216 protein-coding genes and 2 tRNA genes (1 of these 218 cut by a window edge) are annotated in these 217309 nt (G+C 66.4%); 112 read left to right on the plus strand and 106 right to left on the minus strand.

Features of this window, described 5'->3' with window-relative positions:
* Positions 1-74, plus strand: partial view of an ABCB family ABC transporter ATP-binding protein/permease gene (locus AC59GX_RS10410; protein WP_426283079.1) — the 3' end only. 1756 nt of this gene lie to the left of the window's left edge; 74 of the gene's 1830 nt are visible here — the last part of the coding sequence; its start codon lies off the left edge, out of view; its stop codon occupies positions 72-74.
* Positions 75-576: 502 nt separating this feature from the next.
* Here AC59GX_RS10410 and AC59GX_RS10415 read toward each other — a convergent pair.
* The 3 genes from AC59GX_RS10415 to AC59GX_RS10425 all read right to left on the minus strand — a co-directional run bounded on the left by AC59GX_RS10415 (position 577) and on the right by AC59GX_RS10425 (position 2716).
* The gene (locus AC59GX_RS10415) at positions 577-801 is read right to left on the minus strand and encodes a hypothetical protein (RefSeq protein ID WP_426283078.1); all 225 of its coding nucleotides are present in this window, start codon (positions 799-801) and stop codon (positions 577-579) included.
* A 21-nt stretch (positions 802-822) separates the two neighbouring features.
* Positions 823-1650 carry a type I restriction endonuclease gene (locus AC59GX_RS10420; protein ID WP_426283077.1) on the minus strand — a complete coding sequence of 276 codons (828 nt, stop codon included), beginning with the start codon at positions 1648-1650 and terminating at the stop codon, positions 823-825.
* Positions 1651-1744: 94 nt separating this feature from the next.
* Positions 1745-2716, minus strand: a complete 972-nt coding sequence (locus tag AC59GX_RS10425; protein WP_426283076.1) for a hypothetical protein — start codon at positions 2714-2716, stop codon at positions 1745-1747.
* Between the two features lie 140 nt (positions 2717-2856).
* Between AC59GX_RS10425 and recQ the strand changes: the two genes are divergently transcribed.
* The 4 genes from recQ (at position 2857) to AC59GX_RS10445 (ending at position 7387) form a co-directional block, all read left to right on the plus strand.
* Positions 2857-4626 carry a DNA helicase RecQ gene (recQ, locus tag AC59GX_RS10430; protein ID WP_426283075.1) on the plus strand — a complete coding sequence of 590 codons (1770 nt, stop codon included), beginning with the start codon at positions 2857-2859 and terminating at the stop codon, positions 4624-4626.
* Entirely contained in the window at positions 4623-5051 is a 429-nt protein-coding gene (locus AC59GX_RS10435) for a protein tyrosine phosphatase family protein (RefSeq protein WP_426283074.1), read from the plus strand. The genes recQ and AC59GX_RS10435 overlap by 4 nt, the downstream gene beginning before the upstream one ends.
* The gene (locus AC59GX_RS10440; protein ID WP_426283073.1) at positions 5048-5446 is read left to right on the plus strand and encodes a hypothetical protein; all 399 of its coding nucleotides are present in this window, start codon (positions 5048-5050) and stop codon (positions 5444-5446) included. The genes AC59GX_RS10435 and AC59GX_RS10440 overlap by 4 nt, the downstream gene beginning before the upstream one ends.
* Positions 5447-5530: 84 nt before the next feature.
* Complete coding sequence (locus tag AC59GX_RS10445) at positions 5531-7387, plus strand: AsmA family protein (RefSeq protein WP_426283072.1); 1857 nt, start codon at positions 5531-5533, stop codon at positions 7385-7387.
* A gap of 93 nt (positions 7388-7480) precedes the next feature.
* Here the strand turns inward: AC59GX_RS10445 and AC59GX_RS10450 are convergent, their stop codons facing one another.
* The 10 genes from AC59GX_RS10450 to AC59GX_RS10495 all read right to left on the minus strand — a co-directional run bounded on the left by AC59GX_RS10450 (position 7481) and on the right by AC59GX_RS10495 (position 14084).
* On the minus strand, positions 7481-8140 hold the full coding sequence (locus AC59GX_RS10450) for a cell wall hydrolase (protein WP_426283071.1): 660 nt from the start codon (positions 8138-8140) through the stop codon (positions 7481-7483).
* A gap of 153 nt (positions 8141-8293) precedes the next feature.
* A complete protein-coding gene (locus AC59GX_RS10455) occupies positions 8294-8620 on the minus strand; it encodes a DUF1491 family protein (protein ID WP_426283070.1) in 327 nt (108 codons plus the stop codon).
* Positions 8617-9102 (minus strand): PaaI family thioesterase, encoded by a 486-nt coding sequence (locus AC59GX_RS10460; RefSeq protein WP_426283069.1) that lies wholly within the window; start codon positions 9100-9102, stop codon positions 8617-8619. The genes AC59GX_RS10455 and AC59GX_RS10460 overlap by 4 nt, the downstream gene beginning before the upstream one ends.
* Entirely contained in the window at positions 9092-9559 is a 468-nt protein-coding gene (locus tag AC59GX_RS10465) for a PTS sugar transporter subunit IIA (RefSeq protein WP_056064361.1), read from the minus strand. The genes AC59GX_RS10460 and AC59GX_RS10465 overlap by 11 nt, the downstream gene beginning before the upstream one ends.
* 101 nt (positions 9560-9660) lie before the next feature.
* Positions 9661-10260, minus strand: coding sequence for a ribosome hibernation-promoting factor, HPF/YfiA family (gene hpf / locus AC59GX_RS10470; RefSeq protein ID WP_056064359.1), 600 nt, complete (start codon positions 10258-10260; stop codon positions 9661-9663).
* A 61-nt stretch (positions 10261-10321) separates the two neighbouring features.
* Positions 10322-11014, minus strand: a complete 693-nt coding sequence (gene dnaQ, locus AC59GX_RS10475; RefSeq protein ID WP_497301651.1) for a DNA polymerase III subunit epsilon — start codon at positions 11012-11014, stop codon at positions 10322-10324.
* 15 nt (positions 11015-11029) lie between these two features.
* Positions 11030-11605 (minus strand): dephospho-CoA kinase, encoded by a 576-nt coding sequence (coaE, locus tag AC59GX_RS10480; protein ID WP_426283067.1) that lies wholly within the window; start codon positions 11603-11605, stop codon positions 11030-11032.
* A complete protein-coding gene (locus tag AC59GX_RS10485; RefSeq protein WP_426283066.1) occupies positions 11602-12414 on the minus strand; it encodes a shikimate dehydrogenase family protein in 813 nt (270 codons plus the stop codon). Before AC59GX_RS10485 ends, coaE begins: the two co-directional genes overlap by 4 nt.
* A gap of 249 nt (positions 12415-12663) precedes the next feature.
* Positions 12664-13254: a Maf family protein gene (locus tag AC59GX_RS10490; RefSeq protein ID WP_426283065.1), complete on the minus strand. Its 591-nt coding sequence runs from the start codon at positions 13252-13254 to the stop codon at positions 12664-12666.
* A complete protein-coding gene (locus AC59GX_RS10495; RefSeq protein ID WP_426283496.1) occupies positions 13251-14084 on the minus strand; it encodes a pyruvate, water dikinase regulatory protein in 834 nt (277 codons plus the stop codon). The genes AC59GX_RS10490 and AC59GX_RS10495 overlap by 4 nt, the downstream gene beginning before the upstream one ends.
* Before the next feature lie 349 nt (positions 14085-14433).
* Between AC59GX_RS10495 and hemE the strand changes: the two genes are divergently transcribed.
* The 4 genes from hemE to AC59GX_RS10515 all read left to right on the plus strand — a co-directional run bounded on the left by hemE (position 14434) and on the right by AC59GX_RS10515 (position 18406).
* Positions 14434-15462, plus strand: coding sequence for a uroporphyrinogen decarboxylase (gene hemE, locus AC59GX_RS10500; protein WP_426283064.1), 1029 nt, complete (start codon positions 14434-14436; stop codon positions 15460-15462).
* Positions 15459-15920, plus strand: a complete 462-nt coding sequence (locus tag AC59GX_RS10505) for a CopD family protein (RefSeq protein WP_426283063.1) — start codon at positions 15459-15461, stop codon at positions 15918-15920. Before hemE ends, AC59GX_RS10505 begins: the two co-directional genes overlap by 4 nt.
* Positions 15921-16202: 282 nt before the next feature.
* Complete coding sequence (gene rho, locus AC59GX_RS10510; RefSeq protein WP_031395107.1) at positions 16203-17459, plus strand: transcription termination factor Rho; 1257 nt, start codon at positions 16203-16205, stop codon at positions 17457-17459.
* A 227-nt stretch (positions 17460-17686) separates the two neighbouring features.
* Complete coding sequence (locus tag AC59GX_RS10515) at positions 17687-18406, plus strand: TerC family protein (RefSeq protein WP_107954187.1); 720 nt, start codon at positions 17687-17689, stop codon at positions 18404-18406.
* Positions 18407-18521: 115 nt separating this feature from the next.
* On the opposite strand, the gene AC59GX_RS10520 is transcribed toward AC59GX_RS10515, so the two are convergent.
* Together AC59GX_RS10520 and AC59GX_RS10525 are read right to left on the minus strand one after the other, a co-directional pair.
* Positions 18522-19235: a dienelactone hydrolase family protein gene (locus AC59GX_RS10520; protein ID WP_426283062.1), complete on the minus strand. Its 714-nt coding sequence runs from the start codon at positions 19233-19235 to the stop codon at positions 18522-18524.
* Positions 19232-19744, minus strand: a complete 513-nt coding sequence (locus tag AC59GX_RS10525) for a methylated-DNA--[protein]-cysteine S-methyltransferase (RefSeq protein ID WP_426283061.1) — start codon at positions 19742-19744, stop codon at positions 19232-19234. The genes AC59GX_RS10520 and AC59GX_RS10525 overlap by 4 nt, the downstream gene beginning before the upstream one ends.
* Positions 19745-19758: 14 nt before the next feature.
* Between AC59GX_RS10525 and AC59GX_RS10530 the strand changes: the two genes are divergently transcribed.
* From AC59GX_RS10530 to AC59GX_RS10555, 6 genes are read left to right on the plus strand one after another with little or no spacing between them, the layout of a single operon-like run.
* On the plus strand, positions 19759-19992 hold the full coding sequence (locus tag AC59GX_RS10530; protein WP_056053820.1) for a DUF6489 family protein: 234 nt from the start codon (positions 19759-19761) through the stop codon (positions 19990-19992).
* 7 nt (positions 19993-19999) lie between these two features.
* Positions 20000-21277, plus strand: a complete 1278-nt coding sequence (gene mnmE / locus AC59GX_RS10535) for a tRNA uridine-5-carboxymethylaminomethyl(34) synthesis GTPase MnmE (RefSeq protein ID WP_426283060.1) — start codon at positions 20000-20002, stop codon at positions 21275-21277.
* 54 nt (positions 21278-21331) lie between these two features.
* On the plus strand, positions 21332-23167 hold the full coding sequence (gene mnmG / locus AC59GX_RS10540) for a tRNA uridine-5-carboxymethylaminomethyl(34) synthesis enzyme MnmG (protein WP_426283058.1): 1836 nt from the start codon (positions 21332-21334) through the stop codon (positions 23165-23167).
* Positions 23164-23784: a 16S rRNA (guanine(527)-N(7))-methyltransferase RsmG gene (gene rsmG, locus AC59GX_RS10545; protein WP_426283057.1), complete on the plus strand. Its 621-nt coding sequence runs from the start codon at positions 23164-23166 to the stop codon at positions 23782-23784. The genes mnmG and rsmG overlap by 4 nt, the downstream gene beginning before the upstream one ends.
* Positions 23781-24563: a ParA family protein gene (locus AC59GX_RS10550; RefSeq protein ID WP_056064325.1), complete on the plus strand. Its 783-nt coding sequence runs from the start codon at positions 23781-23783 to the stop codon at positions 24561-24563. The genes rsmG and AC59GX_RS10550 overlap by 4 nt, the downstream gene beginning before the upstream one ends.
* Positions 24560-25462, plus strand: a complete 903-nt coding sequence (locus tag AC59GX_RS10555) for a ParB/RepB/Spo0J family partition protein (RefSeq protein WP_426283056.1) — start codon at positions 24560-24562, stop codon at positions 25460-25462. Before AC59GX_RS10550 ends, AC59GX_RS10555 begins: the two co-directional genes overlap by 4 nt.
* A gap of 185 nt (positions 25463-25647) precedes the next feature.
* On the opposite strand, the gene holA is transcribed toward AC59GX_RS10555, so the two are convergent.
* The 4 genes from holA to AC59GX_RS10575 are packed head-to-tail and all read right to left on the minus strand — an operon-like array spanning position 25648 to position 30221.
* A complete protein-coding gene (gene holA, locus AC59GX_RS10560) occupies positions 25648-26667 on the minus strand; it encodes a DNA polymerase III subunit delta (RefSeq protein ID WP_426283055.1) in 1020 nt (339 codons plus the stop codon).
* Positions 26664-27194, minus strand: coding sequence for an LPS assembly lipoprotein LptE (gene lptE, locus AC59GX_RS10565; RefSeq protein ID WP_426283054.1), 531 nt, complete (start codon positions 27192-27194; stop codon positions 26664-26666). Before lptE ends, holA begins: the two co-directional genes overlap by 4 nt.
* A complete protein-coding gene (gene leuS, locus AC59GX_RS10570; RefSeq protein WP_426283053.1) occupies positions 27191-29779 on the minus strand; it encodes a leucine--tRNA ligase in 2589 nt (862 codons plus the stop codon). Before leuS ends, lptE begins: the two co-directional genes overlap by 4 nt.
* Positions 29780-29789: 10 nt before the next feature.
* Positions 29790-30221, minus strand: coding sequence for a DUF3576 domain-containing protein (locus tag AC59GX_RS10575; RefSeq protein WP_056053843.1), 432 nt, complete (start codon positions 30219-30221; stop codon positions 29790-29792).
* Between the two features lie 291 nt (positions 30222-30512).
* Here AC59GX_RS10575 and AC59GX_RS10580 point away from each other — a divergent pair, with 291 nt between their 5' ends.
* Positions 30513-31220, plus strand: a complete 708-nt coding sequence (locus tag AC59GX_RS10580; protein WP_192976718.1) for a hypothetical protein — start codon at positions 30513-30515, stop codon at positions 31218-31220.
* Positions 31221-31381: 161 nt separating this feature from the next.
* Here AC59GX_RS10580 and AC59GX_RS10585 read toward each other — a convergent pair whose 3' ends face one another.
* Positions 31382-31900: a thiamine phosphate synthase gene (locus tag AC59GX_RS10585; protein ID WP_426283052.1), complete on the minus strand. Its 519-nt coding sequence runs from the start codon at positions 31898-31900 to the stop codon at positions 31382-31384.
* Positions 31901-31922: 22 nt separating this feature from the next.
* On the opposite strand from AC59GX_RS10585, the gene AC59GX_RS10590 reads away from it, so the two are divergent.
* Both AC59GX_RS10590 and AC59GX_RS10595 read left to right on the plus strand, forming a co-directional pair.
* A complete protein-coding gene (locus AC59GX_RS10590; RefSeq protein ID WP_426283051.1) occupies positions 31923-32597 on the plus strand; it encodes a YggS family pyridoxal phosphate-dependent enzyme in 675 nt (224 codons plus the stop codon).
* Positions 32594-33268 carry an HAD family hydrolase gene (locus tag AC59GX_RS10595; protein ID WP_426283050.1) on the plus strand — a complete coding sequence of 225 codons (675 nt, stop codon included), beginning with the start codon at positions 32594-32596 and terminating at the stop codon, positions 33266-33268. Before AC59GX_RS10590 ends, AC59GX_RS10595 begins: the two co-directional genes overlap by 4 nt.
* A gap of 170 nt (positions 33269-33438) precedes the next feature.
* On the opposite strand, the gene AC59GX_RS10600 is transcribed toward AC59GX_RS10595, so the two are convergent.
* The 6 genes from AC59GX_RS10600 to AC59GX_RS10625 form a co-directional block, all read right to left on the minus strand.
* Positions 33439-33915: a YdcF family protein gene (locus AC59GX_RS10600; RefSeq protein ID WP_497301658.1), complete on the minus strand. Its 477-nt coding sequence runs from the start codon at positions 33913-33915 to the stop codon at positions 33439-33441.
* 32 nt (positions 33916-33947) lie between these two features.
* Complete coding sequence (ribA, locus tag AC59GX_RS10605) at positions 33948-34994, minus strand: GTP cyclohydrolase II (RefSeq protein ID WP_426283048.1); 1047 nt, start codon at positions 34992-34994, stop codon at positions 33948-33950.
* Positions 34991-35773: an exodeoxyribonuclease III gene (locus AC59GX_RS10610; protein ID WP_426283047.1), complete on the minus strand. Its 783-nt coding sequence runs from the start codon at positions 35771-35773 to the stop codon at positions 34991-34993. The genes ribA and AC59GX_RS10610 overlap by 4 nt, the downstream gene beginning before the upstream one ends.
* A gap of 404 nt (positions 35774-36177) precedes the next feature.
* Positions 36178-36807 (minus strand): LolA family protein, encoded by a 630-nt coding sequence (locus AC59GX_RS10615; protein ID WP_426283046.1) that lies wholly within the window; start codon positions 36805-36807, stop codon positions 36178-36180.
* A gap of 82 nt (positions 36808-36889) precedes the next feature.
* Positions 36890-38278 (minus strand): carbohydrate porin, encoded by a 1389-nt coding sequence (locus tag AC59GX_RS10620; protein WP_426283045.1) that lies wholly within the window; start codon positions 38276-38278, stop codon positions 36890-36892.
* Positions 38279-38489: 211 nt separating this feature from the next.
* Positions 38490-40802, minus strand: a complete 2313-nt coding sequence (locus AC59GX_RS10625) for a DNA translocase FtsK (RefSeq protein WP_426283044.1) — start codon at positions 40800-40802, stop codon at positions 38490-38492.
* A gap of 143 nt (positions 40803-40945) precedes the next feature.
* Between AC59GX_RS10625 and AC59GX_RS10630 the strand changes: the two genes are divergently transcribed.
* From AC59GX_RS10630 to AC59GX_RS10640, 3 genes are all read left to right on the plus strand, one after another.
* Positions 40946-42160, plus strand: a complete 1215-nt coding sequence (locus tag AC59GX_RS10630) for a UbiH/UbiF/VisC/COQ6 family ubiquinone biosynthesis hydroxylase (protein WP_426283043.1) — start codon at positions 40946-40948, stop codon at positions 42158-42160.
* A gap of 62 nt (positions 42161-42222) precedes the next feature.
* Positions 42223-42582, plus strand: coding sequence for a hypothetical protein (locus AC59GX_RS10635; RefSeq protein ID WP_426283042.1), 360 nt, complete (start codon positions 42223-42225; stop codon positions 42580-42582).
* On the plus strand, positions 42579-43262 hold the full coding sequence (locus AC59GX_RS10640) for a hypothetical protein (protein WP_426283041.1): 684 nt from the start codon (positions 42579-42581) through the stop codon (positions 43260-43262). The genes AC59GX_RS10635 and AC59GX_RS10640 overlap by 4 nt, the downstream gene beginning before the upstream one ends.
* Positions 43263-43270: 8 nt before the next feature.
* Here AC59GX_RS10640 and AC59GX_RS10645 read toward each other — a convergent pair whose 3' ends face one another.
* Genes AC59GX_RS10645 through AC59GX_RS10660 form a run of 4 tightly spaced genes read right to left on the minus strand, consistent with a single transcriptional unit; the run spans position 43271 to position 47876 of the window.
* A complete protein-coding gene (locus AC59GX_RS10645; RefSeq protein WP_107954153.1) occupies positions 43271-43930 on the minus strand; it encodes an alpha/beta fold hydrolase in 660 nt (219 codons plus the stop codon).
* Positions 43931-43970: 40 nt separating this feature from the next.
* Positions 43971-45272, minus strand: coding sequence for a CitMHS family transporter (locus tag AC59GX_RS10650; protein ID WP_056064457.1), 1302 nt, complete (start codon positions 45270-45272; stop codon positions 43971-43973).
* Positions 45273-45306: 34 nt separating this feature from the next.
* Entirely contained in the window at positions 45307-46800 is a 1494-nt protein-coding gene (locus AC59GX_RS10655) for an OprO/OprP family phosphate-selective porin (protein ID WP_426283040.1), read from the minus strand.
* Positions 46797-47876 (minus strand): ABC transporter substrate-binding protein, encoded by a 1080-nt coding sequence (locus tag AC59GX_RS10660; protein ID WP_497301662.1) that lies wholly within the window; start codon positions 47874-47876, stop codon positions 46797-46799. Before AC59GX_RS10660 ends, AC59GX_RS10655 begins: the two co-directional genes overlap by 4 nt.
* A 91-nt stretch (positions 47877-47967) precedes the next feature.
* On the opposite strand from AC59GX_RS10660, the gene AC59GX_RS10665 reads away from it, so the two are divergent.
* The 6 genes from AC59GX_RS10665 (at position 47968) to AC59GX_RS10690 (ending at position 54944) form a co-directional block, all read left to right on the plus strand.
* Complete coding sequence (locus AC59GX_RS10665) at positions 47968-48633, plus strand: response regulator transcription factor (protein WP_426283038.1); 666 nt, start codon at positions 47968-47970, stop codon at positions 48631-48633.
* A complete protein-coding gene (locus AC59GX_RS10670) occupies positions 48623-50017 on the plus strand; it encodes a sensor histidine kinase (protein ID WP_426283037.1) in 1395 nt (464 codons plus the stop codon). Before AC59GX_RS10665 ends, AC59GX_RS10670 begins: the two co-directional genes overlap by 11 nt.
* A 90-nt stretch (positions 50018-50107) precedes the next feature.
* Entirely contained in the window at positions 50108-52525 is a 2418-nt protein-coding gene (locus tag AC59GX_RS10675; protein WP_426283036.1) for a bifunctional diguanylate cyclase/phosphodiesterase, read from the plus strand.
* 138 nt (positions 52526-52663) lie between these two features.
* A complete protein-coding gene (locus AC59GX_RS10680) occupies positions 52664-54145 on the plus strand; it encodes a PAS domain-containing protein (RefSeq protein WP_426283035.1) in 1482 nt (493 codons plus the stop codon).
* Positions 54146-54159: 14 nt separating this feature from the next.
* A complete protein-coding gene (locus AC59GX_RS10685; protein WP_426283034.1) occupies positions 54160-54510 on the plus strand; it encodes a hypothetical protein in 351 nt (116 codons plus the stop codon).
* 98 nt (positions 54511-54608) lie between these two features.
* Positions 54609-54944 (plus strand): response regulator, encoded by a 336-nt coding sequence (locus AC59GX_RS10690; protein ID WP_426283033.1) that lies wholly within the window; start codon positions 54609-54611, stop codon positions 54942-54944.
* Positions 54945-54989: 45 nt separating this feature from the next.
* On the opposite strand, the gene AC59GX_RS10695 is transcribed toward AC59GX_RS10690, so the two are convergent.
* From AC59GX_RS10695 to AC59GX_RS10725, 7 genes are all read right to left on the minus strand, one after another.
* Entirely contained in the window at positions 54990-55295 is a 306-nt protein-coding gene (locus AC59GX_RS10695) for a hypothetical protein (protein ID WP_056064484.1), read from the minus strand.
* A gap of 28 nt (positions 55296-55323) precedes the next feature.
* Entirely contained in the window at positions 55324-56208 is an 885-nt protein-coding gene (locus AC59GX_RS10700; protein ID WP_426283032.1) for a type 1 glutamine amidotransferase, read from the minus strand.
* Between the two features lie 83 nt (positions 56209-56291).
* The gene (locus AC59GX_RS10705; protein WP_426283030.1) at positions 56292-57368 is read right to left on the minus strand and encodes a lipocalin-like domain-containing protein; all 1077 of its coding nucleotides are present in this window, start codon (positions 57366-57368) and stop codon (positions 56292-56294) included.
* Positions 57368-59938, minus strand: a complete 2571-nt coding sequence (locus tag AC59GX_RS10710; protein WP_497301666.1) for an FtsX-like permease family protein — start codon at positions 59936-59938, stop codon at positions 57368-57370. Before AC59GX_RS10710 ends, AC59GX_RS10705 begins: the two co-directional genes overlap by 1 nt.
* Positions 59904-60590 (minus strand): ABC transporter ATP-binding protein, encoded by a 687-nt coding sequence (locus AC59GX_RS10715; protein WP_426283028.1) that lies wholly within the window; start codon positions 60588-60590, stop codon positions 59904-59906. Before AC59GX_RS10715 ends, AC59GX_RS10710 begins: the two co-directional genes overlap by 35 nt.
* A 63-nt stretch (positions 60591-60653) precedes the next feature.
* Positions 60654-62861: a penicillin acylase family protein gene (locus AC59GX_RS10720; RefSeq protein WP_426283027.1), complete on the minus strand. Its 2208-nt coding sequence runs from the start codon at positions 62859-62861 to the stop codon at positions 60654-60656.
* A gap of 119 nt (positions 62862-62980) precedes the next feature.
* Positions 62981-63055, minus strand: a tRNA-Gly gene (locus tag AC59GX_RS10725).
* A gap of 165 nt (positions 63056-63220) precedes the next feature.
* Here AC59GX_RS10725 and AC59GX_RS10730 point away from each other — a divergent pair.
* The 7 genes from AC59GX_RS10730 (at position 63221) to AC59GX_RS10760 (ending at position 71334) form a co-directional block, all read left to right on the plus strand.
* Positions 63221-64018, plus strand: a complete 798-nt coding sequence (locus AC59GX_RS10730; RefSeq protein WP_426283026.1) for an ImuA family protein — start codon at positions 63221-63223, stop codon at positions 64016-64018.
* Positions 63987-65456, plus strand: coding sequence for a Y-family DNA polymerase (locus AC59GX_RS10735; RefSeq protein ID WP_426283494.1), 1470 nt, complete (start codon positions 63987-63989; stop codon positions 65454-65456). The genes AC59GX_RS10730 and AC59GX_RS10735 overlap by 32 nt, the downstream gene beginning before the upstream one ends.
* Positions 65457-65469: 13 nt before the next feature.
* Entirely contained in the window at positions 65470-68982 is a 3513-nt protein-coding gene (locus AC59GX_RS10740; protein ID WP_426283025.1) for an error-prone DNA polymerase, read from the plus strand.
* A 444-nt stretch (positions 68983-69426) separates the two neighbouring features.
* Complete coding sequence (locus AC59GX_RS10745; RefSeq protein ID WP_426283493.1) at positions 69427-70323, plus strand: tetratricopeptide repeat protein; 897 nt, start codon at positions 69427-69429, stop codon at positions 70321-70323.
* Complete coding sequence (locus tag AC59GX_RS10750) at positions 70320-70961, plus strand: LON peptidase substrate-binding domain-containing protein (RefSeq protein WP_056064511.1); 642 nt, start codon at positions 70320-70322, stop codon at positions 70959-70961. Before AC59GX_RS10745 ends, AC59GX_RS10750 begins: the two co-directional genes overlap by 4 nt.
* A gap of 38 nt (positions 70962-70999) precedes the next feature.
* On the plus strand, positions 71000-71146 hold the full coding sequence (locus tag AC59GX_RS10755; protein WP_497301670.1) for a hypothetical protein: 147 nt from the start codon (positions 71000-71002) through the stop codon (positions 71144-71146).
* Positions 71147-71148: 2 nt separating this feature from the next.
* Complete coding sequence (locus AC59GX_RS10760; protein WP_426283023.1) at positions 71149-71334, plus strand: Trm112 family protein; 186 nt, start codon at positions 71149-71151, stop codon at positions 71332-71334.
* A 10-nt stretch (positions 71335-71344) separates the two neighbouring features.
* On the opposite strand, the gene AC59GX_RS10765 is transcribed toward AC59GX_RS10760, so the two are convergent.
* Positions 71345-72511, minus strand: a complete 1167-nt coding sequence (locus tag AC59GX_RS10765) for an alpha-hydroxy-acid oxidizing protein (RefSeq protein WP_426283022.1) — start codon at positions 72509-72511, stop codon at positions 71345-71347.
* Between the two features lie 26 nt (positions 72512-72537).
* A complete protein-coding gene (locus AC59GX_RS10770) occupies positions 72538-73335 on the minus strand; it encodes a class II aldolase/adducin family protein (RefSeq protein ID WP_426283491.1) in 798 nt (265 codons plus the stop codon).
* 95 nt (positions 73336-73430) lie between these two features.
* Between AC59GX_RS10770 and AC59GX_RS10775 the strand changes: the two genes are divergently transcribed.
* From AC59GX_RS10775 to AC59GX_RS10785, 3 genes are all read left to right on the plus strand, one after another.
* Entirely contained in the window at positions 73431-74096 is a 666-nt protein-coding gene (locus AC59GX_RS10775; protein ID WP_426283021.1) for a Crp/Fnr family transcriptional regulator, read from the plus strand.
* Between the two features lie 41 nt (positions 74097-74137).
* Complete coding sequence (locus AC59GX_RS10780; RefSeq protein WP_426283020.1) at positions 74138-74929, plus strand: DUF72 domain-containing protein; 792 nt, start codon at positions 74138-74140, stop codon at positions 74927-74929.
* Positions 74930-75033: 104 nt separating this feature from the next.
* Positions 75034-75459, plus strand: a complete 426-nt coding sequence (locus tag AC59GX_RS10785) for a hypothetical protein (RefSeq protein WP_426283019.1) — start codon at positions 75034-75036, stop codon at positions 75457-75459.
* A gap of 860 nt (positions 75460-76319) precedes the next feature.
* Here AC59GX_RS10785 and AC59GX_RS10790 read toward each other — a convergent pair.
* The gene (locus tag AC59GX_RS10790; RefSeq protein ID WP_426283018.1) at positions 76320-77735 is read right to left on the minus strand and encodes a sigma-54-dependent transcriptional regulator; all 1416 of its coding nucleotides are present in this window, start codon (positions 77733-77735) and stop codon (positions 76320-76322) included.
* Positions 77736-77875: 140 nt separating this feature from the next.
* Here AC59GX_RS10790 and AC59GX_RS10795 point away from each other — a divergent pair, with 140 nt between their 5' ends.
* From AC59GX_RS10795 to AC59GX_RS10825, 7 genes are all read left to right on the plus strand, one after another.
* Positions 77876-77998 carry an aa3-type cytochrome c oxidase subunit IV gene (locus AC59GX_RS10795; protein WP_082441508.1) on the plus strand — a complete coding sequence of 41 codons (123 nt, stop codon included), beginning with the start codon at positions 77876-77878 and terminating at the stop codon, positions 77996-77998.
* A 4-nt stretch (positions 77999-78002) separates the two neighbouring features.
* A complete protein-coding gene (locus AC59GX_RS10800) occupies positions 78003-79124 on the plus strand; it encodes an NAD(P) transhydrogenase subunit alpha (RefSeq protein WP_426283017.1) in 1122 nt (373 codons plus the stop codon).
* Positions 79125-79302: 178 nt separating this feature from the next.
* Complete coding sequence (locus tag AC59GX_RS10805; protein ID WP_426283016.1) at positions 79303-79644, plus strand: endonuclease domain-containing protein; 342 nt, start codon at positions 79303-79305, stop codon at positions 79642-79644.
* A gap of 1 nt (position 79645) precedes the next feature.
* Positions 79646-79963: an NAD(P) transhydrogenase subunit alpha part 2 gene (locus AC59GX_RS10810; protein WP_056064542.1), complete on the plus strand. Its 318-nt coding sequence runs from the start codon at positions 79646-79648 to the stop codon at positions 79961-79963.
* Between the two features lie 27 nt (positions 79964-79990).
* The gene (locus AC59GX_RS10815; RefSeq protein WP_426283014.1) at positions 79991-81490 is read left to right on the plus strand and encodes an NAD(P)(+) transhydrogenase (Re/Si-specific) subunit beta; all 1500 of its coding nucleotides are present in this window, start codon (positions 79991-79993) and stop codon (positions 81488-81490) included.
* 101 nt (positions 81491-81591) lie between these two features.
* Positions 81592-82533, plus strand: coding sequence for a hypothetical protein (locus tag AC59GX_RS10820; protein WP_426283013.1), 942 nt, complete (start codon positions 81592-81594; stop codon positions 82531-82533).
* A gap of 51 nt (positions 82534-82584) precedes the next feature.
* Positions 82585-82657, plus strand: a tRNA-Val gene (locus AC59GX_RS10825).
* 17 nt (positions 82658-82674) lie between these two features.
* Here the strand turns inward: AC59GX_RS10825 and AC59GX_RS10830 are convergent.
* The gene (locus AC59GX_RS10830; RefSeq protein WP_426283012.1) at positions 82675-83235 is read right to left on the minus strand and encodes a helix-turn-helix domain-containing protein; all 561 of its coding nucleotides are present in this window, start codon (positions 83233-83235) and stop codon (positions 82675-82677) included.
* An 85-nt stretch (positions 83236-83320) separates the two neighbouring features.
* Here AC59GX_RS10830 and AC59GX_RS10835 point away from each other — a divergent pair, with 85 nt between their 5' ends.
* The 3 genes from AC59GX_RS10835 (at position 83321) to AC59GX_RS10845 (ending at position 85401) form a co-directional block, all read left to right on the plus strand.
* Positions 83321-83785, plus strand: a complete 465-nt coding sequence (locus tag AC59GX_RS10835; protein ID WP_426283011.1) for a DUF6456 domain-containing protein — start codon at positions 83321-83323, stop codon at positions 83783-83785.
* A gap of 39 nt (positions 83786-83824) precedes the next feature.
* Positions 83825-84763, plus strand: coding sequence for a diaminopimelate epimerase (gene dapF / locus AC59GX_RS10840; RefSeq protein WP_426283010.1), 939 nt, complete (start codon positions 83825-83827; stop codon positions 84761-84763).
* A gap of 83 nt (positions 84764-84846) precedes the next feature.
* Positions 84847-85401: a fasciclin domain-containing protein gene (locus AC59GX_RS10845; RefSeq protein ID WP_426283489.1), complete on the plus strand. Its 555-nt coding sequence runs from the start codon at positions 84847-84849 to the stop codon at positions 85399-85401.
* A 223-nt stretch (positions 85402-85624) separates the two neighbouring features.
* Here the strand turns inward: AC59GX_RS10845 and AC59GX_RS10850 are convergent, their stop codons facing one another.
* A complete protein-coding gene (locus AC59GX_RS10850) occupies positions 85625-86890 on the minus strand; it encodes a NupC/NupG family nucleoside CNT transporter (protein WP_426283009.1) in 1266 nt (421 codons plus the stop codon).
* Between the two features lie 145 nt (positions 86891-87035).
* Here AC59GX_RS10850 and AC59GX_RS10855 point away from each other — a divergent pair, with 145 nt between their 5' ends.
* The 6 genes from AC59GX_RS10855 (at position 87036) to AC59GX_RS10880 (ending at position 91031) form a co-directional block, all read left to right on the plus strand.
* A complete protein-coding gene (locus AC59GX_RS10855; protein ID WP_426283008.1) occupies positions 87036-87683 on the plus strand; it encodes a queuosine precursor transporter in 648 nt (215 codons plus the stop codon).
* Positions 87684-87805: 122 nt separating this feature from the next.
* On the plus strand, positions 87806-88723 hold the full coding sequence (gene argB, locus AC59GX_RS10860) for an acetylglutamate kinase (protein WP_056053472.1): 918 nt from the start codon (positions 87806-87808) through the stop codon (positions 88721-88723).
* Positions 88724-88931: 208 nt separating this feature from the next.
* Positions 88932-89234, plus strand: coding sequence for a YggT family protein (locus AC59GX_RS10865; protein ID WP_056066456.1), 303 nt, complete (start codon positions 88932-88934; stop codon positions 89232-89234).
* On the plus strand, positions 89231-89542 hold the full coding sequence (locus AC59GX_RS10870) for a DUF167 domain-containing protein (RefSeq protein ID WP_426283007.1): 312 nt from the start codon (positions 89231-89233) through the stop codon (positions 89540-89542). Before AC59GX_RS10865 ends, AC59GX_RS10870 begins: the two co-directional genes overlap by 4 nt.
* Positions 89539-90414 carry a bifunctional methylenetetrahydrofolate dehydrogenase/methenyltetrahydrofolate cyclohydrolase FolD gene (gene folD / locus AC59GX_RS10875; RefSeq protein ID WP_426283006.1) on the plus strand — a complete coding sequence of 292 codons (876 nt, stop codon included), beginning with the start codon at positions 89539-89541 and terminating at the stop codon, positions 90412-90414. Before AC59GX_RS10870 ends, folD begins: the two co-directional genes overlap by 4 nt.
* Positions 90411-91031, plus strand: coding sequence for a MarC family protein (locus tag AC59GX_RS10880; protein WP_253071537.1), 621 nt, complete (start codon positions 90411-90413; stop codon positions 91029-91031). The genes folD and AC59GX_RS10880 overlap by 4 nt, the downstream gene beginning before the upstream one ends.
* A gap of 40 nt (positions 91032-91071) precedes the next feature.
* Here AC59GX_RS10880 and AC59GX_RS10885 read toward each other — a convergent pair whose 3' ends face one another.
* Positions 91072-92859: an AcrB/AcrD/AcrF family protein gene (locus AC59GX_RS10885; protein WP_497301677.1), complete on the minus strand. Its 1788-nt coding sequence runs from the start codon at positions 92857-92859 to the stop codon at positions 91072-91074.
* A 66-nt stretch (positions 92860-92925) separates the two neighbouring features.
* Here AC59GX_RS10885 and AC59GX_RS10890 point away from each other — a divergent pair, with 66 nt between their 5' ends.
* Both AC59GX_RS10890 and AC59GX_RS10895 read left to right on the plus strand, forming a co-directional pair.
* Positions 92926-93375 carry a GtrA family protein gene (locus AC59GX_RS10890; protein ID WP_497301679.1) on the plus strand — a complete coding sequence of 150 codons (450 nt, stop codon included), beginning with the start codon at positions 92926-92928 and terminating at the stop codon, positions 93373-93375.
* 30 nt (positions 93376-93405) lie between these two features.
* Positions 93406-94134 (plus strand): class I SAM-dependent methyltransferase, encoded by a 729-nt coding sequence (locus tag AC59GX_RS10895; RefSeq protein ID WP_056066439.1) that lies wholly within the window; start codon positions 93406-93408, stop codon positions 94132-94134.
* Positions 94135-94392: 258 nt separating this feature from the next.
* Here the strand turns inward: AC59GX_RS10895 and AC59GX_RS10900 are convergent, their stop codons facing one another.
* The 3 genes from AC59GX_RS10900 to AC59GX_RS10910 all read right to left on the minus strand — a co-directional run bounded on the left by AC59GX_RS10900 (position 94393) and on the right by AC59GX_RS10910 (position 97965).
* Positions 94393-95415: a glycosyltransferase family 2 protein gene (locus tag AC59GX_RS10900; RefSeq protein ID WP_497301681.1), complete on the minus strand. Its 1023-nt coding sequence runs from the start codon at positions 95413-95415 to the stop codon at positions 94393-94395.
* A gap of 67 nt (positions 95416-95482) precedes the next feature.
* On the minus strand, positions 95483-97588 hold the full coding sequence (locus AC59GX_RS10905) for a RelA/SpoT family protein (RefSeq protein ID WP_426283002.1): 2106 nt from the start codon (positions 97586-97588) through the stop codon (positions 95483-95485).
* Between the two features lie 47 nt (positions 97589-97635).
* Complete coding sequence (locus tag AC59GX_RS10910) at positions 97636-97965, minus strand: CC_3452 family protein (RefSeq protein WP_426283001.1); 330 nt, start codon at positions 97963-97965, stop codon at positions 97636-97638.
* A gap of 184 nt (positions 97966-98149) precedes the next feature.
* Between AC59GX_RS10910 and AC59GX_RS10915 the strand changes: the two genes are divergently transcribed.
* Entirely contained in the window at positions 98150-98572 is a 423-nt protein-coding gene (locus tag AC59GX_RS10915; RefSeq protein WP_426283487.1) for a winged helix-turn-helix transcriptional regulator, read from the plus strand.
* 85 nt (positions 98573-98657) lie between these two features.
* On the opposite strand, the gene AC59GX_RS10920 is transcribed toward AC59GX_RS10915, so the two are convergent.
* Genes AC59GX_RS10920 through AC59GX_RS10930 form a run of 3 tightly spaced genes read right to left on the minus strand, consistent with a single transcriptional unit; the run spans position 98658 to position 101079 of the window.
* A complete protein-coding gene (locus AC59GX_RS10920) occupies positions 98658-99083 on the minus strand; it encodes an acyl-CoA thioesterase (protein WP_426283000.1) in 426 nt (141 codons plus the stop codon).
* Between the two features lies 1 nt (position 99084).
* Entirely contained in the window at positions 99085-99861 is a 777-nt protein-coding gene (locus tag AC59GX_RS10925) for a TSUP family transporter (protein WP_192976799.1), read from the minus strand.
* 9 nt (positions 99862-99870) lie between these two features.
* Positions 99871-101079 (minus strand): LL-diaminopimelate aminotransferase, encoded by a 1209-nt coding sequence (locus AC59GX_RS10930; protein WP_060525995.1) that lies wholly within the window; start codon positions 101077-101079, stop codon positions 99871-99873.
* Positions 101080-101413: 334 nt separating this feature from the next.
* Here AC59GX_RS10930 and AC59GX_RS10935 point away from each other — a divergent pair, with 334 nt between their 5' ends.
* The 3 genes from AC59GX_RS10935 (at position 101414) to clpS (ending at position 104460) form a co-directional block, all read left to right on the plus strand.
* Positions 101414-103132 carry a PHA/PHB synthase family protein gene (locus tag AC59GX_RS10935; protein WP_426282999.1) on the plus strand — a complete coding sequence of 573 codons (1719 nt, stop codon included), beginning with the start codon at positions 101414-101416 and terminating at the stop codon, positions 103130-103132.
* Positions 103133-103238: 106 nt separating this feature from the next.
* On the plus strand, positions 103239-103916 hold the full coding sequence (locus AC59GX_RS10940; RefSeq protein ID WP_497301684.1) for a phasin family protein: 678 nt from the start codon (positions 103239-103241) through the stop codon (positions 103914-103916).
* A gap of 193 nt (positions 103917-104109) precedes the next feature.
* Positions 104110-104460, plus strand: coding sequence for an ATP-dependent Clp protease adapter ClpS (clpS, locus tag AC59GX_RS10945; RefSeq protein WP_056066412.1), 351 nt, complete (start codon positions 104110-104112; stop codon positions 104458-104460).
* Positions 104461-104624: 164 nt separating this feature from the next.
* Here the strand turns inward: clpS and AC59GX_RS10950 are convergent, their stop codons facing one another.
* Positions 104625-105308: a Crp/Fnr family transcriptional regulator gene (locus AC59GX_RS10950; RefSeq protein WP_056488277.1), complete on the minus strand. Its 684-nt coding sequence runs from the start codon at positions 105306-105308 to the stop codon at positions 104625-104627.
* A 251-nt stretch (positions 105309-105559) separates the two neighbouring features.
* On the opposite strand from AC59GX_RS10950, the gene murA reads away from it, so the two are divergent.
* The gene (gene murA / locus AC59GX_RS10955) at positions 105560-106843 is read left to right on the plus strand and encodes a UDP-N-acetylglucosamine 1-carboxyvinyltransferase (protein ID WP_426282997.1); all 1284 of its coding nucleotides are present in this window, start codon (positions 105560-105562) and stop codon (positions 106841-106843) included.
* A gap of 326 nt (positions 106844-107169) precedes the next feature.
* On the opposite strand, the gene phbB is transcribed toward murA, so the two are convergent.
* The 4 genes from phbB to AC59GX_RS10975 all read right to left on the minus strand — a co-directional run bounded on the left by phbB (position 107170) and on the right by AC59GX_RS10975 (position 112959).
* The gene (phbB, locus tag AC59GX_RS10960; protein WP_056053415.1) at positions 107170-107892 is read right to left on the minus strand and encodes an acetoacetyl-CoA reductase; all 723 of its coding nucleotides are present in this window, start codon (positions 107890-107892) and stop codon (positions 107170-107172) included.
* Between the two features lie 29 nt (positions 107893-107921).
* Entirely contained in the window at positions 107922-108929 is a 1008-nt protein-coding gene (gene hemH, locus AC59GX_RS10965) for a ferrochelatase (protein ID WP_426282996.1), read from the minus strand.
* Positions 108926-111112, minus strand: a complete 2187-nt coding sequence (locus AC59GX_RS10970) for a xanthine dehydrogenase family protein molybdopterin-binding subunit (RefSeq protein ID WP_426282995.1) — start codon at positions 111110-111112, stop codon at positions 108926-108928. Before AC59GX_RS10970 ends, hemH begins: the two co-directional genes overlap by 4 nt.
* Before the next feature lie 158 nt (positions 111113-111270).
* A complete protein-coding gene (locus AC59GX_RS10975) occupies positions 111271-112959 on the minus strand; it encodes a class I adenylate-forming enzyme family protein (RefSeq protein WP_426282994.1) in 1689 nt (562 codons plus the stop codon).
* A 37-nt stretch (positions 112960-112996) separates the two neighbouring features.
* Here AC59GX_RS10975 and lgt point away from each other — a divergent pair, with 37 nt between their 5' ends.
* From lgt to AC59GX_RS11005, 6 genes are all read left to right on the plus strand, one after another.
* Positions 112997-113929: a prolipoprotein diacylglyceryl transferase gene (lgt, locus tag AC59GX_RS10980; RefSeq protein ID WP_426282993.1), complete on the plus strand. Its 933-nt coding sequence runs from the start codon at positions 112997-112999 to the stop codon at positions 113927-113929.
* 51 nt (positions 113930-113980) lie between these two features.
* Positions 113981-115069, plus strand: coding sequence for a class I SAM-dependent methyltransferase (locus AC59GX_RS10985; protein WP_426283484.1), 1089 nt, complete (start codon positions 113981-113983; stop codon positions 115067-115069).
* A complete protein-coding gene (locus tag AC59GX_RS10990) occupies positions 115066-115578 on the plus strand; it encodes a GNAT family N-acetyltransferase (RefSeq protein ID WP_426282991.1) in 513 nt (170 codons plus the stop codon). Before AC59GX_RS10985 ends, AC59GX_RS10990 begins: the two co-directional genes overlap by 4 nt.
* Positions 115579-115747: 169 nt before the next feature.
* Positions 115748-116521, plus strand: coding sequence for a peptidoglycan editing factor PgeF (gene pgeF, locus AC59GX_RS10995; protein WP_426282989.1), 774 nt, complete (start codon positions 115748-115750; stop codon positions 116519-116521).
* A 77-nt stretch (positions 116522-116598) separates the two neighbouring features.
* A complete protein-coding gene (locus tag AC59GX_RS11000) occupies positions 116599-117945 on the plus strand; it encodes a cystathionine gamma-synthase family protein (RefSeq protein ID WP_107954100.1) in 1347 nt (448 codons plus the stop codon).
* A gap of 159 nt (positions 117946-118104) precedes the next feature.
* The gene (locus AC59GX_RS11005) at positions 118105-118623 is read left to right on the plus strand and encodes a phosphoribosyltransferase (protein WP_426282988.1); all 519 of its coding nucleotides are present in this window, start codon (positions 118105-118107) and stop codon (positions 118621-118623) included.
* A gap of 342 nt (positions 118624-118965) precedes the next feature.
* Here AC59GX_RS11005 and AC59GX_RS11010 read toward each other — a convergent pair whose 3' ends face one another.
* Entirely contained in the window at positions 118966-119361 is a 396-nt protein-coding gene (locus AC59GX_RS11010) for a glycine zipper 2TM domain-containing protein (RefSeq protein WP_056066597.1), read from the minus strand.
* A 155-nt stretch (positions 119362-119516) separates the two neighbouring features.
* On the opposite strand from AC59GX_RS11010, the gene AC59GX_RS11015 reads away from it, so the two are divergent.
* Positions 119517-120542 carry an esterase-like activity of phytase family protein gene (locus AC59GX_RS11015; protein ID WP_426282987.1) on the plus strand — a complete coding sequence of 342 codons (1026 nt, stop codon included), beginning with the start codon at positions 119517-119519 and terminating at the stop codon, positions 120540-120542.
* A gap of 70 nt (positions 120543-120612) precedes the next feature.
* On the opposite strand, the gene rpmB is transcribed toward AC59GX_RS11015, so the two are convergent.
* A complete protein-coding gene (rpmB, locus tag AC59GX_RS11020) occupies positions 120613-120912 on the minus strand; it encodes a 50S ribosomal protein L28 (RefSeq protein ID WP_056053386.1) in 300 nt (99 codons plus the stop codon).
* Between the two features lie 182 nt (positions 120913-121094).
* Between rpmB and AC59GX_RS11025 the strand changes: the two genes are divergently transcribed.
* Both AC59GX_RS11025 and AC59GX_RS11030 read left to right on the plus strand, forming a co-directional pair.
* Positions 121095-121313, plus strand: a complete 219-nt coding sequence (locus AC59GX_RS11025; protein ID WP_056487387.1) for a hypothetical protein — start codon at positions 121095-121097, stop codon at positions 121311-121313.
* Between the two features lie 60 nt (positions 121314-121373).
* Complete coding sequence (locus AC59GX_RS11030) at positions 121374-121802, plus strand: nucleoside deaminase (RefSeq protein ID WP_497301689.1); 429 nt, start codon at positions 121374-121376, stop codon at positions 121800-121802.
* A gap of 152 nt (positions 121803-121954) precedes the next feature.
* Here AC59GX_RS11030 and pepN read toward each other — a convergent pair whose 3' ends face one another.
* Positions 121955-124543, minus strand: a complete 2589-nt coding sequence (pepN, locus tag AC59GX_RS11035) for an aminopeptidase N (protein WP_497301691.1) — start codon at positions 124541-124543, stop codon at positions 121955-121957.
* Between the two features lie 106 nt (positions 124544-124649).
* On the opposite strand from pepN, the gene AC59GX_RS11040 reads away from it, so the two are divergent.
* Together AC59GX_RS11040 and AC59GX_RS11045 are read left to right on the plus strand one after the other, a co-directional pair.
* Positions 124650-126344, plus strand: a complete 1695-nt coding sequence (locus tag AC59GX_RS11040) for a M28 family metallopeptidase (RefSeq protein WP_426282984.1) — start codon at positions 124650-124652, stop codon at positions 126342-126344.
* Entirely contained in the window at positions 126341-127177 is an 837-nt protein-coding gene (locus tag AC59GX_RS11045) for a Rossmann-fold NAD(P)-binding domain-containing protein (RefSeq protein ID WP_426282983.1), read from the plus strand. Before AC59GX_RS11040 ends, AC59GX_RS11045 begins: the two co-directional genes overlap by 4 nt.
* Here AC59GX_RS11045 and AC59GX_RS11050 read toward each other — a convergent pair.
* The 3 genes from AC59GX_RS11050 to AC59GX_RS11060 form a co-directional block, all read right to left on the minus strand.
* The gene (locus AC59GX_RS11050; protein ID WP_426282982.1) at positions 127090-128013 is read right to left on the minus strand and encodes a DMT family transporter; all 924 of its coding nucleotides are present in this window, start codon (positions 128011-128013) and stop codon (positions 127090-127092) included. The genes AC59GX_RS11045 and AC59GX_RS11050 overlap by 88 nt on opposite strands.
* A complete protein-coding gene (locus AC59GX_RS11055) occupies positions 128010-129011 on the minus strand; it encodes a threonine aldolase family protein (protein ID WP_426282980.1) in 1002 nt (333 codons plus the stop codon). The genes AC59GX_RS11050 and AC59GX_RS11055 overlap by 4 nt, the downstream gene beginning before the upstream one ends.
* A 149-nt stretch (positions 129012-129160) precedes the next feature.
* A complete protein-coding gene (locus AC59GX_RS11060) occupies positions 129161-131314 on the minus strand; it encodes a transglycosylase domain-containing protein (protein ID WP_426282979.1) in 2154 nt (717 codons plus the stop codon).
* 204 nt (positions 131315-131518) lie between these two features.
* On the opposite strand from AC59GX_RS11060, the gene AC59GX_RS11065 reads away from it, so the two are divergent.
* Positions 131519-132142 carry an NADPH-dependent FMN reductase gene (locus tag AC59GX_RS11065; RefSeq protein WP_107964203.1) on the plus strand — a complete coding sequence of 208 codons (624 nt, stop codon included), beginning with the start codon at positions 131519-131521 and terminating at the stop codon, positions 132140-132142.
* A 143-nt stretch (positions 132143-132285) separates the two neighbouring features.
* Here the strand turns inward: AC59GX_RS11065 and AC59GX_RS11070 are convergent, their stop codons facing one another.
* The 3 genes from AC59GX_RS11070 to AC59GX_RS11080 are packed head-to-tail and all read right to left on the minus strand — an operon-like array spanning position 132286 to position 138254.
* Positions 132286-133812, minus strand: coding sequence for an efflux transporter outer membrane subunit (locus AC59GX_RS11070; protein WP_426282977.1), 1527 nt, complete (start codon positions 133810-133812; stop codon positions 132286-132288).
* Between the two features lie 5 nt (positions 133813-133817).
* Positions 133818-137027 (minus strand): efflux RND transporter permease subunit, encoded by a 3210-nt coding sequence (locus AC59GX_RS11075; protein ID WP_426282975.1) that lies wholly within the window; start codon positions 137025-137027, stop codon positions 133818-133820.
* A gap of 6 nt (positions 137028-137033) precedes the next feature.
* The gene (locus AC59GX_RS11080; RefSeq protein ID WP_426282974.1) at positions 137034-138254 is read right to left on the minus strand and encodes an efflux RND transporter periplasmic adaptor subunit; all 1221 of its coding nucleotides are present in this window, start codon (positions 138252-138254) and stop codon (positions 137034-137036) included.
* Between the two features lie 213 nt (positions 138255-138467).
* On the opposite strand from AC59GX_RS11080, the gene AC59GX_RS11085 reads away from it, so the two are divergent.
* A complete protein-coding gene (locus tag AC59GX_RS11085) occupies positions 138468-138959 on the plus strand; it encodes a TetR family transcriptional regulator (RefSeq protein ID WP_243650215.1) in 492 nt (163 codons plus the stop codon).
* 137 nt (positions 138960-139096) lie between these two features.
* Here the strand turns inward: AC59GX_RS11085 and AC59GX_RS11090 are convergent, their stop codons facing one another.
* From AC59GX_RS11090 to AC59GX_RS11125, 8 genes are all read right to left on the minus strand, one after another.
* Positions 139097-140128, minus strand: a complete 1032-nt coding sequence (locus AC59GX_RS11090; protein ID WP_426282973.1) for a sensor histidine kinase — start codon at positions 140126-140128, stop codon at positions 139097-139099.
* Entirely contained in the window at positions 140125-140565 is a 441-nt protein-coding gene (locus tag AC59GX_RS11095; protein ID WP_307087643.1) for a response regulator, read from the minus strand. The genes AC59GX_RS11090 and AC59GX_RS11095 overlap by 4 nt, the downstream gene beginning before the upstream one ends.
* The gene (locus tag AC59GX_RS11100; RefSeq protein ID WP_426282972.1) at positions 140562-142052 is read right to left on the minus strand and encodes a sensor histidine kinase; all 1491 of its coding nucleotides are present in this window, start codon (positions 142050-142052) and stop codon (positions 140562-140564) included. The genes AC59GX_RS11095 and AC59GX_RS11100 overlap by 4 nt, the downstream gene beginning before the upstream one ends.
* A 90-nt stretch (positions 142053-142142) precedes the next feature.
* The gene (locus AC59GX_RS11105) at positions 142143-142883 is read right to left on the minus strand and encodes an exonuclease domain-containing protein (protein WP_497301694.1); all 741 of its coding nucleotides are present in this window, start codon (positions 142881-142883) and stop codon (positions 142143-142145) included.
* Between the two features lie 66 nt (positions 142884-142949).
* Positions 142950-143399: a PH domain-containing protein gene (locus AC59GX_RS11110; RefSeq protein WP_426282970.1), complete on the minus strand. Its 450-nt coding sequence runs from the start codon at positions 143397-143399 to the stop codon at positions 142950-142952.
* A 386-nt stretch (positions 143400-143785) separates the two neighbouring features.
* Positions 143786-145153: a phosphoglucomutase/phosphomannomutase PgmG gene (gene pgmG / locus AC59GX_RS11115; protein WP_426282969.1), complete on the minus strand. Its 1368-nt coding sequence runs from the start codon at positions 145151-145153 to the stop codon at positions 143786-143788.
* A gap of 123 nt (positions 145154-145276) precedes the next feature.
* Complete coding sequence (locus AC59GX_RS11120; protein ID WP_426282968.1) at positions 145277-145531, minus strand: DnaJ domain-containing protein; 255 nt, start codon at positions 145529-145531, stop codon at positions 145277-145279.
* Positions 145528-146367: a division plane positioning ATPase MipZ gene (locus AC59GX_RS11125; RefSeq protein ID WP_426282967.1), complete on the minus strand. Its 840-nt coding sequence runs from the start codon at positions 146365-146367 to the stop codon at positions 145528-145530. The genes AC59GX_RS11120 and AC59GX_RS11125 overlap by 4 nt, the downstream gene beginning before the upstream one ends.
* A 75-nt stretch (positions 146368-146442) precedes the next feature.
* Between AC59GX_RS11125 and panC the strand changes: the two genes are divergently transcribed.
* Together panC and AC59GX_RS11135 are read left to right on the plus strand one after the other, a co-directional pair.
* Entirely contained in the window at positions 146443-147294 is an 852-nt protein-coding gene (gene panC / locus AC59GX_RS11130; protein ID WP_426282966.1) for a pantoate--beta-alanine ligase, read from the plus strand.
* A gap of 78 nt (positions 147295-147372) precedes the next feature.
* Entirely contained in the window at positions 147373-147669 is a 297-nt protein-coding gene (locus AC59GX_RS11135) for an SEL1-like repeat protein (RefSeq protein ID WP_426282965.1), read from the plus strand.
* 144 nt (positions 147670-147813) lie between these two features.
* Here AC59GX_RS11135 and topA read toward each other — a convergent pair whose 3' ends face one another.
* Positions 147814-150438 (minus strand): type I DNA topoisomerase, encoded by a 2625-nt coding sequence (gene topA, locus AC59GX_RS11140; protein WP_426282964.1) that lies wholly within the window; start codon positions 150436-150438, stop codon positions 147814-147816.
* A 437-nt stretch (positions 150439-150875) separates the two neighbouring features.
* Between topA and AC59GX_RS11145 the strand changes: the two genes are divergently transcribed.
* Complete coding sequence (locus AC59GX_RS11145; protein ID WP_426282963.1) at positions 150876-151112, plus strand: hypothetical protein; 237 nt, start codon at positions 150876-150878, stop codon at positions 151110-151112.
* 11 nt (positions 151113-151123) lie between these two features.
* Here the strand turns inward: AC59GX_RS11145 and dprA are convergent, their stop codons facing one another.
* On the minus strand, positions 151124-152215 hold the full coding sequence (gene dprA, locus AC59GX_RS11150; RefSeq protein WP_426282962.1) for a DNA-processing protein DprA: 1092 nt from the start codon (positions 152213-152215) through the stop codon (positions 151124-151126).
* Complete coding sequence (gene plsY, locus AC59GX_RS11155) at positions 152208-152825, minus strand: glycerol-3-phosphate 1-O-acyltransferase PlsY (RefSeq protein WP_056066307.1); 618 nt, start codon at positions 152823-152825, stop codon at positions 152208-152210. The genes dprA and plsY overlap by 8 nt, the downstream gene beginning before the upstream one ends.
* Positions 152826-153072: 247 nt before the next feature.
* Here plsY and murI point away from each other — a divergent pair, with 247 nt between their 5' ends.
* Together murI and hemA are read left to right on the plus strand one after the other, a co-directional pair.
* Complete coding sequence (gene murI / locus AC59GX_RS11160; protein ID WP_426282961.1) at positions 153073-153861, plus strand: glutamate racemase; 789 nt, start codon at positions 153073-153075, stop codon at positions 153859-153861.
* A 136-nt stretch (positions 153862-153997) separates the two neighbouring features.
* Positions 153998-155260 (plus strand): 5-aminolevulinate synthase, encoded by a 1263-nt coding sequence (gene hemA, locus AC59GX_RS11165; RefSeq protein WP_056066301.1) that lies wholly within the window; start codon positions 153998-154000, stop codon positions 155258-155260.
* 32 nt (positions 155261-155292) lie between these two features.
* On the opposite strand, the gene AC59GX_RS11170 is transcribed toward hemA, so the two are convergent.
* From AC59GX_RS11170 to AC59GX_RS11190, 5 genes are read right to left on the minus strand one after another with little or no spacing between them, the layout of a single operon-like run.
* A complete protein-coding gene (locus tag AC59GX_RS11170) occupies positions 155293-155850 on the minus strand; it encodes a Uma2 family endonuclease (RefSeq protein WP_497301698.1) in 558 nt (185 codons plus the stop codon).
* Between the two features lie 51 nt (positions 155851-155901).
* Entirely contained in the window at positions 155902-156360 is a 459-nt protein-coding gene (locus AC59GX_RS11175; RefSeq protein WP_497301699.1) for a DUF3429 domain-containing protein, read from the minus strand.
* A 5-nt stretch (positions 156361-156365) separates the two neighbouring features.
* Entirely contained in the window at positions 156366-157076 is a 711-nt protein-coding gene (locus AC59GX_RS11180) for an anti-sigma factor (protein WP_426282958.1), read from the minus strand.
* The gene (locus AC59GX_RS11185; protein ID WP_426282957.1) at positions 157069-157638 is read right to left on the minus strand and encodes a sigma-70 family RNA polymerase sigma factor; all 570 of its coding nucleotides are present in this window, start codon (positions 157636-157638) and stop codon (positions 157069-157071) included. The genes AC59GX_RS11180 and AC59GX_RS11185 overlap by 8 nt, the downstream gene beginning before the upstream one ends.
* 10 nt (positions 157639-157648) lie before the next feature.
* On the minus strand, positions 157649-158074 hold the full coding sequence (locus AC59GX_RS11190) for a hypothetical protein (protein WP_426282956.1): 426 nt from the start codon (positions 158072-158074) through the stop codon (positions 157649-157651).
* A 146-nt stretch (positions 158075-158220) separates the two neighbouring features.
* Between AC59GX_RS11190 and rpiB the strand changes: the two genes are divergently transcribed.
* From rpiB to AC59GX_RS11220, 6 genes are all read left to right on the plus strand, one after another.
* Positions 158221-158655 (plus strand): ribose 5-phosphate isomerase B, encoded by a 435-nt coding sequence (rpiB, locus tag AC59GX_RS11195; protein WP_192977141.1) that lies wholly within the window; start codon positions 158221-158223, stop codon positions 158653-158655.
* A complete protein-coding gene (locus tag AC59GX_RS11200) occupies positions 158652-159962 on the plus strand; it encodes a serine hydroxymethyltransferase (protein ID WP_426282955.1) in 1311 nt (436 codons plus the stop codon). The genes rpiB and AC59GX_RS11200 overlap by 4 nt, the downstream gene beginning before the upstream one ends.
* A 5-nt stretch (positions 159963-159967) precedes the next feature.
* Positions 159968-160147 (plus strand): hypothetical protein, encoded by a 180-nt coding sequence (locus tag AC59GX_RS11205; protein WP_056053298.1) that lies wholly within the window; start codon positions 159968-159970, stop codon positions 160145-160147.
* Positions 160148-160612, plus strand: a complete 465-nt coding sequence (nrdR, locus tag AC59GX_RS11210; protein WP_056487307.1) for a transcriptional regulator NrdR — start codon at positions 160148-160150, stop codon at positions 160610-160612.
* A 139-nt stretch (positions 160613-160751) separates the two neighbouring features.
* Positions 160752-161132 carry a GIY-YIG nuclease family protein gene (locus tag AC59GX_RS11215; RefSeq protein ID WP_426282954.1) on the plus strand — a complete coding sequence of 127 codons (381 nt, stop codon included), beginning with the start codon at positions 160752-160754 and terminating at the stop codon, positions 161130-161132.
* Positions 161133-161202: 70 nt separating this feature from the next.
* Entirely contained in the window at positions 161203-162000 is a 798-nt protein-coding gene (locus AC59GX_RS11220) for an RNA methyltransferase (RefSeq protein WP_426283482.1), read from the plus strand.
* Here the strand turns inward: AC59GX_RS11220 and AC59GX_RS11225 are convergent.
* Positions 161997-162296: a chorismate mutase gene (locus tag AC59GX_RS11225; protein ID WP_426282953.1), complete on the minus strand. Its 300-nt coding sequence runs from the start codon at positions 162294-162296 to the stop codon at positions 161997-161999. The genes AC59GX_RS11220 and AC59GX_RS11225 overlap by 4 nt on opposite strands.
* Positions 162297-162487: 191 nt before the next feature.
* Between AC59GX_RS11225 and rpsD the strand changes: the two genes are divergently transcribed.
* Positions 162488-163102 carry a 30S ribosomal protein S4 gene (gene rpsD / locus AC59GX_RS11230; protein WP_056487297.1) on the plus strand — a complete coding sequence of 205 codons (615 nt, stop codon included), beginning with the start codon at positions 162488-162490 and terminating at the stop codon, positions 163100-163102.
* 63 nt (positions 163103-163165) lie between these two features.
* Here the strand turns inward: rpsD and AC59GX_RS11235 are convergent, their stop codons facing one another.
* Positions 163166-165121, minus strand: a complete 1956-nt coding sequence (locus AC59GX_RS11235) for an alpha/beta hydrolase family protein (protein ID WP_426282952.1) — start codon at positions 165119-165121, stop codon at positions 163166-163168.
* Positions 165122-165288: 167 nt separating this feature from the next.
* On the opposite strand from AC59GX_RS11235, the gene AC59GX_RS11240 reads away from it, so the two are divergent.
* Positions 165289-166920: a M28 family peptidase gene (locus AC59GX_RS11240; RefSeq protein ID WP_426282951.1), complete on the plus strand. Its 1632-nt coding sequence runs from the start codon at positions 165289-165291 to the stop codon at positions 166918-166920.
* On the plus strand, positions 166921-167892 hold the full coding sequence (locus tag AC59GX_RS11245; protein WP_426282950.1) for an agmatine deiminase family protein: 972 nt from the start codon (positions 166921-166923) through the stop codon (positions 167890-167892). It abuts the gene before it with no gap.
* A gap of 320 nt (positions 167893-168212) precedes the next feature.
* On the opposite strand, the gene AC59GX_RS11250 is transcribed toward AC59GX_RS11245, so the two are convergent.
* The 11 genes from AC59GX_RS11250 to coxB all read right to left on the minus strand — a co-directional run bounded on the left by AC59GX_RS11250 (position 168213) and on the right by coxB (position 179210).
* Positions 168213-169082 carry a class I SAM-dependent methyltransferase gene (locus AC59GX_RS11250; RefSeq protein WP_426282949.1) on the minus strand — a complete coding sequence of 290 codons (870 nt, stop codon included), beginning with the start codon at positions 169080-169082 and terminating at the stop codon, positions 168213-168215.
* On the minus strand, positions 169079-170479 hold the full coding sequence (gene thrC / locus AC59GX_RS11255) for a threonine synthase (protein ID WP_426282948.1): 1401 nt from the start codon (positions 170477-170479) through the stop codon (positions 169079-169081). The genes AC59GX_RS11250 and thrC overlap by 4 nt, the downstream gene beginning before the upstream one ends.
* A gap of 132 nt (positions 170480-170611) precedes the next feature.
* A complete protein-coding gene (locus AC59GX_RS11260) occupies positions 170612-171223 on the minus strand; it encodes an SURF1 family cytochrome oxidase biogenesis protein (RefSeq protein ID WP_426282947.1) in 612 nt (203 codons plus the stop codon).
* Positions 171220-171603: a DUF983 domain-containing protein gene (locus tag AC59GX_RS11265; RefSeq protein WP_426282946.1), complete on the minus strand. Its 384-nt coding sequence runs from the start codon at positions 171601-171603 to the stop codon at positions 171220-171222. The genes AC59GX_RS11260 and AC59GX_RS11265 overlap by 4 nt, the downstream gene beginning before the upstream one ends.
* Before the next feature lie 271 nt (positions 171604-171874).
* Positions 171875-172801, minus strand: a complete 927-nt coding sequence (locus AC59GX_RS11270) for a cytochrome c oxidase subunit 3 (protein WP_426282945.1) — start codon at positions 172799-172801, stop codon at positions 171875-171877.
* Between the two features lie 30 nt (positions 172802-172831).
* Positions 172832-173383, minus strand: coding sequence for a cytochrome c oxidase assembly protein (locus AC59GX_RS11275; protein ID WP_426282944.1), 552 nt, complete (start codon positions 173381-173383; stop codon positions 172832-172834).
* Positions 173383-173532, minus strand: coding sequence for a cytochrome c oxidase system small membrane protein (locus AC59GX_RS11280; protein WP_175518304.1), 150 nt, complete (start codon positions 173530-173532; stop codon positions 173383-173385). Before AC59GX_RS11280 ends, AC59GX_RS11275 begins: the two co-directional genes overlap by 1 nt.
* Positions 173529-174428 carry a heme o synthase gene (locus tag AC59GX_RS11285; protein ID WP_426282943.1) on the minus strand — a complete coding sequence of 300 codons (900 nt, stop codon included), beginning with the start codon at positions 174426-174428 and terminating at the stop codon, positions 173529-173531. The genes AC59GX_RS11280 and AC59GX_RS11285 overlap by 4 nt, the downstream gene beginning before the upstream one ends.
* Before the next feature lie 54 nt (positions 174429-174482).
* Positions 174483-175955 (minus strand): hypothetical protein, encoded by a 1473-nt coding sequence (locus tag AC59GX_RS11290; RefSeq protein ID WP_426282942.1) that lies wholly within the window; start codon positions 175953-175955, stop codon positions 174483-174485.
* 437 nt (positions 175956-176392) lie between these two features.
* The gene (ctaD, locus tag AC59GX_RS11295) at positions 176393-178057 is read right to left on the minus strand and encodes a cytochrome c oxidase subunit I (protein ID WP_426282941.1); all 1665 of its coding nucleotides are present in this window, start codon (positions 178055-178057) and stop codon (positions 176393-176395) included.
* A 1-nt stretch (position 178058) separates the two neighbouring features.
* Positions 178059-179210 (minus strand): cytochrome c oxidase subunit II, encoded by a 1152-nt coding sequence (coxB, locus tag AC59GX_RS11300; RefSeq protein ID WP_426282940.1) that lies wholly within the window; start codon positions 179208-179210, stop codon positions 178059-178061.
* A gap of 371 nt (positions 179211-179581) precedes the next feature.
* On the opposite strand from coxB, the gene pyrE reads away from it, so the two are divergent.
* The 5 genes from pyrE to AC59GX_RS11325 all read left to right on the plus strand — a co-directional run bounded on the left by pyrE (position 179582) and on the right by AC59GX_RS11325 (position 183582).
* Positions 179582-180166, plus strand: a complete 585-nt coding sequence (gene pyrE, locus AC59GX_RS11305) for an orotate phosphoribosyltransferase (RefSeq protein WP_132895705.1) — start codon at positions 179582-179584, stop codon at positions 180164-180166.
* Positions 180163-180903 (plus strand): pyridoxine 5'-phosphate synthase, encoded by a 741-nt coding sequence (locus AC59GX_RS11310; RefSeq protein WP_497301705.1) that lies wholly within the window; start codon positions 180163-180165, stop codon positions 180901-180903. Before pyrE ends, AC59GX_RS11310 begins: the two co-directional genes overlap by 4 nt.
* 177 nt (positions 180904-181080) lie before the next feature.
* Complete coding sequence (gene acpS / locus AC59GX_RS11315; protein ID WP_426282938.1) at positions 181081-181515, plus strand: holo-ACP synthase; 435 nt, start codon at positions 181081-181083, stop codon at positions 181513-181515.
* The gene (lepB, locus tag AC59GX_RS11320) at positions 181512-182507 is read left to right on the plus strand and encodes a signal peptidase I (protein ID WP_426282937.1); all 996 of its coding nucleotides are present in this window, start codon (positions 181512-181514) and stop codon (positions 182505-182507) included. The genes acpS and lepB overlap by 4 nt, the downstream gene beginning before the upstream one ends.
* A gap of 1 nt (position 182508) precedes the next feature.
* Positions 182509-183582: an AI-2E family transporter gene (locus tag AC59GX_RS11325; protein WP_426282936.1), complete on the plus strand. Its 1074-nt coding sequence runs from the start codon at positions 182509-182511 to the stop codon at positions 183580-183582.
* Positions 183583-183687: 105 nt separating this feature from the next.
* Here the strand turns inward: AC59GX_RS11325 and AC59GX_RS11330 are convergent, their stop codons facing one another.
* Positions 183688-184752, minus strand: a complete 1065-nt coding sequence (locus tag AC59GX_RS11330) for a glycosyltransferase (RefSeq protein WP_426282935.1) — start codon at positions 184750-184752, stop codon at positions 183688-183690.
* A 174-nt stretch (positions 184753-184926) separates the two neighbouring features.
* Between AC59GX_RS11330 and AC59GX_RS11335 the strand changes: the two genes are divergently transcribed.
* The 3 genes from AC59GX_RS11335 to AC59GX_RS11345 are packed head-to-tail and all read left to right on the plus strand — an operon-like array spanning position 184927 to position 187566.
* The gene (locus AC59GX_RS11335) at positions 184927-185859 is read left to right on the plus strand and encodes a hypothetical protein (RefSeq protein WP_426282934.1); all 933 of its coding nucleotides are present in this window, start codon (positions 184927-184929) and stop codon (positions 185857-185859) included.
* The gene (locus AC59GX_RS11340) at positions 185856-186371 is read left to right on the plus strand and encodes a DUF2141 domain-containing protein (protein WP_426282933.1); all 516 of its coding nucleotides are present in this window, start codon (positions 185856-185858) and stop codon (positions 186369-186371) included. The genes AC59GX_RS11335 and AC59GX_RS11340 overlap by 4 nt, the downstream gene beginning before the upstream one ends.
* Before the next feature lie 10 nt (positions 186372-186381).
* Entirely contained in the window at positions 186382-187566 is a 1185-nt protein-coding gene (locus AC59GX_RS11345; protein ID WP_426282932.1) for a glycosyltransferase, read from the plus strand.
* On the opposite strand, the gene AC59GX_RS11350 is transcribed toward AC59GX_RS11345, so the two are convergent.
* The gene (locus AC59GX_RS11350) at positions 187508-188947 is read right to left on the minus strand and encodes a glycosyltransferase family protein (RefSeq protein ID WP_497301708.1); all 1440 of its coding nucleotides are present in this window, start codon (positions 188945-188947) and stop codon (positions 187508-187510) included. The two genes, AC59GX_RS11345 and AC59GX_RS11350, sit on opposite strands and share 59 nt — an antisense overlap.
* Before the next feature lie 237 nt (positions 188948-189184).
* A complete protein-coding gene (ubiG, locus tag AC59GX_RS11355) occupies positions 189185-189925 on the minus strand; it encodes a bifunctional 2-polyprenyl-6-hydroxyphenol methylase/3-demethylubiquinol 3-O-methyltransferase UbiG (protein ID WP_426282930.1) in 741 nt (246 codons plus the stop codon).
* A 52-nt stretch (positions 189926-189977) separates the two neighbouring features.
* Between ubiG and AC59GX_RS11360 the strand changes: the two genes are divergently transcribed.
* From AC59GX_RS11360 to AC59GX_RS11370, 3 genes are all read left to right on the plus strand, one after another.
* Positions 189978-191246, plus strand: a complete 1269-nt coding sequence (locus AC59GX_RS11360) for an aspartate kinase (protein WP_426282929.1) — start codon at positions 189978-189980, stop codon at positions 191244-191246.
* A gap of 55 nt (positions 191247-191301) precedes the next feature.
* The gene (locus AC59GX_RS11365; RefSeq protein ID WP_353466837.1) at positions 191302-192321 is read left to right on the plus strand and encodes an NAD(P)H-dependent flavin oxidoreductase; all 1020 of its coding nucleotides are present in this window, start codon (positions 191302-191304) and stop codon (positions 192319-192321) included.
* Positions 192322-192718: 397 nt separating this feature from the next.
* Positions 192719-193477 carry a hypothetical protein gene (locus AC59GX_RS11370; protein ID WP_426284494.1) on the plus strand — a complete coding sequence of 253 codons (759 nt, stop codon included), beginning with the start codon at positions 192719-192721 and terminating at the stop codon, positions 193475-193477.
* 5 nt (positions 193478-193482) lie between these two features.
* Here AC59GX_RS11370 and AC59GX_RS11375 read toward each other — a convergent pair whose 3' ends face one another.
* Positions 193483-193887, minus strand: a complete 405-nt coding sequence (locus tag AC59GX_RS11375; protein ID WP_497301710.1) for a VOC family protein — start codon at positions 193885-193887, stop codon at positions 193483-193485.
* 117 nt (positions 193888-194004) lie between these two features.
* Between AC59GX_RS11375 and AC59GX_RS11380 the strand changes: the two genes are divergently transcribed.
* The 6 genes from AC59GX_RS11380 (at position 194005) to pal (ending at position 198835) form a co-directional block, all read left to right on the plus strand.
* Entirely contained in the window at positions 194005-194463 is a 459-nt protein-coding gene (locus AC59GX_RS11380; RefSeq protein WP_426284496.1) for a YbgC/FadM family acyl-CoA thioesterase, read from the plus strand.
* On the plus strand, positions 194460-195152 hold the full coding sequence (tolQ, locus tag AC59GX_RS11385) for a protein TolQ (RefSeq protein ID WP_426284498.1): 693 nt from the start codon (positions 194460-194462) through the stop codon (positions 195150-195152). The genes AC59GX_RS11380 and tolQ overlap by 4 nt, the downstream gene beginning before the upstream one ends.
* 1 nt (position 195153) lies before the next feature.
* Positions 195154-195591: a protein TolR gene (gene tolR / locus AC59GX_RS11390; protein WP_056053220.1), complete on the plus strand. Its 438-nt coding sequence runs from the start codon at positions 195154-195156 to the stop codon at positions 195589-195591.
* 10 nt (positions 195592-195601) lie between these two features.
* Complete coding sequence (gene tolA / locus AC59GX_RS11395) at positions 195602-196639, plus strand: cell envelope integrity protein TolA (RefSeq protein WP_426284500.1); 1038 nt, start codon at positions 195602-195604, stop codon at positions 196637-196639.
* Between the two features lie 227 nt (positions 196640-196866).
* Positions 196867-198255: a Tol-Pal system beta propeller repeat protein TolB gene (gene tolB, locus AC59GX_RS11400; protein ID WP_497301731.1), complete on the plus strand. Its 1389-nt coding sequence runs from the start codon at positions 196867-196869 to the stop codon at positions 198253-198255.
* 52 nt (positions 198256-198307) lie between these two features.
* Positions 198308-198835, plus strand: a complete 528-nt coding sequence (gene pal, locus AC59GX_RS11405) for a peptidoglycan-associated lipoprotein Pal (protein ID WP_398457145.1) — start codon at positions 198308-198310, stop codon at positions 198833-198835.
* A 172-nt stretch (positions 198836-199007) separates the two neighbouring features.
* Here pal and AC59GX_RS11410 read toward each other — a convergent pair whose 3' ends face one another.
* The 4 genes from AC59GX_RS11410 to AC59GX_RS11425 form a co-directional block, all read right to left on the minus strand.
* Complete coding sequence (locus AC59GX_RS11410; protein ID WP_426284503.1) at positions 199008-199859, minus strand: S1/P1 nuclease; 852 nt, start codon at positions 199857-199859, stop codon at positions 199008-199010.
* Complete coding sequence (locus tag AC59GX_RS11415; RefSeq protein ID WP_426284505.1) at positions 199856-200776, minus strand: isoaspartyl peptidase/L-asparaginase family protein; 921 nt, start codon at positions 200774-200776, stop codon at positions 199856-199858. The genes AC59GX_RS11410 and AC59GX_RS11415 overlap by 4 nt, the downstream gene beginning before the upstream one ends.
* Positions 200773-201912 (minus strand): acyltransferase family protein, encoded by a 1140-nt coding sequence (locus AC59GX_RS11420; RefSeq protein ID WP_426284507.1) that lies wholly within the window; start codon positions 201910-201912, stop codon positions 200773-200775. The genes AC59GX_RS11415 and AC59GX_RS11420 overlap by 4 nt, the downstream gene beginning before the upstream one ends.
* Positions 201913-202053: 141 nt before the next feature.
* Entirely contained in the window at positions 202054-202575 is a 522-nt protein-coding gene (locus AC59GX_RS11425; RefSeq protein ID WP_426284509.1) for a DUF1993 domain-containing protein, read from the minus strand.
* Between the two features lie 115 nt (positions 202576-202690).
* Here AC59GX_RS11425 and ispG point away from each other — a divergent pair, with 115 nt between their 5' ends.
* From ispG to AC59GX_RS11440, 3 genes are all read left to right on the plus strand, one after another.
* Positions 202691-203827 (plus strand): flavodoxin-dependent (E)-4-hydroxy-3-methylbut-2-enyl-diphosphate synthase, encoded by a 1137-nt coding sequence (gene ispG, locus AC59GX_RS11430; RefSeq protein WP_426284511.1) that lies wholly within the window; start codon positions 202691-202693, stop codon positions 203825-203827.
* Between the two features lie 346 nt (positions 203828-204173).
* Complete coding sequence (locus tag AC59GX_RS11435) at positions 204174-205073, plus strand: DMT family transporter (protein ID WP_426284514.1); 900 nt, start codon at positions 204174-204176, stop codon at positions 205071-205073.
* Entirely contained in the window at positions 205070-205546 is a 477-nt protein-coding gene (locus AC59GX_RS11440) for a GNAT family N-acetyltransferase (RefSeq protein WP_426284516.1), read from the plus strand. The genes AC59GX_RS11435 and AC59GX_RS11440 overlap by 4 nt, the downstream gene beginning before the upstream one ends.
* Before the next feature lie 162 nt (positions 205547-205708).
* On the opposite strand, the gene AC59GX_RS11445 is transcribed toward AC59GX_RS11440, so the two are convergent.
* The 4 genes from AC59GX_RS11445 to AC59GX_RS11460 form a co-directional block, all read right to left on the minus strand.
* Positions 205709-206371: a TIGR02466 family protein gene (locus AC59GX_RS11445; RefSeq protein WP_426284518.1), complete on the minus strand. Its 663-nt coding sequence runs from the start codon at positions 206369-206371 to the stop codon at positions 205709-205711.
* A 4-nt stretch (positions 206372-206375) separates the two neighbouring features.
* Positions 206376-206954 (minus strand): inorganic diphosphatase, encoded by a 579-nt coding sequence (gene ppa / locus AC59GX_RS11450; RefSeq protein WP_056487210.1) that lies wholly within the window; start codon positions 206952-206954, stop codon positions 206376-206378.
* 76 nt (positions 206955-207030) lie between these two features.
* On the minus strand, positions 207031-208944 hold the full coding sequence (locus tag AC59GX_RS11455; protein WP_497301715.1) for a M61 family metallopeptidase: 1914 nt from the start codon (positions 208942-208944) through the stop codon (positions 207031-207033).
* Between the two features lie 82 nt (positions 208945-209026).
* Positions 209027-209677 (minus strand): DUF1345 domain-containing protein, encoded by a 651-nt coding sequence (locus AC59GX_RS11460; protein WP_426284525.1) that lies wholly within the window; start codon positions 209675-209677, stop codon positions 209027-209029.
* A 49-nt stretch (positions 209678-209726) separates the two neighbouring features.
* Here AC59GX_RS11460 and hisS point away from each other — a divergent pair, with 49 nt between their 5' ends.
* From hisS to AC59GX_RS11480, 4 genes are all read left to right on the plus strand, one after another.
* Positions 209727-210977 (plus strand): histidine--tRNA ligase, encoded by a 1251-nt coding sequence (gene hisS / locus AC59GX_RS11465; RefSeq protein ID WP_426284527.1) that lies wholly within the window; start codon positions 209727-209729, stop codon positions 210975-210977.
* A 103-nt stretch (positions 210978-211080) separates the two neighbouring features.
* Positions 211081-212154 carry a peptide chain release factor 1 gene (gene prfA / locus AC59GX_RS11470; RefSeq protein WP_132742440.1) on the plus strand — a complete coding sequence of 358 codons (1074 nt, stop codon included), beginning with the start codon at positions 211081-211083 and terminating at the stop codon, positions 212152-212154.
* Positions 212155-212280: 126 nt separating this feature from the next.
* The gene (gene prmC, locus AC59GX_RS11475; protein WP_426284529.1) at positions 212281-213099 is read left to right on the plus strand and encodes a peptide chain release factor N(5)-glutamine methyltransferase; all 819 of its coding nucleotides are present in this window, start codon (positions 212281-212283) and stop codon (positions 213097-213099) included.
* Positions 213100-213355: 256 nt separating this feature from the next.
* Entirely contained in the window at positions 213356-214585 is a 1230-nt protein-coding gene (locus AC59GX_RS11480; protein WP_426284531.1) for a DUF4167 domain-containing protein, read from the plus strand.
* Between the two features lie 107 nt (positions 214586-214692).
* On the opposite strand, the gene AC59GX_RS11485 is transcribed toward AC59GX_RS11480, so the two are convergent.
* Entirely contained in the window at positions 214693-214983 is a 291-nt protein-coding gene (locus tag AC59GX_RS11485) for a hypothetical protein (RefSeq protein WP_247599559.1), read from the minus strand.
* Between the two features lie 71 nt (positions 214984-215054).
* Here AC59GX_RS11485 and AC59GX_RS11490 point away from each other — a divergent pair, with 71 nt between their 5' ends.
* Positions 215055-215480, plus strand: a complete 426-nt coding sequence (locus tag AC59GX_RS11490; protein WP_426284533.1) for a CBS domain-containing protein — start codon at positions 215055-215057, stop codon at positions 215478-215480.
* Between the two features lie 14 nt (positions 215481-215494).
* On the opposite strand, the gene AC59GX_RS11495 is transcribed toward AC59GX_RS11490, so the two are convergent.
* Positions 215495-216994 carry a lipopolysaccharide biosynthesis protein gene (locus AC59GX_RS11495; protein WP_426284537.1) on the minus strand — a complete coding sequence of 500 codons (1500 nt, stop codon included), beginning with the start codon at positions 216992-216994 and terminating at the stop codon, positions 215495-215497.
* Between the last annotated feature and the right edge of the window lie 315 nt (positions 216995-217309).

Raw genomic sequence — 217309 nt, forward strand, 5'->3', positions numbered from 1 at the left:
TGTATGCGGAGATGTGGAACCGGCAGGCGCAGGAGCGCGCTGGGGATGATGATGGGGCGTTGGCGGCGGAATAGGGATGCGGGCCGCCGTGCGTAGCGTTGGCCATGAGCGCGCCCATGCCCCCGCCGCGTCGGAGTTGCTCGGTGCTCATCCCGTAAGCCAGTACAGCGGCGGCATTCGAACGGCAGCTTCCCCCTCCATGTTCTCCCGCGAAGGCGGGAGCCCAGTCTGGGTCCCCGCCTTCGCGGGGAAACAAGTTTGGCGACGGCCCTTTGGGACTCTTGCGCTTCTCAATCAGACCGCCACCCCGGCGAAGGCCGGGCCCAATTGGAAAGGTGGTAATAACGACGCGCTACCATCCGTTAGCAACGTTCCCCAATTGGGCCCCGGCCTTCGCCGGGGTGGTTGGTGTCTGGGGGATGGATGGAGCGCTAACGGCGAGTAGCGCGGAGTGCGGTAACGCTTCCGTTCCCGTGCGAACGCGGGGGGCCAGAAAGGGCGGACGTGGCGCTGCTTGATCCTGGGCCCCCGCTTTCGCGGGAACGGAAGTGAGGCGTTGCTTCATTCCATGCCGTACTACGCCGGGATCGAGGGATCCAACTCGCGCAACCTAGCCTCGATCGCTTCCGAATATTGATAGATATGAGTCAGGTCGGACAGCAGATGCCGCGTTTCGTCCTTGCCGGCGAACATGCCGAGATACTTGGTCGTGATGCCGTTGAAGTGCATCCGCGCGATCGTCTTGCGATTGTTGTCGTCGAGCAGGATCGCGCAATACGACTTCGCGTCGCGGACGATCACGCGTTTCGGGTCGACCAGGCGTTAGGCGATCGCCTGGATGATGTGGAAGCCGGAAATCTCCTCCTGCGTGGTGACGATGCCGTCGCCATCCGAGGGGTCGTCGGACGCGCCCGGCGGCAGGTCCTCGACCGGGCTCGACGCCTTCAGTGCCGACGACAGGCGTTCGTTGACGAAATCGCGGATCAGCGCGGCGATCGCGGGCGCTAGCAGCTTGGCGAACCCGTCCTTGATCGCCGGTGTCAGGCGCCCGCCGTGGACGCGCTGCGCCATCATTCGGACGAACTCGTCGGACGGCTCGGCGAACTCCTTCTCGAGTTCGAGGCGGATCAGCGACTGCGTCTTGAGGTTGCCGGCCTCCTGGACGATCTTGTCGATGTCGAACGCGGCCTTGGTGAATTTCTCGAGCGTGCGGATGTCGCCGGGCTTGATCGCGTCCATCGTGAAGGTGAAGAACGGCTTGTCGTCCATCTTGTTGGGACGCTCGATGTCCGAATAGAATTGGTAGACGACGCCGTTGGTCAGCACCGCGAGGCGCGCGTCGGTGACGCTGAAATAGCGGAACAATTGCCCGGCGTGGTTGACGTTGAGCTGGACCGACGAGGGCTTGCACTCGATCAGGATCGACACTTTCCCGCCCGCGCAGATCGCGTAGTCGACCTTCTCGCCCTTCTTGGTGCCGACGTCCGCGGTGAATTCGGGGACGACCTCGGACGGATTGAAGACGTCGTAGCCGAGCGACTGGAGGAACGGCATGACGAGCGCGGTCTTCGCGGCCTCTTCGGTCAGCAGCACCTCGCGGTGTTCGATCGTGCGCTTTTGCAGCTCGGCCAGCCTGATGTTCAGTTCCATGCGCGTCCCCCCGGATTGAACGTGGGAGGATGCAGGCACGCAGGGTCGCGGTCCATGATCGGACAGCGACAGACTGGCCGGATATCGACCGAGTCTACCCGCAGGTGAGGCGGATTTGCTTGGCGGGTTTGTCGAAGACGATCGATGAGCAGCGGTCGAGCAGATCGGCGCCGATCGTCAGGCGATCGCGGCTAGCGTCGCGCTTGCCCTTGGCGACGACGACGATCTCGTCGGGGTCGGGTGGCGGCGCGTCGGCATCTGGGATCGCGGCGGCGCTGCCGACGTCGGTGGTGCGGACGCCGAGCGACGATAGCGCGAGCGGGCCGACGAGGAGCGGGGTGGCGAGCGTCATCGTGCGGACGGGTCGGGCGATACCGAAGGCGATCTCGACCGGTGCGGTGAGGCCGGCCAGCGTGCCGCGCTGCGCCTGCGCGATCAGCGTGGCGGCGTTGGCGGTGACGGTCGTGCGTGGATGATAGGGGTCGAAGCGGACCCGAATCGGCTGGCCGCCGATCGTGATCTGCGCGAAGGTCCCGGAGAGCTTACCCAGCAGGCCGCCGCCGTCGATCATCGGCAACGCAACGGTCCGCTCACCGGCACGCGGCGCGTTCAGGAGGATGCGCACGACGGGTTCGGGCAGCGACGCCGGGCCGATGCTGCCGTCGCCGACATCAGCATAGGGCCGCCCGACCCAGCGGGGGTCGGCAGCCTTCCCCTTGGCCTCGTGCTTGCGGCTCGGAAAGCCGATCCGCCGCTTCACCGCGTTGGTCCCGAACGTCATCGGGCGGACCGTCGTCGCCTGCATCGCGCCTTGCCCGCCGACCGAATAGCCGAGTCCCAGCGCACCGCCCTTCAGCGCAAGTCGCTCGGCGACTGCGGTCGTGACGAAGACCAGGCCGGGCGCGGCGGGGTCGACGCGCAGGGTGACGGGCTTGCCGTCGATCGTTGCGGCGATCATCCCGCCGACCGGCACGTCGCGGATGGCCGTGACCGTGTCGCCGGCTAGCGCGACGCTGCTCACGACCACCGATGCCGCCACAGCGGTTCTAAGGATATTGGCGATCATCGTGAGGTCTCCGGCGTCAGGCGCCGCGATCTTGCCGCGTCATATCGTATTCGCAACGCATTCATGATCGGTAATGATTGGATAACCAATGCAGGCTCGCCCCTCGACGGGCGACTGCGCGACGCCTAGATCGCATGGCAATGGCACTCGACCCCCTTCCCGATCTCCAGCGCATCTTCGGCTTTCCTGATTTTCGTGGCGTGCAGCGCGATGTCGTCGACCGGGTGCTCGCGGGGCAGCGGACGCTGGCGGTCATGCCGACGGGGGCGGGGAAGTCGCTCTGCTACCAGTTGCCGGCGACAATGCTGGAGGGGACGTGCGTCGTTGTCTCTCCGCTGATTGCGCTGATGCATGACCAGTTGCGCGCGGCCACTGCCGTTGGGATCAAGGCGGCGACTTTGACGAGCGTCGATACCAATCGCGAGGAGACGATCGCGCGGTTCCGGGCGGGCGATCTCGACCTGCTGTACGTCGCGCCGGAGCGGGCTTCGAACGAGAGTTTCCGGAACCTGCTGAGCCAAGCCAAGCTCAGCCTCTTTGCGATCGACGAGGCGCATTGCGTCAGTGAGTGGGGGCATGATTTCCGGCCGGATTATCGGTTGCTGTGGCCTTTGCTCGACAGTTTTCCGGACGTGCCTCGGCTGGCGCTGACCGCGACCGCCGACGCCCATACCCGCGCCGATATTCTCGAGCAGCTGGGAATCTCGCAGGAGGGCCTGATCGTGTCGGGGTTCGACCGGCCGAACATCCGCTATGCGATTTCGGGGCGCGACAACGTCAACCGGCAGATCGCGGATATCCTGGAGAAGATCCCGGGGCCGGGGATCGTATACGCGCAGACGCGGGCCGCGACCGAGAAGCTGGCGGAGGCGCTCGGGCGGAGCGGGCGGCCGACGCGGGCGTATCATGCGGGGCTCGATCCGCAGGTGCGCGCGAAGAACCAGGCGGATTTCGTTGCGAGCGAGGACATGGTGATCTGCGCTACGGTCGCGTTCGGGATGGGGATCGACAAGCCCGACGTGCGTTTCGTGGCGCATGCCGGGCTGCCGAAGTCGATCGAGGCCTATTATCAGGAAACCGGTCGCGCGGGGCGTGACGGCGACCCGGCGATCGCGCATCTGTTCTGGGGCGCGGAGGATTTCGCGCGCGCGCGGCAGCGGATCGGCGAGGTCGAGCCCGAGCGGCAGGCGGGCGAGCGGCAGCGGCTGACCGCGATGGGTGGGCTGGTCGAGACGGCCGGGTGCCGGCGGCGGATCCTGCTCAAGCATTTCGGCGAGGAGCGGCTTGAGGATTGCGGCAACTGCGACAATTGTCTCGGTAATGTCGATGCGGTGGATGCGACGGAGACGGCGCGGAAGTTCCTGTCGGCGGTGTTTCGGACCGGGCAGATGTACGGGGTCGGGTATATCGAGGGCATACTGACGGGGGTGTCCAGCGAGCGCAGCCTGATGAACGGGCATGAGGCGCTGTCGGTGTACGGGATCGTCGAGGGCGACGAGGTCGCGCTGCTGAAGCCTGTGTCGCGCGCGTTGATGCTGAAGGATGCGCTCAGGACCAATCCTCATGGCGGCCTCGAGTTCGGGCCGGCGGCGAAGGCTATCCTCAAGGGCGAGGCGGCGGTGTCGATCGTCGTGCCGCCGAAGCGCGAGCGGCGGCGCAAGGGGGCGGTTGGCGCTGTGCCGAACCCGGTCGACGATCCGCTGTTCGAAGCCTTGCGCGTGCGGCGGCGCGATCTGGCGAAGGAAGCGGGCGTTCCGCCGTATGTGATCTTCCACGATTCGGTGTTGCGTGACATTGCGCGGCAGCGGCCGGCGTCGCGTGCCGAGTTGAGCCTGTTATCAGGCATTGGCGCGCGCAAGCTCGACGCCTATGGGGATGCCTTCCTCCAGGTCATCCGCGAGTCCGCATGATACGGCAAATAAACGAAAGTATTTCGGTCGCGCCACAGATCGCGGTCGAGCAAGTCGCGGAAATCGCTGCGGCGGGGTTCAAGACGATCGTCAACAACCGACCCGACGACGAGGATGCGGGGCAGCCTTCAGGTGATGCGATCCGCGCCGCGGCGGAAACGGCCGGGCTGAAATACGTCTCGATTCCGGTGACGCATGCGGGGTTCTCGCATCCACAGATCGACGCGATGACGGAGGCGCTGACGGATTCGGACGGGCCCGTGCTGGCCTATTGCCGATCGGGGACGCGGAGCTGCAATTTGTGGGCGTTGGCGGCGGCGAAGGCGGGGCGGAACCCGAACCTGCTGCTCGCGCAGGCCGAGGACGCCGGATATGACCTGCGCGGAATCCGACCGATGCTGGACGCGCTCGCAGGGCCGCGATGACGCCTGCGATCGTCGGCGGCATCGTGGCCGCCGTTGTGCTGCTGCTCGCCGGCCTGGCCTGGGTGGTCGTGCGGATGCGGCGGGTCGTGAAGATCGAGACACCGGAAGAGGCGGCGGACGCGGCGCAGGCGCAGCTTCGCGGGTTTGCGGTGGCTGGCGCCGTGGTTGGAGCGGACGGGCAGGGCGCGTTGGCGATCGCGGATGACGGGCGTGTCGCTGCGGTGAAGCGGATCGGCAAGACCTTGACGGTGCGCGAGGTATCGTGGCGGACGGTGCGCGCGACGCACGAGGGAATATTGGTCGAGACCGGGGACAAGGCGCTGGGCGCGGTGATGCTCGCGCAGGTCGACGTCCTCGATATCCGCCGGTTGGCGCCGAAGAGCGTGCGGGTCTAGCGAGCCCGACGCGCCGCGGTCATTCTGCGGCAGCGGTCCTGACGCTTGCGGAACGTTTCGCGTTTCGACGCGTCGCCGCAGTAGATGAGAAGATGGGTCGCCAAGCGCTGGGTGAAAGTCACCGGCATCGTCGTCGTGGCCGTGATGGCCACGGTCATAATCGGGCTCGCCGTGTTCCCTTGGGGATCGCTGAAAGGCGTGATCGAGCGACAGCTGACCGCGCGCTTCGGGCGGCCGGTAACGATCGGCGGGATCGAGCGCGTCGACGGGTTCGGTTTCTCGCCGACGATCCGCATCACGCAGGTCCGTATTCCGCAGGCGGCGTGGGCTGGGAGCGGCGACTTCGTGCGGTTGCGCGAGGCGGAGGCGACCTTCTCCGCGCTGTCGCTGTTGAAGGGCGGGTTCGGGCCGCGCGACGTGAAGGCGTCCGGGCTGTACCTGGCGCTGGTCCGTGACAAGCAGGGGCGGACCAACTGGGATCGGCCGGGCAAGGCCAAGAGCGGCGGCAGTTCGAACGACCTGCAGGGGCTGGTCATTCGCGACAGCGTGATCTCGTACCGCGATGCCAAGCAGGGGCGGCAGGTCACCGCGCAATTCTCGTCCGATCCGGTTACGGGCATCCGTGCGAACGGCACCGGCACCGTGCGTGGCGCGGCGGTGCGAATTGCTGTCTCGGGGCCGTCGATCGAGCGATCGCAGGGCAAGCCGTGGCCGTTCACCGCGTCGATCGACGGGGACAGGCTGTCGATCTCGGCAAAGGGCGTGATGGACCGGCCGCTCGATACCGATGCGATGACGCTCGACGTGACGGCGCGCGCGACCGACCTGAAGCTGATCGACGCGGTGATCGAGGCGGGGCTGTTCCGGACGCAGCCGGTGTCGTTCAGCGCGCACGTTCGCCACGATTCGCCGAAATGGACCATCACGCAGCTGAAGGGCGTGGTCGGGCGGTCCGATTTCGCGGGGCATGTCACGGTCGACAAGCGCGATGGCCGCAGCAAGGTGAACGGCGATATCGTGTCGCGCCAGTTCGACTTCGCGGACCTGTCGTCGGACGAGGCGCAGGCCAAGGGCGCGGCGCTGGAGCGGGCGATCGGGCCGAGGCTGGTGCCGAATACGCGGATCGACATCGGCAAGATCGACAGCACCGATGCCGAGTTCGGGTTCCGCATCCAGCATATCGTCGCCGCCAAGGGGACGTCGCCGATCGTGTCCGCCAAGGGGACGATCGCGATCGATCACCAGTTGCTGACGCTGGACCGGCTGGTCGCGAGGTTGCCGCAGGGGACCGTCACCGGCAAGGTCACGGTCGACCAGCGAGGCGATCGCAAGACGCCGACCGTCGCGATCGACCTGCGGTTGCGGGGTAGCAGCGTGCAGGCGCTGGCAGGCGGGCGCGGCGACTTCAGCGGCAATGTGAGCGCGCGGGTAAGACTGAAGGGGCCGGGGGAGACTATCCGGGCCGCAGTCGGGAACGCCGATGGCAGCATCGGGTTCGTCGCGCGGGACGGGCAATTGCCGCAGGGGATCGCCGCGGCGCTGGGGTTCGATGCGGCGCGCGCGTTGCTGGCGAAAGATGGCGAGCGCGCGGGGCTGCGCTGTGTGGTGGTGAAACTCGCCGTGACGCAGGGGCGAGGGCGCGTCGATCCGATGATCGTCGATACCACCGCCAGCCAGCTGCACGGGCAGGGGAGCGTGGTGTTTCCCGCCGAAGCGGTCGACATCCGGCTGAGTGGCGCGCCTAAACAGCATGCGCTGCTGCAGTTGCCGGGATCGGCGTACATGACCGGGACGATCCAGCAGCCGCACGTGACGATCCCGCCGGAGGTGAAATCGGTGGGGAATATCTTCAAGGCGATCGGGCGTGCGATCACCGGCAAGCAGGGTCCGACGGCTAGCGATGCGGACTGTTCGGGGTTGGCGGCGCGGGTGCTGCGATAGGCCGAGACGTTAGACTAGGGCGTCGGCGGATATGAAAAACCCCGCCCCGCTGGGTGCGGGACGGGGTCGGACTTCAGCGATATCCGGGGGATATCAACGATAGAAGATGTGGTTGCCGATCGAGGCGACCTTGATCGCGCGGACGCTGGGGCGGCGATCGGGGGTGTTGAAGTAGAGCGCCTTGTCGGCGGGGCTGTTCCACGCATCTGCGAGCGCGACCTTGGCGACTGCGATCGCAGTGCGGTAGGCGGTGCCGGCGTTGATGTTGGGGATCTGGCCACCGCGAACGAAGCTGAACTGGCCACGCTGCTTGACGACGGCGCAGACGTTGGCGGGGAAACGACCCGACTTGGCGCGATTGATGATGACTTCGGCGACGGCGAGCTGACCGGTCAGCGGCTCACCCTTGGATTCGAAGTAGATCGCACCGGCAAGGCACTGGAGCGCTTCGTCGGCGGCGGCGCTATCCTGCGCGGCAACGGCCTGAGCGAGCGTGTCGAATTCTTCGGCTTCTGCGACGGCAGGGCTGACTGAGGTGTTCTCGGCGTTCGTCTCGACAGGTGCGACGGAGGTGGCAACTGGAGCGATCTGCGGAACATTCTGCGGCGAGAGCGCGTTTAGATTGGCGAGAGCAGTGAGATTGGTGGTCGAGCGATCGATACCGGTTGCCTGACCGGGAGCGCTGTTGCCGAGCAGGCCGGCGAGAGAGAAGGTCATGACCGCGATCGTCGCAGCCCGCTGAAGAATCGTCATTCAAACTTATTCAGATGCGGTTGGACCGCGGAAGCAATCGTACGAGCCGATCGTCCAGGCATCCCCCCGACTGCGTAACTGATCCGGATCGCACCCGTCCCAGCACAACGCCAATCAATGTTGCAATTCCCCTCTATTGGGGGGGCTTTCGAGTCAATCGTCGAGGATCGTTTCAGCGGCGAACCGTTCCGCCGCTGCGATGTCCACCTCGATTACCCAAAGATCCGGGTCGCTTGCGCGGCGGCGACGCCAATATCCGTCGAGGTCTCCGGGCGGGGTGGAGTCGATCAGCGCGGTCCGTCCATCGGGTCCGATGCCGCGTTCCAGCAGGCGGGGAGGGGCGCCCTTGTCGACCGCGATGACCAGGATCGCGCCGCCTTGCGGGTCGCCCTTCGCCATTACCGCGCCGAAGCCGCCGGCGTCGTTGACGCGCCGCAGTAGGGCGCTGACGAGTACGTCGCTGGGGAGACGACCGCTCATGCTGCGCTGCGGTATCCGGGAAGGCCAGCGAGCGCGATCCGCGAGCGCATGAAGGTACCGGTGCCGCGGGCCGCTTCTTCGCCGTCCGCATCGATCAGCCGCGCGTCCGCGACGAACACGCGTCGCTTCCCGCTGATCCAGCGTCCTTCGGCGATTACCGGGCCGATTTTCAGCGGGCGCGTGAGGAGCAGGTTGAATGCGGTGGTGAGCAGGAAGCGATCGGTGACCAGGCTGTTGCAGGCGTAGAAGGCTGCGTCGTCGAGCATCTTGAAATAACTCGTGCCGTGCGCGGCGCCGCCGGCGTGGTAGTGGCGCTCGTCGATCGTGAAATGGATGCGCGCGACGCCGGCTTCGGGGATTTCCAACGAGGAGTCGAAGAACCGGTTGATCGGGGCCTGCGCGTAGAGGGACTCCAGCGCGCGGAAATGCGCGTCTGCGCCTGCTGTGTTTGGGGCCGAACTGGGGGCCGACTCAGGCTGCATCGCGGACCTCGTCGGCGGTGAACAGCGCATAGACCGCATCGGGCGAACCGCCGCCGCGCAGCTTCTCGAGGAACGCCTTGTCGCGCAGCCGGCGCGAGACGCGGGCGAGCGCCTTCAGGTGGACCGCGCCGGCGTCGGTGGGGGAGAGCAGCATGAAGACGAGATCGACGGGGAGATCGTCGACCGCCTGGAAGTCGACAGGCTCTGCCAGCCGCGCGAACACGCCGGTTACCTGCGCGAGCCCTTCGAGCTTGGCGTGCGGAATCGCGACGCCGCCGCCGAACCCGGTCGAGCCGAGTTTCTCGCGCGCCGCCAGCCGGTCGGCGATCATCTTGGGGTCTGCATCGAGTATCTCAGACGCAACCGTGGCGAGATGCTGGAACACTGCCTTCTTGTTTTTGGCGATCACGCCCGTCTGCACTGCGTCGGGACGCAGCATGTCACTAAAATCGGTCATTGTGTTCAATGTCTCAAGCGCCCCCGCGCGCGTCCGCCTTAGCGGGTTGCGCGGGGGCGTAAAGGCGCGGCCTTGAGACCCGCGCTTTTATGGACCCTTCTTTACTGGGCCGGAGTGGCCGCTGCTCGCTGTGGCTCGACCCAACCGATCGTGCCATCGCCGCGACGATAGACCATGTTGTGCGCGCCGGTGCCCGCATTCATGAACAGCAGCGCGGCGGTGTTGCGCAGATCGAGCATCATCACCGCGTCGGACACGCTGGCCTCCGGGATATCCACGCGCGTTTCGGCGATGATCAGCGGTGCATCCGCGACATCGTCTTCCTCGATGCTTTCTTGGAACAGCGTGTAGCCGGCATTGTCGTAGCCGTTGCTCTCGGCGATCGCGACCGCTTCGCCGGCGTGGCGATCCTTCAGGCGGCGCATGTAGCGGCGGAGCTGAGTCTCGATCTTGGCGGCGGCGGCATCGAACGCGGCGCGCGCGTCATAGGCGTCGCCGTGCCCCTTGATCACGAGGCCCTTCATCACGTGCGAAACGATGTCGCATTTGAAGCCGGCGTCGTGCGGGCCCTTGCCGAACGTGACCTCCGCCGAGATGGCGCGCGAGAAATACTTGTCGGCGATACCCTGGAGTCGGTCTTCCACGTGGCTGTTGAGTGCTTCGCCAGTGTCAACCTGATGACCAGAAATCCGGATATCCATTGTCGTCTCCTTGTCGGCGTTACAGTCTTCGGGCGGTCCTATTGGCTCCACCCTGCCAGCGTCATCCGGACGCCACGGCCCCCCAGATCGGATCCTTGATCCCCTTCATAAACGCAGCATGGGCCGCCAGGTCTCCCTCGCTGACCGCGAAAACGCGGGCAGGGCGAACGACCCGAGGCGCCTGTGCGACGATCGGAGTCGACGCGGTGCTACCGATATCGCCGAGCAGGCCGAGACCGATCTGACGACCACCCATCAGCTCGACATAGACCTGCGCGAGCAACTGCGCGTCGAGCAGCGCGCCGTGCAGGACGCGGTGGCTGCGATCGATTCCGAAGCGCGAGCAGAGTGCGTCGAGCGAATGCTTGGCGCCGGGGTGACGGCTGCGCGCGATCTGCAGCGTATCGACCATCCGCTTCATGTGGACGATCTGGCGGCCGCACTTGGTGAGCTCGCCGTTGAGGAACGAGAAGTCGAAGCCGGCATTGTGCGCGATCATCGGCGCGTCGCCGACGAATTCGAGCAGGTCCTCGACCGCGTCGGCGAACTTCGGCTTGTCGGAGAGGAACTGCGCGCTCAGCCCGTGGACGTTGAATGCCTCGACCGGCATTTCGCGTTCGGGGTGGTAGTAAGCGTGGAAGGTGCGGCCGGTCTCGACCCGGTTGAGCATCTCGACGCAGCCGATTTCGACCATGCGGTCGCCGCCGGAAAAACTAAGGCCGGTGGTTTCTGTGTCGAAGACGATCTCACGCATCCCGATGGTATCGGCTCAGATTTCCAAGGATGCAAGCACCGCCCGGACTTGCGAGCGTGTTGCGTCGAAGCTCGTGTCGGTGTGGATGACGTGATCCGCGCGGGCGCGTTTTTCCGCGTCGGGGGTCTGGCGGGCAAGGATCGCGGCGAACTTCTCCGCGGTCATGCCGGGGCGGGCGAGAACGCGGGCGCGCTGAACGTCGGGGGCGGCGGAGACGACGACGATCACGTCGACGTTGCGGTCGCCGCCGGTCTCGATCAGCAGGGGGACGTCGAAGACGACTCGCTTTCCCGTGTGCTTGGCGAGGAAGGCGGCGCGTTCTTCACCGACGGCGGGGTGGACGATCGCTTCGAGCCGCTTGATCGCGGCGTCATCGCCGAACACCGCCGCGCCGAGTTTCGCTCGGTCGACTGCGCCGTCGGCGGTGGTGCCGGGGAAGGCGGCTTCGATCGCGGGAACGAGTCGCCCGCCGATGCCTTGCAAACGGTGGACGGTCGCGTCGGCGTCGAACACGGGGACGGCCTCGTCCGCGAACATCGCGGCGACGGCGGATTTGCCCATGCCGATCGAGCCGGTGAGGCCGATGATCATTTCGCCAGCAACGCGCGGAGTTCGTCGTCGCGATCGCGCGGTGGTTCCACGTGGAACAATATCTCGAACGCGACGGCGGCTTGGCCGATCAACATCTCCAGGCCATCGACGGTCTCGAGATCGCGCGCGCGTGCCGCTTTCAGCAGGCCGGTTTCGAGCGGGGAGTAGACGATGTCGTAGACCAACGAGTCCGGTTCGAGAGCGCCGAGATCGATGTCGAGCGGAGGCTGACCGACCATGCCAAGCACGCTGGCGTTGACGAGCAGTCGCGAGGGCGGGGCGGCGGGGCCGATCGGGAGCGCCTGACCCTTGAGGCCGAACGTCGACAGCAGCGCTGCGCCCTTGAGCGGATTGCGGTTGAGTATCGTGACGGGGCCGACACCCATCCGCGACAGTGCGAACAGGATCGCGCGGGCGGCACCGCCGGCGCCGATCACCGTGACGGGCTGGCCGGCGATATCGAGGTCGTCGATTGGTGCCCAGAAACCGGCGGCGTCGGTGTTGGTGCCGATGCAGTCGCCCGCTTGGTTGCGGAACACGGTGTTGATCGCGCCGATCGTCCCGCGCACGTTGCCGGGGTCGGAGACGTGGTCGAGCGCGGCGAGCTTGTGCGGCATCGTGATGTTGCACCCGCGCCAAGCTGGGTCGGCCTTGCGTTCGGCGAAGTAGGCGGGGAGGTCTTCGGCGGTGACGAGCTTGTGGCGGTATTCCGCGTCGATCCCGAGCGCGTCTAGCCAGAAGCCGTGGATCAGCGGCGATTTCGACTGAGCGATCGGATCGCCGATCACTTCTGCATAGGGACGGGTCATTCGAGGCTCCGTGTTTCCCCGCGGAGGCGGGGATCCAGTCTGGGCACCCGCCTTCGCTGGTGAACAAGATTTAGTCTAGCTCGGGCGGATTGCCATGTGCAGCTCCTACTCAATCCTCCCCCGCAAGGGGGAGGTGGCGCCGAAGGTGACGGTGGGGGAGGACACGGCACAAACGTGTCGCATGCCGCCCCCTCCGTCTGGCAAGCGCCAGCCACCTCCCCCTGGCGGGGGAGGATCGGAAGTTTCGGGTTACGCCGGCAGCTCGCCACGCACGCGGAGGAAGTCGAGGACGTTGAGCAGCGGCATGCCGAGTACCGTGAACTGGCTGCCCTCGATCCTGGCGAACAGCTGCGCGCCGGGGCCTTCGATGCGGTAGCAGCCGACGCAGCCCGCGATCGCAGGCCATTCCGCATCGAGGTACGTCTCGATGAACGCATCGGACAGCGAGCGGACGTGCATCTTGGCGCGCTCGACGTGGCGCCAGATCGCCTGGCCGTTCTCGGCGACGACCGCGGCGCTCCAGAGGTCGTGACGCTTGCCGGACATCAGCCGCAGGTGTGCCGCCGCGTCGGCGAGGTCCACGGGCTTGTCGAGAATACTGCCGTCTTCCAGTGCTACCAGCGAGTCGCTCCCGAGGACGAGATAGCCGGGCATTCTCGCGGACACCTTGAGCGCCTTCAGTTCGGCCAGCGCATCCGCAAGATCGCGCGGGGACAGGTCGCGCAGCGCGGCCTTCGCCGCACCCTCATCGACGCCGGCGAAGGTCGCCTCGAACGGTACGCCCGCAGCGGTCAGCATCGCGCGACGCGAGGCGCTTTGCGAGGCGAGGATCAGGCTCATGACTCGACCTTCGGAGCGGCGTCGGCGCGGCGCTGATTGCACAAGGCGATGATTGCCGCCGCGGTTTCCTCGATCGAGCGGCGCGTGACGTCGATCACCGGCCAGCCATTGTCGGCGAACATGCGGCGCGCGAAGGCGAGCTCGCGCATCACCGCTTCCTCCTCGACATAGGACGTGTCGGGCTGCTGGTTGAGCGACAGCAGGCGGTTGCGACGGACCTGAATCAGGCGGTCGGCGCTGGTCGTGAGGCCGACGATCAGCGGGTTGGTAAGCTTGTAGAGGTTCAGCGGTGGTGGGCTTTCCACGACGATCGGGATGTTGGCGGTCTTGTAGCCACGATTGGCGAGGTAGATCGAGGTCGGCGTCTTCGACGAACGCGATACGCCCGCCAGGACGATATCGGCCTCCTCCCATTCTTCCGAGGCGATCCCGTCGTCATGGGCGATCGTCCACTGGATCGCGTCGACGCGCGCGAAATAGGCCGCATCTAGGACGTGCTGGCGGCCAGGTCGCGCCTTTGCCTGCTGCCCGAGCAACCCCGATAGCGCGTCGTTCACGGGGTCGAGCGGGGCCACGGCGGGCAGCCCTAGCGCCAGGCACCTCTGCTCGAGAATTCGCCGGGTCGCGGGGTTCACCAGCGTGAACACCACCAGCCCCGGGTTCTGCGCGATCTCCTGGAGGATGCGCTCGAGATGCGCCTCGGTCCGCACCATCGGCCAGAAATGGCGGACCGTCTCGACGTCGTCATATTGCGCCAGCGCCGCCTTGGCGATGTTCTCCAGCGTTTCTCCAGTCGAGTCCGACAACAGATGAAGGTGGAGCCGGATCATTGGCATTCTGTCCCCATAGGTGGGGTCCCTGGGCGTGGATCTGTGGATAACATGGGGAGAAGGGCTAGCGTAACTCATCCCCCTCGCCAAGCGACCGGTGTGCCGTGGATAACACCCATTCTATCCACATGCCCGCGCACAGGGGCCGATTTTATCCACAGGCTGTGGGTAATGGGGAGCCTTGAATCGAATCAGCGCGTTTGTGGGCGTGCCGAGGGGTCAAGCTGTTGGCATTTCCGGGATCACCGCATAAGTCCCGGGTTCAACCGCCCAACCACTGCAACAACCTATTTCTAGAATCTTCTTATAGTAGAAGAAGGGTGCTCCGCTGACCGATCCGACCCCCAATATGCCTGCCTTCAAGCCGCTCCTGGCGACCCTTCGCGGAGAGCGTCAGGCCGTGCCGCCGCTGTGGCTCATGCGGCAGGCGGGGCGGTACCTTCCCGAGTATCGCGAACTCCGCGCGGAGAAGGGCGGGTTCCTCGCGCTCGCGACCGATCCCGACGCCGCGGCCGAAGTGACGCTGCAGCCGATCCGCCGGTTCGGGTTCGATGGATCGATCCTGTTCTCGGACATCCTGATGATCCCGTGGGCGCTCGGGCAGGATCTGAGCTTCGGGGTCGGCGAGGGGCCACGGCTCGAGCCGGCGCTGGTCGACCATGCGCTCGATCGGTTGCAGCCGGTGATGGGGCGGCTGGAGCCGGTCTACGGCACCGTCGCGAAGGTCGCCGCTGCCTTGCCGCCCGAGACGACGTTTCTGGGCTTTGCGGGGTCTCCCTGGACGGTCGCGACGTATATGGTGGCGGGGAAGGGCTCGAAGGATCAGTCCGAGACGCGGCGCTTCGCGTATCGCGACCCTGAGGCGTTCGGTGCGATCATCGATGCGATCGCCGACAACACCGTCGAGTATCTCGCGCGGCAGGTCGAGGCGGGCGTCGACGTGGTGCAGCTGTTCGACAGCTGGTCGGGTTCGCTATCGCCTGCGCAGTTCGAGCGCTGGGTGATCGCCCCGACCGCGTCGATCGTCGAGCGCTTGCACGCGCGCTGCCCCGGTGTGCCGATTATCGGCTTTCCGAAGGGGGCGGGGGGCAAGCTGCCGGCGTATGCGCGCGAGACGGGCGTCGATGCGATCGGGCTGGACGAGACGGTCGATCCGGTCTGGGCGCATGCGTCGTTGCCGGCGGACATGCCTGTTCAGGGTAATCTCGACCCGCTGGCGTTGATCGCTGGCGGGGCGGATCTCGATGCGGCGATCGACCGGATACTCGCGGCGTTCGTCGAGCGCCCGCACGTCTTCAACCTCGGCCACGGCATCCTGCCCGACACGCCCATCGCGCATGTCGAGCAGCTGATCGCCCGCGTAAGGAGCACGACATGAGCGGATTTCTCGGCGCTGCGTATGACTGGGTGAAGGCGGCGCATCTGATCTTCGTGATCTTCTGGATGGCGGGGCTGTTCATGCTGCCGCGCTATCTCGTCTATCATCAGGAGGCGCTGGCGGCCGGCAACACGACCGAGGCGGCGAACTGGGTCGAGCGCGAGGGCAAGATCCGCCACATCATCCTGACGCCGGCGATGATCGTCGTCTGGGTACTGGGGATCGCGCTGGCGCTGAACCTCGGGCTGGCGGACGGCGCGCCGGGGCTGGGGTGGCTGCACCTGAAGCTGGTGCTGGTGTTCCTGCTGACGGGCTATCACGGCTGGGCGGTCGGCTATGCGAAGAAGCTTGCCGCGGGGAAGCCGACGCTGGCGGGGAAGCAGTTGCGGATGCTGAACGAGGTGCCTGCGCTGGCGGTGACGCTGATCGTCGTGCTGGTGATCGTTAAGCCGTTCTGATCTTCCCCCCTCCCTGGAAGGGAGGGGCCGGGGGTGGGTCGGCCAGTTTGAGCTAGAACGCGTCCTTCATGCGGAAGCAAACCCACCCCCAACCCCTCCCTTCCAGGGAGGGGGGTAAAGGCCCGCTTGACTAACCCGCCCCCCAATTCTAACCCCTTCTCCCAACACGGCCTCCTGGCGTCCTGCCCGGTCGTGTCTTGCCAGACTCGTCTCGCCCAGTTCCGCTTCCCAAGCGCACCGCCGACCGAGCGTTCTCCCGTTGATTGCTATCCGGAAATCCCCATGCATCTCAAAGACCTGAAGAAAAAGAAACCCGCCGAGCTGGTCCAGCTGGCCGAGGAACTGGGGGTCGAGAGTGCCTCGACGCTGCGCAAGCAGGACCTGCTGTTCGCGATCCTGAAGGTCCAGGCGGACAATGGCGACCAGATCATGGGGCTCGGCACGATCGAAGTGCTGCCCGACGGCTTCGGCTTCCTGCGCTCGCCGGAATCGAACTACCTCGCTGGTCCCGACGACATCTACATCTCGCCGAACCAGGTGCGGAAGTTCGGCCTGCGCACCGGTGACACGGTCGAGGGCGAGATCCGCGGGCCGAAGGATGGCGAACGCTATTTCTCGCTGGTGAAGCTCACGGCCGTTAATTTCGATGACCCCGACGTCGTCCGCCACCGCGTCAATTTCGACAACCTCACGCCGCTCTACCCCGAGAGCAAGCTGACGCTCGATCCCGCCGACCCGACCGTCAAGGACAAGTCGGCGCGCGTGATCGACATCGTCTCGCCGCAGGGCAAGGGCCAGCGCACGCTGATCGTCGCCCCGCCACGCGTCGGCAAGACGGTCATGTTGCAGAACATGGCCAAGGCGATCACCGACAACCACCCCGAGGTGTTCCTGATCGTCCTGCTGATCGACGAGCGCCCCGAGGAAGTCACCGACATGCAGCGCAGCGTGAAGGGCGAGGTGGTCAGCTCGACCTTCGACGAACCCGCGCAGCGCCACGTCCAGGTCGCTGAAATGGTGATCGAAAAGGCCAAGCGCCTGGTCGAGCACAAGAAGGACGTAGTGATCCTGCTCGACTCGATCACGCGTCTGGGTCGTGCCTACAACACCGTCGTGCCGTCGTCGGGCAAGGTCCTGACGGGTGGTGTCGACGCGAACGCGCTGCAGCGCCCGAAGCGCTTCTTTGGTGCTGCGCGCAACATCGAGGAGGGCGGTTCGCTCTCGATCATCGCGACCGCGCTGATCGATACGGGCAGCCGCATGGACGAGGTGATTTTCGAGGAGTTCAAGGGCACCGGCAACTCGGAAATCGTGCTGGATCGCAAGGTCGCGGACAAGCGGATCTTCCCGGCGCTTGACGTCGGCAAGTCGGGCACGCGCAAGGAAGAGCTGCTGGTCGACAAGGCCAAGCTCAGCAAGATGTGGGTCCTGCGCCGTATCCTGATGCAGATGGGCACGATCGACGCGATGGAGTTCCTGCTCGACAAGATGAAGGATTCGAAGACCAACGAGAATTTCTTCGACAGCATGAATCAATAACCGAGTGCGGCCTGCTGCAAGCTGCAGCAGGACTCGCACCGGTTCGGCCGGCGGGGCGTAAGCTCCGACCGACGACATGGGCTTTGCCCATGTCCGGCCAAGCAAACCAAAGCGGCACGCGAGAGCATGGCTTTCGCGTGCCGCTTTGCTATTAATCAATATGAAAACCGCCACGCCGCCCGCGGCGTGGCCCGTCACCGGGAGCTGACATCTTGAGTATCATCGCCATGCTGGCCGCCGCCGCATCGGGAGTAGCCGGACCCGGCTCGCCGCTGGAAATCTGGCAGCATATCGTCGCCGACTTCTCCAACCTCGGCGACCCTAAGGCACTCGCCGCGTTCGGATCGGTCCTGATGATCGACCTCGTCCTCGCGGGCGACAACGCGATCGTCGTCGGCGCACTCGCCGCTGGCCTCCCTGCCGACCAGCGCAAGAAGGTCATCCTGATCGGCATCGGCGCGGCGCTCGTCCTGCGCATCTTCTTCGCGTTGATCGTGACGTGGCTCATGGGCATCGTCGGGCTGATTTTCGCGGGCGGCCTGTTGCTGCTCTGGGTGAGCTGGAAGTTCTGGCGCGAAATTCGCGAGGGCGCGGAGAATGCCGGCTCCGAGGAAATCGAGGGCGACGAGCGTTCGGGTATCCGCTCCTCGAAGGGCTTTGCGAGCGCGGCCTGGGCCGTCGCCGTCGCCGACGTCTCGATGAGCCTCGACAACGTCCTGGCGGTCGCGGGCGCGGCGCGCGAGCATCCCGGCATTCTGGTCATCGGCCTGCTGCTGTCGGTCGCGATGATGGGTCTGGCGGCGAACTACATCGCGCGCGTCATCAACAAGTATCGCTGGATCGCGTATATCGGCCTCGCAGTGATCCTCGTGGTCGCGTTGAAGATGATCTACGAGGGCTGGGTCGGCACTGGCGAGACGCTCGGGATCATCTCGCTGCTGCGCTGATCGCAGTGCGGTTGGGATAAGAAAAAGGCCTCGCCGGGATCGTCCGGCGAGGCCTTTTTTCATGTCTGTCGTCAGCACCCCGTCACCCCGAAACAGGGGGACGGGGAGGGCGTGGTTAGCCTAAATTCTCCGCGAAGAACTTTGCCGTTCGCTCGTCCGCCAGCTTGGCCGACGCATCCGAGCGGCGCTCGCCGAACTCGGTCGCGAAGCCGTGGTCCTCGCCTGCGTAATCGTAGATCGTCACCTTGGGGTGATCGTCGAGACCCGCGTGCATCGCCGCCTGCGCGTCCTTGTCGACGAAGTGATCCTCCTCCGGCACGTGCAGCAGCACCGGGTGTGCGATCGCGTGCTTTTCGCCGAGCAGGCCGTCGATCCCGACGCCGTAATAGCCGACGCTCGCATCTACGTCGGTCCGTGCCGCGGTCATGAACGCCAGGCGCCCGCCGAGGCAGTAGCCGACCACGCCGACCTTGGCGTTCCCAGAATCATTGGCACCGAGTTCGCTGCGGACGGCGCGGATGCTCGCCTCGATATCGGCGATACCCTTGTCCTGGTCGAACTGGCCCATCAGTTCGAGCGCACGATCGAACTCGGGCTTGATGTCCGGATCGAGTTCGATGCCAGGCTCGAGCCGCCAGAACAGGTCGGGGGCGATCGCGAGATAGCCGGCCTCGGCGAGCGTATCGCACTTGCGGCGAATGCCGGCGTTCACGCCGAAGATCTCCTGGATCACGACGATCGCCGCTTTCGGCGTGCCTGCCGGAGTCGCGCGATACGCGGTGAATTCGCCATCGCCCGCGAGTGCGGCGATCTTGGTAGTGTTCGTCATAACAGTCCTCCTGGCGGCCGCTCATGGTCGAGCAGCCGGGATTTGGTGATCGGGCCTTCCCCCGCGGAGTACGCACCAAGCGCTCCGCAGGCTCCAAGGATTCGGTGGCAGGGGACGATGATCGGAAAAGGATTGCGTGCGCACGCCTGGCCGATCGCGCGCGGGCTTGAGCCGATCGCCTTGGCAAGCGCGCCGTAGCTGGCCGTGGTGCCGTAGGCGATGTCAACGATCGCCTGGCGAAGGTCGGCACCGCGCGGGGTAGGGGAGAGCGCGAGGGGCAGATCGAACACGGTCAGCCGTCCGGCGAAATACGCGTCGATCTGGCGGAGTGCTTCCAGGATCGCGGGGGCGTCGCTGGTCGAACCATCCTCCACGCCGATATCGATCGCGTCGATCCGGTCCCCGGCGCCGGTCACGCGGACCAGACCGATAGGCGTTGCGATCGAGGCGGCATCGCGCGCATACATTCCCCCGCTATGCAGCGCCGCGATGGACCGCTCAAGCGTCATCGAGGGTGCGTCACATGAAGATGAATATCGAGATCGAATGCACGCCCGAGGAAGCGCGCCGCGCGGTCGGGCTGCCCGACCTGACGCCGATCCACGACCGCTATATCGCGATGATGATGGAGGCGATCCCGGACGGCCAGATGAAGCCGGAAATGCTCGAGTCGATGATGCGTGGTTGGCAGCCGATGGGCGAGGCGGGGATGGCGATGTGGAAGCGCCTGTTCGACAGCGCGACGAAAAGCGGCTGAGTTTCACGTGAAGACGATTTTCGCGGTATCGAGCGGACGGCCGCCAGCGGCGATCGCCGTTGTTCGGGTGAGCGGGCCTCAGGCGTTTGCCGCGGCCGAGGCGCTCGCGGGACCATTGCCGGTGCCGCGCCATGCCAGCCTCCGGGGACTGCGGGACACCGATGGGGCGTTGCTAGACCGCGCGCTGGTCATCGTGTTTCCGGGACCCGCGACGGCGACCGGCGAAGACCTGGTAGAGTTTCATTGCCACGGTGGTCGCGCAGTGATCGCGGCGGTCGAGCGTGCGTTGTCGGTTATGCCCGGCCTACGTCATGCCGAACCCGGCGAGTTCACGCGTCGTGCGTTGACCAATGGCCGCATCGACCTGACCGAGGCGGAGGGGCTCGCCGACCTTCTCGAAGCCGAGACGGAGAGCCAGCGTGTCGCGGCGATGACGGCGGCGGAGGGGCAGGTGAGCCGGGCCGTCCGCGGCTGGATGGACTCGGTCGCGATGCTGTCTGCGCGGATCGAGGCGATGCTCGACTTCGCCGACGAGGACGACGTCGCGAGCGATACCGCGGCGTTCGACGCGATCGTCTCGGAGATCGATACGCTCGCCGCGCAGATCGAGGCGGTGGTCGACGCCCCGCCGGTCGAGCGGCTCAAGGACGGGCTGCGCGTGGTCATCGGCGGTCCGCCGAATAGCGGCAAGTCGACGTTGCTCAACCTGCTCGGCGAGCGGGACGCGGCGATCGTCTCGCCCATCTCGGGAACGACGCGTGACCGTATCGACGTGCCAGTTACGCGGAACGGTGTCGCCTATGTGCTGACCGACACCGCGGGCTTGATCGACACGCTCGACCCGATCGAGGCGATCGGTGTCACGCGGGCGGAAGGTGCGCTCGCTGCGGCGGACATCGTGATGTGGCTGGCCGATACCGCGCCGCCCCGCGCCGATGCGATCTGGATTCATGCGCGCGCCGATCTGCCGGGACGGGGAGAGTTGCCGTCTGGCCGGACATTGTCGGTCTCGCAAAACGACCTGGGATCGCTCGATTCACTGTGGGATGAACTGCATCGGCGAGCGATTGCGATGCTGCCGCGTGGTGATGAGATCACATTGAGGCAGCATCAGCGTCGGCAGTGTGCTGCGGCGGTCGAGGCTCTTCGGTATCGAAGCTCGGATGCGCTTATCGTCGCGGAACACCTTCGACAGGCTCGCGCGATTCTTGCCGGCGTACTTGGGCTCGATGCGACCGGGGAAATGCTTGATGCGCTGTTCGGACGTTTTTGCATCGGCAAGTGATGTTCCACGTGGAACATCTTTGACGCGTCGGTCGCGGCGTTCTACGGCCGTGACATGTTCGATGTAGTGGTGGTTGGCGGTGGCCATGCCGGAACCGAAGCCGCAGCCGCGGCGGCGCGGAGGGGCGCGCGTACCGCGCTCGTGTCGTTCGACGCTGCGCATATTGGCGCGATGTCGTGCAATCCGGCGATCGGTGGGCTCGGCAAGGGGCACATGGTTCGCGAGGTCGATGCGTTCGACGGGCTGATCGGTCGTGCTGCCGATGCGGCTGCGATCCATTATCGGATGCTCAATCGGAGCAAGGGTTCGGCGGTGCAGGGGCCTCGGATCCAGGCCGATCGGCGTCTCTATTCCGGTGCGATCCAGGCGATGCTTGCGGCCACGGAAGGGCTGTCGATCGTCGAGGGCGAGGTGACGGCGTTGCATTTCGACGGCGATCGCGTGGCGGGTGTCGTGCTGGCGGATGGCGCGATCGTGGCGGCGCGAGCGGTCGTGTTGGCGACCGGCACGTTCCTGGGCGGACGGATCTTCCGGGGTGACGATCGCGAGGAAGGGGGGCGGATTGGCGAGCGGGCGGCCAAGCCACTTGCGGACCAGTTGCGCGCGCGGGACCTGCCGATGGCGCGGCTCAAGACCGGGACACCACCCCGTCTCGATGGTCGCACGATCGACTGGGGCGCACTCGCCGAACAGCCGTCGGACCTCGATCCGTGGACGATGTCGCCAATGACTAGTTCGCGGCCGCTTCCGCAGATCGCGTGCGCCATCACGCGGACGACTGATCGGACTCATGCGATCATCCGCGAGGCGTTCCACCGGTCGCCGCTGTTCACCGGTGCGATCGAGGCGGCGGGGCCGCGTTACTGTCCGTCGATCGAGGACAAGGTGCATCGGTTCGGCGACCGTGACGGGCACCAGGTTTTTCTCGAACCCGAGGGGCTCGACGATGCGACGGTCTATCCCAATGGGCTATCGACGTCGCTGCCGGTCGAGGTCCAGGCGGCGATGTTGGCCAGCATTCCGGGGCTCGAGCGCGTGACGATGACGATGCCGGGTTACGCGGTCGAGTATGATTATATCGATCCGCGAGCGCTTGATACGCGGCTTGCGCTCGGTGCTATCGAGGGCGTGTTCTGCGCGGGGCAGATCAATGGCACGACGGGGTATGAGGAAGCGGCCGGGCAGGGGCTCGTTGCCGGGCTGAATGCCGCGGCGTACGCATGCGACCTAGCGCCGGTGATCCTCGATCGCGCGTCAAGCTATCTTGGGGTGATGATCGACGACCTCACGCTGCAAGGCGTGACCGAGCCGTATCGGATGCTGACGGCGCGGGCGGAGTTCCGGTTGTCGTTGCGCGCGGATAATGCCGAAACGCGGCTGGGTGGGATTGCGGAGGCGGCTGGGTGTCTTGGACCTGAGCGGTTGACGCATCAGCATGCGCTGGCCGAGGATCGTGCTCGTCTCCGCTCGGCACTCGACTGCGAGCGGACGGCAACCGAGGTTGCCGATCAGGGTGTTGCGATCGGTCGGGATGGTGCGCGGCGGACTGCGTTCGACTGGCTTCGGTTCGAGGGGGTAACGCTCGCGCATGTCGCGCCGGACGCGGCGACGGGCATCCCGGCGGCGGTCGTTGACGAAGTGTTAGAGGACGCGCGCTACGCTCCGTATATCGAGCGGCAGGCGCAGGAGGTCGCGCGGTTGCGGGCCGACGAGGCGATCCGTTTGCCGGAGGACCTTGCCTATGACCGCGTGCCTGGGCTGTCGAACGAGATGATCGATCGCCTGAGCGCTGCGCGGCCGACCTCGCTGGCGGCGGCGGCGCGAGTGCGAGGGATCACCCCGGCGGCGTTGTCCGCGGTATTATTGCATACGAAACGAGTGCCAGCATGACCGAAGACGATGCACAGAGCTGGACGATCGAGCGGTTCGGGGCGGCAGCGACCGAGCGCTTGAACGCGTTCGTGGCGATGGTCGTCGAGGAAGCGCCGCATCAGAATCTAATCGCGCCGTCGACGATCCCGACGATCTGGGATCGGCACGTTGTGGATTCGCTCCAGTTGGTTGCGCTTGCGGGGGCGGATACGTCGGCGAAGCGTTGGCTCGATATCGGCACCGGCGGGGGGTTTCCCGGTATGGTCGTCGCGCTGGTTCGCGAGGGGCCGGTCGATCTGGTGGAGCCCCGGCGCCGGCGCGCGGACTTCCTCCAGCTGTGTGTCGCTCGGCTCGGGCTCGGAGAACAGGTCCGCGTTCACGCCTCGAAAGTCGAGAATGCGACTGCTGACGCGTCGATCATTTCCGCTCGGGCGGTCGCGTCGTTGCAAAACCTTTTGCGTGGCGCGGCGCACTGCGCCACAACGGAGACGCGGTGGTTGCTTCCTCGGGGGCGTTTCGACGAGGAGGAGCTGGCCGCGCTCAAGCAGCATTGGCGGTTTATGTTCCACGTGGAACAAAGCGTCACGAACCCGGAGTCGTCGATCGTGGTTCTGGATCGGGTAAGCGCGCGATGATCACCATCGCGGTCGCCAATCAAAAGGGCGGGGTGGGCAAGACCACCAGCGCCATCAACCTCGCGACCGCGCTCGCGGCAACGGGGATGCGCGTGCTGCTGGTCGATCTCGATCCGCAGGGCAACGCGTCGACCGGGCTGGGCATCGGGCATTCGCAGCGTGAGAGGTCGAGCTACGACGTGTTGGTCGGCGAGACGTCGATCGAGGATGCGGTGGTGCATACGCGCGTACCACGGCTCGATATCGTCCCGGCGACGGTAGACCTGTCGGGCGCGGAGATCGAGCTGGTCGATTTCGACGCGCGCACGCACCGGCTCGATCGCGCGGTGAAGGCGGCTCAGGGGCCGTGGGATATCGCGCTGATCGATTGCCCGCCGTCGCTGGGGCTGCTGACGATCAATGCGATGGTCGCGGCCGACTCGCTGCTCGTGCCGCTGCAATGCGAGTTTTTCGCGCTTGAGGGGTTGTCGCAGTTGTTGAGTACGGTCGAGCGGATCCGCCAGCGGTTCAATCCTGGGCTGTCGATCCTTGGGGTTGCGCTGACGATGTTCGATCGGCGGAACCGGCTAACGGATCAGGTCTCGGCGGACGTTCGCGCGGTTCTCGGCAAAGTGGTGTTCGAGACGGTGATCCCGCGCAACGTGCGGCTGTCCGAGGCGCCGAGCCACGGATTGCCGGCCCTGATCTACGACCATCGGTGTTCGGGGTCGCAGGCGTATATAGCGCTCGCCCGCGAACTTATCGGGCGGCTTCCGGCAACTGCGCAGGTTGCGGCATGAGCGACGGTAACAAACGTGGTCGCCCGGGGTTGGGCAGGGGTCTCAACGCGCTGCTCGGCGAGATGGCGCGAGAGACGCCGGTGTCGGCCGATGGCGCGGCGCAGCAATCGTCGGGTGTGCGGATGCTGCCGGTCAGTTCGCTGTCGCCGCATCCCGATCAGCCGCGGCGGCATTTCGACGAGGCGATGCTCGACGAGTTGGCCGCGTCGATCGCGTCGCGCGGATTGATCCAGCCGATCGTGGTGCGGCCGCATGGGCATGACTATCAGATCGTCGCGGGCGAGCGGCGTTGGCGGGCCGCCCAGCGCGCACGGCTACACGAGGTGCCGGTCGTCGTCCGCGACTTCGACGATGCCGAGACGCTCGAGATCGCGCTGATCGAGAACATCCAGCGCGAGGATCTCAACGCGATCGAAGAGGCTCAAGCGTATCAGCGGTTGGCGGGCGAGTATGGCCACACGCAGGAGGTGCTCGCCAAGATCGTCCACAAGTCGCGCAGTCATGTAGCGAACCTGCTGCGGCTGCTGGAGCTGCCTGCGCAGGTGCAGTCGCAGGTGGTCGATGGATCGCTGTCGATGGGGCATGCTAGGGCGTTGCTGGGGTCGCCCGATGTGGAGTCGCTGGCGGACCAGGTCGTCTCGCGGGGGCTGTCGGTGCGCGAGACCGAGAAGCTGGCGCGCGATGCGAAGCCTGGGCGGAACCGTGGCGGCGGTGGTGGTTCGTCCGAGCCTCGGGTGCCGGATGCGGATATCGCTGCGTTGGAGCGGCAGTTGGCGGATCTGCTGGGGTTGCAGGTGCGGGTGGCGCATACCGAGACTGGGGGGACGTTGACGTTGAGTTACTCGACGTTGGACCAGCTAGATATGGTGTGTCAGCGGTTGACGGGTGGGGCGATCTGAGTGGCGACGGATCTCAACCCCGTTCGTCCTGAGTAGCCGTCGAGTAGCGGCATCGCCGCGTATCGAGATGGCGTATCGAAGGACGGGTTGGCGCGCGGAACCCATGCTTCGATACGAGCCCTCGATACGCTCCTGACGGAGCTACTCGGTCTCTACTCAGCACGAACGGGGAGGGGGCAGATGCGTTAGTTCCGCCGTGCGATCGCTTGCGATAGCGCCACCACCGCTGCCTCCGCCACCACACCGCCAGCATTCCCCGACGCCATGATCGCGCGCTCGGCGGTCCGGACGCGCTGGATTGCGGTGGCGAGCATTACCGGTGACCAGCGGCGCAAGGACCGCGCGGTGCTGGCCTCTTCCTTGAAGAACACCCTGTGGCGTTTCATCACTGCGTCGACTGCTTCGCCGCGGTCGATTTCGCCACGCATGTCGGCGAGAGCGATCAGGCGGCGGACGAGTTGGCGGAGCCAGGGGATCGGCGACGTGCCCGCTTCTTCGAGCACGGCGAGTTCGGCACCGAGATCGTCGACCCGGCCTTCGATGACGGCATTGATCGCACGGCTCATTTCCGCATCGCCGAGGTCTGCGCCGACCGCATCGAGTGCGTGGTGATCGAGGTCCGCAGGCCGATCGGGCGCGGCGTCGAGGTAGAGTGCGAGCTTCTCGATCTCGCGCGAAATGACGGCGCGGTCGCCTCCGGTCGTATCGACCAGGCGGCGGGCGACGCCGGGGGCGGGGCGGAGGCCGTTCTCGTTGGCGATCGTCGTCGCAAGGCGCTCGGCGTCCTGCGCGGTCGGGGCGTAGCAGGCGAACGCCAACGCGCGTGGGGAGTCGATCGCGAGCTTGACGATTTTGGCGTTGGATTTGACGGTCGGAGCGATCGCGACGACGGGGTTGCCGACGCGTTCGGCCGCCAAGAGGTTGGTGAAGGCTTCGAGGCTTTCCTCGCCGGCCGACGCGACGCGGACGAACCTTGCGCCTGCAAACAGCGACAGCGACGCGGCTTCGTCGGTCAGCCGGCCGGGGTCGCTCTTGAGCGTCGAGCCGTCGAGATCGACGCGTTCGGCGTCCGCGCCCATCGCCTTTGCCAGCACGCGGGCGAGGTCGCTTGCGCCGGCCTCGTCGGGGCCGTGGAGCAGGTACAGGCGGATGTCACCGCCCGGTTTGGCCAGCGCACCGCGGATCTGGCCGGCGCTGGCCTTCACTTTGCGGGCGTGGTGGCCTGCGCCGCGGCGACCGCAGGCGTGTTGCGCGCATACAGGGCGACACGCGCGACGATCTGGTCGGCGACGATCTGCGACAGGCGTTCGAGCGCGGTGTTCTCGGCGGCGATCGTTGCATATTCCGAGCGGACGACGTCGATGCCCGCGTCGGAGCCCGCGGTCGCGTCGAGCAGCACCGAATTGTCGCCGATCCGGACGAGTTGATAGCGTGCGCGCAACGTGCGGCGTTCGCGCGAGACACTGTCGTCGGTGCGCACGCCGAGGCCGCTGATCGTGTCGTCGAGGCGGATGTCGATCCGGTAGAGCGCCGGTGCGCCGTTCGAGGGCAGGCGATCGCGCAGCGCGGTGGCCATGAGCCAGCCGTTCTTGCCCGCGATCGGCGCGATCTCAACCTGGCCGAGCGCACCCGCGACCGGACCGCTGCTGCCGCCGGCATAGAGCGGGTGCAGGCCGCAGCCGGACAGTGCGGGGGCCAGCACGAGTGCGCTAAGGATCGCTAGGCGCTTCATGCGACGATGTTCACGAGACGGTCGGGCACGACGATCACTTTCCGGGGCGGCTTGCCCTCGAGCAGGCGGACGATCTTTTCGGAGGCGAGCGCGGCGGCTTCGACCTCGTCCTTCGGCGCGCCCTTGGGGAAGACGAGCGTGTCGCGGAGCTTGCCGTTGACCTGCACCGCAATGGTCACCTCGTCGTCGACCAGCATCGCCGGATCGACGATCGGCCAGGCGGCGTCGGCGATCAGGCCGTCATTGCCCGCAGTCGCCCAGGCTTCTTCGGCGACGTGCGGAACCATCGGGCTGACGAGCAGCAGCAGCGTGCGGATCGCCTGTTCGCGGTCTGCGGAGGGCGCCGCCTTCTCGATCGCGCTGCATAGGGAATAGAGTCGTGCGACCGCCTTGTTGAACTGCAAGGCGTTGATATCGCTCTCGATACCGACGGTCGTGCGGTGGCAGAGTTTGCGCAAGGCGATGTCGTCGCCCTCGGCCTTGGCTGCGTCGTCGGACTCGATCAGGCGCCAGAGACGCTGGACGAACCGCCACGCGCCTTCGATGCCGGACTCGCTCCAAGGTAGATCGCGTTCGGGCGGCGAGTCGGAGAGCACGAACCAGCGCACCGCGTCGGCGCCATACTGGTCGACGATCGGCTCGGGATCGACGGTGTTCTTCTTCGACTTCGACATCTTCGTCACACGACCGACCGTGACGGGGCCTCCGGTCGCGATCTCGATATACCCCGCATCGGTCTTGCGGACTTCGTCGGGAGACAGCCACTTCGTCTTCACCGGCGCGTCGCTCGAATCGTCGTCGTCGGTGTCGGTCTCCGGCTGCGCGTCGCCGGCGTCGCCTCGGCTATACGTCTCGTGCGTGACCATACCTTGGGTGAACAGCCCGGCGAACGGCTCGGCGATGTCGAGCATGCCAATGTGCTTCAGCGCGCGCGTCCAGAACCGCGCGTAGAGCAGATGCAGGATCGCGTGCTCGACGCCGCCGATATACTGGTTGACCGGCAGCCACTTCTCCGCGCCCGTCCGGTCGAACGGTTTCGCGTCCGGCTGGCTGGCGAAGCGGATGAAATACCACGACGAATCGACGAACGTGTCGAGCGTATCGGTCTCGCGCCGCGCGTTCGCACCGCAGGACGGGCAGGGGACGTGCTTCCAGGTCGGATGGCGATCGAGCGGGTTGCCGGGGATGTCGAAGCTGACGTCCTCGGGCAGCACGATCGGCAGCTGGTCCTTGGGCACCGGCACTGCGCCGCATGCGTCGCAGTGGATGATCGGGATCGGTGTGCCCCAGTAACGCTGGCGGCTGACGCCCCAGTCGCGCAGGCGGAACACGGTCGTGCCCTTGCCCCAGCCTTCGCCCTCGGCGCGTTCGATCACGACGCGCTTGGCGTCCTCAATGTCGAGCCCATCGAGGAAGTGCGAGTTCACGATAGTGCCGGCGCCGGTCCAGGCGGTGTCGCCGACGAACACGGGGGCTTCGTCATCGCCTTCGCTGACGACGCGCTTGACGGGTAGGTCGTATTTGCGCGCGAAATCGAGATCGCGCTGGTCATGCGCGGGGACGCCGAACACAGCGCCGGTGCCGTATTCCATCAGCACGAAGTTCGCGATGTAGACGGGGAGGTGCCACGTCTTGTCGAGCGGATGCACCGCGCGGATGCCGGTGTCGAAGCCGAGCTTTTCCTGTGTATCGAGTTCGGCCGCGGTGGTGCCGCCACGCTTGCAGAGTTCGATGAAGGCTGCGGCGTCGGGGTTCGTCTCGGCGATGGCGCGCGCGATCGGGTGATCGGCGGCGACTGCGACGAAGCTGGAGCCGAACATCGTGTCGGGACGGGTGGTGAAGACCTCGACCGAGCCGATGTCCGTCGCGTTGCCCGCCAGCGCGAACTTGAACTGCAGGCCCTGGCTGCGGCCGATCCAGTTTTCCTGCATGAGCTTGACCTTGTCGGGCCAGTGCTCGAGCGCGCCCAACCCGTCGACCAGTTCGTCGGCGAAGTCGGTGATCTTCAGGAACCACTGCGACAGTTTCCGCCGCTCGACCAGCGCGCCCGAGCGCCAGCCGCGACCGTCGATCACCTGCTCGTTGGCGAGCACGGTCATGTCGACCGGATCCCAGTTTACCGCCGATTCCTTGCGGTACACGAGCCCCGCCGCGAACAGGTCGAGGAACAGCGCCTGCTCGTGGCCGTAATAGTCTGGCTCGCAGGTCGCCAGTTCGCGCGTCCAGTCGAGCGCGAAGCCCAGGCGCTTCAGCTGCGCCTTCATCGTTGCGATGTTGGCACGCGTCCAGGTGCCCGGATGCACGCCCTTTTCCATCGCTGCGTTTTCGGCGGGCATGCCAAACGCGTCCCAGCCCATCGGATGGAGCACTTCCATGCCCTTCATCCGACGGAACCGCGCGAGCACGTCGCCCATCGTGTAGTTCCGGACGTGCCCCATGTGGATGCGCCCCGACGGATAGGGGAACATCTCGAGGACGTACGAGCGCGGCTTGGTCGACAGGTCGTCCGCGGCGAACGTCTTGCGCTCGTCCCAGACCTTCTGCCACGCCGCGTCCGCCTTCAACGCATTGAAACGCGACGCCATTATGTCGTCCTCAGCCCGCGATCGAGGCGCGGCGCAGGTCGCGGGCCTTGGTCAGGATGATGTCCTCGAGCTTCTGCGTGGTCGCGGCCTGGACCGGTGACGACACCCACTGGCCGTTGCGATTGACTTCGCGGAGGGCCGCAACGCGCAGCGCATCGGCGCGCAGATCCTGGTCGAGGATCGAGACGGTGACCTTCATGCGCTCGGTCGGGGTCTGCGGATTGATGTACCAGTCGGTGACGATCACGCCGCCGTTGGAATCGGTCTGGAGCAACGGCATGAAGCCGAGCGTGTCGAGGCTCGCGCGCCATAGATAGCTGTTCACGCCGATCGTCGTGATCTTCGACGCGGCGAGATCCGCCTTGGGACGCGCCGATCCGCCGCCGCAAGCGACGAGAGGCAGGGCAAACAGCACGACTGCGATACGCGAGCGGCGGAACATGGGCATCATCCTGGCAAGAAAATCAGCCCTTGCTCTACAGGCGAGCCCGCGCGCCCGCAAGCAGACGCCGGCGTGCGCGACGAGCGTATGCGCGGGGGGCTGCGTCGACTGGGAGAGCAACCGATCCGGTAGCGCTATCGCGGCGATCTGTGTGCTGATTGCAACACTGTCCGACAATTCGGCGACGAAGGGTGGGAATGGGCGGTTCTGCGGCCTTTGCTGTGGATCAATTCATGTTAGATGCGGTTTAACAGGATCCGATTACGGGATTCGAAGGACAGATTCGTTGTGATGACGCGTGGGGGAATAGTTGGGGTGGTTGCCGGGGCGCTTGTCGCCACCGCCGCAATCGTCGCGCCTGCCTTCGGCGCCAGCGAACAGCCCGCCCGGATCGCCAAGCATAACGTCGCCGCGGTTCGCGGTATCGGATCGTTTACCCCGGCCGCCGCCGACCCCCGCCTTGCCGCGATGTTCGCGCGCGGTGGCTTCGACGCCGGCAGCTTCAAGTTCACGCCCGCCGAGACGCGCCAGGATAACCGCGCTGTGACCGTTGCGGTCCGTGCGCAGACCAACCGCGGTGTCGCGAACACGGCCAGCCTCGCTTCGACCACGCCGACCGTCGGTATTGCGCCGATCGCCTACAACCTCGGCATGTCGGTCGGCTGGAAGCGGTTCGCGATCTCGGGTGACGTGAACAAGCTCGATCTCGGCGTGATGCCGGGTGGGCGCGAGGCGGCTGACCTTGCGGTGAGCTATAGCGCCAAGCGCTTCAGCGGCACGGTGAAGGCTGCGGCGGATCGCCCGCTGTCGAGCGCGCCGCGCCTCGTCGAGGACGCGCCGAGCTATTCGGTCGATCTTGGCGGGTCCTACGCGTTGACGCGTAGCCTCGCGGTGACGGCTGGCGTGCGGTATCGGTCGGACCGCGAGCGCTTCGTGAAGGTCGATGACGACCGTCGTGACAGCCAAGCCGTGTATCTGGGCACCGCCTTCCGCTTCTAAGCGTCCAGTAAAGTGGTACTTTGCTGGAGTTTCTGAACGGTCGGGGGACCTTGCTAGGGTATTCTTCGATACGGGTGACGTGGGCCCCAGTGTGAGATCCCAGCTTTCGCTGGGATGACGGGGGTTGGGTAAGCGACGGGGTGTTCGTTCTCGCTTAGCACCTAACGGATCCAGGCATCGATCGCGGCCCAGCCGTGAAAGCCGAAACGCTGGATGCGCCGCCAGTGCGACTCGGTCATTCCGCCTAGCGCGATCATTGGTATCCCCAGTCCTCTTCCGATTCGCATCGCCCGCGCTGGACCGATCCCCGCCGCGCCGTCGTGCGACCGGGTGGGATGAACCGGCGAAACGAACAGGGCATCAGCCCCGGCGCGCTTGCCAGCTAAGGCTTCGCTTCTCGAGTGCGCTGGCCAGGTTCTGATCCCGTGAGTCTGTGCCCGACCATGCACGCCGGCGGCCGCGATCACAGGCTTTCCCCCCACCACAACGACTAGCCGCCGTGCTTGGGCGACGTGCTTGACCCGCCGCAGCAATACCCGCCGTTCTCGCTCGGCCGTGGCATAATGCCGAAACACCACCCCTGATCCGGGCGGCAACCGCCTGAGCGCACGCCACAAGGCGTCGCCCATCCGCTCGTCGGTCATCAGCCAGCGCGCGGGAATGGGGTTACGACGGGCCACGCCGCTGCCTATAGCGCGCCGCATGATTGCTGACGACACCACCAAATTGCAGGCTATCCGCAGCCGGATCGCCAAGGCCGCCGAGATTGCGGATCGCCGCGCGGACGACGTGACGCTGATCGCGGTCTCCAAGACGCATCCGGTCGAGGCGATCGAACCGCTGCTCGTCGAAGGCCAGCGCGTGTTCGGCGAGAACCGCGTGCAGGAAGCGTCCGAGAAATGGCCGGCGTTGCGTGAGGCCTATCCCGACGTCGAACTGCACCTGATAGGCCAGCTCCAGTCGAACAAGGCGGCCGAGGCGGTGGCGTTGTTCGACTGCATCCATGCGGTCGATCGCCCGTCGCTGGTCACCGCGCTGGGGAAGGCGATGGACGCGAGCGATCGTCGGCCGGACTGTTTCCTTCAGGTCAACATCGGCGACGAGCCGCAAAAGGGTGGCTGCGCGATCGCCGACCTGCCGGCGCTGGTAGAACAGGCGCGCGCCGCCGGCCTGCCGATCGCCGGGCTGATGTGCCTGCCGCCTGCGGACATCGAGCCGGCGCCGTATTTCGCGCTGCTGGCCAAACTCGCGCGCGATCACGGGTTGACCGGCCTCAGCATGGGCATGTCCGACGATTTCGAGACCGCGGTGACGATCGGCGCGACTCATGTCCGGATCGGCAGCGCGTTGTTCGGCGCGCGGGGGACGGGCGCATGAGCATACCGGTTCGGTTCGACGCGCTGCTGTTCGACTTTGACGGCGTGCTGATCGACAGCGAAGCCGTCGGCAACCGCCACATCGCGGAATGGCTGACCGCTGCGGGGCACCCGACCAGCGCCGAAGATTCGATGGCGAACTTCATGGGGCTCGCCGGGCCGCAGTTCATCGACGCAGTCGAGCGCTGGATCGGGAGGCCGCTCACCGAAGACTTCTACGCCGCGCGGAAGGCCGAGGACGAGCGCGTGATGGCGGCCGGCGTCGACGCGATTGAGGGCGCAGTGGCGTTCGTCCGCTCGCTCCCGGCCGACTTGCCCAAGGCTATCGTCTCGTCGAGCCCGGTTTCGTGGATCGCGCGGCATCTGGAGCATATCGGCCTGCGCGATGCGTTCGGCGATCATCTCTATAGCGGGCGGGAGCATGTGACGAACGGCAAGCCGGCACCTGATCTGTATCTGTTCGGGGCGCGGCAGTTGGGCGTCGATATCGCGCGGACGGTGATCCTGGAGGATTCGCCTGTGGGGGCGACTGGGGCGGTGGCTTCGGGGGGCTATGTTATCGGCTTGTCGGCGGGGTCGCATTGCAATGCCGAGCATGGTGCGCGGTTGAAGGCGATCGGTGTTGATGCGCTGGCGGAGAGTTTCGACGACGTGGCGCGTCTTCTGGCCTAGCCCCGAAAGGTGCAGGCTCCCCTCCCTGAAAGGGAGGGGATGGGGGTGGGTAGGGCGGCTTGAGCCACCAGCGTTCGATTATGCGGAAGCCGACCCACCCCCGACCCCTCCCTTCCAGGGAGGGGGGAAGATTCGTGATACGTCGATTTCAATCCTGCGCGCGCAGGCAGTCAGCCCCGCTTGCGTCGCCAGATCGCACCGATCCCCGCGACCAGATCATACGGAATCGCCGCCGCCTCGCGCGTCCGCATCTTGAGCTGGTACCGCCGGCTCCCGCCATGCGGCACGTGGATCGCGCTCGCGGGCATGCCGAGCATCGCGAACAGCATCCGGATGCGCGGCTGATGATAGCCGTCGGTGCAGATCATGCACTGCGCATACTCGCCCGCGCGCGCGAAGGCGGTCGCGGCGACGACGCTTTGCAACGTGTCTACGCTGGCCTCGTCGAGATGGATTCGCGACCGATCGACTGTCTCGGCCAGCACATCCCCCATCACCGACGCCTCGGATGGCCCGTGCGTGCCCTTCGCGCCTGAGCAGAACAGGTCCGCATCGACGTATCGCGCCGCCGCCGCCGCTGCGAACGCGATGCGGCGGGCGAGGGTGGGGCTTGGGCTGCCATCGGGACGAACGGCCGCGCCGAACACCACGATCAGGCGGCGTGAGGGAGGTATCTCGGTCAGAACTGGTGGCCCGTGCGGTCGCGCTTGGTCGCGAGATACTGCGCATTGTGCGGGTTGGACGGCAGGAAATGCGGCACGCGTTCGATCACCGTCACGCCCGCCGCTTCGAGCCCGGCGACCTTGGCGGGGTTGTTGGTCAGCAACCGTATTTCGCGTTGGCCGAGCAGCGTCAGCATCCGCGCCGCCACCCCGAAATCGCGCGCATCGACTGCGAACCCGAGCCGCGTGTTCGCGTCGACCGTGTCGAAGCCCTGGTCTTGCAACGCATACGCACGCAGCTTGTTGACCAGGCCGATGCCGCGACCTTCCTGCCGCAGATACAGCAGGATACCCCAGCCGCCATCCTGGATCGCATGGATCGCGGCGTGCAACTGCGGCCCGCAGTCGCATTTGAGGCTGCCGAGCACGTCGCCCGTCAGGCACTCGCTGTGGAGGCGGACCAGCGGCGGCTGGCCGTTGGGCTGGCCGATCAGCAGCGCGATATGCTCGTCCGCGCTTTCGGGGCTGCGGAACGCTACGATTTCCGCATCCTCCGCGCCTTCTACTGGAAGCCGCGCGCGTGCCGCGAGTGTCAGTCGGTTTGCATCCTCGTGCGCGTCGATGTCTGCGCGGGCGATGCGGACCTCGGGTTCGCCCGTGCCGAGGAAGAACGCCGGCAGCAATCCCGCGATTCGGGCAAGGCGCAAGGCAGCTGCCGCCGCGTCCGGATCGGCGAGCGGGAGCGTCTGGAACGGACCCTTGAGGGGGGTGGCCAAGTCGAATTGCGGATCGGCCAGCGCGGTCGCGGCGGCGAAGTCGATCCAGGGGGCGCGATCGACGAGCACGGGCTCGGTCGAATCCGCGGCCGGGAGCTGGTTCGCGAGCTTCAACGTTGCCGCGCGACCCGACGAGATCAGGACGCCGCCATTCGCGTCGGGATCGAACGCCGCCAGACGATCCGCGTCCGCCGTCTCGACCGCGAGCAGCACTAGCCCGTCGATCGCGATCGGCCAGCCGCGCCTGAGCGCATCGACCGCGCGGGCGGCGGCGCGGGGATTGGTCAAAACGCGAACTCGGTCATGATCGGGACGTGGTCGGACGGCTTGAGCCAGCTTCGGCAGCGTTCGTAGACGTGGTGCGATACCGCGGCTTCGGCGGCGGCACCGGTCGCCCACATATGATCGAGCCGGCGGCCACGGTCCGACGCCGCCCAATCCTTCGCGCGGTAGCTCCACCATGTGAACAGGCGGGCGGGGGCGGGGTGGAAATGGCGGCCGAGATCGACCCAGTCGCCGGCCGCCTGCAACTTGCCCAGCGCCTCGACCTCCACGGGGGTGTGGCTGACGACGTCGAGCAACTGCTTGTGGCTCCAGACGTCGGATTCGAGTGGGGCGATGTTGAAGTCGCCTACAAGGATGGTGGGGCCGGGGAGGGTTTCCGACCAGGTCGTCATGCGCTCGATGAAGTCGAGCTTCTGCCCGAACTTGGGGTTCACCTCGCGATTGGGGACGTCGCCGCCGGCGGGGACGTAGACGTTCTCGAGCCGTACGCCGTTCTCCAGCCGGACGCCGATGTGGCGCGCCTCGCTGTTCGCCTGCCAGTCGAAGCGGTCGTCCTCGACGATCGGGACTCGGCTCAGGATCGCGACGCCGTGGTGCATGCGCTGGCCGTGCAGGACGATGTGCTCGTAACCAAGCGCGCGGAACGCCGCCAACGGGAAGTCGCCGTCGATCACCTTGGTCTCCTGCAGGCACAGGATGTCGGGCTGCTCGTCGCGCAGAAACTGTTCGACGATGGCGATCCGGAAACGGACCGAGTTGATGTTCCAGGAGACGATCTTCACCGGCGCGATGTAGCGTTGCGGGGGGGTGGGGACAAGGAAGCGTCTGAAGCGCAACGGTCTCCCATCCCTGAAAGGGAGGGGCAGGGGGTGGGTCGGTTTCCACGCATCCGACGCTTCGGTTTTAGAAGGTCAGAAGGCGCCACGGGCAAAGCCCATGTCGTCGACCGGGCTATCGCCCGTCGGCCGCGCTCGAGCGAGTCAGGCAGATCTTTTTGCCTGCCGCTCTACGCGAAAGACCCCCGCTCCGGGGGCATGGAGCGAGGGCCAACTCAGCGTTCGTCACGCAGGCAAGAAATGGGGAAACCATCCGGGCAACAGGGGGAAAAATCCCGAATGCCCCACATCCGCGAGCCACTCTCTAGGAGGCCGAACCTGTCGCTTGCATGAATGACACGAATTTTATGTTATTTTCTTACACCCGTGCGGCGCGGATCGTTCCAGCGGAAGCTGTTGTCGCTGACCGGTTCGCCGAACTTCTGGTTGGTCAGGCGGATCGTCGTCCGGTTGTTCTGGCTATCGAGCGCAACCCACCCCTGCAGCATCAACCCGCCCGGCGCGGTCGCGTTGCGGACGAACACCAGCGTGATCCGGCCATATTCGGGGTGCTTGGGATCGTTCGCCTCGACCGACACGATCCGCTGGTCGTAGCCGGGGACGAGTTTCGCATAGCGCGTGATGTCGCGCGTCGGATCGAGCAGTACGCCGAGCGGCGAGTTCTTGATCGGCCAGCGCTGTACCTGCTTCACCGAATAATCGATGAAGGTCAGCGCGCCGCCCTCCGCGACGATCAGGATCGGCACGCCCTTTTCATACTGGAAACGCAGCTTGCCGGGCTTCTTCAGCGTCAGCACGCCGGTCAGCACCTTGCCGTTGCGATCCGCCTGCGAGAAATTCGCGGTCATGGTCTCGACCGATTGCAGGTGCTTCTGCACGGCGGCGAGGTCACCGGTCGCCTGCGCGGCGATCGGGGCAGGCACGGCGGCGACGGACAAAGCGGCGATCGTCGCGATCACCGCGGGGCGGGTATTGAACATCGAAATCTCCTCAAGGCGCGACCGTTGCCCGCCCGCGCTTGAACCGCCACTGAATTCGGCGAGTTCCGTGAGAGCGCGCGGACTACAGCGTAATCGCGCCCTTCAGGCCGAGCACCGCAACGTCGTCCGCGTCGTGCACGCCGCCGGGGTTGTGGATGAACTGCACGTTCGGGCGCAACTCGAGCCACTTGGTCGGGTGGACGCTGTAATAGATTTCCGACGCATATTCCGCATCCTGCACCGCGGGCCGCGCCGGATCGAGTTCTTGGCCCTTCGCCACGCGTCCGTTCACGTTGGTCCGTGCCACGCCGAAGCCGAGGATGTCGTTCGGCCGCCACGGTACCAGCCCCTTGTAGAACAGCCCGGCGGCGATCTGGTTGTCGGTGGTCGAGGTCGCGCGGTCGGCCTGCGTCGCGTTGAGGAACACGCTGAGCCCGGTGACCGACTTGCCGTCCTTCGAGGTGCCGGTGACCTGTTGCTGGATGTTGAAATACACGCCGTAGCGTGCGCTGCGTCGCAGCGGTTCGAGGCCGGTGATCGCGATCGGCCGGCGGTTCAGGTCGTAGAACACGTCGTCGCCGTTCGAGGTATTGACCCAACCGCCGACCTTGTACGCGCCGACTCGGCCGTCGTCGTCGCCGCGCCGCCATTCGGCCTCGACGGGGATCAGCGCGCCGGTCGCACCGTGGAAATGGCCGATCACGAAGTCCTTTTCGAGGTTGCGCGGGTTCACTTCGTAGGCGGCGGTCTTCAGCGTGAGGTGATCGTTGACGTCGTAGCGCAGCCGCGCGCCCCATTGGCTGACCGGCCAGTTCTGCCAGTAATCGCCGTTCAGATTGCCCGGCGGCGCACCGCAGAAGCTGAGGTTCTGGAAATAGCACGAGAAGGACGCGAAATCCTCGCCCGGATTGGTGCGGCCGATCTTGAGTTCGAGCTTTTCGCCAAGTTTCTGCTCGTACCAGAATTGTGTGAGGCGGACGGTCTGGCCGCGGCCGTACACTTCTTGCACCTGTTGCAGCACGCCGAGATTGGCGTCCGCACCCAGATCGCGACCACGGCGGTAGGTGACGGTCGCCTGGAACGCGCCGCCCCTGAGGCCGACGACCTTGTCGAGATCGAGCAGCACGCCGACGTCGAACTGACCGGTTTCGCGCAGCAGCTTCCGGTCGCCGCCGGAGAAATTATAGGCGCTTTCCGAGGCATAGCGCGCGCTGAGCCCAATACCGCGATCGGCCAGTCGTTTGCGGATATCGAACCAGTCGGCGAACAGGCCGGGGGGCGGTGTACGCTGCGTATCGGCGGTCAGCGCAGAGGGTGAGAGATCGCTGTCACGGCGCACGCCGGAGCGCGGGCGGTGCTGCGTGTCGGTCGCACTGCTGCCGGGGGTCTGCTTGGCGGTATCCTGCGCGGAGACCTGACCGGGTATTGCGAGCGTCAACGCTGCCGCTGCACAGAACCGCCAATTTTCCATAACGCCCACCTGTTTTTCGTAACCTGTATCAATCCCGTATACCGGGCATCGGCTGTTCGGAACCCTTGTCCAAAGGTATGTCTTGATGAGGCGCACCCCTTCCAGTTCTCCCGCGACGGCGGGAGCCCAGGGGTCCAGACGATATCGCGGGTGACTCCTGGACTCCCGCTTTCGCGAGGGAACAGGGGGGCGAACGGCCGCGCGGGCGACGCTAGATTGCATGCCCCTCGGTATCGCGCAGCACTTCGCGGCGGCCGACGTGATCGGGGCGGCCGACGATGCCGTCCTTCTCCATCCGCTCGATCAACCGCGCGGCGGAATTGTAGCCGATCCGCAATTGGCGCTGGAGCCACGAGGTCGAGGCCTTCTGCGACTCGCAGACCAGCTGGATCGCCTGGCGATATTGCTGGTCCTCCGCGGAGTCTTCACCGGTCGGTGAGCCCTCCAGCGCGAAGCTCTCCTCGGGCTCCTCGGTCACCGACGAGATGTAATCCGGCAGCCCCTGCGACCGCCAGTGATCCGCCACCAGCCGCACTTCGTCATCGGTCACGAACGGCCCGTGGACGCGGACGATGCCCTTGCCGCCGGGCATGTAGAGCATGTCGCCCTTGCCGAGCAGCTGCTCGGCACCCTGTTCGCCGAGAATGGTGCGCGAATCGATCTTCGAGGTGACGTGGAAGCTGATCCGGGTCGGCAGGTTGGCCTTGATGACGCCGGTGATGACGTCGACCGACGGCCGCTGCGTCGCCATGATCAGGTGGATGCCCGCCGCGCGTGCCTTCTGCGCGAGCCGCTGGATAAGGAATTCGACCTCCTTGCCCGCGGTCATCATCAGATCGGCAAGCTCGTCGACGATCACCACGATCTGCGGCAGCACGTCGTATTCGAGCTTCTCCTCCTCGTACATCGGCGCGCCGGTGTCGGGATGATACCCCGTCTGCACCTTGCGCCCGAGCGGCTGCCCCTTGGCCTTTGCCCCTCGGACCTTGTCGTTGAAGCCCGCGAGGCTGCGCACGCCGACGGAGGACATCTGGCGATAGCGATCCTCCATCGTCTCGACCGCCCATTTCAGCGCGCGCACCGCCTTGGCGGGATCGGTCACGACCGGCGAGAGCAGATGCGGAATGTCGTCGTACATGCTCAGTTCGAGCATCTTCGGATCGATCATGATCATCCGGCACTGATTCGGCGTCAGCTTGTACAGCAGCGACAGGATCATGCTGTTCAGGCCGACCGACTTGCCCGAGCCGGTGGTGCCCGCGACCAGCAGATGCGGCATCGGCGCGAGATCGGCGATCACCGAATCGCCCGCGATGTTCTTGCCCAGGATGATCGGCAACTGCGCCGACTGGTCCTCGAACGTCTGGCTGCCAACCAGCTCATGGAGCGACACCGCCTCGCGCCGCGCGTTCGGCAGCTCGATGCCGATGACGTTGCGCCCCGGGATCACAGCCACGCGCGCGGAGATCGCGGACATGTTGCGCGCGATATCGTCGGCAAGCGCGATGACGCGGCTTGCCTTGATGCCGGGCGCGGGTTCGAGTTCGTACATCGTCACGACCGGGCCCGGCCGGACCTCGATGATCGATCCCTTGACGTGGAAGTCGTCGAGCACGTTCTCGAGCAGGCGGGCGTTGCGTTCGAGCCCGGCCTTATCGATCACATTGCCCTGGCTCGGCGGCGACGGCGTCAGCAGGTCGAGGCTCGGCAGCGTGAAATTGTCGCGCAGGTCGAGCGACGACTGGCGCTCCTTGGGCTTGGCCTGCGACGGCGCATTCTGGCGATCCGCGATCACCGGGGCAGGGCGCGGGTCGGGCTCGGCGACTGCGCGCGGCTCGACCGGTTTCCGGGTCAACGTCAGCGGCTCGTCGTCGTCCTCGTCGATCTCCGCGAAGCCGTCATAGCCCAGCGCCTCGGTCCGATTGCGGCGGGGAAGGCGCCATTTGCGCTCGCCGAGATCGATCTCGATGCTCTTGCCCCACACGATCGCACCCGCGATCGCGGCGACCAGCCCGATCGCGCGCGCGGACCAGAGCTCGGCGACCGGCTGGCCGATGAAGCTCAACGCCCAGTGCACCGCGCTGGAGACCGACAACCCAACCACGCCGCCCCAGCCAGCGGGGAGTGCGAGTACCGATGTCCCCGATACGAATGCCAGCGCGCTCGCCATCAGCGCGACGCCGATCGCCGCGCCGCGCACCATCCGCACCCAATGCCCGAGCGGCGCGTCACGCCACAGTCGCATCCCGAGAATCGGTCCGATCGGCAGCAGCAACGCGACCGCGGGTCCGAACAGCGTCAGCGCGATATCCGCGAACCATGCACCCGGCGGCCCGACCAGATTGGCGGGGTCGCCGCCCGACGCGGTGTTCAGCGCGGGGTCGCTTGGGTGATAGCTCGCCAGCGCCAGCGCCATCAGCAGCGTGCCGACGAACAACGCGATCGCCGCGATCAGCGCACCGCTGCGGACGGCGCCCGCCTTCACCGTCTCACGCCACAAGGCTGGCTGCGCGCGGCTGGCCATGACCCGTATTCTCCAGATTCTCTACAATAGAGAAATGCATCGTCCCCGGCAGCGTCAACGTCAAGATAACCGCGCTGCAACACGGGTTAAACCGCGTCGGGAACGTCGTTGGCAGCGACCGGCTACCGGGATAAAGCGCGACTATGGACACAGATGTAATCATCCTCGGTGGCGGGCTGGTCGGCGCGACGCTCGCCGTGGCGCTCGACGTGCACGGCATCTCGACGATCGTGATCGACCCCGCCGACCCCGCGGTGACGCTGGCGCCGGGCTTCGACGGCCGCGCCTCTGCGGTGGCGAGCGCGAGCCACCGCATGCTCGACGCGATCGGCATCGGCGCGACGCTGGCGGGGCAGGGCTGTGCGATCCGCCAGATCCGCGTCAGCGATGGCCTCGAACCCGGTGCGCTCGATTTCGTCCCCGCCGCAGACGATGGCGCGCTCGGCACGATGTACGAGAACAAGCTGCTCCGCCGCACGCTGTTCGACGCCGCGACCGCCGCGCCGCATGTCGATCTCCGCATGCGGACGCGCGCGACGACGGTCGACCGTGCCGAATCGGGCGTCACCGCCACGCTGGATACGGGCGACGTCATCCGCGCACCGCTGTTGATCGCCGCGGAGGGCCGCAACTCGCCGACGCGCGAGGCCGCGGGGATCACGATCGCGCGCTGGTCGTACGAGCACACCGCGATCATCGCCGCGTTCCACCACGAGCGTTCGCACGAGGATGTCGCGTACGAGATCTTCTATGCGAGTGGCCCGTTCGCGCTGCTCCCGCTTCCCGACGATGCCGATGGCCACCGCTCGGCAATCGTCTGGACGGTCGACTCGAAGAACGCGCCCGGCATGCTCAAGCTCGGCGACCGCGCGTTCCTCGCTGAAGCGGAAAAGAGCATGGGCGGCTTCCTCGGCACGCTGTCGATGGCGACGCCGCGGTCGAGCTACCCGCTCGGCTTCCACCACGCCGCGCGCATCACCGACACGCGGCTCGCACTGGTCGGCGACGCCGGCCACGGCATCCACCCGATCGCCGGACAAGGGCTCAACCTTGGCTTCCGCGACGTCGCGACGCTCGCCGAAGTGCTGGTCGAGGGCAAGCGCCTCGGGCTGGACCTCGGCGACGCTGCGCTGCTCGCGCGCTACCAGCGCTGGCGCGGACTCGACACGTTCATGACCGCGGCCGCCACCGACACGCTCACCCGCCTGTTCGGCATCCCCGGCAAGACTGCCAGCGCCGTGCGTCGGTTCGGTATCAGCGCGGTCAACGCGATCCCGCCGCTGAAGGACCGCTTCATGGCCGAAGCACGCGGTGAATCGGGTGATCTGCCCAAGCTGTTGCAAGGCGTGGTGATCTAAGTCGCACGCCTCTGGATATGACGCGGCGGGCGCCCTAGCATCGCGTCGGGGGGGAACCGATCATGCAGGGTAAATGGGTATTGGCACTCGTGGTTGCGGTCGGCGCGGTCGCGGGGTGCAGCAATCCGCAGCCGCCGACGGTGCACGCCTCGAAGCACATGACGATCTGGGGCGGGGCCGACGACGTCCGGCGCTTCGTCGCGATCGAGGGCGTGACCGTGCCTGCGTTCAGGCAGGTGCCGATCGGGCCGGCAGCATACGGTGTCGTTCGGATCGAGGCGGCACTCCCGGCCGACCTGGCCGCCGCGACTCTGGACAAGGTCATGCGGGATGCCAGTGACGCGGAACTGAATTACAGCATGGCCGAGACGCGTACGGTGACGACGCCCGCGTCGTGGTCGCTGTGGTTCAGGAGCACATGACGATCTCGCGGGTATGGCCGTATTGCTTGGCGATGATGGTGGCGGCCCCGGTCGACGCGCAACTGCCGTCGAACAGCGTTCCCGTGTTCATCCAGGATGAGCGCGTGCTGGTCGGGACGTACCGCTATGTCGAGCGCGCCGACGGCATGAAAGTGACGGTCCGCCTCAACGCCGACCGTAGCGCGCTGTACCATATCACCTCTGGCGAGGCCGATGCGGACTTCATGAGGGCCGAGGGTTTCTGGACGCTCGCAGGCGACGTGATCCACATCCACAACCGGCCGAGCCCGGTTCGGCTCGAACAGGTGCCGAATCCGGTTCGTGATCCCGCCGTCGGGTTGTCCGTCACCGTCGTGAATGCGGACGGTACGCCGGCGGAGGGGCTCGGGGCGACATGGCCCGAATCCAACGGCCTGTTCGCGATGAGCAACGGGCGACACTCGGCTTCGGTGGAGGAGTTGGGCAACGCGGCACGGTTTTCGGTCGTGAGGCTGTCGGATCGCAAGGTGCTGACGGTCGTGCCGCTCGGCCGCGGGGGGCCGAACAGCTTTCGCTTCACCTACTACCCGAGCGACGTCGAGCCGTTCGACATTCCCGCGATCGCGCTCGATCCCCGTGCGGATCGGCTCGAGGTCGAGATCGGCACGGCGTATGCGCGGCTCGATCGCGTCCGCGACTAGCCGATCGATCAACCGGTCTTCAGCCACTGGCGGAGCAGCGCGGTGACTTCGCCGGGACGCTCCATCGGTGCGAGGTGGCCGCAGGAGCGCAGCATGTGAAACCGCGAGCCCTCGATCCGCGCACTCAGCGCGCGTGCGTCGTCGGGGGTGCAGATCAGGTCGCGGTCGCCGACGGCTACCAGCGTCGGGACGTGGATCGCGGCGATCGCCTCGCTGATGTCGGGGCGTGCAAGCAGCGCGCGTTGCTGGCGTTCGAAGACGGTCTGGCCGACGCGTTCCGCCATCGCCTGTGCGGGGCCGGCGACGATCGCGGTCAGGCGCGGGTCGGCGTGCGGTGCGGTGGCGAGCAGGCCCTGGCCGACGACGGTACGCGGACGCACCTCCATCGACGCGCGCGTGCCGAACAGCGCGATCCGCTCGATCCGGTCGGGGGCTTGCCGCACCATCTCCATCGCGACGTAGCCGCCGAGGCTGACGCCCGCGACCGCGAACCGTGGCGGTGCGCTGGCGAGCACGCGTGCGGCCATTTCGGACAGCGTATCGTCCTGCGACAGGTCGCCGAACTCGACCTGTGCGACGGCGGCGAGGTCGACGATCTGGCGCGCCCAGAGCTGCCCGTCGCAGCCCATCGCGGGGAGCAGCATCAACGGTGTACGCGGTCGGACCATGCGAAATCTCCGGTAGCGGCGGGTTGCGGGGATGCTCACCTCAGGCGACGAACGGGAAGGCGAGCGCGATCATGCCGACGATCGTCATCACGACGCAGACGGCGATCGCGGGCACGAGCGTGAAGCGCTGGTGATCGGCGAGGTCGATCCCGACCAGGCTGACCAGCAGATAGGTCGACGGCACCAGCGGGCTGAGCAGGTGGACCGGCTGGCCCATCAGCGACGCACGGGCGATCGCCTCTGGCGCGACGCCGTAATGCGCGCCGGCCTCCGCCAGGATCGGCAGCATCCCGAAATAGAACGCGTCGTTCGAGATGAAGAAGGTGAACGGCATGCTCAGCACCGCGGTGATCGGCGCCATGTACGGCCCGAGCGCGGGCGGGATCACGCCGACCACCGCCTTGCTCATCGCCTCGACCATGCCGGTGCCGCCGAGAATACCGGTGAAGATGCCTGCCGCGAAGATCAGCGACACCACCGCCAGCACGTTGCCGGCATGCGCGGAAATGCGCTCCTTCTGATCGGCGACGCCGGGATAATTGACGATCATCGCGATCGCGAACGCCAACATCATCAGCACCGACAAGGGGAGAATACCCCACACCAGCAACGTCAGCAGTGTGATGACGAGGGCTGCGTTGAACCAGATCAGCTTGGGGCGACGTGCCTCGGGATATTGCGAGACGGCCATGCCGGTGAACTCGGTGTCCGCGGTGATGCCCGCTTCACCCATCCGGACGCGCTCCTTGCGTCCGAAATACACGGCAAGGCCGATCAGGAAGGCGAGACCGGCGATCATGCCGGGGATCAGCGGCAGGAACAGCGTCGCGGGATCGAGCTTCAGCGCACTGGCGGCGCGAGCCGTCGGGCCGCCCCACGGCGTCAGGTTCATGATCCCGCTCGTCGTCATCAACAGGCAGACGAGGTACAACCGGTTCATGTTGAAGCGCTTGTAGAGCGGCAACAGCGCGGCGATCGTGATGATGTAGGTGGTCGATCCGTCGCCATCGAGGCTGACGAGCGCGCACAGCACGACCGTCCCGATCAGGATCCGCATCGGATCGCCGTGGACCATCCGGATCAGCCGTCCGACCAGCGGATCGAACAGGCCGGTGTCGGTCATCGTCGAGAAGAACAGGATCGCGAACAGCAGCATGACGCCGGTCGGCGCGAGGTTTTTGATGCCGTCGATCATCATCGGGCCGAGGCCCGCGGCCTCGCCCGCGAACACGCCGAAGATCGACGGAATCACGATGAGCGCGACCAGCGGCGTCATCTTCTTGGTCATGATCAACGTCATGAACGTGGCGACCATCAGGAAGCCGAGCAGGGCAAGGTTCATCGCTTCGTCCTAGGAAAGGGCGTGAATAGGGAAATCAGAAGGTGACGCCGACGCGAGCGCTAAGCGTCTGGCCGCTGTCGTTGCCGACATAGTCGCCGGCGCGGTTGTCGGTGTTCCACTGGATCGCGTTCACCTGGAAGCGGGTGAAGGAGTTCAGGTACCAGTTGACGCCTACAGTCGCCGCCCAGCCGTCGCCGCCGGTCAGCAGATTGTCGAAATCGAGGCTTTCGTAGCGCGCGGTCAGCTCGATCGCGCCGACGCCGCCGTCGAACGTCGGCTTCAACACCTTGGGCTGGCCGAAGCTGCCGAGCCGCGGGTTGTATGGCGGCAGGTCGCCGGTCAGGAACAGACCGCCCGAGACGCTCCACGCCTTGCTGACGAAATCGGGACGCCCGCCGTCGAGCCGCGCGTTGCGGCGGCCCGCCTCGCCCATCACCCACAACGGCCCGCGATAGCCGCCGAGCTCGACCCCGTAGCCGGTCGTGCCGGTGCCGCCGATCAGCGGCCCGGTCGACACGCGCAGCGCACCGTTGAAGCGGCCGCCGATCACCGTGTTGCGAGTCAGCGTGCCGGCCACCGACGACAGCGATTCGTCGAAGCCCCACGCGCCGATATGCAGCACGCCGGTATCGGACTTGATCGGGTTCCAGTGCGCGCGGCCGAGCACCGTGCGGCTGTCGCCAACGGTCTGCGTGCCATCGATCCGGTCGCCGGTGATCGTCACCGAGGCATGGCCGGTCTTCCAGAAGATGCGCGGCATCACGCCGATGCCGTAGAAGCCGCGCTGCGGGATGATTGCGGTGGCGACCGTGGTGCGCTCCAGGAACGGCGTCGAATCCGAGCCGGTCGAGCCTTCGAAGCCGCGATCGTTGAACAGGTGACCGGCGCGAACGTCGTAGTCGAGGCCCGGCTTGATCTTGTTGCGCCAGCCGACGAACGCGGTGACGACGTCGACCTCGTTCTCCGAGAAATCGCTCTCGAACTGGTAGAAGAAGTGCGTGCCGACGCCGCCTTCGAGGCCGAGGCGGAGTGCGCGCATGCCGGTCGTGGTGATGTTGCGGCCGTCGTATTTCGAGCCGAAGCTGGAGCTGACATCGGTCAGGATGCGGCCGCGCGGCTTGAACGTGTAGACGCCGTCCGCCGAGTGGAAGACGGGCAGGCCGGCGCCCCATTCGGTGGTCACGCCCGACGGATTGTCGCGTGCGGCGACCGCCTGCGCGACGCTGCGGTCGGCCGGGCCGGGGGGGGCGAGCTGCGGTGCGAACGGCAGGGTGCGGCGCGGCTCGTTGTTCTGCGCGACTGCCTGCGGTGCCGGCTGCAACGGCGCGACCGGAGCGGACGCCTGCGCGACGGCGGCATTGTTCTCCAGCCGATCGAGACGCGACTTCAGCGCGGCGATCTCGGCGGCCTGCGCACGCACCAGTGCGGCGAGGTCGGCGTCGGTCGGAGGCGATGTCGGGACTTGGGCCAGCGCCGGAGTCGCGGCGATCAGCGCGAGTGCGGCGCACCCGGTACGGAAGAGGGTCATTGTTGGGCTCCGGTGGCGAGAATCGCGGTCCAGTTGCGCAGGAAACGCTGGCGCTTGACGCGGTCGAGGTTGACGAGAAGTTGTGGCCCCACGCGGATCGGTCGCGCCTGGCTCGAGGGAAGACGGCGCGCGGCAACGTCGGTGCGGACCGGCCACAGGCTGCGCTTGGCGAGCAGCGACTGGCCCTCGCGCGACAGCAGGAAATCGAGGAACAGCTTGGCCGCCGCGGGGTGCGCGGCCTCGCGCGCGATGAACGCAATCCGCGACGTAACGATCGTGTAATCCTGGAGGAACGCGACGCCGATGCGGGGATCGGTCCGCGCGCGCTCCAGCGCGTAGGAGCCGATGACGTTGTAGGCGATCGCCTGCCGCCCCTCGGCGACGCCGCGCAGCATCGGCTCGCTGGTCCGCGACAGCACGGGCCTGGTCGCCGCGATCGCCTCCAGCAGCGACCGCGTATCGCGCGTGATCGCGAGGTCCTCCGACAGGTACAGATAGCCGACGTTTGAGCGCGCCGGGTCGAACGTCGTGACGCGACCGTCGAGCGCGCGGACGTTCTTCCGCAGCCAAGTCTCCAGCGCGGCATGCGTGCGCGGCACCTGTCCGGGGGGCACGAGGCGCTTGTTGTAGACGATCCCGATCGGCTCAGCGGTGACGCCGAAACCCATGTTCTTCCACACCGATACGGGCGGCAGCGCGGGCTTTTCCGGGCTCGCATAGCCTTGCGCGAAGCCGTCGTTGATCAGCTTCACTTGGAGGTCCATCGCCGACGACCAGACGAGATCGGCTGACATGCGGCGCGCGCGCGTCTCGGTGACGAAGCGGCGGTACATCTCGGTCGAGCCGATGTCCGCGTACAGCACGGTGATGCCCGGATAGCGCTTCCGGAACGCGGCGACGACGGGCAGCAGTTCGGCGCGATCGGCATTGCCGTAGATCCGCACCTGCCGCTCGGCACGCGCGTCGGAGATCAGCTGGTCGTAGGAGCGCGGGTAGTTGGCAGGGCGCTGCGCCACGACGGCGGTCGCGGTGAAACTCGTAGCCAGCAGTGCGATCTTCAGAAAAATTCGTGCCATCGTCACTCTCCTCGCCTTCCGTCTCTGTGTTCGGATAGACTGCAACGGTGGAGTACGAACCGAACCTGTCACCAACCTTTCATGGGTTTTCATGCGCATCCTGCTGATCGAGGACGACGCAGCATTGGCGCGCAGCATCGCGGCGTTGCTGCGCGCGGGCGGTAATGCGGTCGATCACGTCGCGACGGGCGAGGATGCGCTGTCGGTGATCGCGGGGGAGCCGTATGCGCTGGTGATCCTCGACGTCGGGCTGCCCGGTATCGACGGGTTCACCGTGCTGGAGACGCTGCGCCGTCGCGGGGAGCGGGTGCCGGTGTTGATGCTGACCGCGCGCGATGCGCTCGACGACCGCGTGCGCGGGCTCGACCTCGGCGCTGACGATTATCTGCGGAAGCCGTTCGACCCCGAGGAGTTGGAGGCGCGTGTCCGGGCGCTCGGCCGGCGGCGTGGCGGCGACCCGCTGCCGGTGCTCAGCGTCGGTACGCTGACGATCAACCGCTCGACCGGCGACGCGGATATCGCCGGTCGTGCGCTCGACCTGCGTCGGCGGGAGCGGGCGGTTCTGGAGGCGCTTGCCACCCGAGCTGGCCGGGTCGTCCCCCGAGCGTTGCTGATCGGCGAGGTGTTCGGGTTCGACGAGCCGGTCGGCGACAACGCGATTGAGGTCCACGTCACGCGCCTCCGCGGCAAGCTCGCGCCCGACGGCCCCGGTATCCGCACCGTCCGCGGAGTCGGCTACATGCTCGATGCCGGCTGAGACGCGTACCCCAGCGCTGCGTACGCGCCTGCTGGTCGCGGTGCTTGGACCGCTGCTGGCGGCGGCGATCTTGATCGGCGTGGTCGGGGCGACGCTGATCGCCGACGTCGTCCGCCGCACCAACGATCGCGTGCTCGGCGGTGCGCTCGGCGCGATCGCCGAGACGGTGCAGGTCGAGCGCGGCGAGGTCACGCTCGACCTGCCGTCCGCCGCGTTCGGGATGCTGGAGAATACCGAGCGCGACAACGTCTATTACCGCGTCGCCGTCGGGCCGGACCTGCTCACCGGCTATGCGGATTTGCCCGCGCCCGATCCCGCGACGCTCGATATCGACGTCCCGCGCTATCGCTTCGCGCGCTACCGCGGCCAGCAGATCCGCATCGCCGAGGTCCGCCGGTCGCTTCCCCGGATCGACAAGCCCGTCATCGTCCAGATCGCCGAGACGCTCGACAACCGCGGCGCACTCACCCGCCGGCTGATGCTCGCGCTGCTGATCGGCGAATGCGTCCTCGTCGGTGCCGCGGCGTTGCTCATCCGGCCTGCGTTAGGCTGGAGCCTCCGCCCGCTCGCCCGCCTGCGCGGTGCCGTCGAAGCACGAGACGGCCGCGCCCGCCCCGATTTCTCGCCACTCGACACAGGCCCGCTCCCGAGCGAACTCCGCCCGCTGGCTGGCGCATTCGACCGGCTTCTGGCGCAGCTCGACACTGCCACTGTCGGCGTCCGCCGCTTCACCGCAGATGCCTCGCACCAGATGCGCACGCCGTTGTCGGTGCTGAAGGTCCAGGTCGCACTCGCTCGTCGCGGTTCGGGACCGGAACGCAGCGTCGCGCTCGACGAGATCGCCGACGCGGTGGTGCGCCTCGAACGCCTGGTGACGCAGTTGCTGGCGTTGGCGCGCGCCGAAGAGGCCGGGGTGTCCGCGCCACTCGAGGCGGTCGACCTGCGCGAAGTGGCGGTGGCGGTCATCACGCGACAGATCAACCGCGCGATCGAAGCCGGCATCGACCTGACGATCGAGGGTGACCCCAAGGTTCGCCACGTGGTTGCCGGCCACCGCACGCTGATCTTCGAGATCGTATCGAACCTGATCGACAACGGCATACGCTACAACCGGCGCGGCGGCACCGTCTCGGTCAGGCTCCAGACGACGCCATCGGAGACGACGATCGCGGTGGTCGACGATGGGCCGGGGATACCGATCGACCAGCGCGAGATGGCGTTCGACCGGTTCGTCCGGCTCGGCGCGACTGGGAGTCCGGAGGGAAGCGGCCTCGGCCTGGCGATCGTGCGGTCGGCAGCGACTCGCCTCAACGCGACCGTGGCGTTCGGCGAGGTGGCCAGTGGCACGAGCGTGATCCTGCGGTTCTTTAACGCGAACGAGTAACCTGCATCAACGCGGCCCAACACGCGGGCAGCGGCGCGTGCCTTTTCGTTAAGGTGTTCGTGCCACTCGGGAAAAAACGACCGAGCGACCATGCTACCCACTCTCTTCAATCTTCATTTCCAGCATTCGGGCTATCTGGTCGTCGTCGCGATCGGCATCTGCCTGACCGCGAGCTGGTCCGTCTCTCTCCTCACGACCGACATGGCCAATGCGGCGCAGCGCGAGCCGTTCGGCTGGCGTCACGGCGCGCTGACACTGGCCGCCGGACTGGGAGTGTGGGCGACGCACTTCATCGCGATCCTCGCATATCGGCCCGACCTGCTGCTGCGCTACGACCCGTTCGTGACGACGGTATCGGCGCTGGTCGGGATCCTGACCGTCGGCGTGCCGATCGTCGCGATCACGCGGTTGCGGTCGCACAACGGGCGGATCGTCGCGGCGGGTGCGGCGGGGGCGGGGATCTGGTGCATGCACGCGGTCGGCATCACCGGCATGACCGACTGCATCCACGTCTTTTCGTGGCCGACCAACGTCGCCGGGCTGATCATGGGGACGCTGCTGCTGTCGTCGTGGCAGATCAACCGTGGCTGGTCGCGCTCGCGGCCGATCGGGTGCCTGGTGTTCGCGCTGTCGATCTGTGTCACGCATTTCCTGTCGCTGTCGGGCGACCTCGTCCTCGGCAGCATCAACGAGGTGCCCGGCAGCGTGTTGTCGCCGGGGCTGGTCGCGGCCTGCATGACCTTTGCCGTGTCGGTCACGTGCCTCGGCAGCCTGCTGACCTTCGCGCGGTTCAAGACGACGCGCGAGGAAGAGGCGCAGACGCTGAAGTCGGTGATGGAGAGCATGTCCGACGGGCTGGTGTTCATCGACCGCGAAGGCCGCCTGCGTCATTTCAACCGGCGTTTCCTCGACCTGTTCAACACGCCGGTCGACGCGATCGGCCCGGGGCTGACGATCGACCAGTTCCTCGACGTCATCGCGACATGCCGCGGCTGGGCGGCGGAGAAGCGTACGTTGGTCGGGGGCGCGATGAAGCAGTGGGTGCAGCTCGACGACGACTTCGACCGCGAGTGCGAGATGGAGGATGGCCGCACCTATCAGATGCAGTGCCGGTCGATCCCGCGACAGGGCATCGTGCTGACGTTCAACGACGTCAGCGCCGAACGCCGTGCGCTCGATAACCTCACGCATCTTGCCTATCACGACCCGCTGACCGGCCTGCGCAACCGCCGCGCGCTGCGCGAGGAGAAGGAGGCGCGGATCGGTCTGGGCAAGCCGTTCTCGCTGCTGTTGATCGATCTCGACGATTTCAAGCGGATCAACGATGCGTATGGCCATGCGGTTGGCGATACGCTGCTGATCCATGTCGCGGCCGAGCTGACGAGCCTGCTGCCCGACGACAGCTTCGTCGCGCGGATGGGCGGCGACGAGATCGCGATCATCGCCACGCAGCTGGGCGACGCGGCGACCGCGCTGGCCGACACGATCGTCGTCCGGCTGAGCGCGCCGGTGATCATCGACGAACGCCGGCTGCTGCCCGGATGCAGCATCGGCATCGCAGGGTTCGCCAACGACCTGACCCCCGACGAACTGATGAAACGCGCCGACATGGCGCTGTACGAGGCGAAGCGACGCGGACGCCGGCGTGCGCAACCCTATGTCTCGGGCCTCGCCGAACGCCTGGTCGAACGGCAGCACATCACCGACGACCTGTACGAGGCGGTGCAGAATGGCGGCTTCTCGCTCGCGTTCCAGCCGGTGGTGGCACTGTCGTCGGGCATCACGACGGGATACGAGGCGCTGATCCGCTGGAACCACCCCACGCGTGGCTGGATCTCGCCCGATACCTTCATCCCGATCGCCGAGGATTGCGGCCTGATCGAGGAGATCGGCCGGTGGGTGATCATGGAAGCGTGCCGCCAGCTGGCGGGCTGGTCGTCGCACCTCCACGTCGCGATCAACGTGTCGGCGGGACAGCTGAAGTCGGACGCGCTGCTGCACCACCTGACGCAGGCGATCCTGGTCCACGGTGTCGCGGCGGAGCGAGTCGAGGTCGAGATCACCGAGACCGCGCTGATCGACGATGCCGCGCGCACGGCGGCGATGCTGGCGCGGATCCGCCGGACCGGGATCAAGGTCGCGCTCGACGATTTCGGCACCGGCCAGTCGTCGCTCGCGCATCTTCGCGATTTCCAGTTCGACCGGATCAAGATCGACCGGAGCTTCGTGATCGAGGCGGGCTCCGATGCGCGGTGCATGGCGGTGCTGCGCGCGACCGTCGCGATCGGCCAGGAACTCGGCGTCCTCACGCATGCGGAGGGGGTCGAGACACGCGAACAGCTCGAACTGCTGCGCTCGATCGGGTGCGACGCGGTGCAGGGCTATCTGGTCGGGCGACCGGTCGTGCCGTTCACCGATGCGGTCGACACCCTCGTGCCAGCGGCGGTGGGCATGGGTTCGAGCCCGATCGACGGAGAGTCGGCCGCCGTCGCACGGATCGCCGCCTGACGGCGTATCGGCAGATGCGCGGCGCGATCGCGTCGCGTTCGCGCGTTCTCCCGTCACGCACCCCGGCGGTGCAAATGCTTCGGCGCAATGACGGTATGCTATTGTCGACGCGCGAGACTTTAGGTAGCAAATACTTGCTTGGAACAGAGTAAGAACCAGACGTCCTTGCGGGACGAGGATGCCGATCATACGCTGATCCTGGCGGCATTCGGCCGTTCGCTCGACGCGGCGGATCCTTTCGTGGTCGGGTTCAACGAAGCGATCTTGCCTATGGCGATCAGCGATCCGACGCTTCCCGACAACCCGATCATTCACGTGAACGCGGCGTTCGAGCGCCTGACCGGCTATGCCCGCGACGAGGTGGTCGGCCGGAATTGTCGGTTCCTGCAAGGGCCGGAGACGTATCCCGAGGACGTGTCGCGGCTGCGGGATGCGATCGGGCGGTCCGAGCGGCTCGAGATCGACCTGCTCAACCACCGCAAGGACGGGACGCCGTTCTGGAACCGGCTGCTGGTCGCGCCGGTGTTCGATCGCAGCCGGCATCTGCGCTATTACGTCGCGTCCCAGCACGACGTGACGCTCGAACGCGAAACGCTCGCGCTGCTGGAGGCCGAGCAGCGCGAGCTCGAGGCGTCCGCCGCGGAGACTCAGGTTCGGCTCGCCGACAGCGCCGCGCGGCTGCAATTCGCGTTAAAGGCGGGGCGGCTGGGCGCGTGGACCTTCGATCCCGCCAGCCAGCATCTCGACGCGTCGGATGGCTGCAAGATCGTCTTCGGCTATGATCCGGGCGCGGCGTTCGGTTATCCCGAGTTCCTCGAAACGATCCATCCGGAGGATCGCGCGCGCGTCGTCGAAGCGATCCAGGAGACGATCGCGACGGGATGCGATTACGACATCGAATACCGCATCGTGACGCCGACGGCCGAGGTTCGCTGGGTCGCGATCCGCGGCGAATTGCTGACGCGCGCGGATGGCACGGCGCTGTCGATGACCGGCTTCTCGACCGACATCACCGAGCGCAAGCGGACGGAGGAGCACCGCGCTTTGCTGGCGGGGGAACTGACGCACCGGGTGAAGAACACGCTCGCGACGGTCAGTGCGATCGTCAACCAGACGTTGCGCGATGCAGCCTCGATGTCCGAGGCACGCGACACGATCGGTGCGCGGATCGGATCATTGGCGGTCGCGCACGACCTGTTGCTGCGCGACGAGGTCGAGGGCGCGACGATTGCCGATATCGTGACCGGGGTGATGGCGCCGTTCGACGATGGCGGCGGTCGCCTGTTCTCGGTCGAGGGGCCGCATGTCCGGCTCGAGCCGCGCGTGACGCTTGCCTTGTCGATGGCGCTTCACGAACTGGCGACCAACGCCGCCAAATATGGCGCGCTCCACGTCGCGGGCGGGCATGTCACGATTTCATGGAGCGTCGGCATCGGCGAGGGCGGACGCCGGCTGGCCTTCATGTGGGAGGAGACCGGCGGCCCGGTGGTCACCACGCCGACGCGCACCGGTTTCGGATCGCGGATGATCGAACGCGTGCTCGCACAACATATGCGCGGCACCGCCCGGATCGAGTATCGCGACACCGGCGTCGTCTTCACGATCGACGCGCCGCTCTAGGCTCGCTCACGTCGATGCCGAAACCGCCCCAGCTGACGACCCCCGACGGACGCTATATCGTGGTGCGCGGACGGCTTTGGCGCACGGCGAACCCCGGCCTGGACGAAGACGAACGCGTGCGACTGGTTGCGGCGTTGATGGACGGCCGGCGAGGCGTGGCTGCGGCGAAGCGGGAGGGCGATAGCGAAGCGGAGGCGGCTGCGCGGGCCGCGGTCGATGCTGCGAAGCACGGTCTGGGCGAGCGGGGGCCGGTATGGTGGACCGATGGTGCGCCCGATCTCAACCGGCACATGGCGCGCACGACGCCCTATGCGGACTGGTTTGCGACGGTGGACAACGGTGAGAGTACACCAAAACAAAGTTAAGTGATTTAACTTAATCTATGTGAAGACTGGGCCCGACTGGCATCCGGCGCGTTGAGGGACCCTGAGTTTACCGGGAAACCCAAATGTGCCACGTACTTGTGATCGAAGACGACTGGCTGATCGCGGACCATATCATCAGCCTGATTCAGCAAGCCGGGGCGACATCCTATGATCAGGCGGATTGCGAGGCCGACGCGGTCGTGGCCGCAGGGGCGCACATCCCGGACATGATCGTTTCCGACGTCCGACTTCGCGAGGGAACCGGGCCGCTGGCGGTACAAAGGATCATCGCCGCGCACGGCAACATACCCGTCATGTTCATCACCGGAACGCCCGGAGCCTGCGTTCCGTGCGATCCGCCCGCCGAAGTGCTCGACAAGCCGATCATGGAGGCCGTGGTCCTGGAAACGTTTCGAAGACTCGCCCCGCATTGATTGGTACGAGGTACGGCGTGGTGAGCGCCGTACCTCGATCGGCTATCAGCCCTGGATATCGCTTGCGTCGAATTCCTTGAACGCGGCCTTCACCTCGGCGGCGCGGGCATCGTCCGCGATGTCGACGGACACTACGATCTTGCCTTCCAGCGCCGCATCGTCGCGTGATTCCGGCGTCGGGTTCTTGCCTTCGGTATCCGAGCCGGCCTTCTCGTCGCCGACGCTGTTGTCTGCGCCGTCGGTGGTGATGAAGATGTCGGTCCGCTCGATGCCCTGCTCCTGGACCAGGCGCTCGACGGTCATCTCGGCTTCGCGGCGGGTATCGAACTTTGCCTTGAGAGTGGTGGACATTGGTCGCTCCTTGTTACGGGTCAAAAGGTCAGGCGGGACACAGATCGGGCGATGCGGCGTGTGCGCGATCGCTGGCGTCTATGTCCGCGAGGTGATCGAGGAAGTTGGTCAGTTCGGTGCGGCGGCGCGCCTCGTCGGCGAACTCGCGGTCGACGCCGAGCGCCCATAGCAGCGAGCGGCGATCGGGATCGTGGTGGAGCGCGTCGAGCTGGTCCGCGCGGTGCTCGACATCGTCGGTCGTCTCCGCGAGCCCGGCTTCGACGATGTCCTCGGCTTGGCGCCGCAACGCGACCGCGATCTCGCCGAGCGCGAGTTCGGGGTGATATTGCACGCCCCAGAAAATCCCGCCGTCGTGGCGGATCTCGGCGGCCTGGATCGTCGTGACGGCGTTGCTCGCGAGCAGGGTCGCGTCGGCGGGAAGCGTCTCGACCTCGTCGCCGTGGATCGCGGGGGCGTCCCAGCTCGCCGCACGGCCGGCGAGCAGCGGATGATCGCGGCCGGCGTCGGTCGGCGTGATGCGGCGGGCGATCCCGGCCTCCATCCGCTGCGGCATCTTGCGCCCTTTCCCACCGGCGGCGGCGACCGCGAGCTGCAGCCCGGCGCAGGATCCGAACGACGGCGTGCCCGATGCGAAAACCGAGCGCATGAAGGTCAGCTGTCGTCGGACCTCCGGGCTGTCGTCATAGACGTGGAGTGGCGATCCGGTGATGAACACCGCGTCGAACAGGCCAAGGGCATTGGCCTCATAGACTTGTGCATCGTCGTCGGCGGGTGCGACGATCGTAATCTCGGCATCGGGACGGAGCTGACGAAGCGTCGACGCATAGGTTTCGCCCGAGCTTTTGCCGGCGTGGCGACGACGCGCCTCGCGCTCGTCCGCAGTCTCGCTTTCGGCAACCAGAAAATGCGGCAAACCCGGTCCTCTCCCGTTTCGGTTCGAGCGACCTCAACGCGCTGGCACGCGTTTCGTCCGCCGCCGCCGCAAATTTTGCGCGCTCACATCTCGAGCGCGCGCTCATACCCGGTGAGTTCGAGATAGCCGCGACCGCCGCGGGTGCGGACCGCGCCCTCCCAATAGACCGGTAGGCCGCTGCGGCGGGCGTCGAGTTCCTGCGCGGCGAACATCGGGACGAGGCGCCAGCGCTGGACGCCGCCGGCGATGCGAACGCTCAGTTCCTGCGAGACCGGGTAGAGCGCGCCGGTCGCCTTGCTCCGCCATGTCGCGAGCGGGCGGAAGGCGACGTCGTTGGGGCCGAACACCGTCATGCTGCCGTCGGCGCGACGGAGCGAGCCGCCCGTCCAGACCGTGCCGCCGCCCTTGCGCCGGATGCGGAACGCCATCAGCGCGGAGCCGTCGTCGAAATTGAGCCCGGTCCAGTCCCAGCCTTGCGCGGCGGGTGCGAGGTAGTTGGACGACCATTCGCGGTCCAGCCACGCCTCGCCGGTCACTGCGACCGTTCCACCGCCTCTGCGGACGCGGCCGGTCACGCGGAGATGCGGCACCGAGTAATAATAGCTCGCTTCCTCGGGGCGTGGTCCCTTGCGGCTATAGCCTCCGACTCCCTGCGGCAGGGGAGGCTGGGTCGGCTGGAAATCGAGCGCGAGGCCGAAGCCGTCCGCATTTACGCGCGTCGCCCACCGGCCATTCCCCACACGGCGCAATCGCCAGTCGCGGATCGCGACGTCGGCATCGCCCGTCCGCGCCTGCGCGAGACCGAAGCCTTGGCGGGCCGCCTGCTCGCCGTGGAGCAGCTTGCCGGTGGTCGGATCGGACAACGCTGCGTGCGCGAACAGGACCTGGCGTGCGGCAAACCGGCTCGGGTTGCGCGGATCGACCGGCGGGCGGGTGCGGAAGAAGGTGACCTGGAAACCGAGATCCTTGCCGTCCTCGGTCCGCAGCCAGCCGGTGACGTACCACCATTCGGTGCGAAACGCCGGGTGCGCGCCGTGATCCGCGGGGAAACGAAGCGTGATCCCCGGCCGTACGACCGGATAGGGGGCGGGCGGCGTGGCGGCGGGCGCGGCGACACCGATCGCGGCGATCCAGCCGAGCAGGGCCCAAGGTCGCAGCATCACCAATCCTCCCGCACCGACTGTACCGCGCTTCTCGCCGTCGCGCGCCGCCCCGCCAGCATCGCGGTCGCCGCCGCCGCGCCCGTCAGCGCGGTCGCGACGCCGATCAGCGTGCCGAGCGGGATGCGGGTGGTCATCGTCCAGTTGAACGACTGCGGGTTGATGACGTGGATCAGCACCTGCGACAGGACCAGCCCCAGCCCGATCCCTGCGAGCGCGCCGGTGAGCCCGACGATCGCGCCTTCGGTCGCGAGCATCCTGGTGAGCTGGCCGCGGGTGAGGCCGAGATGCCGCAACATCCCGAACTCGCGTTCGCGCGCAATCGTCTGCGCCGACATCGTCGCCGCGACGCCGGCCAGCCCGACCAGGATCGCCACCGCCTCCAGCAGATAGGTGACCGCAAAACTGCGATCGAACAGCGTCAGCGCAAGTTTCCGCAACGTCGCCGGCTGGCCGACCTCGACCTGGGGACGCAGGTCTGCGGGCAGGCGATCGGTCATCGCGCGCGCAACCTTCGCCGGATCCGCACCGGGCAGAATCGTCGCGGAAATCTCGTCGCGGCGATCGTCGCCCGTCAGGCGCTGGTAATCGCCCTCGTCGATCAGCACCGCACCCGCCTGGCGTCCGTAGTCGCGCCATATGCCCGCGACGGTGAACTGCGTGCGGCCGGCGATCGGCAGCGTGATGCGCTCACCCGGATCCCAGCCGTACAGGCCGTGTGCGGGCTCCGAGACCCAGATCGGAAGCGCATCCTTCGGCACCGGCGGTCCGCGATCGATCAACACCAGCAACGGATCGCGGCCACCGCGCTCGGGCCGCGCGATGAGGCTGACCGGTGGGCGATCCGAGGCGATGGTCAGCGGGATCTGGCGACTGAAGGCGAGGCGGGCGATACCCGGCGTGCCTGCGATACGCGTGCGGGTCTCCAGATCGAACGTCGCGCCGGCGGTGGTGCGCAGATACAGGTCCGCGCCGAGCACCTGGTTGAGCCACTCGTCGACCGCGCCGCGGAAGCTGGTCACCATCGTCGCCATCGCGATCATCAGCGCGGTCGAGGCGACGATCCCGCACAATGCGGTCGCCGCTTCGCCGGGCGCGCCGTGAAGATGGCGGACCGCGAGCAAGCCGGGCACGCTGCCCCGCGTCCGCCTTGCCAGCGGGGTCAGCAGCGTGCGCGCGAACCACGGCACGCCCGCGACGCCGCCCGCGAGCATCAGCGCCATCCCCAGGAATCCGAACAGCGGCAGCCCGGCGATCGCAGGCAACAGCGACGCGGCGCCTCCCGCGACGAGCAACGCGGCGGCGGGCCACCACGCGACCGGCCGCCTCGGATCGAGCACGTCGCCCGCGTTCTTGAGCGCTGCGGCAGGCGCCGCTCGTGCCGCAACGCGCGCCGGTAAAGCGCTGCCTAGGATCGCGGCGAGCAGGCCGAGCGCGAAGAACCCGATCGCGGCGCCGGGCTGGATCACGACGCGCGCGGTGCTGCCGCCGAAATAGCCCGCACCCAGGTCGCCGCCGAACCAGTGAAGCGCCGCCCATGCCAGGCCGTATCCTGCTGCGAGGCCCGCCGCGGCGCCGACCAGTCCGATCGCGAGCCCCTCGATCACGACCGCGGCGATGATCCCGGCGCGCGGCATGCCCAGCGTCCGGAGCAGCGCGAACGCGCGTTGCCGCCGCACCACCGACAGCGACTGCGCCGAATAGACGAGGAAACCGCCGGTCAGCAGCGCGACCAGCGCCAGCATGTCGAGATTGACGCGGTACGCGCGCGACAGGGCATCGCCCTGCGCGTTCTGCGTTTCGGCGGTCGACAGGATCGCGTCCGCGGGCAGGATCGCGCGCAACGCCGGCTCTGCAGTCGCGCGATCCGACAGCGCCAGGTCAAGCCGGTCGATCCGCCCGAGACGCCCGAACCGCCACTGTGCCGCCGCGATATCCATGACGCCGACCGCGGTCGATTCGTCCGTCGCCGGCAGCGTGCCCGCCACCCGCAACGGCACCGACCGGCCATTGGCGACGACGACCAGCTGAGTTCCGATCTTCGCGCCGACCTGGGTCAGGGCCGCGCGGGACAGGAACAGTGCGGACTCGTCGAACGCCGTATCGTTGCCGGTATCGGGACCACGCGGGCGGATGCCGATCAGCGACGGCGTCACCGTGGCGGCACGGATCACGTCGACGCCCAGCAGCGTCAGCCGCGCCTTGCCGATCCGCGCATCGAGGCGCAGCACCGGGCTGGCATCGCCGACGCCATCGGCGCGTGCGACACGGGGATAGAGGCGTTCGTCGAAGCCGAGCGGACTGGTCGCGCGGACCGACAGTTCGGCGGCTCCGCTGACGCCGCGCATCGCCCCGTCGAACGACGCCAGCGCCGATCCGTTGACCAGATGCACCGCAAAGCCGAGCGCCACGCCGACCGCGATCGCGACCGCCGTCAACAGGAAGCGGGCAGGGTGGAACCGCCACTCGCCCGCGATCAGCCAGCGGAGTCCCAGCCGTCCCGACCAGAGCCCGGACCCGGACTTCAGGCCGATCTCAGGCGCCACGCCGCTCCACCAGTCCTTCGGCACCCAGCGTTAGCACGCGGTCGGCGATCGCCGCGCTCGCGTCCGAATGCGTCACCATCACGCCCGCCGCGCCATTGCCGCGCACCGCATCGGCGAACAGCGACAGCACGCGCGCCGCGGTCTCCGGATCGAGGTTGCCGGTCGGCTCGTCCGCGAGGATCAGTGCGGGGCGGTGGACGAGCGCACGGGCGATCGCCACGCGCTGCAACTCGCCCCCCGACAGGTCGCGCACATAGCCGTCGCCGCGACCATCCAGGCCGACCGCATCGAGCATCTCTTCCGCGCGCGTCGATGCCGCGACATTGTCCGGCGAGACGAGCGCCAGCGGCAGCGCGACGTTCTGGCGCAGCGTCAAATAGGGGAGGATGTGAAAGGCCTGGAAGACGAAGCCGATCCGCTCGCGCCGCAACCGGGTCCGCGCGGTCTCGTCGAGCGTACCGAGGTCGATGCCGTCGATCGCCACGCTGCCTTCGTCCGCCTCGTCCAGCCCGGCGAGGATGTTGAGCAGCGTCGATTTGCCGACCCCCGACTCGCCGATGATCGCGACCAGTTCGCCCGCACCGACCTCCAGGTCGAGATGCCGGAACAATCGCCGTGGCCCCGGCACCGACTTACCGAGCGCACGGACCGCGAGAAGGGGAGGGGCGTCAGGCATGTCCAGTCCGTGCAATAGCCTGGGTGGCGCCGCAAGCACCGACATCGCTGGATATGCGGTAGATCAGTTACCCGGCCGATAGGTTCGTTCGACGTGCCCCGCGAGTTCGTCGGGATGGAAATAGACCGGCCGCAACCGTCCCTCGGCGTAGCGCGATACCTGGTCGGCGAAATGCGGCGATCGGACGTCGCCGCTCTGGCCGCCGGCCATGACCGCCATCGCCTTCACCCGCGGGCCGAACTCGACCACCGCGACGAAGCTGTTGCCGCTGGTGCCGTAATAGCGCTTCGTCCCCGGCCACGGCTTCGCGCCGAACGATGCGAGGCTGCCCCACTGCGCCGAGGTGAACGGCACTGGGGTCGAGGCACGGGCATCGTCGAAATGCGGCGCGATCGAATCGTCGAGCCGCTGGAAACGGTTGATGTCTTTCCACGAAGTCCGCCAGTCGCCAAAATCCTGCTTGAGCCGGGCGACCGCGGTGCTCAGAGCGGCGAGCTTCGCGTCCGGGCCAACGCGCAGAGCGATATAGTCGGGGACGTTCAGCCTCTCCGCCTGCGCGAAGCTGCCTACCTCGCGCCACAATTGGTCGCCCCAGAAGACCGCGAGGCTGGTCGCGGTGGAATCATAGGCCCAGCGATGGTCCCAGCGCTTGAGCAGCGCGATCGGTGCGGCAAGCGCAGCGCGCCGCGGATCGCTGGCGGGAAGTGCCTCCCATGCGGCGACCAGTCCGGGCAGCAATCGCGCAAAGGCGGGGAGATAGGGATCGAACGCGGCGGCCCGCAGCGTGTCGGGTGTCCAGCCGGTCTTCCCCGTCAGCAACAGGTCGGCATGGACGCCGCGCGCATTGCCGCCGACCTGGTCCATGTAGCGCGGATAGTCCGCCGCCTTGGGGCTGTCGGGGCCCGCCGCGCTCCACGGCCAATCGTTGGTGTTGTGCGCCCACCCTATGCGCGGGTTGAGCACGCTCGGCAGGCTGGGGAGCGTATGCAGGCCATGCCAGTCGGTCGCGGGGTCGCTGCCATCGACCGGGCGGGTATAGTCGAAGCGATCGTCGCGGATCGGCATGAACTGCGGCATCAGGAACGCGATCTCGCCCTTGCTGTCCGCAAACAGCGTGTCGTTCGACGAATTCGCCTTCAACGCCGCGACCTTCATGTATCCTGCGAGATCGGTCGCCTTGGTCCGCAGATAGCTTTGCTCGAGCGCGGGCACCGGGCGCCACATCAGCGCAGTGGCGATCCATTTGCCGGCCTTGGTCGCGACGATCGGGCCGTGATGCGTGCGGTAGGTGGTGAAACGGCGCTCGGCCATCGTCCCATCGGGCTGGCGGACTCGCAGCGTAACAGTGCGTGCGACGACCGGCCGGATGGTCTTTCCGTAGCGATAGGCATAGCCGCCGCCACGCCGCGTGATCCGCTCGGCGAACTCGTCGACGTTGTCGACCGTCGCCGAGGTGTGCATCCACCCGGCCTTCGGATTGAAGCCCTGGTAGACGAAGAACTGGCCCCAAGTGCTGGCGCCATACGCGTCCAGCCCGTCGTCACTGGTCATCTGCGCCTCGGAGCGGAAATAGAAGCTGGTGTGCGGATTGATGAGCAGCAACGCGTGACCGTTCGCGGTCAGCCGCGGTGCGATGGCAATGCCGTTGGAGCCCGACGGTTCGCGCGGGATCATCCCCAGTTCCTCCGGCGTCGGCGGGGTTGGCTGGCCGTAGAAGGTCTTCAGGTCGCTGAGCGAGATCCGCTCGATATCGCCGCCGATGCTGCCTTCGGTGAAGCTGAGCGCCATCCACGGCTCGAACCGGGTCAGCACGCGGGGCTTCGTCTGCGGGTACGTCGCGAGATAATAGTTCAGCCCGTCCGCCCAGGCCTGCATCAGCGTGCGCAACCATGCCGGGCTCGCGGCATAGTCCGCCTTCAACGTGGGCGGATCGACGAACAGCCGCTGGCGAAGGTCCGCCCACACCGCGTCCTCTCCCACGTCAGCGCCGGCCGCCTCGGCGGTCCGGCCAAGCGCGGTCAGGTAATTCGCCTCGATGCGCGGGAAGTCGTCCTCCGCCTGTGCATAGATTATCCCGAACACCGCATCGGCATCCGACCGACCCTTGATGTGCGGGATGCCCCAGTCGTCGCGGGTAATCGTCACGCGCTTGGCCTGCGCCTGCCATCGTTGCATGTCGGTAGGGGCCGAAACGGGGGTGGCCGACGAGGGTGCGGCCAGCAGCAGCGCCGACAGGATCAACGGGTGACGCGCGTGCCGAGGGGTTGCCATGCGCCGAGCGTAAGGCGAGCGCATGGGAAATGCCATGCGTACTGACGGTGATGAAGATGGTGGGTCGGAAGGCTGAGGCTCCGTCGCCTCGCGCTGGACCGCTGTTTTCCTAGGAAAACTGGAGCGGGCGAAGGGATTCGAACCCTCGACCCCAACCTTGGCAAGGTTGTGCTCTACCCCTGAGCTACGCCCGCTCTGGCGCCTATGTCTCCGGTCTGAAGCGACACGGTGACTGGGTGAGGCGCGCTGTTAGCCCGGTGTTTCCGGGACGGCAAGCGCCTTTTCGACTTTCGCGTGAAATTCACCGCAAACGAGATTCCGCTTGGCGACTCCGGCACTAGAACATTACAAGAACAATTGTGAACGAGTCGCTTGCCTTGATAGCCCGCCTGAAGCGGATTGCCACGACGGGGATGCCGACTCAGGGTGATGGCCGTGCGGACGATGCGTGGCTGACGCAGGGGATGGCGAAGGCGCAACTCCACGAGATTTTCGCGACGGTCGACGATTCGGCGAGTGGCGCGGGGTTCGCGATCGCTTCGGTGTTGGCGGCAAAGGCGGCGCCGGTGATGTGGCTGCGCACCGAGGCAAGCGAGCGGCAGGGCGGGCGGCTGCATGCGACCGGGCTGGTCGAGATGGGGCTCGACGTGACGTCGTTGGTGCTGGGGCTGGTCGAGGACGAGGCGAGCTTGTTGCGCGCCGCCGCCGATGCTGCGCGGTGCCATGGGCTCGGTACGTTGCTGATCGAGTCCTGGGGACGTGCGCCTAAAATCGATCTTACCGCGACGCGGCGGCTGATGCTGGCGGCCGAAGCTTCGGGCGTCACCATTCTCAGCCTGCGCATTGGTGCCGAGCCGGTGCCGAGTGCGGCCGCGTCGCGCTGGCAGGTCGCCGCGTGTCGGTCGCGACCGCTGGAAGCCGACGCACCGGGCAAACCTGCCTTCGACATCGAATTGCTGCGTCGACGCGGAGGCCAGACCGGGCTTCGCTGGCGTGTGGAGTGGGACCGTGACGCGCACATCTTCGACAATATCGCCTTCGACCAAACCGCCTTCGCCTCTGACGATTCCGCGGCGTTACCTGGCGCTGGTGTTCCCGTGGCTGCCGATCGAGCGGCTGCGGACGATGCGGCCGCATTTGTTCGTCGGACGGGCTGAGACGCCGATCGCGTTCGTCGAGACGGTCTCGGGCGGGGTGCGGCTGAAGGCGCTCGACCGCGAGGCGGTGCGGGCAGGGCTCCAGCCGGGGCTGACGCTGGCGGATGCGCGGGCGCGGGTGCCCGAACTCGAGGTCTACGAGCATGACGCGCATGCCGATCACGAATGGCTCGAGCGGCTCGCGGACGGGTGCCAGCGGTACACGCCCTCGGTCGCGCTCGACGAACCCGATGGGCTGATCCTCGACATTGCCGGGTGCGTGCACGAGTTCGAAGGCGAGCGGCGATTGGCCGCCGATCTGGAAGAGCGACTTGCACGCCGGGGGCTGCTGGTACGCCACGCGTTCGGCGATACGCCCGATACGGCGCGCGCGTTGGCGCGGTATGCGGGGGCACCGGCGCCGGATGAAAAGCGTGCGGTGAAGCGGTTGCCGGTGGCGGCGCTGGGGCTTGACGAGGATGCGACGACGGCGTTGTCACGCGCGGGGCTCAAGACGGTCGGCGACGTGATGGCGCGGCCGCTTGCGACGATCGCCGCACGGTTCGGCGAGGAGGCGGCGATGATGATTCGCCGGCTCGACGGGTCGGTGAAGGGACCGATCGTCGCGCGCCGCACGGTGGCCAAGATCGGTGTCGAGCGTCGCTTTGCCGAACCGATCGCGCGCACCGAATACGCGCTGGAGATGCTCGCCGAACTTGCCACCGAAGCGGCGGCCCAGCTTACCGACCGTCATGAAGGCGGGCGACGGTGGGAGGCGCGGTTGTTCCGTGCCGACGGCCTCGTCCAGCGGCTGCGGATCGAGACCGGCCAGCCGACACGCGACGTGGCGCTGTTGATGCGGCTGTTCCGCGAGCGGATCGACAGCCTCGCCGACCCGCTCGATCCGGGGTTCGGCTATGATCTGGTGAGGCTCGACGTTGCGCTAGCGGAGAAGCTCGATGCGTCGCAGTTGAAGCTGGAGGGCGGCGAGGCGCAGAAGGGTGAGGTCGCGCAGCTCGTCGATCAGCTCGGCACGCGGCTGGGCCGGGCGCGCGTGCGCCGGTTCTCGGCGCGCGATAGTCATATCCCCGAACAGGCGGAGCTGATGCTGCCCGCCGCCGAGGCGCCCGCCCCGACGCCGTGGACTGCGCCGGAGACGGGCGAACCGCCGCTGCGCCCGATCTATTTGTTCGATCCGCCGCAACCGATCGAATCGATGATGGCCGAGGTTCCCGACGGGCCCCCGCACCGCTTCCGCTGGCGACGTACCGTGCACGACGTCGCGCACAGCGAAGGCCCGGAGCGGATCGCGGGCGAATGGTGGCGACGGCAGGATATCCCGACGCGCGATTACTACCGCATCGAAGACCGCCGCGGCCGCCGCTTCTGGATCTTCCGCCACGGCCTGTATTCCGAGATGGAGACGCCGCGCTGGTACCTCCACGGTGTCTTCGCATGAGCGGCGCGGCGCCATGACCGGGTTCGCCGAGCTCGTCGCCGCGACCAATTTCTCGTTCCTCGACGGGGCGAGCGATGCGGGCGCGATGGTCGGGCGCGCGGTGGAGCTGGGGCTTGGCGGCATCGGCATCGTCGATCGCAACACCGTCGCGGGCGTCGTCCGCGCGCACCAGGCGTTGAAGAAGGCACGCGACGGCCTGCTCGGCATGGCGATGCCGCCGATCGATTTCCGACTGGTGGTCGGTGCGCGGCTGGTGTTCGAGGATGGCACGCCCGACATCGTCGCCTACCCTTCGACCCGACGCGGCTGGGGACGACTGACCCGGTTGCTGACGGTCGGCAATCGCCGTGCCGAGAAGGGCGGCTGCATCCTCGGGCTCGGCGACCTGATCGCGCACCATGCCGACATGATGCTGGTCGTCATGCCCGAAAGCAGCGCGCGCGGCGCCGTGCCGGTATCGCCTTTGCCCGACGGCGACGCCTTGCCCGAACGAGGCGAGCGCGAGCTGCGGACGATCCTGAAGGCAGTAAAGCGACTGGGGCCGGACTCGATCTGGCTGGGCGTGACGATGCCGCGTGGCGGTCGCGATCGGCGGCGGCTGGCGCGGTTGGGGCGGATCGCCGATGCGGCGGGCGTTCCCGTGCTTGCGACCACCGACGCGCTCTATGCCTATACCGACGACCGCGACCTCCATGATGTCGTTACTTGCATCCGCGAGCGCACGACGATCCACAAGGCCGGGCGCCTGCTGGCCGCGAACGGCGAGCGGCATCTGAAGCCCGAGGAAGAGATCGCCCGGCTGTTCCGCGATCGCCCCGATGCGGTGGCGCAGAGCGCGCGGCTGTTGTCGCGGATCGCGTTCTCGCTCGACGATCTGAAATACGAATACCCGCACGAACCCATTCCGGCAGGCTGGGAGGCGCAGGATTGGCTCGAGCATCATGTCTGGCAGCTCGCGCTGGAACGCTATGACTACCGCGTGCCGGAAAAGATGCGGGCGCTGCTCCACGAGGAATTCGCGCTGATCCGGGAGCGCGAATACGCCTATTATTTCCTGACGGTGCACGACATCGTCCGGTTCGCGCGGGCGCAGGATCCGCCGATCCTGTGCCAGGGGCGCGGCTCCGCGGCCAACTCGGTGGTGTGCTACCTGCTCGGCGTCACCTCGGTCGATCCGATGAAATACGACCTTCTCTTCTCGCGGTTCGTGTCGAGCGAGCGCGACGAGCCGCCGGATATCGATGTCGATTTCGAGCATGAACGGCGCGAGGAGGTGATGCAGTATATCTATCGCCGCTATGGCCGCGACCGCGCCGCGATCGCCGCGACCGTCATCCATTATCGGCCCAAGAGCACGGTGCGCGAGGTCGGCAAGGCGCTCGGGCTGACCGAGGACGTGACGCAGCGGCTGACGAGTACGGTCTGGGGCAGTTTCTCGAGCCGGTTCCAGGAACAGCGCTTTGCCGAAACCGGCTTCGACGTCGACAATCCGGAGATCGCGCGGTTGCGCGAGATGGTCGACCGGCTGCTCGAATTTCCACGGCATCTGTCGCAGCATGTCGGCGGGTTCGTGCTCACGCAGGGGCGGCTTGACGAGATGGTGCCGATCCATAACGGCGCGATGGAGGAGCGCACCTTCATCGAATGGGACAAGGACGATATCGACGCGCTCGGGCTGATGAAGGTCGATATCCTAGCGCTCGGGATGCTGACGTGTATTCGGAAGGCATTCGACCTGATGCGTCGGCACGGACTCGGCGATCACCTCCTCGATACGATCGCGGTGGCCGAGGACGACCGGGTCTATGACATGCTGTGCAAGGGTGACAGCATCGGCGTGTTCCAGGTCGAGAGCCGGGCGCAGATCAACATGCTGCCGCGGTTGCGTCCCCGCGAGCTGTACGACCTGGTGGTGCAGGTGGCGATCGTCCGGCCCGGGCCGATCGAGGGGGACATGGTGCATCCGTATCTGCGGCGACGCAGCGGGAAGGAGGTGGCCGAATATCCCTCGCCCGATCCGAAGTTCGGGCCGGCCGACGAACTGAAGCAACTGCTCCGCTTCACCTACGGCGTACCGCTGTTCCAGGAGCAGGCGATGAAGCTGGCGATCGTCGCGGCAGGGTTCACGCCGAACGAGGCGAACCAGTTGCGCAAGTCGATGGCGACGTTCCGCAAGGTCGGCGGCATGGACAATTTCCACGCCAAGCTGATCGGCGGGATGGTCGGGCGGGGGTACAAGGCCGAGTTCGCGGAACGCTGTTTCAAGCAGATCGAGGGGTTTGGATCGTACGGATTTCCGGAGAGCCACGCGTTATCGTTCGCGCGGCTGGTGTATGTTTCGTCGTGGATCAAATGCTTCCATCCGGCGGTGTTCTGTTGCGCGCTGCTCAATTCGCAGCCGATGGGGTTTTACGCGCCGGCGCAACTGGTGCGCGATGCGGTGGAGCACGGGGTATGTGTGCTGCCGGTCGATGTGAATGCAAGCGGGTGGGATAACAGCCTGTCCTCCCCGACACGGGGAGGGGGACCGCGCGAAGCGGGGTGGAGGGGGGCTTCCGCGGACGTACCGCTGGCGGGGGTCCCTGTTAGGGGCGGCGCGAATGAGACTGCGACCCTTCCAGGTGGTACTTTTGCGGCGCCCCCCCTCCACCATCCTGCGGATGGTCCCCCTCCCCGTGCCGGGGAGGATTTGCGCCTTGGGTTTCGGCAGGTGGATGGGTTTCGGAAGGATTGGGCCGACGAGATCGTTCGCGTTCGGACCACGCCGTTCGCTAGCATCGAGGACCTGGCGCGGCGGGCGAACCTGCCACAGCGGGCGATGAACCTGCTCGCCGATGCGGATGCGTTTCGGTCGGTGGCGAAGGAGCGGCGCGAGGCTTTGTGGGATGTGCGCCGGACGCCGCCCAAGCAGCTTGCGCTGTTCGCTGCGGCAGAGGTGCCCGAGCTTGGCGTGGAGCCCGATGCACATCTGCCGGCGATGCCGCTGTCCGAGCAGGTTGCGGCGGATTATCAGACGACGCGGCTGTCGTTGAAGGCACATCCGATGCAATTCCTCCGCGCGCGCTTTGCCGCCGAGGGGATCCTGTCGAGCGCGCAGGCCAATGCGACCAAGGACGGGCGGCGCGCGAAGGTCGCGGGCGTGGTGCTGGTCCGCCAGCGGCCGGGCAAGGGCAATGCGATCTTCGTGACGATCGAGGACGAGACCGGGATCACCAACGGGCTGATGTGGGCGCGCGATTTCGAGGCGAACCGCCGCGCGGTGATGGCGTCGCGGCTGATGGTGCTGGAGGGCGTGATCCAGCGTAGCGAGGAAGGCGTCACACATCTGATGACGTCGCGGGTGCAGGATCGCACCGAGATGCTGCGGCTGTTGTCGGAAGATCACGCGCTGGAGCCGCCGCTTGCGCGGGTGGACGAGGTGATCCGGCCGGTCCTCACGCGGAGTCCCGATGCGCGTGCTCACCATCCGCGGGCGACGCATCCTCGCGATGTGCGTGTCCTCCCCAAGTCGCGCGACTTTCATTGAGGGTTATCGGCGCTCGTTGGTGTGGTGCCCAACATCGCCGAACGCTCAGTCACCCGCACCGGTTTGGCGCCTACCCCCTCCGAATAGAGGCGCCTCCCCGGCGGAGGCCGGGGTCCAGTTGGGAAACACTGCTGATAAAGGCTGCGCTCCGTAACTGCGACCTTTCCAACTGGACCCCGGCCTTCGCCGGGGAGGTGGCTTGTCTGAAGATGGAAATGCTGGCCAATTCGGGGGGGCACCGTGTCGCAAGGCCGTATCTATTGCCCACGCGCCCCCATAGATGTCGGATCCGTTAGCAAGACAAATGACGCCTCGACGCTGCGCGCCGAATGCCAAGGCACGTTTGTCGTGCCTGCCTATCCATCCTAAAGGTGGCATTCGCCGCGGGCGCCCCCCAGATAGCGCGTCTGGATTACACGGGAGTTGAACTTGGCCACGCTTGGAATGTCCCCCGCGGAGAAGGATGCCGTCGAGGCGTTCCGTCGCGATGTCGTCGAACCGTCGATGACGAGCCTCGTGATCATCGATTTCTGGGCGGAATGGTGCGGGCCGTGCAAGGCGCTGACGCCGACGCTGGAGAAGGTCGCCGCCGACTATGCCGACAAGGGCGTCGTGCTGGCGAAGGTCGATACCGACAAGAACCAGTTCATCGCCGCGCAATTCCAGATCAAGTCGATCCCGACCGTCTATGCGATGTTCCAGGGCCAGCTGGTCGCCGACATGACCAGTGCGCGCACCGAATCGCAGTTGCGGGTGATCCTCGACCAGTTGCTGAAGCAGCTGCCGATCGAAGCCGGCGCGACGGACGCGGTGCCCGACGTCGAGCCGTTGATCGCGATCGGCGAAGAGGCGCTCGCAGCCAATGATGGCGAGCGCGCGCTCGGGATTTTCCGCGAGATCGCCGAGATCGCGCCCGAGCATCCGCAGGTCCATGCCGGCTTCGTCCGCGCACTGGTCGCGACCGGGCAGCTCGACGAGGCGGCGGACTGGCTGGCGAACCTCGATCCGACGATCGCCAAGGACCCGGCGATCGCCCGCGCACAGGCGACGCTCGCACTCGCGCAGTCGGCGCCCCCGGTCGAGGACCTGTCGCCGCTGCTCGCTGCGGTCGAGGCGAACCCCGACGACCTGCACGCGCGGTTCGCGCTCGCCAACGGCCAGATGGCGGCGAACGACCGTGATGCGGCCGCCGACACGTTCCTTGGCATCATCGCCACCGAGCGCGACTGGAACGAGGGCGCGGCGCGGACGCAGTTGTTGAAACTGTTCGAGGTTGTCGGGCTTGAAGACCCGTGGGTGTCTGGACAGCGACGCCGCCTGTCTGCGATCCTGTTCGGATGACCACCGAGTCCGCCCCCCCGCGCGCCACCACGCGTCTGTCGATCTTCCCGTTGCCGGGGGCGTTGCTGTTCCCCGGCATGCACCTGCCGCTGCACATGTTCGAGCCGCGCTATCGGGCGATGATCAGCGATGCGATGGCGCGCGACCGGCGGATCGGCATGATCCAGCCGCGGGGCGGACCGCATGACGACGCGGATGCGCTGTACGACATCGGTTGCGTCGGCAAGATCGCCGAGGTCGAAGCGCTCGACGACGGGCGGTACAATGTCGTGCTGGAAGGCATCGCGCTGTTCCGGATCGTCCGCGAGTTGGACGTGACGACCGCATTCCGCCAGGTCGAGGCGGAGTTGCTGCCGTTAATCGAGGACGACGCGCTGTCGCTCGGCCGGCGATCATCGCTGGAACTGGAGTCGCGTCGGTTCGCGGACATGCAGGGCTATGCGGTCGACTGGGATGCGGTCGGACGGCTCGACGACGAGAGCCTGGTCAACGGCATCGCGCAGATCGCACCGTTCGACGCAGCCGCAAAACAGGCATTGCTCGAGGCGCCGGATATCGAACAGCGCGCCGAGCTGATCATCCAACTGATGCAGTTCTTCGGCCGCCACGACGGTGACGAATCGGTGACGCTGCAGTGAAGTCGCCCAGCAAGGGACGCGCGCATGGTGCCGTAATGATGATCGGCATGTTCTTCGCCAATCTGTTCGATCCCAAGAAGATCACCGCGATCGAACACGTCGCCACGCAGCGACGGATCGGCAGCGAGTCTGGTCGTATTGCACAGGCCGCCGCGGCGCCGCCTTCCCGGGGCGAAGGAGTTTGACGATGAACACCCTGGATCCCTGGCTGCTCAAGCGCCTCGTCTGCCCGATGACGCGCACGCCGCTCCGCTATGACGAGCCTGCGCAGGAACTGATTTCGGACGCGGCCGGCCTTGCTTACCCGATCCGCGATGGCGTGCCGGTGATGCTGGTCGAAGAGGCACGCCGGATCGACGAGACCGCCGGCTGATCGTCTCCCACTAGCGGCCCGTCCGCGTCGCTCCGGCCTCCCGGACTGCGGCGAGCGTCGGGTAGCCGTTTACGGCCATCAGTAGGTCGGCTTCGGCGAGGATGCATTTCAGCACATGCGCCGCGCCGTTCGCGCCGTCGAGCGCGAGGCCGTAGGTGTAGGGCCGGCCGATCCCGACCGCGGTGGCGCCGAGTGCGAGTGCCTTGACCACGTCGCTCCCCGACCGCACGCCGGAGTCGAACAGCACCGGCACGGCCCCGCTCGCCTCGACCACCGCGGGCAGCATGTCGATCGCGGCGATCCCGCCATTCGCCTGGCGTCCGCCGTGGTTCGAGCAATAGATCGCGTCCGCCCCCAGATCGATCGCGCGCCGCGCGTCGTCGGGATGGCAGATCCCCTTAAGGACGATCGGCAGCTTGGTCATCGACCGCAGCCACGGCATGTCTTCCCATGTCAGGACCTTGCCGAACGTCCCGGCCCATTGCCGCACCGCCGCGGGCAGGTCCTCGCGCGGTGGCTTGGCAAGCATCGTGCGGAAGACGGGATCGCTGAAGTAATTCTCCAGCACATGGCCGCGCAGTTGCGGGAAGTTCGCGACGTTCAGGTCGCGAGGGCGCCAGCCGGTGACCCAAGTGTCGAGCGTGACGACGATCGCCTTGTATCCGGCCGCCTCTGCACGGTGGACGAGGCTCTCGGCGAGCGGCTTGTCCTTGGGCGTGTAGAGCTGGAAGAAACCGGGCGTATCGCCCATCGCCGCGGCGACGTCCTCGAGCGGATCGTTCGACAGCGTCGACTGGACCAGCGGAACGCCGGTGAGCGCGGCCGCCCGCGCGGCGGCGAGATCGCCGTGGCCGTCCTGCGTGCACATCCCGTTGATCCCGACCGGGCTCATGAAGATCGGGCTGGGCAGCGTCATCCCGAACAGGTCGATCGAAAGGTCGCGGCGCGTGGCATCGACCATCATCCGCGGCGTCATGCCCCAATGCTGGAACGCGTCGGCATTCTGGCGTTGCGTGAATTCGTCGCCACACCCGCCCTGGAGATAGCCGAGCACCGACGGTGGCAAGGCCGCTGCCGCCCGAGCCTTGAGCGATGCGAAATCGACCGGGACCTTCGGGACGACACCGGCAAGGCCGGCGAAATAGATCTCGTTCTGGTAATCGCCGTAATGCGGCATGCGTTGCCCTCCGAAGCTGGTCGCGGTCAGTCCCGATAGCCCGGATTGACGCGGTCGAGCTTGCGCAACAGCGCGGGCCAGGCGAGTCCGTCGGCGAGCATCCGCATGCCTGTCGAACTCGATTGGCCCTCGACCTTTTCGGCGACGCCCTGGTTCGGATTGTTCAGATTCTCGCGACCGGCGCTGAGCATCAGGACCTGGGCTTCGCAGGCGCGTTCGAGGAAATACATCCGCAGGAACGCCTGCGGCACCGACTCGCCCACCGTCAGCGTGCCGTGGTTGCGCAGGATCATCGCGTTCTTCGTGCCGAGATCCTGCACCAGCCGTTCGCGTTCCTCCAGTTCCGTCGCGATGCCCTCGAAGTCGTGATAGGCGACGTCGTGCCCAGCGATCATCGCCGTCTGCGTATGCGGGAGGAGCCCTTCGGCCATCGCCGACACCGCCTGGCCGTGCGGCGTGTGGAGATGCAGCACCGCGACCGCATCGTGACGCGCGGCGTGAACCGCCGAGTGGATCACGAAGCCCGCGCGGTTGACCGGGGCGGGGGTGTCCATGACCTTGTTGCCGTCGACGTCGATCTTGACCAGCGACGATGCGGTGATCTCCTCGAACATGTGCGTGTACGGGTTGATCAGGAAATGATGCTCGGGGCCGGGGACGCGCGCGGACAGATGCGTGAAGATCAGATCGTCCCAGCCGTACAGCGCGACCAGCCGGTACGCGGCGGCGAGATCGACGCGCAACGCCCATTCCTCGGCCGATACCTGATCCTTGATCGTCGTTTCCGCCGCCGTCGGGTCCATCGCCTTCAATGCCGTCGCCATCATCCGCCTCCTTATGTTTGGCCCCTTGTACGACCGGCCTTCGACAAACTTTGTCTCGATGGTGACAATCTCGAAATTTCGCCTAGCCTTGCGCGATGCATGATCCGGATCACGCGATACTGGCGACCGATAGCTGGTTCGGCGCGATACCGGCGGCCCGTCGCGAGCGCCTGTTGCAGGAGGCGCGAGCCGAGGTGCTGGAAAACGGCGCGCGGATCTACGGCTCGGGCGATCCCCCGAACGGGTTGTGGGCGGTTCTGGACGGGCAGGTCCGGTTGAAGGGCTTGTCCGCCAATGGTGCCGAACTGCTCGCGCTGATCGTGCGGCCGGGGACGTGGTTCGGGGAATTGTCGACGCTGGACGGGCATCCAAGGCCGCACGACGCGACGGCGTTCGGCACGGCGCGACTGCTGCATGTGCCGGTGGCGGCGTTCGCGCGGGCGGCGGCGGCGGACCCGGAGCTCTACCGCGATCTCGGGCTGCTCGTGTGCGCGCACCAACGCACCGCCTTGCGGTTCATCGCGCAAAGCGTGGGGCAGTCGATCCGGGTGCGACTGGCGCAGGCGCTGATGCGCGCGTCGCAGGCGGGGGACGGTCGGATCACGATCCGTCAGGAGGAGCTTGCCGGCGTCGTCGGCATCGCGCGCCAGACGCTCAACCGGCATCTGAAGCGGTTCGAACGCGATGGCCTGGTCGCGGTGGCCTATGCGCAGGTCCGTATTCTCGACGTGCCCGGGCTGCGCGGCGTCATCACCGAATAGGGCATCGCCAAGCGCTTCTCCCGCGCGCTACACTCGCGGCCATGACGATCAGAATCGGTATTGGCGGCTGGACCTACGAGCCGTGGCGCGGGACCTTCTATCCGGAGAAATGGCCGCAGAAGCGCGAGCTCGATTATGCCGCCGAGCACGTCACCGCGATCGAAATCAACGGCACCTATTATGGCAGCCAGAAGCCCGCGACGTTCGCATCCTGGGCGAAGGCTGTGCCCGACGGGTTCGTCTTCTCGCTCAAGGCATCGCGCTACTGCACCAACCGGAAGGTGCTGGCCGAGGCGGGGGAGTCGATCGCCAAGTTCACCAGGCAGGGGATCGTCGAGCTCGGCGATCGGCTCGGGCCGATCCTGTGGCAGTTCATGGCGACCAAGAAATTCGACGCCGACGATTTCGCCGCGTTCCTGAAGCTGTTGCCGCCCGAGCAGGACGGGCTCGCGTTGCGCCACGCTATCCAGGTCCGTCACGAGAGTTTCGCGGTGCCGGAGTTCGTCGCGATGTGCCGCGATGCCGGCGTCGCGATCGTCTTCGCGCAGTCGGCGGAATACCCCGCGATCGCCGACGTGACCGGCGACTTCGTCTATGCGCGACTGGAGGATGCCGAGGAGCGCTTCGTCGCCGGCTACGCGCCGACCGCGCTGGATGAATGGGCGGACAAGGCGAAGACCTGGGCCGCGGGGGGACGGCCTGAGGGCTTGCCGTATGTCGAAGACGCCGCGCCGGCGAAGACGCCCCGTGAGACGTTCGTGTTCTTCATCAACGGCGCCAAGGTTCGCGCTCCGCATGCGGCGATGGCGCTGATCGACCGGGTGCGGGGGTAAGTAGCGTGCGGTCATTCGAACAACAGTTCGTAGTGCCCGATCAGCGTGGTTCGACTTCGCTTGCCCAATTACGGACATTCACGCATTGGCTGTATCGCCAACAAATGGACGGACCATTCGCCCCCCTTGTTGTCGGCATCCTTGTTGCCGGGCGGACGATCTTCGTTTTGTTTAGCGGATCAGCTTCGGCGGACAACAAGGGCCTGCTGCGCAAGGAGCAGCCAATGACCTACTGGCTTATCATCGCGATAGGCTTGGTCGGCTCGATCGTTCTGTTCGCGACCGCTTATCACCTGCGGAACGGCAGCCAACCTCTCCCACTCCGGCCATTCCGCTTTCGCCCACGTTCAGACGTTATGGGCCTTCACGGCGCTTGCTCAAGAGCGGGCCCTCGTTCAGGTTCCCCGTATGACGGTGAAACCCAACCGGCCAACGACGTTCGGCGCTTTCGCCATCGCGATTACAATGGTCGTGAACGGCTGCACCGCTTCCCGAAGCGCATTCACTCCGTCAGTATTCGAAACGGCTAAATCGGCATGTGACGCAGCAGATGCTTACATTTCAAGATCAAACCCAAAGGCCATTGGGTTTCGAGGGCACGCAGCATACCACGCTGAACAAGCAAAATGCCTGTAGAGCGTCTGAAAGGGACGGACGCGAGGGTAATCGGCTTTATCAGCGAACCGCCCAGCTAAATAGCCGATGTCGCCCATTACCGGACATTAGGCTTCCTCATGCTTGGCTAACAACCTGCCGTTCGCTTTTGCTCACGATACGGAGAGTGTCCGTACGGAGCCGTCTCGCTGCCATCCTCTCGACGTTCGAACATAGCGAGCGTCGAACTCACCACCGCAAAGTCCCGTGCAACGGTAAGCGAAGTGAACGATAGCAGATTGTCGGTCAGCGCTGATCTCCGGAATTTGGATCGTGTAGATGCTAGCCGGACGCGTGTTTGTTCCCACCAAGGGGACATGGACCGCCGCACGCCTTCGCGCGTCGCTGTCTGCCAGCAGATAACCCGTAGGCAATATATCCTTTAGCTCAGGGCACATCCCCAACAGATCATGGTGGTTCGTGTTGGGCCCTTCATAGTAGATGTCGGAACTTCCGCCCAAGTCGGCTGGGGGCAAATCGCGAAGTGCGGCACGCCCAACTTCGCAAATCTGCTGCGTCCTCGCCGCGTTTGGCACCTCCGCTACGATCATGGAAACTACCATCAAGGCCAGCATGGTCACCCTCTTGAATATAGAGCCTATGCTCGTCCGGTCACGTTTCTCACGCAAGCTCAAATCGTGCGCAAACGCTATCGCCTAGCTTTCGCGCAACCCTTGACGGCTGCAAACACGCTGGGAACCACCAGTCCGCTAACCTTCCCAACCCAGCCGTCATATCACGCCGCGTTGTCGATCCCGAGTTCGCCGAGCTTGCGGTAGAGCGTCGAGCGGCCGATGCCGAGGCGGCGGGCGACTTCGGTCATGCGGCCGCGGTAGTGGCCGATCGCGAGGCGGATAACGTCGGCTTCGATCTCCTCTAGCGCACGGAGGTTGCCGTCGGGGCGGAACAACGTGACGCCGCCGCCGCCGACCGCTGCCGGCGCGGATGGACGCTCGCGCGTGCCGAGCGCGGCGATCTCGGGGAAATCCTCTTCGGTCAGCGCGGTGTCCTCGCACAGCACGGCGGCGCGGAAGAGCGCGTTCTGCAACTGGCGGACGTTGCCGGGCCAGTCGTACTGGACCAGCAGCGCGAGCGCGGAATCGGTGATGCCGAGCGGTCGCAACCCAGGCTGTTCGGCAATCCGCGCGAGCAGGTGGCGGGCGAGCGCGGGGATGTCGCCGGTGCGTTCGCGCAATGGCGGGATCGTTACCTGGACGGCGTTGAGGCGGTAATACAGGTCTTCGCGGAAGCGCCCCGCCTCGACCTCGTCCAGCAGTTTGGTATTGGTCGCGGCGATCACGCGGACGTCGACTTCGCGCGGGTGGCGGGCGCCGATGGCGAGGACTTGGCCGGTTTGCAGGACGTGCAACAGCTTCGCCTGCGCCTCGAGCGGCATCTCGCCGACCTCGTCGAGGAACAGCGTGCCGCCGTCGGCGTCGTGGAACCGGCCGATCTTGCGCTCGAACGCGCCGGTGAACGCGCCCTTCTCATGCCCGAACACCTCCGATTCGATCAGGTTCGCGGGAATCGCGCCGCAATTGACGCTGATCATCGGCTTCTTCGCGCGCGGGGAGGCGGCATGGATCGCCTCGGCGATGACGTCCTTGCCGACGCCGATCTCACCTTCGAGCAGGATCGCGACGCGGGCGCGGGCGGCTTTCGCGGCGATCGCGAGGGCAGCGCGGAAATCGGGGGAGGAGCCGACGATCTCGTCGAACGCGAGCAGGGCGGGGATCTTCTCGGTCAGCGGGCGAAGCTCGCCCGACGATTTGCCGACCACCGCCGCGTCCAGCGCGGCGAGCAGGCGGTCGGGGGCAAGCGGCTTGACCAGGAAATCGGTGGCGCCGGCGCGCATCGCGCTGACCGCGTGCGCGACCGATCCGTTCGCCGTGATGACCAGGATCGGCAGCGCCGGGCGCCGTTCGCGCAGCGTCGCGATCAGGGTGGTGGCATCCTCGTCGGGCGCCCAGTGATCGATCACGATCGCATCGAGCTGCATGCCGTCCTGCGTACCGAGTGTGGCGATCGCGGTCTCGTCGTCCGCCGCGAAGACCGCGCGCCAGCCGCCTCGCGCCGCGAGGGCAGCCACCAGCCGCCGCTGCGTGGGCTCGTCGTCGATCAGCAATAATAGGCGCTGGCCATTGCGCGTCATGGCGAATCCTGTCCCGTTCCGGCACGTGCAATAGCTAGCGCAAGTAAAGAGCGACTTAAATGTCCTGCTTGGCGATCCTGGATACGCGCGATAAGGTCTCGGCCATAGAGGATGGCACTGACAGGATTGGGGCACGAACCATGGCCGGCAACGGGGACATGAAGGCGCACGTCGCGACCTATTCGAGCGTGACGGGAATGATGAAATGGGGCGCAGTCGGGTGTGCGCTGGTCGTCGCGCTCGTGATCTGGCTGATCTCGTAACGCCATGAAGATCGCCGTCCTGAAAGAGCAAGCGGACGGCGAGCGGCGGGTATCCGCGACGCCGGAAACAGTGAAAAAGTTTATTGCGCTGGGGGCTGTGCTCGCCGTCGAGGCGGGGGCGGGGGATACTGCTTCGATCGCCGATGCCGCGTACTCGGATGCGGGCGCGTCGGTAGGCGACCGTGCGGCGACGCTGGCGGGGGCGGATATCGTGCTCGGCGTGCAGGGGCCTGATCCTGCTTCGCTCGACGGCGTGACGCCGAGGGCGTGGATTGTTGCCAGCCTCAATCCCTTTGCCGAGCGCGCGCGAGTCGAGGCTTATGCTGCGGCGGGCTACGAAGCGCTGGCGATGGAGTTCATGCCGCGCATCACGCGCGCGCAGTCGATGGACATCCTGTCGTCGCAGTCGAACCTGTCGGGCTACAAGGCGGTGCTCGACGCGGCGGCCGAATATGGTCGCGCGTTTCCGATGATGATGACTGCGGCGGGGACGATCTCGGCCGCCAAAGCCTTCGTGATGGGCGTCGGCGTGGCCGGCTTGCAGGCGATCGCGACTGCGCGGCGTCTCGGCGCGCAGGTGTCGGCTACCGACGTGCGCGCTGCGACCCGCGAGCAGATCCAGTCGCTCGGCGCGAAGCCGATCTTCGTCGAGAACGTCGCGGGGATCGAAGGCGAGGGGACGGGTGGGTATGCCGGCGAGATGTCGCCCGAATACCAGGCGGCGCAGGCGGAGCTCGTGTCGGGGCATATCGCCAAGCAGGATATCGTCATCACGACGGCGCTGATCCCGGGACGTGCCGCGCCGCGGCTGATCTCGGCGGCGCAGGTTGCGAGCATGAAACCGGGATCGGTGATCGTCGATCTTGCGGTCGAGCAGGGCGGCAACGTCGAGGGCTCGGTCGCGGGCGAGGTGGTCGTCGTGAACGGCGTCAAGATCGTCGGTCACCGCAACGTGCCGTCTCGGTTGGCGGCAGACGCGAGCGCCTTGTTCTCGCGAAACCTGTTCAACTTCCTCAACGCCTTCTGGGACAAGGACGCCGGGCGACCCGTACTCGACGCCGAGATCGGCGATGCGATCCGGCTGACGCAGGGCGGCAAGATCGTGAACCCAAGGCTGCTGGCATGATCTTCTATCCTCCCCTGCAAGGGGAGGTGGCGCGCCCTGGCGCGACGGAGGGGTGTCGCCAGTCGTTATTTCGCGCACCATCACTGCGGACGACACCCCTCCGTCAGGCAAGTGCCTGCCACCTCCCCTGCAAGGGGAGGATCTAGAGATGCTGCAAGGAGCGGGAACGACTGGGGCTTTGGCCAAGCAGCTTCGAGCGACGATGTCTCCGCCCGAAATCACATTGTGGCTTGCGTTGCGGGAGCGACCGGCTGGTTTGAAGTTTCGGAAGCAGCATCCCTCGGGTCCGTACGTTGCGGACTTCTACTGTCATCCTGCGCGGTTGATCATCGAAGTTGACGGCCAAGCGCATGATTATGGTGATCACCCAGCGCGCGATGCCGCACGTGATTCCTGGTTCGAAGGACGTGGCATCGCCGTTCTGCGTATCCCGGCTATCGAGATTTTCCACGATTGCGACGCGATGGTTCGAGGTATCGTGGCACTTGCAGCCGAGCGACTCGCCGCACAGGAGGAATAGCATGGACTTTATCGCGATCCTGTCGATCTTCGTGCTGGCGTGTTTCGTCGGGTATTTCGTCGTCTGGGCGGTGACGCCGGCGTTGCATACGCCTTTGATGGCGGTGACCAATGCGATCTCTTCGGTGATCATCGTCGGCGCGCTGATTGCTGCGGCTGCGGCAGGCATCGGCGCCGGATCGGGCGTGGCCAAGGCACTCGGTTTGCTTGCCGTGGTGCTGGCGAGCATCAATATCTTCGGCGGCTTCGCGGTCACCGCGCGGATGCTGGCGATGTACAAGAAAAAGGAACGGCCGGTCGCGCCTGCTGCGAGCAAGTGAGCGATACGGACGTGAAGGGGACGCGCGATGCATGAACTGACGGTCAGCCCCTGGGCATCGCTCGCCTATCTCGTCGCGGGGGTGTGCTTCATCCTCGCGCTGCGCGGGCTGTCGAGCCCCGCGTCGAGCCAGCGCGGCAATCGGTTCGGCATCATCGGCATGACCATCGCGGTCGTGACCACGCTGGTGACGCATGTGCCATTCGTTCAGCACCTTCTCGTTTCCGACACCGGATCTACGATAGCCGTGCGCGCTATCGACTGGACCACGGTCGTCGAAATCCTTGCGGCGATCGGCGTCGGCGCGGCGATCGGTCTCGTGACAGCACGCCGGATCGCGATGACCGCGATGCCGCAGCTCGTTGCCGCGTTCCACAGCCTCGTCGGTCTCGCCGCGGTACTGGTCGGCATCGCGGCCTATCTCAACCCGCAGGCATTCGGGATCTCCGACCTCGTCATCCCGCTGATCGGCCAACCCTTCGCGGTGATCCACCCCGTCAGCCGGATCGAACTCGGCCTCGGCGTGGCGATCGGTGCGATCACCTTCTCGGGCTCGGTCATCGCGTTCCTGAAGCTCAACGGCAACATGGGCGGCAAGCCGATCATGCTGCCCGGCCGCCACGTCATCAACCTCGCGCTGCTCGCCGGCATCCTGGGGCTGATCGCGTATTTCGTCACCGACCAGGCACCGTGGATCTTCTGGACGATCGTGATCCTGAGCTTCGTCATCGGCTTCCTGCTGATCGTCCCGATCGGCGGCGCGGATATGCCGGTGGTGGTCAGCATGCTCAATTCCTATTCGGGCTGGGCGGCCGCCGCGATGGGCTTCACGCTCCACAACAGCGCGATGATCATCACCGGCGCGCTGGTCGGCAGCTCGGGCGCGATCCTCAGCTACATCATGTGCCGCGCGATGAACCGTAGCTTCATCAGCGTGATCGCAGGCGGCTTCGGGACGAGCGATGCAGGCGCGGGAAGTGGCGGCTCAGCCGTCGATCGACCGTGGAAACGCGGCTCGGCGGAGGATGCCGCGTTCCTGATGAGCCAGGCCGAGCAGGTCATCATCGTCCCCGGTTATGGCATGGCGGTCGCGCAGGCTCAGCACGTCCTGCGCGAGATGGGCGACAAGCTGAAGGCCGAGGGCGTCCGCGTGAAATACGCGATCCACCCCGTCGCGGGGCGCATGCCGGGGCACATGAACGTCCTGCTGGCCGAGGCGAACGTGCCGTATGACGACGTGTTCGAGCTGGAGGACATCAACAGCGAGTTCGCGCAGACCGACGTCGCGTTCGTGATCGGTGCCAACGACGTGACCAATCCCGCCGCGAAGACCGACAAGACGTCGCCGATTTACGGCATGCCCGTGCTTGATGTCGAGAAAGCGAAGACCGTGCTGTTCATCAAGCGGTCGATGGGCGGCGTCGGCTATGCAGGCGTCGATAACGAACTGTTCTATCGCGACAATACGATGATGCTGCTGGCCGACGCGAAGAAGATGGTCGAGGATATCGTCAAGGCACTCGACTGAGCTCTTCGCGTGGGGTTCCCAACTGCAACGGAACTCGATCCAGTTCGGGTGTAACTCCTCACCTGACACAGGTTAGTCTCCGTATCATAGCGGAGACCTTGATGACCCTATCTGACGGCCCGCCTGACGCGGCGAATTACGACACGGGGATCGACGCGATCCTTATCGCCGGGCCCGGCGCACCGGACCGGCTGGCCGTTGCCCTTGCCGCGCTGAACGGTCGGATCGTTGCCCGACTCGATTGGCCGGCAGGCTTCGGCGATCATGCGACGCCGCAGGTCATCGTCGTCGAGGCCGGCGGAGTCGATCCAGCGATAATAGCCGAACACCTGCCAGGAATCGTCCATCAGGCGGCTTCAATGCAGGCGGGACTGGTCGTTGCCATGGGCGTCGACGAGATCGACGTTGTCGCCGCGGCGACGCTCGGCGGCAGCACGCGGTTGCTGGTCGATCCCACCGTCGGTGATTGCGTGGCGGCGATCGTGGTCGCTGCCGAGGCGGCGCGTATCCCGGCGGGCGTCTTCGATGTTCACCGCGAGACCGACGGCACGCGGCTCGAGCGACTGAACACCGAGGTCGCGCGGATCGCCGAGGCGCTCGCCCGACTGACGCGGGCGGAGATCGAGGGCGACGCACCTGTCGCACCGATCGTCGGCGACCGCACCAATCGCTACGGCGCACCGCCCGCCTTGGTAGAGCCCAGCGCGGCGGATGTCCGTCGGGCGATCCGCGCGCGCCGCTTGCGCGACCAGTTCTTCGGCGCGACATTGTTCGAGGACCCTGGCTGGGACATGCTGCTCGATCTCTACGCCGCCGAGCTTGAGCGGGGCCGCGTTTCGGTGTCGAGCCTGTGCATCGCAGCGGCAGTCGCGCCGACCACTGCGCTGCGCTGGATCGCGCGGATGACCGACACCGGATTGTTCGAACGCCGTCCCGACCTGCTCGACCGACGCCGCGCCTTCATGGTGCTGTCCGATCGCGCGAGCGAGGCGATGCGCGGGTACATCGTAGCCACCAAGGGCGCCGACCTGCGCATTCCGTGATTTTAGCTTGCCCCGGCCGCCCGGCTTTGGCATCGGACGTCCACCCGAGAGGGGCGATTAGCTCAGTTGGTAGAGCGTCTCGTTTACACCGAGAATGTCGGCGGTTCGAGCCCGTCATTGTCCACCGTTATCCGCCATCTTCTACAGTTCGCGAACCAACCGCACCGCGACCGCGATCCAGGCGGGGTCGGCGATGGTGAGCGACTGCGTGCCGGTGCCCGGCGGCAGGACGGTGACGTCGCCGTTGCATTGCGTGAGCCGTCCGAACGCGAACCGTCCTGCCGGTTGCGGGACGAGGATGTCGCGGTTGAGCGCGGTTGTGAAATCTCGGGGGGCCAGCGTTGCCGCCCAGATTACATCGCCTGCGCGGTATTCGCCGGTGCCGTTCGCGACGGTTATTGCGATCTGGCCTGGCGCGACTTGAGGCGGTGGTGCCGTAGTAGTTCGCCGGGGGGCGTGGGCTTCGCGGCCGTCTAGAATCGCGGCGACGGGCAGGTCGGTACGGCCTGGCAATTTCACAAGATCGCTTGCCTCGACGCCCAGTGCGGCGGCGATCCGGTTGAGCCAGCCGATCGAGACGGTGCGCGTGCCGGTCTCCAGGCGCCCGATCGTCTGCGCGGTGGTCGGTGGATCGCAACGCCTGGCGACGTCCTCCAGGGTCAGTCCCTTAGTGCGCCGGACTTCCCGAATGGCGGTGATCATTGAACGGTTCCAAACCAGATAGGTTATTCAGCTGTCCTACAACCGTGCGGATATGGCAACAGCCAAGCGCAACGGGAGATGGCGGATGCGCGAACTGGTAGAGCGGACGGTCGATTCGGAGGGTGTTCCTCAAGCGGTCGGCATGCGTCGCGGTCGTATTGTCACCGTGAACCTTGCGGAGTCGCCGCTTGGATGGCTGCGGTCGCGCGCGTTGATCGACGTGAGACAGTTCGAGGCGGGTGAGCGGTTGCGGGCCGATTACGAACGCGCGTCGATCGCGCCGAGCGTGACGATGCGCTGGGTCGAGCGGGTCGATGGGGGAGGTGGCGGCGGACTCGACCCGACGTCGGCGCAGATCGCGGCGAAGCGTCGGTTCGACGGGGCGCTGGCGGCGGCGGGGCCGGGGCTGGCGGATATCCTTTGGCGGGTGGTTTGTGCGGGGGAGGGGCTGCCGGTGGCCGAGAAGGCGTTGCAATGGCCGGCGCGGGCGGGGCGGGTCGTGCTGACGCTCGCACTCGATCGGTTGGCCGCGCATTACGGGATCGGTTAGGCGCTCGCATTGGTGCGCGGGCGTGATTAAGTGTCCAGCATGCGCTTCGACCTCATCAAATGCCACGGCTCTGGCAACGACTTTCCGCTGATCGACGCACGCGCGTCGACGCTCGGCGATGCGGCTTGGGCTGCCGTCGCGCGGGCGTTGGCGGATCGCGATGGACCGGTGGGTGGCGACGGGCTCCTGCTGCTGACTGGCGGCGACGCGACCCACGCGTTCGGCATGCGGATGTTCAATTCGGATGGCAGCGAGTCGGAGACGTGCCTCAACGGCCTGCGTTGCGTCGCGCGCGCCGGGTTCGCGGCTACGGGCTCCGAGTCCGCGTCGGCGCTGCTGAAGACGAGCGACGCGGCCGTCGAGCGCGATGCCGATATTGCCGATGGCGTGTTCACCGTGCGCGAGATCGCTGGCCCCGCGTCTCTGGATGTCGCGGCGTGGCCTATGCATGTCGGGACCGATCGCATCGTCGATACGCCGATCGCGAATCTGCCGACGGACCGCGCCTTTACGGCGGTGGCGATGCCGAACCCCCATCTCGTGACGTTCGTGGATGCCATCGACGAAGCCGAGCTCGTGCGCGTCGGCGAAGCCTGCGAGGCGGCGCCCGACTGGTTGCCCAACCGCGCGAACGTCAGTTTCGTCGAGGTTCGCGGACGCGACCTGTTCGTGCGGACGTTCGAGCGCGGGGTCGGGCTGACCGACAGTTGCGGCAGCGCGATGGCGGCGTCGACCTATGCCGCGTGCCTGACCGGGCGGATCGCGTACGGCACGCCGACCACGGTGTTCAACAAGGGCGGCTTGGTCCGCGCCGAGGCGAGCGAGGCCGCGATGGTCACGCTGTCGGGCAATGCGACGTTCGAGTGGACCGGCACAATCGACGTCGATCTCGATACCGGGGCGGCGAGCGACCTGGTCGTCACGCGGCGGCATGACGATGAGATCGCAGCATGGGCGTGCCTTCTCGCGGCGATCTGAACACCGGCTGCGTCCTTCTGCCGGCACGTCCGTATCTCCCCGCAGTGGCGCCGCACACCGGCTCCGCACGCAGGAGAGAAGCCATGAACCCGTTCATTCGTACCGCGATCGTCGCCGCGGCCGTTGCCGTCAGCGGCAGCGCCATCGTCGCAGCCCAGACCAACCCGATGGTCGGCGGCGCCGCGATGTATCCGACCAAGACGATCGTCGAGAACGCGGTCAATTCGAAGGACCACACGACGCTGGTCGCCGCGGTCAAGGCCGCCGGCCTGGTCGAGACGCTGTCGGGCCCGGGTCCGTTCACCGTGTTCGCGCCGACCAACGCCGCGTTCAAGAAGCTGCCGGCGGGCACCGTCGACACGCTGCTCAAGCCCGAGAACAAGGCGCAGCTCGCCAGCGTCCTGACCTATCACGTCGTCCCCGGCACGATCACCGCCGCCGACATCGCCGCCAAGGCGAAGGCGAACGGCGGCACCGCGACCTACACGACCGTGCAGGGCGAGCCGCTGATGTTCAAGAAGGTCGGCACCGGCTGGGGCATCATGGACGGCAAGGGCCACAAGGGCCGGATCACGATCGCCAACGTCATGCAGTCGAACGGCGTGATCCACGTCGTCGACACGGTGATGCTGCCGTAATCGGCGATCCCGCGAGATAGCTGCCTCGCTTTCCCCCTGCGAGGTAGTTTGCGTCGAGCCCGTTGCCGAAAGGTGGCGGGCCCGATTGCGTTGGCACGGTTATCCTCCCCTGTGAGGGGAGGTGGCTGGCGTAGCCAGACGGAGGGGTAGTGCGCTGTCGAGAGGGTTATACCCCTCCGTCAGCCAAGCGGCTGCACCTCCCCTTGCAGGGGAGGATACTCTGTCAGCCGATCAGCAGGCCCGCGAGCGCCGCCGACATAAGGTTCGCCAAGCTTCCCGCGGCGAGCGCGCGCAGGCCGAGCTTGGCGATCATCGGGCGCTGGTTCGGTGCGAGGCTTCCGGTGACCGCCATCTGGATCGCGATCGACGAGAAGTTGGCGAAGCCGCATAGCGAGAAGGTGATGACCGCGATCGTCCGCGCGCTCAGCCCCTGCTGCGTGCCGAGCGAGATATACGCGACGAACTCGTTCAGGACGATCTTTTGCCCGAACAGCCCGCCGGCGATCCCCGCCTCGCTCCACGGGACGTTCAGCAGGAACATGATTGGCGCGAACACATAGCCGAGCAGCCCCTGGAAGCTGAGGCCGGGCAGCCCGATCATGTTGCCGAGCCCGCCGAGCAGGCCATTCGCGAGCGCCACCAGCGCGACAAATGCCAGCACCATTGCGCCGACCGCGACGGCCAGGCGCACGCCGGTCTGCGCGCCCTGGGCTGCGGCCATGATCAGATTGGCCGGCTTTTCCTCGTCGTGCGTTGCTTGCGGCATCGGTTCGCCCGCCGACGATCCGCCGGGCAGGTCGCCGAGCGCGAGTTCGCCTTCTGGTGGCGTGACGCGGTCGGGCATGATGATCTTCGCCATCAGGATGCCGCCCGGCGCCGCCATGAAGCTCGCCGCAAGCAGGTAATCGATCCGGATGCCCATCGACGCATACGCCGCGAGGATCGTGCCCGCGACGCCGGCCATGCCGCTGGTCATTACGGTAAAAAGCTGCGCCGGGGTGAGCCCCGCCAGGTACGGCCGGATGACGAGCGGCGATTCGCTCTGGCCGACGAAGATGTTCGCCGCCGCGCATAGCGATTCGACCTTCGAGACGCCGATGACCTTCTCGATCCCGCCGCCGACCCAGCGCACCACGAACTGCATGATGCCGAGATAATAGAGGATCGAGACGAGGCTCGCGAAGAAGATGATCACCGGCAGCGCGGCGATCGCGAAGCTCTGTCCGCCGATCTCGGGCGTCGCCATCTTGCCGAACAGGAATTCGGTGCCCTTCTGCGAATAGCCGAGCAGGTTGGCGACGCCGCCGGACATCTCGCCGAGCACGACCTTGCCGAAGCTCGAATACAGCACGAGCACGGCGATCCCGGCCTGCAATGCGAACGCGGCGCCGACGATACGCAGGCGGATCGCACGGCGGTCGCTCGACAACAGCACGGCAATGCCCAGGATGACGGCGATGCCCGCCAAACCGATGAAGAGTCTTTCCATGGACGCCCTGCGTTTTCTTGCGATGACACGCGCCGCCCCCCGGCTGCGCAAGCGACCGACATGACACGCGAGCGCCGCGCTCGCCAGTTATTTGAAGCGCGCTAGTCATTTGACGGCGCGCGCGATTTCGCTAGCGTCCCCGGCGATGGATAAGCCTGTTCCCGCGTTCCCGCGTTCGCTCTTCGTTTTTTCGGTCCTGTACGGCGGCATGGTGTGCATCGCCGGCGTGTTGGGGGTGAAGCAGGTCGCGCTCGGTCCACTCGCGGTCGAGGCGGGGATCTTCGGGTTCCTGCTGCTGGTGGTGCTGAGCAGTGCGATCTCCGAGCTGCACGGCCAGAAGACCGCGACGTTCCTGGTGCGCCTCGGGTTCATTCCGCTGCTGGTGTCGGCGGCGCTGATCCACCTGGTGCTGGCGCTGCCGCACGATCCGGGGATGTACCCGCCCGCGGTCGACGCGTTCCCGGTCGTCGTCGGGCAAAGCTCGCGGATGATGATCGCCGGGCTGATCTCCTACGGCATCTCGCAGACGCTCAACGTGCTGATCTTCTCGAAGCTGTCGGGACAGGTCGGCAGCGGCGACGGCAAGCTGGTGTGGCTTCGCGGCATGATCGCGAGCATCATCTCGCAGATCATCGACACGATCTTGTTCATCACCATCTCGTTCCTGGGGGAGCGGCCGATCATCGCGTTGATGGAAGGGCAGATGCTGACCAAGGTCATACTGTCGATCGTGCTGGTGCCGTTCATGATCACCTTCTTCGTGAAGCTGGGACGGCGGCTGGACCAGGTCTGACCGCGTTGTTTCCCCGCGAAGGCGGGGACCCAGTCTTGGCTCCCGCCTTCGCGGGAGAACGACGGAAGCAAGAGCGACGTCCGCGGCTTTCGTTACCTCCCTCGACTGGCTAAGGGATCGGCATGACCGATCACACGCCCGATCCCGCCCTGCTCGCCAAGGCGGAAACGCTCACCGAGGCGCTGCCGTATCTTCAGCGCTACGCCGGCAAGACGTTCGTCGTGAAATACGGCGGCCACGCGATGGGCGATCCCGAGCTGCAGCGCGACTTCGCCGAGGACATGGTTCTGCTAAAGGCGGTCGGCATCAATCCGGTCGTCGTCCACGGCGGCGGCCCGCAGATCGGCGCGATGCTAAAGCGGCTCGGCGTCGAATCACGCTTCGTCGACGGCCTGCGCGTCACAGATGCGGAGACCGCGCAGATCGCCGAAATGGTCCTGGCGGGCTCGATCAACAAGGAAATCGTCGGCTGGATCGGCCAGGCCGGCGGTCGCGCGGTCGGCATCTCCGGCAAGGACGCGGGCCTCGTCCTCGCGCAGAAAGTCGGTCACGGTCGCGAGCCCGACAAGCTCCAGGGGATCGAGCGGCACGTCGACCTGGGCTTCGTCGGCGAGCCGATCGCGGTCGACCGGACGATTCTCGACACGCTGATCGCGGCCGACATCATCCCGGTAATCGCGCCGATCGGCATCGGTGCGGATGGCCACACCTACAACATCAACGCCGACACGATGGCGGGCGCGATCGCCGCCGCGATGGGCGCCGCGCGCTTCTTTCTGCTCACCGATATCGTCGGCGTGCTCGACAAGGAAGGCGAACTGCTCACCGACCTCGACCCCGCGCGGATCGCTGAGCTACGCGCCGACGGGACGGTGACCGGCGGCATGATCCCCAAGCTCGACACCTGCGTTGCGGCGGTCGAATCGGGGGTGGACGCCGCGGTCATCATCGACGGCCGCGTGCCGCACGCGATGCTGCTGGAGATCTTCACCAAGCAGGGCGCGGGCACGCTGGTGAGCGCGAACGGGCGCTCGCGGTAAAGGGGGTAGCCTCTCACGCCCGTCATCCTGACGAAAGTCAGGATCCAGAGCCACTAGGGTAACGCCTGTGGCTCTGGATCCTGGGTCAAGCCCAGGATGACGGGGATTGGGAAGGCGAATCACCGGGCGCACACCTCCCGACACCACAGGGCTTCTCGTTCTCCTCCCGCCACCTTATATCGGCAATACACCAGCGGAGACCTACGCCTTGATCGCCCTTCTTCAGATCGTCCAGTTGCTGCTCACCGTCATCTGGTGGATCATCGTCGTGCAGGCGATCCTGTCGTGGCTGATCGCGTTCAACGTCATCAATACGCACAGCGATTTCGTCCGCACCGTGTGGACCGCGCTGCAGCGGATGACCGAGCCGATGTATCGCCCGATCCGCCGCGTGCTCCCGGATTTCGGCGCGCTGGACCTGTCGCCGCTCGTCGTGCTGCTGATCCTCTACATTCTCAGCAACATTGTCATTCCGAACATCGCGCAGAACTATCTCGTCGCAACCTATTGAGCGCGAAGGCCGCTTGGCGAGCGCTGGCTGACGGCTTGGCGATCGCCGTTCGGGTAACGCCGCGCGGGGGTCGCGATGCGCTGACCGCCGGGACCGAAGAGCATTTCGTCGCGAGGTTGGCGGCGGCGCCGGTGGACGGTGCCGCGAATGCGGGGTTGGTGGCGCTCGTCGCGAAGACCTTCGGCGTACCCAAGCGTGCCGTGACGATCGTCGCCGGCGAAACCGCCCGCCTGAAGCGCCTGCACATCGCCGGCAACGCCACTACGCTGGCGGAAATTGCCGCCGCGCTCTATGGGCCGCGGGCATGAGCGCGACCATCATCGACGGCAAGGCCTTCGCCGCCGGCCTCCGGGCCCGTATCGCAGACGGCGTCACCGCCTTTCGTGCACAGGCAGGCCGCGCGCCTGGGCTGGCTGTGGTGCTGGTCGGCGAGGATCCCGCCTCCAACGTCTATGTCCGGTCGAAGGGCAGGGCGACGCGTGAAGCCGGAATGGAAAGCATCGAGCACCGGCTCCCCGCCGACGTCCCCGCCGAAGACCTGCTGGCCTTGGTCGCGACGCTCAACGCCGATCCGACGATCGACGGTATCCTCGTCCAGTTGCCCCTGCCGAAGCATATCGACGAGCAGGCGGTGATCGCCGCTATCGACCCCGACAAGGACGTCGACGGCTTCCACCCGATCAACGCGGGCCGCCTCGCGACCGGTCTGCCCGGCTTCGTTCCCTGCACGCCGTTCGGCTGCGTCATGCTGTTGAAGAGCGTGTTGCCGAGCTTGAGCGGACTCGAGGCGGTCGTCGTCGGCCGCTCCAACATCGTCGGCAAGCCGATGGCGCAACTGCTGCTCCGCGAAAGCTGCACCGTGACCGTCGTGCATAGCCGCACGAAGGACGTCCCCGCGCACATCCGCCGCGCGGACATCGTTGTTGCTGCGGTCGGTATTCCGCAGATGATCAAGGGCGACTGGCTCAAGCCCGGCGCGACCGTCATCGACGTCGGTATCAACCGGACCGATGCCGGCCTCGTCGGCGACGTCGATTTCGCCAGCGCAGTCGAGGTCGCGGGCGCGATCACACCGGTGCCGGGCGGCGTCGGGCCGATGACCATCGCCTGCCTACTGCGCAACACCTTGGTCTCCGCAGGCCGTCGCGAAGGCATTGTTATCGACGAGGCCGCGCTGTGATCGAACTCTACATCTCGTCGCTGATCACGTTCTTCGTCGTCATCGATCCACCCGGCTGCGCGCCGATCTATGCCGGGCTGTCGGCGAGCGCGTCGTCCCTGCAAAAGCGGGCGATGGCGATCCGCGCGGTCGGCGTATCCGCGCTGATCCTGTTCGTGTTCGCGCTGTTCGGCGAGGCATTACTCAAGGGCTTGGGAATTAGCCTGGCGAGCTTCCGCATCGCCGGCGGCATCATGCTGTTCCTGATCGCGCTCGAAATGGTGTTCGAAAAGCGCACCGAGCGCCGCGAGGATCGTGCCGCCAAGGTGGCGAGCGATCCCGAGGTGGAGGACGTCTCGATCTTCCCGATGGCGATGCCGATGATCGCGGGCCCGGGCTCGATCGCGTCGGTGATGCTGTTGATGAGCCGCAACAGCGGGATCGAGCGATCGCTGGTGGTGCTCGGCGCGATGGTGACGATCCTGCTGCTGACGCTCGTCGCACTGCTCGCGGCGGGGCCGATCATGCGGATTCTCGGCGCGAAGATCGAGGCGGTGATCACTCGGTTGCTGGGCGTACTGCTGGCTGCGCTGGCGGTGCAGTTCGTCCTCGACGGTTTGTCGGTAGTGCTGCACTAATCCGTTCTCCTGCGTTCGCAGGAGAACCGGGGGGTGATGGTCAGCCGACCTTAAACAACCGCAGCGGCGACTTCGCCGGCAGCGGGAGTGGGGTCAGCCACGCCGGGATCTTGTTCTTCGCCAGTTCCGAGTAGAACCCCTTCGGACTGCGCGCCTTATAGTTGGTCGATTCGGCCGCGTTCGGACACAGCAGCAGCATCGTCGCGCCGTGGCGCTTGATGATCGCATGCGCCTCGTCCGCAGACCGCCCGAACGCATGCTGGACGTCGAGGATCGCGTCGCCGTTGCGGTGATACGGGCCCGCGATCGCGTCATGATGCGTGATCGTGATCAGCCGCGGCCCCATGTCGACGAAGGTGAAGATCGTCTGCGCGGGATATTTGTTCAGCGCGAGCAGCACGGTCGTGCGCAGGCAGTCGCCGGTCGCCATGTTGACGCGTTTTTCATACGGCTTTGGCTGGTCGATCGGCAGGTATTTCAGCACCATCCCGGCGAACATGCCCGACACGATCAGGAACGCCGCGGCCGTCCCCAGCACGCGCACCGCGATCGACCGGTTGCCGAGCAACCGCGGGATGATCAGCCAGGCCAGCGCGGTCGCCCCCGGGATCGCCAGCATCTGCGCGGCGGGCCCGGCGCGGACCTGCCACAGCAGCATCGCGCACGCGAACGCGGTGAACAGCGCGACCGCCGCCCAGCCGACTGCGCTTGGATCGCGACGCGCGCGCCACGCTGCGATCGCCGCCCCGATCAGGCCGATGATCGGCAGCGTCGCCAGCGCGAACCCCACCCGGAAACTATGCTTGTAGATCGGCTTGGCCTCGCGGACATTGTCCAGCCAGTTGCGCTGCAGTTCGGGCGAAATTCCCTCGGGTCGCCCGAGGCATTGTGGGAACACCAGCGCGAACCCGACGACGATCGCCGCCCCAGCCGCAACCGCCAGCGTCAACCGCATTCCGCGCGACGCCGGCCCGAACCGCGCGAGCAAAAACAGCAGCATCCCCGCCGCGATCATCACGCTCAGCCACACCGGGGTCAGCGCATCGCAGCGCATAGACTGGTTGGCGTTCGATGCGAACAGCGCGAACCCGAGCGTGCTGCCGCCGCCGAGCGTCAGCGCGTAGATCGACAAGCGCTCGGCTTCCGACCGGTCCCACACCCAGCGCAAGGCGATGATCGCTCCCGCCATCGCCGCGTAGGGCAACAGCTCGAGCCCGATCGACAGCGACACCGCACTCGCGATCCCGACCATCGCGCCACCACGACGGCCGTTCGTATCGCACAGGCCCGCGACCGTCAGGCTCAGCATCGCGAGCTGCCAACCGTGATGATCGATCCGCTCGGGCATGAACATCAGCATCGTGGCCGTAGCGCCGACCATGAACACGACCGCGAGCGGCCATGCATACGGGCTGATCAGCCTTCGCACGGTCGCGCCGATGCCGAGCATCGCGATCGACAACGGCAGTAAGGGCGCAATCCCGCAGGCGAGCCGTTCGGCGCAGCTGTTGCTGGTGAACAGGCGGAAGAACAGGATCAGCCCGGCGATCGGCAGGTCGACGATCCGGCTCCAGTGAATGTCGAAACCGACCGGTGGGTTCATCCGGTAATTGCGCAGATCGTACCAGCCCTGGCCGTCGAGCAGGGCGCGGACCTGCATCAGACGCATGTTGTCGTCGGTATCGCCGAGCGACAGCCAGCGGATCTGACCCCAGCGATCGACCATCGACCATGCCGCCACCGCTACCCAGGCGAGCAACGTCAGCGCGATCCAATGCCGATCGAGTTCGTCCAGCAACGTCCGCCGCTGAAGTGGTGCCTGATCCAAAACGCTTTCCTCCGGCCCGCACGCACTCTAGATGCGCGGGCTTGTCTTCGCGGTCGCTCTATCGCGGTGCGGGTAAAGAACAAGGCGGGCATGCAGGCGATTTGGCGACAGATGGAGCAGATGCGGGCGAGCGGCGTGCTCGGTCAGCTCGTGCGCTTCGGCATCGCCGGCGGGATTTCCAGCGTGGTGTATTCGCTCGTCTACCTGCCGCTGACCGCGTACGTGTTCCCGCCCCGCCAGGCGGTAGCCGCTGTGCCGTTCGCATTTGCGGTCGCAGTGGTGGTCGGGTTCTTCCTGCACAGCCGTTGGAGCTTCAAGGGGCACGCGAAGGAACCGGGTGCGGCGCGCCATGTGAAGTTCGTGATCGTCCAGGGTTCGGGGCTCGCGCTCAATGCGGTCATCACCTGGATCGGTACGGCGCTGCTTCATCTGCATCCGTGGATCCCGCTGATCCCGGCCGTCTTTCTTGCCGCGATCGTGACGTTCGTGCTCAACCGTTTCTGGGTTTTCAACTGACATGAATTTCAACCGCAGGGCCGACACGTAATGGACCGCATCGTCTACGACCGGATGGCCGCGCATGATTCCACGCACTGGTGGTACCGCGCGCGCCGCGACATCCTGGCGGATTACCTGACACGCTACGGCGCTTTGCCGAAGGATGCGAAGATCCTCGAGATCGGCTGCGGCACCGGGCATAATTTGCCGATGCTGGCGGAGTTCGGCGAGATCGACGCGATCGAGATCGATCCGGCCGCGCGAGAGATCGCCAGCGAGCGGCTCGGCAAGCCGGTCGGCGCGGCCCCCTTGCCCGAACTCCCCGGCGTACCCCGCGCGCACTACGATCTGATCGCGGTGCTCGATGTGGTCGAGCATATCGAGGACGACGTCGCGGCGTTGAAGGCTATGGCCGATTGCCTTGCTCCGGGGGGCAAGATCCTGATCGCGGTCCCGGCGCATGCGTGGCTGTGGAGCGCGCACGACGTCGTGAACCATCACCATCGCCGGTATTCGAAGGCGACGTTGCAGTCGGCGATCGAGACTGCCGGGTTGAAGCCGGAGAAGCTGGGGTATTTCAACTCGCTGCTGTTCCCGCTGGCGGCGGCGGCGCGGATTGCCGGGCGGATGACCGGGCGCGACGACAGCGATGATTCGCCACCGCCGAAGCTGGTGAATGCGCTGTTCGAGAAGATCTTCCGGCTTGAGCGGCATCTGGTCGGGCGTGTGCCGATGACGCCGGGGGTTTCGATCGTGACGCTGGCGGTGCCGCGGTAAGCCTGCCTTGTGATCTTCTCCGTTCCCTAACCCGTTCGTCCTGAGCGAAGTCGAAGGGCAGGCCTCGCGCGCAGGTGCTTCGACTTCGCTCAGCACGAACGGAGGGGGGATCTTAGGCGCATCTCCAACCACCACCCCGGCGAAGGCCGGGGCCCAGTTGGGGAACGTTGCTGACGTCGGGCGCGCTTCGTCACTGCGACCTTGCCAACTGAGCCCCGGCCTTCGCCGGGGTGGTGTTGTGATCGGCAGGCGCGTTCGTTATTCGGGGTGGGAGGGAAGGGAGCCGTCAGGCAACCGCGCCACTTCCACCGGCTCCGCACGAAACCCCAAGGTAGCCTTCCGCTGGATCGGGCCCGCGACGTCCGCGACGATATACAATGGCCGGCGTTTCGACTCGACGTACAGCCGTCCGAGATACTCGCCGATCATCCCCAGCACGAACATCTGTACCGCGCCGAGGAACACCGTGACGAGCATGGTCGAGGTCCAGCCCTGCACTGCGCTGCCCGAGAGCCAGCCGATCGCGATGTAGACGAACAGGAGCAGCGATACGCCGGTCAGCGCGAGCCCGGCGTGGCTGGCGAAGCGGAGCGGTGCGGTCGAAAACCCGGTGACGGCGTCGAACGCGAGGCGGATCATCTTCGCCAGCGGGTAGTTCGTCTCGCCTGCGAGCCGCTCTGCGCGATCATACGGGAAGGGAACCTGCTTGAAGCCGATCCAGGCGACCATGCCGCGGATGAATCGCGCCTGCTCGGGAAGCGACAGGAACGCGTCGAGCGCTCGCCGGCTCATCAGGCGGAAGTCGCCGGTGTCGAGCGGGATCGGGGTTTCGGTCATGCGCGTCAGCAGGCGGTAGAAGGCGGCGGCGGTGGCTTTCTTGAAGACCGTTTCGCCGGCGCGCTGGCGGCGGACGGCATAGACGACGTCGGCCTGGCTTGCCGCCATCGCCGCGCGCATGTCGGACAGGAGTTCGGGCGGATCCTGGAGATCGGCGTCGATGATCAGGATCTGCTCGCCCGCGCAGAGGTCGAGGCCGGCGGTGAGGGCCAACTGGTGGCCGTGATTGCGCGAGAGGTTGATCGCGACAAGCCGCGCGTCGGCGGCGGCAATGCGCTGCATCACGGGCCAGCTGTCGTCTCGCGAGCCGTCGTTGATCAGGACGATCTCGTAATCGTCGCCGACCGCGACCTTCGCGGCGCCGGAAATGCGCGCATGCAGGATGTCGAGGCACGCCGCCTCGTTATAGCAAGGGACGACGATCGATAACGCGGGACGGTTCATTCGCCCCGTCTAGCGTCGGGTTTGTCTGTCGTCATTGAAAGATGTGGGAAGCCAAAAGCAACAAACTCTACACCCGCTCCACGGTGTGAACCGCATCCGCCGCGCGCAAGCCCGCCATCAGCCGCATGAGTTGCTGCACGTCGTGCACCTCGACGTCGATCTCGTTGGTGTGGAAGCTCTTGTCGCGCGTATCGAGCCGCAGGTTGATGATGTTCGCCTTGTGCCCGCCGATGATCGACGAAACGATGCCGAGCGAGCCCGGCTCGTTCTTCACCATCACCGATATCCGCGCGACGGCGCCCTCGGTCTCGTCGCCCCAGGCGACGTCGACCCAGTCGGTCTCGTTCTCGGAACGCTCGGCGAGTTCGCCCAGCACGCGGCAGTCGATCGCGTGGACCTCGATCCCCGCATCGGGCCGACGCAAGCCGACGATCCGGTCGCCCGGCACCGGATGGCAGCACGTCGCCAAGTCGTAGGCGACTCCGGGGGTCAGGCCCTTGATCGAGATCGCGCTCGATTGCGGCGCGAGCGCATGCGTCACGTCCGCGCCCGCCGAGCCGGGCATCAGCGCCTCCATCACCGCGGCATCGGATAGCGTCCGCCGCGCGATCGCGACCATAAGCGACGAGTCGTCGGGCAGCTTCAGCCGCTTCAGCGCGTGGCTCAGTGCATCGGTGCCGATCTGCGCGGGCAGGCGGGTGGCGATATCCTCGTACAGGGTCTGGCCGAGCGCGATCTGCTCGACGCGCTCTTTCTGACGCAGGTGCCGGCGGATCGCGGCCAGCGCCTTGCCGGTGGTCGCGACGTTGAGCCATTGCGGTTGTGGGGACTGGCCCTTCGAGCGCAGGATCTGCACTTGATCACCGTTCTCGATCACCGTCGACAGCGGCACGACGCGGCCGTTGACCTTCGCGCCGACCGCCTGGTCGCCGAGATCAGTGTGCACCGCATACGCGAAGTCGATCGAGGTCGCGCCCTTGGGCAGCTGGATCAGCTCGCCCTTCGGCGTGAACGCGAAGATGCGATCGGTGTACATCGCCATCCGCGTGTGTTCGAGCAGCTCTTCAGGGCTCTCGGCGGTATCGAGGATCTCGACGAGGTCGCGGATCCAGCTGACCTGGCGGTCGCTGCCGTTGATCTGTTGCTTGTACGCCCAGTGCGCCGCCAGCCCGAACTCGGCCTGTGCGTGCATGTCGGCGGTGCGGATCTGGATCTCGATCCGCGCGCTGTCGGCGTGGATCACCGACGTGTGCAGCGAGCGATAGCCGTTGCGCTTGGGCGTCGAGATGTAATCCTTGAACCGCCCCGGGACCATCGGCCAGCGCTGGTGGATGATCCCGAGCACCCGGTAGCAATCCTCCTCGGTCGGGACGATCGCGCGGAACGCCATCACGTCGGACAGCTGCTCGAAGCTGATGTGCCGCTCCGACATCTTCCGGAAGATCGAATAGGGGTGCTTCTCGCGTCCCGAAATTTCCGCCTCGACGCCTGCGCGCGACAGCACCAGCTTCAGTCCCGACGCGATCTTGGCGATGCGGTCGCCGTCGCCCTTTTTCAGCTGTTCTAGGCGGCGGTTGATCGATTCGGAGGCTTCGGGCTCGAGCTGTTCGAACGCGAGCGACTGCATCTCGCGCATGAACTCGTACATGCCGATCCGCTCAGCGAGCGGCGCATAGATGTCCATCGTCTCCTTGGCGATGCGACGGCGCTTCTCGGGCTTGGCGATGTGGTGGAGCGTCCGCATGTTGTGCAGCCGGTCGGCGAGCTTGACCAGCAACACGCGGATGTCGTCGGACATCGCGAGGAGGAATTTGCGCAGGTTCTCCGCCGCCCGCTCGTTCTCGGTCTGCGCCTCGATCTTGCTGAGCTTCGTCACGCCGTCGACGAGACGCGCGACGGAGGCACCGAACAGCCGCTCGATCTCCTCGGGCGTGGCGACCGTGTCCTCGATCGTGTCGTGGAGAATCGCGGTGGCGATCGTCTCCGCATCGAGGTGGAGGTCGGTCAGGATCCCCGCCACCTCGATCGGGTGGCTGAAATACGGATCGCCGCTCGCGCGCTTCTGCGACCCGTGCGCCTGCATCGAGAAGACATAGGCGCGGTTCAGCAGCGCCTCATCGGCATCGGGATCGTAGTCGAGGACGCGATCGACCAGTTCATATTGGCGCAACACGGCTTATAGATGGGGCCGGGTTGCGATGCATTGCAACAAATTCCTCGTTATTTCGCGTGGTTGTTGCACGCGGCCAGCGCGTCGGCGTCATAGGCCTTGCCCGCGACGGAGAAACTGGCGAGCGGCCCGACGCGCTTGGCAACCGCGGCGCAGAGGATCACGTCGCGCTGCGGCGCCTTGCTGGAGACGAATGCCGCGTTCTCCCAGCGCCAGGCTGTGCCGTTGGTGATGAGCCGTGTCGAGGCGGGTGCGGCGGCCGGGACGGCAATATAATAGTTGATTGGAAGCTGTGCCGATGCCGGTGTCGCGAGCAGCGCTGCGAACCCTGTCGCGAGGGCGGGAGCGGCGGCCAGAATTGCGCGGGTGATGACGGACATCGGTAGACTCCTGAAAGGTTTCTAATTGCTACCTACCAAGATAAGTTTTGAGTTGCAACTGAAAATGTACAGGCATTTCGTTTATTGGAATTATGCGGTAGCATCGCTGTCCAAGAAGGAAGACGCCGTGGGCAAATTGCGCGAACCCCTGCTCGAATGCAGCCTCCCCGCCGCGCTGGAGGCGATGGGTGAGCGCTGGTCGTTCCTGATCCTGCGCGCGTCGTTCAACGGTCTGCACCATTTCGAGGAGTTCCAGTCGGAACTGGGGATTGCGCGTAATATCCTGGCGAACCGGCTGGCGCGGCTGGTCGAGCACGGAATTCTGGAGCGGCAGCCTATCCCGGAGGATCGGCGGAAGATCGCCTACGGTCTGACGGACAAGGGGTTCGCGCTGCTGCCGACGATGATCGCGCTGCGGCAATGGGGAGAGCGGTGGGAGACGTGCGTGCCGGCGTTCCCGATCCTCGTCGACGCGCGCGATCGGCGGCCGTTGCAGCCGGTGTCGGTGCGGTCGCATGATGGGCGCGTGCTGACCAAGGCCGACCTGATCTGGGCGCTGCCTGGGGAAGTTGCCGGAGATGGGGTGGAGGCTGAGGCTGCGGAGTAACCTCCGGCAGCCCTTCTTTGTTCTCCCGCGAAGGCGGGAGCCCAGTCTGGACCCCCGCCTTCGCGGGGGAACACGCTATCTTCGATTATTGAGTAGGTAGCGCTTCCAGCACCGCCCGGATCGCGCGGGGCAGCGGCACCGGCCGGCCGGTCTCGAGATCGACGTGGACGCTGACCATCGTGATCACCGTATGCAGTTCACCAGTCTCCGCATGCGCGAGCTCGAACCGCTTCGTCAGGCTCGTCGTGCCTAGCTTCTCGATCCGCACGAATGCCTCGATCGTGTCGCCGAGGCGGAACGGCTTGAGGTAATCGATCTCCGTCCGCCGCACGTTGAACTCGGTGGTCGGCCAGACGTCCGGCAGAGCCTCCGCGATCCCGGTCCATTCCCAGAACTCGGTGACCGCGACGTCGGCATATTCCAGATAGCGCGAGTTGAAGACGATGCGCTGGCCGTCGATCTCGGCATAGCGCACGCGGAACCTGGTCGAGAAGGCGAAACCCGGCCGCATGTCAGAAGATCAGCTTCACGCCGACCAGCGCCAGCACGGTCGCGAGGACAGGCACCAGCACGCGGTCGGAAACGCGCGTCGCGATCAGGCTGCCGACGATGATGCCGGGGATCGAGCCGATCAGCAGCGACACGAGCAGGTCGACGTCGACCGAGCCGAGGATCCAGTGGCCGATCCCGCCGAGCAGCGTCAACGGCACCGCGTGCGCGATGTCCGAGCCGACCAGCCGGTTGATCGGCAACGTCGGGTACAGGATCAGTAGCGCGGTCATGCCCAGCGCGCCGGCGCCGACCGAGGTCAGCGAGACCAGCACGCCGAGGACTGCGCCGAGCAGGATCGTCAGCATCGCCTGGCGCTCGCCGCCTACCGTGCCGATGCGAGGCGTCAGCCACGCGACGATCTTGCCGCGGAAGAAGGTCGCGACTGCCGACAGGATCAGCGTCACGCCAAGCACGGCGGTGATCGCGTGGCCGGTGTCGGACGATTTCTCGCCGAGATGGTTGAGCACGAGCAACGTCGCGATCGCCGCGGGGACGCTGCCGGTCGCGAGTCGGCGGACGACCTGCCAGTCGACCGTGCCGCGCCAGCCATGCACCGTCGTCCCGACCGTCTTGGTCGCCGACGCGTAGAGCAGGTCGGTGCCGACTGCGGTGGCGGGGTGGAAGCCGAAGACGAGCACCAGCAGCGGTGTCATCAGCGACCCGCCACCGACACCCGTCAGCCCGACGATGAGCCCGACGAGCACGCCGGCCACCGAATATAACGGATTGATATCCACGCTGGCGGGTTAGCCGGCGCCACGCGCGGGCGTGTTGACGCCCATCGACTGGAGATATTTCTTCACGTTGCGCGCCGCCTGGCGGAGCCGCTGTTCGTTCTCGACCATCGCGATCCTCACATAGCCCTCGCCGTTTTCGCCGTAGCCGACACCTGGGGCAACGGCGACGTGCGCGTGAGTCAGCAATTGTTTGGTGAACTCAAGGCTACCTAAATGCGCGAGCGCGGGCGGCAGTGGTGCCCAGGCGAACATGCTCGCGCGAGGGCTCGGGATGTCCCAGCCGGCGCGGCCGAAGCTCTCGACCAGCACGTCACGGCGCTTGTGATAGAGCTGGCGGTTGCGCTCGACGATGTCCTGCGGGCCGTTGAGCGCGGCGCAGGCGGCGGCCTGGATCGGCGTGAACGCGCCGTAATCGAGGTACGACTTCACGCGCGTCATCGCCGCGATCAGCGTCTTGTTGCCGACCCCGAAGCCCATCCGCCAACCGGCCATCGAATAGGTCTTGCTGAGCGAGGTGAACTCGATCGCGACGTCCTTCGCGCCCGGGACCTGAAGGATCGAGGGGGTTGGCTTGCCGTCGAAATACAGTTCCGAATAGGCGAGATCGGAGATTACCCACAGCTTGTGCTTCTTCGCGAATTCGACGACGCGCTCGTAGAAGGCGAGGTCGACGACTTCGGCGGTCGGGTTCGACGGATAGCCCATCACCAGCACCGACGGCGCCGGGACGGTGAACGCCATCGCGCGCTCGAGGCTCTCGAAATACGCCTCGTCGGGCGTGGTCGGCACCGCGCGGATCGTCGCGCCGGCGATGATGAAGCCGAAGGTGTGGATCGGATAGGACGGGTTGGGCGCGAGCACGACGTCGCCGGGCGCGGTGATCGCGGTGGCGAGACTCGCGAGGCCTTCCTTCGAGCCCATCGTGACGACGACCTCGGTCTCGGGATCGACGTCGACCCCGAACCGGCGGCCGTAATAGTTCGCCTGAGCTTTCCGCAGGCCGGGGATGCCCTTCGACTGCGAATAGCCGTGCGCGCTGGGCTTGCGCGCGACTTCGACGAGCTTCTCGATGACGTGCTCGGGGGGCGGCAGGTCGGGATTGCCCATGCCGAGATCGATGATGTCCTCCCCGCCCGCGCGCGCCGCCGCCCGCATCGCGTTCACTTCGGCGATGACATAGGGGGGTAAGCGTTTGATGCGGTAGAAGTCTTCGGACATGATCAGCCTCAAGCTGGAGGAGCTGGTGCTGTACCGCAGGTGAGCGGGGGCGTCATCCGCCTCATTCGTCGAGAGGGCGAAAGCTGGGGTATTCGGATTTGGACGGAATGCGCCTCCCCGGCGGAGGCCGGGGCCCAGGTGGAGAGGTCGCGGTAACGTGGCGCATCGTTCACCAGCAACGTCTCCCAACTGGATCCCGGCCTTCGCCGGGGAGGTGGTTGGACGTTGGGTGGTGATTGCCGGGACGATGTGGCGACGGGATCTTGCGCCAGCGACCACTCCGCTTCCGCTGGACCGTTGCCTCGGCTAAGCTCCCGAAAAAGCAGAGGATGCCATGGCCGATACTCCTCCCGACGCCTCCACGCCGACCCTCCCCGATCTCCAGCATTGGACGTGGGTGATGGGGCGTGCGCAGCAGATGATGATGGAGCAGGGGCTCGCGGCAATGCAGGCCAAGCCCGAGGGTATTCCCGCGATTCCAGGTTTCACCGACCCCGCGACACTGGAGCGCGCGCGCGATTTCTGGGCCGAGAGCCTGACTTTGTGGCAGCGGTTTCTCGATCCGGCCAAGGCGCCCGAGGCTGCGCCCGTCACCGACAAGCGCTTCAAGGCGCCGCAGTGGCGCGAGCCGGTGTTCGACCTGATCCGGCAGAGTTATCAGTTGATCGGCGACCACATGCTCCGCGGAGTCGAGGCGGTGGACGGGCTCGATCCGAAACAGAAGGAGCAGTTGCGGTTCGCGACCAAGGGGTTCGTCGATGCGATGAGCCCGACCAATTTCGCGCTGACCAACCCGCAGGTGATCGAGAAGACGATCGAGACGCGCGGCGAGAATTTACTCAAAGGTCTCCAGAACATGATGGCGGATCTTGCCCGCGGGCAGGTGACGCATACGCCCGACGGCGCGTTCGAGCTCGGGCGCAATTTGGCGATGACGCCGGGCAAGGTGGTGAAACGCACGTCGCTCTACGAGCTGATTCAGTACAGTCCGACCACCGAGCGCGTGCTGGCGACGCCGCTCGTGATTTTTCCGCCTTGGATCAACCGGTTCTACATCCTCGACCTGACGCCGGAGAAGAGCTTCATCCGCTGGGCGGTGGAGCAGGGCATCACCGTGTTTATGGTGTCGTGGAAATCCGCCGATTCGAGCATGAAGGACGTCGTCTGGGACGACTATGTGGGTGCGCAGGTCGAGGCGATCGACACGGTGCGCGCCGCGCTCGACGTGCCGGCGGTGCATACGATCGGCTATTGCGTGGCGGGAACGACGCTGGCCGCGACGCTGGCGCTGCTGGCGGCGCGTAACGAGGCGGCGAAGGTGGCCAGCGCGACGTTCTTCACCGCGCAGGTCGATTTCGCGCAGGCGGGCGAACTGCAGCATTTCATCGATGACGAACAGCTGAAGATGGTCGCGTCGCTGTCGCCCGAGGGGTTCCTCGACGGCCGCTACATGGCGACGACGTTCAACCTGTTGCGCGGGCGCGACCTGATCTGGAACTACGTCACGCAGAATTACCTGCTGGGGCAGGATTACGTGCCGTTCGACCTGCTCCACTGGAATGGCGACACGACCAACCTGCCCGCGAAATGGCATCTGAGCTATCTGACCGACCTGTACCGCGACAATCTGCTGGTGACGGGGACGATGACGGTGGACGGTACGCCGATCGATCTCACCAAGGTCTCCACGCCGAGCTATGTCCAGGCGGGGCGCGAAGATCATATCGCGCCGGCCGAAAGCGTCTGGAAACTCACGCAATTGTTCGCCGGGCCGCTGAAGTTCGTGCTCGCGGGCTCGGGGCATATCGCGGGCGTGGTCAATCCGCCGGCTGCGGGGAAGTATCAATACTGGACCAATCCGGGCGCGCACACGACGCTCGACGACTTCGTTGCCGGCGCGACGGAGACGAAGGGCAGCTGGTGGCCGGATTGGGTCGAATGGTTGCGCGCGCTCGGTGCCGAGACGGTGGCCGCAGACGGTGCGCGGCTACCAGGAGAGGGGGCTCTGAAGGCGCTTGGCGAGGCGCCCGGCGAGTATGTGAAGAGCCGATAGCGCTACCTTACGTTTGCGTCATGGTGCAGTGCACAATTTTTATTGTGCGGCGCGAGAATTGGTGTATGAAGACCGCGACATAACTCCGAAGAGAGGTGCGTGGATGGTGGATATCGTGAAACGGACGGCCAAGGCCGGTTCGAAGCCTGCCGCCATCGCGAAGGCTCCTCGGACCGTCGCCAAGCCGGCGAAACCGGCACCCGAGCCGATCGCCAAGACGCCGGCACCTCAACCTCTCGCGGCTGCTTTTGTATCGCCGCACACGGACATTCCCGCCCCGATTCAGGCCGCTGCGCCGTTGGGGATCCCTGCTAGCGAAACAAAGGACGCCACGATGGACACGATCCAGAGCATCACCGAGAAGACCAAGGCCCTCTTCAGCGGCGCGAACACTGCCGAATTCAACGAGCAGGCCAAGGGCGCGATGGAGAAGTCGGCGAAGATGGCGGAAGATTTCGTCGCCTTCGGCAAGGGCAACATCGAGGCGCTCGTCGAGTCGTCGAAGATCGCCGCGAAGAACGTCGAGGCGCTCGGCCAGGAAGCCGCCGACTACGCTAAGACCTCGTTCGAGAGCGCGACCGAAGCCGCCAAGACGCTCGCCGCCGCCAAGTCGCCGACCGAGTTCATGAAGCTCCAGGGCGATTATGCACGCACCGCGTTCGACACGATGATCGCCGAGGGCTCGCGCTCGACCGAGCGGATGCTGAAGATGTTCGGCGAGTTCGCGCAGCCGATCTCGAACCGCGTTGCGGTCGCGACCGACAAGATGAAGATCTCGGCCTAAGTTACGCGATGCCGTCTTCGGGCGGCAGGTGACGAGAAAGGGGCGGCCGTCATGCGACGGTCGCCCCTTTTGCGTTTGCGGTTTTCGCGCGACGTGTGCCGGCGCCCCCTTGCCCTTGCCCCCCGGCATGCCATATTTTGGCAGCATGCTTTTGACCCCTGAAATGACGACTCCCCAGCGGACGGGCGAGCAGATGGCCGAGCGCCGCGACGATAATGGCGAGGACGGCCATGATGGTACCGGGGGCGGCACCGGCGCCGGTATCGCGACCAAGACGCGCGCGAAGACCAAACAGCCGACGCCGTACCGCGTGCTGATGCTCAACGACGACTATACGCCGATGGAGTTCGTCGTGCTCTGCCTCCAGCGCTTCTTCCGGATGGACATGGAGGCCGCGACTCGCGTGATGCTCCACGTCCATCAGAAGGGCGTCGGCGTGTGTGGCACGTTCAGCTACGAGGTGGCGGAGACCAAGGTGTCGCAGGTGATGGATTTCGCCAAGCAGAACCAGCATCCGCTACAGTGCACGCTGGAGAAGGCTTGAGCCTTACCGTTTGAGGTGATCTGTCTTGGTCCTCCCCCGCAAGGGGGAGGTGGCACCGAAGGTGACGGAGGGGAGGCAAGCGCCAACCCCTGTTCCGTATCCTCCCCCTCCGTCTGGCAAGAGCCAGCCACCTCCCCCTGGCGGGGGAGGATTGAGGGAAGGGGTTACCGCGCTGGCGGCAACCAGCGCAGGTCCAGCCCCTCGAAGCGGTCGATGTAGTTCGCGGCTTGCGCCAATTGCACCTCGTTAAGCAGCGTGACGCGGCCCATCTCGCGGCGGATCAGGCCGTCCTCTTCCAACTGCCGCAGCATCCTGTTGACGTGGACCGCGGTGAGGCCGGTGGCGTCGCCGATTTCCTCCTGCGTCAGGCCGAGCGTGAAGCTGTTGCCCATCGCGCGGTCGCGCATCCGCAGTCGGTTGCGCATCTCGAGCAGCAAAGCCGCGATCCGCGCCTTGGCCGAGGTCCGGCCGAGGGCGGCGAGACGGTCGGTCAGCGCGACCTTCTCCATCTGGTTCATGACCATGATGAGCGCCGACAGCCGTGGATGATCGGTGACGAGCCCGGTCATCGCCGAACGATCGAACGAACACACCGTGCAGTCGGTCAGCGCGACCACCGTCTCCGGCGAGTCGCGATAGACCAGCGCAGAGACCGCCAGCATGTCGCCAGCATAGAGGAAGCGGAGGATCTGGCGGCTGCCGTCGTCGAGCAACACATAGCTCATCGCCATGCCGCGCTGCAGGATGAAGAGTTCGGCCTGCGGGTCATTCTCGCGCACGAGGACGGCACCGCGACGCAAGTCTCGCGGGCGCTCCTCCAACCGCGCTAACGCAGCCTTCTCGTTCATCGACAGGTCGATGAGATCGCCGACGCGGTCGGCGAAGCAGCTGTCCGGCACTCTGTAATGGTCCCCAATGTTCGAGAACCACAGAGCAAAGCTAGGATTTCCGCGCATTAAAGTCGATCAAGCGGGGTGTGTTAGCGCTTCGGATGGCGCGCCCGGTCCCGACGCGGGACTCGACCCCCGGCCAGCATCCGCCTGTCGCCCGATCGCTGCGCGGCCCTTGCGCAGAACGCCAGCCGCGATAGACACCCGGGATGGACCGTATTCTCATTCGCGGCGGCAATCGCCTGTCCGGGCGCTTGCCCATCTCCGGCGCGAAGAACGCCGCGCTCACGCTGATGCCGTGCGCGTTGCTGACCGAAGAGCCACTGACGCTGCGCAATTTGCCGCGGCTGGCGGATGTCGACGGCTTCGGCCACCTGCTCAACCAGCTCGGCGCGTCGACCGCGATCCAGGGGACGCGGCCCGAGGATTTCGGCCGGGTGATGACGATCCGCGCGGGTAACCTCACCTCGACCGAGGCGCCTTACGACATCGTGCGGAAGATGCGTGCGTCGATTCTGGTGCTCGGGCCGTTGCTCGGGCGGGGCGGCGAGGCGACGGTGTCGCTGCCGGGCGGCTGCGCGATCGGCAATCGTCCGATCGATCTTCACCTGCGCGCTTTGGAAGCGATCGGTGCCGAGCTGGAGATGGCGGCGGGCTATGTGAAGGCGATCGCGCCGGGCGGGCGCCTGCCGGGCGGACGCTTTCGCTTCCCGATCGTGTCGGTCGGCGCGACCGAGAATGTCGTGATGGCGGCGGTGCTCGCCAAGGGTACGAGCGTGATCGAAAACGCCGCGCGCGAGCCCGAGATCGTCGACCTCTGCAATTGCCTCGTCGCGATGGGCGCGTCGATCGATGGGATCGGCACCGAGACGCTGACGATCGAGGGCCGCGATCGGCTGCACGGCGCGACCTATGCGGTGATGCCCGACCGGATCGAGGCGGGCAGTTACGCGTGCGCGGCGGCGATCACCGGCGGCGACCTGGAACTGGTCAGCGTGGCGATCCCGGACATGGGCGCGACGATCGATGCGCTGGTCGAGGCGGGCGTGTCCGTGACGCCGACCAAGGACGGCGTGCGGGTGGCGTCGGACGGCGTGCTGAAGCCGCTGACGCTATCGACCGCGCCGTATCCTGGCTTCGCGACGGACATGCAGGCGCAGTTCATGGCGATGCTGTGCAAGGCCGACGGCGCCAGCGTGCTGACCGAGACGATCTTCGAGAACCGCTACATGCACGTGCCCGAGCTGGCGCGGATGGGCGCGGATATCCAGGTGCGCGGGCGGACCGCGGTGGTTCGGGGCGTCGACAAGCTGGTCGGGGCGCAGGTTATGGCGACCGATCTGCGGGCTTCGATGAGCTTGATTCTCGCTGGGCTTGCGGCTGATGGTGAGACGTCTGTGGGGCGGGTTTATCACCTGGATCGTGGGTATGAGCGGTTGGAGGAGAAGCTGAGCGCGGTTGGCGCGGATATCGAGCGCGCTAGCGACGGGTGAGTGTGGCGGGGGCGTCGGTGGAACGGGCGTTAGCCCTCTCCCCTCCGGGGAGAGGGAGTAGGTTGCCGGCGTTTGGCGGTGGCATTCTTACGCGCCGCGGACGCTGTGGGGTTCGGTGTAAGCAGCGCTACCCTTGCTCGTTCCCCCGCGAAGGCGGGGGCCCAGGATCCAGCAAGGCCGTCCTTGGTAATCCGGTAGACATTCATTCAGCGCCGCCGGCAAAGCCGCCGTCGGACGGGTTCGGTGAACCGACCCGCCGGCCGTGCCGGGCGCTGCCCGCTCGCTCCGCTGCGGGCAACGGCCGCGCTTTGCGCCGCCTGCGCCCGTCAGTACATGTGCTGACCACCATTGATGCTCAACGTCGACCCGGTAACGAACCCGCCCTCCTCCGAACACAGGAACGCCACCCCACGCGCGATCTCGGTCGCCTGGCCAAGCCGCCCGACCGGGATTTTCGCAACGATCTTCTCCAGCACGTCGGCCGGCACTGCCGCCACCATGTCCGTATCGATATACCCAGGCGCGATTGCATTGACCGTTACGCCCGCCCGCGCGCCTTCCTGGGCCAAGGCCTTCGTGAAGCCGTGGATGCCGGACTTGGCGGCAGCATAGTTCACCTGGCCGTACTGCCCGGCCTGACCGTTGATCGAGCCGATGTTGACGATCCGCCCCCATTTGCGCGTGCGCATGCCGGGGAACACCGCCTTGGCCATGTTGAAACACCCGCCGAGATTGGTGTCCATCACCTCTTTCCAATCCTGGTACGTCATCTTCAGGATCGTGCCGTCGCGGGTGATGCCGGCGTTGTTCACTACGATATCGACATCGCCCAGATCGGCGGCGACCTGCGCGCAGCCGGCCTGACACGCGTCGTAGTCGGCGACGTCCCACTTGTAGGCCGCAATGCCCGTGCGCTCGGTGAACTCCTTCGCGCGCGTGTCGTTGCCGGCATAGGTGGCCGCGACCGTCAGGCCCATGTCCTGCAATGCGAGACTGATCGCTTCGCCGATTCCGCGCGTACCACCGGTTACAATTGCGACGCGTGCCATCAGTCTCTCTCCTCATGTTTTGCCGAAGGCTAGCCAGCCCGCACCCATCCTTCAAGCTCGCGCGCCAAAATGCTGCGCAACATTTCCACGCCGACCGGGCTGTCGTTGAGGCAGGGCAGATAGGCGAAGTGCGTGCCGCCAGCCTCTTCGAAGCTCTCGCGACCGCGGATCGACAGTTCCTCCAGCGTCTCCAGGCAATCGGCGGAGAAGCCCGGCGCGAAGATCGCGACCTTGGTCTTGCCCGCCTTGGCGAGCGCGACGAGCGTCTCGTCGGTCGCCGGTCCCAGCCACTTCTGCGGCCCGAAACGCGACTGGAACGCGATCGTCAGCTCGCGCCCCATCCGCTCGCCAAGCAGTCGCGCGGTCTTCTGGCAGTGGCAGTGATACGGATCGCCCTGCTGCAACGTCCGCTTCGGCATGCCGTGGAAGCTGGCGACGATGGCATCGGGCGTGAAATCGAGCGCGGAGAGCCCCTCTTCGAGCGAGTCCTTCAGCGCGTCGATATAGAGCGTGTCGTCATAGTAAGGCGGCAGCGTGCGGATCGCCGGCTGCCAGCGCAGCCCGGCGAGATGCTTGAACGCCTTGTCGTTCGCGGTCGCGGTCGTTGCTGCGCAATATTGCGGGTAGAGCGGCGCGAGCAGGATGCGTTCGCAGCCCGCCGCCTTCATCGCTGTCAGCCGGTCCGAGATCGACGGATTGCCGTAGCGCATCGCCCAGTCGACGAGCACGCCCGGCCCGAACGAATCCTTCAACGCCGCGGCCTGCAACCGGGTGATCGCGGCGAGCGGCGAGCCGTCCTCGCGCCAGACCTGCGAATAGGCGTGCGCGGACTTTTTCGGGCGGGTGTTGAGGATGATGCCGCGCAGGATCGGCTGCCACGCGATCTGCGGGATCTCGACGACACGCGAATCGGACAGGAACTCGCCGAGATAGCGCTTCACCGATTTCGCATCGGGGCCATCGGGCGTGCCGAGGTTCATCAGCAGCACGCCGATCTTGGGTTTCGGAATCAGGGGGTGATCGGGGGGCAGGGTCATGGCGCTGGTCTTAAAGGCAAATTGCGGATGCGGAAGCCCGTTGACGCATAGAGTGCGTTGGCGATCGCGGGCGCGACCGCGGGGACGCCGAGTTCGCCGACGCCGCCGGGCGCCTCGTCGCTGCGGATGACCTCGACGGTAATGTCGGGCGTGTCGGCGAGGCGGGGCAGGCCGATCGTGTCGAACCCGCGCGCGTCGGCGAGGCCGCGGGTGAAACCGGTCGATGCGCCGAGCGCGGCGGCCATGCCGAAGATCAGCCCGCCCTCGATCTGCTGGCGAACGATGTCGGGGTTGATCTGCGCGCCGCAATCGACCGCGGCGACGAGGCGGTCGACCACCGGGCGCTGGTCTGCGCCGACATGCGCCTCCGCCATGACCGCGATGTAGCTGCCGCGGAAGGCGTGGGCTGCGATGCCCTGGCCGCTGCCGGCGACGCCGCCGTCCCAGCCGCCGAGCGCTGCGGCGGTCGAGAGACAGCGCGCGAGTCGCGGTTCGCCGCCAAGCATGGCGATGCGGAACGACATCGGTTCGGACTGCGCGGTGCGCGCGAGTTCGTCGAGGAAGCATTCGGTGAAGAACGCGGTGTAGCCGTGTGCGCCGCCGCGGAGGTGGCCGGTAGGGATGCCGATCTCGGCGGGGTGGTGCTCGACCGTATAGGCGGGGATGCGATAGACCGGCGCCGCGCCCGCGACGGCGTAGCGGTCACCGTTGACGCCGATCAGCGCGGCTTCGGTCGCGAGGCCCGGCATTATCCGGCGTGCCATCTCGGCGCCGGTCGAGGGGGCTGCGATTTTTGCCGACCAGCCCATGATCGCGCCGTTGGGGGCGAGCCGTGCGGCCATCTTTGCGACGGCGGGCGGGCGGTAGTGATCGTGGAGCGAATCTTCGCCGCGCGCCCAGACGAGGCTGACCGGGCGGCGGAGCTTCACCGCCAGCACCGCCGCCTGTTCGGCGACGTCGTGTTCGAGCGCGGCGCCGAACGATCCGCCGATCAGCATCGGGTGGACGACGACGGCGTCTTCGCTGAGGCCCGCCGCGCGCGCTGCTGCCGATCGTGCGAGCCCCGGCGCTTGCGTTGCTAGCCAGAGTTCGAGGCGGCCGTTCGAGAAGGAGGCTGTCGCGCTGCGGGTCTCGATCGCTGCGTGCAGGCCGAGGCCCGCGTGGTAGGTTGCGGTGACGAGCTTGGCACCCTGGAAGGTCGTGGCGACGTCGCCTGCGTACGCCATCTGCGTGCCGGGACGGGCTAGCGCCGCGTCGAGTGCCGCGCCGATCGACCTGGTATCGGGGAGCGGGGCGTCGTTCTCGAACCGCGGGGCGAGCGCGTCGAGCGCCTTTTGCGCGGCCCACCCTGTCGTAGCGACGGCCGCCACCCAGCGCGGGTTCTCGACCACCGACAGCACGCCGCGGATGCGGTCGGCGGCGGCGCGGTCGACCCTTGTTAGGCGACCGCCGACCGGGCCCTGGCGGATTGCGGCGTGGACCATGTCGGCAAGGCGGACATCGCCTGCGAAATTGGCCGAGCCGTCGACTTTAGACGGGGTGTCGAGGCGGGGGACGGATTTGCCGACCAGCTTGCCTGCACCCTGGATGCCGAGTGGGAGGGGATCGGGAAGGGTGAACTTCGCGGCCTCTTCGGCGAGTTCGGCGAAGCGGATGCGCTTGGTTTGGTAGGTGCAGAAGCCGGCGTCGACGTTGACCTGGGTCCAGTCGGCGTCCCAGCGCTTGGCCGCTGCCATGCAGAGCAGCGCGCGCGCGCCTGCGCCGGCCTCGCGACAGGCTTGCTCGAACATCCGGATCGAGCTCGATCCGCCGGTCAGCATCGGTGGTTGCGGGGTGCCAGCTGGGAGGCGGGCGAACAGGCCTTCGAACAGGTCGTGCGTGCCGATTGGGTTGGCGTAGAGCGGGTTGAGCGGGGCGGGCTCGACGCCGATCGTGCGCCAGTCCGCGCCGAGTTCGTCCGCGACGATCTGGGGGAGGGTGGTGTAGACGCCCTGGCCATGCTCGACCTGCGGAACGGCGACGGTGACGTGGCCGTCGGTGCCGATCTTGAGCCACGCGCCGAACGGGGTTTCGCCGGGGTTGGCGACGAGGTTGGGGGCGTAGGTTCGTGGCCAGAGACCCCAGGCGACGACGAGCCCGATCCCTGCGCCGCCGCCGACGAGTATGCTGCGCCTGTTGATCATGGGTGCGCTCTAATCCTTCTCCCCCACGGGGAGAAGGTGGCGCGAAGCGGCGGATGAGGGGGAGTGGGTCTCCGGGGCCGTGCTGGGAGTCTCACTGCCCCTCTCCCTTCCGTCGCCAAGCGGCTCCTCCCTCCCTCTCCCCGGAGGGGCGAGGGAATTTAGGCCAGCGCTCGGTAGGTGGCTTTTAGCGTGACCTTGTCGATCTTCTCCGTCCCCAGTCTTGGCAGCGGCTCTTCCGAAATCCAGATTCGCTGCGGTATCTTGAACGCGGCGATGTGCTGGTGGAGGAACGCGGTCAGGTCGTCCGGGGTCAGCGTCTCGCCGTCCTGCGGCACTACCACTGCGCCGGGGACCTCGCCGAAGCGCTCGTCAGCCAACCCGAAGACCGCCGCCTCCGCGACGGCTGGGTGTTCGTACAACGCCGCTTCCACCTCCTGGCACGAGATGTTCTCGCCGCCGCGGATGATGATGTCCTTCTTGCGATCGACGATGAACAGATAGCCGTCCTCGTCGAGGTAGCCGATGTCGCCGGTCCGGAAATAGCCGTCCGACGTGAACGCCGCGGCGGTCGCATCCGGACGGTTCCAATATTCCTTGAAGTTGCAGATCGAGCGGATGCAGACTTCGCCGCGCTGGCCCTGGTCGACCGGGTGGCCGGCTTCGTCCAGGATCGCGAGATCGACCAACGGCGCGCCGGGGCGGCCGGCGGAATTGGGCTTGGCGAGATAATTGCCGCGCCAGTTGCCGGTGCCGACCGCGTTGGTCTCGGTGAGGCCGTAGCCGATCAGCGGCGCGCTGCCACCCATCTCCTCGTCGATGCGGCGGACGTGATCGACCGGGCGGGGTGCGCCCCCCGCGGCGAAATCGGTTACGGTCGACAGGTCGTAATTGGCGCGATCGGGGTGGTTGAGGATCTCGAAGCTCATCAGCGGCACGCCGACGAAATAGGTGACGCCTTCCGCCTCGATCAGCCGCATCGCCTCGCCCGCATCCCATTTCGGCATCAGCACGAGCTTGCGCCCCATCGCGAAGCTCTGGAGGAAGACGGGGACCTCCCCGGTGATGTGGAACAGCGGGATCGTCAGCAGCGTGACCGGCTGGCCGACCGGCGGATTGCCTTGCGCGGTGGCGATCCCGACCATCATCATGACCTGGCCGAGATAATTGAAGATGCCCTGCACGATCGCGCGATGCTCGGACAGCGCCCCCTTCGACTGGCCGGTCGATCCGCTCGTGAACAGGATCGTCGCATGATCCTCGGGCCCGAGCAGCGGCAGGTCGGCGGTGTGGTCGTCCTTTGCCAACACGGCGCCGAGCGCAGCGTCGAGCGGTCGCGAATCGTCGATCTCGACCACTGGCGCGCGCAGAGCCGCAATCTGCGCGAGGCGCTTCACGCGCGGCGGATCGGCGAACACGAGCGCGCAATCGACCTCACCGATCGCGGTCTCGAGTTCCTCCGACTGCCACCAGCCGTTGAGCAGGGTCGCGACGCCGCCGGCCATGAGGATGCCCATGTACAGCACGATCCACGACGGTGAGTTGCGCATCGCGATGCCGACTCGGGCGCCCTTGGCGATGGCGTAGCCGCCGACAAGGGCGCGGGCGGTGCGCTCGGCGGCGGCGTAGACCTCGCCGAAGGTCAGCCGTTCGGCGCCGGAGACGAGGAAGACGGCGTCGCGGTGCTCGTTGGCATAGTGTGCGAAATAGTAACTGAGCGCGGGCGGCGCGGCGGCGATCGTCGGCAGCGTGACGCCGAACCGCTCGACCGATCCGAGCGCGAGCATCCCGTCGGGCGCGGTCAGCGCGGCCATCGTCGAATCCATAGCCAGGTCCAGCTCGGTCCGCATATCGCTCTCCTACTTGGTCTTATCGTTATCGGTCTTTATGCAGGGGCGAACGCGTGGGGAAAAGCCTTTGATCCTGTCGACCATCACCGCCGCTGCGGGCGCAGCGCCTGCCGTCGGCAGTCACATCCGCTTCGAGGACCTCGGGCTGCATCCCGACGTCTTCTCGATCGGGTTCTTCACGCTGCGTTGGTACAGCCTTGCCTATATCGGCGGGATCCTGCTCGGCTGGTGGTACCTGCTGAAGCTGCTCGCCCAGCCCGGCGCACCGATGGCGCGGCGGCATGCCGACGACCTGGTGTTCTACGCGACGCTCGGCATCATCCTCGGCGGGCGGCTCGGCTATGTGATCTTCTACGCACCCGAGATGTTCCTGCATCCGCTGCGGATATTCAGGCTCTGGGACGGCGGCATGTCGTTCCACGGGGGCGTCATCGGCACGTCGATCGGGCTGATCCTGTTTGCGCGGAAGCATCAGCTCAACTGGTTGCGCGTGCACGATTATATCGCGTGCTGCGTACCCTTTGGCCTGTTCTTCGGGCGACTGGCGAACTTCGTGAATGGCGAGCTGTGGGGCAAGCCGACCGATGTCGCGTGGGGGATCATCTTCGAGCGCACGGTGCCGTTCGGGATGGTCGAGCCGGCGCGGCACCCGAGCCAGCTGTACGAGGCGGGGCTGGAGGGCGTAGTCCTGTTCGCGCTGCTGTGGTTCGCGTTCTGGAAGACCAAGGCGCGGTACGACCCGGGCAAGCTCGTCGGGTTGTTCGTGCTCGGCTACGGGATCGCGCGGTTTACCGTCGAGTTCTTCCGCGAGCCGGATTCGCAGCTGCGGGCGTTTGCCGAGCATACCGGGCTGCACATGGGGCAGTGGCTGTGCGTGCCGATGATCATTGGCGGCGGGTATCTGGTGGCGACGTCGGCCAAACGCCGCGTGCGGGTCGAGTCGATCGCAGGGACGGCGAGCGTCGCCTGACGCCCCCCCCGCTTGCGGGAGGGGTTGGGGGAGGGCATGGCCGCAATTGTCATGGCCAACGATAATCCAGCCCCTTCCCTAACCCCTCCCGCAAGCGGAAGGGGAATAGACACCGCCCTCCCGGAACGCCTCGCGCGCGCGATCGCGCTCGCGGGTCCGATCTCCGTTGCGCAGTATATGGCGGCGGCGAACGCGCACTATTATGCGACGCGCGACCCGTTGGGGGCGGGGGGCGACTTCACGACTGCGCCCGAGATCAGCCAGATGTTCGGCGAGCTTGTCGGTTTGTGGTGTGCCGACCTTTGGGACCGCGCTGGGCGGCCGGATGTCGCGTGGGTCGAACTCGGCCCTGGCCGCGGGACGCTCGCCGCCGATGCATCGCGGGCCATGGCGAAGGCGGGGCTGACGCCGCCGGTGCATTTCGTCGAGACCAGCCCGGCGCTGCGCAAGGCGCAGGCCGAACGCGTCCCTGCCGCAACCTGGCACGACGCGGTCGACACGCTGCCGACCGATCGGCCGCTGATCGTCGTCGCCAACGAGTTTTTCGACGCGCTGCCGATCCGGCAGTTGGTCAAGCGCGAGCAGTGGCACGAACGCCTCGTCGCGGCGCAGGACCTGCTGTTCCTGCCGATCGCCGGGAAGCCGCTCCCGGATGCCGTCATCCCTGAGCCGTTTCGCGATGCGCCCGCAGGTTCGATCCTGGAAACCTCGCCTGCAGCCGTGACGATCATTCGCGGTCTCGCCAAGCGGATCGCCGCGCAGGGCGGTGCGCTGATCGCGGTCGACTATGGTTATGAGGGGCCGGCGCTCGGCGACACGTTGCAGGCGGTGCGCGGGCACGCCTTCGCCAATCCGTTCGAGGCGCCGGGCGAGCATGACCTGACCGCGCATGTCGACTTTACCACGCTGGCCGCCGCGGCGCAGGCCGAGGGCGCGGTCGCGTGGGGGCCGGTGACGCAGCGCGACCTGCTCGGTGCGCTCGGGATCGATTCGCGGACGTCGGCGCTCGCCAAGGCGTCGCCTGCCCGGGCGGAAGCATTGGCGGCGGACCGAAGGAGGTTGATGGACGATATGGGTACGCTCTTCAAAGCGCTGGCGATCACTGCGCCGAATTGGCCGACACCGGCGGCGTTTGCATGATCGCCTATCGCGATGCCGTGCCCGCCGACGGTGCAGAACTCGCCGCGATGGCAAAGCGGTCGTTTACCGACACGTTCGGTACGCTGTATCGCCCTGAAGACCTCGCCGCGTTTCTCGAGCAAACGTTCGGGGAGAAGGGGTTGCCGGCGCAGCTGTCCGACCCTGCCTTCACGGTGCGCGTCGCGGTGGACGGGGCGGGTGAGATCGTCGGATTTGCGAAGATCGGCCCGGTGGCGTTTCCTGGCGATTGGCCTGCGACGGCGATCGAACTTCACCAGCTTTATGTGCGCGGAGACCAGCATGGCGCGGGTGTCGGACCTGCGCTGATGGACTGGGCGATCGATGTCGCACGCGCCGAGGGGCGGACGGAAATGATCCTGAGCGTGTATGTGGATAATCACCGAGCGCACCGATTCTACCAGCGTTACGGCTTTGTCGAGATCGGGCGGTATGTGTTCATGGTGGGCGAGCAGCCTGATGATGACCGGATCATGCGGCTTGTGCTGTGATCGGCGGCGCCTCCAGAGATATCGTAGCGAAAGGCCGCCACCCCGGCGGAGGCCGGGGCCCAGTTGGCAAGGTCTTGGTAACGGCGCGATGCCTGCTGTTAGCAACGTCACCCAACTGGGCCCCGGCCTCCGCCGGGGTGGGGATGTGTTTGATGTTGGGTGACCTAAAATGACCATCGATCCAATCCGCGCGAAGGCGCTTGGCGACATTCCGCATGGCTTTCTCGGCCGGCGTGGCGGCGTTTCGGCCGGGGCGTATGCGAGCCTCAATGTCGGCATCGGGTCCGACGACGACCCCGCCGCCATCGCCGAGAACCGTCGTCGTGCGAGTGAAGCCGTCCTCCCCGGCGCGAAGCTCGTCGGTCTGTACCAGGTCCATTCCGCCGACGCGGTCACCGTGATCGAGCCGTTCGACGACGAGATCCGTCCGCATGCCGATGCGCTGGTCACCAACCGTCCCGGCCTTGCGCTCGGTATTCTTACCGCGGACTGCGCGCCCGTATTGTTCGCCGACGCGCACGCCGGCGTCGTTGCGGCAGCCCATGCCGGGTGGAAAGGCGCGCTCGGCGGCGTCACCGATTCCACGATCCTCGCGATGGAGGCGATCGGTGCGCACCGCGACCGGATCGTCGCCGCGGTCGGGCCGTGCATCGCGCGTGCCAGCTATGAGGTCGATGACGCCTTCATCCGCCGGTTTTGCGAGGCGGATCCGGAGAACGAGCGCTTCTTCGCGGACGGCCGCGCCGTCGAGAACAGGGGCGATCATTACCAGTTCGACCTGGAGGCCTATGTCGTCAGCCGGCTCGCGGTCGCTGGGATCGGCCGGATCGAGGCGCTCGGGCTCGACACGTACACCGACGACGATCGCTTCTTCAGCTATCGGCGCGCGACCCATCGCGGCGAGCCCTCCTATGGGCGTCAGATCAGCATCATCGGCCTGTAACGGCTCCCAAAGCCCTCGCCGGTCGTTTAGGCTCCGCACATCGGCTCGCATAAGACGGGCCACGCAGGAGCATATTGATGTCCGATACCCCCGAAAACGCCGGCGCAGTCCCCGCCGAAACCGAAGCCGACCTGACCGGCGTAGCGGCACGCGTCGCGCCGAAGCCCGAGGTCGAGAAGATCGGCGGGCGCAAGCTGAAGCCGTCGACCTTGATGATGGGGCACGGTTACGATCCCGCGCTGTCGGAAGGCTCGCTGAAGCCGCCGATCTTCCTCACCTCGACCTTCGTGTTCCCCAATGCGGCGGCGGGCAAGCGCCACTTCGAAGGCGTCACCGGCAAGCGTCCGGGCGGGGCCGAGGGCCTCGTCTATTCGCGCTTCAACGGGCCGAACCAGGAGATTCTCGAGGATCGCTTGGGCGTCTGGGAAGAGGCGGAGGACGCGCTCGCTTTCTCGTCGGGCATGTCGGCGATCGCGACGCTGTTCCTCGCGATGGTCAAGCCGGGCGACACGATCGTCCATTCGGGGCCTTTGTACGCGGCGACGGAGACGCTGATCGGACGCGTACTCGGAAAGTTCGGGGTCAAGTGGCTCGACTTCCCGGCGGGCGCGACTCGTGAAGAGATCGATGCGGTGATGACCGAGGCGGCGACCGGCAACGTCGCGCTGATCTATCTGGAAAGCCCGGCGAACCCGACCAATGCGCTGGTCGACGTCGAGGCGGTCGCGGCCAGCCGGGACGCGATCTTCAAGGGCGAGAAGCCGCCGATCGCTATCGACAACACCTTCCTCGGGCCGCTGTGGTTCCAGCCGCTCAAGCATGGCGCGGACATCGTCGTGTATTCGCTGACCAAGTATGTCGGCGGGCATTCGGATCTCGTCGCGGGCGGCGTGCTCGGCACGAAGGAGCATATCAATACGATCCGGACGATGCGGAACACGATTGGGACGATCACCGATCCGAATACCGCGTGGATGCTGTTGCGATCGCTGGAGACTCTCGAGCTGCGGATGAGCCGTGCGGGCGAGAATGCGGCGAAGGTCTGCGCTTTTCTCCGTCACCATCCGAAGGTGGAGCGGGTCGCATATCTGGGTTTCCTCGAGGACGAGCCGGGCATGGAGCGTCAGGCGGACATCTATCGTCGCCATTGCACCGGCGGCGGTTCGACCTTCTCGCTGTACCTGAAGGGCGGCGAGCGCGAGAGCTTTGCGTTCCTCGATGCGCTGAAGATTGCCAAGCTGGCGGTGTCGTTGGGTGGGACCGAGACGCTGGCTAGCCATCCTGCGGGCATGACGCATCTGTCGGTGCCCGATGCGCGCAAGCAGGCGCTGGGGATAACGGACAACCTTGTCCGGATATCTATCGGGGTGGAGGATCCGGACGATCTGATTGCCGATTTCGAGCAGGCGCTGGATACGATCTGACCGTGATACGGTAGCTCCCGTTCCTTGTTCTCCCGCGAAGGCGGGAGCCCAGACTGGGTCCCCGCCTTCGCGGGGAAACAAGGAGTGGGCGTTACACCTCTGGCGCGAGGTGGGCGGGTTTTGAGTGAAGTCTTTGCCACGACCCGCTAGCATTCGCTGATGCCGATCTTTACCCCTATCCCGCAGCACGAGTTCGTCGCGGCCGTACACATCCTCGCCGCCAAGCTGGTCGAGGATACCGACTGGAAACCCGATTACATCATCGGCATCGGCCGTGGCGGGCTCGTGCCGGCGGTATTCCTCAGCCACGCGATCGGGCTGCCGACACTGTCGGTCGATTATTCGAGCCAGGTGAAGGACTTTGCCGACGAACCGCTGGTGAAGCTTGCCGCGCGAACGCGGGATGGCGAGCGGTTACTGTTCCTCGACGACATTAACGATTCGGGGCGGACGATCACGCATCTGCGGCGTGCGCTGGCGGCGGCGGGTGCTGTCGAGGGCGCGGTGCGGTTTGCAATGTTGATCGATAACGTCAGTTCGGCCGAGCGGATCGACTATTGCGCGCGGACGATCGACCGGACGGTGACGAAGGACTGGTTCGTGTTTCCGTGGGAATCGGTGGCGCCTGATGCTGCGATTGCCGAGGATGCGGCGGAAGTGCCTGAGCGGATCGCGTGATCCATTCACAACCGTCATCCTGACGAAAGTCAGGACCCAGGGTAACTGACCACCGTCGGTCGTGGCTCTGGATCCTGACTTTCGTCAGGATGACGGGGGTGGCGTATGGGGCCTTTCGGTGCGTGCCGTTGCCGGATTGGGGACGAACAAAGGGCCGGCTCCCGTACGGGAAGCCGGCCCTCGCCCTCGATACGCTACGCGAGGGAACTGGGAAACTGGTTGGGTGGCTCGAACGGGCGGGACGTCGGCAAAGCCGTCGTCGGTCGGGTCAGGCGATGCCTGCCCGCCGTCCGTGCCGGCGGTTGCTCGCTTTCGCTCGCAACAGCTCGGGCGTTGCCGGGCTTACCGCCGGCAATACCCGGGGTTATCCGACTTATCGATCGCGTTGCCGGCCAGGCCGCCACCGGCTGCGCCGAGGACCGCGCCGAGTGTCCGGTCACCACGACCGGCGATGGTGTGACCGAGCAGACCGCCCGCGAGGGCGCCGATGATCGTGCCGCCGGTGTTGTCGCAGCCGCGACGGCTGCGTGCGTTGTAGCGGCGGTCGTTGCCGCGATACTCGCGGTAGTCGCCGCGATAGCCACGGTCGTAGCCATTGTCGCGGTAGCCGCCACCCTGATAGCCATCGTAGCCACGCTCGTAGCGCGAGCCCCAGCGCTGCGCATCGGCGGCGGCGGGAACGAGGGCGGTCGCACCCAATGCGAGGGCACTGGCGGCGAGAGTAAAAGTCTTGAACATCGTGCGTCTCCCGTTGGGGATTTCGGCGGCGGCGGGGGCCGTGCTTCCATCCTCGATGAGACGCTTATGGGTGATTCGCATTGAGCCGAGCCTGAATGCCTCCGTTATCCGCTGTTCATGCTTCCGCGGATCGTCGGACACCCTATGAGGACGCGATGCGGCGCCTGATCACCATCCTGTTCGTCGCCGTGAGCGTCTGCGCGATCGTGCCGACTTGGTCGGGCGAAGCGCGGCTCGACCTGCTCGGCAAGCGCGCGCAGCTGACCGCGACGCGCGTGATGCTCGATCGCACCAACCCGCGGCATGTGCGCGTTGGCGGGCTCACCTATCTGGGCGGGGTGGCACTCGACAGTCGCGATCCGGCGTTCGGGGGATTCTCGTCGCTCGACGTCGCCCCAGCCCGGACCGGCAATCGGTTCACGCTACTGAGCGACGGCGGCAATATCGTCCAGTTCGACATGGGCCCCGACTGGCTCCCGCACCGGGTCGCGTTCGAGAACCTGCCCGCGGGGCCCGGCATCGGCTGGGAGAAACGCGACCGCGACAGCGAATCGATGGCGATCGATCCGTTCACGGGAAAGATCTGGGTCGGCTTCGAAGATGACAATTCGATCTGGCGCTATGCCGCGGGGTTCGCGCGGTACGAGGCGCGGGTGATGCCGGAGTCGATGCGGAAATGGCCGTCGAATGGCGGACCCGAATCGATGGCGCGGCTGCCCGATGGGCGATTCGTCGTGATCAGCGAGGAGGCGCATGTGCGTCGGCCGGACTGGTCTGGGTCGGACGAGGAACGGTTGCACACGCGGCAGGCGCTGATCTTCGCGGGCGATCCGACCGGAGCAGGGGGGCCGGAGCGATTCGCGTACGAACCGTTCGGGCGATACGACCCGTCTGACGTCACCGCGCTGCCGAACGGCGACCTGCTGGTGCTTGATCGTGGTTTCCGACTACCGTTCACGTTTTCAGCGCGGATATCGCTGGTTGCCGCGCGCGACGTCGCGGCGGGGCGAATCGCACGCGGCCGGCTGATCGCGACGATCGATGCGCCACTGATCCACGACAATTTCGAGGGGATCGACACGACGGTCGAGAACGGCGCGACGATCGTGTGGATCGTGTCGGACGACAACCAGATGTTTCTCCAGCGGACGCTGCTGCTGAAGTTCCGGCTGGATCGCTAAGCCACAAACGCCGACGGCCCGCCCTGCGAGGTGCAGGGCGGGCCGCGGTGATCGCAATACGACGTCGCTGTTAGGCGGCGACGGCCGATGCTGCGATCTTCTTGACGACTTCGCGCTTCAGGCGACGAACGCGGAGCGACAGCTTGTCGTCCGAGACCTTCACCAGCCAGTTGTCGAGGCCACCATTATGCTCGACGGTACGCAGGCCGTGCGTCGAGACGCGCAGCTTGACGCCCTTCTCGAGCGAATCGGAAAGCAGCGTGACGTTCTGCAGGTTCGGGAGGAACGTGCGCTTGGTCTTGTTGTTGGCGTGGGAGACGTTGTTCCCGACCATCCGGCCCTTGCCGGTCAGTTCGCAGATGCGCGACATGTGATTACCTATTCAAGTGTCGGGAGGAACCCCGGAAAGGCGCGCGGATAGCTGGCACGCCGGCTTTCGTCAACCGATTCACGCGAAACGTGGCTACGGTCGTCCGCAATGAGCATTGTGCAACCCACGGCGATCGACGACGTTGTTACGCTATCGAACTGTTCAATAAAAGGGGATGTCCCATGCGTACGCTCTTGTCTCTCGTCGCGATCGTCGTGCTGGTCGTGGTCGGCCTGATGTATTTCGGGATCATCAACATCGACCAGACCCGCCAGGGCGTCGTTCAGGCGCCGAAGTTCCAGGCCGACGTCGCCAAGGTCACGCTCGGCACCGAGAACAAGACGGTCGCCGTCCCGACGATCAACGTCGAGAAGCCGGGCAACAGCCAGGCACCGAACTGATCTTTACGCGAGGCAGGCGGCGGGGCAGGGCCTGAGGCCATGTTCCCCGTTCCCGAACCCATGCGCCGCGCGCTCGACGCGGCGCGCGATGCGGCGCTGGCTGGGGAAGTCCCGGTCGGCGCCGTTGTCGTTAAGGACGGCGTTATTATCGCGACGGGGGCGAATGCGCCGCGGGCGTTGTGCGATCCGACTGCGCATGCGGAGATCCAGGCGATTCGCGCTGCTGCTCTGGTTTTGGGAAGCGATCGGCTCGAGGGATGCGATCTCTGGGTGACACTTGAGCCGTGTGCGATGTGTGCCGGGGCGATCGCGCATTCACGGATCGCGCGGCTCTATTATGGCGCGGCGGATGTGAAGGGTGGGGCGGTCGAGCATGGACCGCGGTTCTTCGGGCAGCCGACGTGTCATCATCGGCCTGAGGTTTATGCCGGGATTGCGGAGACCGAGGCGGCGGGGATTTTGCGGGAGTTCTTTGCGAGTCGCCGGTAGGGGCAGCGCATTTCCGTCATCCTCCCCCGCAAGGGGGAGGTGGCGCCGAAGGCGACGGAGGGGGAGGACGCGGCAACAGCGGTAATCACTTTCCTCCCCCTCCGTCTGGCAAGTGCCAGCCACCTCCCCCTGGCGGGGGAGGATCAATCGGTTCAGCCTTCCAGACTCTTGGACGCCTGCTCGAACAGATCCTTCGACAGACCCGGTGTCCGTACGATCCGCTCCAGTTCCGCACGCATCAATCCGGCGCGCACCGTATCGAATCGGCGCCAGCGGCCCAGCGGCGGGAGGAGTTTCGCCGCGGTCTGCGGGTTCAGGCGGTCAAGCGCGATCAACTGGTCCGCGAGGAACCGGTATCCACTCCCGTCGGCGGTATTGAACGCCCGCTGGTTCGCGCCGAACGCGCCGATCAGCGATCGGGCGCGGTTGGGGTTGGTCAGCGTGAAGTCGGCATGCTCGGCCAGCCCCGCCACGATCGCACCGGTATCGCCGCGCGACGACTGCGCCTGCGCCTGGAACCACTTGTCGAGCACCAGCGGGTTGTCGCAATATTGGCTGTAGAAGATGTCGAGCGCGGTGGTGCGGATCTCGGACGCGCTGCTGACCAGCGTCGTCAGCGCGCCCATCCGGTCGGTCATGTTGTCCGCCGAATCGAACTGCGCGAACGCGAGGTCCGCCGCATCCGCCGCGCCGCTCGCTGCTATATAGCCGAGTGCGACGGACCGCAGGCGACGCAGGCCCTTGCCCTCGGGTGTATAAGCATAGGGCTGACCTTCACCACGCGCGTACGCTTGCCGCCACTGCGTCTCCAGACGTGTGCCGAGATCGCGGCGCAGTGCCTCGCGCGCACGGAAGATCGCGTCGGGATCGACGACGGCCATCTGGTCGCCGATGAAGCTCTCCGACGGCAGCAACACCGCCTCCGCGACGAAGGCCAGATCGAGATCGGTGTTGGCGAGCGTGTTGGCGACCGCCGCGATCACGGCCTCGTGATCCGCATGCCCACCTGCCGACGCGACCAGCGTGTCGAGCATCAGTTGCTGCATCGCCTCGTAGCGCGCGAACGGATCGTCGTCGTGCGCGCTGAGGAAGGCGAGATCGGCGGCGGTGCGGTCGCTCTCGACCACCACCGGCGCGGAGAAGCCGCGGTTGATCGACAGCACCGGGCGTTCGGCCAGGCCTTCGAATTCGATCGTGTCGAGCGTGTCGTCGAACAGGACGAGGCGTTCGTCGGTCAGCGCTGCACCGGACTCGGCACCGAACAGCTTCACCCGCAGCGGCAGCACCATCGGCGACTTCGCCGGTTGGCCGGGCGTTGCGGGCACCTGCTGCGCGAGCCGCAGCGTCGCGCGGTCTCCGTCATGTGAGAGGCTGGCCGAGACGCGCGGCGTGCCCGCCTGCGAATACCAGAGGCGGAACTGGGTGAGGTCGACCTTGCCGCCCTCCTCCATCGAGGTGACAAAATCCTCACAGGTCGCGGCCGTGCCGTCGTACCGGTCGAAATACAGGTCGGTGCCCGCACGGAAGCCCTGCGGTCCGAGGATCGCGGCCATCATCCGGATCAGCTCGGCGCCCTTGTTGTAGATCGTGGCCGTGTAGAAGTTCGAGATCTCCTGGTAGGATTCAGGCCGCACGGGATGCGCGAGCGGGCCCGAATCCTCGGGGAATTGCGAGGCGCGCAGGCCGCGGACGTCCTCGATCCGCTTGACCGCGCACGAACCCTGGTCGGCGGAGAAGCCCTGGTCGCGATAGACCGTGAAGCCTTCCTTCAACGACAGCTGGAACCAGTCGCGGCAGGTGATCCGGTTGCCCGACCAATTGTGGAAATATTCGTGCGCGACGACCGCGGCGATCGCGTCGTAGTCGTAATCGGTCGCGGTATCCGGGTCGGCCAGAATGTAGCGCGAGTTGAAGATGTTGAGGCCCTTGTTCTCCATAGCGCCGAAGTTGAAATCGTCGACCGCGACGATGTTGAACACGTCCAGGTCGTATTCGCGGCCATAGGTCGTCTCGTCCCACGCCATCGCCAGTTCGAGCGCCTTCAGCGCGTGGTCGGTCTTGGGCAGGTCGGCCTCGCGTACCCAGATGCCGAGCGATACCTCGCGGCCCGACATCGTCGTGAAGCTGCTGCGGTTCACCGCGAGATCGCCGGCGACCAGCGCGAACAGGTAGGAGGGTTTTGGGAAAGGGTCATGCCAGGTCGCCCAGTGGCGGCCATCGTCGAGATCGCCCTGCGCGACCGGGTCGCCGTTCGCGAGCAGCACCGGGAAGTGCTTCTTGTCGGCGGTCATCTTGACCGAATAAACGCTGAGCACGTCGGGGCGGTCGGGGAAATAGGTGATGCGGCGGAAGCCTTCAGCCTCGCACTGGGTGCAGAGATTGCCGCCCGAGGCATAGAGCCCCATCAACTGCGTGTTGCGATCGGGGGCGATCTCGACCTGAGTCTCGACGACATGCGCGGCGCCGGTGAGCGGGATGACGAGCTGTTCGCCGTCGATCCGCCAGTCGTTGATCGCGACGCCATCGACCGTGACCGAGAGCGGCTTCTGGCCCGCGCCGTCGAGCCGGAGCGGTGCGCTGTGATCGCCGTTGCGCGTGACCGACAAGGTAGCGGTGACACGCGTGGTTGACGGATCGAGGTCGAAATCCAGTTTCGTCTCGGGGACCAGCCACTCGGGCGGGGTATAGTCCTCGCGGCGAATGACGAGCGGGTGGGCGAGACTGTTCTGGATATCGAGCATATGTTTGCGAATATAGGGCCGCGCCCGCCTATCGCCAGCCAAAGCTTGCGCGGGTGACGGTGGATGCTACGCCGCTGCAACACGTTCCCTTTGCAAGGATTTCCGGATGTATCGTCCTATCGGCGCGCTCGCGGTGCTCGCGCTTTCTACCTCTGCCCTTGCACAGACTGCGCCGGTTGCGGCTCCGGTGACCGCCCCGAATACTGCCGAGTTGAACGCCAAGCTCGCCGCGCCGCTGCCGGCGGACCAGGCGGCGATGAAGGCGCACGTGCTGTTTCTCGCGTCGGATGCGATGAAGGGGCGCGAGGCTGGCAGCCCCGAGTTCGATATCGCCGCGCAATATGTCGCCGCGCAGTTTTATGCGGCGGGTCTGCGGCCGGGTGGCGACCAAGGCGGCTATCTCCAGACCGTGCCGCTCGTGTCGTACAAAGCGGCGAGCAAGGGCGATTTCGTCTGGGCGGGTCGCGGGCCTGCGCAGCCGCTCGTGTTCGGTGAGGATTACGTCCCCGCGGCGAACGGCGCGAAGGCGGAGACCAGCGTTTCGGCGCCCGTCGTGTTCGTCGGCTACGGGATCGACGCGCCGCAATATGGCCAGGACGATTACAAGGGCGTCGACGTCCGCGGCAAGATCGTCGCCTATTTCGGCGGCTCGCCCGCGCGGTTCGGCGGCGAGGAGCGCGCGTTCTTCGGCTCGGGCGGTACCAAGGCGGCGATCGCGCAGGCCAAGGGCGCGGTCGGGGTGATCACGCTGGAAAGCCCGCGCTCGGCCAAGGTGCGGACCTTCGGCAAGCTGGCGGACTCCTATGCGACGCCGCGGATGACGTGGGCTAATCCCGACGGCACCGGCAAGGTCGATGCGCCCGGCGCGCCGTCGCTCGGGACGGTCAGCATGGCCGGTGCGGCCAAGCTGTTCGCGGGTGCGAAGACACCGTGGAGCCGGATCGTGAAGCAGGCGGACCGCGACAATGCCAAGTTCAAGGCGGTGCCGCTGGTCGGTACGCTGACGGTCGCGACCAAGACGAGCTTCGTGCCCGCCGCGAGCAGCAACGTCGTCGGCATGATCCCCGGCAGCGATCCGGTGGTCGGCAAGGAGGTCGTCGTGCTGTCGGCGCATCTCGATCACATTGGCATCACGAAACCCGTGAAGGGCGACGCGCTCAACAACGGCGCGCTCGACAACGCGATCGGCATCGCCAGCCTGATCGAGGAGGCCAAGCGCTTCACGGCCAGCGGGCAGGCGCCGAAGCGCACCATCATGTTCCTGGCGGTCACCGGAGAGGAGAAGGGACTGGTCGGCAGTGATTACTTCACCAACCATCCGACGGTGCCGCTGACCTCGATCGTCGCGGACGTGAACCTGGACATGCCGATCCTGACCTACAAGTTCGAGGACATGGTGGTGTTCGGCGCCGAGCGCTCGACGATCGGCCCGATCGTCCAGAAGGCGGTGGCGGCGATCGGCGTCGGCCTGTCGCCCGATCCGATGCCGGAGGAGGGCATCTTCGTGCGCTCGGATCATTTCCGCTTCGTCCAGAAGGGGATCCCGTCGGTGTTCCTGTGGCCGGGTCAGAAGGGCCCGGGCAAGGCGGCGGTCGCGTATTTCATGGCGAACAATTATCATAAGCCGTCGGACGATTTGACGCAGCCGATCCTGTGGGATCAGGGCGTGCGGTTCGTCGATGCGAACTACCGGATCGCGCGCGAGATCGCGGATGGCGCGCAGCGGCCTGTGTGGAATGCGGGCGACTATTTCGGGACGCTCTACAAGGGGCCGATGGCTGGCGCAGCGGTGGCGCCATGAGCCGGCTGCTGGTCTTCGGTCTGGGGTACACCGCGTCGCGGCTTGCCGAGCGGCTGGCGGCGGATGGCTGGCATGTCGTCGGCACGACGCGGGACGGGCGCGATGGTACGCTCCGGTTCGACGATGTGGATGCGGTGACGGCGGAGATCGCGGCGGCGACGCATATCCTGTCGTCGGTGCCGCCAGAGCATGAGGCGGACCCCGTGCTCGGGCGCTACGGTTCGCTGTTGCTGCGGACTCGGGCCTGGATCGGTTATCTGTCGTCGACGGGCGTGTACGGCGATGCGCAGGGTGCGTGGGTGGACGAGACGGCGCCGATCGGTGGCGGTAGGCGGAGCGCGCGGGCGGCGGCGGATGCGGACTGGCTTGCTATCGGTGCGCGGACGTTCCGGTTGCCGGGAATCTATGGTCCGGGCCGCTCGCCGCTCGACCGGGTGCGGCAGGGCAAGGCGCACCGGATCGAGCAACCCGGCCAGGTGTTCAGCCGCGCGCATGTCGACGATATCGTCTCGGGGGTGATCGCCGGGTTCGATGCGCCGGCGGGGGCGTATAATCTCGCGGACGACGTGCCCGCGTCGCAGAACGACGTGGTGGCGTTCGCGGCGATGCTGCTCGGGATGCCCGCGCCGCCGTTCGTGACGCTCGAGGAACTCTCGGCGATGGGGCGCGGATTTTATAACGAGAACCGGCGGGTGGCGAACGGTAAGGCCAAGCGCGTGCTTGGCTGGACGCCCGCCTGGCCCGACTACCGTGCCGGTCTGCGTGCGCTGAGTGCGATGACCAAGCCGATGCCGGACAGCACCGCGCCGGCGACCGCCAGCGTCGACCAGTGATAGCGCTCGAAGATCGTCGATAGCAGCATCGCGATCACCGGCACGATAACGCCCGAATAGGCCGCCTTGGCCGGGCCGATCGCGCGGATGACGTTGAAATAGAGCGGGAAGGCGAGCGCCGACGCGAACACGCCGAGATAGAGGATGCCCGCGACATAGCCGAAGCGCGGCTCGAACACGGGTGGTCCGGTGGTGATCCAGGCGAACGCCGCGTCGAGGCTCGCGCCGATCAGCATCGCCATCGCGAGCGTCGGGGCCATCGGATAGCGTTTGGCGAACGCGCTGCCCTGGATGACGTTGGCGACCGACGCCGCCATCACGCCGCACAAGGTCAGGACGATGCCGATCGTCGCCGAGCGCGGCCCGTGCGGATCGACCCGCGCCTCGTTGACGAACAGCAACGCGACCCCCGCCATCGCTACCGCGCAGCCGACCATGAGCTGTCGTCCGAGGCGCTGCTTGAGGAAGATGCGGCCGAAGATCGCGTTGGGGACGAGCAGCAGCGCAAACACGACCGCGACGAGCCCGGAGGTGACGTAATGCTCTGCGCGGTAGACGAAGTTGAAGTTGAACGTGAACAGCGCGATGCCGATCACGGCCGCGAACGCGTAGCCGCGCGCGTCGAATTTGAAGCTCTCGCGCTTGATGCCTGCGTAGATCGCCATCGCGATGCCGGCGACGAGGAAGCGGTAGCTGATCGACCAGCTCGGCGGCACCACCGCGATCTGGTCACGGATGACGAGCCAGGTCGAGCCCCAGATCAGTGTGACAATGCCGAACGGGATCAGCACTGCCGCACGGGTCGACTGTGGTGGGTCGGTTGGGCCGGGGGTCATAACTCCCGGATCGCGTCGGCGAGCAGGTCGACAGCGTCCGCCGGGCTGTCCCAGGCGGTGACGAGGCGGATTTCGCCCGCGGCCCAGTCGTAGAAGTCGAAGCCTTTTGCGCGGAGGGCTGCGGCTTCTTCTGGCGTGGCGCGGAGGAAGACTTCGTTCGCCTCGACCGGGTGGACAAGGCGGTTGCTGGCCGCGGCGGCGAGCTTGGCGGCGGCGGCGTTGGCAGCCTTGGCGTTGGCGAGCCAGAGGTCTTCGTCGAGCATGGCGAGGATCTGTGCGGCTAGGTAGCGGCCCTTCGACAGGAGCAGGCCTGCGCGCTTGCGGCGGTATTGCGTGACGGCGGCGAGCTCGGGCTTGAAGAAGACCAGCGCTTCCGCGCTCATCGCGCCGTTCTTGACGAAGCCGAAGCTCAGCGCGTCGACACCGGCGCGCCAAGTCATGTCGGCGGGGGAGCAGCCGACACGTGCCATCGCGTTGGCGAACCGCGCGCCGTCCATGTGGAAGCCGAGCCCGCGCTCCTTGGCCAGCGCGCCGATCGCGGCGACTTCGTGCGGCTGGTAGACGCGGCCATATTCGGTGGCGTTGGTGATCGAGATCGCGTGCGGCTGGACGCGGTGGACGTCGTCTGGGATCGCGTCGAGGACAGTGCGGATGGTGTCAGGGGTCAGCTTTGCGCCGTCGCCGTCGGCGAGGAACAGTTTGGCGCCGTGCGTGTAGAATTCGGGCGCGCCGCCTTCGTCGTTCTGGATGTGTGCGTCGCGGTGGCAGACGATGCCGCCGTGCGGGGGGCAGAGGGCGGCGAGCGCGAGGCAGTTGGCTGCGGTGCCGGTGGGGACCCAGAGGACCGCGACGTCTGTCTCGAACAGCGCGGACAAGCGGCCGTCGAGCTGCTGGCTCCACGCGTCGCCGGCATAGGCGGTGTCGAGCGTGTCGGCGGCGGCGATCGCGGCCATGACCTGCGGGTGGATCCTGGCGGCGTTGTCGGAGAAGAAGCGCATGGGTGAGACATGCTGCGATGCGGTGGTGGCGTCAACGGGGGTGTCGCCGCTGGGACGTTGGCGACCGCTTTCTTGTTCTCCCGCAAAGGCGGGAGCCCAGTCTGGGTCCCCGCCTTCGCGGGGAAACAAGCTGCTCTGCGGGTGGAGTCCTACTGCCCCTCGTCGGGCCCTTGTTCTTCTTCAGGCGGCCGGCGATCGTCGCGTGGGGGCGGGCCTTCCTGGCGGTCGCGGCGGGAGGGGCCGACCGAGATGGTGCCGTCTTCGCCCATCTTCAGGTTGAAGCCCATTCCTTCGATCTCCCCGCCTAGCGGCAGAATGGAATTGTCCTGATCGTCCGCCGGCAGCGCGTCCGGATCGACTTCCTCGACCGCCGGAGGAGGCGCCGCGATCGGTGCGATCCCCAGCGCGCTCTGCATGAAGTCGCGCCAGATCCGTGCGGGAATGCCGCCGCCCGACAGGCCGGGGTTCGACGAATTGTCGTCGTTGCCGACCCACACGCCGACCACCAGATCGCGCGCGAAGCCGACGAACAGTGCATCCTTGTTGTCCGACGTCGTACCGGTCTTGCCGAACGCGTCGACCGTCAGGTTCGCACCGCGTCCGGTGCCGGTGCGGATCGAGGCCGCCAGCAGGTCGAGCATCTCGTCGTGGATCTTCGACGGCATCTCGGTCGCACCGCCGGTCAGCGACTGATACCAGCCCTTCTCGCGGACGTCGGCGAGGCCGCGCGGCTGGACCGGATATTGCTCGCGCGCGATCGCGGCATAGGCGGCGGTCAGTTCGAGCAGCGATACGGTCGAGGTGCCGAGGCCGATCGTCGCCTCACTCGGGATCGGCGTCGAGATGCCGAGGTCGCGTGCCGCCTTGATTACCGCCTTGACGCCGACCTGTTGCGTGAGCCGTGCGGCGGCGACGTTGGACGAGCGCGCGAAGGCCTGGCGCAGCGTGATCGTCCCCTGATAGCGGCCGTCGCTGTTCTTCGGGGTCCAGTCGCCGATCGTCACCGGGCGGTCCTCGATTGTCGAATCGGGGGTGAGGCCCTGGCGCATCGCGGCGAGGTAGACGAACAGCTTGAAGGTCGAGCCGGGCTGGCGGCGCGCCTGGGTTGCGCGGTTGAACGGGCTCTTCGCGTAGTTCTTGCCGCCGATCATCGCGACGACGCGACCATCGGGGCGCATCGCCACCAGCGCGACCTGCGCCTGACGTAGACCCGCGCGCGCTACGGTGCGTTCTGCCGCGCGTTGCAGGCGCGGGTCGAGTGTTGTCTGGACGGTCGCCTCGGTCTTGATTTCGCCGGCTTGGTCGCGCGCTTCGGGGAGGATCCAGTCGGCGAAATAGGTGCCGTTGGGGAGCTGCGACGGGCGGCTGCCGAGCACACGCTGTGGCTGGACCGCGTCGCCCTCCGCCTTGGTGAGGAAGCCGGCATCGACCATCGCGCCGACGACCACGGCTTCTCGCTTGCGCGCGCCTTCTAGGTTGGAGGTGGGGGCGAGGCGGGACGGCGCCTTGACCAAGCCGGCGAGCATTGCCGCCTGGCCGACGTTGAGCTTGTCGGGGGTGCGGCCGAAATAATGCTTGGCGGCCGCGCTGATCCCGTAGGTGTTGTCGCCGAAATAGACGTTCGAGAGATAGCGCGAGAGGATCTCGTTCTTCGACAGCCAAGCCTCGAGCCAGAAGGCGATCATCGCCTCGCGGATTTTCCGCGTCGCGGTGCGGTCCGAATCGAGGAACGCGTTCTTCGCCAGCTGTTGCGTGATCGTCGAGCCGCCCTGGCGGACGCCGCCCGAGCCCATGTTCGCCCAAGCCGCGCGCGCGATCCCGCGCGGATCGACGCCCCAGTGCGAATAGAAGCGCCGGTCCTCGATCGCGAGGAACGCCTGCGTGACGTGCGGCGGGAGCTTCGAGGCGTCGACCGACTTGCCGATGATCGCGCCGCGCCGCGCGATCGGCGTGCCGTCGTCCGCGGTCAGCGTGATCGAGGGCGGCGTCGGCGGCTGGAGCGACTTCGACAGCGGTGCGGTGATCGCCAGCCAGATGATCGCGATCACCAGCAGGACGATGCCGATCCCCGCTCCGCGCAGGATCCACCGACCGATCGGGCGCTTGCGTCGTGGCGCGCTGGGGGTGGCGTAGGCCGCGCCGAAGTCGCGATCATACGGGGCGGGATCTTCGCCGTCCCGCTCGGCTTCGTATTTCTGGCGCAGGCGCTCCCGCTCGGTGATCAGCCGCTCGCGCTCATAGGCGTAGGGCTCGCGGTCGCCGCTTGGGCTGGAACGGTTGGTGTCGAAGGGATCGGGGCGCATCGGTCGTTCCAGCGGGTCGGCCAAGCGGCGGACATCAGGTGTATTATCGTTCTATGACAGCTCGGGCAAGTCTGTGCTTACGCCGTCCGTTCCTGCGCATGCTTAACGTGTACAGGGGCTTAGCGACAGCGGCACGACGTCTGTGTGACGCGAACCGACCGAAGCGCTGTTGTCATCGCGCGACGAAACGGGAAAGAGCATCGCATGACGTTCGAACAGGATAAAACCGTGGCCGCTTCCGACACTCTTCCCGCCGTTCTGCCGCTGGTCGTCGGCATAGGCGGCACGATCGGCGGCGTCTCGTCGACCGAGCGTGCGCTCCGCATCGCGCTCGATGCGGTCGAGAAGCAGGGCTATCGCACGCAGATGTTCGGCGGGGCCGACATGGCGCGGCTGCCGCTGTACGATCCGAAAGCGACGACGCGGACGCCCGACGAGCAGGCGTTCGTCGCGGCGGTGCGCGAGGCGTCGGCGGTAATCATCGCAAGCCCCGGCTATCACGGGAGCATTTCCGGCGTGGTGAAGAACGCGCTCGACCTGCTGGAGGAAACCGCGCGCGATCCGGAGCGGCCTTACCTGGCGGACATGCCGGTCGGGCTGATCGCGACGGCGTATGGTTGGCAGGCGACGGGGAGCACGATCGCCGCGTTGCGGTCGATCGTCCATGCGTTGCGTGGGTGGCCGACGCCGTTTGCCGCCGCGATCAATACGCAGGTGACGAAGTTCGACGACGAGGGCGGGGCGAGCGATCCTGCGGTGCTGGAGCAGCTGCGGCTGGTCGGGCGGCAGGTTGCGCGGTTCGCGCCGTTGTCCGAGCCGGCGAACTAGAACCTTCTCGCCCCTCCCTGAAAGGGAGGGGTTCGGGGTGGGTCGGTTTCGATCTGTCCAGACGTCGCGACACAAGTGGGACTACCCACCCCCAGCCCCTCCCTTCCAGGGAGGGGGGCAGTTCATGTCGTTGGAAGCGGGCGTTACTTCAGACCACCACCTAACGAGCGGTAGAGTTCGACCGCGTTGCTGTCGCGGACGAGGCGCGTGGCGAGCAGGCTCTGTTGCGCGGTGTAGAGCGCGCGCTGCGAATCGAGCGTGTTGAGGAACGGGTCGATACCGGCGCGGAAGCGGAGCTGCGATAGGTTGTACGCGCCCGCCGCGTTGTCGCGCAGCGACGTCTGAGCCTCCAACTGGCTGTTGATCGTGCCACGACGCGCCAACGCGTCGGCAACCTCGCGGAAGCCGGTCTGGATGCTCCGCTCATACGTTGCCAGCATCGCGTCGCGCGTTGCCTTGGCGTATTGCAGGTTGCCCTTGTTGCGGCCGAAATCGAAGATCGGCTGCGTGATCGACGGGGCGACCGACCATTGCTGGCTGCCGCTGCCGAACAGGTTCGACAGGCCGAGGCTGAGCGTGCCGAATGCTGCCGTGAGCGAGATGTTCGGGAAGAACGCCGCGCGCGCCGCGCCGATGTTCGCGTTGGCGGCGATCAGATTATGCTCGGCGGCGGCGACGTCCGGGCGGCGGAGCAGTACCTCCGACGACAGGTTGGCGGGCAGATTCTCCAGCGTCGGCGTCTTGTCCGGCATCCGCGCGGGGAGCAGGTCCTGCGTCACGGTCGTCCCGGCGAGCAGGTTGAGCGCGTTCTGGTCCTGCGCGATCAGCGTGGTCGCGTCGGCAATGTCAGATCGTGCCTGGTCATAGGTGGTGCGCGCCTGACGCACTTCGAGTTCGGACGCGATGCCGATCCGGAAGCGATCCTGCGTGAGCTTCAGCGTCTGGCCGAACGCGCGCTCGGTATCCTGCGCGATCTTCAGCCGGTCCTGGTCGGCGGCCATCGTCAGCCACGCGGTCGCGGTCTCCGAAATGAGCGACACCTGGGCGGCGTTGCGGTTTTCCTCCGCTGCGAAATACGCTTCCTGCTGCGCCTGCGTCAGGTTGCGGATGCGGCCGAAGAGATCGATTTCCCAAGCCGAGATACCGACATTGGCCGAATAGATGTCGGCGCGCCCGCTGCCCGTGACGGCCGTGCCCGCGCCGCCGGTACCACCACCGGTGCCGCCACCCGTTCCGGTGCCGCCGCCGACGCCACCCGTGCCGCCGCCCGTGCTGCCGCCGACACCGCCGCCGACCGCGCCGAACGGCGACTTCTGGTAGGTCGCGCTGCCGGTTGCGCCGATCGTCGGGAACAGGTCCGCGCGCTGGACGCGGTATTGCGCGCGCGCCTGCGCGACGTTGGCGACCGCGATGCGGACGTCGCGGTTATTGTCGAGCGCGAGGCGGATCACGCCGCGCAGGCGGTCGTCCGTGAAGAACGCCTCCCATGCGGTGTCCGCGGGCACGATCGCGTTAGCGGCGTTGCCCGCCGAATAGGCGGGTCCAGTCGGCCCGCTCGGCGCGACGGGAAGTTCCGGGCGGACGTATTTGGGGGCGAGGTTGCACCCGGCGAGCGTGAGCCCGGCGGCGAACGTGAGCGCGGTGCGGCTGGAGATCTTGGTCGAGAACATCTGGATCAGGCCTCCTGCGGCCGCTGGTCGTGGGGCGGATGGCCGCCGTCACGGTTGTCGTCACGGTTGCCGTCGTTGTCCGGCACCTGGTCGCGGTCTTGCCCCGAGCCGGCCTTGTCCTGCTTGAAGACGCGCTTCACGAGCAGGAAGAACAGCGGCACGAAGAAGATTGCGAGGACGGTCGCGGACAGCATGCCGCCGACCACCGCCCAGCCGATCGCGTTCTGGCCACCGGCGCCGGCGCCGGTCGACAACGCGAGCGGCAACACGCCGAAGATGAACGCGAACGACGTCATCAGGATCGGGCGAAGGCGAAGCTTGGCCGCCTCGACCGCGGCGTCGGCCGCGTTCATCCCGTCGCCCATCTTCTCCTCGGCGAACTCCACGATCAGGATCGCGTTCTTCGCCGCCACGCCGATGGTCGTGATCAGCCCGACCTGGAGGTAGATGTCGTTGTTGAGCCCGAAGATCATCGCCGCACCGACCGCGCCGAGGACGCCGAGCGGCACCACCAGCAGGACGGCGATCGGGATCGACCAGCTCTCGTACAACGCCGCGAGGCAGAGGAACACGATCAGCAGCGACAGCGCATAGACCGTGGTCGACTGGCCGCCAGACAAGTTTTCCTCGTAGCTGAGGCCGGTCCATTCATAGCCGATGCCGGGGGGCAGCTTGGCCGCCATCTCCTCCATCGCCTTGATCGCGGTGCCGCTGCTGACGCCCGGCGCCGGCGAACCCATGATCTCGAACGAGGCTACGCCGTTGTACCGTTCGAGGCGGGACGGGCCGTAGTTCCAGCTCGTCGTCGAGAAGGACGAGAACGGCGCCATCGCGTTGCTGGTCGTGCCGCGGACGTAGAAGTTGCCGAGATCGGCCGGCGAGGTGCGGAACGGTGCGTCGGCCTGCACGAACACCTTCTTCACGCGACCGCGGTCGATGAAGTCGTTGATGTACGCGCCACCGAACGCGGTGCTGACGGTGGTGTTGATGTCTTGCTGGCTGAGGCCGAGTGCCCCGGCCTGCGCCTGGTCGACGTTCAGTTTCAGCTGAGGCGCATCCTCCAGGCCGTTCGGACGGACCTGCATCAGGCGCTTGTCCTGGCTGGCCATGCCGAGCAGCATGTTGCGCGCCTCGAGCAGCTTCTCGTGACCGACGCCGGCATTGTCCTTCAGCATGAAGTCGAAGCCGTTGGCGTTGCCGAGTTCCTGCACGGCAGGCGGCACGAAGCCGATCACCATGCCGGCACGGATCCCCGCGAGCGCCTGGTTGGCGCGCGCGGCAACCGCGGCGACGCCGTTTTCCGCGCCGCTACGGTCTTCCCACGGCTTCAACTGAATGAAGGCGATGCCGACATTCTGGCCCTGGCCGACGAAGCCGAAGCCGCTGATCGTGAAGATACCTGCGGTGTTGGCCTTCTCGTCGATCATGAAGTGATCGCGGACCTTGTCCATCGTCCGGGCGGTCTCCTCCATCGGCGTACCCGATGGCATCGAGACCTGCGCGAACATCACGCCCTGGTCTTCCTCGGGAAGGAAGCCCGACGGCAGGCGCACGAAGATGAAGGCCATCGCGACGACGATCACGGCATAGACCAGCATCGTGCGGACCCAGCCCTTCTCGACGCGGCGCAGACCGTTGCCGTATTTGCCGACACCCTTGTCGAAGGTGCGGTTGAACCAGCCGAAGAAGCCCTTCTTCTCGCTATGACCGTCCTTGGCGGGCTTCAGGATGGTCGCGCAGAGTGCAGGCGTCAGGATCAAAGCGACCAGCACCGACAGCGCCATCGACGACACGATGGTGATCGAGAACTGGCGGAAGATCACGCCGGTCGAGCCGCTGAAGAACGCCATCGGCAGGAACACCGCCGACAGGACGAGGCCGATGCCGACCAGCGCGCCGCTGATCTCGTCCATCGACTTCTTGGCGGCTTCCTTCGGGGAGAGCCCTTCTTCCTGGATCAGGCGCTCGACGTTCTCGACGACGACGATCGCGTCATCGACGAGCAGGCCGATCGCCAGCACCATGCCGAACAAGGTCAGCGTGTTGATCGTGAACCCCGCGACCTGGAGCACGGCGAGCGAGCCGAGCAGCACGACCGGGACCGCGATCGTCGGGATCAGCGTGGCGCGGAAATTCTGGAGGAACAGGAACATCACGAGGAAGACGAGGACGATCGCCTCGATCAGCGTGTGGATGACCTGCTCGACCGACAGCCGGACGAACGTCGAGTTGTCGATCGGGAACGCGACCTTGACGTCGGGTGGGAACTGCTTGGCGATCCGGTTCACCTCGGCCTTGACGAGCTTGACGGTATCGAGCGCGTTCGCACCCGGTGCCAGCTTCACACCGAAGCCTGCCGCCTGCTTGCCGTTATAGCGTGCCTGGAAGCTGTAGTTCTCCGAGCCCATCTCGACGCGCGCGACGTCCGACAGGCGCACGGTCGCGCCGCTGGTCGCCGAGCGGACGATTATTGCGCGGAACTGTTCCGGCGTCTGGAGGCGCGACTGTGCGGTCACGGTGGCGTTGAGCGACTGGCCCTTCACCGCCGGCAGACTGCCGACTTGCCCCGCCGAGACCTGTGCGTTCTGCGCGGTCAGGGCGGAGGTGATGTCGGTAACGGTGACGCCGAGGTTCGACATCTTGAAGGGGTCGACCCAGATCCGCATCGAATATTGCGCGCCGAACACCTGCGTGTCGCCGACGCCCTTGATGCGGCTGAGCGGATCCTGGAGCTTCGAGGCGATCATGTCGCCGAGATCGACCTGGTCGTGATCGCCGTTTTCCGAATAGGCGGCGATGATGAGCAGGAAGTTGGCGGTCGCCTTGGTCACGCGGAGACCGGCCTGCTGCACTTCCTGCGGCAGGAGCGGCGTCGCCTGTTGCAGCTTGTTCTGCACCTGGACCTGCGCGATGTCGGGATCGGTGCCCTGCTCGAAGGTGAGCGTGATCGCAAGGTTGCCTGAGCCGTCCGAGGTCGAGGCGAAGTAGCGAAGGTTGTCGATGCCCTTCATCTGCTGCTCGATGATCTGCGTCGTCGTGTTCTCGAGCGTCTGTGCGTCGGCGCCGGGATAGGACGTCGCGACCGTCACCTTGGGGGCGGCGATCTCAGGGAACTGCGCGATCGGCAGCGACCGGATCGCGAGGATGCCGGCCAGCATCAGGATGATGGCGATGACCCATGCGAAGATGGGTCGATCGATGAAATAGCGTGACATGGGCGGTTACTTCCCGGCCTGCGCGGAACTGTTGCTGGTCGCACCGGACGCGTCGCCGCCTCCGGGTGCCGCGCCGGGCGCACCGCCAGCCGGCTTGGCGACCTGCTGCGGGGCGGCCGGCTTGACGGTTGCGCCGGGACGCAGGTTGAGCAGGCCCTCGACGATCAGCTTGTCGCCGGGCTTCAGGCCGCTGGTGACGATCCACTTGTCGCCGATCACGCGGTCGGTAGTGACATTACGCTGCTCGACCTTGTTCTGCGCGTTGACGACCAGAGCGGTTGCACCGCCGCGCGGATCGCGCGTGATGCCCGCGGTCGGTGCCATGATCGCCTGCGCGCGCGTGCCCTCGACCAGCTTCGCACGGACGTACATGCCCGGCAGCAACAGGCCGTTGGGGTTCGGGAAGCTCGCGCGCAGCGTCACCGCACCGGTGGTCTGGTCGACCGTGACTTCGGAGAATTGCAGGCGACCCTCGATCGGATAGGTGCTGCCGTTCGGGAGGATCAGCTGGACGCGCGCGCTGCCGTCGCCGCGGGTCACGCCGCCGCTCGCCATCGCCTGCTTCAGATCGAGCAGCTGCGCCGCCGACTGGACGACGTCGACATAGACGGTGTTGGTGCGCTGGATCGTCGCGAGCGGATCGGTCTGGCCGGTCTGGACCAGCGCGCCGACGGTCACGAGCGACCGACCGATGCGGCCCGAAATCGGTGCCTTGATGCGCGTGAAGCCCAGATTGACGCGCGCCGACTGGACCGCTGCTTGCTGCGCTGCAACATTGGCGCGAGCCTGTTGTGCGGATGCGTTTGCGTTGTCCGCTTCCTGCTTGCTCACTGCGTTCAGCTGCACGAGCTGGCCGTAGCGTTGCGCCTGGAGGCGGGTCGCGTTGATCTGCGACTGGGCCGCGCCAAGCTGGCCTTGCGCGCTGGCGAGCGCCGCGCGGTAGGGGGCGTCCTCGATCGCGTAGAGGACCTGGCCCTTGCTGACCATCGCACCCTCGGTGAACAGGCGATCGCGGACCACGCCGCTGACCTGCGGACGGACTTCGGAGGTTTCTACCGCGGCGATACGGCCGGGAAGCTCGGAGGTGAGCACGACCGCTTCCTCGCCGACGGTGACGACACCGACGGTCGGTGTGGGCGGAGGCGGCGGAGCCTGCTCCTTGCCGCAAGCCGACAGCAGGGCGAGCGCGAAGAGCGCCACCGATCCCTTGAGGTTCAATTGCTGCATGTTAAGCATCCCGACGTCCGTGCAGATTAGGTTCACCGGAATGAACGTTCATTCCGCTTGCTTGCCCGCTAGGATTGTGCGAGCGGCCGGTCAACCTAAAAACGCGTCGGGAACATGGTTTTGAGTGCAGTGCAGCATGAAATGGGAAGTCGGGAGCGTATTGTCTCGTCGGCCCGTCATCTGTTTGCGACACAAGGGTTTCATCAAACCCCGATGTCCGAACTGGCCGTGGCGGCGGGTGTGTCCGTCGGCCAGATCTATCGCCTGTTCACCGGCAAGAACGCTGTGATCCAAGCGATCGTAATGGAGGATGCGGCGGCCAAGATGGGCGAGCTGCAGACGATGAACGACTCGGTCAAATCGGAACGATTCTCGATCGAGGAAGGGTTCGTCGAACTGGCGCGGCGTGCCTTGTCCAAGGGTGACGAGGCACTGTCGTTCGAGATCATGGCGGAGGCGCATCGCAACGCGGACGTCGCCGACACGATCGCCGACCTGTGCCGCGATTTCCGCCGGATGATCCGCGAACTCGCCTGCGTCGCCAATCCGGATTTGCAGGAGAACGAACTGGAGGGCGCGGAGGAGCTGATCCTCGCGTTCATGTTCGGGCTTGGCCACCGTACGCTGTCGCGGCCGCGGTTGTCGGAGGATGAGACGGCGCGATTGACGGGACGGATGATCCTGGCGGCGGTCCGCGCGCTCTGAAATAATCCTCCCCCGCCAGGGGGAGGTGGCTGGCACTTGACAGACGGAGGGGGAGGTAAGGGAAAACCCTTGTTGCGTGTGCCTCCCCCTCCGCCGCCTACGGCGCCACCTCCCCCTGGCGGGGGAGGATTAGAAGGCTAGCGTACCGCGGCGCGGAGGGTGGCGCGGACGCCCGTGTGGGTCGGGTCGTATTCGACGATCGACTGCAGGCTCTGCGCCATTGCGCGGATCAGCTTCGTGCCGAGACCGGTGCCGCGCGGGACGGCGTCTTCGGGAATGCCGCAGCCATCGTCCTCGACCGCGAGCAGGAAGACGTCGTCGTCGACCCGGCGGAGCGCGACGCGGACTTCGCCGCCGCCGGTGGGGTAGGCGTATTTGCACGCGTTGGTGACGAGTTCGGTGACGATGACGCCAAGCGACACCGCGCGGTCGGTGGGCAGGCGGATCGGTTCGGCGGCGAGGGTCAAGGCGCGGGGGAGCGCTTCGGTCGACCAGGTCTCGGCGAGTTCGTCGACCAGTGCGCCGAGATATTCCTGCATGTCGACGCTCTCGACGTCGTTGCTGGTGTAGAGCCGGCGGTGGACCTGCGCGATCGCCTGGATGCGGCGCTGCGTATCTTCCAGTGCCTCACGCGCGGACGGGTCGGTCAGCGCGGTCGCCTGGAGGCGGACCATCGCTGAGACAAGTTGCAGCGAGTTGGCGACGCGGTGGTTGACCTCGCCAAGCAGCGCCTCGAGCCGCGCGTTGCTGGCGCGGAGATCGGCCTCGGCGGACGCCTTTTCCTGTTCGAGCATGGAACGCGCGCGCACCTGTTCGAACGAGGCGGCGAGCAGGTCGAAGAAGTCGTCGCCGACCGTCTTCACGACGTAATCGGCAGCGCCGGCCTTCAGCGCGGCGACCGCGATGCGGCCTTCCTCTGAGCCGGTGACGTACACGACTGGGGGCGGATCGGGTAGGCGGCGGAGTGCTTCGAGGGTTTCGAGGCCGTCCATGCCGGGCATGTAATGGTCGACCGCGATCAGGTCGAAGCGTTCTGCGGCGGCCTTAACGACGCCCTCGGCCCCCGTCTCGGCAACGGTCATCCGGTAGCCGCGGCGCTCCAGGGCACGCGCCGCCAGCCGCCGGATGCCGGCGTCGTCGTCGATGTAGAGGACGCGCGTTTCGCTCACTCGGCTTCGGGGACCTGGATCACCGACAGGAACAGCCCGAGCTGGCGGATCGCCTGGGCGAAACTCTCATAGTTGACCGGCTTGGTGATGTAGACGTTGCAGCCGAGATCGTAGCAGCGCTCGATCTCGACTTTGTCGTCGGTGGTGGTGAGCACGACGACCGGCGTGCGCCTGAGCGGGCTGCCCTCCGCCTTGATCCGCGCGAGGATGTCCGTCCCGCTCATGTCGGGCAGGTTGAGATCGAGCAGGATCATCGCCGGGCCGCTCTTGGCGGGGCCATCGGCGGCATTGAACAGGAAGTCGAGTGCGGTGGTGCCGTCGGTGAAGTGGCGGATATCGTTCAGGATTCCGGCGCGGCGGATGTTCTTCTCGATGAGGCGGGCATGGCCCTCGTCATCTTCGATCATCACGATACCGACGGTCTTGTGATCGTTCATGCTGCGTCCTGGATGGTCATGTGGGTCGGCAGGTTAAGCCGGAAGGTCGCGCCGTCGCCGAGCGTCGATTGTACGTCGATCGTGCCGCCCAGACGATAGGCGAGCGCGCGGACATGCGCGAGTCCGATGCCTTCGCCCGGCTGGTCCTGCGCGCCCGAGCGGCGGAACAGGTCGAACACGCGCTGGTGATCGCGCGGATCGATGCCGCGGCCATTGTCGACCACCGACAGGATCACGCGCCCGCGTTCGGTATGGCCCTTGACCGTGATTTCGCCGGGGCGGCCCGGTTTCAGGTATTTGGTGGCGTTCTCGATCAGGTTCGACAGGATCTGCTCGAGCGCGAGGCGATCGGTGACGATCGTGGGCATCGGCCGCTCGACGCGGACCACGGCGCCGCGATCGTCGACGATGTGCTGCATCGCGCCGACGATTGTGTCGACCAGTTGCGCGGGGTCGATATGCTCGGGCGCGATCGTCCGGCGGCCTTCGCGCGCGAGCTTAAGGATGGCGTTGATGAGCCGGTCCATCTTCTGCGTCGACGTGCGGATGAAACCGATCGCCTCGGGCAGGTCCTCACGCGCCGCCAGTCGCGCGTCTTCGGTGAGGATGTGCGGTGCCTCGGCTTCGGTGCGATCGACCAGCTCGGCGAGCGGCACCGCGGCGGCGGCGAGTTCGGCGGTGAAGCCCATCACGTTCACCAGCGGCGAGCGCAGATCGTGGCTGACGATATAGGCGAAGCGCTGGATTTCCTCGTTCGCGCGGCTGAGGTCGGCGGTGCGTTCGGCGACCTGCTCCTCGAGCGTTTCGTTGAGGGTGCGCAGGCTGTCGCGCGAGGCGGCGAGGTCGGCGGTGTAGCGGCGGATCAGCAGGACCGCGAGGATCGCGACGATCAGCAGCAGCGCTGCTGCGAGCCCAGCGACCGAGAGGAACAGCGCGCTGGTGCGTTCCTGTCGTTCGGTGCGGATCGCGAGCAGGCGGACTTCGTCGGCGGCCATCGCCTGGGTGCGGTAGCGGATGCCACGCATCAAGGGGACGCTGGCATCGACCGCGAACCGACGCTGCGCCTCGGCGATTCGACCCGTGGCTACCAAGGTCATCGATTGTGTCCGGAGCGCGCGCAACTGGACGAAGCGCGGCTCGATCAGGTCGAGGCGGGCACCCTGCCGCGGATTGTCGCGGGTCAGATGGCGCAGCTTGCGGATCGACGGGACGAGGTTGCCCGCAGTCCGCGCATAGGCGGTGGCGAACAGCGGTTTGCCGGCCAGGATATAGCCGCGCCGCGCCGTCTCGGATTGCTCCATCTGGATCTGGAGCGTGGCGATTGCCTGGCGGACGTCCTGCGTGTGGAGGATCTCGGCGGTGTAGGTGCGGTTGCGGACGGTGATCCAGCCGATTGCGATCGCGGCGGCGGCCAGCGCGATGAAGCCGAGCGTCATGAACGCGACCAGCCAACGTGCGACTCGCCCTTCCGAAGAGGGCAGTTTCAAGCGTACGCGAACCATAGGACGGGCGGTGTAGGCTGGCGGATGTCGTTACGCCAGCGATACTGCCGGGTCCGCCAGCGCAACGATATTGATTTAGAGCAGCAGGTCCTGCGCGCTCGCCTTGCCGACGCGGCCGCCACCGCTGCGCCGGTCCATCTCGTGGTTGGCGGTGAAGCGGATGTCGGGATCGCGGTCGGTCATGAACGCCATCAGCGTCTCGTGATCGAGCTCGGACCATTCCTTGCCGCGATCGGGGCCGTAGCGGACACGGGGGATGAGCCCCGGATCACGCGACCATTCGAGCAGTTGCGCAAGGCTCGCCTCGTTGAGCATGTCGCGCAGGTGGAACGCGGTGACGTATGCGTCCGGGAACGCGCGGTGTGCTGGCAGGCCGCGCTCGTGCTCCATGCCGTGCGGCTTGCGCCAGTAGCGCAGCACCTGGTTCGAGAAGCTCGGCGAGTCGGGCCAGAGCCGCAGCGCGCACTTCCACGTGCAGATCCACTCGGCGTCGCGGGTCAGCGCGGGAGTGCAGAATTTCTGCTCGAAATCCGCCCGGTGCGCGGCGAGTGCGAGCCGGCGTGGCCACGGGTCGAGCACCTGGCGGGCGCAGTCATGCCAATACGGCGCGTCGGCGACATGCTCGTCGAGGATGTGGTGGATCGCCTGCGTCACCGGCGGGATCAGTCGGCCGGGATTGACGAGCAGGCTGCCGCCGTCGCCGTAGATCTCCCAGCGGCCATCCTCGCTGAGTGCGACGTCCTGCCAGCCGATCTCGCAGACGCCGTGCGCGGGCGGGGCCGAGCCGGTCGTCTCCAGGTCAACGACCCGGATCATCTGCGGTTGGGGTTTGGGCTTGGGATAGGGGGGCGCCATGCCCGCCATGTGGGGACAAAAGCGCGCTTAATCCAGCGCGTATGAGTCCTCGACGTCGAGTTCGCGAACGCCGCGGCGCTGGCGGGCGCGGTCGACCAGTTTCCGGAGACCTTCGCGACGGTCGCGTGCCATCGGGATATCGCGGAGCGTGAACTCGCCGCCGCTGGTCGTGCGGTCGCTGGAGGTGAGGATGATCGTGCCGATGTCGGTCATCTGGTTGAGCAGGGAGTAGCCGAGGCGGACGTCCTTGATCCGGTAGAGCTCGATCTCGTCGATGGTCTTGAACAGGATGCCGCGCTTGATGATGAGGCGCTGGTCGGTGATCTCGTAGCTCGCGCTGCGGTTTTTCAGCCACCGGACGCCGATGATGACGAAGCCGATGCCGGCGAGACAGGTGAGGAGGGTGCCCCATCCGGCAAAGCTGCCGAGCAGCCAGCGGCGCGTGCTGGAGCGGAATTCATCGACTGGGCGCTCCACTGGGGGACTCCTTGGGATGGTGGCGGGACGGTAGGCGAGGGGGGCGGTGAGTCAATCATGTGTCGCTGTCGTCCAACATAACGCCACTATCACCACCTCATCGTCATTTTCGCGAAGGCGGGGATCCATATTCTCAGGACGGTCGTGATCCTTGGGAGGCCAGCCAGTCTGGGTTCCCGCCTCCGCGGGAATGACGGGGGAGAGAGTTGCACTTCACTGCTCGCCGCGAGGTAGTCGTCTAATTCTGCGAGCGCTCCCTCTACCAGCACCACCCCGGCGGAGGCGGGGCCCCAATTGGGAGCCGTTGCTAACGGAGGGCAGCGCGTCGTTATATCCACCTTTCCAATTGGGCCCCGGCCTTCGCCGGGGTGGTGCAATTCTCGCGGTTAGCGTCGCGTTACACCGCTTGCCGCCAGTTGCGCGTCTACCTCGGCCAGCAGCGCATCGAGCGCCGCCTGGTCCTTCGCCTCCGCGCGGACGGTCAGCATCGCCTGCGTGTTCGAGGCGCGGAGGAGCCACCAGCCTCCCGCGGTCGTCACCCTCGCCCCATCGGTCAGGTCCATCGCTGCGCCTTCCGATTTCAACCGCGCGATCACCTCGTCCACCACCGCGAACTTCCGCGCGTCCTCGACCGGGAAGCGCAGGTCGGGCGTCGCCACCAGCGCCGGCATCGCATCGCGCAACTCGGTCAGCGAGCGCCCTGACAGATGCACCGCGCGGATCAGCCGCACTGCCGCGTAGTGCGCGTCGTCGAACCCGTAATATTCGCCCGCGAAGAACAGGTGCCCGCTCAACTCGCCGCCGATCGGTGCGCCGGTGCGGGTCATCGCGGTCTTCATCAGGCTGTGGCCTGTGGCGGCCATCACCGGCTTGCCGCCCAGTTCGGCGATTCGGTCGAACAACGCCTGCGACGACTTCACGTCGGCGACGATCGGCGCGCCGGGGTGTTCGCGCAGGACAGGTTCGACCAGAATGGAGAGAATCTGGTCGCCCCAGATCACGCGTCCCGCGCCGTCGACTGCGCCGATCCGATCGCCATCGCCGTCGAAGGCCAGTCCGAAATCGAGGTTCTTCTCCGCGACCAGTCGCTTGAGATCGGCGAGGTTCGCCTCTTCGGTGGGATCGGGATGATGGTTGGGAAAATTGCCGTCGACTTCGGCGAAGATCACATGATGCTCACCCGGCAGGAGCTGGACGAGCTTCTCGATCACCGGGCCGGCGGCGCCGTTGCCGGTGTCCCAGCCGATCCGGTACGCCCCGCCCGCATAGCCCGCCATCAGCCGGCCGACATAGGCGTCGAGCACGTCAGCTTCCGTCACTTCGCCCGCGCCTTCGCTCCACGTGCCCGAGGCGGCGAGCGCGGCCAGGTCCTGGATGTCGTCGCCGAAAAATGGCGCGTGGGCGTGCACTATCTTGAAGCCGTTATATTCGGGGGGATTGTGGCTGCCGGTTACCTGGATGCCGCCGTCCACTTCTAGCGTCGCCTCGGCGTAATACAGCATCGGCGAGGTGCTGAGGCCGATGCGGACGACGTCGACGCCGCCCGCGACGAGGCCGGATACGAGCGCGGCTTCGAGGTCTGGCGAGGAGTTGCGGCCGTCATAACCGACCGCGACGCGCGTTCCCCCAGCGGCGCGGATGCGGGTGGCGAAGCCTCGGCCGATCGCTACGGCGTCGGTGGGGCCGAGCGCTTTGCCAACGATCCCGCGGATGTCGTATTCGCGGAGCGAGGTCGGGTCGAACTGGTGGGTCATTGGCCTCTCGCTGGTCTCGTTTCGATTTTTAGGGCTGCGGTTCCCCCGCGAAAGCGGGGGCCCAGAGCCAAGAGCGATAGCGTTCGTAACCCTGGGCTCCTGCGTTCGCAGGAGAACAAGCCTTTACCGGGTCCGCTTCAGGAGGAGATCGCGCGCCGCATTGACTCGCCGGGTCAGGTCGGTCGAGCCGCCGCGGTCGGGGTGAACCGAGGCGATCAGGCGGCGGTGGGCGTTGCGGATCGCGTCGGCGTTCGCGTTGCTGTCGATGCCGAGGATCGAGCGTGCTTCGGCTTCATCCGTCACCATGCGTTGTTTCGGCTTGGGGCGGAGGTAATGCCAGGCCAGCCAGATGAAGACGGCGGCGACGATCCACTTCACGCAGCGACGCCCGGAACCTGCTCGACCACTTCGGGCAGCTGCAATGCCGCCATCATCTCGCGCAGTTCCTGGCGCGCGGCGACATGCGCGAGGCCCATGCTGCCGAACGCCTTCGAATCGATCATCGTCAGGCCAGCGGGGAACATCTCGCGGTAGATCACGCGCTCGCCGAGCCCCGGGATGATCCGGAAGCCGACGCGCTTCGCCAGTTGCGCGAGCGCGTCCGACACGCGGCGCATGTTGCGCGCCTCAATATGCTGGAGGCGGTTGCGCAGCACGACCCAGTCGATCGTCGTGCCGTCGGCGCGTGCGCGCTGCTTTCGCGCATCCCAGATCAGTTCGGAATAGAAGCTCGGGCGCGTCACCTGATACGTCTCGGGATCGACCTGACCGATCAGGTCGAAGTCGACGAAGCTGTCGTTCATCGGCGTGACGAGCGTGTTCGCCAGCGCGGCGGCGGTGCGTGCGAACGGGTCGTCGCGGCCCGGCGTGTCGACGACGAGGAAGTCCGAGCCTTCGCACAGCGAGTGCCACAGATCCTCGAACTGGTCTTCACTCTGCTCCGACAGCGTCGCGTGACGCGGCATCGGCAGGATCGAGCCGTTGCGCTTCATCGTCTCGGCGCGGTTGTCGAGATAGCGGCCGACGGTGCGCTGGCGGTGATCCAGATCGAGACACGCGACGCGCGCACCCTTGGCGGCAAGCGCGATCGCGACGTGCACCGCGGTCGTCGACTTGCCGGTGCCGCCCTTCTCGTTGGCGAACACGATCACGTGCGTCGTTGCCGACGGGGGGACGTGCGTTGAGCTTTGAGGAGAATCCGGGCCCGTGGCCAACGCGCGTTTCCTTATTGATCGTAACAGTCACCCTTCATAGAAGCCGCGACCGCACTTATCGAGTAGGAGTTTCACGTGGACACCGTCCGGGACCTTAATGCGTTACGCGAAAGCGTCGCCGCCTTCCGTGCGGGCGGCCAGCGCGTCGCGCTCGTCCCGACGATGGGCGCGCTGCACGCGGGCCATGTCGCGCTGATCGAGGCGGCGAAGCGGCCGGGGACCAAGGCCGTTGCGTCGATCTTCGTCAACCCGACGCAGTTTGGGCCGAACGAGGATCTGTCGCGCTATCCGCGGCGCGAGATGGCGGATATCCGGATGCTCAACGAAGCCGGGTGCGACCTGCTCTGGCTGCCGTCGGTCGAGACGATGTATCCCGATGGCTTTGCGACGTCGGTGCGCGTGTCGGGTGTCAGCGATGGGTTCGACGGCGCCTCGCGACCCGGCCATTTCGACGGCGTCGCGACGGTCGTGTCGAAGCTGTTCAACCAGGTCGGGCCCGACGCAGCCTATTTCGGTGAGAAGGATTACCAGCAGTTGGCGGTCGTCCGGCGGTTCGTGGCGGATCTCGACTTCGCTATCGATATCGTCGGGGTGCCGACGCAGCGCGACGACGATGGCTTGGCGATGTCGTCGCGCAACATCTATCTCGACGACGAACAGCGCAAGCAGGCGGTAGCCCTGCCGCGTGCGCTGGGTGTCGCCGCGCGGGCGATTGCGAAGGGCGAGGACGTCGAGTCAGTGCTGGACGATGCGCGGACGGCGTTGGTCGGCGCGGGGTTCACGATCGACTACGTCGCGCTGGCGGATGCCGAAACGCTCGCGGAAAAGCCGGCAGTGGGTCGTCCGTGGCGGTTGCTGGCGGCAGCGCGGATGGGTGCGACGCGGTTGATCGATAACATCGCCATCGATGCGCCAGACGCGTTGTAAAAATCGAGCGTTAACCCATTAACCATTTCGTAGCCCGAATCACGGCAGTCTGCCTTCAAGAACATTGGGGGCAAGACCATGGGTAGCAGTCTCAAGAACGCGAATATCGGAATGGAACGCCGTCTGGCAGATGCCGCGCGCGGCGACGACCGGGCGTGTTACGAACTGGGGATGGTGTATTCGACGGGGACGTCGGGCGTCGTCCTCGACCTGATCGAGGCGCATAAGTGGTTTAACCTGGCGGCGGTGTCGGGGAACATCGCCGCGCAGGAATGTCGTGCCGAGATCGCCGAGGACATGACCGCTCGGGAAATCTCGGTGGCGCAGCGCGCTGCTCGGGATTGGATGCAGCTGACGCAGCGCCGGGCTGCTTAGGCTAGCGTCTGTATCCTCCCCCGCCAGGGGGAGGTGTCTGGCACTTGCCAGACGGAGGGGGCGGTAAGCGATGACCGTCGTTTCGTGTCCTCCCCCTCCGTCACCTGCGGTGCCACCTCCCCCTAGCGGGGGAGGATCGAAAGGTTACGCTTCCGCTGTCTTCTTTGGGACGGCTTTCTTGGCGGGGGCCTTTTTCGCTGGAGCCTTTTTCGCTGGAGCCTTCGCCTCAGCCTCAGCCTCGTCCTTGGCCATTGCCGTCTTGGCAGGCGCCTTTTTCGCCGCTGGCTTCTTGGCGGGCGCTTTCTTCTTCTTCGTCGCCGGCGCCGCGGCGGCGCGTGCGTCGATCAGCGACGCGGCTTCCTCTAGCGTCAGTTGATCCTTTTCGATCGACTTGGGCAGCGTCGCGTTGGTGGTGCCGTCGGTGACGTAGGCGCCGTAACGCCCTTCCATCAGCTTGATCTCGGCCTCGGTGCGCGGATGGTTGCCGAGGACCTTGAGCGGTGCCTGCGCCCCACGCGCGGTGCGGCCGCCGCCGGCTGCCGCTTCGGCAAGCTTCACCACCGCGGCATTCATGCCCGTCTCGAACACGTCTGCCGTGGTCTGGAGGCGGGCGTATTTGCCTGCGTGCTTCAGGTACGGCCCGAACTTGCCGATCGTGGATATGATCGGTTCGCCGGTCTCGGGGTGGTTGCCGACTGTCCGCGGGAGCGACAGCAGCTTGACCGCCCATTCCAAATTAAGCTCGCCGATGTCCTTCGGGATCGAGGCCATCTTGCGGTCTTCGCCTTCGCCGATCTGCAGGTACGGGCCGAAGCGTCCCGATTTGCGCTCGATCGGCTGGCCCGTGTCGGGGTGTGTGCCGAGCGTCGACGGGCCCGCATCCGCCTCGGCGTCGCCGCCGGGTTGCGCGAAGCGGCGCGTGTATTTGCACTCGGGATAGTTCGAGCACGCGATGAACGCGCCGAACTTGCCGCCGCGGAGCGCCAGCTGGCCCTCGCCGCAGTTCGGGCAGAGACGCGGATCGCCGCCGTCAGCCTTGGCCGGGAACAGATACGGCGCGAGGAAGGTGTCGAGCTCCGCCGTGATCGCCGAGGGCTGCTGCTCCATCACCTCGTTGGTGCGAGGCTTGAAATCGCGCCAGAACGCGTCGAGCACCGACTGCCACTGCGCGCGGCCACCGGAGACGTCGTCGAGTTCTTCTTCCAGCTCGGCGGTGTAGTCGTAGCCGACATATTTCTCGAAGAAACGCTCGAGGAACGCCGTCACTAGGCGCCCGCTCTCCTCGGCGAAGAAGCGGTTCTTCTCGATCCGGACGTAGGCGCGGTCCTTCAGCGTCTTAATGATCGACGCGTAGGTGGACGGGCGGCCGATGCCGAGTTCCTCCATCCGCTTGACCAGCGAGGCTTCGGAGAAGCGCGGCGGCGGCTGGGTGAAGTGCTGCTCAGCGTCGACCTTCTTCTTGGCGGGCGCATCGCCTTCGCGCATCCGCGGCAGGCGGCGGGCGTCCTCGTCGGCCGAGTCATCCGAGCCTTCCTCGTACAAGGCGAGGTAGCCGGGGAAGAGCACGACCTGGCCGGTGGCGCGCAGGATGTTGCGGCCGGTGCCGTCGGCCATCTCGACCGTGGTGCGCTCCATGCGGGCGGACGCCATCTGGCTGGCGAGCGCGCGCTTGAATATCAGGTCGTAGAGGCGCGCATGATCGCCGCCGCCGGCCTTGTCCTTGCCGAAATCGGTGGGGCGGATCGCTTCGTGCGCTTCCTGTGCGTTCTTCGCCTTCGACTGGTATTGCCGCGGCTTGTCGGGGACATAGCTCGCGTCGAAGCGGTTCGCGACCGCCAGACGCGCGGCGCTGATCGCGCTGCCGTCCATCTGCACGCCATCGGTACGCATGTAGGTGATCGTGCCGTCCTCGTAGAGGCCCTGCGCGATCCGCATCGTGTGATCGGCCGAGAAACCGAGTTTGCGCGAGGCTTCCTGCTGCAGGGTCGAGGTGGTGAACGGCGGCGGTGGGTTGCGCGTGGCAGGCTTGGTCTCGACCGACTGGACCGAGAAATTGCCGTCGAGCACCGCCTGCTTCGCGCGCAGGGCATCGCCTTCGTTGCCGATCGAGAGGCGGTCGAGCTTGTTGCCCTCGAACTGCGTCAGGCGCGACGTGAAGGCGGTGCCGTCATGCTCCATCTCGGCCGTAACCGACCAGTATTCCTGCGGCTTGAAGACGTCGATCTCGCGCTCGCGCTGGACGATCAGCCGGAGCGACACCGACTGGACGCGACCGGCGGACTTGGCGCCGGGCAGCTTGCGCCACAGCACCGGCGAGAGCGTGAAGCCGACCAGGTAATCCAGAGCGCGGCGGGCGCGGTACGCGTCGATCAGGTCGTCGTCCAACTCGCGCGGGTTCTTCATCGCCTCAGTGACGGTCGCCTTGGTGATGGCGTTGAAGGTGACGCGCTCGACCTCTTTCGGCAGCGCCTTCCGCGCCCGCAGGACCTCACGAACGTGCCACGAGATCGCCTCGCCCTCGCGATCCGGATCGGTCGCGAGGATCAGGCGGTCGGCGAGCTTGGCGAGATCGGTGATCGCCTTCAGCTGCTTCGACTTGTCCGCGTAATTCTCCCACGTCATCGCGAACGCATCGTCGGGATCGACCGAGCCGTCCTTGGGCGGCAGATCGCGGACATGGCCGTAGCTGGCCAGGACGCGGTAATCGCTGCCCAGATACTTCTCGATGGTTTTGGCCTTGGCAGGCGATTCGACGATGACAAGCTGCATGGGGAAACCGGGGTCCTTACGTGTACGCGTACGAGGGTGGGGACGAAGGGGCGGTGCCGTCAACCCGGGGTGGGTATGAGCGGAGTACGCAGATGAGGACGCAGGCGCTGCTTTTCGAGAGGGGCTCCTGGGGGCGGGGTATTTCCCGGATTATGCCGGCGCTGCTGGCACAATATCCGTGTCGGTATGATGACAGTAGACCAATCCCTTTCGTTGCGTCCGATCAGATCAGGCGCAGAGATCGTTACAATTGACGGTCCTCAGTCATCTCTTTCACCGGCCGCTATATCTGGTCGCGCGCACAATTTTCGTCCGGCTTCCTGGCTACCGCAACCGGATACCTCGTTTCGCCAAGGACTTGCAGTTCGGCGTAATCACGATGGATCGTTGCTGGAAGGCGCGAGCCAATGTTCTGCACTGGACGGGGAGGATAGAGCGTGACCAGACATGACCTCGCGATAGCGAAATGGAAGTGTTCGTTCCTTGCCAAAAACATCGTCATTCTTCGCCAGTCGGATCCGGAGCCTCATGTCCTCAACCTGATCGCCTCGCACCAGCACGAACTGGACCTGCTGCTCGCGGCAATCGCGAAGACGCATGAGGCAAAGGACTGGGCTGCGGCGTGGATGGCGAACTCGCAGGCTGAGGGTAGTGTGGCCTTGGCGGCGTCCTGAAACCAGGACGATCAGCGCAGGCTGGCTCGGCCGCCCGCATGACGTTCCAGATGGCCGCCGAGTTCGAGTTCGAGCAGCACGGTTTGGACGACCGCCGGGCTTAGGTGCGACTGGCGGATGAGTTCGTCGATCGTCACCGGTACGGGGCCGAGCAGGTCGGTGATCCTGCGGCGCTCGGTATCGGTCGCGTCTTCCGGGGGCGAGGCGGCGTAGGAATCGATCGGCGAGCGGACCGAACGCGGGTCGAACGGGCGGATCTGTTCGAGGATGTCGGCCGCCGATTGGACGAGCGTGGCGCCTTCGCGGATCAGCAGGTTGCAGCCTTGCGCGCGCGGGTCGAGCGGGCTGCCGGGGACGGCCATGACTTCGCGGCCGGACTCGTTGGCGAGGCGCGCGGTGATGAGCGAGCCGGACTTGGGGACGGCCTCGACCACCACGGTGCCGATCGCGAGGCCGGCGATGATGCGGTTGCGCGAGGGGAAGTTGCGCGCCTTGGGCTCGGTGCCGGGGGGCTGTTCGGCGAGCAGGAGGCCTTCGGTGGCGATGCGCTCTTGCAACGCGGTGTTGTCGGGCGGGTAGGCGATGTCGATGCCGCTGGCGATCACGCCGATCGTGGCGCCGCTGGAGTCTGCGCCGAGCGCGCCGATGTGCGCTGCGGTGTCGATCCCTCGGGCCAGGCCGGAGACGATCGTCGTGCCTTCTTCTGCGAGTTGCAGCGCGAGCTGGCGGGCGAAGCGGCAGGCGGCGGCGGATGCGTTGCGCGCGCCGACCATGGCGATGCAGGGGCGGCTGGCGTGCGCGATGTCGCCGCGGAGGATCAGGGCCGGGGGTGCGGTCTCGATCTCGGCGAGCAGGCGGGGATAGTCCGGGTCGTCGAGGAAGAGGTAGCGTGCGCCGAGCCTTGCGGTGGCGGCCATTTCGCGTTCGGCGAGGGCGGCGTCTGCGATTCTTGGCGCGCGTCCGCCGCCACGTTGGGCGAGCATCGGGAGCGCGTCGATCGCGGCGTCGGCGCTGCCGAAGCGGGCGATGAGTTGGCGATAGGTGACCGGTCCGATCCCGGTCGTGCGGATGAGCCGAAGTCTTGAGACCGTCGGGTCAGTCACCCGGTGGTCGTTTGGAGCGGCCGATGCGTGGCTCGGTGCCGGAGAACAGGCGATCGACGTTCTCGCGGTGCTTCCACAGGACGATCAACGCGAGTGCGAGGAGCAGCAAAACGAGATCGAAGCGACCGAACAGGGCCGCGGCAAATGGCGCGCTGAGGGCTGCGGCCATGCCTGCGACCGAGGAGATGCGCAGGCCTGCGAGAAGTCCCAGCCAAACGACCGCGTAGACCAGCCCGAGTGGCCAGTGGAGTGCGACGACGATGCCCATGAGGGTTGCGACGCCCTTGCCGCCCTTGAACTTCAGCCAGACGGGGTAGCAATGGCCGATGAACGCACCGGCAGCCGCGAGCAGTGCGTTGCCGGGGAACAGGTGTGCGACCAGCAGCACGGCGACCGCACCCTTGGCCATGTCGAGCAGCAGCGTGGCAGCGGCGAGACCCTTCCGGCCGGTGCGCAGGACGTTGGTTGCGCCGATGTTGCCCGAGCCGATCGTCCGCAGATCACCTGCGCCGCCGAGCCTCGTGAGGATGACACCGAACGGGATCGAGCCGAGCAGATAGCTCAGCACGAGCGATAGCGTGGGCGCGACCCAGAGAATTTCCGTCTGCAACTATGTCCCCCGTTCTGGAGGGGCTTATAAACGACGCGGGGCTGACGGCAAATGGCGTGAATTTCAGCGAGGGACGCCAAGGGCCGACGTGCTCCCCTCCCTGGAAGGGAGGGGCTGGGGGTGGGTAGGTCGGCTCATGTCGCGAGGTTTGCGGATGCGGAAGCCGACCCACCCCTAACCCCTCCCTTCTAGGGAGGGGAATCTGTTGCTCTGGTTTAACCCGGTTAATTCATCCTAAGGACAGCGCATGGACACGCGCCCCATCCTGTTTTTCGATTCCGGTGTCGGCGGGCTGTCGATCGTCGGTCCGGCGCGCGCCGCGCTGCCCGATGCGCCGTTCGTCTATGCCGCCGACTCGGCCGGCTTCCCCTACGGGACCAAAAGCGAGGCGGAGATTGCGGCGCGGGTGCCTGTGCTGCTGGGGCGGCTGGCGGAGCGGTATCGGCCGCGGTTGATCGTGATCGCGTGCAACACCGCCTCGACGATCGCGCTGCCGGTGGTGCGCGCGGCGCTCGACCTGCCGGTGGTCGGGACGGTGCCGGCGATCAAGCCCGCCGCGCTGCTGTCGAAGACGCGGACGATCGGCGTGCTGGGGACCGAGGCGACGGTGCGGCAGGCGTATGTCGATGATCTAGCGGCGAAGTTCGCGGGCGATTGCACGGTGCTGCGTTACGGCTCGGCGGCTCTGGTCGAGATGGCCGAGGCGAAATTGCACGGCCGAGTCGTCGCGCCGGAATGTTATGCAGCGGTGCTAGACGGCTTGTTTTCGCAACCCGGTGGCCATTCGATCGACGTGATCGTCAACGCCTGCACGCATTTTCCACTGGTGGAAGCGGAGCTTGCGGCCGCTGCTCCCGATGTACGCTTCGTCGATGGTGGACCGGGGATCGCGCGGCGGATCGTGCATCTCATGCAGGGCGAATCATGGTCGGGCGCGGGGGAGGGCGTTGCCGTCTTCACCCGGTTGGGCGACGAGGAGCGCGCGCTCGGACCGGCTCTGGCGGCGCACGGGTTTGGCAGGATCGAGCAGCTTTAAGCGCTGACCTGGGACAATGTGCCACCTTGCGTCGCGGCCGCATCGTGGCAATGTGCTGCCAGGATGAGGAAAGCGATCACCGTAAGAGCGGTATTGCGCTGGAAACGAGTGAAAGCGAGGCGTAGTGCCCAAGGCCATGATTAGCGACGGCATTCCGGCAACGGATTCGATCAAGGGTCCGCGAGTCGATTATTCGCGCGTTTTCACGCAGGCGATCGACCGGTTGCATGCCGAAGGGCGCTACCGCGTTTTCATCGACATTCTCCGTAACAAGGGCGCGTTTCCGAATGCGCGCTGCTTCGCCGGGCATAACGGGCCGAAGCCGATCACGGTCTGGTGCTCGAACGATTACCTCGCGATGGGCCAGCATCCGAAGGTGATCGCGGCGATGGAAGAGGCGTTGCATGACGTCGGTGCGGGCTCGGGCGGCACGCGCAACATCGGCGGCAACACGCATTACCATGTCGACCTGGAAGGCGAACTCGCCGACCTGCACGGCAAGGAAGCGGCTTTGCTGTTCACGAGCGGTTACGTCTCGAACGAGGCCACGCTGGCGACCTTGGCAAAGGTTTTGCCGGGGTGCATCATCTTTTCCGACGAACTGAATCACGCGTCGATGATCGCGGGCATCCGCAATTCGGGCTGCGAGAAGCGGGTGTTTCGCCACAACGACCTCGCGCATCTCGAAGAACTCCTCGCGGCCGAAGATCCGGCGGCACCAAAACTGATTGCGTTCGAGAGTGTGTATTCGATGGAGGGCGACATCGCGCCGATCTCCGCGGTGTGCGATCTGGCCGACCGGTACAACGCGCTGACCTATTGCGACGAAGTCCACGCGGTCGGGATGTATGGCGCGCGCGGCGGCGGCATCTCGGAGCGGGACGAGGTCGCGCACCGGATCACGATCCTCGAGGGGACGCTCGGCAAGGCATTCGGCGTGATGGGGGGCTATATCGCCGCCGATCGTACGATCGTCGATGTGATCCGCTCGTACGCGCCGGGGTTCATCTTCACGACCTCGCTGTCGCCGGTATTGGTCGCTGGCGTGCTCGCGAGCGTGCGGCATCTGAAAAGCTCGAGCGTCGAGCGCGAGGGGCAGCAGGCGTCGGCGGCGATGCTGAAGGCGATGCTGAAGGACGCCGGGCTGCCGGTGATGATTGGCGATACGCATATCGTGCCGCTGATGGTCGGCGATCCGGTCAAGGCGAAGAAGATCAGCGACGTGCTGCTCGCCGAATACGGCGTGTACGTGCAGCCGATCAACTATCCGACCGTGCCGCGCGGCACCGAGCGGCTGCGATTCACGCCGGGCCCTGCGCATACTGAGGCGATGATGCGCGAACTGACGGATGCGCTGGTGGAGATCTGGAGCCGCCTGGATCTGCGCAAGGCGGCTTGAGGCTGGTCCCGCTCACTGCGGTGCAGCGCTGATCAGTCGATCGTAATCGAGCCGTCAGCGCCCGGCACGTCTAGCGTTTCACCGAAACCTACCGAATGGAACCGCGTGTAATCGCCTTCCAGGGGGTTGGCGTAGACATGGACCACGGACCGGTTTCCATCGACCACCCAGTAATGCGGAATGCCGCCGCGCGCATAGGCGAAGCGCTTCATCGTGGTATCGCGCGCGACCGACGTTTCCGCGACTTCGACGACGAGCAGGAAGTCGGCGGCGAGCAATAGGCGGTTTTCTTCGACCGACGTGCGTAGAACGGCGACGTCGCAACCAAGCACCGTATCGTTACCCAGATCGACGCCGGCCTCGCCAACGATTCTTGACTCAGCAAATAGACGAGACAGGCGAATGGCGATCTTGGCCTGACGCGAGGCGTGCGCAAACTGGGGCGGGTTCATCCGGACGAGTTCCCCTTCGACCAGTTCGACCTTCATGTCGTCGAACGCGCCGGACTCACCCATGCGCAGGAACTCGGCGGTGGTGAAACGCGCCTTTTCCTGCCGATCGGTGCGGAGACTCGCGGCGGATGTATTCATGACCGATTCGTACCATGAATCGAGCCAGCCCGCGAATCGTGCGGCGTGGCCTTAAAGCGCGGCGGCGAGCATCGTCAGGACGCCGAGACCAAGCGACAAAGGTATGCGCAAGGCCATCCAGCCCGGCGGGGCGATGCCGGCGCGGACCAGCGCGCGGTCGACGAGCAGCGCGGCGATCAGGCTGATGCCGAGCACGACCAGCGAGGGACCGGGCCAGCGCAGGCCGACCATCCAGGGCCAGGCGGTGACTAGCGCGATCAGCGACGGCGCGACGCTGGCGAACCACAGCCAGCGGGGCGGCGAGTCGGCGCGCGCGGCCAAGCCCCACCAGAGCCCGCCGAGAAAGCTCAGGATGATCGCGGCATAGGCGTAGGCGATCGCCAGCGCGGAGAACCGGCTTTGCGGATCGCCGCTCAGCAGCAGCGCGACTGCCGCGAGTTGCGGGAGGAGGCCGCTCAGCCCGAGCAGCCGCGCGATCGGCGGGATGCCGCCGGTCGCGGTAGGTCGCACGGGCATCAGACGCGCGCGACCACGCCGGTAGCGACGACCGGGCCGGTTGGCAGGCCGGTCGGCGAGCCGCCGAGTGGCTCGACCGAGATCGCGAGCGTCGCGCCGGGGGTTATGCGACCGCGGTCGACGCCCTTGGGTGCCAGTGAGGTCGGACGGCCCGAGAGCAGGCCGAGCGAATGCGGCACGCCGTCGCCGCCGATCACCCAGAGCTGCGCGACGCGGGCGTTCGGAACGCCGGGACCGGCCGCGACGCGGAGCGCGCCGTTTGCGGGATCGTACACTGCGGCGACGGGCGACTTCGCGTCGCCGAGCATCGCGACGAGCACGCTGGTCGGGCGCGCGACGGGGATCGGTTGCGAGACGGGCACGGTCGGTTCTGGGCGGACCATGACGAACAGCAACAGCGATGCGGCGATCGCGCTGGTGACGGCGGCGAGCGCCGGCCAAGCGAAGCGGCTCGTTTGCGCGGGGGCTGGCGTGCCATCGAGACTGGCTTCGATCCGGGTGGCAAGATGCGCCGGCGCGGCGTGTTCGGGCCAGAGGTCGAACAAGACCGCCAGGCGCGACCGCCACCATTCGACCTGCGCGGCGAAACCGGGTTCGGCGAGTACGCGGCGAAGTGCGGCTCCGCGTTCCTCGCCTTCGAGCAGGCCGAGTGCGAGTTCGGCGGCGGCAATGTCCTCAGGCACGCCGGCATCGGTGGTCGGATCAACCATCGAGGCAATCCTTCAGGCGGGCGAGGCCGCGGCGGACCCAGCTCTTCATCGTGCCCAGCGGCACGGCGCGCTTGATCGCGAGTTCGGCGTAGGTGATGCCGTCGAAGAACGCGGTCCGGATCGCGTCGCGCTGTTGCGGTTCGAGGCCGTTCAGGCACTCGATCAGTTCGCGCGATGATTCGCTCGCCAGCATCCCTGCCTCGGCACCCTCGCCGGGATCGGCGACGTCGGGCGCATCGTCGAGCGGGCTCGTGCGGCGGACGCCCTGTGCGCGCTGCCAGTCGATGGCGCGGTTGCGCGCGATCGTCGCCAACCAGGTTATCGGGCTCGCGCGGCCGGGTTCCCAGGCACCGGCGCGTTTCCAGATCGTGAGATAGACCTCGTGCAGCACATCCTCCGCGGCTTGGGCGTTGCCACAGATACGGTGGGTGATCCCGAAAAGCTTCGCGCTGGTCAGCGTATAGAGTTCGCGAAACGCTTCGCGGTCCTCTTGCCCGGTGCGCAGGAGCACTTCTGAGAGGTGCGCGCGGGCGGCGTCGGCGTTGGCATGTGCGATAGTCACGGGCGGGAACCTAGCGGCTAAGTCCGTCGCGGCAATAGCCTTCACCGGGCTTTACGGTGAGGCAGTCGGTTTTGCCGAAAAGGTATTTGAGCCCGGTCGCGTCGCCGTTGGTCGGGCGCAGCGTTTGGCGGACGCCACCGCGATCGAACGCTATCGTGTCGCCGGTCGCGATGCCGTCGAACTTGCCCTTGTTGTCGAGGTCCCATTGCATCGTCAGTGCGTAGTGGCCGGCGGTGGCGGTCGGGGCGACGTCGAGGACCATGCCTTCGACGCCGATCCAGCGACCGGTGTAGTCGGGCGCCGGTTTAGGCTTGGGAGCGGCGACCTTGCGTTCGACCGATCCGGCGGACGTCATGTTGCCGTCGCTGCTGGTATCGGGGGCCGGGCCGGAACATGCGGTCAGCGCGGCGGCGGCAAGCAGGGTGAGGGCCTTCATGAATGTCTCCTTCACGGTCTCGTTCGACGTCATTCTCGACCTTAACGCGCCATCCTGACGAAAGCGCCCGCGAACAGGTGTGGCAAATTCCGGCTCGGGGGGGTAGGGGGCTGGGCACCCGATCTCCCGTCACAGGAATACGCCAGGTGCGCATCGCCATCGCGTCCGATCACGCCGCCGTTTCGTTGAAAGCGGTGCTCGCCGCTTGGCTGCGCGAGGCAGGGCATGACGTGCTCGATCTCGGGCCCGAAGGCACCGCCAGCGTCGACTATCCGGACTATGGGTTCAAGCTCGCGTCGGCGATCGCCGACGGTCGAGCCGAGCGCGGTATCGCGCTGTGCGGCTCCGGGATCGGTATTTCGATCGCTGCCAATCGCAATCCCGCCTGCCGCTGCGCGCTCGTGTCCGAACCGCTGTCGGCGAGCCTTGCGCGCATCCACAACGACGCCAACGCTATCGCGATGGGCGCCCGCCTGATCGGCGAAGAAATGGCGAAGGCGTGCGTCGAAGCTTTCCTGTCCGCCGAATTCGCCGGCGGCCGTCATCAACTCCGTGTCGACAAGTTAAAGGTCCCCGCATGAGCACTCAGCCCCGCGAACTCCACGACGTCCAGCCCGACGGCTTTTTCACGCGCGGCCTCGCCGATGCAGACGCTGCCGTATTCGCCGGCGTCGCCGCCGAACTCGAGCGCGAGCAGACGCAGATCGAGCTGATCGCGTCCGAGAACATCGTCTCGAAGGCGGTGCTAGAGGCGCAGGGCTCGGTGTTCACGAACAAGTACGCGGAAGGCTATCCGGGCAAGCGCTATTACCAGGGCTGTGCGCCGTCCGACACGGTCGAGACGCTGGCGATCGAGCGCGCCAAGCAGATCTTCGGCTGCGGGTTCGTCAACGTGCAGCCGCATTCGGGCGCGCAGGCGAACGGCGCGGTGATGCTGGCGCTGGTCAAGCCGGGCGACACGATCCTCGGCATGAGCCTCGATGCAGGCGGTCACCTGACGCATGGCGCGAAGCCGGCGATGTCGGGCAAGTGGTTCAATGCGGTCCAGTACGGTGTTGATGCGACTACGCACCTGATCGACTACGATCAGGTCGAGGCGCTGGCTGTCGAGCATCAGCCGAAATTGATCATCGCGGGTGGCTCGGCCTATCCCCGCGTCATCGATTTCGCGAAGTTCCGCGCGATCGCAGACAAGGTCGGCGCGTATTTCATGGTCGACATGGCGCATTTCGCCGGGATCGTCGCAGCGGGCCTGCACCCGACGCCGTTCGGCCATGCGCATGTCGTGACGACCACCACGCACAAGACTCTGCGGGGCCCGCGCGGTGGCATGATCATGACCAATGACGAGGCGATCGCGAAGAAGATCAACTCAGCGGTGTTCCCGGGTCTGCAGGGCGGGCCGCTGATGCATGTGATCGCGGCGAAGGCGGTCGCGTTCGGCGAGGCGCTTCAGCCCGACTTCAAGAGCTACATCGCCGCGGTCGTCGAGAACGCGAAGGTGCTGGCGGCGACGCTCAAGGAGCGCGGCTCGGACGTAGTCTCGGGCGGCACCGACACGCATCTCGCGCTGATCGATCTAACCCCGCTCGGCATAACCGGGCGCGATGCGGACGAGGCGCTGGAGCGCGCGGGGATCACCTGCAACAAGAACGGCATCCCCAACGATCCGCTGCCGCCGGTCAAGACGAGCGGCATCCGCGTCGGTTCGCCCGCAGGCACGACGCGCGGGTTCGGCCCGGCGGAGTTCCGCGAGATCGGCAATATGGTCGCCGACGTGCTGGACGGCCTCGCGAAAAAGGGCGAGCATGGGGACCCGGAAGTCGAAGCGGACGTTCGGACGCGTGTTCGTGCACTGTGCGCGCGCTTCCCGATCTATCAAGGATAAACAGCATGTCGAAGTTCGACGACGTCCAGAACGACATCAAGGCGACCCCCGGCCTCGGCAAGAGCATGGCCAAGTGGAGCGCACTCGGCGCGGTCGTGGCGATCCCGGTGCCGGTAATCGGCCCGATCTTCGGCGCACTCGCGGGCGCGGGCTACGCCTATTACAAGGGCAAGAAGAAGGTCTGAATGCGCTGCCCCTTCTGCGGACATGAAGACAGCCAGGTAAAGGACAGCCGCCCCACCGAAGACGGGGCGGCGATCCGACGTCGGCGCCAATGCGAAGGGTGCGCCGCGCGTTTCACGACGTTCGAGCGGATCCAGTTGCGCGAACTGTTCGTGCTGAAGAGTGAGGGGCGCAGGGAGCCGTTCGATCGCGAGAAGCTGCTCAGGTCGTTGTCGATCGCGACGCGGAAGCGGGCGATCGAGGCGGGACGGATCGAGAAGCTGGTGAGTGGGATCCAGCGGCGGCTGGAAACGCTGGGCGAGAACGACGTGACGTCGAAGCGGATCGGCGAGATGGTGATGGACGGGCTCAAGGGGCTCGATTCGGTGGCGTATATCCGGTTTGCGAGTGTGTATCGGGATTTTAGCGAGGCGAAGGACTTCGAGGCTTTTGCCGGGAGTGTTGAGGAGGTCGGGCGAGCGGAGTGATGCGCGCGCATTGCCCGGCTCGCGTCCGCGCAACTGGCAGCATCGCAAACTTTACCTTATCGACGGTTCCTCACTCCTCTTCCGTTCGTCCTGAGTAGGGACTGAGCTCGGCGAAGGCCCGTATCGAAGGACAGGTCGCATGAGCTTTTACGCCTACATGCTCCGCTGTTCCGACGGCAGCTACTACATCGGCCACACCGACGCCCTGGAACGCCGGATCGCGCAACATCAGCACGGTGAGCTTCCGGGATACACGCACGATCGGCGCCCGGTGACGCTGATGTGGTCGCAGGATTTCCCCAGCAGGATCGAGGCTCTGGAAGCCGAGCACCAGTTGAAAGGCTGGACCCGGGCAAAGAAAGAAGCATTGGCGGCAGGGATTGGGACGCGGTGCGCTTACTCTCGCGCAAATCCTTCGATACGGGTCTTCGGCTTCGCTCAGCCCCTACTCAGGACGAACGGGGTGGGGTGGGTGAGCAGGTTGACTTGGCGGGCACGACGGATTGGCCGACCGCGATGAATTGGTTGTGCCGGACGACTTTGGTGAGCTTGACGAGATTGGTGGATTTGGCGACGTGATTGACGAAAACATGATTGGTACGGACGTGGCTAGCGACAGCGATGTGCTCTCGGACGGGCTTGGAGCGGTCGGCGCCTCGACTCCACCCCCCGTAATCGTCCTGGTCCGCCCCCAACTCGGTGAGAACATCGGCAAGGCCGCGCGCGCCATGCTCAATTTCGGGCTGACCGAAATGCGTCTGGTCTCCCCGCGCGACGGCTGGCCCAACCCCTCCGCCGGTCCCGCCGCCAGCGGTGCCGACATCGTGCTCCAGAACGCAAAGGTCTACGACAGCGTCGCCGCCGCCACCGCCGATTGCGCGCAAATCTACGCCACCACAGTGCGGAAACGCGGCGTGACCAAGCCGGTCGTCACCCCCGAACAGGCCGCAACCGAGATCCACGCCGCCCCCGGCCGCTCCGCGATACTGTTCGGACCCGAGCGCTCCGGCCTCGAAACCGACGACGTCGCGGTCGCGCGGACGATCATCACGGTGCCGATCAACCCGGAATTCGGCTCACTCAACCTCGCCCAGGCCGTGATCCTGGTCGCATATGAATGGTCGAAGGGCTTAACCGCCGAGCGCGAGCTGTCGCAGCCGTCGATCAACCCGATCATGCCGCCCGCACCGCAGGAAGAGCTCGACGGGATGATCGGGCAGCTCGACGCGATGCTGATGGGGGCGGGGTTCTTCCACCTGCCCGACAAGATGCAGTCGACGCGGCGGACTCTCCGCACGCTGTTGACGAAGCCGGGCTGGTCGAGCCAGGAGATCCGGACTCTCCGCGGGGTGTTGTCGTCGCTGGCGGGGAAGAGACCGCGAGCCTAGCGCCGGTCGAAGGCGGCGAGTTCGTAGGCGATCGAGGCTTCGACCAGGCGTTCCCACAGATCCGCGACCACGGCCTCCGGAACGCCCAGCCTCACCGCCTCGGCCCGCGCATTGTCGATCACCTGTGTCTTCCGACCCTCGTCGCGCACATGCCCGCGCTCCGGCTTGATGCGCGCGGCTGCGTCCATGTAGGCGAAGCGCCTGGCGAGCAGCGCGACCAAGTCGCGGTCGAGCGCGTCGACGCCTGCGCGGACCTCGGTCATGGTGCTGCAATCTGGGCCGGGGAGAATGGTCATGCGCCGTCTCTTGCCGAGCCCCATCCGGCCTGTCCAGCTTGACTCTGGACCGCCCCCCGTCTAGGCGCCCGCCTTCGCAATGGCCCTGCACCCCGGTGAAGCGGTGGCCCTGCCCTGTCTGGACATCAGTCTCGTACAGCCAGCAGAGCGATACCGGGAACAACGTTGTTAGCATTTGCCAAGGACTTACTATGTCGAAGCGTCAAAGCGCGAAGTACAAACTCGATCGCCGTATGGGCGAGAACATCTGGGGTCGTCCCAAGTCGCCGGTCAACAAGCGCGAATACGGTCCGGGCCAGCACGGTCAGCGCCGCAAGGGCAAGGTCAGCGATTTCGGTATCCAGCTGCGCGCCAAGCAGAAGCTTAAGGGCTATTACGGCGACGTGACCGAGAAGCAGTTCCGTGCATGCTACCACGAGGCTGCGCGTCTGAAGGGCGATACCTCGCAGAACCTGATCGGCCTGCTCGAGCAGCGCCTCGACATGATCGTCTACCGCGCCAAGTTCGCGCCGACGATCTTCGCGGCACGCCAGATCGTTTCGCACGGCCACATCCGCGTCAACGGCGTGAAGTGCAACATCGCCTCGCGTCGCTGCTTCGTCGGCGACGAGATCACGCTGGGCACCAAGGCGCAGGAAATGGCGCTGGTCATGGAAGCCCAGAGCCTCGCCGAGCGTGAGATTCCCGATTACGTCGCCACCGACGGCGCGGCCAAGGTCACCTTCACGCGCGTCCCGACGCTCGACGAAGTGCCTTACCCGGTGAAGATGGAGCCGAATCTGGTCGTCGAGTTCTACTCGCGCTGATCTTTCGGTATTATTGATACGAGGAAAAGGGCGGTCCCGCGGGGGCCGCCCTTTTTCGTTGCGCTACATGCCGAGTGACGCGCGAAGGAATGCATCCGCTTTCGTCAGCATGGTCGTCCGCGCACTTGCGTCGTCAAGCTGGTGATCCAGCCCGGCGAACTCGACCAGCTCGACCTTGCCCCCAGCGGATTTCAGCCGGGTCGCCATCAGCCGGGATTCGCCAATCCCGACGTTGCGGTCCTTGTCGCCGTGGAACAGCAGGACCGGCACCTTGATCTTGTCGGCGTTGCGCGCAGGCGAGCCTTCGCGAATGTGTGGGCCCTGCCCGATAAAGGCGTCGACCATCTTGAAGTTGCTATAGTTCCGCGACTCTTCGCGAAGGCTATCGAGATCGGTGACCGGCGCGATCGCGACGATCGCCTTGAACAGACCCGGATCCACCACCGACGATTGCAGTGCCGCATAGCCGCCATACGACCAGCCGACGATCGCGAGTTTGTCCGGCGCAGCAATGCCCTGCGATACCAGCCAGCGGCCGGCGTCGTCGACATCGCCGATCGCGGTCCGCCAGGACTGGAAGCCATTCTTCTTGAACCAAGCCGATCCATAGCCCGTCGATCCACGGAAGTTCGGTTGCAGCACCGCGAACCCGCGCGCCGCGAAGAATTGCGAGAGCCAGTCGAAGCCCCACTCGTCCCGATCGCCGGGGCCGCCATGTGGCATCACGATCGCCGGCAGCCCTTTCCCTGTGCTGCCGGCGGGTAAGGTCAAATAACCGGGGATCATCGTCCCGTCGGCGGCACGGAAGGTGATCGGCTTGACGCTGGCGAGCGTGGTCTTTGTGAGTTGCGGCCGTGCGGGCAGCACTTCCTCCATCTTTCGCGTCGCCCGATCGAGCAGATAGTAGCGACCGGGATCGACGTCGCTGCCCGCGAACAGCAACAGCTTGCTTTCGTCGCTGCTCGCGTCGACGAACGTGATCAGAGGTTGGCCGGGCAGTGCCTTTCGCAGTGACGCGGCGAGGGCCCGCAACGCGGGGTCGAAGAACTCCGTCTCGCGGCGATCGGTAGCATAGGACGCGCCGACCACGCGCTTCTGTCGCCCGATCCTGATCAACTGGTCGACGTCGACATCGGCTCGAGCAAGGACGACCTCGCGTTTCAGGCTACCGTCCAGCGCGATTTTATAGAGCGCGGTCCGTCCGTCCTTGTCGTCGAAACCATAGGCGACGTTAAGACCAGAATCGACGGCATAGGGATTGAAGCCCGTATCTCCATCTCCGCCGATCGTCAGGCGGCCGAGTGGTTGCCAACCACGGTCGCCGGGTTTTCGATACGAATAGCTGATGGTGGCAGCATCGTATCCGATACCGGTCTTGGCGCGCGTTCCGACGATCCGCACGACACCTTGGCCATCGCTGATATATTCGACCGCACCGCCACGCGGCTGTTCGATCGTTCGACGGGCGAGCGTGACGGTATCGATTCGTTCCACACCCAGGCCGTCTGTCTCGTTCGCTAGATGGGTCCCCGTGGTCACCTCGGGTACGAACTTGCGGGTCATCAGCACCGATCCGGTTGCACCGTCGGCGGTCCAATCGATCACGGTGCCGCCGTCCTGCATCACGTCCAGCGCGCGGGCGTTGTCGGATGCGGTCAATATCTTCATCTTGCCGCCGTCGCTATCGAGCGCGATCGCGCGACTGAAACCCAGTATGTTGTAGCCATCGTCGGCGACGGTGACCATCTGACAGACCAGCCGGATCGTGGTCGACCAATGGCAATCGGCGAGATGGTCGGGGTTTCCCGATGCGGTCAGGATCGTCCTCGGATTGCCGCCCGCGACGAGATCGGCAATCTGAAGCGCTTCGCCGCGGCCGTTCGTGGGCACGACCAGCGCGACGTGCGTGCCGTCCGGCGACAGGCTGATCTGTCGGATGGCTTCACGAGCGCCGAAGGCGGCGGCGGTCGGTCCGACGGGGTCGGGGGCTGCCTGCGCTGGCGGCATTCCAAATGCCACGCAGACGGTAGCACTCGCACGAATTGCAGATCGTAACCGCATCGCCGTTTCCCCCCAATGTCCCCTTTGGGTATCCTATCGACGCCGGGCGGCACGGCAAGAGCAGCGGCGCTTGCGCGGTATCGAGCGCACTGCCAAAATGCGTATGACTTAACGGGGATATGTAGATGCGCGCTGCCATTTTGCCTTTGCTGCTGCTCGGGACCGCCGCGTCCGCGCAGACCACCCCTGCGATCTCGGTCGAGACGTTGAAGACCGTCACGCAGGTGCTGTCGTCCGACGCGTATGAGGGCCGTGCGCCGACCACGCCTGCGGAAGCGAAGACGGTCGCGTATATCGTCGAGCGGATGAAGGCGGCGGGGCTGAAGCCCGGCAACAAGGGGTCGTGGACGCAGGACGTGCCGATGGTGGAGGTCACCGCCGGCAACGTCGCGCCGTTCACCTTCACCGGCGGCAAGGCGCCCGTCAGTCTTGCCTATCGCACCGACATGGTTGCGGGGACGTACCGCGTGGCGCCCAAGTCCGCGGTGGCGAATAGCGACGTGGTGTTCGTCGGCTACGGCATCACCGCGCCCGAGAAGGGCTGGGACGATTATGCCGGCACCGACGTGAAGGGGAAGACCGTGGTCATCCTCATCAACGACGCCGACTGGCAGACGATGTCGCGCGAGGGGCCGTTCGAGGGCCGTGCGATGACGTGGTACGGGCGCTGGCCGTACAAGTTCGAGAATGCGGCGAAGCACGGCGCGGCGGCGGCGATCATCGTCCATGATACCGAGCCGGCGGCGTACCCTTGGGCGGTGGTGCAGTCGTCGTGGACCGGGCCGCAGCTCGAGCTGGACGAGAAGGGCGATCATCTCGACCAGTCGCAGATCGTCGGCTGGATGCAGAAGCCCGCGGCGGAGCGCGTGTTCGCGAGCGCGGGCAAGGATTACGCGACGCTGGCGGCGGCGGCCAAGGTGAAGGGGTTCAAGGCGGTGCCGCTCGGGCTGAAGTTCGGCGGTGGGTTCGACAACACGATCAAGCGGCAGGCGTCGAAGAACGTCATCGGCGTGTTGCCCGGTACTGCCGCCCCGAATGATTACGTGATGTACTCCGCCCATTGGGATCATCTCGGGCGCTGCGACGCGGTAGACGGCGACGATATCTGCAATGGTGCTCTGGACAACGCGAGTGGCGTGGCCGGGCTGATTGCCTTGGCGGAGACTCAGGCGAAGGCGGGGCCGGCCAAGCGTTCGATCGCGTTCCTGGCCGTGACGGCAGAGGAATCGGGGCTGCTCGGATCGCGCTACTATGCCGAGCACCCGGTGTATCCGCTGGCGCATACCGTCGGCGGCGTGAACATGGACGGATTGAACATCGTTGGGCGCGCGAAGGATTTCGTGCTGGTCGGCGCGGGTAAATCGGAGATCGAGGATTTGGTGAAGCCGTTCGTTGCCGCCGAGGGCCGCGTGATCGGCACCGAGGCGAACCCGGAGCGTGGCAGTTATTATCGGTCCGACCATTTCAGTTTTGCCAAGCTTGGCGTGCCGATGCTCGATGGCGGGAGCGGCGAAGACCTCGTTGTCGGTGGTACGGCAGCGGGGCACGCGGCGCGCGAGGATTATGTCGCGCACCGCTATCACAAGCCGGCCGACGAATATGACGCGAAGTGGGACTGGTCGGGTACGGTCGAGGATTTGACGATCTATTACGGGCTTGGGCGGAAGCTCGCGGACGATACCAGTCTGTGGCCGAACTGGTATAAGACCGCCGAATTCCGCGGCATCCGTGACCGCGATCGCGCAGGAGCCAAGTAAGTGACCACGACCGTCTCGACACCCGCCGAATGGGCGCACCACAAGGCCGTCTGGATCGGCTTTCCGAGCCATGCGGACCTGTGGCTTGAGGATCTCGAGCCCGCGCGGGACGAGGTCGTCGCGTTTGCCAAAGCGGTACATGCTGGCGGCAAGGGCGAGACCGTGATCCTGGTCGCCGCCGATGTCGGGTCGGCGACCACCGCCAAGAAGCTTGCCCCGTTCGCGGACGTGGTGGTCGAGCCGTTCGGCGATATCTGGCTGCGTGATACCGCGCCGATCATCGTCGGCGACGGCAGCGCGCGGGACTTTCGGTTCAACGGCTGGGGCGGGAAGTATGACCTGCCCGGTGACGACACGATCGGGCAGCGGCTGGCGGAGAGCCGGAACACGCGAGTCGAGGCGTGCGACTGGGTGCTCGAGGGCGGCGCGATCGATGGCGATGGTACCGGGACGGTGGTGACGACGCAGCAGTGCCTGCTCAACCGCAACCGCAATCCGTCGCTGAGCAAGGCGGAGATCGAGGCGCGGCTGGCGTCCGATCTGGGCTATACGCGCGTGGTGTGGCTGGGGGACGGGCTGGTCAACGATCATACCGACGGCCATGTCGACAACCTCGCGCGGTTCGTCGGCGAGGGGCGCGTGGCGATCCCGAAGGCGACCGACAACGATCCGAACTGGCAGGTGTACCAGAACGCGGCGCGGGATGCCGAGGCGGCCGGGCTGGAGGTCGTGACGATCCCGTCGCCGGGCCGTGTGCTGCGCGACGAGGAGGTCGTGCCGGCGAGCTACATGAACTTCTATATCGGCAATGCCGCGGTGGTGGTACCGTTGTACGGAGCCGAGAACGATGCGGCGGCGGTTGTCGCGATCCAGGCGTTGTTCCCGGACCGCGAGGTCGTGGGACAGCGCGCGGACCATATCCTGACCGGGGGCGGGAGCTTCCACTGCATCTCGCAGCAGATTCCGGGGTAAACCCACTTTCCGTTTGTCCCGAGTAGCTGTCGAGTAGCTCCGTAAGGAGCGTATCGAGACGGCGTATCGAAGGACAGGTTGGCGTTCGGAACCTGTACCTCGATACGAGCCCTCGATACGCCCAAGCGGGCTACTCGGTCTCTACTCGGCACGAATGAGATGGGAGTTGCCGTGTTTGTACCGCTCCCTGAACCAACCACCACCCCGGCGGAGGCCGGGGTCCAATTGGGGTACGTAGCCAACGGAGGACCGTCCCTTCGTTATGCCAACCTTCCCAATTGGGCCCCGGCCTTCGCCGGGGTGGTGGCGAGAGGGCGAGTTCAGCGGCTCCAGCGGGCCCAGATTGCGGTGGGGAGCGTCAGCCCGCGCGCTTCTTCGCGGACGCCGAGTTCGCCGACTTCGACCTTGCCGGGGAGGTCTGCGAACACTTGGTTCAGCAGTTCGCCGATCGCCAGAGCGGACATCCGGACCGCGTAGACCGTCAGGAACAGGAAACGGGAGTTCTCGTCGAGCAGCTTCCGGCAGTCGGCGATCAGCTTCGGCAGGTCTTCTTCGAGCCGCCACACTTCACCCTCCGGCCCACGCCCATATTTCGGCGGATCGAGCAGGATCCCATCATACCGCCGCCCTCGCCGTACTTCGCGCGCGACGAACTTCGCCGCGTCGTCGGTCATCCAGCGGATCGGCGCGTCGGCCATGCCGGACAGCTTCGCGTTCGCCTTGGCCGCCTCGACCGACTTCTTCGACGCATCCACATGCACCATGCGGACGCCCTTGGTCGCCATCGCCAGCGTGCCGACGCCTGTGTAGCCGAACAGGTTCATGCACTCGGGCGAGTCGAGCCCCGCGACGCGCTCGCGCATCCAGCTCCACACCGGCGCCATGTCGGGAAAGAAGCCGAGGTGGCGGAACGGGGTGGTCTGCGCGGTGTAGGACACCTCGTTCCACTTGAGCGTCCAGCCTTCGCGGGGAACGGGTTCAGCGAATTCCCAGCGGCCGCCGCCGTCCTCGTCGGAGCCGGGGACGAATTCGCCCTGCGCCTGCCAGTCGGGCGAGGCGGGCGCCCACATCGCCTGTGGTTCGGGGCGGATGAAGCGGAAGCGGCCGTAGCGTTCGAGCTTCTTGCCGTGGCCGGAGTCGATCAGGCCGTAATCCGCCCAGGGCTCGCCGATGAGGGTTTCGAGTTTCATGCCGACGGCTTCGCGCGCTCGGTGATGTAGGCGGTGATCGCCTCGAAGGTCGCAGGCAGCGTGGCGTAGCGCTCCTCGCGGTCGAACAGGTCGCCAACGCGGGTGGGCAGCGAGGGACGGACGCCGGTGGCGCGCTCGACCGCATCGCCGAACTTGGCGGGGTGCGCGGTGGCGAGCGTCACGATCGGCACGCCGGCGGGGACTTCGGTGCGCAGGGCTGCGGCGAGGCCGATCGCGGTGTGCGGGTCGATCACCTGCCCTGCGTGCTCGTGCGCCCAGCGCATCGCCAGCGTCATGTCGTCGAGATCGATGCGCTCGCTCTGGAACAGCGCGGAGGCGCCCTGCGACTGCGCGTTGGTGAGGCGCATCGCACCCGAGGATTCGAAGCCGGCCATCTGTGCAGCGAGCGCGGCGCCATCACGATCGCCGAGGTCGAACAACAGGCGTTCGAAGTTCGAGCTGACCTGGATGTCCATCGACGGCGTTGGGGTCTGCTGGACGCCCCCCTTCGAATAATCGCCGGTGCTGAGCGCGCGGTGGAGGATGTCGTTGACGTTGGTCGCGACCACCAGCTTGGCCACCGGCAGGCCCATCTTTGCCGCGACATAACCGGCGAAGACGTCGCCGAAATTGCCGGTGGGGACTGCGAACGCGACCTCGCGATCGGGCGCGCCGAGGCGGACGGCGGCGTAGAAGAAATACACCACCTGCGCCATCAGGCGGGCCCAGTTGATTGAATTGACCGCCGACAGCGCGAACTTGGTCGAGAAGGCGCGGTCGTTGAACATCGCCTTCACGAGCGCCTGCGCATCGTCGAAGCTGCCTTCGATGGCGATGTTGTAGACGTTGGGGCTGAGCACCGTGGTCATCTGGCGGCGCTGCACGTCGGAGATGCGGCCGACCGGGTGGAGCATGAAGATGTCGATCCCCTCGCGCCCCGCGACCGCGTCGATCGCCGCCGAGCCGGTGTCGCCGCTGGTCGCGCCGACGATCGTCAGGTGCTTGTCCGTGCCGGCGAGGAAGCGTTCGAAGAACAGCCCGAGCAGCTGGAGCGCGACGTCCTTGAATGCGAGCGTCGGGCCGTGGAAGAGTTCGAGCAGCCATTGGTCGTGGTCGAGTTGCACCAGCGGGGTCACGGCGGCGTGCGAGAAGCGACCATAGGCCTGTTCGCAGAGTGCCTTCAGTTCCTCGCGCGTCATCGCGTCGCCGACGAACGGGGCCATCACCGCGACGGCGGTGTCGACATACGATAGCCCGGCGAGTGCGGCGATCTCGTCGCGGGTCAGCGTCGGCCACGCGTCGGGGAGGTAGAGGCCGCCATCGGAGGCGAGGCCGGCGAGCGTCGCCGCTTCGAAATCTAGGATGGGCGCCGAGCCGCGGGTGCTGATGTAACGCATGGCCAAGCGGTTAGCGAATGGGCGGGGAGGCGACAAGCTGCGGGCGTTGTCCGTTTTCCTGCGAACGCAGGAATCCAGGGTTACGAAGGAATGCGCGCGGTACCCTGGGCTCCTGCGTTCGCAGGAGAACGGCTAGCGAGGCCGGCGGCGCAGCGCGAGCGTGTAGATGATCGCGGCGATAGCGGCGAAGAAGAACCATTGGCCGGCATAGGCGAGGTGGTTGTTCGGCACCGACGCGATGTCGGGCTTGCCGTTGGGGCTAAGGCCGGCCTGCGGGGTGTCCGCGACAAGCATCAGGCGCTGCGGGGTGTGATCGAACAGCGATCCGATCAGCGAACGGCCGTCGGGCGCGTGGCTGATGTAGCCAGAGACTTCGCCACCGGTCCACGCGATCTTGGCCATCGGATCGCGCGTGGTGCCGAGCTGGACGATCATGCCGGGGCCTTCCGCGCCGATGCGGCACTGGGCGATCGCGCGGAAGCCGGATTTGCCGGCGCCGGCGAGCTTGATCTCGGTCGGCTGGAGGCAGAGGCTAGAGGCGCGGCGGAACAGCAGCGTCTCGTCGGGGAAGCGCGGGAAAGCCATTGGCGGCTTGGCGGGGTTGGCGGCAAGCTGCGCGAGGAACGCTTCCTTCTTCGGGAGGCGGTCGAGGAGTTGCCACAGACCGAGGCCGATCATCGCTGCGATCGCGAGCGTGACGAGGATGGTCGGGATGACGGGTATGCGTCGTGCGGTGCGGGTCACGGGTCGATTCGGCCTTCGCGGGCTGCGTTGCGGTATTCGGCGGACATGAGCGCGCCTTTGGCTGCTCGGAGCGAGAGGACGACTCCGCCGGCAGTGAAGGGGATCCAGATCAGCATGTGCAGCCAGAGCGGCGGGTGCACCTTGAGTTCGAGCGTGATCGCGAGCGCGACGACTAGCGCGCCGAGGATCAGGGTCAGGAATGCGGCGGGGCCGTCGCCGACGTTGAACTTGCTGAAGTCGAGCCCGCAGTTCGGGCAACTGTCGGCGAAGTTGGACCATTTCGCGAAGAGCGTGGGCTTGCCGCAGCGGGGGCACAGGCCTTTCAGCGCGACCTGGGCGATCGTGGGGGCTTTGGCGAGCGGGTATGGGTCTTCGGTCACGCCGTCAGTTCCTCCATACCTTGTATCCCCGCGAAGGCGGGGATCCAGACTGGGCTCCCGCCTTCGCGGGAGAACAAGGTAAGAGGGCGCCGGTTGGTTCGCATCCGTGCCGCATCCAAAACCGCCACCACCCCGGCGAAGGCCGGGGCCCAATCGGGGGACCCCGCTAACTGCGGACAGCGCTTCGTTACTGCATCCTTCCCACTTGGGCCCCGGCCTTCGCCGGGGTGGTAGCTATCGGGGTGGTCGCAGTGGATGGGCTGGTAGAGGCTCAACCGCCGTGGACGGGGGCGCCCCAGCCGCCCCATACGTAGACGGTGACGAACAGGAACAGCCACACGACGTCGACGAAGTGCCAGTACCACGCCGCCGCCTCGAAGCCGAAATGCTGGCGCGGGGTGAAGTCGCCGCGGTAGGCGCGGACCAGGCAGACGATCAGGAAGATCGTGCCGATCAGCACGTGGAAACCGTGGAAGCCGGTCGCCATGAAGAACGCCGCGCCGTAGTTGATGCCCTTGAACGGGAACGGCGCGTGGACGTATTCGTAAGCCTGGATCGAGCTGAACAGCGCGCCGAGGATCACGGTGAGCCAAAGGCCCTTGAGCACGCCATCGCGGTTGCCGACGCCGATCAGGCCCCAAGCCCCCGTCTTCTCGCCGCCGCGCTGGTTGTGGATCAGTGCATGGTGCGCCCAGGTCACGGTGGTGCCGGAGGTGAGCAGGATCAGCGTGTTGAGCAGCGGCAGTTCGAACGGGTTGATGACCGTCAGGCCCTTGGGCGGCCACTGCGCGACGATCGCCGCACCGCCTTCGACGGCACGCGTGACCGTGCCGTCGGCGAAGGTCATCGCGGTCGGGAACAGCGAGAAGTCGAAGAACGCCCAGAACCAGCCGACGAAGAACATCACTTCGGATGCGATGAACAGGATCATGCCGTAGCGGAAATGGAGCTGGACGACGGGGGTATGATCGCCCGCGCGGGCCTCATGCACGACCTGCGTCCACCAGGAGTACATCGTGAAGAGCACGCCCGCGAGCCCGATGAAGAACACCCAGCCGCCGCCATTGGGCTTGTCGATATGGCCGCCGTGCATCCACATGATGCCGCCGACCGCCATGATCAGCGCCGAAAACGACCCGACCAGCGGCCAGATGCTCGGCGGCAGGATGTGGTAATCATGGTTCTTGGCGCCGGCCATCGGTACTCCCCTATTTTCTTTGGCGTCGTTCTAGCTGGCTGTTTTCGCAGAATCCACCGGGTAAAACGTATAGCTGAGCGTGATCGTCTGGATATCGGCCGCGTCGGGGTCCGTCAGGATCTTCGGATCGACGAAGAAGATTACCGGCATCCGCGCGGTCTCGCCGGGTTTCAGCGTCTGCTGCGTGAAGCAGAAGCACTGGATCTTGGTGAAATACTTGCCGGCCTGCGCGGGCTGGACGTTGAACGTCGCGGTGCCGGTCAGCGGCTTGTTCGACGTGTTGGTGGCGGTGAAGAACGCCATGTCGCGCGCGCCAATATCGACCGTGTCCGAACGATTCTCGGGCGTGAACTTCCACGGCAGCTTGGGGCTGACGTTGGTGTCGAAGTCGATCCGGATCTTGTGGTCGACAGCGCCGGGGGCGGCCAGCCCGCGGTTGGTGGTGCCGTTGAGACCGGTCGCGGCACAGAACAGGCGGTAGAGCGGCACGCTGGCCCAGGCGAGCCCGGTCATGAAACAGATGAAGAGAACCGCTAGCGCCGCCGTACGGTTGGTGCGCGACATGGCCTTCCAGCCGGCCATCAGTGCGGCATCCCCGCCCGGATCTTGGCGATCGAGATCGCGAAGACGAGGATGACGAACGCGCCGAGCAGGATGGCCATCACGCGCGCGCGACCGCGCTGGCGGCTGCGGATGAGATCTTCCTCGCGGATGGGATCGGGGATGCTCATGCGAACCACCGATCGACGACCAGCGCGCCGAACATAACGAACAGATACAGGATCGAGTATTTGAACAAGGCCTTCTCCGGTTTCATCGCATCGTCGGCATGCGTGGTGCGCTTCGCGACGCGGACGGCGAGCAGTGCGAACCAGCCGGTCAGCAGGACGGCCGCGATGCCGTAGATCGGACCGGTGAGCCCAAGCGGCCAGGGCAGGATCGCGACCGCCGCCATCGGGATCGTGTAGAGCCCGATCTGCGTCCGCGTCGTCCGCTCGCCTGACACGACGGGAAGCATCGGCACCCCTGCGGCGGCGTAATCGCTCTTCATGAACAGCGCGAGCGCCCAGAAATGCGGCGGCGTCCAGAGGAACACGAACAGGAACAGCAGGACGGGGAGCAGCGCGATATCGCCGGTCGCCGCGGCCCAGCCGATCAGTGGCGGGAACGCGCCCGCGGCACCGCCTATGACGATGTTCTGCGGCGTCCGGCGCTTCAGCCAGACAGTGTAGACCAGCACGTAGAACAGGATCGAGACGGTCAGGATCGCGGCTGCGACGACGTTGACCGCGAACCCCATGAACAGCACCGAGAACGCGCCGAGCCCGACGCCGAAATGCAGTGCGGCCTGACGGTCCATGCGGCCGTCGGGCAGTGGACGCTTCTGCGTCCTGCGCATGACGGCGTCGATGTCCGACTCGTACCATTGGTTGAGCGCACCCGCCGCACCTGCACCGAGCGCGATGCAGAGGATCGCGGTGAAGCCGATCACCGGATGCACGCCGACCGGGGCCGCGAGCATCCCGCAGAGTCCGGTGAAGACGACGAGCGTCATCACGCGCGGCTTGGTCAGCGCAAGGAAATCGCGCCAATGCGCCGGTGGCAGGAGGGGGGTGGCGGGAGTCATGGTTCGGGTACGCTATACGCGTTGCGGCGGAGGTCGGAAAGCCTTCGTGATGGCTCAGCGGTTTGCCCGGTGCGTGGGTACGGCTTGGTGAATGACCGCGGTATCGTCCGCGTAGATCCGCCGCCAAGCGGGGTCATGGTCGAGCAAGCGGACCAGTGGCGAGCGCGGCGGCAGGATGGTCCAGCCGAAATGCCACTTCGCATTCGCCGCATGCCAGCGATCCGCGTCGCCGCGGGCGATCGCAAAATAGTCGAGCGTGAAGGCGTCGCCGTACATGTCGGTCCGTCCATCGATATACGGACGGATGCCCGCTAGGATCAGCGATCCGCCGAAGCCGTATTCGTTGAAGACGCGCTGGTGGCGTAGCGCAGGCGGAAGATGCGTGAGCGCGCGGACGGGAATGCCTCTGGTTTCCGTGCGGACGACCGGCACTGCGACGCGGTAGGCTGTGAGACTGATTGCAAGAGCGGATACCAGAAAGGCTACGATCAGTCGCTCTGAGCCATGGGGAAGGGGGTTCGAAAAGCTGGTATCGCGGTAGCGCCGCGCGCGGCCGAGCGGCTTGGCCAGCACGAGTATGCCGACGGTCACGAGGATGATCTCGTGGCGGGTGTGCTGCAGCGTCATGTGGAGCATGCCGAGCAGCAGCAGCACGCGGATCGGTGGGATACGGATCGGCCGCGCCAGCAGGAACGCGAGGCTAGCGAGCAAGATCGCCTCGAAGCCGGAAAAGGTTCTGAAGTCGGACGGCTGCCATTCGTTGATCTGACCGAGCGCTTTCAGGTCGTTCAGATAAAATGGAAACGTCAGGCCGTGCACGCCCCACGGCGTGACGGCTGCAGCGATCGTCGCGCTAATTCCGAAGAGGCCCCAGCGCTGGATCACAGTGCGGCGGTCGGAGGGCTTGGCGGCCAGCAACGCCTCGAGCGCGAATACGCCGACCAGCGCCAGTCCGAAGACGTAGCTGCCATGCGCATTCGCCCAGATCAGCATCGCCGCCGCCATCGGTAATGGTGGAACTCGGTCGTGTTCGCGCGCGCGCAACAGCGCGATCGTCCAGCCGGCAAGGATGGGCAGCACCAGCATGTGCGGCCTTGCGATCAGCGACGGAAGTAGCCCGGTGGCGAGCAGCAGCAGCGCGATGATGCTTGCCCGCGCGCTCATCCAGCGGCGGAGTTCAGCCGCTACCAGCGCGAACAGCGCTGCCATTGCCACGCCGACCAGGACGATCACGCCGCTCCAACCGCCCGCGCGGTAACTCGCGTACATCGCTACTTCGGATAGCCATTCGTGTGCGACCCAGGGACGGCCGACGACGCTGAACGAGAACGGATCGGTGGTCGGCACAGCCGCATGCGCGACGATCCAGGCGCCGGCGACGAGATGCCATCCGGTGTCGCCGTCGCGCAGCATGGTGGGGACGATGATCGTGAACGCAAACGCCGCAAAGGAAGATAGCAGGGCAAAGGTCGAATGAGGGATGCCGGTTGGCGCGTCGGGGCGGACTGGGGGTGGCGCGCTCGGCATGACGCGGGGTTAACGCGATTGTCCTGTGGAATGATGAATGAGAGGTGCTCGGGTTGGGATTTGGCCAATCCTATCTTGTCATCCGAGCGAAAGCTGGGGTCTCGCTGATGACCCGCGAATGGAGGCACAGGGTGCAATCCCAACCCCGCTGGGAGGACGTATGCGGGGGATGACGTCCGCGGGCGCTCGCTTCCTTCGTTCTCCCTGCCGAGGCGGGAGCTTAAGGTGGGTCCCCGCCTTTCAGCGGAAACATCGTGGGACTGGGGACGGCCATTTAATGAAAACGCCCCGGATTTCCCTGAGGCGTCTTCCTTTTTGGCTCGCCCCGACACGGGACTAAATCCCGTGTCGTCGGACGCGGCGTTGCTGCGCCGGCCGGTCGGATGCGTGCGGCTCGGCCACACCGCCGCGTAGCTGGCGCTACGCGGCCTCGCATCCTAATCGATCCGCGGCAGCGTCTCGAACTGGTGGTATGGCGGCGGCGAGGAGATCGTCCACTCCAGCGTCGTCGCGCCGTCGCCCCAAGGGTTGTCGCCCGCTGGCTTGCCCGCGACCAGCGACCAGATCAGGTTGACGAAGAACACCACCATGCCCGCGGCCATGATCATGTAGCCGACCGAGGCCACCGTGTTCCAATGCTCGTACTGCGGCGTGTAGTCCGGGATGCGGCGCGGCATGCCCTGCAAGCCCAGGAAGTGCATCGGGAAGAACATTACGTTCACGCCGACGAAGAACACCCAAAAGTGCAGCTGGCCGAGGAACTCGTTGTACATCTTGCCCGACATTTTCGGGAACCAGTAATAGAACCCGGCGAACAGCGAGAAGACCGCACCCAGCGACAGCACATAGTGGAAATGCGCCACCACGTAATAGGTGTCTTGCATGTAATCGTCGATGCCGCCGTTGGCGAGCACCACGCCGGTCACGCCGCCGACGGTGAACATGAAGATGAAGCCGATCGACCAGACCATCGGCGTCTTGAAGGTCAGCGAGCCGCCCCACATCGTGGCGATCCACGAGAAGATCTTGATGCCGGTCGGCACCGCGATGACCATCGTCGCCGCGGTGAAGTACATCTTGGTGTTCACGCTCAGGCCGGTGGTGAACATGTGGTGCGCCCACACGACGAATCCGACCACGCCGATCGCGACCATCGCATACGCCATGCCGAGATAACCGAAGACCGGCTTGCGGCTGAACGTCGAGATGATCTGGCTGACGATGCCGAAGCCCGGCAGGATCATGATGTAGACTTCGGGATGGCCGAAGAACCAGAACAGATGCTGGTACAAGACGGGATCGCCGCCGCCGGCCGGATCGAAGAAGGTCGTGCCGAAGTTGCGATCGGTCAGCAGCATCGTGATCGCCGCGGCGAGCACCGGCAGTGCGAGCAGCAGCAGGAACGCGGTGACGAGCATCGACCACACGAACAGCGGCATCTTGTGCAGCGTCATGCCGGGCGCGCGCATGTTGAAGATCGTGGTGATGAAGTTGATCGCGCCGAGGATCGACGATGCGCCCGCGAGATGGAGCGCGAGGATCGCCATGTCGGTCGACGGCCCGGGCTCGCCGTACGTCGAGAGCGGCGCGTAGAGCGTCCAGCCGTTACCCGCACCACCGAAGAACGGCGACGCCAGCAGCAGCGTGAAGGCAGGGATCAGCAGCCAGAACGACACGTTGTTCATGCGCGGGAACGCCATGTCCGGCGCGCCGATCATGATCGGCACGAACCAGTTGCCGAAGCCACCGACCATCGCCGGCATGACCATGAAGAACACCATGATCAGGCCGTGCGCGGTGATCAGCACGTTCCAGAGATGGAGCGATTCGTCGAGGCTGGCGGGACCGCCGTGGAGCATGCTCGCCCAGCCCTGCAGATACTGGATGCCGGGATGCGCGAGCTCGGCGCGCATGAGGCCCGAGACCGAGCCGCCGATGATCCCCGCGACGATCGCGAAGATCAGGTACAGCGTGCCGATGTCCTTGTGGTTGGTCGACATGAACCAACGCGCGAAGAAGCCCGGCTTGTGATCGGTATCGTGGTGATGGTCGTGCGCTTCGTGGGACACGAAGGCCGACGGGGTGAGAGCGGTGTCGGTCATCTTACTGTCCCGCGTTGCCGGCGCCGGCCGGGTTTGAGGTCGCGCCCTGCGTGGTCGCGGGGGCTGTAGTGGTCACGTTCTCGACCGGGCCGGTGGCGTTGGCGGTTTCCGCCGCCTCTTCGACCTTCGCCGCGGAGCCGTCGGCGCCGGGCTGCGGGATGACCTTGTCGGACGCCTTGCCCGGGGTCGGCATCGTGCCGCCCTTGGCCTTGACCCAAGCCGCGTATTCGGCGGGCGGAACCGCCTCGACTGCGATCGGCATATAGCCGTGGCGCGCGCCGCAGAGCTCCGAGCATTGGCCGAAATACAGGCCGGGCTTGTCGATCGTGAAGCTGGTCTCGTTCAGGCGGCCGGGGATCGCGTCGAGCTTGATCCAGAACGCCGGGACCGCCCAGCTGTGGATCACGTCGTTCGAGGTCGTGATCAGGCGGATCGGCACGCCAACGGGGAGGACGATGCGGTTGTCGGTGGCGAGCAGCTTGGGGCCGTCGGCATCGGTGCGGCCACGCTCGCCGGCGGCGACGTCAGCCTTTTCCTTCAGCATGTTGGCGGTGATCTCGAAGCCGCCATTGTCCGGATACTGGTAGGTCCAATACCATTGGTTGCCGATCGCCTTCAGCGTCACCGCGCCGGAGGGCGCCGGCTTGAACTGGGCTTGCAGCAGACCGATCGAGGGGACCGCGATCAGCACGAGGATCACGACCGGCGCGAGCGTCCAGATGATCTCGATGAAGGTGTTGTGGCTGGTCTTCGACGCGACCGGGTTGCGCGCCTTGCGGTAGCGGAACGAGACCCAGAACAGCAGCGCGAGGACGAACAGCGAGATGATCGTGATCGTCGGCACCAGGATCGAATTGTGCATCCAGTGCGCGAACTGGCCGTTCTTGGTGACCTGGGGCTGGAGCCCGAACAGGCCATCGGTCGGCTGGCCGATCATCGGCTTGACCGTCATCGCGGGCGCACCGTCCATCGCGAGCTCGGGGCTGGACGGGTTGGCGGTGGGCGTCGCGGCGGCGGTCGTCGGCGCAGTGTTCGACACACCCCCCGGAGCGGCAGCGGCTTGCGGTGCAGGCGTCGCTGCTGGCGTGCTCGCAGGCTGGGCCGCATGCCCGGCGGCACCACCGAGACTCGCCAGTGCGAGCCCCGCTGCCATCGCAAATCCTCTCATCCCCATCTTGCGCATCGTTATTCTTGACCCCGGTTTATAGCGAACCCGATTCCGGACGCGCGGATGTCTGCTTATGATTTGGGAAGAGCTATACCCAGCGGGGGGGCTCGCCTCAAGCCTTGTCTGGCATGGGCCTTTTAAGCGCCTGCCCTAACCGCCCGTCATCCTGACGAAAGTCAGGATCCACGATAACGAACGCCGTCCCCTGTGGCTCTGGGTCCTGACTTTCGTCAGGATGACGGAGAAGAGGCGGGGCGCAACGAAACGCAGGTTGACGGTGAGCCGCCGGTTCTCGTTGCGTGCGGTTTCGCGCGCTCGTATTAGCGCGGGCAGACCATTTGGAGCGATGACCCGCGATGACCGAAGACGACGTGCTCGCCGAATTCCGCGCTGCCGAAGCGTTGCTCGAAGGGCATTTCATCCTGTCCTCCGGCCTGCGCAGTTCGCGCTACCTGCAATGCGCGCGGGTTTTGATGGACCCCGCGCGAGGCGCGCGTTTGTCGGAGGCGCTCGTCGCGTCGATCCCCGAAGAACTGCGTGCGCAGATCGATATCGTGGTCTCGCCGGCGATGGGCGGCGTGATCGCGGGTCACGAAATGGGCCGCGCGCTTGGCGTCGAGGCGGTATTCCTCGAGCGGCCCGATGGCGTGTTCGAACTGCGCCGCGGGTTCCGGCTTGCACCGGGCCAGCGCGTGTTGATGATGGAGGACGTCGTCACCACCGGGCTGTCGTCGCGCGAGGCGATCGCGGCGATCGGGCGCGCGGGCGGCGTGACCGTGGCGGCGGCGGCTTTGGTCGATCGCTCGAACGGGACGGCGGATCTGGGCGTGCCGTTCTTCCCGCTGATCCGGCTCGACGTGCCGACCTATCCGGCTGATGCCTTGCCGCGCGAACTTGCCGCGATCCCTGCGATCAAGCCGGGAAGTCGGGCGGCGGCATGAGCCCCTCCGGCAACGACCACCTGCGCCTTGGGGTGAACATCGATCACGTCGCGACGGTGCGGAATGCGCGGGGGGCGGGGTATCCCGATCCGGTGCGCGCGGCGCTGATCGCGGCGGCGGCGGGGGCTGACGGAATCACCGCGCATCTGCGGGAGGACCGGCGGCACATCACCGACGACGACATCGCGCGGCTGTCGGCCGAGCTGACGATTCCGCTCAATCTGGAGATGGCGGCGACCGACGAGATGCTCGGCATCGCGCTGCGCCACAAGCCGCACGCCGCGTGCATCGTACCGGAAAAGCGCGAAGAACTGACGACCGAGGGCGGGCTCGACGTCGCCGGGCATTACGACCGGATGGCGCGACTGGTGGATGCGCTGGCGGGAGCGGGCATCCGCGTATCGCTGTTCATTGAACCCGACGCGCGCCAGATCGAGGCGGCGTTGCGGCTCAAGGTGCCGGTCGTCGAGCTGCACACAGGTTTATACGCGGAACTGTCGGGCGAGGCGCGGACGGTGGAGCTGCGGCGGCTGACCGACGCAGCGGCGCTAGCGGCGAAGAACGGCATCGAGGTGCATGCGGGGCACGGTCTGACCTACGACAATGTCGCACCGATCGCGGCTATCCGGCAGGTTCGGGAGCTGAACATTGGGCACTTCCTTGTCGGCGAGGCGCTGTTCGTCGGGCTTGGCGAGGCGGTTCGGCTGATGCGTGAGGCTATGGATGCGGCGCGGTAGTAAGGCAGTTTTGTTCGCGCAGAGGCGCAGAGGCGCGGAGCAGAAGAGGGGGCTAGCCCGTGGCTGGATTCTCTCGCTGCCTCACTCGATCTTGCCGCCCTTGCGGCCCTCATACTCTCCGCGCCTCTGCGCCTCTGCGCGCAAATCTAATTTTGTCTTCCGACTTGAGGCGTCGCGATGATTATCGGGCTCGGGTCCGACCTGTGCAATATTGAGCGGATCACCGCCTCGATCGAGCGGTTCGGGGAGCGGTTCGAGCAGCGGGTGTTTACCGATGTCGAGCGGGCGAAGGCAGCGCGGCGGCCCTTTACCAAGGCGGGTACGCTGGCGAAGCGGTTCGCCGCCAAGGAGGCATTTTCGAAGGCGGTGGGGACCGGGTTTCGCGCGGGCGTGTTCATGCGCGATATCGGCGTGGTCAACGCCCCCAGCGGCGCGCCGACGTTGGCACTGACCGGGGGCGCCAAAGCGAGGCTTGACGCGTTGACCCCCGAAGGCCACGCCGCGCGCGTGCATTTGACGATGACCGATGATCACCCGTGGGCGCAGGCCTTCGTGATCATCGAAGCTATACCTCTGATATCCCCGGACATGCGCCAGGATACGAATCGATGAAGGACGCGGCGTTGGACGGCAACGAGTTCCCCGAAAAGCCCCTCGCGCAGGCCCCCCTAGCGCAGACGACGGCGGCGGATACCGCGCCACTGGCCGGCACTACCCCCGAAACGACACGCCGCCGCGGTACCGACTGGTGGGGCGAGGTAAAGGGCATCTTCTGGCTGATCCTGGTCGTACTCGGCTTCCACAGTTTCATCGCCAAGCCCTTCTATATCCCCAGCGAATCGATGCTGCCGGGCTTGCGCATCGGTGACCGGCTGGTGGTGACCAAGTTCGCGTACGGCTGGTCGTTCGTGTCGCCGACGATCCCCAACCCGGTCGCGATCTTCAAGGGCGTGGTGCTGCGCCAGCAGGAAGACAGCTGGAGCGTGTCGCTGCCGTTCATCCACGGCCGCTTGTTCGGCTCGCTGCCGACGCGCGGCGACGTCGTGATCGTGACGCCGCCGGGCACGCATAACGACTATATCAAGCGCGTGATCGGCCTGCCGGGCGATAAGCTCGCGGTGCGCGGCGGGATCGTGTTCCTGAACGGCGTCGCGGTGAAGCGTGGTCCTCTGCATGATACGCTGATCCCGGTCGACACCAACAGCCCGTGCAGCGAGATCGACTATCCCGGCGCGCGCGAGACTCTGCCCGACGGGCGTGAGATGTGCCGCCTGCCGACCTATGCCGAGACGCTGCCGAACGGTCGCCGCTACGAGACGATCGATCTGGAATCGGACAGCCAGGGCGACAATTTCGCGGAGATCACGATCCCCGCGAATCACGTCTTCCTGATGGGCGACAACCGCGATCGCTCGGCCGACAGCCGGTTCGCGCTGAGCCAGCTCGGACTTGGCGGACCGGTGCCGTACGAGAATCTCGGCGGTCGTGCGGAGTTCATTACCTTCAGCCTCGACGGCGATGCGACGTTCAACCCGCTGAGCTGGTGGAGTTCGCTGCGGTCGGATCGCGCCGGCACCTCGCTCCACCCCGCCAAGGTGAACTGAGATGGCCGAGACCAAAACCGTCGACGAATTGAGCCCGGTCGAGATGCGCGATCCGTTCCTGCGCAAGGAACTGAAGCGCGCAGCGATCTGGCTCGGGCTCGCATGCGTGATCGCGCTGCTGATCGTGCTGGTGCAGCCGTTGCTGATCATCTTTGCCGGCGTCGTGTTCGCGGCGCTGCTCGATGGTGGCGTGCGGCTGCTCGGGCGGGTGCTGCCGATCGGGCGCGGCTGGCGGTTGCTCATCGTCGTGCTGCTGACGTTCGCGTTCCTGGTCGGGACGTTCATTCTCACTGGCGTGCAGGTCACCGAACAGGTGACGCAGCTGCGCTCGACGCTGGAATCGCAGGCCAATCGCTTCACCGGCTATCTGACGTCGCAGGGGCTGATGCCGGGTGCATCGGACGTCAACGGGATCGTCAAGCAGGCACTCGGCTCGGTCGGGCGCGTGACGTCGTGGGTGGGCAGCGCGATCGGCGCGATCACCAGCATGTTCATGATCCTGATCCTCGGGCTGTTCATCGCGATGGACCCGGGCACCTATTCGCGTGGGATGCAGTGGATGGTGCCGAGCGATCTTCGCCCCGAGTTCGCCAGGACTTTGGTCAAGATGGGCGCGACGTTGCGGCGGTTGCTCGCCGGGCGCCTGCTCGGGATGGCGGTCGAGGGTGTCGCGAGCGGCATCGCGCTGGCGGTCGGCGGCGTGCCGATGGCGATGCTGCTGGGTATCATCGCGGGGATTTTGGCGTTCATTCCGAACGTCGGCGCGATCGTGACCGGCGTGCTGATGGTCGCGGTCGGGTTCAGCGCGGGCGTCGATACGGGCTATTGGGCGATCGGCACGTACCTCGTGGTGCAGACGATCGACGGGTATGTGATCGTGCCGATGGTCGCCAAGCGGACGGTCGATCTGCCGCCGGCGTTGACGTTGGGTGCGCAGATTTTGGCGAGTGCGTTGTTCGGGATTTTGGGGCTGGCGCTGGCCGATCCTATGACTGCGATGTTGAAGACAGCGCTGGAGCGGCGGTCTGAGCGGGAAGAGGAGAAGGCCGAGGCTGACGATCAAGCTACGGCCTGACGTTCTCCTTACCACTTGTTCCGGGTTCCAGCTCCTCTTCCGTCATCCCCGCGTCCGCGGGGATGACGGGGGGTGACGTCAATGGGGCGGGTAATCGATAGGAAGTTACTGCCTTACCAGCTGGTCAAAGAGGGCGAGGTAGCGGTTGGCTGAGTCCGCGCCCGGTTGGGCAACTGGTTCGGGTCGCTGCCGAGTCGGCTCTAGCCACGCATCCAGCGCTTCAACCAATGCAGCAGCGTCGTCCTTCGCAATCACCGTCCCAAGCTCCGGCCGATCAATAATCTCCGACACCGCCGCGCTCGAGTCGGTCGAGATCACCGGCGTTCCGACGGAAAGGGCTTCTCGCAAAACTCCCGGTACGCCTTCGTACTCCGACGTCAGCACCAGTACCGCGGCGCGCGCCATCACCGGGAGCGGATCGCTGCTGTGGCCGAGCAGGAGGACGCGGCCCCCCAAGCCGAGCGCGTGGATTTGCGCTTCGATCGCCCCCCGCTCGCTCCCCTCGCCGAGGATGACGAGCGGTATCGCTTGGTCCGCCAGCAGCGGAAGCGCGACGATCACGCGGTCCCAGCGCTTCTGCGGTTCGAGCCGGCCGACACCGAGAATGTAGCGCGGTGGCAGGTCGGGCAGCGCAATAGGAATCGCCACCGCCGGCGGGTTCGGGATGACGCTCGTCCGCCCGATCATCCGGGTCGCCAACGCCGCCTCGTTCGCGGTCGCCGGCGTCATCGCGACGAGGTGATCGAGGAAGCTCCCGTGACGCGCGAGCCAGAGCTGGTGCGCGGCGTGCATCAGGCGGCCGTGATCGGCGCGCGCGGGGGCGTTGGACATCTTGGCGACGATCGGCGGACACGTCTTGCCGAGTCGCAGCCGGGTCCATGCCGCGATGCCGGTATAGAAATTACCGGGGCAGAATATGATGTCTGGCGCGAGACGTTGCACCACCTTCGGCAGCGCCAGCAGCCGCGAGGGCGTGACGATCTCCAGACCTTCCGGCAGTTCCGCCGCCAGCGGCCCCGAGATATCCTCGATCGCCAGCGTCACGCGCCGGCCCGCCGCAAGCCAGCCGCGCGCGAGGCGCAGTTGCGCGCGTTCTACCCCGCCGCCGCGCAAGTCCTCGGCATAGGTCAGGATGTGCTGGGCGATCGGTGGCTTGCTCACGAGTGACATATGGGGGTCATCATACTGCGCGATGGGTAGAGCGGAGATCGTGACCGAATGAAACCGACTTTGCGTGCATGCACGGCGGCGGGCGGCTATCAGGCCGCGCGAGGGAAGGCGGGCACCAAGTAGCAGGGAACGGGCGGCGGAACGGCTTGAGGACAATGGTTTGAGGACCGGCGAGTGAACTTCCGTACCAAAACTGCCGATCGCGACGGCTATGCGGATATCGCGCGCGCCGGGCTCGAGCCGCTGAAGGCGCTCGGCAGCCGCTGGCCCGCGATCATCGGTGCGGTGCTGACGCTGGCGATGATTGTCGGATTGGGGCGCGAACTGCTCGGGCATGGCCTTGCCGGACTGTCGCGCTCGGTGCCGCAGGACCCGCGCTTCTATGTGTGTTTCGGTCTGCTCTACATGTCGCCGCCGACCGGGGATTACGTCATCTTCCGCCGGCTCTGGGGTATCCCGCTCGGCGGGCTGGTCGCGCTGATCAAGAAGCGGATCGCGAACGAAGTCGTGTTCGGTTATTCGGGCGACGCGTATTTCTACGCCTGGGCGCGGGCAAAGGCGCGGATGGTGGCATCGCCGTTCGGCGCGGTGAAGGACGTGTCGATCCTGTCGGCGATCGCGGGCAATGCGGTCACGCTGCTGCTGGTGGCGATCGCGTTGCCGCTCGGCCGGCATCTGCTGACGCACGACCAGTTCCGCACGGTGCTGGCGTCGGCGGGCGTGACGCTGGCGATCTCGCTGCCGTTCCTGATCTTCTCGCGCCGCGTGTTTTCCCTGCCGCGCGCGAAACTGTGGTGGGTGTTCGGGATTCATTGCATCCGGCTGTTGTGCGGCTCAGTGTTGATCGCGTTCGCATGGCATTATGCGTTGCCCGGGGTTCCGGTCGGGATGTGGCTGTTCCTTGCCGCCGGGCGCCTGCTGGTGTCGCGCCTGCCGCTGGTGCCGAACAAGGACCTGCTGTTCGCCAACGCCGCGATCCTGTTGATTGGGCAGGACCAGACCTTGTCCGAGCTGATCGCGTTTACCGCCGCGCTGACGTTGCTGGTCCATGTCGCGCTGATCATCCTGTTCGGCATCCATGCCGGGCTCACCCGGTTACGCGCATGATCCGCGCCTGTGTCGCGCTGGCCGCGATCGTTGCGCTTGCAGGGTCGGCCGGGGCGCAGGTGCTCGGCAGCGATGCGGCGGCGTGCCGACCGGGCGAGGGGCCGGCGATCGCGGTGGAGGTCACCGGGCTGAAGGATCGTACGGGCGAGTTGAAGCTCGAACTCTATCCTGATGACGAAGCGGGCTTTCTTAAGGACGACCACGTGCTGATAGCGGCCGGGAAGACGTTTCGCCGGGTGGTGGTGCCAACGCCGCCGAGCGGCGCGCCGATGCTGTGCATCCGGGTACCGCGGCCGGGCCGCTATGCGCTGTTGCTGACGCATAATCGCGACGGGAAGAACAAGTTCAGTTTCTGGACCGATGGCGCCGGGTTCGCGAGCAACGTGAAGCTCGGGCGGTCGCGGCCCAAGGTCGAGCAGGCGCTGGTCGAGGTCGGTGTAGGCGTGACGACGGTGCGGATCACCGTGCAGTATCTGCGCGGGCTCGGCGGGTTCGGACCCGTCACGCCATGAGAGTGGTGGCATGAGAGTCGTCGACGTCAACGAGTTCTACTCGCCGACCGGCGGCGGCGTGCGGACCTATGTCGATCGGAAGATGGGGATCATGGCGGACATGGGCCATGAACTGATCGTCGTCGCGCCGGGCAAGGAGGACCGCGTCGAGGAGCGGCCCGGCGGCGGGCGGATCATCTATCTCAAGTCGCCGGGGATGCCGTTCGATCGCAACTACGGATTGTTCTGGGACGAGGGCGCGATCCACCGGGTGCTCGACGATCTCGATCCGGACGTGGTCGAATGCTGCTCGCCGTGGCGACCGGCGTGGTTCGTCGGCGACTGGGAGGGACGCGCGGTAAAGGCGTTCTTCATGCACAACGACAACATCGCGGCCTATGCGCAACGCTGGTTCGCCGGCGTCGCGAGCCATGACCAGATCGAGCGCGGGTTCGCCTGGTACAGCCGGTACATGAGCCGGTTTCTCGAGAAATACGATGTCGTCGTCACCAACGGCCCGGCGCTGGAGAAGCGGTTGCGCGCGCGCGGACTGCGGATCGATGCGGCGATGCCGCTGGGGATCGAGCGCGGGCATTTCTCGCCGGACCTGCGCGATGCCCGGTTGCGCGCGGCGTTGCTGCGACAGTGCGGCTTGCCCGAAGACGGCATGCTGCTGCTCGGGCTAGGGCGGCATCACGGCGAGAAGCGCTGGCCGCTGGTGGTCGATGCGGTGGCGCGGGCGGGGGCGACTTTGCCGGTCGGGCTGGTCCTGATCGGTGCGGGCGCGCAGACCAAGGCGATCCAGCGCCGGATCGGCGGCTCGCCGCATATCCGGATGTTCGCGCCCGTGTACGACCGCGAGAGACTCGCGCGGATCATGGCGAGCTGCGACGCGCTGATCCACGGGTCGGAGGCGGAGCCGTTCGGGCTGGTCGCGTCGGAGGCGATGGCATCGGGCCTGCCGCTGATCGTACCCGATACGGGCGGGTGCGCGGAGGTCGCGGACCACCATGCGAGCGAGCTTTACGCGGCGCGCGATGCGGAGAGTGCGGCGGCGGCGATCGGACGGTTGTTCGTGCGCGATCCGGCGATGTTGCGGCGCGCGGCGGCGGTGGCGGCGCGGCATGTCCGCAGCGACCGCGAGCATGCGGTCGAGCTCATGGACTATTATGCGGGGCTGGTCGCGGCGAAGCACGGCGTGCGACGTACAGGGTGAATCGCGTGCCGGGGACGGAGACGGCGCGATAGCCGTGGTGTCGGGCGTAGGCGGCCAGGACTGCATCAATCTGATCGTCACCGCTACTCCAGGCGCCTTCACCGCCGGTGAGGATGGCGGACGGATAGCCGAGGAGATGCGTTCGGGCCTGCGATACGAGGTGGAGGGTGTACTCCTGACGCGCGTCGAGCAACGCGGTGCTCCGGAAATAGAAGGGGCCGGTAGCAAAGTGTGGGTCGATCGCTCGGCCGGGGAGAAATTGCGGGGAGAGCGTCGCGACCGGGCCGGCGATGTGTTCGCGGTCCAGCGTCTGGCGAGCGGACGAGGCGTCGCGCATCGCGTCGAGCATTGGGATGCGCCCGCTCGCGACGGCTTCGATCGTGGGGGCGAGACCGGCGCAGGCGAAGACGGTTGCGGCGATCCGCATCGCCTTGCCGGGCGGATGCGCGTGCCAGACTAGCGCGAGACGCACGAATAGCGCCGGCAGCACTGGCAGCAGATATTGCCGCCATGTCGGCACCGGCGCGAGCGCGGCGATCAGGCCGGCGAGGATCAGCAGGTCGAGGATCAGGTGCCAGCGTTGCCGCCTGCCGGTGGTGGCGACGATCGCGAGCAGGGCAGGGCCGAGCGCGAGGAACTTGAGGGTGTCGATAATCTTGACGCTGTTCGACAGCTTCCAGGGGCGGGACTGGTACCATTCGGTTGGCGCCTGGCGAGGGAAGCCGAGCACGCCGAACAGGAAGCCTTCGGGCGATGCGGCGAACAGCGCCAGCGTGAAGAGCGCGAACGGCATTGCGCCAAGCAATGTCCACCACGGGCGTCGGTTGCGGCTGAACAGCGTCCAGATGCCGTAGGTGAGTGCTGGGAGGACATAGGAGATTTTCGCGGTCGCGGCGGCGGCGAGCAGGAGGCCTATCAGGACCGCGTCGCAGCGGCTGGCCTGATCGCGCGCGGTTCTGACGATCGCGGGGAGGGCTAGCGCGAGGCAGGCGGCCGGGAGCGCGTCGTTGCGCGCGGTGCCGATGCTGAAGAGGAGGATGTCGCACGTGGCGAACAGCGCGGTTGCGATGGTTGCGGTGCGCGTGCTGGCGCCGCCGATGCGTGCGGCGCGGTGGACCGCGGCGATGGTGGCTGCGCCGAGGAGGGCGTTGGTTATGCGGAGGGCTGGCCAGGTCCAGGTGCTGGCTAGCGCTGCGATCGGGGCGAAGAGATAGGGTTGGAGCGGGGTCTGGAGGTAAGCGAAGTCTTTGTAGGGGAGCAGGCCGTGCGCGGTGAGGAGGGCGGCGGCGACGTACTGGCTCTCATCGTGGTCGACTGGGCGGAGGAGGGCGAGGGTGATGAGGATCATCGCCAGCGCCGCAAACGGCAAAAGTATGTTCACCCGCGAAGGCGGGTGCCCAGTCTGGGCACCCGCCTTCGCGGGTGAACATGGTTGGGGAGCGGTGTGCTCAGCCACGAATGCCACCATACCCACCGCTTTCACCTCGGCGAAGGCCGGGGACCAGTTGGGGGACGGTGATGGCTAAGGACGGCGCTTCGTTACCCCGGCTTTCCCAACTGGGCCCCGGCCTTCGCCGGGGTGGCGGAGAAGGCGGGGGTGGAGGCGTGTAGGGCAAGGTCAGGCTTTTACGGCGGTCAGGAAGTAATCGAGACTGGTTGAGTCGCTCAGCGCAAACCCGGTCGCCGGCGAGAAGCTCAGCCCTCGCGTGTCCGTCACGCGAAGCCCCGCATCCTTCAGCAACGCGGTCAGTTCCTCGGGCGTCAGGAACTTGTTCCAGTCGTGCGTGCCCTTGGGAATGACGCCAGCGCCCTCCGCCACGGTAATCATTGCCAACCGCGACAACGGCGTCCGGTTGGGCGTCGAAAGAATCAGCAACCCACCCTCCGCCAACGTCCGCGCGAGACCGCGCACGAAGCCGGCAGGGTCACTGACGTGCTCGATCACTTCGAGGCTGGTGACGAGGTCGAACTGCCCGACCAGCCCCTCGACGCCTCCCGCGCGGTAGTCGATCGCGAGGCCACTCTGCGCTGCATGGATCTCCGCAACCGCGATATTCTCGGGTGCCGCATCGATCCCGGTCACCGCGGCACCGAGCCGCGCCAACGGCTCGCACAGCAACCCAGCACCACACCCGACGTCGAGCGCGGTCTTTCCCGCTAGCGGCGTGAAGGTCGAACCGTCGCCGCCCCAATGCGCATCGACCTGCTCGCGGATGTAGCGCAGTCGTGGCGGATTGAGCTTGTGGAGCGGGGCCGACGAACCCTTCGGATCCCACCAGTCCTTCGCCATCGTGCCGAAATGCGCGGCCTCGCGCGGATCGATTGTTGCGTTCGTTACGGTGTCGCTTGCCAGTATCATGCGCGCTACCTATCAGGGCCGCCGCTTCGACCCAAAGGGATTTGCGCTGCCAATGGCCCGTATCGTGATGAAATTCGGCGGGACGTCGATGGCTGGGATCGAGCGGATCCGCAACGTCGCCGCGCGCGTGAAGCGCGAAGTCGACGCCGGCAACCAGGTCGCCGTCGTCGTCTCCGCGATGGCGGGCGAGACCGATCGGCTGGTCGGCTTCTGCCGCGAGGCGTCGTCGCTGTACGACGCCAAGGAATATGACGTCGTCGTCTCGGCCGGCGAGCAGATCACGAGCGGCTTGCTCGCGATCGCGCTCCAGGCGGCGGGCTGCAAGGCGCGGAGCTGGCTCGGCTGGCAGTTGCCGATCAACACGTCGGACGCGCACGGATCGGCCCGCATCGGCGAGATCGACACGGCCGCGCTCGATGCGAGCCTCGCGGACGGTGTCGTCGCGGTGATCCCCGGTTTCCAGGGGGTCGCGGACGGCCAGCGCGTCACGACGCTCGGTCGCGGCGGCTCGGATACGTCTGCGGTGGCGATGGCGGCGGCGATGAAGGCCGACCGATGCGACATCTATACCGACGTCGACGGCGTCTACACGACCGACCCCCGGATCGTGCCTCGCGCGCGGAAGCTGAGCAAGGTCACGTACGAAGAGATGCTGGAACTCGCCAGCGTCGGTGCCAAGGTGTTGCAGACTCGGTCTGTCGGCCTGGCGATGAAAGAGAATGTGCGTGTGCGCGTATTGTCCTCGTTCGAGGATGGCGACACCAATGATGGTCACCCCCTAAGCGGACAACGGGGCACGTTGATCGTGGGCGAAGAGGAAATCGACGATATGGAACGCCAGCTCATCACCGGCATCGCGCACGACAAGAACGAGGCGAAGATCACCCTGACGCAGGTCAGCGATAGGCCGGGCTCGGTCGCGGCGATCTTCGCGCCCCTCGCCGATGCGGGGATCAACGTCGACATGATCGTGCAGAACGTCGCGCATTCGACCGGCTCGACCGACGTGACGTTCACGGTGCCTGCGGCCGATCTGGCGCGCTCGCTCGACGTGCTCGACAAGGCGAAGGACGCGATCGGCTATGCGACGATCGTCCACGACACGCGCGTCGCCAAGGTATCCGTCGTCGGCGTCGGAATGCGCAGCCACGCGGGCGTCGCCTCGACGATGTTCACGACGCTCGGCGAGCGCGGCATCAACATTCAGGCGATCGCCACGTCGGAGATCAAGGTCAGCGTGCTGATCGAAGAGGATTATACCGAGCTGGCCGTGCGCGTGCTGCATACGGCATACGGGCTCGATGCCGAGGATGCGGCTTGAGCTTGATACATAACGACATGATCCCGGCAGGCGCCGGGACGACGGGGATGGATGCATGACGATCGGTACTGAGCGGCTGCAACGCCGGATGGCGCGCGGCGCCGCGTTCCTCGGGTCGGAGGTCGCGATTCTCGGCGGCGCGATGTCGTGGGTGAGCGAGCGTCACCTCGTCTCGGCGATCTCGAACGCAGGCGGGTTCGGCGTGATCGCGTGCGGCGCGATGACGCCCGCGCTGCTCGATACCGAGATCGCCGCCACCAAGGCGATGACGGACAAGCCGTTCGGCGTGAACCTGATCACGATGCACCCCGACCTGTTCGAGCTGATCGCGGTCTGCGCCAAGCATCAGGTCGGCCACGTCGTGCTCGCTGGTGGCCTGCCGCCCAAGGGCAGCATCGAGGCGATTAAGGAAACCGGCGCCAAGCTGATCGCGTTCTCGCCGGCGCTGGCGCTCGCGAAGAAGCTGATTCGGAGCGGCGTCGATGCGCTGGTGATCGAGGGGATGGAGGCCGGCGGCCATATCGGCCCGGTCTCGACCAGCGTGCTCGCGCAGGAGATGCTGCCCGAGATCGCCGAGCAGGTCCCCGTGTTCGTCGCCGGCGGGATCGGTCGCGGCGAGGCGATCGCCGGGTATCTCGACATGGGCGCGGCGGGTGTCCAGCTCGGCACGCTGTTCGTGTGCGCGACCGAGTCGATCGCGCACGCCAATTTCAAGAAGGCCTTCATCCGCGCGTCGGCGCGCGACGCTATCGCCAGCGTGCAGATCGATGCGCGGCTTCCGGTCATCCCGGTCCGCGCGCTGAAGAACGCGTCGAGCGAGTTGTTCACGGCGAAGCAGCGCGAGGTTGCCGGGCATCTTGATGGCGGTCGCGTGGAAATGGCCGAGGCGCAGTTGCAGATCGAGCATTACTGGGCGGGTGCACTGCGCCGTGCGGTGATCGACGGCGATGTCGAGCATGGCTCGGTGATGGCGGGCCAGTCGGTCGGCATGGTCAAGCGCGAGGAGCCGGTCGCGGACATCATCGGCGGATTGATGGCGCAGGCGGCGGCTGCGCTCGAGGCGCGTGCGGTTTAGCGCTCGATCCTCCCCCGCAAGGGGGAGGATCGAGAGGGTGCGCCTTCTACATGCTGATGTTCACAAAAGCGTCTACCTAGCACCACCCCGGCGGAGGCCGGGCCCAGTTGGGGGACGTCGCTGACTAAGGTCGCGCTCCGTTACTGCAACCTTTCCAACTGGGCCCCGGCCTCCGCCGGGGTGGTGGAGTGGTGGGGGGGGCTTAACGCCACACGGCGCCGAAGCAGCACACCGCCAAACCCCAACCCCCAACCCCCAACCCCCAACCCCCAACCCCCAACCCCCAACCCCTAACCTCATCCCCTCTCCACTCGCCGCAAAGCGCGTACGGCTTACGTCTCGTTAACCTAACCCATGCATAGAGTGTCCCGTCGGGGGACGTCATGAGGTGGTTGCGATGAGTCGTCGGTTTGCTTTGCTGTCCGTTACCGCGCTAGGCCTGCTGGCCGGTTGCGCACAGAAACCACGGACCGTCGCGCAGGTCGCGCCGCCCGTGATCATGGTGCCCGTGCCCGCGCCGACGATGCCGAAGGGCGCGTCGCCTACGATCGTCATTCCGGTCGCGCTCGCCGACGGCACCTATCCTACACCGAATCGCAACCTGACGACGTCCGCCAAGGTCTGGCATCTCCGCGCCGCACTCAACGTCGCTGCGCTCGCATGCCGCGGACCACAGGAAGTGGTGATCGTCGCGGGCTACAACGCGTTGCTGTCGGCACAGAAGCCGGTGCTCGCCAAGGCCGAGGCGACCTATGCCAGCGAATACAAGTCGGGCGGCGGCGACTGGCAGGATCGCTACGACGATTCGATGACTCGCCTGTACAACTTCTTCTCGCAGTCGCCCGCGCGCGATGAATTCTGCGCCGCGGCGGGCAATGTTCTCGCCCAGAGCGCCGGTCTGACCGCCGAGGCGCTGCCCGCGTTCGCCGCACAGAACCTGCCCGTGCTCGAGCGGCCGTTCACCGATTTCTACCGCGCGGTCGACGTGTGGCGGGGTCGCACCGTACGTCCGGTCCAGCCGCAGCTGATGGTCTCGCGCCAATATGCGTCGAACATGCCGGTGCAGACGGTCACGCAGGCGCGGCTCCAGCCGATCTCGCAGCCGGTTCCGCCCGCTCAGCCGCGCCTGAAGCTGGATCCCAGCGTTTTTCAGTAGGCTGATCAGGCCTTGATGGGCGATCCGACCGACCAGCTATGGCCGAACGGATCGCGTATCTGGCCATAGCGATCGCCCCAGAACTGGTCGGCGACGGGCATCGTCACGACCGCTCCCGCCGTCACCGCACTATCTACCCAGGCGTCGGTGTCGTCGACCCTGAGATGCAGGGTTATGCCGGCGGGTTCGGGTTCGGCATGACCACGCCATTCGGGAAACTCGTCGGACAGCATCAGCCAGGCGTCGTTGATTCGCAAGCTGGCCTGCATCAGTCGAACGCCGTCGTCCGCGAAGTTCGTCTCGACGAGGGTCGCGGCAAACGCAGCCTCGTAGAACGCGAGTGCCTCGCGTCCTCGCTGATCGCGGATGACGAGGAACGGTGTGATTCCGCTGGTGGGACGATCGGCCATGCGAGTCTCCTGCGTTGAACCCTGCCAGCGTACGCCGCTCGTCCGCCCCCGACCAGTGCCGGCATGGTGAAGGCAAAGCTTGGCTTACCTGCAAAGACTGGGTTAACAGCCGCGGGAATGGCTGAGGTTTCAGATCGTCCGGCGGAAGGCCGCTTCGAAGGGCGCGAGCACCGGTTTCCGGTGCGCGTCTATTTCGAGGACACCGACCTGTCGGGCGCGGTCTATCACGCCAATTATCTGCGCTACATGGAGCGCGCGCGGTCGGACATGCTGCGGGTCGGCGGGATCGACCAGCGCGCGACGTTCGAGGCGGGCGAAGGCTCCTACGCGATTGCCAGCGTCGCCATCCGCTACGCCGCGCCGGCGAAGCTCGACGACGCCTTGCTGGTCGTCTCGCGGATACGCCGTGTCCGCTCGGCCGGGGTCACCATTCATCAAAGGGTCATGCGCGAGGGGCTTGTCTTGGCCGAGGCGGACGTGGTGGCGGCATTGGTCGCTCCCAATGGTCGCCCACGCCGCCAGCCGCGCGCCTGGATCGATATCTACGAACGCCTTGTCTGGCAGGGGGAAGCATGAATCCGGTGTTGACTATGGATAGCGCGACGCTGTCGCCGATCCACTTGTTCCTCCAGGCCGACTGGGTGGTGAAGGGCGTGATGATCGGGCTGCTGCTCGCCAGCATCTGGACCTGGGCGCTGATCGTCGCGTTCTGGCGGCGGATCGGCAAGACGCGCAAGGGCATGACCCGGTTCGAGCGCGATTTCTGGAAGGCCGAGGACATCGACGTCTTCTACAAGACGGAGGGCGAGAACGACCTGCCGTCGGCGCGCGTGTTCGCGGCCGGCGTGACCGAGTGGCGGCGCTCGACCGCGGGCGGCACGATCGACAAGAGCGGCACGCGCGAGCGGCTGGCGACCACGATGGGCGCAGCGGTCGCGGGCGAGATCGACAAGCTGTCGGACCGGCTCAACGTGCTGGCGACGGTCGGCTCGGTCGCGCCGTTCGTCGGGCTGTTCGGTACGGTGTGGGGCATCATGCGGAGCTTCACCAGCATCGCGGCGGCGCAGAACACGTCGCTCGCGGTGGTCGCGCCGGGAATCGCGGAGGCACTGTTCGCAACTGCGATCGGCCTGTTCGCGGCCATTCCCGCGGTGATCGCGTACAACCGGTTCAGCCACGGCATCAACCGGATCGAGGCGAGCCTCAACCGCTTCGCCGACGGTTTCCACACGACCTTGAGCCGCCAGCTGGACGGGTCGCGCTAAGGTGGCTATGAACCTTCCTTCGTCGCGCGGGCGTGGGCGGCGGGCGCCGATGGCGGATATCAACGTCACGCCGCTGGTCGACGTGATGCTGGTGCTGCTGATCATCTTCATGGTGACCGCGCCGCTGATGACCGCGGGCGTACCGGTGAACCTGCCCGACGCGCGTGCGAAGGCGCTCGACCAGGAGCAGAAGCCCGTCGAGATCTCGATGGACGGGACAGGCGCACTGTTCATCGACAAGGATCAGGTGACCGACGATGCGCTGCCGGTACGACTTGCTGCGATCGCCGCCAGCCGTGCGGTGGGCGACGAACCGCAGGTGCTGCTGCGTGCGGACCGGAAGCTCGATTACGGCCGCGTGATGCGCGTGATGGGCGAACTCAACCGCGCCGGGCTGAACCGCGTCGCGCTGGTGACCGTCGAGGGTAACCAGAACTGATGGCTGGCTGATGGATCGCTCGGAGAAGATCGGCCTTGGCGTCGCGGTCGTCGGGCACGTCCTGCTGTTCGGCGCGCTGTCGCTCGGCTTTCTCGCTGCGCCCGAACTGCCGAAGAAGATCGAGCAGCAGCCGATCGACGTCAGCCTGGTGCCCGACGTCGCGCTCGAGGCGACCGCGCCGCAATCGGCGGAGACGCCCGCGCAATCGATCGCACCGGACGAAGGTGCGCCCGAGGATGCCGCGCCGCCTGCTCCGGAAGAGGCCGAGCCCGAGCCGAAGCCCGATCCCGTGCCGCCTGCGCCGCAGCCCAAACCCACGCCGCCGAAACCGGCGCCCAAGCCGCAGCCGGCACCCGAGCCGAAGCCTCAACCCAAACCCAAGCCCGCGCCGCCGAAACCCGTCGCCAAGCCCGCGCCGGTCCCGAAGCCCGTCGTGAAGCCACAGCCCAAGCCCGAGAAGGCGCCACCCGCCAAGGCCGCGCCCGCGAAGTCCGCGCCGACCAAGGCTGCGGCGAAACCGAGCGCCGCGCCCGCGAAGACGTCGTCCTCCGCGTCGTCGTCCAAGTCCGCAAAACCATCCTCGACCAAGGGCAGCGGCTCGACCGCCGAGGCCAAGGCGTCGCGGCCGCGCGGTTCGCGGCTCGGCGACAATTTCCTGAAAGGTCTGTCGGCCGATCCGTCGCCGAGCAAGTCGGAAGCGCCCAAGGCGGCCAAGCTCGGCGCGCAGGCGGCGGCGAACATCGGCTCGGCGATCCTGCGGCAGGTGCAGCCTTGCGCCAATCGCCAGGTTACGCCGGGACCCGGCGCGGAGCGGATCCGCGTGACGATCAACCTGAAGCTCAACCGCGACGGCACGCTGAAGTCGCGGCCGACGATCAGTGGTCACGCGGGCGTCGACGACGACAACCGGCGCTATGTCGACCGCGTCGACGATCTGGCGATCGCGACCTTCGTCGGATGTTCGCCGCTACGCGGTTTGCCCGACGACCTGTATGACGTGCAGAACGGCTGGAGCAATTTCAGCCTGCGCTACAAACTTCCCGGCTGAGGATGTCCGTTATGACTCGATCGATCCTGGGGTTTTTCCCTTCGCGCCAGACCGTCCCGGTTGCAGGTGACCACCTGTCGCACGGTAACCACCCCGGCGAAGGCCGGGGCCCAATTGGGAAGGTCGATGTAATGATGCGCAACGTTCCCTCAGCGGCGTCCCCCAATTGGGCCCCGGCCTCCGCCGGGGTGGGGTTTGTGTGGGGTGGGCGTAAGGCTCGATCGGTTCTGGCTTCGGTTGGGCTGCTCGCGTTCGTCTCCGGCAGTGCAGCGTATGCGCAAGACGCACCACCGCCGGCACCGCAACAGGCTCCCGCCGATCCAGCCGCCCCGGCAGCGGCAGGCGATCAGTCCGGCGGACTCGTGGTCGACGTCACCGGCGGCATTTCCGCACCGATGCCGATCGCGATTCCTGTCATGCCGACGTCTGCCGTTGTGTCGACGCCCGCAGGATCGACCGACGTGCTCGGCCGCCAGCTCGCCGACATCGTCACCAACGATCTGCGCAACTCTGGCCTGTTCACGCCGCTGTCCCCCGGCCAGCTCCGCCCGATCACCTTCCCCGAAGTCACGGCGCCCGGGTTCGACTACTGGGGCAGCACCGGCGCGCAGGCGCTGGTGCAGGGCTTCATCCGCGCGAACGGCGACGGGAACCTGACCGTCGGCTGCTACCTCTACGACGTGTCATCGAAAGCCGAGCTGACCCGCACCGGGTTCGTCGTGCCGCCCTCGGACTGGCGTCGCGCCGGGCATAAGTGCGCAGACATGGTCTACACCCGCCTCACCGGCGAAGGCGCGTATTTCGACAGCCGCGTCGTCTACGTGTCCGAAACCGGACCCAAGGGACGCCGTATCAAGCGGCTCGCGATCATGGATCAGGACGGCGCCAATCACCGCTTCCTGACCAACGGCCAGTCGATCGTCCTGACGCCGCGGTTCGCGCCGAACCAGCAGTCGATCGTCTATATGAGCTATCTCAACAATCGCCCGGCGATCTATGTCTACGACATCGGTTCGGGCAAGCAGCGCCTGGTGGTCGCGAACGCGAACCTGACGTTTGCGCCGCGCTTCTCGCCGGACGGGCGCAACATCCTGTTCTCGATGGCGCAGGGCGGTAACACCGACGTCTACCGCGTGTCGTCGCAGGGCGGCACGCCGCAGCGGCTGACCAACTCGCCGGGGATCGACACCGGCGGCAGCTATTCGCCGGATGGCTCGAAGATCGTGTTCGAGAGCGATCGCTCGGGTGGCCAGCAGATCTACGTGATGAACGCGGACGGCTCGAACCAGCAGCGGATCAGCTTTGGCGGCGGGCGCTATGCGACGCCGGTGTGGAGCCCGCGCGGCGACCTGATCGCGTTCACCAAGCTCGGCGGCGGCTTCCGGATCGGCATCATGAGCCCGAGCGGCGGCGGCGAGAAGCTGCTCACCAACGACTGGCAGGACGAGGGTCCGAGCTGGTCGCCGAACGGTCGCGTGATCAACTTCTATCGCTCGGGACGCGGCAGCGGCGGCAAGGCGGACCTCTGGTCGGTCGACCTGACCGGCGTCAACGAGCGGAAGATCCCGACGCCGCTCGACGGCTCCGATCCGGCATGGGGCCCCCTGCGGCCCTGAACCTGCTATGGGGGCACTAACGGGAAACGTGATTTTCTACGGGAGACTATCTATGTCGAAGCTTTCCAACATCTTGCTTGCGTGCACCGCGCTGATCGCCGTTTCGGGTTGCGCGAAGAAGCGTCCCGCGGTGCTGCCGCCCGCACCGGTCGACAACAACGCTGCGGTGGATCCGAATGCGGGCCAGAACGGCGGCAATGTCGGCGGGGCGATCGTGCCGGGGTCGGATGCCGACTTCCAGCGCTCGGTCAGCTCGAACACGGTGAATTTCGGGCTCGACATGTACGACATCGATCCGACCGCGCGCGCGATCCTCGACAGCCAGGCGCAGTGGCTGGCCAAGTTCCCGAACCAGCGGATCACGATCGAAGGCCATGCCGACGAGCGTGGCACGCGTGAATACAACCTCGCACTCGGCGATCGCCGTGCCAACGCGACGAAGAACTATCTGGCAGCGAAGGGCGTGTCGTCGTCCCGGATGACGACGATCAGCTACGGCAAGGAGCGCCCGGTGGCGATGGGCTCGGACGACCAGAGCTGGGCGGCGAACCGTCGCGCGGTCACGGTGGTGTTGAACTAAGATTTGTCGCGGCAGTCCCTCTCCCCTCCGGGGAGAGGGAGGGAGGAGCCGCTTGGCGACGGGAGGGTGAGGGGCTGTTGGGACGGAAGGTCCGAGCCTCAAGCCCCTCACCCTCCCACGTACAAGCGTACGCGGGCCCCTCCCTCTCCCCGGAGGGGCGAGGGAAAGCAGGTTACCCCAGCGCCTTGTCGAGCAGTTTCGCCAACCGAATACCCCCACGGCGAACCTCTTCGCGCGACACCGGCACCATCCTGGCGATCGTGGCATCGTCCATCTTCACCCGCGCCGGCACCGCACCACACGCGTCCCCGCCAAGCGCCGCCGCATACGCCTCATGCGAGGCTTCCCAGCTCTCCCGGCTCCAGTCGACGACCGTCCCCGCGCCGATCTTCGCGCGTTCAGCCGCGGGATAGCGCCTTACCAGCGACGGCGGCGTCGAGATCGCACGCTCCGCCAGCGGGCCGTCCCAGATCGAATGCAGGTTGAACCGCGCAGGGCCGTAGATCCCGTAGTTCGCCTTCACGTCGTTGCCGCCCTTGTCGTGGCGGTCGCCGGCGTGCAGCGGCTGGTGGAGATCGCCGACGAAGTGGATCAGGAACGCGAGCGCGACGACGCGGTCGCGGGGCAGCGTCGACTTGTCGCGGAGCATCTTCACGTCGCGATCGATCTGGTACGAGACGCAATCGCCTTCCTTGCACGCCGGCGTCAGGTCGAACGGCGCGCAGATGTCGACGTTCTGGTAATGCCAGCTGTACGCGAAACCGAAGCGCGTAGATCCGTCGTTCAGTTTCAGCGGCTTGATGCAGTCCGCCCAGACGCTGGCCTCCTCGATCGTGCCCGCGGGGCAGGTCGGCGTATCCAGCAATGCCTGTTGCGCGAGCAGCTTGCGGATCGCCGCCTTGGTCTTCGGCGTGACGTTGGCATAGGCGATCTGCGCGACGGTCTGGTGGCCGTACTCCCAGAATGCGGTGGCGGGGGAGGCGAGGCCGAGCGAGGCGATCGCGGCGAGGAGATAGCGCTTCATGCCGGCTCGTTAGCGTAGATCGCGACGGTCCGGCTACTCTCGGACGACGCGCGTCCGCGGTACATGCCGACGGTATTGAAACCCCAGGCTATGTCGCCGTCCGGTCCCGCGACGATGACGCCGCCGGTGCCGCCCAGAGCCTTCACTTCGGCGAGCACCGCGTCGGCCGCGACTTGCAGAGACTCGCCCGACAGGCGGACGCGCGCGCCGATCTCGTGGCCGACGCCGACGCGGAGGAAGAACTCGCCCGAGCCGGTGCACGATACCGCGCAGGCGCGATCGTCGGCGAAGGTTCCCGCGCCGATCACCGGCGTGTCACCGATCCGGCCCCAGCGCTTGCCGGTCACGCCGCCGGTCGAGGTGGCGGCGGCGACATGGCCGTGCGTGTCGCAGGCGACCGCGCCGACCGTGCCGTATTTCATGTCGACGTCGAACCCGCCGCCATCGGCCTGGAACTCCGCAAATTGCCGGCGGCGTTCGTCGGTCGCGAACCACGCGGCATCCGCCTGGGGAAGGTCGCGTTCGAGCGAGAACGCATCCGCGCCCTTGCCGGCGAGGAAGACGTGGCGGCCGTCGTCTAGGATCGCGCGCGCTAGACCGACGGGGTTGCGCGTGGCGGTCGCCGCAGCGACTGCCCCCGCCGCCCGCGTGCGCCCGTCCATGATCGCGGCGTCGAGCTCCAGCGTGCCGTCGTGCGTGAACACCGCGCCGCGCCCCGAATTGAAGTGCGGGTCGTCCTCCAGCACGCGCACCGCCGCCTCGACCGCATCGAGCGCGCCGCCGCCGTCCGCCAGCACCTTCGACCCGACGTCGAGCGCGCGCGACAGGCCGGCGCGTGCGCCCGCATCCTGCTCAGGCGAGACCATCTCGCTGTCGAGTTTGCCGGCGCCGCCGTGGATGACGAGGGTCCAGGTCATGCTGAGTCTTTCGAGGGTAGGGCGCGGAGGCCGATGAGGGGACGGAGCGGCGCGATGCTGCGGCCGATCCAGTAGAAGGCGATGCAGCCGATCGTCGTCGCGGCGAGCAGGCAGGCGAACTCCGCCCAGCCCGGCAGGCCGGCGGGGAGCAGCGCGTACATCACGAGGACGATGATCGTCTGGTGGATCAGGTAGAACGGGAACACCGCCTCGGTCAGCGTGCGGCGCCAGCGATGGTCGCGGTTCCAGTGGCGCTCGGCGATTCCGATCAGCGCGACGATCGCCCCCCATTGCTCGAGCGCGTGCGCGACGCCGTAACCGGGGTAGATCCAGCGCGGCGCGACGATGTCGCCGGGCCATTCGAGCTCGATGCCGATGATCGCGCCATAGCCGAGCACCGCGGCGACGGCACCGACCTTCCACCAGCGCGCGATCGCCGCCATTGCGGGCTCGGAACGGGCTAGGCCGAAGCCGAACAGGAAGGCGGGGAAATAGGTGACGTGCGCGACCCAGTCGCCGAACAGGGCTTGCGATTCCGCGGCCATCTGGAACCACCAGGCGTGGACGAACACGAGCCACGCGACCGGCAGGGCGAGCACCGCCCAGCTGCCGAAGACCCAGTCGAACGCGCGTTGCAGCCAGTCGCCGCGGACGAGGACCAGCCCGAGCGTCAAAACGCTCGTGTAGACCCAGAGATAGACGACGAACCAGAGGTGGTTCCAGGTCGGCAACGACAGCCCGGCGAGCTTGCCGAAGCGGAAATAGTCGTGGCTCCAGAACGTCAGATAGCTGCCGGCATAGGCGTGCTTGGTGACCAGCTCGACCCAGGGTTGCGGCGGGACGATCACCGCCATGCCGAACAGCAGCGGCACGAGCAGGCGGTAGCAGCGATTGGCGAAGAATCCGGCCGTGCCGCTCGACCGGTTGAGCAGCGCGCGGCTGGCATAGCCCGAGACGACGAACAGCAGCGTCAGCCGCCATGCGTTGCTCGCCAGCATCGGCAGCCGCACCCAGTCCTCGACATGGAGCGACTTCACATGGAAGTTCCACGGCACGAAGACCATGCCGATATGGTAGAGGATCAGCAGCGCGAACGCACCGATCCGCAGCCAGTCCATGCCGAAATGCCTCGTCATCGCGCGGCCCTACGGGGCGGGGGCCGGTGCCGCAAGCGTGCGACCGGCTGAGGCGGTGTTCGCGACCGACCGGTGTCCCCCTGAAATCCTCCCCCTGGCGGGGGAGGATCGTTTAATCCGGGTACCTGCGTTTCAGTCGGCTCACGCCTTCATGCGCGGCGTGCCCATGAAGTCGCGCTTGCCGATCGGGACGCCCTGCGCGCGGAGGATCGCGTAGGCCGTGCTGGCGTGAAAGTAGAAGTTCGGCTGCGAGAACGAGAGCAGGAAGTTCGCGCCGGTGAACGGCATGACGAACGTGCCGAACTCGAAGGTGGTGTCGTTGTCGGCGAGCGCGTCGAACGTCTCCCGGTCGATCGCTTCCAGCTTGGCGATTGCGTCACGCATCAAAGCATGGAGCCCCGCGAAATCCGTCGGCCAAGCCGAGCGGTCCGGCGCGAAAGTACCGGCGCGGACGCCTTCGATCCCGCCGACCGAATGCGCTGCGCAAGACTTCACCTGATAGCCGAAGGGCAGCATGTCGTCGGCGAGCTTGGCGTCGATCAGCGTCGCGGGTTCGATACCGCGCTCGACCGCGAATGCTTCCGCTTTGTCGAGCAGCGCGTCGACCGCGCGAAGAATCTGGAGATTCGAGGGAATCGTCGCATCGTACAGGGACAGGGTCATCGCGTTCGCTCCTAAAGCCGTGCGCCGCTATGGCCGACGATCGCTACTCCGGCCAGCGATGTTCCGTTCCGGCGCGCAAGTCGCTATATAGGCCTCGAACTCCCGAGGAATCTCCATGTCCCTTCGTCCCTGGCGCGATATCACCCGCCGCAAGAGCCGCCAGATCATGGTCGGCAACGTCCCCGTCGGCGGCGATGCGCCGGTCACGGTGCAGACGATGACCAACACGCCGACCGACGACGTGCGCGCGACGGTCGACCAGATCCGCCGCTGCGAAGACGCGGGCGTCGACATCATCCGCGTGAGCTGCCCCGACGTCGAATCTACCACAGCGCTCAAGCAGATCGTCCGTGCGAGCCGCGTGCCGATCGTCGCGGACATCCATTTCCACTACAAGCGCGCGCTCGAAGCGGCGGACGCCGGCGCGGCCTGCCTGCGAATCAACCCGGGCAATATCGGCTCGGCGGCGCGCGTGAAGGAGGTCGTCGACGCGGCGAAATCCAACGGCTGCGCGATCCGTATCGGCGTCAACGGCGGCTCGCTCGAGCGGCACCTGCTCGAGAAATACGGCGAGCCTTGCCCCGATGCGTTGGTCGAGTCGGCGCTCGATCACATCAAGCTGTTGCAGGACCACGACTTTCACGAGTTCAAGGTCGCGGTGAAGGCGTCCGATCTGTTCCTCGCGGTGGCGGCGTACCAGCAGCTCGCCGAGCAGGTCGATTGCCCGCTGCATCTCGGCATCACCGAGGCGGGCGGGTTCGTCGGCGGCACGGTCAAGTCCGCGATCGGGATGGGCAGCCTGCTCTGGTACGGCATTGGCGACACGATCCGCGTGTCGCTGTCGGCCGAGCCCGAGGAGGAAGTCCGCGTCGGGTTCGAGATTCTCAAGGCGCTCGGCATCCGCAACCGCGGTGTCCGCGTCGTGTCGTGCCCGTCGTGCGCGCGACAGGGCTTCGACGTGATCCGCACGGTGCAGGCGCTGGAGGAACGGTTGCAGCACATCCGCACGCCGATGTCGCTTTCGGTGCTTGGCTGCGTGGTGAACGGTCCCGGTGAGGCGCGTGAAACCGACATCGGCATCACCGGCGGCGGCAACGGCAAGCACATGGTGTACCTGTCGGGTGTGACCGACCACCACGTTCAGGACGCCGACATGGTCGACCACATCGTCCGGCTGGTCGAGGCGAAAGCCGCGGAAATCGACGCGGCGGATGCGGCGATGGCCGCGCTGGTGCCGGTGGCGGCGGAATAGGGGCTACCACCACACCCCGTCATCCTGACGAAAGTCAGGATCCAGAGCCATGAAGGGCAACGTTCGTTACCCTGGATCCTGACTTTCGTCAGGATGACGCCGTGTGGACGCGGCCGCCTTTCTCGTTCTCCCGCGAAAGCGGGAATCCAGGGTTACCGGCGATAGCGTTCGTGGTCCTAGACCCCCGCGTTCGCGGGGGAACAGCACCCTGGACACCGCTTTATCAAACCGTCGACGTCCGCAACGGCAATTCCAGTACCGGCGATGGCGTCACGATAGGATGCCGGTTAAGCGGATTGCATGCGGATGATCCAAACATAGATCGTTCGTGATACGGTCTGGTCCGATGACACCCCGCGCCGTTTCCCCAGCTCTGGCTTTCGCGATTGCCGCGCTGGGCATTGGCCTGTTCTCCATGATGGATGCGGTGATGAAGTCGCTGGTCCTCGCGATCGGCGTCTATAACGCGCTGCTGTGGCGGCAGATGATCAGCGTCGGGCTCGGCGCGGTCGCGTGGAGGCTCGGGAACAGCGGACGGCCGAGCGGGCGGGCGCTGAAGCTGCATCTTGCGCGCGGATTGGTCACGACGGCGATGGCGGTGCTGTTCTTCTGGGGGCTCGCGCGCGTGCCGATGGCGCAGGCGATTTCGCTGACCTACATCGCGCCGATCCTTGCGCTGCTCCTCGGTGCGGCGACACTCGGCGAACGGGTCGGGCGGCGGGCGGTGGTCGCGTCGATCGCCGCGTTGCTCGGCGTGCTGGTGGTGATGATCGGGCATGGGCGCGGCGTCGCGGGACCGGAGACGTTTCACGGTGCGCTCGCGGTCCTCGGGTCTGCGGTGCTGTACGCGGTCAACCTCGTCATCGCGCGGTTGCAGAGCCAGGCGGCGCGGCCGGGGGAGATCGCGTTCTTCCAGGCTCTCGTCATCACCGCGACGCTGGCGCTCGCCGCGCCTTGGCTGGCGGTGGTGCCCGAGGCGGCGCAGTGGCCCAAGCTCATACTCGCCGCGGGGCTCGCGACCGCATCGCTGTGGCTGCTCGGCTGGGCCTATGCGCACGGCGATACCGGGTTTCTCGCGACCACCGAATACACGTCGTTCGTCTACGCCGCCGGCTTGGGTTTCCTGGTGTTCGGGGAGCGGGTATCGGCGTTCACGCTGGCGGGCGCGGCGGTCATCGTCGTCGCGTGCCTGTACGCGGCGCGAAGGCGTGACATCGCGCAGACATCGATCGAGGCTAGTGCATGACCATCATCCGTTCCGCCACCGTTGCCGATGTCGGCACGATCCTGCGCTTCGTCCGCGAACTCGCCGCGTTCGAGCGCGAGCCGGATGCGGTCGAGGCGACCGAGACGATGCTGGCGGAGGCGCTGTTCGGGGAGCGGCCTGCCGCGGAGGCTTTGATCGCGGAGACCGCGGAAGGCCCGCTCGGGTTCGCGCTGTTCTTCCAAAATTTCTCGACGTGGACGGGCAAGCGTGGGCTGTATCTCGAGGATCTCTACGTGACGCCGGAAGCGCGCGGGCAGGGGGTCGGTGGCGCGTTGCTGGCGCATCTGGCCGGCGTGGCGCTCGATCGCGGCTGCGCGCGGTTCGAATGGTCGGTGCTTGACTGGAATGCCGATGCGATCGCTTTTTACCGGAAAGTAGGCGCGGTCGGCATGGAGGAATGGACGATCCAGCGGATGTCGGGGGATGCTTTGGTGAAGCTCGCTGGCCGGTAGATCAAAGCGCCGTCCCGCTCCCCTCCCTGAAAGGGAGGGGCTGGGGGTAGGTAGGCCGGTTTGGGCCACCTCCTCACCAAGGTCGGAAATGCGGACGCCGACCCACCCCCGACCCCTCCCTTCCAGTGAGGGGGGAAGGCCAGGGTGTCGCCAACGCGGGTCCTACCCCTTCACGTCGATATTCATTGCGATCGAAATGCGGTCGCCGGTGCCGAGGTGCGGGCGGACGCCGTGGCGGAGCCAAGCTGGGAACAGGACCAGGTCGCCCGCCTCGGTCGGGAGGCGGCGCTCGACAGGTTGCGGCTGGCCGTTGATCCCGACCAGGCGGAAGCCGGGCAGGCGCATGAACGGCACCGGAAAGCGCGGGTCCTCGAAGAACAGTTCGCCGCCTGCTTCGCCCTCCGCCGGCGCGGTGCCCATGTCGATGTAATAGACCGCGGCCCACAGCACTCCGGGATGCGCGTGGCTCATGTTGAGCGCGCCGGGCGGCGACACGTTCGCCCACATCTTGACGGTCCACTCGACGGTCGCCGCATCGCGGCCATCGAAATGCGACGCGCGCTTGGCCATCTTCACCGCGGTATCGGCGAGCGCGGCCGCTGCCGGGCCGCCCCAGTAGAGCATGTCGGTCGCCGAATGCCAGCCCCCGACATTGGATCGGGCAAGGCTCGGCGCGGCGGCGTAGCGATCGAGGATCGCAGCGCGCAACGCCGCCGTTAGTGCGCCGGCATCGGCCAGACGCCCATGCAGGATCGGCGTCTCGTACATCCCGATCTGCGCCGCGCGGACGCGGATGCCGTCGAACGCAGGAGACGCCGTGGTCATGCTATCAGCGTCCTGCGGTGTCGTCCGCGTTCATCGGCTCTTCGCCCTTGGCCTTCTCGGCGTTGTAGCGCTCGATCGCCTCGATCGTGACGCGCTTGGCTTCTTCGGCGTCGCCCCACTTGCCGACGCGGACCCACTTCGTCTTCTCAAGGTCCTTGTAGTGGGTGAAGAAGTGCTCGATCTGCTCGAACACGATCTCGGGCATGTCGCCGCGCTCGCCGATGTTGGCGTAATACGGGAACACCGCGTCTACCGGCACGCAGATGAGCTTCTCGTCGCCGCCGGCTTCGTCTTCCAGGTTCAGCACCGCGATCGGGCGGGCGCGGACGACGCAGCCCGGGATGAACGGCGAGCGCGCGATCACCAGTGCGTCGAGCGGATCGCCATCGGGGCTGAGCGTGTGCGGCACGAAGCCGTAGTTCGCGGGGTAGCGCATCGGCGTGTGCAGGATGCGATCGACGAACAGCGCGCCCGATGCCTTGTCGAACTCGTACTTCACGGGCTCGCCGCCGGTCGGCACTTCGATGATGACGTTCAGATCCTCGGGCGGGTTCTTGCCGGTCGGGATGAGGTCGATACGCATGGCGGTCCTTTCGATATGACGATGCCGGCGCTCCTCGTCTGGGGAGCGGCCGGCACCACGTTAGTTTAGTCTCTGGTCAGCGCGGCGTCAGCAGCTTGTCCAGTCCGCCGTCACCTGTACCCACCTTCTGTAGCCGCGGATAGCGCGGGCCGTCATGGTAATCGAGCAAGATGTCGCGGAATCGGTCGTTGTTTTTCACAGTAAGACGGATCGGCACCTTCGTCCCCTTCGCGGCCAGGATCGCCGCCTTGATCCTGTCCGACGAATAGGCCTCGCTGTTCACCGCCTCGATTTCCGTGCCCACATCGAGCCCCGCCTTGAACGCCGGGCTGTCCCAGATCGACGAGGTGACTACGCCCTCCTTGTTGATCACCATCCCGAGCGAATAGCTGACATCGGTACCGCGGCTTTTCTCCGCCTGCTTCAGGTACGGGCTCTGCTCGGGGCCGTAGACCAGCTTGTAGCCGTTCATCGCGAAGCCGTTGATCGGCGCGGGCTTGCCCGTCTCGGTCAGGCGCGTGTTCAGGAACGTCGCCCAGTCATAGGGGACGATGCCGTTCAGCGTCTTCGCGACGTCGGCGAAGGTGTACGTCAGCTCGCCGTAATCGCCGTCACGGACGCCGAAGAACGCCTTGGCGAAATCGTCGATCGACTTGGTCCCGCCCGACTTCTGGCGAAGCATCGCGTCGACCTCCATCCAGACCATCAGGCCTTCGTTGTAATAGTCCTCCGAGCGCTGCCAGCTGGTCCAGCCCTTCGGTTTCCGCGCCGAGATCACCGGGTCATTCGTCGTGTCGATCAGCGGGCGCCATTCGCGACCCTTCGCGGCGTCGTAGATCCCGAGGATCGAGGCGTAACCATCGAGCGTGTCCTGCTTGCTGACGAGGCCCGAACGCGCCTGGAGCACATAGCCCCAGAACTGCGTCTGGCCTTCGTAGACCCACAGCAGCGAATCGCGCATCGGCGTGCGGAAGTCCGGCGTCCACAGGTCGGCGCCGCGGCGGAACTTGCCGTCCCAGCTATGCGTGAACTCGTGCGGCAGCAGGTTGCGCGCGGCGGCGCCGGTTTCCCATTCGGTGAAATAGCCCGGCTTCACGCCGTTCTCCGAACTGCGGTGATGCTCCAGCCCGATCCCGCCGAGCTGATCGGTGATCGACAGCAGGAATTCGTAATGATCGTAATGCTGCGCGCCGAACGTCTTCACCGCCTGGTCGACGAGCCGCTTGTGCGCGTCGATCTGCTCGGGCTTGGCGGCGAGCTGGTCGGGGCTGTCGGCGAACACGTTCAGGTCGACGCGGGGGGAGAGCGGCCAGACCTTGCCGTACTTGCCCGCGAGCGTCGGCGAATCGACCAGGATCTCGTAGTTGGTCGTGTCGTAGCTGTAGGTCGAGCCCGACACCTTGGCGGGCACCGCACCCGCGGCGGTCCAGCCGGTTGGGTAGGTAACGGTCATCTTGATCGGGATTTGGCGCGTGAAATAGCCGGCCGGGTAGAGGCTGACGAGATTGGGCTCGAGGCTGACCATCGTCGGTGTCATGACGATACGGCCCTGGTCGCCCTTGGTCGCGGAGATGAACTGGAACTCGGCAACGACCGACCTCGCGCCGGTCGGCACGTCGATGTGGAAGGCGAACACGTCGACCGGATCGCGCGTCCAGGGGACGATCTTCCCGTTCGCGCGCATCACTAGGCCGGCGAGCTTCTCGATCTCGCCGCGCGGGGAGTGCGCGCCGGGCAGCCATTTCGGATAGAGCAGCGCCATCGGCCCTGACTTGGCGACCGGGATCGTCTGCTTGACGCGAAAGATGCCGCGCTCGGTATCGGTCGCATCGACGTCGAGCAGCAATGTGCCGGGATAGGGCGTGTCGACCGCGTCGGGGATGGTGTCGACGAACGGCACCGGCTGCGGCGCGGTGTTGCCGGCGGGGACCTGCGCGAAGGCGGGTGCGGCGGATGCGAGCAGGGACGCGACGAGAAGCTTGCGGATCAAGGAAGGGCCTTCCGGCTGAGAGACGATGACACGAGGTGTAATCGCGATAAAGGGCAGCCGTCCAGTCCTTTACCGGGACTGCTCAACCACTCCCGAGCACGTTGATCGTGAACGCCAGCACGCCGATGTTGAATACGAACGCCGCCATGCACTGGCCGAGCGCGGCTTTGCGAACCCGGCGCGAGGTGATCTCGACGTCCGAGGTCTGGAACGTCATCCCCAGCGTGAACGCGAAATAGGCGAAATCCCAGTAATCGGGCTCGTCGCAGCTCGGAAAGTCGAGGCCCTTGGCGTCCTTCCCGTCCGGATCGTCGACATAGAACAGATGCGCATAATGCAGCGTGTAGATCATGTTCGAGAACAGCCACGCGAGCGCCAGCGTCGTGATCGTCAGCGCGATCCCGACAGCGTCGTTCTTCCCCTGCAGTTCCTTCGCCACCGCGACCAGGATGACCAGCATGATCGTCCCGCTGAACCCGAGCAGCACCGCGCGGTTGGCGTCGTTCTCTTCCGCCGCGCGGCGCATCCGGGCGGCGGTGGCGTTGCGGAACAAGGTCGAGACCGCGATCAGGAACACGACCGCGGCGACGTCGAACGCCGCCATCGTACCGCGCCCGAGCCCGAAGCGCGGGATCAGCGCGGCGAGGCCGATCGCGAAGACCAGCACGAACAGGATGAAGCGCGGCGGGGCAACGCGTTGGCCGAGGCCCCAATATCTGGGTTTGTCGTTCATGCCACAGCGCTAGCGCTTAGCGGGGACGTCGCCTAGATACGCGCGCATCATGGCCAAGACAGAAACCCCGCGCCGCATCCGTGGCACCCAGGACATTTTCGGCGACGAGCAGCGCCGGTTCGCGCATGTCCTGTCGACGTTCGAACGCGTGCGGGCGCTGTATTGCTTCCAGCGGGTCGATATCCCGGTGTTCGAGTCGACGGCGGTGTTCGCGCGCTCGCTCGGCGAGACGACCGATGTCGTGTCGAAGGAAATGTACACGTTCGAGGATCGCGGCGGGGATTCCATCACGCTCCGCCCGGAGTTCACCGCCGGGATCGCGCGCGCGTATCTGACCGAAGGCTGGCAGCAGTTCGCGCCGATGAAGCTCACCACTAGCGGCCCGGTGTTCCGCTACGAGCGCCCGCAGAAGGGCCGATTCCGCCAGTTCCATCAGATCGACGCCGAGGTGATCGGGGCGGCCGAGCCGGCGGCGGACGTCGAGCTGCTCGTGCTCGCGGACCAGTTGCTGCGCGAACTCGGGATATCGGAGGGCGTGACGTTGCAGCTTAACACGCTGGGCGACGCGGCGACGCGCGACGCCTGGCGCGAGGCGCTGGTCGCGCATTTCGAGGCGCACCGCGGGGAACTGTCCGAGGACAGCCTGACGCGGCTCGAAAAGAACCCGATGCGGATCCTCGATTCGAAGGACCCGCGCGACCGCCCGATCGCCGACAGCGCGCCCGATATCGATGCGTATCTGACGGACGAGGCACGCGCGTTCTTCGAGGCGGTGACCGCCGGGCTCGATGCGGCGGGTGTCACGTGGGAGCGCAACGCGCGGCTGGTGCGGGGGTTGGATTACTACCGCCACACCGCGTTTGAGTTCGTGACCGATCGGCTGGGCGCGCAAGGCACCGTGCTGGCCGGCGGCCGGTATGACGGGTTGATTGGATCGCTCGGCGGGCCGGAGACGGCTGGCGTTGGTTGGGCTGCGGGTGTCGAGCGGCTGGCTATGCTGGTGCCAGAGCTAGCAGCGGTTAACCCGGACGTTATCGTTGCCGTCGAGGACGACCGCGCGATTGGACTTGGGCACCGGCTGTTGCGCTCGTTACGGAAGGATGGCCTGTCGGCGGAAATGATCGCAACCGGCTCGCCCAGGAAGCGGTACGACAAAGCGGCGAAGGTAAATGCGAAGGTTCTCGTGAGTTTGAATGTCGACGAAGACAAGCCGGTGACGCGCGCGGTTGCGGCGACCGCTACGGACGAACTCTCACAGGTGCAGACGATCATCGACGATCTGGCGGAGGCGCTGCGTTGAGCCTCCCCGTCATCCCAGCGGACGCTGGGATCCAGAGCCATGAAGGCTGCGCCCGGTTATCCTGGATCCCAGCGTTCGCTGGGATGACGGGAGGGGTGTGCTCATGACCCAAATCTCCCCCGACCGCATCCGCGCGATCGAGGCGCGGCGTGACGAGCTGCAGGCGCTGATGTCGACCGGCGATCTCCCCTCCGACCGCTTCGTTGCGGTATCGAAGGAATATGCCGAGCTCGAACCCGTCGCCCAAGCCGCCACCGAAGTGCGCCGGTTGCGTCAGGAGGCGGAGAGCCTCGCGTTCATGGCCGAAGATGCGGACGACGAGCTCCGCGCGATGGCGTCGGACGAGCTGCACGAGAACCGCACGCTGCTCGAGACCGCGGACCGCAAACTCGCGCTCGCGCTGTTGCCGCGCGACTCCGCCGACGAGCGCTCGGCGATGCTCGAAGTCCGCGCCGGCACCGGTGGCGACGAGGCGGCACTGTTCGCGGGCGACCTGTTCCGCATGTACCAGCGCTATGCCGAATCGCAGGGCTGGCGGGTCGAGATGATCTCCGGCTCGTCGTCCGACGCGGGCGGCTTCAAGGAAGTCGTCGCCAGCGTCACCGGGCAGGGCGTGTTCGCCAAGTTGAAGTTCGAAAGCGGCGTCCACCGCGTCCAGCGCGTGCCGACCACCGAGGCCGGCGGCCGGATCCACACCTCCGCAGCGACCGTCGCGGTGCTGCCCGAGGCGGAGGAGGTCGACGTCAAGATCGACGACAAGGACCTGCGCATCGACGTCTATCGCTCGTCCGGGCCGGGCGGGCAGTCGGTCAACACGACGGACTCGGCGGTGCGGATCGTCCACATCCCGACCGGGCTGACCGTGATCCAGCAGGACGAGAAGTCGCAGCACAAGAACAAGGCCAAGGCTCTCCGCGTGCTCCGGACGCGGCTGTACGAGGCGGAGCGTGACCGGTTGCATGCCGAGCGGGCGGGCGCGCGGAAATCGATGGTCGGCTCGGGCGATCGCTCGGAGCGGATCCGGACGTATAATTTTCCGCAGGGCCGCGTCACCGATCACCGTATCAACTTGACGCTCCACCGCCTGCCGGAGATCGTCGCAGGCGAGATGGACGAACTGATCGGCGCGCTGATCGCGCAGGACGAAGCGGACCGCCTGGCGCAATTGGATGGCTGAGCTTTCCCCAGCCGCAACGGCATTCCCCTTCCGCTTGCGGGAGGGGTTAGGGGAGGGGCTTCCCGCTAAGGGTATCGCTCGGTGACAGCCCCTCCCCCGACCCCTCCCGCAAGCGGAAGGGGAGCAGTGAGTGTAGCGCTCGCCACTGCCGCTGCTCAGTTCGCGTTTTCCGCCACCCCGCGCCTCGACGCGGAACTCCTGATGGCGCACGCACTCGGCATCGAGCGTAACGCGATCCTCCTCGACCCGGATCGCTACACCGTCCCCGAGACCTTCCCCGCACTCGTCGACCGCCGTCTCCGCCACGAGCCGATCGCCTACATCACCGGCACCCGCGGCTTCTGGTCGATCGACCTCGCCGTCGGCCCCGGCGCACTCGTCCCCCGCGCCGACAGCGAAACCCTCCTGATCGCCGCCCAAGCGCACTTCGCCGGCCGCGCCCCCGCGACAATACTCGACCTCGGCACCGGCCCCGGCACGCTGCTCCTCGCCGCGCTCGACGAATGGCCCGCAGTAGGCCTCGGCGTAGACTATTCCCCCCAAGCGCTCGCCTACGCCCGCGCCAACGCCGCAACCCTCGGCGTCACCGACCGCGCGCACTTCATCCACGGCAGCTGGGCCAGCGCGATCGTCGGCCAGTTCGACCTGATCCTCGCCAACCCCCCCTACATCGCCACCGACGAACGCCTCCCAGCCGAAGTCCACGACCACGAACCCCACGCCGCGCTCTACGCCGGCTCAGACGGGCTGGACGACTACCGGATCCTCGCCGAACAGCTCCCCGCACTGATCGCCCCCGGCGGCGCGGCGGTGATCGAGATCGGTTCGACGCAAGCTCCCCCCGTCACGGCGCTACTCGAGGCGCAAGGTCTGCATGTCGCGCTCCATCACGACTATGGCGGCAACGCGCGTGCGTTAGTGGCAACCCACGCCCCCGCGACTTGAACAATATGGCGCTAAACCTCACATTTCGCTTGTAGTAGGTCCCTTGCGGCCGCTATCACGCGGGCAGGGGCACGCACTCTCGACGATTGGTCGGTTTAGAGCGATGACCCGCATCCTTCGCTTTGAGGTCGCTGCAGTCCGGCGGCCCTGGCAAGTTCGACGCACCGATCTCGTCTAGATCGTCGGTGCGCGACGGGGGTTTGCACCGCATTTCGGAGCACGACCAGATTTTGGTTCGACGACTGAGGACACAAGCTTGATCAACAACCGGCAAGCCGGCCGCCGTCGCGGTCGTGGCAACAATAATAATGGCGGCGGCGGTAGTGGTGGCGGTCAACGCCAGGGTGGCGGCGGCGGCGGCCAGGGTGGTCGCGATACCGGCAACCGCATCGACAGCCGCGCGCGCGGCAACGCGAGCCAGCTGTACGAGAAGTACAAGAACCTCGCGCGCGACGCGCAGCAGCAGGGCGACCGCGTCAACATCGAATATTACCTCCAGTTCGCGGATCATTATTTCCGCGTCCTGAGCGAAACCCGCGCCCGCTTCGAAGAGAGCCAGCCGCAAGCGCAGCAGCAGCCGCGTCGCCAGCAGCCGTTCGATCTCGACGGCGACGACGATTACGGCGACGAGGGCGAACCGATCCGCTCCGGCGAGCAGCAGGGTACGCCCGAGCAGGCTCGTGGTGAGCAGAATGGCGGCCAGCAGAACGGCCAGTACCAGAACGCGCCCCGTCAGAACCGCGACACCCAGAACCGCGAAGACCGCCCTCAGCGTGAAGATCGTCCGCAGCGCGAAGAGCGTCCGCGGTACGAGAACAACCGCTACGAGGGCCAGCGTAACGACGGCCCCCGCAACGAGGGGCAGCCGCGTAACGACGGTCAGCGCGAAGACCGCGTCCGTGGCGACAATCCGCGCAACCAGCGTAACGCCCAGCCGCGTGATGCTCAGCCTCGCGACGACCGCAACGGCGAAGAGCAGGATCAGGCCCGTGAGGCCCAGTCGCGCGAGGCCCAGGCCCGCGAGACTCAGCCCCGCGACGAGCAGGTCCGCGAGCCCCGCAGCGACTACCGCGATGCGCCGCAGCGCGAAACGATCCGCCGCACGCCCCGTGTGAGTGCACCGGTCGCCAACGCCAACCAGGATTCGGAAGCCGACGCGGTTCGTTCGGTAACCGAAGCCCCTGAGCAGGCAGCCCAGCCGACCGAAACCGTCGAGACCGCCGCTCCCGTTGCAGCGACCGAGGAGCAGCCCCGCCGTCGCGGTCGCCCGCGCCGCGATCGCAGTCTCGATGCACCTGTCGTGCAGGACGACGCAGCACCGACCGCATTCGACGCGGATCGCCTGCCGCCATCGCTCGGCATCTCGGCAATAACGCCAGCGCCAGCGCCAGCACCGGCGACGGACGCCCTCGCCGCAGATGCCCCGCCCGAAGAAAAGCCCCGCCGTCGCCGCGTTCGTGCGGTACCGGACGAAGTCGCAGGCTGAAGCCGTCATCCCGGACCTTTCCGGGATCACGCTAAGACCTGAAAAGGCCGGTGCCGCTTCATGCGACACCGGCCTTTTTCATGCCCGACCATATCAGCGCCGCGCGCTCAATCGAGCCGCGTCACGTCCTCGTCATGCCCGCTTCCCGAACTGAGGAATGCGAGACCCATCAACAGTCCGGCCATCATCACCGATCCGCCAACCCCGCCCATCACCGCGAGCATCGTCACCAAATGCAGCGGCCCTTGCACATGCGCCATCGCCGCAATGATCGCCGCGACGCATATCGCCGCCGCCAGCACCATCCACGCCATGATCCCCCGGAACCGCGCCCACGCGAATGCGGCGTAATGCGGGTCGTCCAACCCGGCTGGCGGTTCAGGCAGTCGATCGGTCATCGCTTCACATTGCCGCGCAAACATGGTTTCCTCAAGCCAAGCGCAACAGACGCAGTTGAGGAGAGGCGAAGATGACGATCGCGGCGATCCTGAAGGACAAGGGCGACATACAGTCGCTGACCCCCGACTCTACCGTGGCCCAGGCGGTGGCCCTGCTCGCCGAGAAGCGGATCGGTGCGGCGCCGGTGCTGGATGGCGGCAAGGTCGTCGGGATCTTTTCCGAACGCGACGTCATCCACTGTCTGCAATCGGATGGCGCAGCGGCGCTCGAGCGGCGAATCGGCGACGTGATGACCACCGCGGTAAAGTCGATCGGACCCAATGAATCGGCGATCGGCGCATTGTCGCTGATGACTCAGCGTCGCATCCGCCACCTACCGGTGATCGACGGTGAAACGCTGGTCGGGTTCGTGTCGATCGGCGATCTCGTCAAATACCGCATCGACCGGATCGAAGCCGATGCCGCAGCTATGCGCGAGTATATTCAGTCCGCCTAGGCTGACCCTACAGGCTAGGCGGCGACCGGCTGCTTCCGCGCGACCGCGATCAGTTCGCGCACGGTCGCCCGCGCAAATATCAGCATCCACGCCGCATAGACCGCCGCGCCGATCGCCACGAGCATCATCAACCGCCAATGCGCATCGAGCGGTGGCAGCGCGCGATCCACCAGCCCGACGATCAGCGCCATCGCGATCGCGGCCAGCGCCGGCGATGCGACTGCGCGCGCCACGTCCCGCGCGCGAACGCCGATCACCGGCAGCGTCCGCCACGCGCTGATCCCCAGGTAGAATGGATAGGCCGTGATCCACGCCACGCCCATGCCGGTCGGGCCCCATTGCACGCCGACCAGGAACGCACTGGTCAGGATCAGTGCACCGACCGCGCCGTTCTGGACGCCGATCCCGGGACGGCCGCGCGCATCGGACGCCGGCGTGAACAGCACCTGCAACGTCATGAACGGCATCGCCAGCGCGAGCAGGTGGACGATGGGCGCCGTCTCGCGCCATTTGTCGCCGAGCACGGTCAGCACCAAAGGCTCGGCGGTCGCAGCAAGGCCCATGTAGAACGGCATCGCGACGATCATCACCATCCGGACGCCCTTCACGAAGGCGCGCCCGATCGCGTCGGGATCGGCCTGCATCCGCGCATAGGCGGAGAAGGCGACCTCGTTCAGCGGCGGCACGAACTTCGACACGAAAATCTGCGTCAGGAACAGGCTGGTCGTGTAGATCCCGAGCGTGTGCGCGGAGAAGCTGCGTCCGGCGATGAACACATCCGTCTCGCTTTGCAGGAACCAGAACAGCTGCCCCGCCGCCATCACGCCGCCATAGCGCGCGATCGTCCCCGCGCCGCGAAAGTCGAAACTCGGCCATACGAGCGACCGCGCGCTCCACGTCATCATCGCCCCGCGCACGCTGAACAGCACGATCGGCGCGATCACGAGCGTCCAGACCCCAAGACCGTACAGCGCGCCACCCAAGGCAACGCTGGCGGAGGCGATCGACGCGGTGATGTTGGCCTTCGCCTGATGGCGAAAGTCCATCGACCTGGAAAGCAGCGCGTACGGCAACGCGATGAAGGGCGTCGTAAGGTATAGCAACGCCTGTACCCGGAGCATCTCGCCGACGATCGGTTGCCGATAATAGGCTGACGCAAGCGGCGCCAACGATACCTGTATGATCGCCAGCGTGACGTTGAGCAGGATCAGCATGCCGAACAGCTGGCGAACTTCGCGCTCGGTAATCGTCTTCTGCTGGATCAATCCGCTGGCGAGGCCATAGCCGTTGAGCATCCCCATGAAGGTCAGAATGACCTGGCACATCGCGAATAGTCCGTAGTCCGATGGCGCCAGGATACGGATGACGAGGAACGTGGCGCTCCATTGCACGAGCTGCGCGACGATCTGGCTCCCCGACCGCCAGATCAACGCACTGCGCACCTGTCCGGCGAGCGAACTTGGCTCGCCGGGAACGGGAGTGGCGGCGACAGGTGCGGGGCTCACGGTGTCCATCGTATCGGGCATGTAGCGGTATTGGCCTTCACAATCGCTTAAGGCGATGACGTAGAGACGATCGAGCCAAGGCGTCGGACGTGACGTGCAGCGGCAAAGGCGCTGGACGCGATCGTCAAACGTGTTGTGATCAGCGGCTTGGAAGGGGTGTGGGGCGTCCTAAACGCGCCAATCCGAGAAAATTGCCACAAATGTGAAAGATTGTGTTTGACGCGAATCGGAACCCCGCCTAGAGGGGTGTCACCGCAGCGGAGTGCCTTACCGGCTTCTGCTACGGTCGCAAAAAACCAGATGCTCCAAGCTTCTTCTACGGGA

It is taken from the genome of Sphingomonas sp. 320_CC (genome assembly GCF_059691795.1).

Bases quoted from the DNA above. Each gene is read 5' to 3' on its own strand.
- nrdR (WP_056487307.1), top strand. From the start codon at position 160,148: ATGCGCTGCCCCTTCTGCGGACATGAAGACAGCCAGGTAAAGGACAGC.
- AC59GX_RS10615 (WP_426283046.1), bottom strand. From the start codon at position 36,807: ATGTTCAATACCCGCCCCGCGGTGATCGCGACGATCGCCGCTTTGTCC.
- AC59GX_RS10970 (WP_426282995.1), bottom strand. From the start codon at position 111,112: ATGATCAACAGGCGCAGCATACTCGTCGGCGGCGGCGCAGGGATCGGG.
- AC59GX_RS11005 (WP_426282988.1), top strand. From the start codon at position 118,105: ATGCCGATCTTTACCCCTATCCCGCAGCACGAGTTCGTCGCGGCCGTA.
- AC59GX_RS10550 (WP_056064325.1), top strand. From the start codon at position 23,781: ATGATCACCATCGCGGTCGCCAATCAAAAGGGCGGGGTGGGCAAGACC.
- murA (WP_426282997.1), top strand. From the start codon at position 105,560: ATGGACCGTATTCTCATTCGCGGCGGCAATCGCCTGTCCGGGCGCTTG.
- AC59GX_RS11365 (WP_353466837.1), top strand. From the start codon at position 191,302: ATGACGATCGGTACTGAGCGGCTGCAACGCCGGATGGCGCGCGGCGCC.
- AC59GX_RS11240 (WP_426282951.1), top strand. From the start codon at position 165,289: ATGCGCGCTGCCATTTTGCCTTTGCTGCTGCTCGGGACCGCCGCGTCC.
- AC59GX_RS10850 (WP_426283009.1), bottom strand. From the start codon at position 86,890: ATGGAAAGACTCTTCATCGGTTTGGCGGGCATCGCCGTCATCCTGGGC.
- tolQ (WP_426284498.1), top strand. From the start codon at position 194,460: ATGAATCCGGTGTTGACTATGGATAGCGCGACGCTGTCGCCGATCCAC.
- AC59GX_RS11345 (WP_426282932.1), top strand. From the start codon at position 186,382: ATGAGAGTCGTCGACGTCAACGAGTTCTACTCGCCGACCGGCGGCGGC.
- leuS (WP_426283053.1), bottom strand. From the start codon at position 29,779: ATGGCGTCGCGTTTCAATGCGTTGAAGGCGGACGCGGCGTGGCAGAAG.
- AC59GX_RS10810 (WP_056064542.1), top strand. From the start codon at position 79,646: ATGGACTTTATCGCGATCCTGTCGATCTTCGTGCTGGCGTGTTTCGTC.
- AC59GX_RS10990 (WP_426282991.1), top strand. From the start codon at position 115,066: ATGATCGCCTATCGCGATGCCGTGCCCGCCGACGGTGCAGAACTCGCC.
- AC59GX_RS11485 (WP_247599559.1), bottom strand. From the start codon at position 214,983: ATGACCGATCGACTGCCTGAACCGCCAGCCGGGTTGGACGACCCGCAT.
- AC59GX_RS10525 (WP_426283061.1), bottom strand. From the start codon at position 19,744: ATGACGCTTGAGCGGTCCATCGCGGCGCTGCATAGCGGGGGAATGTAT.
- AC59GX_RS10820 (WP_426283013.1), top strand. From the start codon at position 81,592: ATGACCCTATCTGACGGCCCGCCTGACGCGGCGAATTACGACACGGGG.
- AC59GX_RS11280 (WP_175518304.1), bottom strand. From the start codon at position 173,532: ATGAGCATCCCCGATCCCATCCGCGAGGAAGATCTCATCCGCAGCCGC.
- AC59GX_RS10695 (WP_056064484.1), bottom strand. From the start codon at position 55,295: ATGTCCACCACTCTCAAGGCAAAGTTCGATACCCGCCGCGAAGCCGAG.
- AC59GX_RS10705 (WP_426283030.1), bottom strand. From the start codon at position 57,368: ATGCTGCGACCTTGGGCCCTGCTCGGCTGGATCGCCGCGATCGGTGTC.
- folD (WP_426283006.1), top strand. From the start codon at position 89,539: ATGAGCGCGACCATCATCGACGGCAAGGCCTTCGCCGCCGGCCTCCGG.
- hemE (WP_426283064.1), top strand. From the start codon at position 14,434: ATGCCTGCCTTCAAGCCGCTCCTGGCGACCCTTCGCGGAGAGCGTCAG.
- murI (WP_426282961.1), top strand. From the start codon at position 153,073: ATGGACACGCGCCCCATCCTGTTTTTCGATTCCGGTGTCGGCGGGCTG.
- ispG (WP_426284511.1), top strand. From the start codon at position 202,691: ATGTCCCTTCGTCCCTGGCGCGATATCACCCGCCGCAAGAGCCGCCAG.
- AC59GX_RS10770 (WP_426283491.1), bottom strand. From the start codon at position 73,335: ATGGCGACGGCATTGAAGGCGATGGACCCGACGGCGGCGGAAACGACG.
- AC59GX_RS10780 (WP_426283020.1), top strand. From the start codon at position 74,138: ATGACGATCAGAATCGGTATTGGCGGCTGGACCTACGAGCCGTGGCGC.
- AC59GX_RS11250 (WP_426282949.1), bottom strand. From the start codon at position 169,082: ATGAAACTCGAAACCCTCATCGGCGAGCCCTGGGCGGATTACGGCCTG.
- AC59GX_RS10895 (WP_056066439.1), top strand. From the start codon at position 93,406: ATGGACCGCATCGTCTACGACCGGATGGCCGCGCATGATTCCACGCAC.
- AC59GX_RS11060 (WP_426282979.1), bottom strand. From the start codon at position 131,314: ATGCGCCCCGATCCCTTCGACACCAACCGTTCCAGCCCAAGCGGCGAC.
- AC59GX_RS10765 (WP_426283022.1), bottom strand. From the start codon at position 72,511: ATGCCGCATTACGGCGATTACCAGAACGAGATCTATTTCGCCGGCCTT.
- lepB (WP_426282937.1), top strand. From the start codon at position 181,512: ATGAAGGACGCGGCGTTGGACGGCAACGAGTTCCCCGAAAAGCCCCTC.
- AC59GX_RS11275 (WP_426282944.1), bottom strand. From the start codon at position 173,383: ATGGCCGGCTGGAAGGCCATGTCGCGCACCAACCGTACGGCGGCGCTA.
- AC59GX_RS10740 (WP_426283025.1), top strand. From the start codon at position 65,470: ATGACCGGGTTCGCCGAGCTCGTCGCCGCGACCAATTTCTCGTTCCTC.
- AC59GX_RS11325 (WP_426282936.1), top strand. From the start codon at position 182,509: ATGGCCGAGACCAAAACCGTCGACGAATTGAGCCCGGTCGAGATGCGC.
- AC59GX_RS10650 (WP_056064457.1), bottom strand. From the start codon at position 45,272: ATGAACCTTGCCCTGCTCGGCTTCCTGATGGTCGCCACGTTCATGACG.
- AC59GX_RS10910 (WP_426283001.1), bottom strand. From the start codon at position 97,965: ATGTCCGTCATCACCCGCGCAATTCTGGCCGCCGCTCCCGCCCTCGCG.
- AC59GX_RS11495 (WP_426284537.1), bottom strand. From the start codon at position 216,994: ATGGACACCGTGAGCCCCGCACCTGTCGCCGCCACTCCCGTTCCCGGC.
- AC59GX_RS11040 (WP_426282984.1), top strand. From the start codon at position 124,650: ATGTATCGTCCTATCGGCGCGCTCGCGGTGCTCGCGCTTTCTACCTCT.
- AC59GX_RS10755 (WP_497301670.1), top strand. From the start codon at position 71,000: ATGATCGGCATGTTCTTCGCCAATCTGTTCGATCCCAAGAAGATCACC.
- pepN (WP_497301691.1), bottom strand. From the start codon at position 124,543: ATGCTCGATATCCAGAACAGTCTCGCCCACCCGCTCGTCATTCGCCGC.
- pal (WP_398457145.1), top strand. From the start codon at position 198,308: ATGTCGAAGCTTTCCAACATCTTGCTTGCGTGCACCGCGCTGATCGCC.
- AC59GX_RS10950 (WP_056488277.1), bottom strand. From the start codon at position 105,308: ATGAACGAGAAGGCTGCGTTAGCGCGGTTGGAGGAGCGCCCGCGAGAC.
- AC59GX_RS10530 (WP_056053820.1), top strand. From the start codon at position 19,759: ATGAAGATGAATATCGAGATCGAATGCACGCCCGAGGAAGCGCGCCGC.
- pgeF (WP_426282989.1), top strand. From the start codon at position 115,748: ATGACCATCGATCCAATCCGCGCGAAGGCGCTTGGCGACATTCCGCAT.
- AC59GX_RS10920 (WP_426283000.1), bottom strand. From the start codon at position 99,083: ATGCGGCCGGGTTTCGCCTTCTCGACCAGGTTCCGCGTGCGCTATGCC.
- AC59GX_RS10760 (WP_426283023.1), top strand. From the start codon at position 71,149: ATGAACACCCTGGATCCCTGGCTGCTCAAGCGCCTCGTCTGCCCGATG.
- AC59GX_RS10515 (WP_107954187.1), top strand. From the start codon at position 17,687: ATGCTGGCCGCCGCCGCATCGGGAGTAGCCGGACCCGGCTCGCCGCTG.
- acpS (WP_426282938.1), top strand. From the start codon at position 181,081: ATGATTATCGGGCTCGGGTCCGACCTGTGCAATATTGAGCGGATCACC.
- AC59GX_RS11340 (WP_426282933.1), top strand. From the start codon at position 185,856: ATGATCCGCGCCTGTGTCGCGCTGGCCGCGATCGTTGCGCTTGCAGGG.
- AC59GX_RS10620 (WP_426283045.1), bottom strand. From the start codon at position 38,278: ATGGAAAATTGGCGGTTCTGTGCAGCGGCAGCGTTGACGCTCGCAATA.
- ubiG (WP_426282930.1), bottom strand. From the start codon at position 189,925: ATGATACTGGCAAGCGACACCGTAACGAACGCAACAATCGATCCGCGC.
- AC59GX_RS10985 (WP_426283484.1), top strand. From the start codon at position 113,981: ATGGCCAACGATAATCCAGCCCCTTCCCTAACCCCTCCCGCAAGCGGA.
- AC59GX_RS10520 (WP_426283062.1), bottom strand. From the start codon at position 19,235: ATGACGAACACTACCAAGATCGCCGCACTCGCGGGCGATGGCGAATTC.
- AC59GX_RS10670 (WP_426283037.1), top strand. From the start codon at position 48,623: ATGCCGGCTGAGACGCGTACCCCAGCGCTGCGTACGCGCCTGCTGGTC.
- AC59GX_RS11170 (WP_497301698.1), bottom strand. From the start codon at position 155,850: ATGAATACATCCGCCGCGAGTCTCCGCACCGATCGGCAGGAAAAGGCG.
- AC59GX_RS11420 (WP_426284507.1), bottom strand. From the start codon at position 201,912: ATGACGAGGCATTTCGGCATGGACTGGCTGCGGATCGGTGCGTTCGCG.
- hemH (WP_426282996.1), bottom strand. From the start codon at position 108,929: ATGACCCTGCCCCCCGATCACCCCCTGATTCCGAAACCCAAGATCGGC.
- AC59GX_RS11200 (WP_426282955.1), top strand. From the start codon at position 158,652: ATGAGCACTCAGCCCCGCGAACTCCACGACGTCCAGCCCGACGGCTTT.
- AC59GX_RS11270 (WP_426282945.1), bottom strand. From the start codon at position 172,801: ATGGCCGGCGCCAAGAACCATGATTACCACATCCTGCCGCCGAGCATC.
- AC59GX_RS10790 (WP_426283018.1), bottom strand. From the start codon at position 77,735: ATGACGCGCAATGGCCAGCGCCTATTATTGCTGATCGACGACGAGCCC.
- recQ (WP_426283075.1), top strand. From the start codon at position 2,857: ATGGCACTCGACCCCCTTCCCGATCTCCAGCGCATCTTCGGCTTTCCT.
- AC59GX_RS10900 (WP_497301681.1), bottom strand. From the start codon at position 95,415: ATGAACCGTCCCGCGTTATCGATCGTCGTCCCTTGCTATAACGAGGCG.
- AC59GX_RS10485 (WP_426283066.1), bottom strand. From the start codon at position 12,414: ATGACCCGTCCCTATGCAGAAGTGATCGGCGATCCGATCGCTCAGTCG.
- pyrE (WP_132895705.1), top strand. From the start codon at position 179,582: ATGACCGAAGACGACGTGCTCGCCGAATTCCGCGCTGCCGAAGCGTTG.
- AC59GX_RS10580 (WP_192976718.1), top strand. From the start codon at position 30,513: ATGACGCGTGGGGGAATAGTTGGGGTGGTTGCCGGGGCGCTTGTCGCC.
- AC59GX_RS10490 (WP_426283065.1), bottom strand. From the start codon at position 13,254: ATGAGCCTGATCCTCGCCTCGCAAAGCGCCTCGCGTCGCGCGATGCTG.
- AC59GX_RS10830 (WP_426283012.1), bottom strand. From the start codon at position 83,235: ATGATCACCGCCATTCGGGAAGTCCGGCGCACTAAGGGACTGACCCTG.
- AC59GX_RS11410 (WP_426284503.1), bottom strand. From the start codon at position 199,859: ATGAAGCGCTATCTCCTCGCCGCGATCGCCTCGCTCGGCCTCGCCTCC.
- AC59GX_RS11370 (WP_426284494.1), top strand. From the start codon at position 192,719: ATGAGTCGTCGGTTTGCTTTGCTGTCCGTTACCGCGCTAGGCCTGCTG.
- AC59GX_RS11180 (WP_426282958.1), bottom strand. From the start codon at position 157,076: ATGGTTGATCCGACCACCGATGCCGGCGTGCCTGAGGACATTGCCGCC.
- AC59GX_RS11080 (WP_426282974.1), bottom strand. From the start codon at position 138,254: ATGCAGCAATTGAACCTCAAGGGATCGGTGGCGCTCTTCGCGCTCGCC.
- AC59GX_RS10665 (WP_426283038.1), top strand. From the start codon at position 47,968: ATGCGCATCCTGCTGATCGAGGACGACGCAGCATTGGCGCGCAGCATC.
- AC59GX_RS11425 (WP_426284509.1), bottom strand. From the start codon at position 202,575: ATGACCCTGTCCCTGTACGATGCGACGATTCCCTCGAATCTCCAGATT.
- AC59GX_RS10745 (WP_426283493.1), top strand. From the start codon at position 69,427: ATGTCCCCCGCGGAGAAGGATGCCGTCGAGGCGTTCCGTCGCGATGTC.
- AC59GX_RS10440 (WP_426283073.1), top strand. From the start codon at position 5,048: ATGACGCCTGCGATCGTCGGCGGCATCGTGGCCGCCGTTGTGCTGCTG.
- AC59GX_RS10845 (WP_426283489.1), top strand. From the start codon at position 84,847: ATGAACCCGTTCATTCGTACCGCGATCGTCGCCGCGGCCGTTGCCGTC.
- AC59GX_RS11220 (WP_426283482.1), top strand. From the start codon at position 161,203: ATGATTGGTACGGACGTGGCTAGCGACAGCGATGTGCTCTCGGACGGG.
- AC59GX_RS11015 (WP_426282987.1), top strand. From the start codon at position 119,517: ATGCGGCGCCTGATCACCATCCTGTTCGTCGCCGTGAGCGTCTGCGCG.
- AC59GX_RS10595 (WP_426283050.1), top strand. From the start codon at position 32,594: ATGAGCATACCGGTTCGGTTCGACGCGCTGCTGTTCGACTTTGACGGC.
- rpsD (WP_056487297.1), top strand. From the start codon at position 162,488: ATGTCGAAGCGTCAAAGCGCGAAGTACAAACTCGATCGCCGTATGGGC.
- rpmB (WP_056053386.1), bottom strand. From the start codon at position 120,912: ATGTCGCGCATCTGCGAACTGACCGGCAAGGGCCGGATGGTCGGGAAC.
- AC59GX_RS10785 (WP_426283019.1), top strand. From the start codon at position 75,034: ATGGACGGACCATTCGCCCCCCTTGTTGTCGGCATCCTTGTTGCCGGG.
- AC59GX_RS10720 (WP_426283027.1), bottom strand. From the start codon at position 62,861: ATGGCAACCCCTCGGCACGCGCGTCACCCGTTGATCCTGTCGGCGCTG.
- AC59GX_RS11380 (WP_426284496.1), top strand. From the start codon at position 194,005: ATGGCTGAGGTTTCAGATCGTCCGGCGGAAGGCCGCTTCGAAGGGCGC.
- AC59GX_RS11135 (WP_426282965.1), top strand. From the start codon at position 147,373: ATGGGTAGCAGTCTCAAGAACGCGAATATCGGAATGGAACGCCGTCTG.
- AC59GX_RS10855 (WP_426283008.1), top strand. From the start codon at position 87,036: ATGGATAAGCCTGTTCCCGCGTTCCCGCGTTCGCTCTTCGTTTTTTCG.
- hpf (WP_056064359.1), bottom strand. From the start codon at position 10,260: ATGGATATCCGGATTTCTGGTCATCAGGTTGACACTGGCGAAGCACTC.
- rho (WP_031395107.1), top strand. From the start codon at position 16,203: ATGCATCTCAAAGACCTGAAGAAAAAGAAACCCGCCGAGCTGGTCCAG.
- AC59GX_RS11055 (WP_426282980.1), bottom strand. From the start codon at position 129,011: ATGCGCTTCTTCTCCGACAACGCCGCCAGGATCCACCCGCAGGTCATG.
- lgt (WP_426282993.1), top strand. From the start codon at position 112,997: ATGCAGGGGCGAACGCGTGGGGAAAAGCCTTTGATCCTGTCGACCATC.
- AC59GX_RS10975 (WP_426282994.1), bottom strand. From the start codon at position 112,959: ATGCGGACCGAGCTGGACCTGGCTATGGATTCGACGATGGCCGCGCTG.
- AC59GX_RS10630 (WP_426283043.1), top strand. From the start codon at position 40,946: ATGGACACAGATGTAATCATCCTCGGTGGCGGGCTGGTCGGCGCGACG.
- AC59GX_RS10575 (WP_056053843.1), bottom strand. From the start codon at position 30,221: ATGTTCCGCCGCTCGCGTATCGCAGTCGTGCTGTTTGCCCTGCCTCTC.
- AC59GX_RS11460 (WP_426284525.1), bottom strand. From the start codon at position 209,677: ATGAACGACAAACCCAGATATTGGGGCCTCGGCCAACGCGTTGCCCCG.
- AC59GX_RS11205 (WP_056053298.1), top strand. From the start codon at position 159,968: ATGTCGAAGTTCGACGACGTCCAGAACGACATCAAGGCGACCCCCGGC.
- AC59GX_RS10775 (WP_426283021.1), top strand. From the start codon at position 73,431: ATGCATGATCCGGATCACGCGATACTGGCGACCGATAGCTGGTTCGGC.
- AC59GX_RS10655 (WP_426283040.1), bottom strand. From the start codon at position 46,800: ATGACCCTCTTCCGTACCGGGTGCGCCGCACTCGCGCTGATCGCCGCG.
- AC59GX_RS10935 (WP_426282999.1), top strand. From the start codon at position 101,414: ATGGCCGATACTCCTCCCGACGCCTCCACGCCGACCCTCCCCGATCTC.
- AC59GX_RS11025 (WP_056487387.1), top strand. From the start codon at position 121,095: ATGCGTACGCTCTTGTCTCTCGTCGCGATCGTCGTGCTGGTCGTGGTC.
- AC59GX_RS11290 (WP_426282942.1), bottom strand. From the start codon at position 175,955: ATGCCGAGCGCGCCACCCCCAGTCCGCCCCGACGCGCCAACCGGCATC.
- dapF (WP_426283010.1), top strand. From the start codon at position 83,825: ATGCGCTTCGACCTCATCAAATGCCACGGCTCTGGCAACGACTTTCCG.
- AC59GX_RS10455 (WP_426283070.1), bottom strand. From the start codon at position 8,620: ATGAGCGGTCGTCTCCCCAGCGACGTACTCGTCAGCGCCCTACTGCGG.
- lptE (WP_426283054.1), bottom strand. From the start codon at position 27,194: ATGAAGCGCCTAGCGATCCTTAGCGCACTCGTGCTGGCCCCCGCACTG.
- prfA (WP_132742440.1), top strand. From the start codon at position 211,081: ATGACCCAAATCTCCCCCGACCGCATCCGCGCGATCGAGGCGCGGCGT.
- pgmG (WP_426282969.1), bottom strand. From the start codon at position 145,153: ATGACCCACCAGTTCGACCCGACCTCGCTCCGCGAATACGACATCCGC.
- thrC (WP_426282948.1), bottom strand. From the start codon at position 170,479: ATGCGTTACATCAGCACCCGCGGCTCGGCGCCCATCCTAGATTTCGAA.
- AC59GX_RS10815 (WP_426283014.1), top strand. From the start codon at position 79,991: ATGCATGAACTGACGGTCAGCCCCTGGGCATCGCTCGCCTATCTCGTC.
- tolA (WP_426284500.1), top strand. From the start codon at position 195,602: ATGGATCGCTCGGAGAAGATCGGCCTTGGCGTCGCGGTCGTCGGGCAC.
- ppa (WP_056487210.1), bottom strand. From the start codon at position 206,954: ATGCGTATCGACCTCATCCCGACCGGCAAGAACCCGCCCGAGGATCTG.
- AC59GX_RS10685 (WP_426283034.1), top strand. From the start codon at position 54,160: ATGCCGAAACCGCCCCAGCTGACGACCCCCGACGGACGCTATATCGTG.
- AC59GX_RS10505 (WP_426283063.1), top strand. From the start codon at position 15,459: ATGAGCGGATTTCTCGGCGCTGCGTATGACTGGGTGAAGGCGGCGCAT.
- AC59GX_RS11375 (WP_497301710.1), bottom strand. From the start codon at position 193,887: ATGGCCGATCGTCCCACCAGCGGAATCACACCGTTCCTCGTCATCCGC.
- coaE (WP_426283067.1), bottom strand. From the start codon at position 11,605: ATGATCATCGGCCTCACCGGCTCGATCGGCATGGGCAAATCCGCCGTC.
- AC59GX_RS11050 (WP_426282982.1), bottom strand. From the start codon at position 128,013: ATGACCCCCGGCCCAACCGACCCACCACAGTCGACCCGTGCGGCAGTG.
- AC59GX_RS10555 (WP_426283056.1), top strand. From the start codon at position 24,560: ATGAGCGACGGTAACAAACGTGGTCGCCCGGGGTTGGGCAGGGGTCTC.
- AC59GX_RS11415 (WP_426284505.1), bottom strand. From the start codon at position 200,776: ATGACCTGGACCCTCGTCATCCACGGCGGCGCCGGCAAACTCGACAGC.
- AC59GX_RS10675 (WP_426283036.1), top strand. From the start codon at position 50,108: ATGCTACCCACTCTCTTCAATCTTCATTTCCAGCATTCGGGCTATCTG.
- AC59GX_RS11285 (WP_426282943.1), bottom strand. From the start codon at position 174,428: ATGACTCCCGCCACCCCCCTCCTGCCACCGGCGCATTGGCGCGATTTC.
- AC59GX_RS11435 (WP_426284514.1), top strand. From the start codon at position 204,174: ATGACACCCCGCGCCGTTTCCCCAGCTCTGGCTTTCGCGATTGCCGCG.
- AC59GX_RS10495 (WP_426283496.1), bottom strand. From the start codon at position 14,084: ATGATCCGGCTCCACCTTCATCTGTTGTCGGACTCGACTGGAGAAACG.
- AC59GX_RS10425 (WP_426283076.1), bottom strand. From the start codon at position 2,716: ATGATCGCCAATATCCTTAGAACCGCTGTGGCGGCATCGGTGGTCGTG.
- AC59GX_RS11095 (WP_307087643.1), bottom strand. From the start codon at position 140,565: ATGAACGATCACAAGACCGTCGGTATCGTGATGATCGAAGATGACGAG.
- hemA (WP_056066301.1), top strand. From the start codon at position 153,998: ATGATTAGCGACGGCATTCCGGCAACGGATTCGATCAAGGGTCCGCGA.
- phbB (WP_056053415.1), bottom strand. From the start codon at position 107,892: ATGGCACGCGTCGCAATTGTAACCGGTGGTACGCGCGGAATCGGCGAA.
- AC59GX_RS11010 (WP_056066597.1), bottom strand. From the start codon at position 119,361: ATGTTCAAGACTTTTACTCTCGCCGCCAGTGCCCTCGCATTGGGTGCG.
- dnaQ (WP_497301651.1), bottom strand. From the start codon at position 11,014: ATGCGTGAGATCGTCTTCGACACAGAAACCACCGGCCTTAGTTTTTCC.
- AC59GX_RS10450 (WP_426283071.1), bottom strand. From the start codon at position 8,140: ATGACGATTCTTCAGCGGGCTGCGACGATCGCGGTCATGACCTTCTCT.
- AC59GX_RS10590 (WP_426283051.1), top strand. From the start codon at position 31,923: ATGATTGCTGACGACACCACCAAATTGCAGGCTATCCGCAGCCGGATC.
- AC59GX_RS11225 (WP_426282953.1), bottom strand. From the start codon at position 162,296: ATGACCATTCTCCCCGGCCCAGATTGCAGCACCATGACCGAGGTCCGC.
- AC59GX_RS11215 (WP_426282954.1), top strand. From the start codon at position 160,752: ATGAGCTTTTACGCCTACATGCTCCGCTGTTCCGACGGCAGCTACTAC.
- AC59GX_RS10465 (WP_056064361.1), bottom strand. From the start codon at position 9,559: ATGACCGATTTTAGTGACATGCTGCGTCCCGACGCAGTGCAGACGGGC.
- AC59GX_RS11330 (WP_426282935.1), bottom strand. From the start codon at position 184,752: ATGTCACTCGTGAGCAAGCCACCGATCGCCCAGCACATCCTGACCTAT.
- AC59GX_RS10445 (WP_426283072.1), top strand. From the start codon at position 5,531: ATGAGAAGATGGGTCGCCAAGCGCTGGGTGAAAGTCACCGGCATCGTC.
- rsmG (WP_426283057.1), top strand. From the start codon at position 23,164: ATGACCGAAGACGATGCACAGAGCTGGACGATCGAGCGGTTCGGGGCG.
- AC59GX_RS10460 (WP_426283069.1), bottom strand. From the start codon at position 9,102: ATGCAGCCTGAGTCGGCCCCCAGTTCGGCCCCAAACACAGCAGGCGCA.
- mnmG (WP_426283058.1), top strand. From the start codon at position 21,332: ATGTTCGATGTAGTGGTGGTTGGCGGTGGCCATGCCGGAACCGAAGCC.
- clpS (WP_056066412.1), top strand. From the start codon at position 104,110: ATGGCCGAGCGCCGCGACGATAATGGCGAGGACGGCCATGATGGTACC.
- AC59GX_RS10420 (WP_426283077.1), bottom strand. From the start codon at position 1,650: ATGGAACTGAACATCAGGCTGGCCGAGCTGCAAAAGCGCACGATCGAA.
- AC59GX_RS10660 (WP_497301662.1), bottom strand. From the start codon at position 47,876: ATGGCACGAATTTTTCTGAAGATCGCACTGCTGGCTACGAGTTTCACC.
- AC59GX_RS11445 (WP_426284518.1), bottom strand. From the start codon at position 206,371: ATGACCACGGCGTCTCCTGCGTTCGACGGCATCCGCGTCCGCGCGGCG.
- AC59GX_RS10750 (WP_056064511.1), top strand. From the start codon at position 70,320: ATGACCACCGAGTCCGCCCCCCCGCGCGCCACCACGCGTCTGTCGATC.
- AC59GX_RS10735 (WP_426283494.1), top strand. From the start codon at position 63,987: ATGCGGCCGCATTTGTTCGTCGGACGGGCTGAGACGCCGATCGCGTTC.
- AC59GX_RS11065 (WP_107964203.1), top strand. From the start codon at position 131,519: ATGACGTTCGAACAGGATAAAACCGTGGCCGCTTCCGACACTCTTCCC.
- AC59GX_RS10625 (WP_426283044.1), bottom strand. From the start codon at position 40,802: ATGGCCAGCCGCGCGCAGCCAGCCTTGTGGCGTGAGACGGTGAAGGCG.
- hisS (WP_426284527.1), top strand. From the start codon at position 209,727: ATGGCCAAGACAGAAACCCCGCGCCGCATCCGTGGCACCCAGGACATT.
- argB (WP_056053472.1), top strand. From the start codon at position 87,806: ATGACCGATCACACGCCCGATCCCGCCCTGCTCGCCAAGGCGGAAACG.
- AC59GX_RS11085 (WP_243650215.1), top strand. From the start codon at position 138,468: ATGTCCGAACTGGCCGTGGCGGCGGGTGTGTCCGTCGGCCAGATCTAT.
- AC59GX_RS11310 (WP_497301705.1), top strand. From the start codon at position 180,163: ATGAGCCCCTCCGGCAACGACCACCTGCGCCTTGGGGTGAACATCGAT.
- AC59GX_RS11105 (WP_497301694.1), bottom strand. From the start codon at position 142,883: ATGATCCGGGTCGTTGACCTGGAGACGACCGGCTCGGCCCCGCCCGCG.
- AC59GX_RS11075 (WP_426282975.1), bottom strand. From the start codon at position 137,027: ATGTCACGCTATTTCATCGATCGACCCATCTTCGCATGGGTCATCGCC.
- AC59GX_RS10930 (WP_060525995.1), bottom strand. From the start codon at position 101,079: ATGTCCGAAGACTTCTACCGCATCAAACGCTTACCCCCCTATGTCATC.
- AC59GX_RS11030 (WP_497301689.1), top strand. From the start codon at position 121,374: ATGCGCCGCGCGCTCGACGCGGCGCGCGATGCGGCGCTGGCTGGGGAA.
- AC59GX_RS10800 (WP_426283017.1), top strand. From the start codon at position 78,003: ATGAAGATCGCCGTCCTGAAAGAGCAAGCGGACGGCGAGCGGCGGGTA.
- AC59GX_RS10795 (WP_082441508.1), top strand. From the start codon at position 77,876: ATGGCCGGCAACGGGGACATGAAGGCGCACGTCGCGACCTATTCGAGC.
- AC59GX_RS11190 (WP_426282956.1), bottom strand. From the start codon at position 158,074: ATGAAGGCCCTCACCCTGCTTGCCGCCGCCGCGCTGACCGCATGTTCC.
- AC59GX_RS10835 (WP_426283011.1), top strand. From the start codon at position 83,321: ATGCGCGAACTGGTAGAGCGGACGGTCGATTCGGAGGGTGTTCCTCAA.
- AC59GX_RS10645 (WP_107954153.1), bottom strand. From the start codon at position 43,930: ATGGTCCGACCGCGTACACCGTTGATGCTGCTCCCCGCGATGGGCTGC.
- AC59GX_RS10915 (WP_426283487.1), top strand. From the start codon at position 98,150: ATGGGTGAGCGCTGGTCGTTCCTGATCCTGCGCGCGTCGTTCAACGGT.
- ctaD (WP_426282941.1), bottom strand. From the start codon at position 178,057: ATGACCGACACCGCTCTCACCCCGTCGGCCTTCGTGTCCCACGAAGCG.
- AC59GX_RS11000 (WP_107954100.1), top strand. From the start codon at position 116,599: ATGTCCGATACCCCCGAAAACGCCGGCGCAGTCCCCGCCGAAACCGAA.
- AC59GX_RS10635 (WP_426283042.1), top strand. From the start codon at position 42,223: ATGCAGGGTAAATGGGTATTGGCACTCGTGGTTGCGGTCGGCGCGGTC.
- AC59GX_RS10640 (WP_426283041.1), top strand. From the start codon at position 42,579: ATGACGATCTCGCGGGTATGGCCGTATTGCTTGGCGATGATGGTGGCG.
- AC59GX_RS11490 (WP_426284533.1), top strand. From the start codon at position 215,055: ATGACGATCGCGGCGATCCTGAAGGACAAGGGCGACATACAGTCGCTG.
- topA (WP_426282964.1), bottom strand. From the start codon at position 150,438: ATGCAGCTTGTCATCGTCGAATCGCCTGCCAAGGCCAAAACCATCGAG.
- AC59GX_RS10715 (WP_426283028.1), bottom strand. From the start codon at position 60,590: ATGCCTGACGCCCCTCCCCTTCTCGCGGTCCGTGCGCTCGGTAAGTCG.
- AC59GX_RS11440 (WP_426284516.1), top strand. From the start codon at position 205,070: ATGACCATCATCCGTTCCGCCACCGTTGCCGATGTCGGCACGATCCTG.
- coxB (WP_426282940.1), bottom strand. From the start codon at position 179,210: ATGGCAGCGGGGCTCGCACTGGCGAGTCTCGGTGGTGCCGCCGGGCAT.
- AC59GX_RS11070 (WP_426282977.1), bottom strand. From the start codon at position 133,812: ATGTTCTCGACCAAGATCTCCAGCCGCACCGCGCTCACGTTCGCCGCC.
- AC59GX_RS11360 (WP_426282929.1), top strand. From the start codon at position 189,978: ATGGCCCGTATCGTGATGAAATTCGGCGGGACGTCGATGGCTGGGATC.
- AC59GX_RS10435 (WP_426283074.1), top strand. From the start codon at position 4,623: ATGATACGGCAAATAAACGAAAGTATTTCGGTCGCGCCACAGATCGCG.
- AC59GX_RS11045 (WP_426282983.1), top strand. From the start codon at position 126,341: ATGAGCCGGCTGCTGGTCTTCGGTCTGGGGTACACCGCGTCGCGGCTT.